Origin of the sequence: Bacillus rugosus, assembly GCF_023238245.1 — a bacterium.
Taxonomy (GTDB): domain Bacteria; phylum Bacillota; class Bacilli; order Bacillales; family Bacillaceae; genus Bacillus; species Bacillus rugosus.
The window spans coordinates 3,283,186-3,513,871 of the sequence record NZ_CP096590.1 but is presented as its reverse complement, the minus strand read 5'-3'; the positions used below and the strand labels follow the sequence as shown (position 1 = coordinate 3,513,871).

At 44.2% G+C, this 230,686-nt stretch carries 218 protein-coding genes, 1 tRNA gene, 1 other RNA gene, 4 pseudogenes, 1 riboswitch and 1 other annotated feature (1 of these 226 cut by a window edge); of the genes and pseudogenes, 170 read left to right on the top strand and 54 right to left on the bottom strand.

The genetic code is table 11. From position 1 onward, the window contains the following. Positions 1 to 189 precede the first annotated feature (189 nt). The 5 genes from ftsE (at position 190) to minJ (ending at position 5,556) form a co-directional block, all read left to right on the top strand. Positions 190 to 876: a cell division ATP-binding protein FtsE gene (ftsE, locus tag M0696_RS17845; protein ID WP_003219741.1), complete on the top strand. Its 687-nt coding sequence runs from the start codon at positions 190 to 192 to the stop codon at positions 874 to 876. After that, entirely contained in the window at positions 869 to 1,759 is an 891-nt protein-coding gene (ftsX, locus tag M0696_RS17840) for a permease-like cell division protein FtsX (RefSeq protein WP_003219742.1), read from the top strand. The genes ftsE and ftsX overlap by 8 nt, the downstream gene beginning before the upstream one ends. Positions 1,760 to 2,101: 342 nt before the next feature. Then, the gene (gene ctpB / locus M0696_RS17835; RefSeq protein ID WP_166847769.1) at positions 2,102 to 3,544 is read left to right on the top strand and encodes a carboxy-terminal processing protease CtpB; all 1,443 of its coding nucleotides are present in this window, start codon (positions 2,102 to 2,104) and stop codon (positions 3,542 to 3,544) included. A 383-nt stretch (positions 3,545 to 3,927) separates the two neighbouring features. Next, positions 3,928 to 4,281, top strand: a complete 354-nt coding sequence (gene swrA / locus M0696_RS17830) for a swarming motility protein SwrAA (RefSeq protein ID WP_015251121.1) — start codon at positions 3,928 to 3,930, stop codon at positions 4,279 to 4,281. A 78-nt stretch (positions 4,282 to 4,359) separates the two neighbouring features. Beyond that, complete coding sequence (gene minJ, locus M0696_RS17825) at positions 4,360 to 5,556, top strand: cell division topological determinant MinJ (RefSeq protein WP_222142120.1); 1,197 nt, start codon at positions 4,360 to 4,362, stop codon at positions 5,554 to 5,556. Between the two features lie 48 nt (positions 5,557 to 5,604). On the opposite strand, the gene M0696_RS17820 is transcribed toward minJ, so the two are convergent. The 3 genes from M0696_RS17820 to M0696_RS17810 form a co-directional block, all read right to left on the bottom strand. Then, entirely contained in the window at positions 5,605 to 6,939 is a 1,335-nt protein-coding gene (locus M0696_RS17820) for an MFS transporter (protein ID WP_248602228.1), read from the bottom strand. Positions 6,940 to 6,973: 34 nt separating this feature from the next. Further along, complete coding sequence (locus M0696_RS17815) at positions 6,974 to 7,537, bottom strand: TetR/AcrR family transcriptional regulator (RefSeq protein ID WP_166847778.1); 564 nt, start codon at positions 7,535 to 7,537, stop codon at positions 6,974 to 6,976. A 77-nt stretch (positions 7,538 to 7,614) separates the two neighbouring features. Continuing rightward, the gene (locus M0696_RS17810; RefSeq protein ID WP_248602227.1) at positions 7,615 to 10,110 is read right to left on the bottom strand and encodes a PEP/pyruvate-binding domain-containing protein; all 2,496 of its coding nucleotides are present in this window, start codon (positions 10,108 to 10,110) and stop codon (positions 7,615 to 7,617) included. Between the two features lie 480 nt (positions 10,111 to 10,590). Between M0696_RS17810 and M0696_RS17805 the strand changes: the two genes are divergently transcribed. The 3 genes from M0696_RS17805 (at position 10,591) to uvrA (ending at position 15,873) form a co-directional block, all read left to right on the top strand. Next, on the top strand, positions 10,591 to 10,821 hold the full coding sequence (locus M0696_RS17805) for a CsbA family protein (protein WP_003228053.1): 231 nt from the start codon (positions 10,591 to 10,593) through the stop codon (positions 10,819 to 10,821). A gap of 185 nt (positions 10,822 to 11,006) precedes the next feature. After that, on the top strand, positions 11,007 to 12,992 hold the full coding sequence (uvrB, locus tag M0696_RS17800; protein WP_222142118.1) for an excinuclease ABC subunit UvrB: 1,986 nt from the start codon (positions 11,007 to 11,009) through the stop codon (positions 12,990 to 12,992). A gap of 7 nt (positions 12,993 to 12,999) precedes the next feature. Then, on the top strand, positions 13,000 to 15,873 hold the full coding sequence (uvrA, locus tag M0696_RS17795) for an excinuclease ABC subunit UvrA (RefSeq protein ID WP_222142117.1): 2,874 nt from the start codon (positions 13,000 to 13,002) through the stop codon (positions 15,871 to 15,873). Positions 15,874 to 15,916: 43 nt separating this feature from the next. On the opposite strand, the gene M0696_RS17790 is transcribed toward uvrA, so the two are convergent. Further along, complete coding sequence (locus tag M0696_RS17790; RefSeq protein ID WP_166847806.1) at positions 15,917 to 16,147, bottom strand: hypothetical protein; 231 nt, start codon at positions 16,145 to 16,147, stop codon at positions 15,917 to 15,919. A 217-nt stretch (positions 16,148 to 16,364) separates the two neighbouring features. Here M0696_RS17790 and M0696_RS17785 point away from each other — a divergent pair, with 217 nt between their 5' ends. Genes M0696_RS17785 through M0696_RS17770 form a run of 4 tightly spaced genes read left to right on the top strand, consistent with a single transcriptional unit; the run spans position 16,365 to position 18,376 of the window. Then, positions 16,365 to 16,691, top strand: a complete 327-nt coding sequence (locus tag M0696_RS17785; protein WP_222142116.1) for a magnetosome magnetite crystal formation protein family — start codon at positions 16,365 to 16,367, stop codon at positions 16,689 to 16,691. A gap of 24 nt (positions 16,692 to 16,715) precedes the next feature. Next, positions 16,716 to 17,813, top strand: coding sequence for a DUF4097 family beta strand repeat-containing protein (locus M0696_RS17780; RefSeq protein WP_222142115.1), 1,098 nt, complete (start codon positions 16,716 to 16,718; stop codon positions 17,811 to 17,813). Between the two features lie 4 nt (positions 17,814 to 17,817). Continuing rightward, a complete protein-coding gene (locus M0696_RS17775; RefSeq protein ID WP_166847815.1) occupies positions 17,818 to 18,015 on the top strand; it encodes a PspC domain-containing protein in 198 nt (65 codons plus the stop codon). A 1-nt stretch (position 18,016) separates the two neighbouring features. Next, a complete protein-coding gene (locus tag M0696_RS17770; protein ID WP_166847818.1) occupies positions 18,017 to 18,376 on the top strand; it encodes a phage holin family protein in 360 nt (119 codons plus the stop codon). 29 nt (positions 18,377 to 18,405) lie between these two features. Here M0696_RS17770 and M0696_RS17765 read toward each other — a convergent pair whose 3' ends face one another. Beyond that, positions 18,406 to 19,617 carry an MFS transporter gene (locus tag M0696_RS17765; RefSeq protein ID WP_248602226.1) on the bottom strand — a complete coding sequence of 404 codons (1,212 nt, stop codon included), beginning with the start codon at positions 19,615 to 19,617 and terminating at the stop codon, positions 18,406 to 18,408. Positions 19,618 to 19,638: 21 nt separating this feature from the next. Beyond that, positions 19,639 to 20,148, bottom strand: coding sequence for a pulcherriminic acid biosynthesis transcriptional regulator PchR (pchR, locus tag M0696_RS17760; RefSeq protein ID WP_248602225.1), 510 nt, complete (start codon positions 20,146 to 20,148; stop codon positions 19,639 to 19,641). Positions 20,149 to 20,584: 436 nt separating this feature from the next. On the opposite strand from pchR, the gene pchC reads away from it, so the two are divergent. Both pchC and cypX read left to right on the top strand, forming a co-directional pair. Next, positions 20,585 to 21,331 (top strand): cyclo(L-leucyl-L-leucyl) synthase, encoded by a 747-nt coding sequence (pchC, locus tag M0696_RS17755; protein ID WP_166847827.1) that lies wholly within the window; start codon positions 20,585 to 20,587, stop codon positions 21,329 to 21,331. A 14-nt stretch (positions 21,332 to 21,345) separates the two neighbouring features. Continuing rightward, positions 21,346 to 22,563: a pulcherriminic acid synthase gene (gene cypX, locus M0696_RS17750; protein WP_222142112.1), complete on the top strand. Its 1,218-nt coding sequence runs from the start codon at positions 21,346 to 21,348 to the stop codon at positions 22,561 to 22,563. Positions 22,564 to 22,603: 40 nt separating this feature from the next. On the opposite strand, the gene M0696_RS17745 is transcribed toward cypX, so the two are convergent. Then, positions 22,604 to 23,077, bottom strand: a complete 474-nt coding sequence (locus M0696_RS17745) for a MarR family transcriptional regulator (protein WP_222142111.1) — start codon at positions 23,075 to 23,077, stop codon at positions 22,604 to 22,606. A 164-nt stretch (positions 23,078 to 23,241) separates the two neighbouring features. Between M0696_RS17745 and M0696_RS17740 the strand changes: the two genes are divergently transcribed. After that, positions 23,242 to 27,111: a lamin tail domain-containing metallophosphoesterase family protein gene (locus M0696_RS17740; protein WP_248602224.1), complete on the top strand. Its 3,870-nt coding sequence runs from the start codon at positions 23,242 to 23,244 to the stop codon at positions 27,109 to 27,111. 18 nt (positions 27,112 to 27,129) lie between these two features. Here the strand turns inward: M0696_RS17740 and nagR are convergent, their stop codons facing one another. Genes nagR through nagA form a run of 3 tightly spaced genes read right to left on the bottom strand, consistent with a single transcriptional unit; the run spans position 27,130 to position 29,794 of the window. Beyond that, positions 27,130 to 27,861, bottom strand: a complete 732-nt coding sequence (gene nagR, locus M0696_RS17735; RefSeq protein ID WP_222142109.1) for an N-acetylglucosamine utilization transcriptional regulator NagR — start codon at positions 27,859 to 27,861, stop codon at positions 27,130 to 27,132. 17 nt (positions 27,862 to 27,878) lie between these two features. Further along, positions 27,879 to 28,607 (bottom strand): glucosamine-6-phosphate deaminase, encoded by a 729-nt coding sequence (gene nagB, locus M0696_RS17730; RefSeq protein ID WP_166847859.1) that lies wholly within the window; start codon positions 28,605 to 28,607, stop codon positions 27,879 to 27,881. Next, positions 28,604 to 29,794 carry an N-acetylglucosamine-6-phosphate deacetylase gene (gene nagA / locus M0696_RS17725; RefSeq protein WP_166847862.1) on the bottom strand — a complete coding sequence of 397 codons (1,191 nt, stop codon included), beginning with the start codon at positions 29,792 to 29,794 and terminating at the stop codon, positions 28,604 to 28,606. The genes nagB and nagA overlap by 4 nt, the downstream gene beginning before the upstream one ends. Positions 29,795 to 29,975: 181 nt before the next feature. On the opposite strand from nagA, the gene hprK reads away from it, so the two are divergent. The 5 genes from hprK to hprF are packed head-to-tail and all read left to right on the top strand — an operon-like array spanning position 29,976 to position 33,862. Then, positions 29,976 to 30,908 carry an HPr(Ser) kinase/phosphatase gene (gene hprK, locus M0696_RS17720; protein ID WP_014115306.1) on the top strand — a complete coding sequence of 311 codons (933 nt, stop codon included), beginning with the start codon at positions 29,976 to 29,978 and terminating at the stop codon, positions 30,906 to 30,908. Positions 30,909 to 30,921: 13 nt separating this feature from the next. Then, complete coding sequence (gene lgt / locus M0696_RS17715; RefSeq protein ID WP_166847865.1) at positions 30,922 to 31,731, top strand: prolipoprotein diacylglyceryl transferase; 810 nt, start codon at positions 30,922 to 30,924, stop codon at positions 31,729 to 31,731. A 23-nt stretch (positions 31,732 to 31,754) separates the two neighbouring features. Next, positions 31,755 to 32,693 carry a nucleoside recognition domain-containing protein gene (locus tag M0696_RS17710; protein WP_166847868.1) on the top strand — a complete coding sequence of 313 codons (939 nt, stop codon included), beginning with the start codon at positions 31,755 to 31,757 and terminating at the stop codon, positions 32,691 to 32,693. Continuing rightward, entirely contained in the window at positions 32,690 to 33,340 is a 651-nt protein-coding gene (ppaX, locus tag M0696_RS17705) for a pyrophosphatase PpaX (protein WP_222142108.1), read from the top strand. Before M0696_RS17710 ends, ppaX begins: the two co-directional genes overlap by 4 nt. A 3-nt stretch (positions 33,341 to 33,343) precedes the next feature. Next, complete coding sequence (gene hprF, locus M0696_RS17700) at positions 33,344 to 33,862, top strand: heptaprenylglyceryl phosphate O-acetyltransferase (protein WP_166847873.1); 519 nt, start codon at positions 33,344 to 33,346, stop codon at positions 33,860 to 33,862. Between the two features lie 22 nt (positions 33,863 to 33,884). On the opposite strand, the gene pelC is transcribed toward hprF, so the two are convergent. Beyond that, entirely contained in the window at positions 33,885 to 34,550 is a 666-nt protein-coding gene (pelC, locus tag M0696_RS17695) for a pectate/pectin lyase PelC (protein WP_166847876.1), read from the bottom strand. A gap of 257 nt (positions 34,551 to 34,807) precedes the next feature. Next, positions 34,808 to 35,557 carry a C39 family peptidase gene (locus tag M0696_RS17690; RefSeq protein ID WP_248602223.1) on the bottom strand — a complete coding sequence of 250 codons (750 nt, stop codon included), beginning with the start codon at positions 35,555 to 35,557 and terminating at the stop codon, positions 34,808 to 34,810. Positions 35,558 to 35,807: 250 nt separating this feature from the next. Here M0696_RS17690 and M0696_RS17685 point away from each other — a divergent pair, with 250 nt between their 5' ends. From M0696_RS17685 to M0696_RS17585, 21 genes are all read left to right on the top strand, one after another. Next, positions 35,808 to 36,983, top strand: a complete 1,176-nt coding sequence (locus tag M0696_RS17685) for an ATP phosphoribosyltransferase regulatory subunit (RefSeq protein ID WP_248602222.1) — start codon at positions 35,808 to 35,810, stop codon at positions 36,981 to 36,983. Beyond that, positions 36,976 to 37,617: an ATP phosphoribosyltransferase gene (hisG, locus tag M0696_RS17680; RefSeq protein ID WP_166847885.1), complete on the top strand. Its 642-nt coding sequence runs from the start codon at positions 36,976 to 36,978 to the stop codon at positions 37,615 to 37,617. Before M0696_RS17685 ends, hisG begins: the two co-directional genes overlap by 8 nt. Further along, positions 37,614 to 38,897 (top strand): histidinol dehydrogenase, encoded by a 1,284-nt coding sequence (hisD, locus tag M0696_RS17675; RefSeq protein WP_248602221.1) that lies wholly within the window; start codon positions 37,614 to 37,616, stop codon positions 38,895 to 38,897. Before hisG ends, hisD begins: the two co-directional genes overlap by 4 nt. Beyond that, the gene (hisB, locus tag M0696_RS17670) at positions 38,894 to 39,478 is read left to right on the top strand and encodes an imidazoleglycerol-phosphate dehydratase HisB (protein WP_040081703.1); all 585 of its coding nucleotides are present in this window, start codon (positions 38,894 to 38,896) and stop codon (positions 39,476 to 39,478) included. The genes hisD and hisB overlap by 4 nt, the downstream gene beginning before the upstream one ends. Next, a complete protein-coding gene (gene hisH / locus M0696_RS17665) occupies positions 39,479 to 40,117 on the top strand; it encodes an imidazole glycerol phosphate synthase subunit HisH (RefSeq protein ID WP_222142102.1) in 639 nt (212 codons plus the stop codon). After that, entirely contained in the window at positions 40,114 to 40,851 is a 738-nt protein-coding gene (gene hisA, locus M0696_RS17660) for a 1-(5-phosphoribosyl)-5-[(5-phosphoribosylamino)methylideneamino]imidazole-4-carboxamide isomerase (protein ID WP_222142101.1), read from the top strand. Before hisH ends, hisA begins: the two co-directional genes overlap by 4 nt. Beyond that, positions 40,848 to 41,606, top strand: a complete 759-nt coding sequence (gene hisF / locus M0696_RS17655) for an imidazole glycerol phosphate synthase subunit HisF (RefSeq protein ID WP_248602220.1) — start codon at positions 40,848 to 40,850, stop codon at positions 41,604 to 41,606. The genes hisA and hisF overlap by 4 nt, the downstream gene beginning before the upstream one ends. Further along, positions 41,603 to 42,226, top strand: coding sequence for a bifunctional phosphoribosyl-AMP cyclohydrolase/phosphoribosyl-ATP diphosphatase HisIE (gene hisIE / locus M0696_RS17650; protein WP_248602219.1), 624 nt, complete (start codon positions 41,603 to 41,605; stop codon positions 42,224 to 42,226). The genes hisF and hisIE overlap by 4 nt, the downstream gene beginning before the upstream one ends. A gap of 253 nt (positions 42,227 to 42,479) precedes the next feature. After that, the gene (locus M0696_RS17645) at positions 42,480 to 43,202 is read left to right on the top strand and encodes a lipoprotein YvcA (RefSeq protein WP_222142098.1); all 723 of its coding nucleotides are present in this window, start codon (positions 42,480 to 42,482) and stop codon (positions 43,200 to 43,202) included. Between the two features lies 1 nt (position 43,203). Beyond that, positions 43,204 to 45,150: a DUF6792 domain-containing protein gene (locus M0696_RS17640; RefSeq protein ID WP_248602218.1), complete on the top strand. Its 1,947-nt coding sequence runs from the start codon at positions 43,204 to 43,206 to the stop codon at positions 45,148 to 45,150. Beyond that, positions 45,125 to 45,484, top strand: coding sequence for a hypothetical protein (locus tag M0696_RS17635; protein WP_166847908.1), 360 nt, complete (start codon positions 45,125 to 45,127; stop codon positions 45,482 to 45,484). Before M0696_RS17640 ends, M0696_RS17635 begins: the two co-directional genes overlap by 26 nt. Before the next feature lie 165 nt (positions 45,485 to 45,649). Beyond that, positions 45,650 to 47,419 carry a multidrug resistance ABC transporter ATP-binding protein/permease BmrA gene (gene bmrA / locus M0696_RS17630; protein WP_222142095.1) on the top strand — a complete coding sequence of 590 codons (1,770 nt, stop codon included), beginning with the start codon at positions 45,650 to 45,652 and terminating at the stop codon, positions 47,417 to 47,419. A 125-nt stretch (positions 47,420 to 47,544) separates the two neighbouring features. Further along, a complete protein-coding gene (locus M0696_RS17625; protein ID WP_248602217.1) occupies positions 47,545 to 48,999 on the top strand; it encodes a tetratricopeptide repeat protein in 1,455 nt (484 codons plus the stop codon). Positions 49,000 to 49,379: 380 nt separating this feature from the next. Next, a complete protein-coding gene (gene cwlO / locus M0696_RS17620; RefSeq protein WP_222142093.1) occupies positions 49,380 to 50,789 on the top strand; it encodes a peptidoglycan DL-endopeptidase CwlO in 1,410 nt (469 codons plus the stop codon). A gap of 217 nt (positions 50,790 to 51,006) precedes the next feature. Continuing rightward, positions 51,007 to 51,957, top strand: a complete 951-nt coding sequence (gene trxB / locus M0696_RS17615; protein WP_166847920.1) for a thioredoxin-disulfide reductase — start codon at positions 51,007 to 51,009, stop codon at positions 51,955 to 51,957. 329 nt (positions 51,958 to 52,286) lie between these two features. After that, on the top strand, positions 52,287 to 52,754 hold the full coding sequence (locus tag M0696_RS17610) for an 8-oxo-dGTP diphosphatase (RefSeq protein ID WP_166847923.1): 468 nt from the start codon (positions 52,287 to 52,289) through the stop codon (positions 52,752 to 52,754). A 24-nt stretch (positions 52,755 to 52,778) separates the two neighbouring features. Continuing rightward, positions 52,779 to 53,666 (top strand): RNase adapter RapZ, encoded by an 888-nt coding sequence (gene rapZ / locus M0696_RS17605; RefSeq protein WP_003235371.1) that lies wholly within the window; start codon positions 52,779 to 52,781, stop codon positions 53,664 to 53,666. A 1-nt stretch (position 53,667) separates the two neighbouring features. Further along, complete coding sequence (mgfK, locus tag M0696_RS17600) at positions 53,668 to 54,621, top strand: gluconeogenesis morphogenetic factor (protein WP_166854584.1); 954 nt, start codon at positions 53,668 to 53,670, stop codon at positions 54,619 to 54,621. Between the two features lie 21 nt (positions 54,622 to 54,642). Further along, positions 54,643 to 55,593, top strand: a complete 951-nt coding sequence (gene whiA, locus M0696_RS17595) for a DNA-binding protein WhiA (RefSeq protein WP_166847925.1) — start codon at positions 54,643 to 54,645, stop codon at positions 55,591 to 55,593. A 23-nt stretch (positions 55,594 to 55,616) separates the two neighbouring features. Beyond that, a complete protein-coding gene (locus M0696_RS17590) occupies positions 55,617 to 55,874 on the top strand; it encodes an HPr family phosphocarrier protein (protein WP_166847928.1) in 258 nt (85 codons plus the stop codon). Further along, complete coding sequence (locus tag M0696_RS17585; RefSeq protein WP_248602216.1) at positions 55,875 to 56,639, top strand: arylamine N-acetyltransferase family protein; 765 nt, start codon at positions 55,875 to 55,877, stop codon at positions 56,637 to 56,639. A 35-nt stretch (positions 56,640 to 56,674) separates the two neighbouring features. Here M0696_RS17585 and M0696_RS17580 read toward each other — a convergent pair whose 3' ends face one another. After that, positions 56,675 to 56,884 (bottom strand): hypothetical protein, encoded by a 210-nt coding sequence (locus tag M0696_RS17580; protein WP_248602215.1) that lies wholly within the window; start codon positions 56,882 to 56,884, stop codon positions 56,675 to 56,677. Between the two features lie 147 nt (positions 56,885 to 57,031). On the opposite strand from M0696_RS17580, the gene psdR reads away from it, so the two are divergent. The 4 genes from psdR to M0696_RS17560 all read left to right on the top strand — a co-directional run bounded on the left by psdR (position 57,032) and on the right by M0696_RS17560 (position 61,586). Next, complete coding sequence (gene psdR / locus M0696_RS17575; RefSeq protein ID WP_222142091.1) at positions 57,032 to 57,745, top strand: two-component system response regulator PsdR; 714 nt, start codon at positions 57,032 to 57,034, stop codon at positions 57,743 to 57,745. Next, entirely contained in the window at positions 57,739 to 58,809 is a 1,071-nt protein-coding gene (locus tag M0696_RS17570; RefSeq protein ID WP_166847938.1) for a HAMP domain-containing histidine kinase, read from the top strand. The genes psdR and M0696_RS17570 overlap by 7 nt, the downstream gene beginning before the upstream one ends. 82 nt (positions 58,810 to 58,891) lie before the next feature. Further along, positions 58,892 to 59,671 carry a lantibiotic ABC transporter ATP-binding protein PsdA gene (gene psdA / locus M0696_RS17565; protein WP_222142089.1) on the top strand — a complete coding sequence of 260 codons (780 nt, stop codon included), beginning with the start codon at positions 58,892 to 58,894 and terminating at the stop codon, positions 59,669 to 59,671. Beyond that, positions 59,646 to 61,586 carry an ABC transporter permease gene (locus tag M0696_RS17560; RefSeq protein WP_222142088.1) on the top strand — a complete coding sequence of 647 codons (1,941 nt, stop codon included), beginning with the start codon at positions 59,646 to 59,648 and terminating at the stop codon, positions 61,584 to 61,586. Before psdA ends, M0696_RS17560 begins: the two co-directional genes overlap by 26 nt. Before the next feature lie 36 nt (positions 61,587 to 61,622). Here M0696_RS17560 and M0696_RS17555 read toward each other — a convergent pair whose 3' ends face one another. Then, positions 61,623 to 62,600 (bottom strand): 2-hydroxyacid dehydrogenase, encoded by a 978-nt coding sequence (locus tag M0696_RS17555; protein ID WP_166847946.1) that lies wholly within the window; start codon positions 62,598 to 62,600, stop codon positions 61,623 to 61,625. A gap of 392 nt (positions 62,601 to 62,992) precedes the next feature. Between M0696_RS17555 and M0696_RS17550 the strand changes: the two genes are divergently transcribed. Next, entirely contained in the window at positions 62,993 to 63,586 is a 594-nt protein-coding gene (locus M0696_RS17550; protein WP_166847949.1) for a beta-class carbonic anhydrase, read from the top strand. Between the two features lie 18 nt (positions 63,587 to 63,604). Next, positions 63,605 to 65,206, top strand: a complete 1,602-nt coding sequence (locus M0696_RS17545) for a SulP family inorganic anion transporter (protein WP_222142087.1) — start codon at positions 63,605 to 63,607, stop codon at positions 65,204 to 65,206. A 26-nt stretch (positions 65,207 to 65,232) separates the two neighbouring features. Here M0696_RS17545 and M0696_RS17540 read toward each other — a convergent pair whose 3' ends face one another. Next, positions 65,233 to 65,553: a MazG-like family protein gene (locus M0696_RS17540; protein ID WP_222142454.1), complete on the bottom strand. Its 321-nt coding sequence runs from the start codon at positions 65,551 to 65,553 to the stop codon at positions 65,233 to 65,235. 116 nt (positions 65,554 to 65,669) lie between these two features. On the opposite strand from M0696_RS17540, the gene M0696_RS17535 reads away from it, so the two are divergent. From M0696_RS17535 to pgmB, 10 genes are all read left to right on the top strand, one after another. Further along, the gene (locus M0696_RS17535; RefSeq protein WP_222142086.1) at positions 65,670 to 66,245 is read left to right on the top strand and encodes an LOG family protein; all 576 of its coding nucleotides are present in this window, start codon (positions 65,670 to 65,672) and stop codon (positions 66,243 to 66,245) included. Between the two features lie 235 nt (positions 66,246 to 66,480). Further along, a complete protein-coding gene (locus M0696_RS17530) occupies positions 66,481 to 67,431 on the top strand; it encodes a LacI family DNA-binding transcriptional regulator (RefSeq protein ID WP_166847955.1) in 951 nt (316 codons plus the stop codon). Between the two features lie 110 nt (positions 67,432 to 67,541). Then, a complete protein-coding gene (locus tag M0696_RS17525; protein ID WP_248602214.1) occupies positions 67,542 to 69,311 on the top strand; it encodes a glycoside hydrolase family 13 protein in 1,770 nt (589 codons plus the stop codon). A 95-nt stretch (positions 69,312 to 69,406) separates the two neighbouring features. Then, positions 69,407 to 70,660, top strand: a complete 1,254-nt coding sequence (locus tag M0696_RS17520; RefSeq protein WP_248602213.1) for an extracellular solute-binding protein — start codon at positions 69,407 to 69,409, stop codon at positions 70,658 to 70,660. A gap of 39 nt (positions 70,661 to 70,699) precedes the next feature. Then, positions 70,700 to 72,007, top strand: a complete 1,308-nt coding sequence (gene mdxF, locus M0696_RS17515; RefSeq protein WP_248602212.1) for a maltodextrin ABC transporter permease MdxF — start codon at positions 70,700 to 70,702, stop codon at positions 72,005 to 72,007. Further along, entirely contained in the window at positions 72,008 to 72,844 is an 837-nt protein-coding gene (gene mdxG / locus M0696_RS17510) for a maltodextrin ABC transporter permease MdxG (RefSeq protein WP_166847963.1), read from the top strand. 4 nt (positions 72,845 to 72,848) lie between these two features. Next, a complete protein-coding gene (locus M0696_RS17505) occupies positions 72,849 to 73,739 on the top strand; it encodes a DUF1189 domain-containing protein (protein WP_222142082.1) in 891 nt (296 codons plus the stop codon). Beyond that, positions 73,711 to 75,984, top strand: coding sequence for a glycoside hydrolase family 65 protein (locus tag M0696_RS17500; protein WP_248602211.1), 2,274 nt, complete (start codon positions 73,711 to 73,713; stop codon positions 75,982 to 75,984). Before M0696_RS17505 ends, M0696_RS17500 begins: the two co-directional genes overlap by 29 nt. Continuing rightward, the gene (malL, locus tag M0696_RS17495) at positions 75,977 to 77,662 is read left to right on the top strand and encodes an oligo-1,6-glucosidase (RefSeq protein WP_248602210.1); all 1,686 of its coding nucleotides are present in this window, start codon (positions 75,977 to 75,979) and stop codon (positions 77,660 to 77,662) included. Before M0696_RS17500 ends, malL begins: the two co-directional genes overlap by 8 nt. Beyond that, positions 77,659 to 78,333 carry a beta-phosphoglucomutase gene (gene pgmB, locus M0696_RS17490; RefSeq protein ID WP_248602209.1) on the top strand — a complete coding sequence of 225 codons (675 nt, stop codon included), beginning with the start codon at positions 77,659 to 77,661 and terminating at the stop codon, positions 78,331 to 78,333. The genes malL and pgmB overlap by 4 nt, the downstream gene beginning before the upstream one ends. Before the next feature lie 67 nt (positions 78,334 to 78,400). Here pgmB and clpP read toward each other — a convergent pair whose 3' ends face one another. Next, the gene (gene clpP / locus M0696_RS17485) at positions 78,401 to 78,997 is read right to left on the bottom strand and encodes an ATP-dependent Clp endopeptidase proteolytic subunit ClpP (protein WP_003219849.1); all 597 of its coding nucleotides are present in this window, start codon (positions 78,995 to 78,997) and stop codon (positions 78,401 to 78,403) included. Positions 78,998 to 79,267: 270 nt separating this feature from the next. Between clpP and M0696_RS17480 the strand changes: the two genes are divergently transcribed. Both M0696_RS17480 and M0696_RS17475 read left to right on the top strand, forming a co-directional pair. Next, positions 79,268 to 79,343, top strand: a tRNA-Arg gene (locus M0696_RS17480). A gap of 148 nt (positions 79,344 to 79,491) precedes the next feature. After that, complete coding sequence (locus M0696_RS17475; protein WP_166848057.1) at positions 79,492 to 80,004, top strand: DUF3231 family protein; 513 nt, start codon at positions 79,492 to 79,494, stop codon at positions 80,002 to 80,004. Between the two features lie 41 nt (positions 80,005 to 80,045). Here the strand turns inward: M0696_RS17475 and M0696_RS17470 are convergent, their stop codons facing one another. The 6 genes from M0696_RS17470 to M0696_RS17445 all read right to left on the bottom strand — a co-directional run bounded on the left by M0696_RS17470 (position 80,046) and on the right by M0696_RS17445 (position 84,710). Further along, the gene (locus tag M0696_RS17470; RefSeq protein WP_166848060.1) at positions 80,046 to 80,360 is read right to left on the bottom strand and encodes a DMT family transporter; all 315 of its coding nucleotides are present in this window, start codon (positions 80,358 to 80,360) and stop codon (positions 80,046 to 80,048) included. Continuing rightward, positions 80,360 to 80,695 (bottom strand): SMR family transporter, encoded by a 336-nt coding sequence (locus M0696_RS17465; RefSeq protein WP_166848063.1) that lies wholly within the window; start codon positions 80,693 to 80,695, stop codon positions 80,360 to 80,362. The genes M0696_RS17470 and M0696_RS17465 overlap by 1 nt, the downstream gene beginning before the upstream one ends. Positions 80,696 to 80,777: 82 nt before the next feature. Next, positions 80,778 to 81,362, bottom strand: a complete 585-nt coding sequence (locus tag M0696_RS17460) for a TetR/AcrR family transcriptional regulator (RefSeq protein WP_222142078.1) — start codon at positions 81,360 to 81,362, stop codon at positions 80,778 to 80,780. A gap of 94 nt (positions 81,363 to 81,456) precedes the next feature. Then, the gene (gene aspP, locus M0696_RS17455) at positions 81,457 to 83,019 is read right to left on the bottom strand and encodes an aspartate/proton symporter AspP (RefSeq protein ID WP_166848069.1); all 1,563 of its coding nucleotides are present in this window, start codon (positions 83,017 to 83,019) and stop codon (positions 81,457 to 81,459) included. Between the two features lie 151 nt (positions 83,020 to 83,170). Further along, entirely contained in the window at positions 83,171 to 83,887 is a 717-nt protein-coding gene (locus M0696_RS17450) for a LytR/AlgR family response regulator transcription factor (protein ID WP_072565311.1), read from the bottom strand. Further along, positions 83,880 to 84,710, bottom strand: a complete 831-nt coding sequence (locus tag M0696_RS17445) for a sensor histidine kinase (RefSeq protein WP_261311230.1) — start codon at positions 84,708 to 84,710, stop codon at positions 83,880 to 83,882. Before M0696_RS17445 ends, M0696_RS17450 begins: the two co-directional genes overlap by 8 nt. 796 nt (positions 84,711 to 85,506) lie before the next feature. Between M0696_RS17445 and M0696_RS17440 the strand changes: the two genes are divergently transcribed. The 11 genes from M0696_RS17440 to M0696_RS17390 all read left to right on the top strand — a co-directional run bounded on the left by M0696_RS17440 (position 85,507) and on the right by M0696_RS17390 (position 92,662). Further along, positions 85,507 to 85,776, top strand: coding sequence for a PqqD family protein (locus M0696_RS17440; protein WP_166848078.1), 270 nt, complete (start codon positions 85,507 to 85,509; stop codon positions 85,774 to 85,776). Beyond that, a complete protein-coding gene (locus tag M0696_RS17435; protein WP_044445624.1) occupies positions 85,773 to 86,195 on the top strand; it encodes a lasso peptide biosynthesis B2 protein in 423 nt (140 codons plus the stop codon). The genes M0696_RS17440 and M0696_RS17435 overlap by 4 nt, the downstream gene beginning before the upstream one ends. An 11-nt stretch (positions 86,196 to 86,206) precedes the next feature. Next, a complete protein-coding gene (locus tag M0696_RS17430; RefSeq protein WP_166848081.1) occupies positions 86,207 to 88,039 on the top strand; it encodes an asparagine synthetase B family protein in 1,833 nt (610 codons plus the stop codon). Continuing rightward, complete coding sequence (locus M0696_RS17425; protein ID WP_222142077.1) at positions 88,020 to 88,487, top strand: hypothetical protein; 468 nt, start codon at positions 88,020 to 88,022, stop codon at positions 88,485 to 88,487. The genes M0696_RS17430 and M0696_RS17425 overlap by 20 nt, the downstream gene beginning before the upstream one ends. Positions 88,488 to 88,503: 16 nt before the next feature. After that, a complete protein-coding gene (locus M0696_RS17420) occupies positions 88,504 to 88,947 on the top strand; it encodes a MauE/DoxX family redox-associated membrane protein (RefSeq protein WP_166848088.1) in 444 nt (147 codons plus the stop codon). Then, complete coding sequence (locus M0696_RS17415) at positions 88,947 to 90,710, top strand: ABC transporter ATP-binding protein (RefSeq protein WP_175271360.1); 1,764 nt, start codon at positions 88,947 to 88,949, stop codon at positions 90,708 to 90,710. The genes M0696_RS17420 and M0696_RS17415 overlap by 1 nt, the downstream gene beginning before the upstream one ends. Positions 90,711 to 90,727: 17 nt before the next feature. Further along, positions 90,728 to 91,006, top strand: a complete 279-nt coding sequence (locus M0696_RS17410; protein WP_044445620.1) for a hypothetical protein — start codon at positions 90,728 to 90,730, stop codon at positions 91,004 to 91,006. After that, positions 91,003 to 91,656 carry a DsbA family protein gene (locus M0696_RS17405; protein ID WP_222142076.1) on the top strand — a complete coding sequence of 218 codons (654 nt, stop codon included), beginning with the start codon at positions 91,003 to 91,005 and terminating at the stop codon, positions 91,654 to 91,656. The genes M0696_RS17410 and M0696_RS17405 overlap by 4 nt, the downstream gene beginning before the upstream one ends. Positions 91,657 to 91,716: 60 nt before the next feature. Then, positions 91,717 to 91,911, top strand: coding sequence for a hypothetical protein (locus M0696_RS17400; RefSeq protein WP_044445618.1), 195 nt, complete (start codon positions 91,717 to 91,719; stop codon positions 91,909 to 91,911). Between the two features lie 73 nt (positions 91,912 to 91,984). Next, on the top strand, positions 91,985 to 92,173 hold the full coding sequence (locus M0696_RS17395) for a hypothetical protein (protein ID WP_044445617.1): 189 nt from the start codon (positions 91,985 to 91,987) through the stop codon (positions 92,171 to 92,173). A 78-nt stretch (positions 92,174 to 92,251) separates the two neighbouring features. Continuing rightward, positions 92,252 to 92,662, top strand: a complete 411-nt coding sequence (locus tag M0696_RS17390) for a vitamin K epoxide reductase family protein (protein ID WP_052500088.1) — start codon at positions 92,252 to 92,254, stop codon at positions 92,660 to 92,662. Here M0696_RS17390 and M0696_RS17385 read toward each other — a convergent pair. Then, positions 92,650 to 94,074: a sensor histidine kinase gene (locus tag M0696_RS17385; protein WP_166848100.1), complete on the bottom strand. Its 1,425-nt coding sequence runs from the start codon at positions 94,072 to 94,074 to the stop codon at positions 92,650 to 92,652. The genes M0696_RS17390 and M0696_RS17385 overlap by 13 nt on opposite strands. Positions 94,075 to 94,076: 2 nt before the next feature. Then, on the bottom strand, positions 94,077 to 94,751 hold the full coding sequence (locus tag M0696_RS17380; RefSeq protein WP_166848103.1) for a response regulator transcription factor: 675 nt from the start codon (positions 94,749 to 94,751) through the stop codon (positions 94,077 to 94,079). 164 nt (positions 94,752 to 94,915) lie between these two features. On the opposite strand from M0696_RS17380, the gene M0696_RS17375 reads away from it, so the two are divergent. Both M0696_RS17375 and M0696_RS17370 read left to right on the top strand, forming a co-directional pair. Then, complete coding sequence (locus M0696_RS17375; protein ID WP_166848106.1) at positions 94,916 to 95,665, top strand: ABC transporter ATP-binding protein; 750 nt, start codon at positions 94,916 to 94,918, stop codon at positions 95,663 to 95,665. Continuing rightward, a complete protein-coding gene (locus tag M0696_RS17370; RefSeq protein ID WP_248602208.1) occupies positions 95,662 to 98,235 on the top strand; it encodes an FtsX-like permease family protein in 2,574 nt (857 codons plus the stop codon). The genes M0696_RS17375 and M0696_RS17370 overlap by 4 nt, the downstream gene beginning before the upstream one ends. A gap of 85 nt (positions 98,236 to 98,320) precedes the next feature. Here the strand turns inward: M0696_RS17370 and M0696_RS17365 are convergent, their stop codons facing one another. Together M0696_RS17365 and sacB are read right to left on the bottom strand one after the other, a co-directional pair. Beyond that, positions 98,321 to 99,871 (bottom strand): glycoside hydrolase family 32 protein, encoded by a 1,551-nt coding sequence (locus M0696_RS17365; RefSeq protein ID WP_248602207.1) that lies wholly within the window; start codon positions 99,869 to 99,871, stop codon positions 98,321 to 98,323. Between the two features lie 76 nt (positions 99,872 to 99,947). Further along, the gene (sacB, locus tag M0696_RS17360) at positions 99,948 to 101,369 is read right to left on the bottom strand and encodes a levansucrase (RefSeq protein WP_166848129.1); all 1,422 of its coding nucleotides are present in this window, start codon (positions 101,367 to 101,369) and stop codon (positions 99,948 to 99,950) included. Positions 101,370 to 101,860: 491 nt separating this feature from the next. Here sacB and M0696_RS17355 point away from each other — a divergent pair, with 491 nt between their 5' ends. From M0696_RS17355 to padC, 5 genes are all read left to right on the top strand, one after another. Then, positions 101,861 to 102,934, top strand: coding sequence for an isocitrate/isopropylmalate dehydrogenase family protein (locus M0696_RS17355; protein ID WP_248602206.1), 1,074 nt, complete (start codon positions 101,861 to 101,863; stop codon positions 102,932 to 102,934). A gap of 86 nt (positions 102,935 to 103,020) precedes the next feature. Continuing rightward, on the top strand, positions 103,021 to 104,376 hold the full coding sequence (locus M0696_RS17350; RefSeq protein ID WP_248602205.1) for a serine hydrolase: 1,356 nt from the start codon (positions 103,021 to 103,023) through the stop codon (positions 104,374 to 104,376). A gap of 15 nt (positions 104,377 to 104,391) precedes the next feature. Then, positions 104,392 to 105,075 carry an aspartate/glutamate racemase family protein gene (locus M0696_RS17345; protein ID WP_166848136.1) on the top strand — a complete coding sequence of 228 codons (684 nt, stop codon included), beginning with the start codon at positions 104,392 to 104,394 and terminating at the stop codon, positions 105,073 to 105,075. 127 nt (positions 105,076 to 105,202) lie between these two features. Beyond that, positions 105,203 to 105,658, top strand: coding sequence for a DUF3237 domain-containing protein (locus M0696_RS17340; RefSeq protein ID WP_248602204.1), 456 nt, complete (start codon positions 105,203 to 105,205; stop codon positions 105,656 to 105,658). A gap of 21 nt (positions 105,659 to 105,679) precedes the next feature. Next, positions 105,680 to 106,165 carry a phenolic acid decarboxylase gene (padC, locus tag M0696_RS17335; RefSeq protein ID WP_003235304.1) on the top strand — a complete coding sequence of 162 codons (486 nt, stop codon included), beginning with the start codon at positions 105,680 to 105,682 and terminating at the stop codon, positions 106,163 to 106,165. A 49-nt stretch (positions 106,166 to 106,214) separates the two neighbouring features. On the opposite strand, the pseudogene M0696_RS17330 reads toward padC, so the two are convergent. From M0696_RS17330 to slrR, 3 genes and pseudogenes are all read right to left on the bottom strand, one after another. Beyond that, a pseudogene (locus M0696_RS17330) lies at positions 106,215 to 106,381 on the bottom strand (hypothetical protein). Between the two features lie 2 nt (positions 106,382 to 106,383). Beyond that, positions 106,384 to 107,853 carry a para-nitrobenzyl esterase gene (pnbA, locus tag M0696_RS17325; RefSeq protein ID WP_248602203.1) on the bottom strand — a complete coding sequence of 490 codons (1,470 nt, stop codon included), beginning with the start codon at positions 107,851 to 107,853 and terminating at the stop codon, positions 106,384 to 106,386. Positions 107,854 to 107,927: 74 nt separating this feature from the next. Then, positions 107,928 to 108,386: an HTH-type transcriptional regulator SlrR gene (gene slrR, locus M0696_RS17320; protein WP_248602202.1), complete on the bottom strand. Its 459-nt coding sequence runs from the start codon at positions 108,384 to 108,386 to the stop codon at positions 107,928 to 107,930. A gap of 245 nt (positions 108,387 to 108,631) precedes the next feature. Between slrR and M0696_RS17315 the strand changes: the two genes are divergently transcribed. From M0696_RS17315 to M0696_RS17245, 15 genes and pseudogenes are all read left to right on the top strand, one after another. Continuing rightward, entirely contained in the window at positions 108,632 to 109,336 is a 705-nt protein-coding gene (locus M0696_RS17315) for a YveK family protein (RefSeq protein WP_166848146.1), read from the top strand. Positions 109,337 to 109,341: 5 nt separating this feature from the next. Next, the gene (gene epsB, locus M0696_RS17310; RefSeq protein WP_014115245.1) at positions 109,342 to 110,025 is read left to right on the top strand and encodes a protein tyrosine kinase EpsB; all 684 of its coding nucleotides are present in this window, start codon (positions 109,342 to 109,344) and stop codon (positions 110,023 to 110,025) included. A 235-nt stretch (positions 110,026 to 110,260) separates the two neighbouring features. Then, entirely contained in the window at positions 110,261 to 112,081 is a 1,821-nt protein-coding gene (locus M0696_RS17305) for a polysaccharide biosynthesis protein (RefSeq protein WP_175271359.1), read from the top strand. An 11-nt stretch (positions 112,082 to 112,092) separates the two neighbouring features. Then, positions 112,093 to 113,238 (top strand): glycosyltransferase family 4 protein, encoded by a 1,146-nt coding sequence (locus tag M0696_RS17300; protein ID WP_222142066.1) that lies wholly within the window; start codon positions 112,093 to 112,095, stop codon positions 113,236 to 113,238. Beyond that, positions 113,235 to 114,071: a glycosyltransferase EpsE gene (gene epsE, locus M0696_RS17295; protein ID WP_166848150.1), complete on the top strand. Its 837-nt coding sequence runs from the start codon at positions 113,235 to 113,237 to the stop codon at positions 114,069 to 114,071. Before M0696_RS17300 ends, epsE begins: the two co-directional genes overlap by 4 nt. Next, positions 114,064 to 115,219: pseudogene (locus M0696_RS17290) on the top strand (glycosyltransferase family 1 protein). The gene epsE and the pseudogene M0696_RS17290 overlap by 8 nt, the downstream one beginning before the upstream one ends. After that, on the top strand, positions 115,216 to 116,319 hold the full coding sequence (gene epsG / locus M0696_RS17285) for a biofilm exopolysaccharide biosynthesis protein EpsG (RefSeq protein ID WP_166848155.1): 1,104 nt from the start codon (positions 115,216 to 115,218) through the stop codon (positions 116,317 to 116,319). Before M0696_RS17290 ends, epsG begins: the two are co-directional and overlap by 4 nt. A gap of 24 nt (positions 116,320 to 116,343) precedes the next feature. Further along, complete coding sequence (locus M0696_RS17280; RefSeq protein WP_222142063.1) at positions 116,344 to 117,378, top strand: glycosyltransferase family 2 protein; 1,035 nt, start codon at positions 116,344 to 116,346, stop codon at positions 117,376 to 117,378. Between the two features lie 4 nt (positions 117,379 to 117,382). Then, complete coding sequence (locus tag M0696_RS17275) at positions 117,383 to 118,459, top strand: polysaccharide pyruvyl transferase family protein (RefSeq protein WP_166848160.1); 1,077 nt, start codon at positions 117,383 to 117,385, stop codon at positions 118,457 to 118,459. Then, positions 118,456 to 119,490, top strand: coding sequence for a glycosyltransferase (locus M0696_RS17270; protein ID WP_166848162.1), 1,035 nt, complete (start codon positions 118,456 to 118,458; stop codon positions 119,488 to 119,490). Before M0696_RS17275 ends, M0696_RS17270 begins: the two co-directional genes overlap by 4 nt. Beyond that, positions 119,487 to 121,004 carry an MATE family efflux transporter gene (locus tag M0696_RS17265; protein ID WP_222142062.1) on the top strand — a complete coding sequence of 506 codons (1,518 nt, stop codon included), beginning with the start codon at positions 119,487 to 119,489 and terminating at the stop codon, positions 121,002 to 121,004. The genes M0696_RS17270 and M0696_RS17265 overlap by 4 nt, the downstream gene beginning before the upstream one ends. Next, positions 121,001 to 121,609 (top strand): sugar transferase, encoded by a 609-nt coding sequence (locus tag M0696_RS17260; protein ID WP_166848167.1) that lies wholly within the window; start codon positions 121,001 to 121,003, stop codon positions 121,607 to 121,609. The genes M0696_RS17265 and M0696_RS17260 overlap by 4 nt, the downstream gene beginning before the upstream one ends. Beyond that, complete coding sequence (locus M0696_RS17255) at positions 121,606 to 122,244, top strand: acetyltransferase (protein ID WP_222142061.1); 639 nt, start codon at positions 121,606 to 121,608, stop codon at positions 122,242 to 122,244. The genes M0696_RS17260 and M0696_RS17255 overlap by 4 nt, the downstream gene beginning before the upstream one ends. 16 nt (positions 122,245 to 122,260) lie before the next feature. Beyond that, on the top strand, positions 122,261 to 123,427 hold the full coding sequence (locus M0696_RS17250; protein ID WP_222142060.1) for a DegT/DnrJ/EryC1/StrS family aminotransferase: 1,167 nt from the start codon (positions 122,261 to 122,263) through the stop codon (positions 123,425 to 123,427). Next, positions 123,406 to 124,374 (top strand): polysaccharide pyruvyl transferase family protein, encoded by a 969-nt coding sequence (locus tag M0696_RS17245; RefSeq protein ID WP_166848174.1) that lies wholly within the window; start codon positions 123,406 to 123,408, stop codon positions 124,372 to 124,374. The genes M0696_RS17250 and M0696_RS17245 overlap by 22 nt, the downstream gene beginning before the upstream one ends. 9 nt (positions 124,375 to 124,383) lie before the next feature. Here M0696_RS17245 and yvfG read toward each other — a convergent pair whose 3' ends face one another. Next, positions 124,384 to 124,602, bottom strand: a complete 219-nt coding sequence (yvfG, locus tag M0696_RS17240) for a protein YvfG (protein ID WP_003219905.1) — start codon at positions 124,600 to 124,602, stop codon at positions 124,384 to 124,386. Between the two features lie 78 nt (positions 124,603 to 124,680). On the opposite strand from yvfG, the gene rpoN reads away from it, so the two are divergent. Beyond that, on the top strand, positions 124,681 to 125,991 hold the full coding sequence (gene rpoN, locus M0696_RS17235) for an RNA polymerase factor sigma-54 (protein ID WP_222142059.1): 1,311 nt from the start codon (positions 124,681 to 124,683) through the stop codon (positions 125,989 to 125,991). A 26-nt stretch (positions 125,992 to 126,017) separates the two neighbouring features. Here the strand turns inward: rpoN and lutP are convergent, their stop codons facing one another. Continuing rightward, a complete protein-coding gene (gene lutP, locus M0696_RS17230) occupies positions 126,018 to 127,709 on the bottom strand; it encodes an L-lactate permease LutP (protein WP_222142058.1) in 1,692 nt (563 codons plus the stop codon). A 227-nt stretch (positions 127,710 to 127,936) separates the two neighbouring features. On the opposite strand from lutP, the gene lutR reads away from it, so the two are divergent. The 7 genes from lutR (at position 127,937) to ganB (ending at position 136,841) form a co-directional block, all read left to right on the top strand. Next, complete coding sequence (gene lutR, locus M0696_RS17225) at positions 127,937 to 128,659, top strand: L-lactate utilization/bacilysin biosynthesis transcriptional regulator LutR (protein WP_166848182.1); 723 nt, start codon at positions 127,937 to 127,939, stop codon at positions 128,657 to 128,659. 181 nt (positions 128,660 to 128,840) lie between these two features. Next, positions 128,841 to 129,833 (top strand): galactan degradation operon transcriptional regulator GanR, encoded by a 993-nt coding sequence (gene ganR, locus M0696_RS17220; RefSeq protein WP_166848198.1) that lies wholly within the window; start codon positions 128,841 to 128,843, stop codon positions 129,831 to 129,833. Positions 129,834 to 129,973: 140 nt separating this feature from the next. Continuing rightward, positions 129,974 to 131,239, top strand: coding sequence for an arabinogalactan oligomer ABC transporter substrate-binding protein GanS (gene ganS / locus M0696_RS17215; protein ID WP_166848201.1), 1,266 nt, complete (start codon positions 129,974 to 129,976; stop codon positions 131,237 to 131,239). 39 nt (positions 131,240 to 131,278) lie between these two features. Next, positions 131,279 to 132,535 (top strand): galactooligosaccharide ABC transporter permease GanP, encoded by a 1,257-nt coding sequence (gene ganP, locus M0696_RS17210; protein ID WP_222142057.1) that lies wholly within the window; start codon positions 131,279 to 131,281, stop codon positions 132,533 to 132,535. 3 nt (positions 132,536 to 132,538) lie between these two features. Further along, on the top strand, positions 132,539 to 133,390 hold the full coding sequence (ganQ, locus tag M0696_RS17205) for a galactooligosaccharide ABC transporter permease GanQ (protein WP_222142056.1): 852 nt from the start codon (positions 132,539 to 132,541) through the stop codon (positions 133,388 to 133,390). 18 nt (positions 133,391 to 133,408) lie between these two features. After that, complete coding sequence (gene ganA / locus M0696_RS17200) at positions 133,409 to 135,472, top strand: beta-galactosidase GanA (protein ID WP_222142055.1); 2,064 nt, start codon at positions 133,409 to 133,411, stop codon at positions 135,470 to 135,472. Between the two features lie 79 nt (positions 135,473 to 135,551). Next, positions 135,552 to 136,841 carry an arabinogalactan endo-beta-1,4-galactanase gene (ganB, locus tag M0696_RS17195; RefSeq protein ID WP_248602784.1) on the top strand — a complete coding sequence of 430 codons (1,290 nt, stop codon included), beginning with the start codon at positions 135,552 to 135,554 and terminating at the stop codon, positions 136,839 to 136,841. Positions 136,842 to 136,883: 42 nt separating this feature from the next. Here ganB and rsbP read toward each other — a convergent pair whose 3' ends face one another. Both rsbP and M0696_RS17185 read right to left on the bottom strand, forming a co-directional pair. Then, positions 136,884 to 138,095, bottom strand: a complete 1,212-nt coding sequence (gene rsbP, locus M0696_RS17190; RefSeq protein ID WP_248602201.1) for a phosphoserine phosphatase RsbP — start codon at positions 138,093 to 138,095, stop codon at positions 136,884 to 136,886. A 34-nt stretch (positions 138,096 to 138,129) separates the two neighbouring features. After that, on the bottom strand, positions 138,130 to 138,939 hold the full coding sequence (locus tag M0696_RS17185) for an alpha/beta fold hydrolase (RefSeq protein WP_166848217.1): 810 nt from the start codon (positions 138,937 to 138,939) through the stop codon (positions 138,130 to 138,132). Positions 138,940 to 139,223: 284 nt separating this feature from the next. Here M0696_RS17185 and M0696_RS17180 point away from each other — a divergent pair, with 284 nt between their 5' ends. The 11 genes from M0696_RS17180 to M0696_RS17130 all read left to right on the top strand — a co-directional run bounded on the left by M0696_RS17180 (position 139,224) and on the right by M0696_RS17130 (position 149,634). Further along, a complete protein-coding gene (locus tag M0696_RS17180; protein ID WP_222142052.1) occupies positions 139,224 to 140,129 on the top strand; it encodes an ABC transporter ATP-binding protein in 906 nt (301 codons plus the stop codon). Continuing rightward, on the top strand, positions 140,130 to 140,867 hold the full coding sequence (locus M0696_RS17175; RefSeq protein WP_222142051.1) for an ABC transporter permease: 738 nt from the start codon (positions 140,130 to 140,132) through the stop codon (positions 140,865 to 140,867). It begins immediately after the preceding gene. Between the two features lie 3 nt (positions 140,868 to 140,870). Then, positions 140,871 to 141,986, top strand: a complete 1,116-nt coding sequence (locus M0696_RS17170) for a sensor histidine kinase (protein ID WP_222142050.1) — start codon at positions 140,871 to 140,873, stop codon at positions 141,984 to 141,986. A 17-nt stretch (positions 141,987 to 142,003) separates the two neighbouring features. Beyond that, positions 142,004 to 142,606 carry a two-component system response regulator YvfU gene (yvfU, locus tag M0696_RS17165; RefSeq protein WP_166848227.1) on the top strand — a complete coding sequence of 201 codons (603 nt, stop codon included), beginning with the start codon at positions 142,004 to 142,006 and terminating at the stop codon, positions 142,604 to 142,606. A gap of 120 nt (positions 142,607 to 142,726) precedes the next feature. Next, on the top strand, positions 142,727 to 143,056 hold the full coding sequence (locus tag M0696_RS17160; protein WP_166848230.1) for a PadR family transcriptional regulator: 330 nt from the start codon (positions 142,727 to 142,729) through the stop codon (positions 143,054 to 143,056). Then, complete coding sequence (locus M0696_RS17155; RefSeq protein ID WP_222142049.1) at positions 143,053 to 143,670, top strand: DUF2812 domain-containing protein; 618 nt, start codon at positions 143,053 to 143,055, stop codon at positions 143,668 to 143,670. Before M0696_RS17160 ends, M0696_RS17155 begins: the two co-directional genes overlap by 4 nt. A gap of 173 nt (positions 143,671 to 143,843) precedes the next feature. Further along, on the top strand, positions 143,844 to 144,560 hold the full coding sequence (gene lutA / locus M0696_RS17150) for a lactate utilization iron-sulfur protein LutA (protein WP_166848252.1): 717 nt from the start codon (positions 143,844 to 143,846) through the stop codon (positions 144,558 to 144,560). A 26-nt stretch (positions 144,561 to 144,586) separates the two neighbouring features. Further along, positions 144,587 to 146,026 carry a lactate utilization iron-sulfur protein LutB gene (lutB, locus tag M0696_RS17145; RefSeq protein WP_166848275.1) on the top strand — a complete coding sequence of 480 codons (1,440 nt, stop codon included), beginning with the start codon at positions 144,587 to 144,589 and terminating at the stop codon, positions 146,024 to 146,026. Beyond that, positions 146,026 to 146,748 (top strand): lactate utilization protein LutC, encoded by a 723-nt coding sequence (lutC, locus tag M0696_RS17140; protein WP_166848278.1) that lies wholly within the window; start codon positions 146,026 to 146,028, stop codon positions 146,746 to 146,748. Before lutB ends, lutC begins: the two co-directional genes overlap by 1 nt. Positions 146,749 to 146,853: 105 nt before the next feature. Further along, on the top strand, positions 146,854 to 147,888 hold the full coding sequence (locus M0696_RS17135; RefSeq protein WP_222142048.1) for a glycosyl hydrolase family 18 protein: 1,035 nt from the start codon (positions 146,854 to 146,856) through the stop codon (positions 147,886 to 147,888). A 98-nt stretch (positions 147,889 to 147,986) separates the two neighbouring features. After that, positions 147,987 to 148,222: a binding site (T-box leader), on the top strand. A gap of 68 nt (positions 148,223 to 148,290) precedes the next feature. Then, a complete protein-coding gene (locus M0696_RS17130) occupies positions 148,291 to 149,634 on the top strand; it encodes an amino acid permease (protein WP_222142047.1) in 1,344 nt (447 codons plus the stop codon). A gap of 39 nt (positions 149,635 to 149,673) precedes the next feature. Here the strand turns inward: M0696_RS17130 and M0696_RS17125 are convergent, their stop codons facing one another. Next, on the bottom strand, positions 149,674 to 150,591 hold the full coding sequence (locus tag M0696_RS17125) for a DMT family transporter (protein ID WP_166848287.1): 918 nt from the start codon (positions 150,589 to 150,591) through the stop codon (positions 149,674 to 149,676). Between the two features lie 97 nt (positions 150,592 to 150,688). Here M0696_RS17125 and M0696_RS17120 point away from each other — a divergent pair, with 97 nt between their 5' ends. Continuing rightward, positions 150,689 to 151,567, top strand: coding sequence for a LysR family transcriptional regulator (locus M0696_RS17120; protein WP_222142046.1), 879 nt, complete (start codon positions 150,689 to 150,691; stop codon positions 151,565 to 151,567). 157 nt (positions 151,568 to 151,724) lie between these two features. After that, positions 151,725 to 152,735, top strand: a complete 1,011-nt coding sequence (locus M0696_RS17115; RefSeq protein ID WP_166848293.1) for an LLM class flavin-dependent oxidoreductase — start codon at positions 151,725 to 151,727, stop codon at positions 152,733 to 152,735. A gap of 48 nt (positions 152,736 to 152,783) precedes the next feature. Here M0696_RS17115 and araR read toward each other — a convergent pair whose 3' ends face one another. Then, positions 152,784 to 153,872, bottom strand: coding sequence for an arabinose utilization transcriptional regulator AraR (gene araR / locus M0696_RS17110; protein ID WP_166848296.1), 1,089 nt, complete (start codon positions 153,870 to 153,872; stop codon positions 152,784 to 152,786). 203 nt (positions 153,873 to 154,075) lie between these two features. On the opposite strand from araR, the gene araE reads away from it, so the two are divergent. From araE to eno, 7 genes are all read left to right on the top strand, one after another. Then, on the top strand, positions 154,076 to 155,470 hold the full coding sequence (gene araE / locus M0696_RS17105) for an arabinose-proton symporter AraE (protein WP_166848299.1): 1,395 nt from the start codon (positions 154,076 to 154,078) through the stop codon (positions 155,468 to 155,470). A 299-nt stretch (positions 155,471 to 155,769) separates the two neighbouring features. Further along, a complete protein-coding gene (cggR, locus tag M0696_RS17100; protein WP_166848322.1) occupies positions 155,770 to 156,792 on the top strand; it encodes a gapA transcriptional regulator CggR in 1,023 nt (340 codons plus the stop codon). A 46-nt stretch (positions 156,793 to 156,838) separates the two neighbouring features. Next, positions 156,839 to 157,846: a type I glyceraldehyde-3-phosphate dehydrogenase gene (gene gap, locus M0696_RS17095; protein ID WP_003219957.1), complete on the top strand. Its 1,008-nt coding sequence runs from the start codon at positions 156,839 to 156,841 to the stop codon at positions 157,844 to 157,846. Positions 157,847 to 158,161: 315 nt separating this feature from the next. Beyond that, complete coding sequence (locus tag M0696_RS17090) at positions 158,162 to 159,346, top strand: phosphoglycerate kinase (protein ID WP_166848325.1); 1,185 nt, start codon at positions 158,162 to 158,164, stop codon at positions 159,344 to 159,346. A 30-nt stretch (positions 159,347 to 159,376) separates the two neighbouring features. Continuing rightward, the gene (tpiA, locus tag M0696_RS17085) at positions 159,377 to 160,138 is read left to right on the top strand and encodes a triose-phosphate isomerase (RefSeq protein ID WP_248602200.1); all 762 of its coding nucleotides are present in this window, start codon (positions 159,377 to 159,379) and stop codon (positions 160,136 to 160,138) included. Further along, positions 160,131 to 161,666 (top strand): 2,3-bisphosphoglycerate-independent phosphoglycerate mutase, encoded by a 1,536-nt coding sequence (gpmI, locus tag M0696_RS17080; protein WP_222142045.1) that lies wholly within the window; start codon positions 160,131 to 160,133, stop codon positions 161,664 to 161,666. The genes tpiA and gpmI overlap by 8 nt, the downstream gene beginning before the upstream one ends. 28 nt (positions 161,667 to 161,694) lie before the next feature. Next, positions 161,695 to 162,987: a phosphopyruvate hydratase gene (gene eno / locus M0696_RS17075; RefSeq protein ID WP_007409956.1), complete on the top strand. Its 1,293-nt coding sequence runs from the start codon at positions 161,695 to 161,697 to the stop codon at positions 162,985 to 162,987. Between the two features lie 41 nt (positions 162,988 to 163,028). Here eno and M0696_RS17070 read toward each other — a convergent pair whose 3' ends face one another. Continuing rightward, complete coding sequence (locus tag M0696_RS17070; protein ID WP_166848331.1) at positions 163,029 to 163,496, bottom strand: GNAT family N-acetyltransferase; 468 nt, start codon at positions 163,494 to 163,496, stop codon at positions 163,029 to 163,031. Between the two features lie 126 nt (positions 163,497 to 163,622). On the opposite strand from M0696_RS17070, the gene M0696_RS17065 reads away from it, so the two are divergent. Then, positions 163,623 to 165,437, top strand: coding sequence for a zinc ribbon domain-containing protein (locus M0696_RS17065; protein WP_222142044.1), 1,815 nt, complete (start codon positions 163,623 to 163,625; stop codon positions 165,435 to 165,437). A gap of 37 nt (positions 165,438 to 165,474) precedes the next feature. Here M0696_RS17065 and M0696_RS17060 read toward each other — a convergent pair whose 3' ends face one another. After that, positions 165,475 to 166,173 (bottom strand): zinc ribbon domain-containing protein, encoded by a 699-nt coding sequence (locus tag M0696_RS17060; protein WP_166848336.1) that lies wholly within the window; start codon positions 166,171 to 166,173, stop codon positions 165,475 to 165,477. Positions 166,174 to 166,394: 221 nt separating this feature from the next. Here M0696_RS17060 and M0696_RS17055 point away from each other — a divergent pair. Further along, positions 166,395 to 166,505 (top strand): annotated as a pseudogene (locus M0696_RS17055) (MarC family protein); the annotation flags it as partial. Positions 166,506 to 166,522: 17 nt separating this feature from the next. Here M0696_RS17055 and opcR read toward each other — a convergent pair. Next, on the bottom strand, positions 166,523 to 167,080 hold the full coding sequence (gene opcR / locus M0696_RS17050) for an opuC operon transcriptional regulator OpcR (RefSeq protein ID WP_166848339.1): 558 nt from the start codon (positions 167,078 to 167,080) through the stop codon (positions 166,523 to 166,525). A 263-nt stretch (positions 167,081 to 167,343) separates the two neighbouring features. Here opcR and opuCA point away from each other — a divergent pair, with 263 nt between their 5' ends. The 4 genes from opuCA to opuCD are packed head-to-tail and all read left to right on the top strand — an operon-like array spanning position 167,344 to position 170,783. Further along, positions 167,344 to 168,483: an osmoprotectant ABC transporter ATP-binding protein OpuCA gene (gene opuCA, locus M0696_RS17045; RefSeq protein ID WP_248602199.1), complete on the top strand. Its 1,140-nt coding sequence runs from the start codon at positions 167,344 to 167,346 to the stop codon at positions 168,481 to 168,483. A gap of 23 nt (positions 168,484 to 168,506) precedes the next feature. Next, positions 168,507 to 169,160 carry a glycine betaine/carnitine/choline/choline sulfate ABC transporter permease OpuCB gene (gene opuCB / locus M0696_RS17040; protein ID WP_003219978.1) on the top strand — a complete coding sequence of 218 codons (654 nt, stop codon included), beginning with the start codon at positions 168,507 to 168,509 and terminating at the stop codon, positions 169,158 to 169,160. Positions 169,161 to 169,173: 13 nt separating this feature from the next. Next, positions 169,174 to 170,091 (top strand): osmoprotectant ABC transporter substrate-binding lipoprotein OpuCC, encoded by a 918-nt coding sequence (gene opuCC, locus M0696_RS17035; protein ID WP_248602198.1) that lies wholly within the window; start codon positions 169,174 to 169,176, stop codon positions 170,089 to 170,091. A gap of 17 nt (positions 170,092 to 170,108) precedes the next feature. Next, a complete protein-coding gene (gene opuCD, locus M0696_RS17030) occupies positions 170,109 to 170,783 on the top strand; it encodes a glycine betaine/carnitine/choline/choline sulfate ABC transporter permease OpuCD (protein WP_222142041.1) in 675 nt (224 codons plus the stop codon). Between the two features lie 32 nt (positions 170,784 to 170,815). Here opuCD and M0696_RS17025 read toward each other — a convergent pair whose 3' ends face one another. After that, entirely contained in the window at positions 170,816 to 171,349 is a 534-nt protein-coding gene (locus M0696_RS17025; protein ID WP_166848351.1) for a GbsR/MarR family transcriptional regulator, read from the bottom strand. Between the two features lie 284 nt (positions 171,350 to 171,633). Between M0696_RS17025 and opuBA the strand changes: the two genes are divergently transcribed. From opuBA to opuBD, 4 genes are read left to right on the top strand one after another with little or no spacing between them, the layout of a single operon-like run. Further along, positions 171,634 to 172,779 carry a choline ABC transporter ATP-binding protein OpuBA gene (gene opuBA, locus M0696_RS17020; RefSeq protein ID WP_222142040.1) on the top strand — a complete coding sequence of 382 codons (1,146 nt, stop codon included), beginning with the start codon at positions 171,634 to 171,636 and terminating at the stop codon, positions 172,777 to 172,779. A gap of 14 nt (positions 172,780 to 172,793) precedes the next feature. Next, positions 172,794 to 173,447 (top strand): choline ABC transporter permease OpuBB, encoded by a 654-nt coding sequence (gene opuBB, locus M0696_RS17015; protein WP_166848357.1) that lies wholly within the window; start codon positions 172,794 to 172,796, stop codon positions 173,445 to 173,447. A gap of 11 nt (positions 173,448 to 173,458) precedes the next feature. Further along, the gene (opuBC, locus tag M0696_RS17010) at positions 173,459 to 174,379 is read left to right on the top strand and encodes an osmoprotectant ABC transporter substrate-binding protein (protein WP_222142039.1); all 921 of its coding nucleotides are present in this window, start codon (positions 173,459 to 173,461) and stop codon (positions 174,377 to 174,379) included. A 16-nt stretch (positions 174,380 to 174,395) separates the two neighbouring features. Continuing rightward, positions 174,396 to 175,076, top strand: coding sequence for a choline ABC transporter permease OpuBD (opuBD, locus tag M0696_RS17005; RefSeq protein ID WP_222142038.1), 681 nt, complete (start codon positions 174,396 to 174,398; stop codon positions 175,074 to 175,076). A 43-nt stretch (positions 175,077 to 175,119) separates the two neighbouring features. On the opposite strand, the gene M0696_RS17000 is transcribed toward opuBD, so the two are convergent. The 4 genes from M0696_RS17000 to rghR form a co-directional block, all read right to left on the bottom strand. After that, positions 175,120 to 176,820: a methyl-accepting chemotaxis protein gene (locus M0696_RS17000; RefSeq protein ID WP_222142037.1), complete on the bottom strand. Its 1,701-nt coding sequence runs from the start codon at positions 176,818 to 176,820 to the stop codon at positions 175,120 to 175,122. Positions 176,821 to 176,953: 133 nt separating this feature from the next. Further along, positions 176,954 to 177,280: a catDE operon transcriptional regulator CatR gene (catR, locus tag M0696_RS16995; RefSeq protein ID WP_003220037.1), complete on the bottom strand. Its 327-nt coding sequence runs from the start codon at positions 177,278 to 177,280 to the stop codon at positions 176,954 to 176,956. Positions 177,281 to 177,371: 91 nt separating this feature from the next. Further along, positions 177,372 to 177,791 carry a helix-turn-helix domain-containing protein gene (locus M0696_RS16990; RefSeq protein ID WP_166848369.1) on the bottom strand — a complete coding sequence of 140 codons (420 nt, stop codon included), beginning with the start codon at positions 177,789 to 177,791 and terminating at the stop codon, positions 177,372 to 177,374. A gap of 28 nt (positions 177,792 to 177,819) precedes the next feature. Beyond that, positions 177,820 to 178,227: a transcriptional repressor RghR gene (gene rghR / locus M0696_RS16985; RefSeq protein WP_222142036.1), complete on the bottom strand. Its 408-nt coding sequence runs from the start codon at positions 178,225 to 178,227 to the stop codon at positions 177,820 to 177,822. Between the two features lie 152 nt (positions 178,228 to 178,379). On the opposite strand from rghR, the gene M0696_RS16980 reads away from it, so the two are divergent. Continuing rightward, the gene (locus M0696_RS16980) at positions 178,380 to 178,613 is read left to right on the top strand and encodes a helix-turn-helix domain-containing protein (RefSeq protein WP_003220031.1); all 234 of its coding nucleotides are present in this window, start codon (positions 178,380 to 178,382) and stop codon (positions 178,611 to 178,613) included. A 40-nt stretch (positions 178,614 to 178,653) separates the two neighbouring features. Here the strand turns inward: M0696_RS16980 and M0696_RS16975 are convergent, their stop codons facing one another. Then, positions 178,654 to 179,424, bottom strand: coding sequence for an alpha/beta fold hydrolase (locus M0696_RS16975; protein ID WP_222142034.1), 771 nt, complete (start codon positions 179,422 to 179,424; stop codon positions 178,654 to 178,656). A 149-nt stretch (positions 179,425 to 179,573) separates the two neighbouring features. Here M0696_RS16975 and secG point away from each other — a divergent pair, with 149 nt between their 5' ends. From secG to azoRB, 13 genes and pseudogenes are all read left to right on the top strand, one after another. After that, complete coding sequence (secG, locus tag M0696_RS16970) at positions 179,574 to 179,804, top strand: preprotein translocase subunit SecG (protein ID WP_003220028.1); 231 nt, start codon at positions 179,574 to 179,576, stop codon at positions 179,802 to 179,804. A 131-nt stretch (positions 179,805 to 179,935) separates the two neighbouring features. Continuing rightward, positions 179,936 to 180,676 (top strand): alpha/beta hydrolase, encoded by a 741-nt coding sequence (locus M0696_RS16965; protein WP_222142033.1) that lies wholly within the window; start codon positions 179,936 to 179,938, stop codon positions 180,674 to 180,676. An 18-nt stretch (positions 180,677 to 180,694) separates the two neighbouring features. Beyond that, positions 180,695 to 183,034 (top strand): ribonuclease R, encoded by a 2,340-nt coding sequence (rnr, locus tag M0696_RS16960; RefSeq protein WP_166848377.1) that lies wholly within the window; start codon positions 180,695 to 180,697, stop codon positions 183,032 to 183,034. Between the two features lie 144 nt (positions 183,035 to 183,178). Then, on the top strand, positions 183,179 to 183,649 hold the full coding sequence (smpB, locus tag M0696_RS16955) for an SsrA-binding protein (RefSeq protein ID WP_003220025.1): 471 nt from the start codon (positions 183,179 to 183,181) through the stop codon (positions 183,647 to 183,649). Between the two features lie 177 nt (positions 183,650 to 183,826). Then, positions 183,827 to 184,189, top strand: a transfer-messenger RNA (tmRNA) gene (ssrA, locus tag M0696_RS16950). A gap of 183 nt (positions 184,190 to 184,372) precedes the next feature. Continuing rightward, positions 184,373 to 185,167 (top strand): SDR family NAD(P)-dependent oxidoreductase, encoded by a 795-nt coding sequence (locus M0696_RS16945; RefSeq protein WP_166848380.1) that lies wholly within the window; start codon positions 184,373 to 184,375, stop codon positions 185,165 to 185,167. Between the two features lie 112 nt (positions 185,168 to 185,279). Next, positions 185,280 to 185,852, top strand: a complete 573-nt coding sequence (locus tag M0696_RS16940) for a TetR/AcrR family transcriptional regulator (protein ID WP_222142031.1) — start codon at positions 185,280 to 185,282, stop codon at positions 185,850 to 185,852. Beyond that, complete coding sequence (locus M0696_RS16935; RefSeq protein WP_166848385.1) at positions 185,849 to 186,208, top strand: DMT family transporter; 360 nt, start codon at positions 185,849 to 185,851, stop codon at positions 186,206 to 186,208. The genes M0696_RS16940 and M0696_RS16935 overlap by 4 nt, the downstream gene beginning before the upstream one ends. Then, positions 186,205 to 186,606 (top strand): annotated as a pseudogene (locus tag M0696_RS16930) (YvaD family protein). The gene M0696_RS16935 and the pseudogene M0696_RS16930 overlap by 4 nt, the downstream one beginning before the upstream one ends. Before the next feature lie 100 nt (positions 186,607 to 186,706). Next, positions 186,707 to 187,654, top strand: a complete 948-nt coding sequence (locus tag M0696_RS16925) for an EamA family transporter (protein WP_248602783.1) — start codon at positions 186,707 to 186,709, stop codon at positions 187,652 to 187,654. Positions 187,655 to 187,661: 7 nt separating this feature from the next. Beyond that, positions 187,662 to 188,318 carry a GntR family transcriptional regulator gene (locus tag M0696_RS16920; RefSeq protein WP_248602197.1) on the top strand — a complete coding sequence of 219 codons (657 nt, stop codon included), beginning with the start codon at positions 187,662 to 187,664 and terminating at the stop codon, positions 188,316 to 188,318. Between the two features lie 105 nt (positions 188,319 to 188,423). Continuing rightward, positions 188,424 to 190,322 (top strand): FUSC family protein, encoded by a 1,899-nt coding sequence (locus M0696_RS16915; protein WP_222142028.1) that lies wholly within the window; start codon positions 188,424 to 188,426, stop codon positions 190,320 to 190,322. A gap of 141 nt (positions 190,323 to 190,463) precedes the next feature. Continuing rightward, positions 190,464 to 191,099 (top strand): FMN-dependent NADH-azoreductase AzoRB, encoded by a 636-nt coding sequence (gene azoRB, locus M0696_RS16910; RefSeq protein ID WP_166848397.1) that lies wholly within the window; start codon positions 190,464 to 190,466, stop codon positions 191,097 to 191,099. Between the two features lie 37 nt (positions 191,100 to 191,136). On the opposite strand, the gene M0696_RS16905 is transcribed toward azoRB, so the two are convergent. Beyond that, positions 191,137 to 192,213 carry an oxidoreductase gene (locus M0696_RS16905; RefSeq protein WP_222142027.1) on the bottom strand — a complete coding sequence of 359 codons (1,077 nt, stop codon included), beginning with the start codon at positions 192,211 to 192,213 and terminating at the stop codon, positions 191,137 to 191,139. 127 nt (positions 192,214 to 192,340) lie between these two features. Here M0696_RS16905 and csoR point away from each other — a divergent pair, with 127 nt between their 5' ends. The 11 genes from csoR to M0696_RS16850 all read left to right on the top strand — a co-directional run bounded on the left by csoR (position 192,341) and on the right by M0696_RS16850 (position 208,196). Beyond that, positions 192,341 to 192,646, top strand: a complete 306-nt coding sequence (csoR, locus tag M0696_RS16900; protein WP_166848403.1) for a copper-sensing transcriptional repressor CsoR — start codon at positions 192,341 to 192,343, stop codon at positions 192,644 to 192,646. Between the two features lie 73 nt (positions 192,647 to 192,719). Then, positions 192,720 to 192,929 (top strand): copper chaperone CopZ, encoded by a 210-nt coding sequence (gene copZ, locus M0696_RS16895; protein WP_248602196.1) that lies wholly within the window; start codon positions 192,720 to 192,722, stop codon positions 192,927 to 192,929. An 83-nt stretch (positions 192,930 to 193,012) separates the two neighbouring features. Next, a complete protein-coding gene (copA, locus tag M0696_RS16890) occupies positions 193,013 to 195,424 on the top strand; it encodes a copper-exporting P-type ATPase CopA (RefSeq protein ID WP_222142026.1) in 2,412 nt (803 codons plus the stop codon). Between the two features lie 159 nt (positions 195,425 to 195,583). Beyond that, positions 195,584 to 197,692: a heavy metal translocating P-type ATPase gene (locus tag M0696_RS16885; protein WP_222142025.1), complete on the top strand. Its 2,109-nt coding sequence runs from the start codon at positions 195,584 to 195,586 to the stop codon at positions 197,690 to 197,692. A gap of 119 nt (positions 197,693 to 197,811) precedes the next feature. Further along, positions 197,812 to 198,480 carry a disulfide bond formation protein BdbD gene (gene bdbD / locus M0696_RS16880; protein ID WP_222142024.1) on the top strand — a complete coding sequence of 223 codons (669 nt, stop codon included), beginning with the start codon at positions 197,812 to 197,814 and terminating at the stop codon, positions 198,478 to 198,480. Positions 198,481 to 198,484: 4 nt separating this feature from the next. Beyond that, on the top strand, positions 198,485 to 198,901 hold the full coding sequence (locus M0696_RS16875; protein ID WP_166848414.1) for a disulfide oxidoreductase: 417 nt from the start codon (positions 198,485 to 198,487) through the stop codon (positions 198,899 to 198,901). 185 nt (positions 198,902 to 199,086) lie between these two features. Next, the gene (locus M0696_RS16870; RefSeq protein WP_003219999.1) at positions 199,087 to 199,695 is read left to right on the top strand and encodes a trimeric intracellular cation channel family protein; all 609 of its coding nucleotides are present in this window, start codon (positions 199,087 to 199,089) and stop codon (positions 199,693 to 199,695) included. Between the two features lie 192 nt (positions 199,696 to 199,887). Then, complete coding sequence (gene helD, locus M0696_RS16865; protein ID WP_222142023.1) at positions 199,888 to 202,212, top strand: RNA polymerase recycling motor HelD; 2,325 nt, start codon at positions 199,888 to 199,890, stop codon at positions 202,210 to 202,212. Positions 202,213 to 202,382: 170 nt separating this feature from the next. Beyond that, positions 202,383 to 204,200 (top strand): assimilatory sulfite reductase (NADPH) flavoprotein subunit, encoded by a 1,818-nt coding sequence (locus tag M0696_RS16860; RefSeq protein ID WP_248602195.1) that lies wholly within the window; start codon positions 202,383 to 202,385, stop codon positions 204,198 to 204,200. A gap of 25 nt (positions 204,201 to 204,225) precedes the next feature. Next, complete coding sequence (cysI, locus tag M0696_RS16855) at positions 204,226 to 205,941, top strand: assimilatory sulfite reductase (NADPH) hemoprotein subunit (protein ID WP_222142021.1); 1,716 nt, start codon at positions 204,226 to 204,228, stop codon at positions 205,939 to 205,941. A gap of 242 nt (positions 205,942 to 206,183) precedes the next feature. Continuing rightward, a complete protein-coding gene (locus M0696_RS16850) occupies positions 206,184 to 208,196 on the top strand; it encodes a Na+/H+ antiporter (protein ID WP_248602194.1) in 2,013 nt (670 codons plus the stop codon). 44 nt (positions 208,197 to 208,240) lie between these two features. Here the strand turns inward: M0696_RS16850 and yvgO are convergent, their stop codons facing one another. Continuing rightward, complete coding sequence (gene yvgO, locus M0696_RS16845) at positions 208,241 to 208,726, bottom strand: stress response protein YvgO (protein ID WP_166848428.1); 486 nt, start codon at positions 208,724 to 208,726, stop codon at positions 208,241 to 208,243. 222 nt (positions 208,727 to 208,948) lie between these two features. On the opposite strand from yvgO, the gene pgoN reads away from it, so the two are divergent. Next, a complete protein-coding gene (gene pgoN / locus M0696_RS16840; RefSeq protein WP_166848431.1) occupies positions 208,949 to 209,779 on the top strand; it encodes a glyoxal/methylglyoxal reductase in 831 nt (276 codons plus the stop codon). 29 nt (positions 209,780 to 209,808) lie between these two features. On the opposite strand, the gene modB is transcribed toward pgoN, so the two are convergent. Continuing rightward, a complete protein-coding gene (modB, locus tag M0696_RS16835; protein WP_222142020.1) occupies positions 209,809 to 210,501 on the bottom strand; it encodes a molybdate ABC transporter permease subunit in 693 nt (230 codons plus the stop codon). Then, positions 210,473 to 211,255, bottom strand: a complete 783-nt coding sequence (gene modA, locus M0696_RS16830; protein ID WP_222142019.1) for a molybdate ABC transporter substrate-binding protein — start codon at positions 211,253 to 211,255, stop codon at positions 210,473 to 210,475. The genes modB and modA overlap by 29 nt, the downstream gene beginning before the upstream one ends. A 110-nt stretch (positions 211,256 to 211,365) precedes the next feature. Between modA and M0696_RS16825 the strand changes: the two genes are divergently transcribed. Then, positions 211,366 to 212,292, top strand: a complete 927-nt coding sequence (locus M0696_RS16825) for a substrate-binding domain-containing protein (RefSeq protein WP_166848461.1) — start codon at positions 211,366 to 211,368, stop codon at positions 212,290 to 212,292. Between the two features lie 26 nt (positions 212,293 to 212,318). Here the strand turns inward: M0696_RS16825 and M0696_RS16820 are convergent, their stop codons facing one another. Both M0696_RS16820 and M0696_RS16815 read right to left on the bottom strand, forming a co-directional pair. Next, the gene (locus tag M0696_RS16820) at positions 212,319 to 214,172 is read right to left on the bottom strand and encodes an LTA synthase family protein (RefSeq protein ID WP_248602193.1); all 1,854 of its coding nucleotides are present in this window, start codon (positions 214,170 to 214,172) and stop codon (positions 212,319 to 212,321) included. A 99-nt stretch (positions 214,173 to 214,271) separates the two neighbouring features. Next, positions 214,272 to 214,754: a metal-dependent hydrolase gene (locus M0696_RS16815; protein ID WP_222142017.1), complete on the bottom strand. Its 483-nt coding sequence runs from the start codon at positions 214,752 to 214,754 to the stop codon at positions 214,272 to 214,274. 168 nt (positions 214,755 to 214,922) lie between these two features. On the opposite strand from M0696_RS16815, the gene sspJ reads away from it, so the two are divergent. Together sspJ and M0696_RS16805 are read left to right on the top strand one after the other, a co-directional pair. After that, positions 214,923 to 215,063 (top strand): small acid-soluble spore protein SspJ, encoded by a 141-nt coding sequence (sspJ, locus tag M0696_RS16810; RefSeq protein ID WP_003221612.1) that lies wholly within the window; start codon positions 214,923 to 214,925, stop codon positions 215,061 to 215,063. A gap of 116 nt (positions 215,064 to 215,179) precedes the next feature. After that, positions 215,180 to 215,359, top strand: a riboswitch (Lysine riboswitch). A 103-nt stretch (positions 215,360 to 215,462) separates the two neighbouring features. Further along, the gene (locus tag M0696_RS16805) at positions 215,463 to 216,872 is read left to right on the top strand and encodes an amino acid permease (protein WP_248602192.1); all 1,410 of its coding nucleotides are present in this window, start codon (positions 215,463 to 215,465) and stop codon (positions 216,870 to 216,872) included. Between the two features lie 362 nt (positions 216,873 to 217,234). On the opposite strand, the gene M0696_RS16800 is transcribed toward M0696_RS16805, so the two are convergent. Next, positions 217,235 to 218,182, bottom strand: coding sequence for an iron-hydroxamate ABC transporter substrate-binding protein (locus M0696_RS16800; RefSeq protein WP_222142015.1), 948 nt, complete (start codon positions 218,180 to 218,182; stop codon positions 217,235 to 217,237). Between the two features lie 51 nt (positions 218,183 to 218,233). On the opposite strand from M0696_RS16800, the gene M0696_RS16795 reads away from it, so the two are divergent. The 6 genes from M0696_RS16795 to M0696_RS16770 all read left to right on the top strand — a co-directional run bounded on the left by M0696_RS16795 (position 218,234) and on the right by M0696_RS16770 (position 224,528). Further along, positions 218,234 to 219,433, top strand: a complete 1,200-nt coding sequence (locus tag M0696_RS16795; protein WP_396021407.1) for a FecCD family ABC transporter permease — start codon at positions 218,234 to 218,236, stop codon at positions 219,431 to 219,433. Next, entirely contained in the window at positions 219,433 to 220,443 is a 1,011-nt protein-coding gene (locus tag M0696_RS16790) for a FecCD family ABC transporter permease (RefSeq protein ID WP_222142013.1), read from the top strand. The genes M0696_RS16795 and M0696_RS16790 overlap by 1 nt, the downstream gene beginning before the upstream one ends. A gap of 15 nt (positions 220,444 to 220,458) precedes the next feature. Next, entirely contained in the window at positions 220,459 to 221,268 is an 810-nt protein-coding gene (locus tag M0696_RS16785; protein ID WP_166848485.1) for an ABC transporter ATP-binding protein, read from the top strand. Positions 221,269 to 221,439: 171 nt separating this feature from the next. Beyond that, on the top strand, positions 221,440 to 222,633 hold the full coding sequence (locus M0696_RS16780; RefSeq protein ID WP_166848488.1) for an efflux RND transporter periplasmic adaptor subunit: 1,194 nt from the start codon (positions 221,440 to 221,442) through the stop codon (positions 222,631 to 222,633). Further along, positions 222,617 to 223,306 carry an ABC transporter ATP-binding protein gene (locus M0696_RS16775; RefSeq protein ID WP_166848491.1) on the top strand — a complete coding sequence of 230 codons (690 nt, stop codon included), beginning with the start codon at positions 222,617 to 222,619 and terminating at the stop codon, positions 223,304 to 223,306. Before M0696_RS16780 ends, M0696_RS16775 begins: the two co-directional genes overlap by 17 nt. Beyond that, a complete protein-coding gene (locus tag M0696_RS16770) occupies positions 223,299 to 224,528 on the top strand; it encodes an ABC transporter permease (RefSeq protein WP_248602191.1) in 1,230 nt (409 codons plus the stop codon). Before M0696_RS16775 ends, M0696_RS16770 begins: the two co-directional genes overlap by 8 nt. 33 nt (positions 224,529 to 224,561) lie before the next feature. Here M0696_RS16770 and M0696_RS16765 read toward each other — a convergent pair whose 3' ends face one another. From M0696_RS16765 to M0696_RS16755, 3 genes are all read right to left on the bottom strand, one after another. Continuing rightward, the gene (locus M0696_RS16765; RefSeq protein WP_248602190.1) at positions 224,562 to 224,972 is read right to left on the bottom strand and encodes a regulatory YrvL family protein; all 411 of its coding nucleotides are present in this window, start codon (positions 224,970 to 224,972) and stop codon (positions 224,562 to 224,564) included. 60 nt (positions 224,973 to 225,032) lie between these two features. Continuing rightward, positions 225,033 to 226,190 carry an oxalate decarboxylase gene (gene oxdC / locus M0696_RS16760; protein ID WP_222142010.1) on the bottom strand — a complete coding sequence of 386 codons (1,158 nt, stop codon included), beginning with the start codon at positions 226,188 to 226,190 and terminating at the stop codon, positions 225,033 to 225,035. A 120-nt stretch (positions 226,191 to 226,310) separates the two neighbouring features. Beyond that, positions 226,311 to 226,466 (bottom strand): YvrJ family protein, encoded by a 156-nt coding sequence (locus M0696_RS16755; RefSeq protein WP_003221632.1) that lies wholly within the window; start codon positions 226,464 to 226,466, stop codon positions 226,311 to 226,313. A 203-nt stretch (positions 226,467 to 226,669) separates the two neighbouring features. Here M0696_RS16755 and sigO point away from each other — a divergent pair, with 203 nt between their 5' ends. The 5 genes from sigO to M0696_RS16730 form a co-directional block, all read left to right on the top strand. After that, positions 226,670 to 227,206 (top strand): RNA polymerase sigma factor SigO, encoded by a 537-nt coding sequence (gene sigO / locus M0696_RS16750; RefSeq protein ID WP_222142451.1) that lies wholly within the window; start codon positions 226,670 to 226,672, stop codon positions 227,204 to 227,206. Next, a complete protein-coding gene (rsoA, locus tag M0696_RS16745; protein WP_166848518.1) occupies positions 227,203 to 227,439 on the top strand; it encodes a sigma-O factor regulator RsoA in 237 nt (78 codons plus the stop codon). Before sigO ends, rsoA begins: the two co-directional genes overlap by 4 nt. Positions 227,440 to 227,592: 153 nt before the next feature. After that, positions 227,593 to 228,306 (top strand): two-component system response regulator YvrH, encoded by a 714-nt coding sequence (gene yvrH, locus M0696_RS16740; RefSeq protein WP_166848521.1) that lies wholly within the window; start codon positions 227,593 to 227,595, stop codon positions 228,304 to 228,306. Continuing rightward, entirely contained in the window at positions 228,303 to 230,045 is a 1,743-nt protein-coding gene (gene yvrG, locus M0696_RS16735) for a two-component system sensor histidine kinase YvrG (RefSeq protein ID WP_248602189.1), read from the top strand. Before yvrH ends, yvrG begins: the two co-directional genes overlap by 4 nt. 68 nt (positions 230,046 to 230,113) lie before the next feature. Further along, positions 230,114 to 230,686, top strand: the 5' portion of a protein-coding gene (locus tag M0696_RS16730; RefSeq protein WP_166848526.1) for an SMP-30/gluconolactonase/LRE family protein. The gene runs 306 nt beyond the window's last position; 573 of the gene's 879 nt are visible here — the first part of the coding sequence; its start codon is at positions 230,114 to 230,116; its stop codon lies off the right edge, out of view.

The following is a 230,686-nucleotide window of genomic DNA, read 5'->3' as shown; positions in this document are numbered from 1 at the left end:
CATAACAATATGAATGAAAAGAAACTGTAATAGTATTATGTCTAAATTTGACGTATAATGAAGTGTGTTGAAAAATGAAACTTTCAGATTTTTCATCTTTTTACAAATGAGTGGGTCATAAATTGTCGAATGTATTCGAAGACTATGACCGTGTGATAGATAAAATGATATAAAAGATTAGGTGATTTCATGATAGAGATGAAAGAAGTATATAAAGCCTATCCGAACGGCGTAAAAGCGCTCAATGGGATTTCTGTTACCATTCATCCCGGCGAGTTTGTTTATGTTGTTGGTCCGAGCGGAGCGGGTAAATCTACTTTTATTAAAATGATATACAGAGAAGAAAAACCGACAAAAGGACAAATTTTAATTAATCATAAAGATCTCGCTACAATTAAAGAAAAAGAGATTCCATTCGTGCGCCGTAAAATAGGTGTTGTCTTCCAGGATTTTAAGCTTCTGCCGAAACTTACTGTTTTTGAAAATGTGGCGTTTGCCCTTGAAGTAATTGGAGAACAGCCGTCTGTCATTAAAAAACGTGTGCTTGAAGTGCTTGATCTCGTGCAGCTGAAGCATAAAGCAAGACAATTTCCTGACACGCTTTCAGGCGGGGAACAACAGCGTGTATCTATTGCCAGATCAATTGTGAACAACCCTGATGTTGTCATTGCTGATGAACCTACAGGAAACCTTGATCCAGATACGTCCTGGGAAGTCATGAAGACACTGGAGGAAATCAATAACCGCGGGACAACAGTCGTGATGGCGACACATAACAAAGAAATCGTAAACACCATTAAGAAACGTGTCATTGCAATCGAAGATGGTATCATTGTGCGTGATGAGTCAAGAGGGGAGTATGGTTCATATGATTAAAATTCTCGGGCGCCACTTGCGTGAGAGTTTTAAATCTCTCGGGAGAAACACATGGATGACGTTTGCATCCATTAGTGCTGTAACCGTTACGCTGATTTTAGTCGGCGTGTTTTTAGTGATTATGCTGAATTTGAATAACATGGCTTCGAATGCTGAAAAGCAAGTCGAAATCAAAGTGTTGATTGATCTGACTGCAGACCAGAAGGCACAGGATAAGCTGCAGAACGATATTAAGGATCTGAAGGGCATTCAAAGTGTCACTTTTTCATCTAAAGAAAAAGAGCTTGACCAGCTGGTTGACAGTTTTGGGGACAGCGGAAAATCCCTGACGATGAAGGATCAGGAAAACCCGCTTAATGACGCGTTTGTCGTAAAAACGACAGATCCGCATGATACGCCGAACGTGGCGAAAAAGATTGAAAAAATGGATCATGTCTATAAAGTTACTTACGGAAAAGAAGAGGTCAGCCGTTTGTTTAAAGTGGTCGGCGTTTCCCGCAACATCGGAATCGCGTTAATTATCGGCCTGGTATTTACGGCGATGTTCTTAATTTCCAACACCATTAAAATTACAATTTTCGCAAGAAGAAAAGAAATTGAAATCATGAAGCTTGTCGGCGCGACGAACTGGTTTATCCGCTGGCCGTTTTTCCTTGAAGGATTGCTGCTTGGCGTATTCGGTTCAGTGATTCCGATTGCACTGGTGCTGAGCACTTACCAATATGTCATTGGATGGGTCGTTCCGAAGGTTCAAGGATCATTTGTCTCTCTTCTTCCTTATAATCCATTTGTATTCCAAATTTCGTTAGTGCTTGTTGCAATCGGCGCAGTGATTGGAGTATGGGGAAGTCTGACTTCCATCCGCAAGTTTTTGCGAGTATAAAGAGAAAAAACAGTCCCGCTCTAGGGGCAGTTCCAGAATGTTGACAGAATCCTAAAACGGTTTATCGTTTTGGGATTTTGTCATTTTTCAGTGTGATTGATAACCCTTGAAGTCTAGGAACAAGCGAGCATCGCAGCACAGTGAATGGTGAAATTCGTGAGCACCAAAGCACACACTTGACAACAAATGCGAGGGTTTGTCGACACACTGAAGCCGTCCTGCTTTCGGGACGGCTTTTCTTTTGCCTTCTTTTTCTTCTATGATTACATGAAATCTCCATCCTTTACATATACTATCTCTAGGTTTTGATAAAGACAGTCTGGCATACAGGAGGAGTAAAGGATGAATCAAAAAATAATGGCTGTAATAGCAGCGGGGAGCATGCTGTTCGGAGGCGCCGGTGTATATGCGGGAATGAACCTGCTTGAGATGGATAAGCCCCAGACTGCAGCAGTTCCCGCGACGGCACAAGCTGACTCTGAACGGGATAAGGCTATGGACAAAATCGAAAAAGCGTATGAGTTAATTTCGAATGAGTACGTAGAAAAAGTTGATAGAGAAAAGCTGCTCGAGGGAGCCATCCAGGGAATGCTGTCTACGCTAAATGATCCTTATTCTGTCTATATGGACAAGCAGACGGCTAAGCAATTTTCTGATTCTCTTGATTCCTCATTTGAAGGCATCGGGGCTGAGGTTGGAATGGAAGACGGCAAAATTATTATTGTTTCCCCATTTAAGAAATCACCAGCGGAAAAAGCCGGACTCAAGCCTAATGATGAAATTATCAGCATCAACGGAGAATCGATGGCCGGCAAGGATTTAAACCACGCTGTGTTAAAAATAAGAGGAAAGAAAGGGTCCAGCGTTTCAATGAAGATTCAGCGGCCTGGGACAAAGAAGCAGCTGTCATTCCGGATCAAGAGAGCAGAGATTCCGCTCGAAACGGTTTTTGCTTCAGAGAAAAAAGTACAGGGGCGTAATGTCGGATATATCGCAATCTCTACTTTTTCTGAGCATACCGCGGAGGATTTTGCAAAAGCGCTGGGGGACCTTGAGAAAAAAGGAATAGATGGCCTCGTCATTGATGTACGCGGCAACCCGGGCGGATATCTTCAAAGTGTGGAAGAAATTCTTAAGCACTTCGTTACAAAGGATCAGCCGTATATTCAAATTGCTGAACGTAATGGAGATAAAAAACGTTATTTTTCAACATTGGCCCATAAAAAAGCGTACCCTGTCAATGTGATCACGGATAAAGGAAGTGCCTCCGCATCAGAAATTCTTGCCGGGGCATTAAAAGAAGCAGGGCATTATGATGTTGTAGGTGATACGTCTTTTGGTAAGGGAACGGTTCAACAGGCTGTTCCGATGGGAGACGGCAGCAACATCAAATTGACGCTTTACAAGTGGCTGACGCCAAATGGGAATTGGATTCATAAGAAAGGAATTGAGCCGACCATTGCGATTAAGCAGCCTGATTATTTTTCCGCCGGACCCTTGCAGCTGAAAGAGCCGCTTAAAGTGGATATGAACAATGAAGATGTCAAGCATGCACAGGTATTATTAAAAGGCCTAAGCTTTGATCCGGGCCGTGACGATGGCTATTTCAGCAAAGACATGAAAAAAGCGGTTATGGCCTTTCAGGATCAAAACAAGCTGGATAAAACAGGTGTAATCGACACTCGCACTGCAGAAGCATTAAATCAGCTGGTGGAAAAGAAAAAATCCGATGAAAAAAATGACTTGCAGCTCCAAACAGCGCTTAAATCATTATTTGTCAATTAAAGGAGATGGTGTTCCATCTCCTATTTCTTTATACTTAACGAGAAAATGAACCATAAGTCACATAAAAATTGAGTTTTTGACAAGAAATTAAAAAAATTTTCACAAATAAACATTTATAAAGGACTGTGATTACCCGATATCAATATATGAGAGAGACTTTCTAACGAGATAATATGCATTTAAAATGAAACTTTTGCAAGTTGCCTAGTCTTTGTTTACTTCATACAATATAAGAAGGTTCTAAAAAGAACAGTAATCAGGTTTATGGCAGCTGAACGACAGGTATTTATAGAGTAACGTTAGCGAGAATGCTTGTTAGCACTCCAGTACTGCTGCTTATACTGGCCCGTGCTTATCTGTATAAAGAAAATGGGGGTTCACAATTGAAGAGGGCAAGTATTGTGCGTGAAAAAAAATATTATGAATTAGTTGAACAATTAAAAGACCGAACACAAGACGTAACATTTTCGGCTACAAAAGCACTAAGTCTTCTTATGCTGTTCAGCAGGTATTTGGTCAATTACACCAATGTCGAATCAGTAAATGACATCAATGAAGAATGTGCCAAACATTATTTTAATTACTTAATGAAAAACCATAAGCGATTAGGAATCAATCTGACAGATATAAAGAGGTCGATGCATCTGATCAGCGGGTTATTGGATGTGGATGTAAACCATTATTTAAAGGATTTTTCACTATCGAATGTCACGCTGTGGATGACGCAAGAGAGATAAACCCTCCTGAGGATATCCAAGCCATTTAATATTTGATAGAATATGAGTAACATGTTTGGCTTGAGGCGGTGAAAGATAGTGTCTGTTCAATGGGGAATTGAACTGTTAAAAAGTGCGGGCCTGTTCTTCTTACACCCGCTTTTCTGGTTTTTTATCATCATAAGCCTGGCTTTCGGCTATGTAAGAATCAAACGGGAACGGAAAACCTTTCATACAAGAATAGCAGATATTTATGATGATCTGAAATTTACTTATACAAAGGGACTGATCCCTGGTCTCCTTTTGTCAGTTGTTTTAGGCGTACTGGGAATCTCGATTCCTCTCGGTTTACTTGCGATTATGGCCGTTATCACTGCAGCGGCAGCGCTCACTCTTCGCGCAAACTGGATGTCTGCTGCATATATCGTCAGCGTGAGTATGCTGATAGGTTTTGGACTGCAAATGTATCAGGCGGAGCCTTTTCTGGAGAGATTTCCGCAAGGGTTTGCAGTCGTTTGGCCGGCTATGGCTGTGTTTTTAGGCTTGCTGATTATCATTGAAGGAGCGGTTGCTTATCGCTCTGCACATGTGAGAACATCACCGGCACTTGTCGTAAGCAGCCGCGGTTTGCCGATCGGACAGCAGCTGGCAAACCGGGTATGGCTTTTGCCGCTGTTCCTTCTCGTACCCGGTAACGGATTAGAATCGTACCTCAGCTGGTGGCCTGTCTTTACTGTTCCCGGCGGGTCATTCCATTTTCTGTGGATTCCTTACTTTGTCGGATTCGGGCAAAGGGTGCAGGGGTCGCTCCCTGAAACGAGCATAAGGATCACAGCGAAACGCGTTTTTATTCTCGGCCTTGCCGTCACAGTTCTCGGTGCAGCGAGCTTACTGTGGACACCGCTTGCGGGTGCAGCCGTCTGTGTGGCTGTTTTAGGACGTATTTTTCTGTCCATTAAGCAAAGGGTGAATGATAACGCGGCTCCGTTTTATTTCTCAAAACGTGATCAGGGCTTAATGGTGCTTGGGATTATACCAAACACACCGGCTGAGGATCTGGAATTGAAAATCGGGGAAATTATTACGAAAGTCAATGGTATACCCGTGAAGAATGTTTCTGATTTTTATGAAGCGCTTCAGCATAACCGTGCATATGTGAAGCTTGAAATTATCGGTTTGAATGGAGAAATTCGTTTTGATCAGCGGGCTTCTTATGAGGGAGAACATCATGAATTAGGTATCCTTTTCGTAAAGGATGACCATGAAGACAAAGCACCCGCTCTGTCCGGATCATAAAAAAACAGCCCGGCACCGCAAGAAGATGTGGTGCCGGGCTGTTTTGTGTTATGCTGAGTTTTTTTCCATCCGTGCCGTTTCATCAGATTTGATGCCTAATGAAACAAAAACGCCAATGATGGATACAGCAAAGAGAATCATAAATAGGGTGTGATATCCCGAAATCAGGCCGATTAAGGCTGAGGAGATGATGCTTCCGAAATAACGGAAGGTCGAGAAAATCCCGGACGCCACTCCTGACATGCCGGGGTCTACTGTGGCAAGGGATGACACCTGCATGCTGGTCAGACCGACTCCGGACGCAAGCCCGCCCAGGATAAGAGAGACCATAAGGAACGAGACGGAATGTGAGCTGCTTAATAGCAAAAATAATAGATTTGCTCCAGCCATCATGGCAAATGAAAGAAAAATGATTTTTTTTGCTCCCCATTTGTGATGGAGTTGGGCACCGACCCAGTTACTGGCTGACATGAAGATTGAAAATACAGAGAGCGCCATGCCGCTGTTAGACGTATTAAGCCCAAATTGGTTTGTCATGAATAACGGCATGATTAATAAGACGGCATACATCATCAGATTGCTTAATAAGACTGATAGATTGGCATTTGTAAAGGTTGAGCTTTTAAACAGTGTAAAATCAATGATCGGGTGCTGTGTACGCTTTTCTCTTCTGAAAAAAAGCGGGACAAAAAGAAGTATCAATACACTGTATACTGGATAGCCCCATGAAGCCTCATTTTTCGTCAGCAGGATAATCGAAACGATGCTGCCTGCAAGCAAGACAGAGCCGATAATATCCAGAGGCGCGTCAGATTTATTTTCTTTATATTGAGGGAACATGGTTAATGCCGTAAATAAAGCAATGGCGAGAAATGGGATGTTGACCCAAAAAATCGAATGCCAGCTGAAGCTGTCAATCAGTATAGAGCCGATAAAAGGCCCGAGTGCTGCCCCAAGTCCTGCCCCAAGTCCGAAAAATCCAAACACTTTTGGAAGGCGTTTTTCAGAAACAACGTGACGGATAATGGCAATGCTGTTTGGCGTAAGCAGTGCGCCGCCGACAGCCTGCAATGCCCGAAAGACAATCAACAGCAACAGGTTCGGTGAGAGTGCGCAGCCTAAGGACGCGACTAAAAAAAGGCCGACGCCCCATAAGTACATTGTTTTATTGCCGTACATGTCACCGAGTTTTCCAGCAATCGGCTGTGTGACTGCCATCACGATTAAATAAACGGTAACCACCCAAGTGATGCTGGCAATGGACTCGTTATACGTATGGGATATAGATGAGAGCGCGACCGCGATCATCGTTGAGTTAATGGGAACCAGGATGGCCCCTAATAATAGCGAGACGATCAGCGCCCATTCTTTTCTTGAACTCATTGGGATCCTCCTTTTTGTTATGCCAAGGAGTTCATCAAGAAATTCCTTTGACAAATAGAGCTGTGCTATGCTCCAGCATTTTTTCCTGGGGCATTGAAATCACCCGGTCTCCTAAATGGAGACGGTGAATAAAATAACCGAAAATAATCGACATGAACACGTCGGCATGCTCCGCTTCATCTCCTGTCTGAATAACCCCTTTTTCACCCATTTTTTTGAGATAATCAACCAATAGCTGTTTCATAGACTGGGGATATTCTGTTACGTGGTTGATGACATCCTGAAAGAGAGCCGGTTCACGAAAGCTGATTTTAATGAGATCTTTTCTTTGTTCGAGCTCCTCCAAGAGACAGGTTCCAATATGGAGCAGGTCTTTGTACAAATCGCCTTCAGTTTGTTCCAAAATGCTGCTTCTGTTTGGAGAATGCTGAGAAAGCAAAGCCTCGACTAGTCCCTGTTTGTTTTTAAAATTCCTGAAAATCGTCGCTTCACTTACATTTGCTTTTTCTGCGATTTCTTTTGTCGTCGTTGCGCGATATCCTTTTTTCACGAGCAGCTGCATGGCAGCGTCAAGGATTCTCTTGTTTGTCGGTCTCAATACGTTTCACCTCACGAATATACTGGCAGGACAAGTATACACCTGCCTCGCTTGTATAAGAAAGAGGGGGGCACGCATCAGGCTCGGCTGACGACTGTGATTTTGCCGCTGCTTCCGTCGACAGTGATGATGTCTCCGTCTTGTAGTCTTTCTGTTGCTGTACGTGTCCCGAGAACGGCGGGAATGCCGTATTCGCGAGCAATGATCGCAGCGTGAGACAAAATGCCGCCTGTATCTGTAATAATCGCTTTGGCATCTTGAAACAGGCTGGTCCACAGCGGTGTGGTCATTTTGCAAACGAGCACTTCCCCAGATTCGAATTGAGAAAATTCACTGGCGTCCCGAATGATTTTCACCGGACCTGTTGCAATGCCGCTTGATGCCGCAATGCCAAAAATATGATTCTCCGTGTTTTTTTCATCCTCTATCACAGCGCCGACAATGTCTTCAGCAGCTTTTAGCTGTTCTTTTGTCGGAGTGCCGAGATAGGCAGGAGCTTGTGCAAGTTCATACTCATGAAAGGTCTGTCTGCGTTTTTCAGCCTTTTCTTGCAAGGATACAGGGTGAAGAAGCGCATTTTCCACTTCATCATCATATAAGAACCAAAGGTCTTCCCGATCTTGAATGACACCGTTTTCCGCCAGCAATTCCCCTACCTTCAGCAAAAAGACTCTCGCCTTGGCATCCAGCATGGCGTCAATATAAAAGTGGTGATCATCCTTTATATTTGCAGAGTTCAGCGTCCACTGATAATAACGGTCAAATTCTTTACGCAAATCGGGGTCTTCTATGTTTTCTAAGAATTCATTGTATAATTTCTCTCGTTTTTCTTTTGTTTTCTGAAATTCATTGTCAAAATGATAGCCATTGCGGACATAATTTTGAATATTGGCCAGGGCAAAATACGGATTCTCTGCCCAAATCTGTTCAATCAGATCATGGCTTTTTACAGATCTCCACCCGTATTCCTGTAAAAATCCATGGATGTTCTTCAGGAATTGTTTTCCATCATCTATTTGTTCCAATTTTTCCTGCAGCTGTTCCGTCTTGGTGTTCTCAAAAATGGACAGCAAATTCGGGTTTTCCTGAACTTTAACGGAAAATAGCCACAGGTGGCGGTCTGTTTCCAGTGATTTGTTCATTTTTCCTGTCAGCATCTCGTAAAAATGAGCGTTTTCGGATTCTCCTTGAATATGTTGATACATTGCTTGCAGTTTGTTTGTTAGAAGAACTTGTGGAAAAACGATATTGAAGTGCTCCTCATAAGCCGTGAGATAAAAGGCCTTCAGTTTTTGAAAAGCATCTAGTGCGCTTTCTGCGGTATGCTCAGTTTGTGCGAGCTGGTCAAGCGTTCGGTAAAATGGGAGGTATGTGTCATTGATGATGTCATACATACGCTCCGATAATATCGGAAAAAGCTCTTTGCCTAAGTCTTCAGTCGGAGGCTGTTGTCCGCCTTGGCTTTTGGAATAAACATGTCCGCGATAAAGCTTTACTTCTTCAACAACTACACCAATCGGGAACTTTTGCATGCTCTTCTTCAAGCCGTATTCCAGTGCCGGTACAATGAACGAAGAAAATAACGGACTCACCGGACCTTCAATATTTGACTCCATGTTGAGCCAGAAATCATTCATATCAACGTCTGTCATCATGAAGCTGCGTTCTTCTTCTGCCGCTTTTTTGTCCTGTTCAATGGTTGTAATCGGGCGGGCCTGCAGAAGGTATACTTGATGATCAGCGATTCCGAATTCTATATCGACTGGATATCCGTACAGGTCTTCGGTTTTTTTCGTGATTTCAGTCAGTTCGATCACTTGTTCATCTGCAAGGCAAAAACGGCTGCGCATATCTTCACTCGTTTCTTTTTCTGTGATTCCTTCTGCTGCAGACTCCATGTAGATTTCCTTTGCACCTATTTCTTTCTGAATCTCAAACGAAGACTTATTGACTATAAATGTGTCTGGGGTGACACTTCCTGAAACGACAGCTTCCCCCAAACCATAGCTGGCGCTGATTAATAGCTCTCTATCATCATGGGTAACAGGATTGCGGCTGAAAATAACACCTGACACTTCTGAATCGATCAGCCCCTGAACGACAACTCCCATTAACGGCTCTGTGATTTGGTTATTCATTTTTTTCTTATAGCTGCTGACTCGGCCTGAGAAAAATGAAGCCCAGCATTCTTTCACTTTAGCTAGAAATTCTTCCTCTGTTTTAATATTTAAGTAGGTTTCATATTGACCCGCGAATGAAGCGCCTTCTAAATCTTCCGAGGCAGATGAAGAACGCACGGCAACGGATCGGTATGATTCTCTCAGCTTGTAAAAGGAACTTGTCAGCTCATGTTTCAGTTCCTCAGAAAATGCTCCGGCGATGATCCTGCTTTCGATGTTTTCGCTAGTCTCATGAAGCTGGTTATCCTCCATAAAACGGGTGAGCGCATTCGTTTGAATAATAAACCCGTCGGGAACAGGGAGACCGTGTTTGGTCAGTTTAATCAAGTTCATGCCTTTTGCTCCAGCAAGCTGGCTGGATTCTTCTGCATGGCGAAATATTATAGAGTACATATTTGAAACCCCTCTTTCCTTCATTTTGTTTTTCTCTCTAGTCTTTTATGACGGAGCCTGTGTTCGGAAAAATGATAGTGAACACTATCACTCAATTGTAGGTTTTCAGGAAAATGCTGTCAAACGCAGAAAGCCCTAAATAAAATGAATAGTTAAGTTAGTTAGATTATCATGAAAATGCGGCTTAACTGGTGCAGTATACCTATTTTTCTTTTATTCTCGGAATTTGGAAGCGGACTTGAATATGCAGATGAGGTTCATAAATTCATAAAAAAGTGCCGCTGATTGGGACAGTGGCAAAATGAAATAAGTGAAATAGAGTTGCTTGTTGTGCTGTTATCGGCACCAAAGTGCAAATAGGTGATTGATTTTAGGTGAAAAAGGGTATGGTGTAGATAGAGGGAACGATTGCACGATTGTCCGATTCTTCATTTTTTACTATAATCAGATCAGATGAAGAATCCCTGAGGAGGGTTTTTGTTGATTACAAAAGCCGTTTTTGCATTGTTTTTCCCTTTTATGCTCGTTGTTCTTTTTACAAGAGTCACCTTTAATCATTATGTGGCGATCGCTCTAACAGCTGCATTGCTGTTTGCCTCTTATTTAAAAGGCTATACAGAAACGTATTTTATTGTAGGATTGGATGTTGTGTCTCTTGTGGCTGGCGGACTGTATATGGCTAAAAAAGCTGCTGAGAAAAAAGAAGAATAAATCGGACATAATGAATATAAAGACTGAATTCCTGCTTTTACGTTTTAAAAGCAGGTTTTTTATACACGAAAACAGCTGGAAATAAAAAACCACCGAACTTTAGTTCGTATTTTTAGTGATTTTACATTCCATTGTGTTACTATATCTATAGGAAGATTTCGTTAAAGAAACGGAGGCTTATTTTTGTGAAAGATCGCTTTGAGTTAGTCTCGAAATATCAGCCCCAAGGAGATCAGCCGAAAGCCATTGAAAAACTTGTAAAAGGAATTCAGGAGGGCAAGAAGCATCAGACTCTGCTGGGTGCGACAGGAACGGGGAAAACATTTACGGTGTCCAATTTGATTAAAGAAGTCAATAAGCCGACGCTCGTGATTGCCCATAACAAAACCCTTGCTGGACAGCTTTACAGTGAGTTCAAGGAATTTTTTCCGAACAATGCTGTCGAGTATTTTGTCAGCTACTATGATTATTATCAGCCGGAGGCGTATGTGCCTCAAACGGATACGTTTATAGAGAAAGACGCTAGTATTAATGATGAAATTGATAAATTGAGACACTCCGCTACATCGTCTCTGTTTGAGCGGAGAGATGTCATTATTATTGCGAGTGTGTCTTGTATATACGGCCTCGGTTCCCCTGAAGAATACAGGGAAATGGTCGTGTCACTGCGGACGGAAATGGAAATAGAGCGCAACGAGCTGCTCAGAAAACTTGTAGACATCCAATATGCCCGCAACGATATCGACTTTCAGCGCGGTACATTTCGTGTGCGCGGGGATGTAGTGGAAATCTTTCCGGCATCTCGTGATGAACACTGTATCAGAGTTGAGTTTTTCGGTGACGAAATCGAACGAATTCGGGAAGTAGATGCGCTGACAGGAGAAATTCTCGGCGACCGTGACCATGTTGCGATTTTCCCGGCCTCCCACTTCGTCACGCGGGCCGAGAAAATGGAAAAAGCGATTCAAAATATCGAGAAGGAGCTTGAGGAGCAGCTGAAAGTCATGCATGAAAACGGCAAGCTGCTTGAAGCGCAGCGTTTAGAGCAGAGGACAAGGTATGATCTTGAAATGATGCGGGAAATGGGATTCTGCTCTGGCATTGAGAACTATTCAAGACATTTGACGCTTCGGCCTCCAGGTTCAACGCCGTATACGCTTCTTGATTATTTCCCTGACGATTTTATGATCGTAGTGGATGAGTCACATGTGACAATTCCTCAGGTGCGCGGCATGTTTAACGGAGACCAGGCGCGAAAACAGGTGCTCGTGGATCACGGCTTCCGGCTACCATCAGCGCTTGATAACCGTCCGCTTCGTTTTGAAGAATTTGAAAAGCATATGCACAATATCGTGTATGTATCAGCGACGCCAGGGCCGTACGAGATTGAGCATACAGATGAAATGATCGAACAGATTATTCGTCCGACGGGGCTTCTTGACCCGCTTATCGATGTGCGTCCCATCGAAGGCCAGATTGACGACTTGATCGGCGAAATTCAAGCAAGAATCGAGCGGGATGAACGGGTGCTCGTGACAACCTTGACGAAGAAGATGTCAGAGGATCTGACCGATTATTTAAAGGAAATCGGCATTAAAGTAAACTATCTGCATTCTGAGATTAAGACGCTTGAACGGATTGAAATTATCCGCGACCTGCGCCTTGGCAAGTACGATGTGCTTGTCGGCATCAACCTGCTGAGGGAAGGGCTCGACATTCCTGAAGTATCTCTCGTTGCGATTTTGGATGCGGATAAGGAAGGCTTCCTTCGCTCTGAACGTTCGCTGATCCAGACCATCGGACGTGCCGCAAGGAACTCTGAAGGCCGCGTCATTATGTACGCAGATAAAATGACGAAATCTATGGAAATTGCAATTAATGAAACAAAACGCCGCCGCGAGCAGCAGGAGCAGTTTAACGAAGAGCACGGCATTACGCCGAAAACGATAAATAAAGAAATTCGCGATGTTATTCGTGCCACAGTAGCGGCTGAGGATAAAGCGGAATACAAAACAAAAGCCGCGCCGAAGCTGTCGAAAATGACGAAGAAAGAACGCCAGAAAGTCGTTGAACAGATGGAGCACGAAATGAAGGAAGCCGCCAAGGCGCTTGACTTTGAAAGAGCCGCGGAGCTTCGCGATTTACTTTTAGAGCTAAAAGCGGAAGGATGATGAACAAATGGCTATGGATCGGATAGAGGTGAAGGGAGCCAGGGCGCATAACCTGAAAAATATCGATGTAACAATTCCAAGAGATCAGCTTGTCGTTGTTACGGGTTTGTCCGGATCAGGGAAATCCTCTCTAGCCTTTGACACCATATATGCAGAAGGACAGAGACGGTATGTCGAGTCGCTGTCTGCCTATGCCCGCCAGTTTTTAGGGCAAATGGATAAGCCGGATGTTGATGCAATTGAGGGGCTGTCTCCCGCCATCAGCATCGATCAGAAAACAACGAGCCGCAATCCGAGATCTACTGTCGGTACGGTTACTGAGATTTATGATTATCTGCGTCTTTTGTATGCGAGAGTAGGGAAGCCTCATTGCCCGGAACACGGAATTGAGATTACATCGCAGACCATTGAGCAAATGGTGGACAGAATTCTAGAGTACCCGGAACGGACGAAGCTTCAGGTTCTGGCCCCGATTGTCTCAGGCCGAAAAGGCGCTCATGTCAAAGTGCTTGACCAGATCAGAAAACAAGGCTATGTCAGAGTCAGAATTGATGGCGAAATGGCTGAGCTTTCTGATGATATTGAATTAGAAAAGAATAAAAAGCATTCGATTGAGGTTGTCATTGACCGGATTGTGGTGAAGGAAGGCGTGGCCGCCCGTCTGTCAGATTCATTGGAAACGGCGCTTCGCTTAGGTGAAGGACGGGTCATGATTGATGTCATCGGTGAGGAGGAGTTGATGTTCAGTGAGCATCATGCCTGCCCGCACTGCGGATTTTCAATCGGCGAGCTTGAGCCGCGGCTGTTTTCATTCAACAGCCCATTCGGAGCGTGTCCGACGTGTGACGGTCTCGGAATGAAGCTTGAAGTGGATGCGGATCTCGTCATCCCCAATCAAGATTTGTCATTGAAGGAGAATGCGATCGCCCCTTGGACACCGATCAGCTCACAATATTATCCGCAGTTGCTTAATGCGGTCTGCACCCACTACGGGATTGATATGGACGTGCCGGTAAAAGATCTGCCGAAGCATCAGTTGGATAAAGTGCTGTACGGCAGCGGCGACGACCTGATTTATTTCCGATATGAAAATGATTTTGGACAAATACGTGAAGGCGAAATTCAATTTGAAGGCGTATTGCGGAACATTGAAAGACGCTATAAGGAGACAGGCTCTGATTTCATCCGTGAGCAAATGGAGCAGTATATGTCTCAGAAGGCTTGTCCGACATGCAAAGGCTATCGGTTAAAGAAAGAGGCGCTTGCCGTATTGATTGACGGCCGCCACATCGGCAAAATTACCGAGCTGTCTGTAGCCGACGCACTTGCTTTCTTCAAAGGTCTTACCCTTTCTGAGAAGGATATGCAGATTGCCAATTTGATCTTGCGCGAAATTGTGGAGCGTTTAAGCTTTCTGGACAAAGTCGGCCTTGATTACCTGACACTGAGCAGGGCAGCAGGAACATTGTCCGGGGGAGAGGCGCAGCGTATCCGGCTGGCGACACAAATCGGTTCGCGCTTATCCGGTGTCCTTTATATTTTAGACGAGCCGTCTATCGGCCTGCATCAGCGTGATAACGACCGCTTGATCAGCGCTCTGAAAAATATGAGAGACCTCGGGAACACGCTGATTGTTGTCGAACACGATGAGGATACGATGATGGCAGCCGATTATTTAATAGATATTGGACCGGGGGCCGGCATTCACGGCGGACAGGTGACGTCTGCGGGTACGCCGGAAGAAGTGATGGAAGATCCAAATTCATTAACGGGCAGCTATTTATCAGGGAAAAAGTTCATCCCATTGCCTCCTGAAAGAAGAAAGCCGGACGGGCGCTACATTGAAATTAAAGGCGCTTCAGAAAACAATCTGAAAAAGGCAAATGCCAAGTTCCCGCTTGGAACGTTCACAGCGGTTACAGGGGTTTCCGGCTCCGGAAAGAGTACCCTCGTCAATGAAATTTTGCATAAGGCGCTGGCGCAAAAGCTTCATAAAGCGAAAGCGAAGCCCGGCAGCCATAAAGAGATTAAAGGCTTGGATCACCTAGACAAAGTCATTGACATTGATCAGGCGCCAATCGGAAGAACGCCGAGATCCAATCCTGCGACATACACCGGTGTGTTTGATGACATTCGTGATGTATTCGCGCAGACAAATGAAGCGAAGGTCCGCGGCTATAAAAAAGGCCGTTTCAGCTTTAACGTGAAGGGCGGGCGATGTGAAGCCTGCCGCGGAGACGGGATTATTAAAATTGAAATGCACTTCCTTCCTGACGTGTATGTTCCGTGTGAGGTGTGTCACGGCAAACGCTACAACCGTGAAACGCTTGAAGTGACGTACAAAGGAAAAAGCATCTCAGATGTGCTTGATATGACGGTTGAAGATGCTCTTTCTTTCTTTGAAAATATCCCGAAAATCAAGCGTAAGCTCCAAACTCTTTATGATGTTGGCTTAGGTTATATTACGCTCGGCCAGCCAGCGACAACCTTGTCGGGAGGAGAAGCGCAGCGTGTGAAGCTCGCATCGGAGCTCCACAAACGCTCAACCGGACGTACGCTCTACATTTTAGATGAGCCGACGACAGGTTTGCACGTCGACGACATTGCCAGACTCCTTGTCGTGCTTCAGCGTTTGGTTGACAATGGAGATACAGTACTCGTCATTGAGCACAATCTTGATATCATTAAGACGGCGGATTACATTGTCGATCTGGGACCGGAAGGCGGAGCCGGAGGCGGAACCATTGTCGCGTCAGGAACGCCTGAGGAAATCACTGAAGTGGAAGAATCGTATACGGGCCGTTATTTGAAGCCTGTTATGGAGCGTGACAAAAAACGCATGACATCGCTCTTGGAAGCGAAAGAAACGGCAACATCTTAAAACCCTCTTTTCAGAGGGTTTTGTCTTTTCTTTGCAGTATATATTACAAAGTTTTCTTATACAGCTGCTTGCTTACACTCATTAAATCTTGAACGATATGCGTGTTGCTGCTGTCGAGCAGCACTTTTATATATTGGATATCGTGAGAGATTGGAAGAGATCCGTGAATCTGTTCAAGCTCAGCGATCATTTCACGATTCATTCTTTTTTGTTCACGAATCAGCTTTAAAACCGATTCTTGTGTTACTGTATAGTCACTGGGATCTTTCTCCATTGCTTGTCCAGCCTCCTTGATTGCCGTAAGCTTTTTACATATTGTAATCGGTACAGCCGAAAGATTCTACTTCTAAAACTTTTTAAAATCCAATTTCCGTAAATCGGAGCATGTCTAAAGAATGAATTTGAAACCTGAAAAGGTTTTAAACGTATGTATAAGTAAAACGTCCCTGACCTTTTGTCATGGACAATTCACAATAGGAGTGTGGAATGAATTGAACCGTAATCAAGCTATTATTGCATCACTTTGTTATTTCAGTGTATTCATTGCGCCAATCATTGTGCCGATTGTGGCTTATTTTGTTGTAGATGATAAAGAAACAAAACGGCATGCGATACGTTCTCTTGTTTCTCACATTGTTCCTTTTGCCGGCTGGCTTGTCCTTTTTATCTCTTTTCTGGGCGGAGCCATTGTGATTGATGGAGACAGCCTGCTGCCTGTATTTGTGATCATTGGGGGAGCGGTTATTTATTTCTTAGTTGTCATTGGCATTATGATTTGGAATGTGATTCAGGGCATTAAGGTGCTGCGTACAGCATAAGTAGACAATGGGGAGGAGATCGTAATGAAACAAGAAAAGGAACGAATCCTTAAGCTTGTTGAGGAAGGAAAGCTTACAGCACAAGAGGCTTTGACACTGATTGAAAAGCTTGACAGCGACTACAAGGAAAAAGAAGAAAAAATCACCGCGCTCTCAGTTCATGTACATGACGAGGAAGAGCCGTTTACAGCAGAAAAAAAAGAAAGCAGCAAGCCGTCTTTAGGAGCCAAGCTGTTTGATTGGATTGATTCTGCTGTGAAAAAGGTCAAGGAAGTTGACCTTGATTTGAACTTTGGCCATGCGTATGATGTTCAGCATATTTTTCAATTTAAAGATACTGACTTTTCCAGTGTTGAGCTTCAAATTGCCAACGGCAGCGTGAATATCGTTCCTTGGGAAGATGAGGATATCAGAGCGGAATGCCAGGCAAAGGTATATCGCGCTGACAGCCAGGATACGGCGAGACATGCATTTCTTCAGCATATTGAATGCGAAATCAAAGGAAATAAGTTTTTTATCCGTACTGAGAAGAAAACAATGAAAACGAATGTGACTTTATATATTCCTCAGAAGGAGTATGATAAGATTCGGGTGAAGCTGTTTAATGGTCCGGTCAGAGGGGAACATTTACATGTAAAAGAGTTCTCGGCGAAAACGACAAATGGCGTGCTGTCGTTCTCGCATTTAACAGCTGAAAAAGCCACAGCTGAAACGGCCAACGGACAAATTAAGCTCGCCAGCCACAGCTGCGGTACGATAGAAGCGGAAACCATTAATGGATTGATCGATCTCCGCGGGAGAAGCGAAGCGATTGACGTTCAAAGCTTTAATGGGAATATTGCGATTAACGTAACAGAATCAGACTGCCGCTCCATTTACACGAAAACGACGACCGGAAATGTGGAGCTTGCGATTCCGGACGATCTTGCAGTGAAGGCAGAGCTAAAAAGCAATCTTGGTTCGCTGTCCCATGAATTAATGGATGTTGAAATGCTGAAAGAAAAAAATGATACCATTCAAAAAGAAATGATGTTCACTTCAAATCAGGCACATGATCAAAACATAACCGTCTTCTCAGAATCATTAACAGGCGCCATCAAACTAAAGTACTCACAGAGGTGATCGAATGAATAGGCTTTATCGTTCAGAAAAAAACAAGAAAATAGCCGGTGTCATTGGAGGTCTCGCGGAATATTTCAATTGGGACGCATCACTCCTCAGAGTCATAACTGTCATCTTAGCTGTTATGACAAGTGTTTTACCTGTTTTGCTTATTTATATCATTTGGATTTTTATCGTCCCGTCAGAAAGGGATATGAAATGACATGGTAAAATGGGCAGTCAGCATTTTGGTAAATGCATTGTTATTAATTGTCATTGATGGGTACATTGACTCCATCCATGTCAGCAGCATCGGGGCAGCGATTATCGCCAGTCTCATTTTATCGATCTTAAACGTGCTGATTAAACCGCTTTTGATTATCTTTACGCTGCCAGTCACGTTGGTGACGCTTGGTCTGTTCTTGTTTGTGATTAACGCCATCACCCTGATGATGACCGCGTCCATTATGGGTGACAGTTTTCAAATTGACGGCTTCGGCACAGCGATATGGGCATCTGTTATCCTGTCGGTGTTCCATTTGCTGATCCAAAAAGGCATTTTAGAGCCGCTGCGAAAGAAATAAAAAAAGCTGCCATACAGAAGGCAGCTTTTTTACATATGGTGTTTTTTTTGTTTAATGCGCTTCTCCGGCGGATACATTTGCGGCAGAAGGCAAAAGCCCAATGCGGCAAATACAAGGCCTAAGAGTCCAAAGGACATGGCAGAGGGCATCAGTGTGAGCAGATAGGCGGATATCATCGGGCCTGCCGCCATGCCTGTATATCTGATAAAGTTAAAAACTCCGATTGCACTCCCTCTATTATGTTCAAATTCATTGGTGATCATTGTGGAATACAAGGGAGGGATGACTCCCATCGAGATGCCAAACAGTGCCAGTGTGAGAGCCATGAGAATAAGAGAAACGGAATGTGTAGCGGCGAACAGCATGATACTGCAGGCCGCGATCACATTGCTGCCGATAAACAAGGTGTTCAGCGCGATTTTTGCCTGTATTTTTTTAAACAGAAACGTACCGGCAATCGTGCTTAGCGCCAGTGGCAAATATAACAGTCCTGCTATGCTCACATCAATATGATAGTGCTCCGTCAGTAATATTGGGAGGTAGACGATCACCGCAAAATAAATGAAAAAGAGGACAAAACTTAAGGTCAAAATGACGTTTCCTGTTCGATTTGTAAATATTGATTTGTAATGAGCAAACACATTGCCTTTAGCTTGCTGCTTAGATCCAGCGGGAGAGTCCTTAGGAAAGATGATGCTGTTTGTCACCAGCATAATGGCAGAGATGGCCGTAAGCATCCAAAAGATCCCTTCGTACCCGGATGCTCCGCCTATGAATCCTCCGAGAACCGGGGCGATAGCCGGCGCGGCGGACAGGAGCATTTGATACGTTCCCATTGCACTCCCGCGTTCACTGCCTGTAAACAGCTGTCCGATCGTTGTGGCAGCTATAAGAGGCAGTGCTGCGGACCCGGCTGCCTGTATCATTCTGAATATCAGAAACAACGTAAAGTCAGTGGTCACCGCACAGCCGATGCTGGCTGCTGCCGTCGCCATAATTCCGGCAATCAAGACAAATCGCGCGCCTTTAAAATCGATGATGGTCCCTAATATAATTTGCATAATAGCTGTCACAATCATAAAAACTGAGACTGACAGGTTGACCATTGCTGCGGAAACATGGAATGATTCTTTAATAATCGGGATAATAGGCGAATAAATGTTTTGGCTTAAAGATGCAAAAAATGCGCTGAAGCAAACAATGTATAAGATCAATACCGCCTTTGATTTTGTTTGAGCCATAAAGAATACACCGCCTTTTGTTTACTTAACAGGTTTGTCCGGAGTCCCATCGGTTTGTTCTGCTTCAAGTGTAGACGTCAGCTGTTCTAGAAATTTCAATACTGCATGTTGTTCGTCTTGTGAAAATGAATCGAGGAATTGGTAAAAAGCCAGCTCCTTTTTTTTATGCAATTTCTCATGCAAGTCGAAAATACGCCTGCCTTTACGGGTTAATTTGAAATATACCTCTTTTTTGTTATCCGTCAGCTGATAGCTGTTAATGAATTCTTCCGTGATCAGTTTTGTGCTGATTTTCGTTACATTTGCTTTCGATAAGTTCATTTTTCTGGCGATTCCGGCATTATTAATGGGTTCATGTTGGCCGATACAGTCAATGACATGTATGCTTGTCATGTTTTTAGGGATATCGATTACATCCTCTTCTGAGGCCTCCTTAAAAAATTGCTGAAGTGAAGTATTCGCTTTTTCTTCATTAAGGTGCAGCAGTCTCACGTATATGTCGTATATCATCCGCTTTGTCAATTCAGACATAGGCTACCCTCTTTCTTAGGAATAATAGTTTACAATGAAACAATAATCAATATCGTTTACTGGTGAACGATTTTATTTTATCTTTTCTTGTTTTCATTGTCAATTGCTGGTGTGTGAGCTTTATATAGTGCTACGTCATGCTAAGTATGAGTGTAAAAAGTGTGTGAAAAATGTGACATTTACATTTATTTTCAAATATTTAGGTACAGATGATATTGACGGGTGGAAGAATAAGGGATAAAATGACTAATGTTTACTAGTAAACATTAATTATGATGTGCATTTTGAAAATGAAATAGAAGTTTAAATCTTAACATAATTCACTTGGAAACTTTAAGTGCTGCCTGCCTATCATCTTGATCAGTTGTGCCAGTTGTTCCAACTCATTTTTGAGGGTGATGACTTAAAGCGGGATAAGTTTTTAGGGGTGAATAAGATGACCGAAATGGTGACAGAAAGAAAGCCTGTGCATTTTACTGCTGAGTTACTGACACAAAATTGCAGAGAAATATTTGAACGGCGCCGGCACGTTTTGGTGGGAATCAGCCCGTTTAACAGCAGGTTTTCTGAGGATTATATTTACAGATTGATTGGATGGGCAACAGCTGAATTTAATAGCGTTTCCGTTTTGCTTGCGGGGCATGAGGCGGCTAATCTTCTTGAAGCGCTCGGAACTCCCCGAGGAAAGGCTGAACGAAAGGTAAGAAAAGAGGTATCGCGAAACAGAAGATTTGCAGAAAGGGCTCTTGCGGCTCATGGCGGGGACCCGATGGCGATCCATACATTTTCTGATTTTACGGAAAACAAAGCCTATCAGCTGATGAGACAAGAAGTTGAACATGCGTTTTTTGAGCAGCCTCATTTTCGGCACGCTTGTTTGGACATGTCTCGTGAAGCGATGATCGGGCGTGCGCGCGGAATCAGTTTGATGATGGAAGAAGTCAGTGAGGATATGCTGAATTTGGCTGTTGAATATGTCATTGCTGAGCTGCCGTTTTTTCTCGGAGCTCCGGATATTCTTGAGGTGGAAGAGACACTCCTAGCGTATCATCGTCCGTGGAAGCTGGGTGAGAAGATCAGCAACCATGAATTTTCTATTCGTATGCGTCCGAATCAAGGGTATCTCATTGTGCAGGAAATGGAGCAGCTTCTTTCTGAAACACGGCTCACATCTGAAGGATGATAGGGGGAGTAAACATGAATCAATCCATTAAATTGTTTAGTGTACTTTCTGATCAATTTCAAGAAAATCCATATGCTTATTTTTCACAGCTGCGGGAGGAAGATCCTGTTCATTATGAAGAGTCGATAGACAGCTATTTTATCAGCCGCTATCATGATGTCCGCTATATCCTTCAGCATCCGGATATTTTCACGACAAAATCACTTGTTGAGCGTGCTGAACCAGTCATGCGCGGCCCTGTACTGGCCCAAATGCATGGAAAAGAACACTCCGCAAAAAGAAGAATTGTAGTGAGAAGCTTTGTCGGGGACGCATTGGATCATTTGTCTCCGTTGATTAAACAAAATGCAGAAAACCTGTTAGCGCCTTATCTTGAAAGAGGGAGAATTGATCTCGTCAATGATTTTGGAAAGACGTTTGCGGTGTGTGTCACGATGGACATGCTCGGGCTGGATAAAAGAGACCATGAAAAAATCGCTGAGTGGCATAGCGGAGTTGCCGATTTTATCACGAGTATCTCTCAATCTCCTGAAGCGCGGGCGCATTCGTTATGGTGCAGCGAACAGCTTTCCCAATACTTGATGCCGGTCATTGAAGAACGCCGCGTCAATCCGGGATCAGATTTAATTTCCATCCTATGTACTTCTGAATATGAAGGCATGGCGATGTCGGACAAGGATATACTGGCACTGATTCTTAATGTGCTGTTAGCCGCAACAGAACCGGCAGATAAGACGCTGGCACTGATGATATATCATTTGCTCAACAATCCCGAGCAGATGAATGATGTTTTGGCTGACCGTTCGTTAGTGCCAAGAGCTATTGCGGAGACGTTGCGTTATAAACCGCCGGTTCAGCTGATTCCGCGGCAGCTGTCTCAAGATACGGTGGTCGGCGGTATGGAAATCAAAAAAGATACGATTGTTTTTTGTATGATCGGAGCGGCTAACCGGGACCCTGAAGCATTTGAACATCCTGATGTGTTTCATATTCATAGGGAAGATCTCGGCATCAAGAGCGCTTTTAGCGGCGCCGCCCGGCATCTCGCTTTTGGATCCGGCATCCATAACTGTGTAGGAGCAGCTTTTGCCAAAACCGAAATCGAGATTGTAGCCAATATTGTGCTGGATAATATGCGGAATATCAGATTAGAGGAAGGTTTTCATTATGCCGAGTCCGGTCTGTATACACGCGGACCTGTTTCACTTCACATTGCGTTTGACAGGGCATAATAAAATCTCAAAGGTCTCTCCCCATGCGGGTGAGGCTTTTTTACATATGTTTGACCCACAAGTTGAAAAACGCAGTCACTGTTTTTAAATCATCAATTGAAAATTCATTGAAAAGCTGTTTGTATTGCTCCTTTGCTTTCTCATGAAGCTGTTCATGTAATGCCGCCAGTTCTCTGCCGCTTTCAGTTAGCTTATAAAAAATTTCTTTTTTGTTGCCAGGCTTTTTGGTCACTGTGATGATATTGTGTTTCAACAAGGCTTGCACTGCTTTTGAAACAGCGGCTTTTGAGATGTGTAAGCGGGATGCCAAGAAGCTGTTGTTCACATTTTGGCTGGCATGTATACAGGAAACAATGTGAAGCTGGGTCAATGTCCATTCTTTTCTGAGGTGTTCGAGATGTTCTGAGGACATGTCGCGGGACGGTATCTGCACCTTTTGCATGACACGTTTATCCCTTTTTGATGCGAATTGTTGTATAGCTTGAATTAATTCATCATGAATACGGTTGTCCATCAATTTGCCTCTCTGATTTAATTGTTAACTGGTTAACTATCCTTAGTTTACTGGGGAATAGTGGGATTTTCAAGAGGCAGACGCTTTTTTGTTCTTTATGCACAAAAATGAACTCATAACCTTCCCTGTTCAGACGCAAAATACATGAAAAGGGAGGTGTTTTGATGAGGAAATACACTGTTATTGCTTCTTTATTCTTGTCTTTTCTTTCAGTTTTGTCTGGCGGCCATCATGAACCGAAAGCTGTTCCTGTTATAAATCAGGGACCATTCCAAACGCCTCATTACATACCCTTGCTTGAAAATCCTCCTCAAATCGATGTGAAAGCTGAAATGAAAAGCAACCTGATGATTGAGGCTCAAGTGCGTGACAATGAGTATCAAGCATTTTCTGCCTTTCTGTTTTATAAACAAAGTAATGAGCTGGGCTACAAAATGGTGCCGATGGATCCGACACCCGGAGCGGTCCGCAAGTTTTTCGCGCAAATTCCGAAACGATTGATTTGGAACAGTGAGCTTGAGTATTACATTGTAGTTTCCAATGGGAAGCAGCGAGTCGAGTCGGAGATGAAGAAACTGAAGCTTGAGGGATATCAGGCTGATCTTGCCCATATTCCGGAGCTTCTGATCACAGAGCTAGCGATTGATACAAAGAACACGGGACGTGCAGACGGTTATGAATTTATTGAGATTTATAATACGACCGACAGAACGATTGATTTTAAAGACTATCACATCCGTTACCGTTACCCGAAAGAAGGGCCTGACTCCGATCTGATTTGGAGACCGGAAGAAAAGATCACGATACCATCCGGCGAATCGTTTGTGGTTTGGCTGAAGCCTGCCGGGCATCCAGAATTGACGGCGGAGGATTTCAATCGATATTATCAGACGCAATTAAAGGAAGGGAAAAATCTTGCGGTGATAGAAGAGTCAGAGGGGATGGCCAATACCAGACCGCGGGCAGTCGTGATTTCAACGAATACAGGAAAAGATATTTCGGTTGCACATTATCGGAAACATGCGCTGCGCCGGCTGTCGTCTGTGCTTTACAAGTATCCGCTGAACGGAACCGCAGAACTTCTCAATATTTCAATCGGAGAAAAGAATCCGTCTCCCGGAACTGTATTACAGGCGCAGGTGCCCGAGCAGAAACGAAAAATCAAGCTTGATAAAGAAAAACCGGTCATTGAAGATTTGACTGACCGCAAGCCTGTCCGTCCGGCTGAAAGCATTGAACTGCGCGCTGACATACAGGACCGCAGTCTTGTGAAAACGGCGGCTTTCTACTATCGGACAGATGAAAACAAACCGTTTAAGCGCATTCTCGCTGAAAAAGACCGCAATGACAATCTCTATCATTATATTGTGTATTCGCCTGAACTGATCGGGAAGGACCAGCTTGAGTATTACGTGACGGCAGGGGACGGGATCAATGAAGCAAGAACCCCGGTTAAAATGATTGATATTAAACAAACAAGCAAGTCGCACGGTTTGCGGTTGAACATTGAAAACAGAGACACGCTGTCGGGAACCCAGTTTCTTAAAGCGACAACAGACGGGCGCACTGACAGTATTAAGCTGTGGATTGACGGAAAAAAACAAGTGACAGAGCCCGCTATGGAAAAAGAAGTGTATTTTGCGTTCGATACGAGAAAAACGAATCTTTACTTTAAAAACGCCGTAACGATGGAAGGCAAAGTGTTAAAGGTGTTTGATGATACGACAAATAAATACCGTACTTATTCTGTTCCATTGCCAGAGACGCTGCTTCGTAAAGGAAAGCAGCTGCAGCATATTACGATACGATCAGGTTCAAAGGTGTCGCCGTTTGATACGGCTGAAAACCGTGATGATTTCTTAGTCAAAAACGCACGATTGGTGTTATCGGATGGTACGGTGATCAGGGATCAGAGAGTTTCTCCTGACAAGGAACTCTTTATTGGAGATAATCAGCGCTCGAATAAAAGCTGGCAATTTCAATTCAACCTGCCTGACGGACTTTTGACGTCACAGCTGCTGGAGTGGGATACGTCAAAGCTATCTGAAGGTGCCCACCATATTCAAGCAAGCGACGGCAAGGAAAATGTAAGCTTGGTTGTGCGGGTAGATAATTCAGGGCCCCACATCGAGCCGAATATCACCGAGGGACAAACGTACAAAGGCAACCTCATCCTGCAGGCGGATATGTATGATAAATGGAGCAAAATTGAGGAAGCGAAGGCGTCTTTAGATGGTGAAAGCATTACACTTCCATACCATACGTCATCTTCTGAACTTTTGCCGGGAAAACATTCGCTAAAAGTGACAGCAACGGACCTCGCGGGCAATAAAACAGTTGTTGAGCGGACGTTTAAAACAGAACGTGAGCATCCAGATCAGCCGGAGGTCATAGACAGCGAAGCCGACACGCATAGAGCTAAGCTTTCTGTACGAGTGAAGGATCCGACGAATGACGCCATGGATGTCGCTTTTTATAAAGGATTTCAATATACAGCGCGAAACAATGTGAAAATATTCAAACATGCGTCACGGACTGAACCGCCGAAAAGCTTTGTGCCGGAAAGTGAGACCCCGTTTACAAATAAAGAATTAGAGCGGGTATCTGCTGCTGACGGAAAAACAGTATCGACAGAAAAGAAGGAGCTTTTCCCTTATCATCGCTTTGAAGTGACGGTCGATCTTTCAGTTGATGAGAATGACTTGGCGGAAGCGGTTTGGAAGGGAAGTTCTTTGCCGGGGAGAAAGGTGACGATGTATGTTTGGAATTATCGGACAAACGAGTGGCAGCCGATTGACAGCTTTGTTGCAAAGAATGACAAACCGTTTACGCTGAAGGCGTCTGTGATCGCCTCCGATTTTGTACGGAAGTCGAAAATGAATGTGATCGTACAGGATGAAATTCCTCCTGCGAAGGATATGTACACATTTGCCTGGATGTCCGATACACAGTATTACGCCGAAAGCTATCCGCATATTTTTGATAAACAGACCGAATGGATAAAAGATAATCAAAAGCAACTCAATATCAAATATGTGTTTCACACGGGTGATATTGTAGATGATTCCGCTGATATCAGACAGTGGAAAAACGCGAATCGGTCAATGTCTGTTCTGGATAAAAGCGGGATTGCTTACGGCGTGCTGGCCGGTAACCACGATGTCGGGCATAAAGATGGCTCCTACAGGGCGTTTGGCAAATATTTTGGCAGTGATCGTTTTGATAAAAAAATGCATTATGGCGGTTCTTATAAAAATAACCGCGGACATTACGACCTGATTTCAAGCAACGGCAATGATTATATCATGCTGTACATGGGATGGGGCATTACCGATGAAGACATTGCGTGGATGAATCAGGTACTGAAGAAGCACCCTGACCGGATGGCTGTTTTAGCTTTTCATGAGTATTTGCTGGTCAGCGGAAACAGAAGCCCGATCGGAGAGAAGATATTCAAAAAAGTCGTGAAGCCGAATTCGAATGTGGTGATGGTGTTAAGCGGGCATTATCATAGTGCGATGAGAAAAACTGATGAACTTGATGATAATGGTGATGGAAAACCGGATCGCCTCGTGCATCAAATGCTGGCCGATTATCAGGGCGGGCCAGAAGGCGGGCAAGGGTATTTGCGTTTGCTCCAATTTGACCAGGCGAATGATATGGTGCATGTGTCGACGTACTCTCCGCATTTACAAGATAAAAACTACTATGATACGGATACCTACGGCAACAAGGATGAGTTTTCGCTTTCGCTTGATTTGAAGCCAAGGATCAAAAAGGTGGAAACCGATTATTTTGAGTGTAATATATATACCAATGAAGAGCTCGGAAAACGGGAGCAAGTGAAGAGCGGGGATACCGCTGAATTCCGCTGGGATCACCTTGAGCCGCACTCTGTTTATTATTGGTACACCATTGTAGAAGACAGTTTTAACGGCAAAACGAAGTCACCGATCTGGAGGTTCAAAACGAAAGAAGAGACATATCGTCCGGCTCCAGACCAGTTAGATTTTCGCCATGTCTCCAATCCTTAAAGAGGGTTGGAGATTTTTTTATGAAAGCCGATCCATGTAGTGGACAAATGTATAACGGTCGCCCCTGTATACAGATTTGGCATGTTCAAAAGCAGTTCCGTTCTGTAAATAGGTTGTTCGTTTGATTAACAGGACAGGTGCCCCTTTTTGAATGCCGAGAATGTTTGCTTCTTCAGATGTTGCAGCGCTTGGTTCAAGCTCCTGTTTTGCACGGGAAATGGGTATGCTGTTGTATCTTTCAATATGCTCGTAAATCGACGACTGAAAATGCGATTCGTTTAATTCACCCGCAAGCTCAAACGGAATATGTGAGGATTCGATCGCCATCGGAATATCATTTGCCAGCCGCACCCGAGTGATTTTATGGATAGGGGAGGGGTGCCCGCAGCCTAATATAGCGGCGAGCCTCTCCGTTGAATCAATAAGCTGGTAGTCAATGAGCCTGCTGCCCGGTGTCATCCCGCGGCTTTTCATATCCTCGGTAAAGCTTGTCAGCCCTTGGAGTGCTTGTTCCATTTTTGGCTTGCTGACAAAGGTGCCCCGACCTTTTAGGCGATAGAGAAAGCCTTCATTGACTAAATTAGAAAGAGCCTGGCGAACCGTCATCCGGCTGATCCCAAATTGTTCGGCATATTCACGCTCGGAGGGAAGAGGCATATCTGGCTGCAGCTCTCCGCTCTTAATTTGGGCTTTTAATTGCTCCATAATCTGATAATAAATAGGAATAGGCGATTGTTTATCGATATTCATAAGTCAGCATGTTCCTTTCAAGGCCTTAATGCCGCGGCTTCACGATCAATCAAAACCGTTACATCGGAATGCAAGTGCAAAGCAGATGCTGGGAAATCTTCACTTATGTCTCCTTCTAACAGCTTTTTCACAGCTTCTGCCTTGCTCTTGCCGGAAATAAGCAGCAGAATGCGCTTGCTTGAAAGAATCGTCTGGATTCCCATTGTGAGTGCTTTTTTCGGCACACTGTCTATTGAAGGGAAATATCTGGCATTCGCCTGGCGGGTTTGTTCATTTAAAGTCACAACGTGTGTTCGCGACTTGAAAGGCGTTCCCGGTTCGTTAAAGCCGATATGCCCGTTTCGGCCGATGCCGAGAAGCTGAATGTCAGTTCCGCCAAGGGATTCGACTACTTGTTCGTATCGTCTGCACTCGGCTTCCAGATCGTCTGCATTTCCATTCGGAATAAAGTGCCGGCTTGGAAGGCTGTCGATATGCTGAAAAAAACGGTTTTTCATATAGAAGTGATAGCTGTTCGGGTCATCGCTTGAAAGTCCGGCGTATTCATCCAAATTAACCGTGGTGACGTTTTTAAATGAGAGGTTCTCAGTTTGGTGCAGGCGGATCAGCTCGCGATATGTGCCTTCCGGTGTGCCGCCTGTTGCTAAACCGAGAACGGCGTCAGATTTTTCCTTGATTGTGTCTGCCGCTATTCTGGCTGCTTTTTGGCTTAGCTCTTCATATGTTTGACATTCCATTACTTTCATATGTGGTCAGCCTCCTTGGATATAAATGCAATGTTTCCACGGCAAATAGTGAGAATCACCTCGCACTCACTGCTGACAATTACAAGATCGGCATCTTTTCCCTCTGCCACACTGCCTTTTCGGTCAAAGATGCCCAGCTGTTTTGCCGCGTTTGCAGAAGTTATATTAGCTATATCCGTCCAAGAACAATTTGTAAACTCACGCATATGCCGTGCACCTTCGTTCATTTTGAGGATCGAACCGGCAAGTGTTCCGTCTGAAAGAAGAGCTGTTTTTCCTCTTACCGTCACACTCTGGCCGCCGAACTCATATACGCCGTCTTTCAGGCCTTTTGCCCTCATTGAATCGGTAATTAAAATGAGCTTGGTGCTGCCTTTTGCCAAGAAAGCAAGCTTAGCAGCTAAAGGATGGGAGTGGATGCCGTCGGCAATAAGCTCTGTCACAAACCCATCATGGGCAAGCGCTGTTCCGATCACCCCTGGCTCTCGGTGATGAAACGGGCTCATCGCGTTGTAAAGATGGGTCATATGGCTCGCGCCTGCTTTCGCGGCCTCCGACAGTAATGCGGAGTCGGCATCTGTGTGCCCCATTGAAGCGATAATGGATTCTTCTTTCAAATAGCGGATCAGTTCAAAATGCTGATCCTCTTCCGGCGCAAGTGTAACAATTTTGATCAGTCCGCCCGCCTCCTGCTGCCACTTTTTGAAAAGGGCAACATCCGATGGCCTAATCCATTCCTTTGGCTGCGCTCCGGCTCTTTTAGGTGAAACAAAGGGGCCCTCTAAATGAATGCCGAGCAGTTCCGCACCTAATAAAGAGGATTCCTCAGCTGCTTTCCAATCTCTAGCATTCACCAAAGCTTGAGAAATGTGCCCATGTTCCTGAGTAATCGTTGTTGCTAAAAAGCTCGTCGTGCCTTCTTCGGGCAGTCTTGACGACATGGTGTCTAGGGCTGAAAAGCTTGAATCCATTGTATCTGCGCCATAGCCGCCGTGAATATGAATGTCAATCATCCCGGGAAGCAAGACGGAATCTGCCGGTGCTTGAATCTCTTTTGAATAAGACTCTTTAGGCCGTTCTGTTGAGACTGTGCTGATTTTTCCCTCATTGATTCCGACATAGCCATTTTTGATTACTTCATTTTCTGTCACGATCGCGATGCCTTTGATAAGAAGACTTTCTGCCATAAATGATCCGCCTTTCTGGAATATGAATACATTTATTTTACTCCTTTTCAGACTAGTGATCTAGACCAGCCAAGGCGTTTTCCTGTCTTTTATAAAATCTGTTTTAGGTTCAAGCCCGAAAGTGATAAAATGAAATTATTGTGAGCAAGCTCGGGGCAGCCCGGAACAGGAGGAACATATCGTGGCAAAGGTTCGCACAAAAGACGTAATGGAACAGTTCAATTTGGAATTAATCAGCGGAGAAGAAGGAGTTAACCGCCCGATTACTATGAGTGACCTATCAAGACCAGGCATTGAAATTGCCGGATATTTTACATATTACCCGAGAGAGCGCGTGCAGCTTCTCGGGAAAACAGAGCTTTCTTTCTTTGAACAGCTGCCGGAAGAGGATAAAAAGCAGCGAATGGATTCTCTGTGCACGGATGTAACACCAGCTATTATTCTCTCTAGAGATATGCCTATCCCGCAGGAGCTGATTGATGCTTCTGAGAAAAACGGCGTGCCTGTCCTCAGATCGCCGCTGAAAACGACAAGGCTGTCAAGCCGGTTGACCAACTTCCTTGAGAGCAGACTTGCGCCAACCACAGCCATTCACGGTGTGCTTGTGGATATCTACGGTGTCGGCGTACTGATCACAGGAAAAAGCGGCGTCGGGAAAAGTGAAACCGCGCTGGAGCTTGTAAAAAGGGGGCACCGCCTTGTTGCCGATGACTGCGTTGAAATTCGGCAGGAGGATCAGGATACCCTTGTCGGAAACGCCCCTGAATTAATTGAGCATCTTCTTGAAATCAGAGGGCTTGGCATTATCAACGTGATGACGCTGTTTGGTGCCGGTGCGGTCAGAAGCAATAAACGAATTACGATTGTCATGAATCTTGAGCTTTGGGAGCAGGGGAAGCAATACGATCGTCTCGGGCTTGAGGAAGAAACCATGAAAATCATTGATACAGAAATTACAAAACTGACGATTCCTGTCCGTCCAGGCCGAAATCTCGCAGTCATCATCGAAGTGGCAGCAATGAACTTCAGATTGAAGCGGATGGGGCTGAACGCCGCGGAGCAATTTACCAATAAGCTGGCGGATGTCATTGAAGACAGTGAACAAGACGAATAGGAGTTGGCGTTAAATGAATGAAGCGATAGAACCACTAAATCCGATAGCTTTTCAGCTAGGGCCGTTGGCCGTCCATTGGTACGGAATCATTATCGGTCTCGGCGCTTTGCTTGGGCTTTGGATTGCGATGAGGGAAAGTGAGAAACGGGGGCTGCAGAAAGATACGTTTATCGATCTTGTCCTGTTTGCCATTCCGATTGCGATTATTTGCGCACGAATTTATTACGTTGCATTTGAATGGGATTATTATGCGGCACATCCCGGAGAAATCATTAAGATTTGGAAGGGTGGCATTGCCATTCACGGCGGATTGATCGGCGCCATTTTAACAGGCTATGTGTTTTCAAGAGTGAAAAACCTTTCGTTCTGGAAGCTTGCGGATATTGCCGCGCCAAGCATTTTACTCGGCCAGGCGATCGGCCGCTGGGGAAACTTCATGAATCAGGAAGCGCACGGCGAGGCAGTCAGCAGAGCCTTTTTAGAAAGCCTGCACCTGCCTGAATTTATCATCAATCAAATGTACATTAATGGACAATATTATCACCCTACTTTTTTATATGAATCACTATGGAGCTTTGTCGGCGTCATCATTTTGCTGTTTTTGCGCAAAGCAAATTTGCGTAGAGGCGAGATGTTCTTGATCTATATCATTTGGTATTCAATCGGAAGATACTTCATTGAAGGAATGCGGACTGACAGCTTAATGCTGACTGATGCACTTCGCATCGCTCAGGTGATTTCGATCATATTGATTGTTTTGGCTGTGGCAGCCATCATCTTCAGACGAGTCAAGGGATACTCGAAGGAGCGGTACGCGGAGTAGACGTCAACAAAGGGGGATGAGGGATGAAGAAGATCTTTCTGGCCGGTCTTTCGGCGGGTCTTCAAACAACATGGACACTCGGCAAAGTCATTTTCCCGGTAACACTATTGGTTACTTTGCTTCAGCATACGCCAGTCATGGATTGGCTGATACGCCTGATCACACCGGTTATGGGCCTTTTTGGGCTTTCAGGTGAAGCGGCCATTCCGCTTGTGCTGGGAAATATGCTGAATCTGTATGCCGGCATTGCCGGGATTTTGACATTGGATTTATCTGTGAAGGAAGTCTTTATTTTAGCTGTAATGCTTTCATTCTGTCATAACTTGATTATCGAATCGACAGTTGCCGCAAAGGTCGGCATCAGAATTGGCGTTATATTGGCGGTGCGCATCGGTTTGGCCGCTGTGTCAGCAATCGTCATCAACCTCATTTGGCATGGCGGACAGGAAACGGCGCAGTACGGTTTTATCACCGCGAAGAATGCAGCGCCTGACGGCTGGCTGGCAATGCTGGCCGAGGCTTTAACGAAAGCCGGACTTGGCGTTTTACAGCTTGCAGCAATAGTGATCCCGCTGATGATCATCATTCAGTTCTTAAGAGATTTAGGTTGGCTGCATCGGTTTTCCAGATGGCTGTCGCCGTTTACACAGCTGCTTGGCATGAATAAAAATACGTCCATGACGATGGTGGCAGGACTGACGATCGGTTTGGCCTACGGAGCGGGTGTTATGATCAAAGCTGTTGAGGATGACGGCGTGAGCAGACGAGATATGACATTGGCCTTTATTTTTCTTGTTGCCTGCCACGCGGTCGTAGAAGATACACTTGTCTTTATTCCGCTCGGCATACCGGTCTGGCCCCTTCTTCTGATTCGTGTCACTACCGCAGTATTGCTGACAATGGCTATTGCGCATACATGGAAAAAATGGAAACCCTCAGCGGTTGGAAAGGAAGCAATATGAGTGACAAACAAGTAACGACGATTCTGTTTGATTTAGATGGAACCCTTATTAATACGAATGAATTAATTATCGCGTCCTTTTTGCATACACTGGAGCATTATTACCCGAGCAAGTATAAACGAGAAGACGTTCTAGCGTTTATCGGGCCGTCTCTTTTTGACACATTCTCCTCGATGGACGCAGATAAATGCGATGATATGATCGCCATGTACAGAGCGTACAATCATGACATGCATGATACACTCGTGACTGAATATGAAACGGTGTATGAAACCCTGGATGCATTAAAAAAAGCCGGCTTTAAATTAGGGATTGTGACAACGAAATTAAGAGATACTGTCAATATGGGCCTCAAGCTGACAGGAATCGGTGAATTCTTTGAAACGGTCGTCACCCTTGATGATGTAACGAAGGCAAAGCCAGATCCCGAGCCTGTGCTTTTAGCGCTAAAACAGTTAGGAAGCGAACCGGCTGAAGCCATTATGGTCGGAGATAATTACCACGATGTGCTGGCAGGGAAAAATGCTGGAACAAAAACGGCCGGAGTCGCATGGACGATTAAAGGGCCCGAAACACTGATGAAGCATGAGCCTGATTATATGCTTGAGAAAATGAGTGATCTATTACAAATCGTTGGAGTGAAGTAATCTGTGAGAAAAACAGATCGTCATCCGGTCTCGGGGGCTAACTCACTGTGGCATGTCTATCAAACGGTGCCTTTTTTAAAGGTTGTCAAAAATTTCATTGTCATTCAAATTGCAAGATACACACCGTTTATAGGGATGAAAAACTGGCTGTACCGTACATTTCTGCGGATGAAGGTTGGAAAGCAGGCATCCTTTGCCCTCATGGTGATGCCGGATATTATGTTTCCGGAAAAGATCTCAGTAGGGACAAATACAATTGTCGGGTACAATACGACCATTTTGGCCCATGAGTATTTGATTCAGGAATATCGGATCGGCAAAGTCCTGATCGGAGACGAAGTGATGATCGGAGCCAACACGACCATTCTGCCCGGGGTTGAAATAGGGAATGGCGCAGTTGTGTCCGCCGGAACACTTGTCCATAAAGATGTGCCTGCCGGCGCATTTGTCGGCGGAAATCCGATGAGAATCATCTATACGAAGGAAGAAATGCAAGAAAGATTGAGAAAGCCCGCTGAATAAACATCAGCGGACTTTTTTTGTATTAAAATGGAGTATTGTTGTTTTCGTAAATATGCTGAACGCCAATCCATTTTTGGCCAACATTGGAGTAGCGTGTATTTGTCATTCTGACCGTGCTTGTTTTGCTGTCTGTCCGGAATATCGCTTCTTTCATGTTCGTGATGGTGCACTTGTCAATGATCACATCAACGTGGAAGGTTGAACCGCCAAGCTGTCTAATGAACTTTCCGCCATTGTCCGCCGAGAAATTTTTCACTGTGAATGTGCTGGCTTTATTAATTTGAAAAATCTTATCTGACGCTTTTTGGGCAGAGCCGCCGTCGATGGTCACTTTTCCTTCCTTCTTCACCGTTAACGCATCCTCGCCAACATCTTCCCACTTCACATTCTGAATGTTAACGTTTCCATAAGTGTGCACGCCATCAGCAGCAGGTGCGCCGAGCACCACATTTTTCAGAGTTGCTCCATCCTCCACACGAAAAACAGGTTTTTGGTTTTCGGACTGGCTTCCGTCACCTAATTCTTTCCCTGCTACAAACCGCTGTCCCTTCCCGTCATATGTTGTATTTTTTGGTACGATAATTGTTTCGTGAACCACTTTGTCAGCTGCAAAAGCAGTTGATGTTTGAATCTGGCTGAAACCCATAACCAAACTGAACATAAATAGGATAGACACGATTTTTTTCAATGATAAAATCCTCCCCCGGATTGTTTAATTTTTTTGTAAGAGAAGCCTCAGCGACTTGCACCGGCTTCTCTCACATAGATCGGGGCAAGGCTGAATCTGCTTTAATCATAAAAACAGATAGCCTGAAAGTAAAGATAATTTTGGATGGAAAATGGAAAATGAATCGATATTACCGATTGAAACAAAAAGCGTGAATATTGTCGTATTTGCTCAGGGTAGAGCATAGGCACTGTAAAAGCGAACAGTTTTTCAGCAGCTTACTTTTGAATCACGACCGCTTGGCTGCCCATTTGTTCCCACGCTTTTTCAAAGCTCGTTCTGTCAGTTTTTCTGTTCTTGTAGCCATACGGATCATTGAGATACACGTATTTTTCATCGTATCCTGTAACGGCGACACTGTGTTCACTGTACGTGATATCTATCGTTCCGTTTGGCGTTTTCCATGTTTGCATGTTGTCAACTGGCGTAAAGTTTGCGGTTGTAATGACCCAAACAGGATTGCCTTTCTCAAGCTGTTCATAAACAGCAGAAATGCTTTTGCCAGTCAGGTCAGACACTTTGTCTCCGGCATAGGCTTTCGCCAGCTGATAGATTGGTCCATGGTAGACACCGAGACCCGGTCCATTCGCCATATCCCCGACAAATCCGTCATTCGGATCACCTTTTAATCCGCTGCTGTATGTCAACGGCACTGTGGTTATCTGGTTAGCCAATGTGTTTTTTGTCACATTGTATCCCGCGTAATTCAGCACCATAGCAAGACTTGTAACTTCACAGCCGTTATAGAGCCGAGGCGCGTCCATCTGATTGTAAAGGACAACATCCAGCGGTTCTGCGCTTCCTTTCAGCGCCTTTTTACTGTTCGCAGCTGTTTCCGATTCTTTTTCAGCGTCTTTTTTATCGCTATTGAAAAAAGGGATATCTATATCTTTTGCATCTATTTTAAGTCCGAAAAAAATGACGCCTGAAAGAATAATCAGTACACATAGAGTTCGCAGTGTTTTCATCTTTATCTCCTTGTTCTCTATTTGACTTGTATTATAGCATGCCAAACATAAAGAATTTGAGATATTACGTACCTTTAATCATTTATTCATGATTTTTTCATAATTAGGAGGAGGACATTTGAATGAAAAATATCCTGACTAAAGTTAAGCATTGATTTTCGTTCTTTCATCTGCTAACATATTATCATGTTAGCGAACTAAAGGATTCGGAATTTTCCTTCATACATTGGCAACGGAGGTGCTCGGGTTAATGTTTATGTTTGAAAAACCGCACGGCATGAGAGATACACTGCCCGGTTTATACAAAACGAAAAAAAAGGTGAGACAATCGTTAACCGATTTGATCGATAAATGGGGATATCAATTTATGGAAACGCCGACACTGGAATTTTACGATACCGTCGGCGTGCAGTCTGCGATTGAAGAACAGCAGCTGTTCAAGCTTCTTGATCAGGACGGAAAGACATTGGTGCTTCGCCCGGATATGACAGGACCGATTGCAAGGGTGGCGGCATCAAAGCTTCTGAAACACGATCATCCGCTCAGAGTCGGCTATGCGGCAAATGTATTCAGGGCTCAGGAACGCGAAGGCGGACGTCCCGCCGAATTTGAGCAGGTCGGAGTGGAATTAATCGGTGACGGCACAACTAGTGCGGATGCGGAGGTCATTGCTTTAGTCATCGGTGCGTTAAAAAACGCCGGGCTGTCTTCCTTTAAAATTGCTATCGGCCATGCCGGCATAGCGGATGCTCTGTTTGTTGAGGTGCTCGGAAACGTTGAACGTGCTGATGTGCTGCGGAGGTTTTTATACGAGAAGAATTCCGTCGGCTACAGAGAACATGTTAAATCTCTCCCGCTTTCCTCCATTGATAAAAGCAGGCTGCTTGAGCTTCTTGAATTGCGGGGCGGCATAGAAGTATGCGGACGTGCTGAGGAAATCGTCGATTCTGCGCAAGGAAAAAGCGTGGTTGATGAGCTGAAGGCGCTATGGGACATTCTTGAGGATTACGGATGTACGGAAAATGTCCGCCTGGATTTGAATATGGTCAGCCACATGAGCTATTACACAGGGATTTTATTTGAGGTGTACGCCGAAAATGTCGGCTTTGTCATTGGAAGCGGAGGCCGTTACAACAAGCTTCTTGGCTATTTTGATTCACCCGCGCCGGCAACAGGCTTCGGGCTTCGGATCGACCGGCTGATTGAAGCGCTTCATATAAAAGGCGAACCTTGTGAAATAGATGCTGTCATTTTCAGCAAAGAGCAGCGGGCGCAAGCCATCGCTTATGCAAATGAAGAACGTATGAAAGGGAACAAAGTGGTTCTTCAAGATTTATCGGGAATTGAAAATATCGATCAGATGACAAAATCTTTTGCAAACGTCACCTATTTTATCGGTGCCAGAAAGGAAGAGCAAAATGGGTAAGTTACTCACAATGGCGATGCCGAAGGGCCGGATATTTGAAGAAGCAGCAGGATTGCTGCGCCAGGCGGGCTATAAGCTCCCAGAGGAGTTTGAAGATTCAAGAAAACTGATCATCGACGTGCCGGAGGAAAATCTTCGTTTCATATTAGCTAAGCCGATGGACGTGACCACATATGTGGAGCATGGCGTGGCGGATGTCGGAATTGCTGGCAAGGATGTCATGCTGGAAGAGGAACGTGATGTGTATGAGGTGCTGGATTTAAAGATCAGCAAATGCCACTTGGCAGTCGCCGGACTTCCGAATACAGACTGGAGCGGCGTAGCGCCGAGAATCGCGACAAAGTATCCGAATGTGGCTTCCAGTTATTTTAGAGAGCAGGGAGAACAAGTCGAAATCATTAAGCTCAACGGTTCAATCGAGCTGGCCCCGCTCATTGGGCTTGCAGACCGGATTGTGGACATCGTTTCCACAGGTCAGACGCTGAAAGAAAACGGGCTTGTTGAAACGGAACACATTTGTGACATTACTTCTCGTTTTATCGTCAACCCGGTAAGCTATCGCATGAAAGACGATGTGATTGACGAAATGGCATCCCGCTTAGCTCTCGTTGTGGAAGGAGAAACGGCAAAATGAAAATCAAAACCATCAGCGGCGCTGAACGGCTTTCTCTCAAGCGGTCCATTGATGCCGGAACGGAAAGGCAAAGAAAAACAGTCCGATCCATTATTGACGATGTCAAAGCAAATGGTGATCAGGCGGTCCGCAGCTATACAGCGAGATTTGACGGCATCGAAATCGACAGCCCGCTGGTCACAAAAGAAGAAATTGAGGAAGCATACACTTTGCTGGATTCACAGCTGCTTCAGGTGATGAGGCAGGCAATCGAAAATATTAGGGAATATCACGAAAGACAGCTGCAATCCTCATGGTTTTATCACAGAAAGGACGGCACAATGCTGGGGCAGAAAGTGACGGCGCTTGATTCCGCTGGCGTATATGTGCCCGGGGGAACGGCTGCATATCCTTCATCTGTTTTGATGAATGTCATTCCGGCGCTGACAGCGGGTGTGGAAAGAATCGTCCTTGTGACGCCTCCGGGAAGAGACGGACAGCTGTCCCCAGGGGTTTTAGTCGCTGCTGCCGAGCTCGGCATCAAAGATTTTTACAAAATGGGCGGCGCTCAGGCGATTGCGGCGCTGGCGTACGGAACCGAAACCATCGAGCCGGTGGATAAAATTACAGGCCCGGGAAACATTTATGTCGCGCTTGCCAAACGAGAGGTGTTCGGCGATGTCGATATTGATATGATTGCCGGACCGAGTGAAATCGTCGTCCTGGCTGATGAAACAGCTATACCGAGGGAAATTGCAGCTGACCTGCTGTCACAGGCGGAACACGATAAGCTCAGCTCATGTGTGTTTGTCACGGATTCCATGGCTCTGGCCGAGGCGGTTTCAGCAGAGGTGAACGAGCAGCTGAAAACCTTGCCGCGAAGAGAAATAGCGGAAGCTTCAGTGGGTGATTACGGTTGTATCTATGTGGCGGAAACAATGGATGAAGCGATTGATACTGTCAATACGCTCGCACCGGAGCATTTAGAAATCATCACACAGTCTCCCGAAGCTTTGCTTGGCAGCATCAAACATGCGGGTGCGATTTTCTTAGGCAGATACAGCCCAGAGCCTGTCGGAGATTATTTTGCCGGACCGAATCATGTGCTTCCGACAAATGGGACAGCGAGATTTTCAAGTCCATTAAACGTAACGGATTTTCAAAAGAAATCGAGCATTATTTCTTACAGCCAAACAGCCTTTGAAGAACATGCCGAAAGCATCGCGGCTTTTGCCAGACTTGAAGGATTAGAAGCGCATGCCAGATCAATTGAATCGAGAGAACGGAGGAATTCAAAATGAGAAAAGCGGAACGCGCCAGAAAAACTAACGAAACAGATATTGAGCTGGCATTCGCAATAGACGGTGAGGGACAGGCTGATATCAAAACAGACGTACCGTTTATGACGCACATGCTGGATTTATTCACGAAACATGGCCAATTTGATCTTTCGATTAACGCAAAAGGCGATGTTGATATAGATGATCACCACACGACTGAAGACATCGGCATTTGCTTAGGGCAGGCGCTGCTCGAAGCATTGGGCGATAAAAAAGGAATCAAACGCTATGGATCGGCATTTGTACCGATGGATGAGGCGCTTGCTCAAGTCGTCATAGATTTAAGCAATCGGCCGCACTTGGAAATGCGCGCGGACTTCCCTGCAGCTAAAGTCGGAACATTTGATACGGAGCTTGTACATGAATTTTTGTGGAAGCTGGCGCTTGAAGCACGTATGAACCTGCATGTCATCGTTCATTACGGCACAAACACCCACCACATGATTGAAGCTGTTTTTAAAGCGCTGGGACGTGCGCTTGATGAAGCGACTATGATCGATCCGCGTGTTAAAGGGATACCATCAACGAAAGGGATGCTGTAAATGATCGGCGTGATAGATTACGGAATGGGCAATTTATACAGTGTCTCAAAGGCGCTTGAGCGTGTCGGCGTGCCGTATTTTGTTTCTGAAAAGCCGGAGGAGCTGAAAGAAGCTGATGCCTTTATTTTGCCGGGAGTCGGTTCATTTGGAGACGCGATGGACAATTTGCGCAGCTCGAAGCTTGATCAATTGATTCACGATATGGTCTCAGAGAGGCGCTTGCTGCTCGGTATCTGTTTAGGCATGCAGCTTTTATTTGAGCAAAGTGAAGAAAACGGCACCGCGTCAGGACTTGGGCTGTTAAAAGGAAAAGCGGTCAGGCTGAAAGCAGAAGATGAGGAAGGAAACAAGCTGAAGGTTCCGCATATGGGCTGGAATCGCCTTTCCTTTCATACCGAATCCCCGCTGTTGGCTCAAACAGATGAAGGCTATGCTTATTTCGTGCATTCGTATTACATTGACGGGATGGAGGAGGCCGCGCTTTTGGCAAGCGCTGATTATGGTGTGCGAGTGCCTGCTGTAGTCGGAAAAGGAAACGTCTTCGGCGCCCAGTTCCATCCGGAAAAAAGCAGCACGGTCGGAATGTCCATCTTAACCCAATTCACGAAAATGGCAGCAGAACAGAAGGTGAAAAAATGAGTGCTTTTACATTATATCCGGCAATTGATATGAGAAATGGCAAATGTGTCCGCCTTGTTCAAGGAGATTATAATAAGGAAACAATATACGGCGATTCACCATACGACATGGCCTCGTTATTTGCGAGTGAGGGTGCCGAATGGATCCATCTCGTTGATCTCGACGGCGCCAAAGAAGGGAAAAGGGTAAATCACCGCCATGTGATCGAAATTTCGCAAAAGCTGGACTTAAAAGTGGAAATCGGCGGCGGGATCCGTTCTGAAAGTGACGTCTATGAATACTTATCAGCAGGAGTCGATCGAGTGATTCTGGGAAGCTCAGCTGTTTCTAACCCTCCGTTTGTAAAAAAAATGCTGAAACAATATGGCGGGAAAATTGCAATCGGATTGGATGCGAGAAACGGCTTTGTTTCAACAGAGGGATGGCTGGAAACATCAAGCATTAAGGCCGCTGAACTCGGCAAAGAGCTTGCCAATGAAGGAGCGGAAGTCTTTATTTTTACTGACATCGCGACAGACGGGATGCTGTCAGGCCCAAATATTGAAAGCACGGTCGAGCTTGCTAGGGAAACGGGGAAATCTGTGATTGCTTCCGGCGGAGTCAGTTCCGTAGCGGATCTCGAAGCCCTCGCCCGCTATCAGGCGGACGGCGTTTCTGGAGCGATCATCGGAAAAGCGTTGTATACCAATCAGTTTACGTTGAGCCAGGCGCTTGAAAGGGTGAAGCGCAAATGATCACAAAACGGATTATTCCATGTCTTGATGTCAAAGAAGGACGCGTTGTCAAAGGAATTCAATTTCTCGAATTAAAGGATGCCGGTGACCCTGTTGAACTGGCGGAAGCGTACGATCAGGAAGGCGCGGATGAACTGGTTTTTCTTGATATTTCCGCTTCGCATGAAGGACGAAAAACGATGGTGGACGTTGTGGAGCAGGTTGCCGCGAAGCTTGCGATTCCGTTTACAGTCGGCGGCGGCATCAATCAGCTTAACGATATGAAAACGATTCTGCGTGCCGGCGCAGATAAAGTTTCTGTGAACACAGCAGCTGTTCTCCGGCCTGAGCTGATTACAGAAGGAGCCGAGTTTTTCGGCTCTCAATGTATCGTACTTGCCATCGATGCCAAGTATGACCAGGAATCTGGCACATATAAGGTCTACACGCACGGCGGCAGAAAGAAAACAGATTGGGAAGTCACTGCATGGGCAGCAGAAGGCGTCAAACGCGGAGCAGGAGAAATATTGCTGACAAGCATGGACTCTGACGGTGAGAAAAAAGGCTTTGACCACAGGCTGACAAAGCTTGTTTCTGAAGCTGTCCCCGTACCTGTTATCGCCTCGGGAGGAGCGGGAAACGCGCAGCATATGCTTGAGGCTTTTACAAAAGGGGAAGCCGAAGCCGCGCTGGCCGCCTCTATTTTTCATTATAAAGAAACATCAATTAAAGAAGTGAAATCATACTTGAAAGAACACGGGGTGAATGTGAGATGAAACGGGCAGATGAACTGCGATTTAATGAGGACGGATTAATTCCTGCCATCGTACAGGATGCGGCAAGCAAAGAAGTGTTGACACTTGCCTATATGAACAAGGAATCGTACGAAAAAACGCTGGAAACGAAAGAAACATGGTTTTACAGCCGCTCGCGCCAAGAGCTATGGCATAAAGGTGAAACCTCAGGGAACACACAAGCCGTTAAGGGTATCCGATATGACTGCGACCAAGACGCGCTGATCGTGCTCGTAGAACCATCCGGCCCGGCATGCCACACTGGCAGCTACAGCTGTTTTACAAAGGAACAGACAGAAGAACAGGCTGCAGGCCGTTTTGACATCATGAACGAGCTTGAGCGCGTGATCGCGGAACGCCAAGCGGAAAAGCCTGAAGGAGCTTACACCACTTACCTTTTCCGAGAAGGCGTCGATAAGATTTTGAAAAAAGTTGGTGAAGAAGCATCTGAAGTCATCATCGCCGCGAAGAACCGAGACCACGAGGAACTTAAATGGGAAGCGGCAGACCTGCTGTATCACCTGCTTGTCCTGCTCAGAGAACAAGCATTGCCGCTGGATGATGTGCTTGATGTATTGAAAAAACGCCATTCTGAAAAGTAATTGGAAAGAGCCGTATGATAAACGGCTCTTTTTGTTTCGGGAAAAAAGTAATAGGTATTTAAGATGATATGAGATGTTTTGCATGATTAGTTAATAAAAGGAGATCAAAACCAAGTCGGATTTCCTATTTATCCAAATTCCGCCATGATGTAACATGGAAAAGGATAAATTAATCACTCATTAACTAGGTCAATAGAATTATTTTTAGTATGAAAATAGAATATTATTCTCACAAAACCCGTGGAGGTTCGTAATGAAAAAGATCATCTTTATTTGCTTCAGCTTATTACTAGCCCTGACAGGAGGATGCAGTATGAATGACAATGAAAAAAACAGCACAAATGACACTAAAACAGAAGCCGTAAAACCAAAAGACATGGATCCGAAAGACCTGCCGCAAGTTCCTGCGTTTCAGGATGAGAAAACGAGAGCGTACATGGTGTCAACGAAAGAAGAGGAGCCGGGGTATTATTTGCTTGAGTCTAAGCTTAAAGGGTTTAGGATGTTGTTTCCGGAGGACGGGGAATACGTACCTGATATTTCCGGCACAAGAGACAATGAAGAAACAATAGTATTTGATAGTTTTAATAAAAAAACTAACATTCAATATGATGGTCAACTGGATTATCATCAAGACAAAAGTTTTGCAAATGACAAGGATACAATGCTTGACATCGTAAGCGGAAGAAACGGTTATAAAGGAAAATACGGAGAAAGAGAGCTATCTGATAAAATTGTATATTCTGCTCAAAAGAAAAGTGTTTTTGATGACGTAGACGGAAAGAATAATTATTCTTATAGATTTTTTGGCTATGTTAAATCTACCAAAAAGGATTATCTAGGAATAGAATATTCCTTTAGATTTGCTTGTTATAAAGATGAGGAACCTTGTTCATTAAAAGAAGAAGCAGCCAGACAAAAAGTTCAAAAAATAATAGACTCCATTACCTTTTTAAAAGTTAAAAAGGAGAAATAGAATGGAAAACAAAAATATATTTGAAAATGAAAATGTGAAACTCCGTTTAATTAACTTAGAATACGATTATAAAGAAAAATTTGCTTCTGATAATGAGCATGAAACAAAGAAGGCTAAAGCCGATTTTGAAGCTGAGGTCCGAAGAATTTACAAAGAAGAAACACATCAAGAGCTTCCGAAAAACGTGGAAATATATACATCAAATGAACTTGTTAAGAAAAATTCAAATGTGGATACATCAATAAGAGAATCCGGATATGATGGTACAGCAATTTATATTAAGGATGACAAACAACACATTAATCAACTTCATATTATTTCAGAGGGTAGTGCAGATAATGAGGACTGGTCATACAATTTCTTCGGTCTCTTTTTAGGGATAGATGACAGCCAGTATCAAGCGACAAAAGAGTTTACAAGAAATGCAAAAAAAGAAACAAAGGATTCTAATGATTTAAAGACCTTTGCTATGGGTCACTCACTGGCTAATAATAATCAGGTGATGGTTCAATTAATTGATGGGGAATTTGATGAAGTTTATGGAGTTAACGGAGCTCAAATAAGTGTTGATCACCTATTAGCAACTGATTTGAATTTGAGAGATAAGATAATGCATAAATTTCATATTAGACGCTTAAAAGATATTAATGATATCCCATCAGAAAAGCTAAAAAAAGAAATTCAAAAATATTATGAAGACAAAGGCGTAACAGCAAACATCACTCAGCGGATCTCAAAAGATGACCCGCTGTACGGTGCGAGCGGCAAGGCGGACTTCATTACATTCGGCGATATGAAGATGGCAGATACAAATACAAGTGTAGAAGGCATCCGAAACATTATGGATGGGATCCCTGATGAAGACGTGAGAGCGATTCGAAAATTCCTTCAAAAATATAAGGATGACTATGAAAAAGGCGGCTTGGACGGTTTTGTAAAGGCAGCAAGCGGGATTGACATAGAGCTGATAGATAAAGTGAAATACACAGATGGTGTATTAGCAAAAGCGAATGTCATTTATGAAAACTTTGATGATGTTAAGCAAATGTATGGCCGAATTAAAGAGAATTTGCCAGCGTTTTTAGGTTTTCTCCATACCTTATTGGGAAACAGCGGACCGGTCGTAGATCAGCTAGCTGAAAATGGGTATATCGATGAAACGCAAAAGAAAGTGATCAAAAAAGAATTAACGAATATTAATGCTAGTATGCGAGGCATAGAATCACGGTACGAACATTTCATTGACCACCTAAAGCATGGCCAATTTACACATGCTTTAAAAAACGTTGGTGAAATAGTAGAGTACGTGAAATCTATTTTGTCCTCTGTAGAAACACTCGACACAGAAACAAAAGAAGCATTAAAACTCATCGTCGACGGCCACAGCATCGTTCAAATGCTGAACGCATTATCAAAGGAAAAAGGCTTCAGCTATAAAGGCTCCGATATTTACTTTACAGGGAAGAGCGGATCGGGAGAAACGATTAAAGTCAATATCTCATCCGCTGTCAGAATCTATCAAAACGGTATGAAGATCGTTGAAGATATGGAAGATGCGATTTCTAAGTACCAGAAGGTTTACAGTCAGGAAATCGATGAAGACTTTGCAGACAAAAAACAGGCAATCATCACAGCTATTCATCATATGGAAGAAAATCCTTCGCATTATGCCTTCGATCTTCAATTCCGGCTTGCAGCCGGTTTCAGCCACACATTCGATAAATTGGAGAAAATCTCAGTTCATGAATCGTTGCACACAGGTGCGCTCCCTGCTAATGATGGAATTGTTGCTGAATTAAAAAAACAGACAACAGAAAAAAGAGATTTTATCAAAAGCATCCGTGAGAGTATTGAAAAGCTGTTTGAAAAAGAAGAAATGATTTCTCAATTATTTGATTCCAGCCTTAGGAGGAATATGAAGAGTGACTTCCTTATTTTCAGAAAGTGAAACAGAAATTGTATCAACCACCTATATGTTTCTTACCCAAGACGAAATGAAAGGGAAAGCGGGCAGCCTCAATAAACCGATCAACGACATTCTCAACCAGACAAAGAAATTCGAGTCTTCGCTAAAAGAGGAGATCAAAGGACAAAAAGGGCTGATTGTAAAAAAAATAAAAGAAGAGCTTGAATCGAAAAGCGAAAAACAAAAAGCCGCACTTCAAATGATAAAAGAAGAACATACTGCAAAAGTTAACAGGTACAAAATGATAATTGAAGACCTGCGAAAGCAGGACGTGACATTGACTTACAGAAAAAAGAAACCTGTTCAAGATGTCTAGTATAAAAAATCTCCTATTCAAACAGTGGGTAGGAGATTTTTATTTTCATCACAGCAAAAATATACTGAAAAAGTCTCTCTCCATTGATATGATTGAGAAAGAGTAAAAATCATCCTTTTGTATGCCATTTCACCTTTCTGAACGCTGAAACAGGAGGAAACATATATGCCAACCAAGCAACAAAAATCTAAAAGTAAATTGAAACCCTTTTTTGCATTAGTAAAGAAGACCAATCCTTCTTATGGAAAGCTTGCATTTGCGCTGGTCCTCAGTATTGTGACCACGCTGGTCAGCCTGCTGATTCCATTATTAACGAAGCAGCTTGTCGATGGATTTTCCATGTCAAACCTGTCAGGCACGCAAATCGGGCTGATCGCTCTAGTTTTTTTCGTTCAGGCCGGTTTAAACGCTTATGCCACCTATGCGCTTAACTATAATGGACAAAAAATCATCTCCGGGCTGAGGGATTTATTATGGAAGAAATTAATTAAGCTCCCTGTCTCTTATTTCGATACAAACGCTTCCGGAGAAACAGTCAGCCGTGTAACGAATGATACGATGGTGGTCAAAGAACTGATTACAACGCATATCAGCGGATTTATTACCGGAATCATTTCTGTTATTGGATCACTGACAATCTTGTTTATTATGAATTGGAAGCTGACACTGCTTGTATTAGTTGTTGTTCCGCTGGCAGCTCTTATTTTAATTCCGATTGGCCGGAAGATGTTCTCCATTTCCCGGGAAACGCAAGATGAAACAGCCCGTTTTACAGGCCTGCTGAATCAAATTCTTCCGGAAATCAGACTCGTCAAGGCTTCAAATGCGGAGGATGTCGAATATGGGCGCGGGAAGATGGGGATTTCTTCATTATTTAAACTTGGAGTGCGCGAAGCAAAGGTTCAGTCGCTTGTCGGTCCGCTCATCTCACTCGTGTTAATGGCGGCGCTTGTGGCAGTTATCGGATACGGCGGCATGCAGGTGTCATCAGGTGAGCTTACCGCAGGAGCGCTCGTGGCTTTTATTTTATATTTGTTTCAAATTATTATGCCGATGGGCCAGATTACAACGTTCTTCACACAACTGCAAAAATCAATCGGCGCAACTGAACGAATGATTGAGATTTTGGCAGAGGAAGAGGAAGATACAGTCACAGGAAAACAAATTGAAACCGCGCATTTGCCTATTCAGCTTGATCGTGTGTCCTTTGGATATAAGCCTGATCAGCTGATCTTAAAAGAGATCAGCGCCGTCATTGAGGCAGGGAAAGTCACAGCGATTGTCGGTCCGAGCGGCGGTGGGAAAACGACGCTGTTTAAGCTGCTTGAACGTTTTTATTCGCCGACTGCAGGGACCATTCGGCTGGGGGACGAGCCGGTTGATACTTACTCGCTTGAATCGTGGCGGGAGCACATCGGGTATGTATCACAGGAAAGCCCGTTAATGTCAGGAACAATTAGAGAAAATATTTGCTACGGGTTAGAGCGTGATGTTACGGACGCTGAGATTGAAAAAGCCGCGGAGATGGCATATGCGCTCAATTTTATAAAGGAGCTGCCGAATCAGCTTGATACAGAGGTGGGCGAACGCGGCATTATGCTGTCAGGCGGACAAAGGCAGAGAATCGCGATTGCGCGAGCGCTCCTTCGTGACCCGAGAATTCTTATGCTCGATGAAGCCACTTCAAGCCTCGACAGCCAATCTGAAAAATCAGTTCAGCAGGCGCTTGAGGTGCTGATGGAGGGCCGCACAACGATCGTTATCGCACACCGCTTATCTACCGTTGTAGACGCGGACCAGCTTTTGTTTGTTGAAAAAGGAGAAATTACCGGGCGTGGAACACATCATGAATTAATGGCCTCCCATGATCTTTATAGAGATTTTGCTGAACAGCAGCTGAAAATGAACGCGGATTTAGAAAACAAAGCCGGGTAAATTTTGGTCGAATCAGCCAGTAAAAAAGCGGAGGGATTCTCCCAATCCTTCCTTTTGAACTATTGAGGGGCTTACGATTTATGGTATACTACTGACGGTAATATTGTATAAAACGGAGGGTAGTTGTGGGAAAACACACTTCTGAACATAAAAATCACGCACAAATTGTCCAGCTGCTTCAAGATGGACAATATTTTTTTCATAAAGGATTGAAAGCGTATAAAGAGCGCAATCTGAAACGGGCAAGCAAACTGATTCAGCGCGCGGTTCATTTGGAGCCGGAGGATTCAGAAATGCTATCGCAGCTTGCGGTCATTTATTCAGAAATGGGCCAGTATCAAGAGTCGAACGATCTTCTTGATTATATCATGGCAAATCTGGAGGCCGAAATGCCGGAGTGCCATTACTTTAAAGCGAATAACTTTGCCCATCTGGGACTCTTTCAAGAAGCTTATAAAGAAGCGGCCGCTTATTCAGATGCGGACCCGGACGGTGAATTTGCTGAAGAAAACGATAGTCTGCTTGAATTGCTAGATTTGGGAGACGGCGGGCCGGAGGATTCTTTGTATGATCAGGATGAATTGCTGATGAAACAGGATCGGGCAAAGTCGCTGCTGGAAAGCGGCCAGCTTGCTGAAGCGGTTGCAGCGCTTGAGGAGATCACAGCAGATTATCCGGAGCTTTGGTCAGCATACAACAACCTGGCGCTTGCCTATTTCTATTCAGGCAACATTGTAAAAGCGAAGCAAACCGCTTATCAAGTGCTCAGTCATAATGAAGGAAACCTTCACGCCTTATGCAATCTTCTCGTTTTCTACTATTATGAAAGAGAAGACGAAAAAGTGGCGGAATTGAGTGATCAGCTTTCTAATGTATATCCGATGCTTCTGGAACAGCGCTATAAACTGGGGGCCACCTTGGCGCTTGTCGGCCGTTACGATATCGGATATAAATGGCTTAAATCATTATATAAAACCGGCTTTGAAGGTGACGACACATTCTTTTACTGGCTCTCGTGCTCCGCTTATTTTACGGGACATACTGAATTTGCCGAGACGCTCTGGAGAAAAGTCGAGTCACAATATCCCGGAGAAGACCGCCCGGCTCCCTGGATTGAGCGGAGGGAAGCTCTTCCTTCATCTGTGGAACAGCGCCTTGCAGCCTATTATATCAGCAGCACAAAGGGAGAAACGGAGCATCTTGAAGCGGTGATACGCTCAAAGAGAATAACCGCTCCTTTCGAAAATCATTTTGTTAAGCTGCTTTTGAATGGAGATTCCGCGGCTGCTGACGTAACAGAGGATGCACTTTTTGCCTATCAAACCGTTAAATTATTGGAGCAAGCTGAAAAAGAAGAGATGAAAACAGAAGTCATGAGCTGCTGGGTGTTCCATGTCATCCAGCAAATCCGTGCAGCCGCTCCGTTGAAAAATGAGAGGGGTTGGGCAGCGGCGATCTGTTATATCTGGAAAGAAGCCCATGGCAAGCATGACACGAAAAAAGACACAGCAGCCCGCTTCGGCATCTCTCCGGCAACTTTGACGAAATATATGAAATATATTGATGATATTCTAGAATAGAATATTTTGAAGGGTCGATTTATAGAATCGACTCTTTTTTTGTTTGATAGATTATATTAAAAAAAATAATATCGACAGTTTTTTTACTCGTTTAAGAAAAATGACAATTGATGCGCGACTTGACATCTGTTTGAAACACAAATGTAATAAAATTTATCGCTAATTTGTCGAAACTTGATGGTATAATGATTCTCGTACATAAGGAATTAGTGTTTTTTACATATGATGTGAAATAAACGCTATACAACCAGAATAAGAGATGCACAGAATAATTAACCATAAACAACCATCATTCCTCGTAGAGTATGAGGAACGAAACTTGATGTTTAAAATACGATTCCAAATGAGGACAGGTTCACAGTAAAAGGGAGGATATAAAAGTGAGAAAGAGTTTATTGACACTTGGTTTGGCTTCCGTCATCGGGACAAGCAGTTTTTTGATCCCATTTACAAGTAAAACTGCATCGGCGGAAACATTAGATGAAAAGAAACAAAAAATCGAAAGCAAGCAATCTGAGGTTGCTTCCAGCATCGAAGCGAAGGAAAAAGAATTAACTGAGCTTCAGGAAAATCAATCAAAGATTGAAAAAGAACTGAAAGACATTAACGCTAAGGCTCTTGATACAAGCAACAAGATCGAAGATAAAAAAGAAGAAAACGATAAAACAAAAGAAGAAATCAAAAAACTGAAAAAAGAGATTAAAGAGACAGAAGCCCGCATCGAAAAACGCAATGAAATCCTGAAAAAACGCGTTCGTTCTTTACAGGAAAGCGGCGGATCTCAAGGATACATAGATGTTCTTTTAGGATCAACAAGCTTTGGTGACTTTATCTCTCGTGCGACTGCGGTTTCATCTATTGTGGATGCAGACAAAGATTTAATCAAGCAGCAAGAGCAGGACAAAGCGAAGCTTGAAGATTCTGAAGCGGATTTGAATAATAAGCTGAAAGAAGTTCAAGCTGCATTGGCTAAATTAGAAACAATGCAAAAAGACCTTGATAAACAGCTTGATGAAAAAGACAAGCTGTTCGACGAAGCAAAAGCAAGCCAGAAGAAAACGGCTGCTGCGATTTCTGAATTAAAATCAGAAGCGTCTGAACTTGCAAATCAAAAAGCAGATACTGAAGCAGAACAAGCACGCATCAAAAAAGAACAAGAAGCAGCGGCTGCTTTGATCAAAAAGCAGGAAGAAGCACAAAAAGCATCTGATGAAACACAAACAGATGACAGCCAAACAGCTACAACTGAAACAGCAAAAGCGAGCTCATCTGGTGATTCTTCAGACAACTCGTCTAAGGGTTCATCAAACCGTTCGTCAAACAGCTCATCTTCTAAGAAGAGCAGCAGCTCAAACAACAATTCAGGCGGCACTGTCATCAGCAACTCAGGCGGAATTGAAGGCGCGATCAGCGTTGGTTCAAGCATTGTAGGACAATCTCCGTACAAATTTGGAGGCGGACGCACTCAGTCTGATATCAACAACCGTATTTTTGACTGCTCATCATTCGTACGCTGGGCATACGCTTCTGCAGGTGTTAACCTTGGACCTGTAGGCGGAACAACAACTGATACGTTAGTTGCAAGAGGACAAGCTGTCAGCGCGTCCGAAATGAAACGTGGAGACCTTGTGTTCTTTGACACTTACAAAACAAACGGACACGTGGGAATCTACTTAGGAAACGGTACTTTCCTAAACGACAATACATCTCACGGAGTATCTGTTGACTCTATGAGCAACGTTTACTGGAAAAAAGCATTTAAAGGCGTTGTAAGACGTGTTGTTCAATAATAAATTAGACAAGGGCCTTCTATAAACAGAAGGCTCTTTCTTTTATTAACATATACCCTTTTAAAATGTATTTAATCATGATGAGAAAAAAATGAGCAAAAAAATAGCGTATCACCATGAGATTTTATAGGATATGGGTAAGGAATACGTTTGATGGGGATTCTTATCATATAAGAAAAAGCCCAAACTTGAAAAGATGGTTTAAGGAGTGAATAGTGTGTCAGAAGAAAAAATTTATGACGTGATTATAATCGGCGCGGGTCCTGCTGGGATGACGGCCGCTGTATACACATCAAGAGCAAATTTATCGACATTAATGATTGAAAGAGGAATTCCCGGCGGGCAAATGGCCAATACGGAAGATGTAGAAAACTATCCTGGATTCGAAAGCATCCTCGGACCTGAGCTTTCCAACAAAATGTTTGAACACGCGAAAAAATTCGGCGCTGAATACGCTTATGGAGATATTAAAGAAGTCATTGACGGCAAAGAGTACAAAGTGGTTAAAGCCGGTTCAAAAGAATATAAAGCACGCGCTGTGATCATTGCCGCAGGTGCGGAGTATAAAAAAATCGGCGTGCCTGGCGAAAAAGAATTGGGCGGCCGTGGTGTGTCTTATTGTGCTGTATGTGACGGCGCTTTCTTTAAAGGCAAAGAGCTTGTCGTTGTTGGCGGCGGAGATTCCGCTGTTGAAGAAGGTGTGTATCTGACACGTTTCGCTTCAAAAGTAACGATCGTTCACAGACGTGATAAACTCCGTGCTCAAAGCATTCTTCAAGCGAGAGCATTTGATAATGACAAAGTTGACTTCCTATGGAATAAAACCGTGAAGGAAATTCATGAGGAAAACGGCAAAGTCGGTAACGTAACGCTTGTCGATACAGTAACCGGTGAAGAAAGTGAATTCAAAACAGACGGCGTATTCATTTACATTGGTATGCTTCCACTGTCTAAACCGTTTGAAAATCTGGGCATTACGAATGAAGAAGGCTACATCGAAACAAACGACCGCATGGAAACAAAGGTTGAAGGAATTTTCGCGGCCGGAGACATTCGCGAAAAATCACTGCGCCAAATCGTAACGGCTACAGGAGACGGAAGTATTGCGGCGCAAAGCGTACAGCATTATGTCGAAGAGCTCCAAGAAACGCTGAAAACTTTAAAATAAAAAGGCTGTCATACGAGTTTCACATTACGTTACTGGGTTTTAATTCCGCTGTAACAGTTGTGTAATGCTTTTCGGTTATGATTAATAAAGTAATTGACCCCCTTTTTATAATGAATACACTTTTTTGGCACGGATTCTCCAGTTATCCGTGTCCTTTTTTTGTCCAAAAATAAAATATGGATGCCTGTCACAGCAAAATCATCTGAACCCAAGGATGAATATGCTGTAAAATAGAAGAAAAGATTGTCAATGCCTCTTCATTGTGGGAGGCATCTTGAAGCGTTATAATAAAGAGACGATGACAGGACGAGAAGGTTAGGTGAACGTACTTGCAAAGAGTGACAAATTGTGTGCTTCAGACGGATGACAAAGTCCTTCTGCTTCAAAAGCCGAGACGCGGCTGGTGGGTCGCGCCGGGAGGCAAGATGGAGAGCGGAGAATCAGTCAGAGACTCCGTCATCAGAGAGTACAGAGAAGAGACTGGTATCTATATCATAAATCCTCAGTTAAAAGGCGTTTTTACCTTTATTATTAAAGACGGTGACCACATTGTCTCTGAGTGGATGATGTTTACGTTTGTCGCTGATTCTTATACAGGACAAAATGTAGCTGAATCAGAGGAAGGCAAGCTGCAGTGGCACAATGTCAATGACATTCAAAACCTGCCTATGGCCCCGGGAGACGGCCATATCCTAGACTTTATGATGAAGGGACAAGGGCTGCTGCACGGCACATTTACGTATACACCAGATTTTGAGCTGCTCAGTTATCGTTTAGACCCGCAGCATATCAAATAGAAAGACAAGTCAGGGGGGAGAAAGATGAGTGTTAGTGAATCACATGATATTCAGCTTGTCATTATAACCGGAATGTCTGGAGCGGGCAAAACTGTCGCCATTCAAAGCTTTGAAGATCTCGGCTATTTCTGCGTCGATAATCTTCCGCCTTCATTGCTTCCGAAATTTTTAGAGTTGATGAAGGAATCTAATTCGAAAATGAGCAAGGTTGCGCTCGTGATGGATTTGCGCGGCCGTGAATTTTTTGACCGGCTGATCGAAGCTCTGGATGAAATGGCGGAAAATCCGTGGATTACACCGAGAATTTTATTCTTGGACGCAAAGGATTCCATACTCGTCACGAGATATAAAGAAACGAGACGTTCGCATCCGCTGGCAGCGACGGGTCTGCCGCTTGAAGGCATCGCGCTGGAACGTGAGCTGCTTGAGGAATTAAAAGGCCGCTCTCAAATCATTTACGATACGTCGGACATGAAGCCGCGTGATTTACGCGAAAAAATCGTAAAGCACTTTGCGTCAAACCAAGGAGAGACATTTACCGTGAATGTCATGTCATTTGGTTTTAAATATGGTATCCCGATTGACGCAGACCTCGTCTTTGATGTCAGATTTTTGCCGAATCCATACTATATCGAAAGCATGCGGCCGCTGACTGGCAAGGATGAAGAGGTTTCCTCTTACGTTATGAAGTGGAATGAAACGCAAAAGTTCAATGAAAAATTAATCGATCTGCTGAGCTTTATGCTTCCATCTTACAAAAGAGAAGGAAAAAGCCAGGTCGTCATTGCAATCGGCTGCACAGGGGGCCAGCACCGCTCTGTGACACTTGCCGAGAATTTAGCTGATTATTTCAAAAAGGATTACTATACTCATGTTACTCACCGGGACATTGAAAAGAGAAGCCGGAAATAAGATGGAACAAAAGCCGAAAATCGCAATCTTTGGCGGCGGTACGGGACTTTCTGTATTGCTTCGGGGCTTAAAGCATAAACCTGTTGACATTACGGCCATTGTAACAGTTGCCGATGATGGGGGAAGCTCTGGCCGTCTGCGGAATGAACTGAAAATTCCGCCTCCCGGAGACATCAGAAATGTGCTTGCCGCTTTATCCGATGTGGAGCCGCTTGTTGAAGACCTCTTTCAGCACCGCTTCAATAAAGGGAATGACTTAACAGGCCATTCTCTCGGGAATTTGATTTTGGCAGCGATGACAAATATAACCGGTGATTTTTTTCACGCTGTCACAGAAATGAGCAAGGTGCTGAATGTCAGAGGAAAGGTTTTGCCAGCTGCCAATGCCAGTGTCGTTCTGCATGCTGAGATGGAAGACGGCCGCGTGGTCTCAGGCGAGTCCACGATCCCGGCGTACGGACAGCGCATTAAGCGTGTTTTTCTCACGCCTGAACATATTGATCCGCTGCCGGAAACGATAGACGTGATCAGGGAAGCGGATTTGATTATTATCGGCCCGGGAAGCCTCTATACAAGCATTCTTCCCAATTTGCTCGTCCCCAAAATCGGGGAAGAAGTGGTGAAGGCGCCGGCGAAAAAAGTATACATTTGTAACGTGATGACTCAGCCTGGCGAAACACTCCATTACACCGCTGCTGATCACGTGAAAGCGCTCAATCAGCATATGGGCTGTGGTTTTATTGATACGATATTAGTGAACAGCGAAGACATTCCTGACGAAATAAAACGTAAGTACGAAATGGAATCGGCGCGTCCTGTTGATTTTGATATCGAAGAGCTGAAAGCGATGGGGCTTGAAGTCATCAGAGATCAAATCGTAACGTATAAAAATGACGTAATTCGTCACGATACACATAAAGTGGCCTCTCTTCTTGTCGATTTACTGAAAGAATGAAGCCAGAAATGAGGTGGCTATATGTCATTTGCATCAGAAACAAAAAAAGAATTAACGAATCTGGAAGTGAAGGACTGCTGCATTAATGCAGAGCTGTCTGCGCTAATCCGGATGAATGGAGCTTTATCATTTACAAACCGCCATCTCGTACTTGATGTTCAAACCGAAAATGCGGCGATTGCCCGCCGCATCTATACATTGCTGAAAAAACAATATGATGTGTCGGTCGAGCTGCTGGTCAGAAAGAAAATGCGGCTGAAAAAGAATAATGTCTATATTGTGCGTTTTTCAGAAAATGCAAAAGCGATCTTAGAGGATTTAAAAATACTCGGAGAGAACTTTGTGTTTGAACGAAGTATTTCGGAAGAGCTGGTCAAAAAGAGATGCTGCAAGCGTTCTTATATGAGAGGGGCATTTTTGGCAGGAGGTTCGGTCAATAACCCGGAAACCTCCTCATATCATTTAGAAATCTTCTCTCTCTATAAGGAGCATAACGATTCATTATGCGACCTGTTAAATGAGTTTCAGTTAAACAGTAAAACGCTCGAACGGAAAAAAGGCTATATCACCTATTTAAAAGAGGCGGAAAAGATTACTGAGTTTCTGAACGTGATCGGCGCCCATAATTCGCTTCTGCGATTTGAGGATGTCAGAATCGTCAGGGATATGAGAAATTCGGTCAACCGCCTCGTCAATTGTGAAACAGCCAACTTAAATAAAACGATCGGCGCTTCGCTCAGACAGGTGGAAAATATCAAATACATCGATGAAAGAATCGGCCTGGATGCGCTTCCTGAAAAACTTCGGGAAATCGCGCAGCTGCGGATAGATTATCAGGAAGTGACGCTGAAAGAGCTGGGGGAAATGGTAACAAGCGGGAAAATCAGCAAATCAGGGATCAATCACAGGCTGAGAAAACTTGACGAAATCGCAGAACAGCTGCGGACAGGGCAAACCGTCACTTTAAAATAACCGTAAAGAAAAGGGGAGATCTTATGGTTCAACAGAAAGTGGAAGTTCGATTAAAGACAGGACTGCAGGCGCGTCCTGCTGCTTTGTTTGTACAAGAGGCAAACCGGTTTACGTCAGATGTGTTTCTTGAGAAGGATGGGAAAAAAGTAAATGCAAAGAGCATCATGGGGCTGATGAGTCTTGCGGTAAGCACAGGCACTGAGGTTACCTTGATTGCCCAGGGAGAAGACGAACAAGAGGCGCTGGAAAAGCTGTCTGCTTATGTTCAAGAAGAAGTTTAGGTGATAAAAATGAGTGACTTTCTAAATGACTGCTTTCAGAAAATAGGCTGGGAGAAAGACCATGTCAGCTTCGATGATCTCCCCCTTTTTCTTAAAGCAATGGCGTACCGTTTTCCATTTGAAAACCGTGCCGTACTAGCAAAAGAGAATTATAAGGTAACAAAAGAAGAGCTATGGCGCCGTCTGGTCAAAGAACAGCACGGGGGCCTTTGCTACGATTTAAATGGTTTCCTTTATTTTGTCTTGCATGATGCCGGGTTTCGTGTGAGGCTCATTCGGGGAACAATCTATGCAGGACATCAAGAAGAGTGGGCGTTAGATAGAACGCATGCTGCTGTATTGCTGTCTGCGGAACAAGGAGATTACATCGTTGATATCGGTTTTGGCATCAACCTGGCACTCCAGCCGATACCGCTTTCCGGAGAAACGGTACAATCACCTGTCGGGTCATTCCGAATCAAAGAAGAAGAAACAGAAAAGGGTAGCCACGTTCTGTTGATGGACAAAGGGGAAGGCTGGCAAATCGGTTACGCCTTTACCCTTGAAGAAAGTGATCCCGATGATTTAGATGACATGAAGGACATCATTCACTCTCATGAGAAATCTCCTTTTAACAAATCACTGCTCGCCTCAAAGCTGACACCGAACGGAAGGATGGTCATGTCAGACCGCCATTTCACCATTCATGAAAACGGCGGTGAAGGCCAAAAAAGTGACATCGGCCCTTCAGAGTTTGAAGAGAAATTAAATACTCATTTTTTGTAACGTGAAAAGCTTGCAGCATGTCTGCAAGCTTTTTCTTATGAGCAAGTATAGATTGCTGCATCATATGCATCTTCTGGGATATGCAGTTTTCCCTTTTCATATTTATAAGGAATGTGATTCTCTTTAAAGCACTCTTTGTTGTATTCAGTTAGTGTATCCCCAATTGCTATGTATTTCCCAGTATAGTCAGGCTGACATGCTGAAAGAATTGACGTTATTGCCAGAAGCAGCATGATTTTTTTCATCTCGACACCTGCCTATTAAGCAATTTTTTCCTTTTTATTCTATCATAATGAATAGAAAAAGACCGATTATCTATTCCGCCACATGCTATAATGAATTTTGGAATCTTCTAGAAAAGTTATCGCGAAATACATGCAAGGGGGATAAACGTGTATCGGATTTTGCTTGTGGAAGATGATGAGCGGATTGCTTCATTGCTGGGCGGTCATCTTCAAAAATACGGATATGAAGTGAAAATTGCTGAACAGCTTCATGATATTAAACTGGAATTTGCAGAAATGAAGCCGGATCTGGTGCTGCTTGATATCAACCTGCCTTTTTTTGATGGGTTTTATTGGTGCAGGCAAATCCGTACCATTTCTAATGCGCCGATTATCTTTATATCAGCACGGACCGATGAGCTCAATCAGGTGATGGCGATTGAAAATGGCGGCGATGATTATATCACGAAGCCGTTCCATTTAGAGGTAGTGATGGCCAAAATCAAAAGCGTCCTGCGCCGTACATATGGTGAATACTCGCCTTCTTTGTCACAGGAATCAAGAATAGTGGAGCTTGGCGGGCTGACGATTTATCCTGATCAGAATGAGGCCGAGTGGAACAGCACCCGCATCTTGTTTTCACAAAAAGAATTTCAGCTTCTTTTGATTTTCGTAAGGGAGCATAAAAAAATCGTCTCTCGTGATGAATTATTGGAGGCGTTATGGGATGACGTCGATTTTGTCGATGATAATACGTTAACGGTCAATGTCAATCGGCTGCGGAGAAAACTGGAGAATGCTGGACTGAAAGGTTGCATTTCAACGATAAGAGGACAAGGCTATCAATTTCAAGTCAATCGGAAGGATGAACCGGAGTGTTAAAGACTTATCTCATCGACCGCTTTGCCATTATTCTATTTTCATTGTTAGGAATAGGGATCGCCATGCTGATTGCGTATTTAAGCATCATAGAGAGCGGCGCAGAACCTCCTGCAGAAAATATGGTGTACATATGGGTTTTGCCCGGTGCTCTATTAGCTGCCGGTTTTACTGTAGATTACGTTCGGCAATTTTCCTTTCTGACTTATGTCAAAAAACTTGCAGAACAAGCGCCTTCTTCTAATGACATCGGCCAGTCTTTGAAAGCCCGAAAGCCAAGAACACGAGAGCAGGCGCTTTGGACGAAAATGATCAACGCACTCGGGCAGCAATACGAAGGCAGGCTCTTACAATATATCAATCAGCAAAAGCAGCACTATACCTTCACCAATCAATGGGTCCACCATATGAAAACACCGGTATCTGTTATTTCTTTAATGATTCAAGAAGGAAAAAACGGAACCTCTTCGTCTTTTCAGACGTTTTTAGAGGAGCTGGAGGATGAAAATGAGAGGTTTCGCCACGGTCTGGATATGATGCTGCAAACGGCCCGGCTGGAGGAATTTGCGTTTGATGTAAGGCCGCAAACCTTTGATTTAACCGAGCTTGTCCGTTCACTTATTAATCAGGAAAAACGGCAGTTTATCAAACGGCGCCTTTTCCCAAGATTACATGTGCCGCCAAACGCCGTTCAGATTACAAGTGATCAAAAATGGCTTTCCTTTGTTGTCGAGCAAATCCTTTTCAATGCCTTAAAATACTCAAAGCAAGGTGCGGGAGACCATATTACAATCCGGATTGAAACAGAGGGACATGAAACGCGCCTGTCGGTTGCTGATGAAGGCATGGGCATACCGCCGCAGGATCTGCCGCGGATTTTTGACGCGTTTTTTACCGGGGAAAACGGACGCAGTATGACAGAGGCAACGGGAATGGGTCTTTATTTAGCAAAACAGGTATGCAGCCGTCTTGGCCATAAGCTGTATGCGGAATCAAAAGAAGGGGCTGGCACTGTGATGACCATCGTGTTTTCAAGTGACACCCTAGTGAATGTGACAGCATTGTAAGGTTGGGGAGCGGAATTGCAAGAAAGTTCGATGGGAGGCTGCTGACTTCCTTTTTATAATAAAGAAAAAGGAGGAGCAGAACATGAATGTGTTACAAACAACGAACCTGTCGAAAACGTACTATTCAAATAAAGGAACGATATCATACCAAGCGCTCAGCGACTTTGACCTCAGTGTGGTAAAAGGAGAATTTGTAGGGATTATGGGGCCGTCGGGAAGCGGAAAAACCACGCTCCTGAATTTGCTGGCTACCATTGATAAGCCGACCCAGGGCGAGATGATGATCAACGGCATTCAGCCCAAAACGTTAAAGGATCAAGAGCTGGCTCTGTTTCGCAGAAGAGAACTCGGCTTCGTCTTTCAGGATTTTAATCTGCTTGATACGTTGACGATTCGGGAAAATATTCTGCTGCCGCTCGCATTGGACAAGGTAAAGCTGAGAGAAATGGAAGCCCGCTTGGAGGAACTGGCGGATACGCTGCACATCAAGCATATTCTCGACCATCGGACATACGAGGTGTCGGGCGGACAGCAGCAGCGCGCTGCTTGTGCCAGAGCCATTATTCATAATCCGGCGCTCATTCTAGCCGATGAACCGACAGGAAACCTTGATTCAAAATCGGCAAAGCAAGTGATGAACACGCTGGCTCAGCTGAATGAAGAAAAGGAAGCGACGATTCTATTGGTCACGCATGATGCCACAGCGGCAAGCTTCTGTAAACGGATTGTTTTTATTAAAGACGGACGTTTCTTTTCAGAGATTCACAGAGGGACAAACCAGCAGGTGTTTTATCAAAGTATATTGGATACCTTGAGTGTGTTGGGAGGCGATTTTCATGAATTTGAGAACCATCGCCCGTAAAAACATTCTTGGGAATCTGCAAAGGTATGTCGCCTACTTTTTAAGCTGTGTGTTTGCCGTTTCGGTGTTTTTTGTCTTCACATCTTTTATTTTTCATCCTGATGTCAATGAAGACAATGTATATGGCGGAAGCCTTGTCAAAACGTGCTTGAGTGCAGCCCTTCTCGTCATCATTGTGTTTTGTATATTTTTTATCTCATATTCGAATTCGGCGTTTTTGCAGGCGAGAAAGAAAGAGTTTGGGCTGCTGACGCTGTTCGGAACATCAAAGAAGCAGCTCCGCAAGATGATTTATTATGAACAGTCACTCATTTCTCTGGCGGCGATTGCGGCCGGCATCGGTGCAGGGCTGTTATTTTCAAAGCTGTTTTTTATGGTCATGACATGGATGCTCAGTGTGAAGGTGCCGATCTCGTTTGAGATTGTTCCGAAAGCATTTGTGCTGACGGCGGTCGGTTTTCTTATATTGTTTCAAGTCCTGCTCATTTTATCGCTGGGACAGATTCGCAAGCTAGAAATTATAGATTTGATTAAATCTGCCCAAAAACCGAAAAGCTTGCCGGCCTATTCAAAATGGCTCACTGTGCTGTCTTTGCTGTGTCTGGCTGGCGGTTATTATCTGTCTGCCACAGCGAATGCGATTGATATGGTATTTCGTGTTTTTCCGATTTTGATTTTAGTGTTAATCGGGACGTATTTCTTTTTTACCCAAAGCAGTGTGGCGTTTTTCCGCATGCTGTACAGAAAGAAACACAGCTTTTATAAAGGAACGAATATCATTGTCCGTTCCAATATGATATTCAGGCTGAAGGATCATGCACGCATGCTGTTTTTAACCTCTGTCATTACAGCGGTCATTTTAACCGCTACAGGTGTTATCTATATGTTTTATGCTGATTTAGAAAGACAGGAAGAACAAAGCATTCCTCAATCTGTTGCCTGGGTGGAAAAAGACGCTTCCCGTTTTCAGGTGATGAAACCTGAGACGGCTGAGAATGCATTGAAAAAAGCTGATGCTGACATCAAGTATAAGGTAAATGCCACAGGAATTCCTGTCACTTTTCAATCAGACTTGCCGTATGGGAACGGAAAAGCGGAGGCGGAGGCCTTGCTGATTTCAGAGAAGACATATAATCAAATCGCAAAGGAAAAAGGGTATCCGGTTATTCATTTACAGGATCAAGAAGCGTTTATTAATGTTGCGTTTCAGATGATGATGAAAGATACATTTGGAGAAGGGGAAAAAGCAGCATTTCATTTGAAATCAGGAAAAACACTTTCCTATATCATGAAAAAGCAGCAAAACAAAGGGATATTGATGTCAGTCGAAGGAGTCAGCCGTTTATTGGTTGTCAGTGAAAAGAGCTTTGACAGCCTCACTCAGGATGTGCCGCTGAAGGATCAGATGAGAGTGATAGGTTATGAGCTTGAGCATTGGCAGGAGACGGTAGATGTCTCTGAAAAGCTTGGAAATATGGTGCCGAAAGAACATACATCTGATTTTCAAACGCGTGCTCCTAATTTTCAAATTGTGAAGCAGGGAGTCGCAATAATGCTGTTTATCGGTCTGTTTGTCAGCGTGCTGTTTTTTATCGTTCAAGGAAGCATGCTGTATTTGCGGATGTTTACTGAAATAGAAGATACGAGAGTGCAAGTCTTAGCTTTAAAGAGAATGGGAATTACGGACAAAGAGATCCACTCCATCCTCGGAAAGCAAATTGGATTTTTGTTCTTCATCCCATTTATCGCGGGCACAATTCACGCCGGTTTTGCGTATGCGGCGTTAAGCAACATGCTGAATTCCAACTTATTTCTTGAGGCCGTGATTGTCATCTTCATTTATTTTGTGTTTCAGGCGGTTTATTATATCGTCACCCGTCATATTTATAAGCGTGCTGTTCTTCAGCATATGTAATACGAAATCCGGTCTGGATCAGACCGGATTTTTGATTTACTGAAATTCTCTTGTCAAATTTTTCGGTGTATTTCCTTGGATGGCTGAGATCATGTTTTCGGCAGCCTGTTTACACATATTAAAGCGTACTTTCGCTGTTGCTGAGCCGATATGCGGCAGTAAAGTCACATTCTCTAGCTGCAAGAGCGGATTGTCTTTTGCGACAGGTTCTTCTTCGTACACGTCTAAGCCGGCACCACGAATCCATCCTTCTTGTAGGGCACGGATGAGGGCCTTTTCATCAACCGTCTTTCCCCGGGAAATATTGACGAAAATTGCTGAATCCTTCATCATTTTAAATTCGCGTTCGCCTATCATGTGATATGTTTCATCAGTCAGCGGCGTAATGAGCAGAATAAAATCAGATTGTTCGAGCAATGTATCAAGCTCAGCGTACTTGACGCCGATGCTGTCTTCAGTTTCTTGTTTGCGATGGCGATTATGATAAAGCACTTCCATATCAAAGCCGAATTTGGCGCGTCTCGCTGCTTGTTCGCCGATTCTGCCCATGCCGATAATGCCTAACGTCTGATGATGAACGTCAATGCCGAAAAGCGCTTCCTCTTCAACGGTTCCCCATTTTCCGGCTCTGACGAAACGGTCCAGTTCGGCAACACGTCTGGCGGAAGATAGAATCAGTGAAAAGGCCAGATCCGCGACCGTGTCATCCAGTGTATAAGGTGTATGAGTGCCGACGACACCTCTTTCTTTCATTGCTTCTATATCAAAGTTATCATAGCCTACGGATTGGTTGCTGACCACTTTGAGCTTAGGCGCATGTTCAAGCAATTCACGATTGATTGACGGTCCAGACGTTCCTGAAGTGAAAAGCCCTTCGGCATCTTTTAATTTTTCAAATAGCACGTCATTCGGAATCGTATCCTCCTGCCATATTTCATAACGGCAATGTTCACCGATGAATGCTTCAATCTCTTCAGGAATCGGTTTTGTGATCAATACAAATGGTTTCAACAAGGCTCCCCCTTTATTGCTGTTGTCTATTTTATTATATCGGAAATAAATAGATGTTAAAAATATAGCTGCGTTCTTTTAATTTCTGGTTCTTTTGAACTTAAAATGAACATTCAAACAGAATGAACAGCTAAATCTGCTTAAAAAAGTTTTTTAATTATCTGAATTCACCTATATTTTTTGTCAGACAAATCATCGATAGGTGAGTTAAAGCCAGATTATAGGATTCAATAAATGTAAATTTTATTATCTTTGAAAGATATAAATTTTTATGTTTTTATTCTACAGTCCAATTATAGTGTCTTTTTTTGAAAGCCTTTTTGTGGCGGATTCCTATGCTATAATTCCTTACTGTAAGCTGGGTAAGAAGGCTTGCAAAATCATATGGATGGGAGATGAATCAAATGGTTTCTTTAACATCAATTTTGGAACACAATCAGCGGTTTGTCAGAGAGAAGAAGTATGAACCGTACAAAACGACAAAATTTCCTTCAAAAAAGCTCGTCATTGTCACCTGTATGGATACAAGACTCACAGAACTTCTTCCGCAAGCAATGGGGCTTAAAAACGGTGATGCTAAAATTGTAAAAAACGCGGGAGCCATCGTTTCTCACCCATTTGGAAGCGTAATGCGAAGCATACTGGTCGCGATTTATGAATTGCAGGCTGAAGAGGTGTGTATTGTCGGCCACCATGAATGCGGGATGTCGGGATTGAATGCAACTTCGATTCTCGAGAAAGCAAAGGAACGCGGAGTGGAAGAGAGCTGCCTGAACTTGCTGACTAGCGCCGGACTTGATTTAAAATCGTGGCTGACCGGTTTTCACAGCGTAGAAGAAAGCGTTTCCCACAGTGTGAATCTGATTAAGAACCATCCGCTGCTGCCGAAAAAGGTGCCGGTTCACGGACTTGTCATTCACCCTGAAACAGGAAAACTTGATGTGGTCATTAACGGTTATGAAACTGAGCTCATAAACACTCATCTATAAGGGAGGTTATAACAAAATATGCGATTCTCAGGGAGATTCAAGGGATACAATTTGCAGAAATTTCAGAAAGACTTGATTGCAGGTATCGTAGTAGGTGTCGTGGCAATTCCTTTAGGGATGGCGTTTGCCATTGCCTCGGGAGTCGAGCCTGAATACGGGCTGTATACTGTTGTTGTGGCGGGGATTTGTATTTCTTTGTTTGGGGGATCCAAATACCAAATCGGCGGTCCGACAGGCGCCTTTGTCCCGATTCTATTTGGCATTGTGATACAGTACGGCTTGGAGAACCTGCTGATAGCAGGGTTTATGGCAGGGGTGATGCTGGTGCTGTTCGGGCTGTTTAAGCTCGGAAAAATAATGAAATTCGTGCCGAAACCGGTTATTGTCGGTTTTACAGCCGGAATTGCCGTGCTGATCTTTACCGAGCAAATCGCTAACTTTCTCGGTTTGAGAAATGTTGAAAAACATGAGAACTTTCATCACAACATGTTTGAAATTGCACAGAAGCTCGGCACCTTTAACGTGTATGCCATTTTGACAGCAGTGATTGGGCTCGTCATTTTGCTTGTATCCGCCAAAGTGATGCCTAAAGTACCGGGTGCTTTATTGGCGCTTCTGATTTCCACACTGGTTGCGGTTGTGTTTTTCCCTGACCGCATGGCAACGATCGGGTCAACTTATGGAGAAATTCCCCGCCATTTGCCGGAATTTCAGTTTCCTGAGCTAACATTGGATAAAATGGTCATGCTGTTTCCGGCAGCGCTTGTCATCGCGCTTCTTGGCGGCCTTGAGTCCATTTTGTCCGCAATGGTCGCTGATAACATGAAGGGCTCAAAGCATGACAGCAATAAGGAACTTGTCGGTCAGGGGATTGCGAATATGGCTGCGCCGCTGTTTGGCGGAATCCCGGCCACGGGGGCGATCGCGAGGACGGCGACCAATATTAAAAACGGAGCGGTTTCTCCTGTTTCCGGTGTCGTTCACGGTGTAGTCGTTCTTCTTGTCTTGCTCGTATTCGCGCCTTATGCATCCCATGTGCCGCTTGCCAGTATGGCACCGATTCTCATGGTTGTCGCATGGAATATGAGTGAGCGCAAGGAAGTCGCAAACATGCTGAGACTGAAAAACGCTGATTCCTTTATTTTGGCGGCGACCTTTGCCCTTACGGTTCTGTTTGACTTAATCGTCGGTGTGGCAACTGGATTGCTGCTCGCATTTGTGTTCTTTATCAGAAGAATGAGCGAAGCGACCCGCATTCACAATCAGGAAACGCATCCTGTTCTGGCGAAGACGGCAAAGAGAGAAGACCTATCTGTCAGCATGTATGCCATAGAAGGGCCGCTGTTTTTCGGGTCAATTGATTCGCTTGAATCTTCATTGCTGGAGCATGTACAGAAAAAGCCAAAGACCCTTATTCTGCTCATGAATAAGGTGCACTACATGGATACGTCGGCTGAAGCAGTGCTTGGAAACGTTATGAACCGAATTAAACGCCACAATGGAAAGCTGATGATTGTAGGACTGCAATCGCAGCCGAAGGAACTGTTGCATAAAACAGGACTATTTCACAAAATAGGAAAGCAGCATTTCTTTGATCACCATGATGAAATCACAGGTTAAAAAAAGCGGCCATTACGGCCGCTTTTTTATGCATGCTCAAAACGTTTGATCAGTTTTTCTTGGTGGGCTTTCATCACGTCCTCTAAGGAGACACCGTACATATCAGCAAGAATAGCGATATTTCCGATGACATCTCCCATTTCTTCAATCAATTCTTGCTTTTGCTCAGCTCGAGTCGATTCTTTCTCATCTGGCCGGTCTCTGCCGATTTCATATGCTCTGACAGCCCGGGCCAGTTCTCCGGCTTCCTCCATTAAAAAGCCGACTCGAATAAACGGTCCGTATTCTGTCCAGCCTCTTTTTTCGTAAAAATCCTTCATCCATTTTTCTGCATCAGCCAGCTGCAACATCATCACTCCTGCATTCTTTAAGTATTTCATATTGATATTATCACATGAAGATGGGACAATATATAGTGTGTTTTTGCATGTTTAACACGACATATAGATGCGGAGATGAAAAGATGAAAACAATTTGTGTATTTGCGGGGTCAAACCCAGGGGGAAATGAAGCGTATAAAAGAAAAGCGGCAGAGCTTGGCGCATACATGGCTGAGCAGGGAATCGGGCTTGTCTATGGGGGCTCCCGCGTAGGTTTAATGGGCGCGGTTGCTGACGCGATTATGGAAAACGGCGGAACTGCAATCGGGGTCATGCCGAGCGGTTTGTTCAGCGGGGAGGTTGTACATCAGAACCTGACTGAACTGATTGAAGTAAACGGGATGCATGAACGAAAAGCCAAAATGAGCGAGCTGGCGGACGGCTTTATCGCCATGCCGGGCGGCTTCGGTACATATGAAGAATTATTTGAGGTGCTTTGCTGGGGACAGATCGGCATCCATCAAAAGCCGATCGGACTGTACAATGTGAACGGATATTTTGAACCGATGATGAAAATGATCAAATATAGCATTCAGGAAGGTTTTTCTAACGAATCGCACCTAAAGCTGATCCACAGCTCTTCACGGCCGGGTGAGTTAATTGAGCAAATGCAGAATTACTCGTATCCAATTTTAGAGAAAAAGTGGACCGAAATCTAAAAAGAGCCTTCTTCAGGGAAGGGAGTTAGTGAGTAACCCACCTATCGTATTTGGTCAGCCGTGGTTCACTAGTATTCCAGATGAAGAATCAACTGAAAATCGAGTTTTTTCAACAAAAAGAGGTTTCCTGAAGGAAATCTCTTTTTTATTTTCTCTTTGCACATCGTATATTCAATTGTAAAAAAGGACTTTTTCACTAGTTTGGATAATAAGCACAGGTAAGGAGGGGATGAAAATGGCAACATTGTCAGATGTGGCGAAAAAGGCAAATGTTTCGAAAATGACGGTATCACGAGTGATCAATCATCCTGAGACAGTGACAGATGAATTGAAAAGGCTTGTTCATTCTGCAATGAAAGAACTGAATTACATCCCTAATTATGCGGCAAGAGCGCTTGTGCAAAACAGAACACAGGTTGTCAAACTATTGATTCTTGAGGAAATGGATACAACTGAACCATATTACATGAACCTGCTGACCGGAATCAGCCGGGAACTGGATCGCAATCATTATGCTCTGCAACTTGTGACAAGAAACTCTCTCAATATTGGCCAATGCGACGGCATTATTGCCACCGGTTTGAGAAAGAGCGATTTTGAAGGCGTGATCAAAGCCTTTGAAAAGCCGCTGGTCGTATTTGGGCAAAATGAAATGGGCTATGACTTTATCGATGTAAATAACGAGAAAGGCACTTTTATGGCAACCCGCCATGTTATGGGACTAGGGAAGCGGGAAGTTGTCTTTTTTGGCATTGATTTAGATGAGCCTTTCGAACGTTCAAGAGAGCAGGGCTATATTCGGGCGATGAATGAAAGCTTTAGAAAAACGAATCTATTTCGGATCGACAACAGCTCTAAGAAAAGTGAACGCCTTGCAAGAGAAGTACTGGCATCCATGGATAACCAGGCCGCATTTGTCTGCGCATCCGATCGAATCGCACTTGGCGTCATCCGTGCTGCACAATCGCTTGGCAAACGAATTCCGGAAGACGTTGCGGTTACCGGGAATGACGGTGTTTTTCTTGATCGCATCTCCTCTCCCCGGTTGACTACGGTCAGACAGCCTGTTGTTGAAATGGGGGAAGCCTGTGCGAGAATGTTATTGAAAAAAATGAATGAAGGCGGTGCCGCCCAAGGAAATCTATTTTTTGAGCCGGAGTTAATTGTACGGGAATCAACTCTGTAAGAGCTTTATTCTGTTATCGGTAACAAGGTAAAAACGATTGTTCCTGCTATTTCATCATGATACTTTCACATAGAGCCGGACTAAATAAATCGGAAATCAAAGGGGGAGACATGATGGAATATTCAGCGATTCATCATCAACCGTTCAGTTCTGATGCTTATTCTTATGACGGAAGGACAGTGCATATCAAGATTCGGACAAAAAAAGGCGATGCTGATCACATTCGATTCATTTGGGGGGATCCATATGAATACAACGTCGGCAGGTGGTCGGCAAATGAGCAGCCGATGAGGAAAATTGCCGCAACAGACTTGCATGATTATTGGTTTGCTGAAGTGGTGCCGCCATATAGGCGCTTGCAATATGCGTTTGTTATAACAGAGCATCAAGAAGACATCTTTTTCGGAAGTTCAGGTGTATGCCCTTATAACGAAAAAACGCTGGAGACGACCCATTATTATTTTAAACTTCCATTCGTTCATGAGGCTGATACATTCCAAGCGCCTGAGTGGGCCAAAGCAACGGTTTGGTATCAAATTTTTCCGGAGCGTTTTGCAAATGGAAGAGAAGACTTGTCACCGGAGAATGCATTGCCGTGGGGGAGCAAGGATCCGGATGTAAATGATTTTTTTGGAGGCGATTTGCAAGGGATTATTGACAAGCTTGATTATTTAGAGGACTTAGGGGTGAACGGAGTTTATTTGACTCCGATCTTTTCCGCGCCTTCTAATCATAAATATGACACGCTGGATTACTATTCCATTGATCCGCATTTTGGAGATCCGGCGCTGTTTCGCACATTGGTCAGCCAGCTTCATCAGCGGGGGATGAGAATTATGCTTGATGCTGTTTTTAATCATATAGGCAGCGCTTCGCCGCAGTGGCAGGATGTCGTAAAAAATGGAGCTCAATCCCGCTATAAAGATTGGTTCCATATTCACTCTTTCCCTGTCAAAGAAGACAATTATGATAGGTTTGCGTTTACACCTCATATGCCGAAGCTAAATACGGCTAATCCAGAAGTACAGAGATATTTGCTTGATATTGCTTTGTACTGGATTCGTGAATTTGACATTGACGGCTGGCGTTTGGATGTGGCAAATGAAGTGGATCACGTTTTTTGGAAGACACTCAGGCAAGCCGTATCAGCAGAAAAGCCTGACGTTTATATTGTAGGGGAGATCTGGCATTCAGCCGAACCTTGGCTTAGAGGAGATGAATTTCATGCGGTGATGAACTATCCTTTTACAGAGCCTATGATTGAATATTTTGCTGACGGGACGATTCTAGCCTCGCGTATGGCCCACCGTGTAAATGCGCATTTAATGAATGGGATGAAGCAGGTCAATGAAGTAATGTTTAATTTACTGGATAGCCATGATACGAAACGCCTTTTGACCAGATGCCGAAATGACGAGAAAAAAGCACGCGCTTTGCTGGCCTTTATGTTTGCCCAGACGGGTTCACCATGCATCTATTACGGAACGGAAATCGGTCTGGACGGAGAACATGATCCATTATGCCGGAAATGCATGGTTTGGGAAAAAGAGAAGCAAAATCAAGGCATGCTGCGGTTTATGAAACGGTTAATTGCTTTACGCACACAGGAAAATGCTTTATTGACTGAGGGAAATCTTGAGTGGAATCTGCTGGATGACCAAAATCATTTTATTAGCTTTTCACGGACTCTTGATGAAAAAACACTAATGTATTTTTTTAATCAGGGGGACGCGACTCGACATGTCAGTTTGCGAGATTTGAAAATTGAAAGGAATAAGAAAATCTACGATGTATGGACAGATCAGCCGCTTCATCATCACGATGTCATTGCCGTTCAGCCGGGAGAATTTTTTATTTTGGGTACTGCCGTCCCTGTATAAAATCCTGTTATCGGTAACAAATCAAAAGTTGTTGTAACCGCTTTCTAGAGAACAATACAATTGTTATAGATTCATAAATAGAAGGGGGAAAAGAGATGATACCTTTTAAAAAAGGGTTCGCTTTATTGGCGGCATCAGTCCTGACATTCGGCCTTGCCGCCTGTTCAAATTCAAAAGATCCGGCAAGCTCTGATGGAAAAAAAGTCCTGACTGTGTCTGTCGAAGATACCTATAAAGATTACATCGAAAGCATAAAAGCAAAGTTCGAAAAAGAGAATAATGTCACAATAAAAACTGTTGAAAAGCAAATGTTCGAACAGTTGGAAGCGCTTCCTCTAGATGGTCCGGCGGGTAATGCACCTGATGTTATGCTTGCAGCCTACGACCGGATCGGCGGTTTGGGACAGCAAGGTCATTTGCTTGATATTAAACCATCTCATACAAAAAGTTTTGGAGATAAGGAGATGCAGCAGGTAACGGTTGACGGCAAGGTGTATGGAATGCCGCTAGTCATTGAAACACTTGTTTTGTATTACAACAAAGATCTGTTACAAACAGCACCAAAAACATTTAAAGACCTTGAAAAATTAACGGAGGATTCCCGGTTTGCGTTCGCTTCGGAAAAAGGAAAATCAACTGGATTTTTAGCTAAATGGACTGACTTTTATATGTCGTACGGTTTGTTGGCCGGTTACGGCGGATATGTATTTGGAAAAAACGGCACAGATTCCGGGGACATCGCCCTGAACAATAAAGGGGCTGTAGAAGCGGTGAAATATGCCGAGAAATGGTTTAAAACATATTGGCCAAAAGGCATGCAAGACAATTCAAGCGCAGACGATTTTATCCAGCAGATGTTTTTAGATGGCAAAGCGGCTGCGATCATCGGCGGACCTTGGTCAGCTGCCAACTATAAAGAGGCTAAATTGAACTACGGAGCAGCTCCCATTCCGACATTGCCAAATGGAGAAGAATATGCCCCTTTTGCAGGCGGGAAGGGCTGGGTTGCATCAAAATATACAAAAGAACCCGAACTGGCTGAAAAATGGCTTGAGTATGCTGCAAATGATGCCAATGCTTACGCTTTTTATGAGAATACAAACGAAGTTCCGGCTAATACAGCTGCAAGGAAGAAAGCGGATGAGCAACAAAATGAGCTGACGTCTGCTGTGATTAAACAATATGAAACAGCGGCACCGACTCCGAATATTCCGGAAATGGCTGAGGTATGGACGGGAGCGGAAAGTTTAATTTTTGACGCAGTTTCAGGAAAAAAAGCGGCGCAAACATCAGCGAATGATGCTGTAAACGTTATAAAGGAAAATATCAAAGAAAAGTATGTGAAATAAAACGGCGGGGTAGCGTCCGGAAGAATAGAGGGCGAAAAAATGAATAAACACCACACACTTGCAAAGCAAAAACGAAAGGCAGGGCTTTTATCGATCATTCCAGGACTTGGGCAGATCGTGAATCAGCAGTTTTCAAAGGGAATCTTGTTTCTTGCCATCACAGGTTTGTTCGCTGTTGAATTATGCGTTTTCGGCATTCAGGCGCTCACTGGATTAATTACATTGGGAAGTGTTCCCGGTGAAGACCATTCACTGTTTATGCTGATTGAAGGCACGCTGCAATTGATCGTGACGCTGATTTTCCTCATGTTCTATATCTTTAATATTCATGATTCGCGTAAGACCGCCGCTATGAAAGCGGCGGGTTTGGAGATCAATACAACGGCCAAGGATATGATCTGTCATGCGGGTGATAAAGGGTTTCCATATTTATTTACACTGCCGGCATATATCATGATGGTGTTTGTGATTATTTTTCCGGTTTTGGTGACTCTGCTTGTTGCATGTACAAACTATGATTTTTATCATATTCCGCCTAACAGCCTGATTGACTGGGTCGGTTTTAAAAATTTCTTGAATATATTTTTCCTCGGCTCCTATCGTGAAACATTTGTGAATGTACTCGGCTGGACGATCATCTGGACAATCTGTGCGACAACGCTGCAAATCATTTTGGGGATCGTGACGGCACTTTTCGTCAATCAGGATTTCATAAAATGCAAGCGGATATTCCGTATGATTTTCTTACTTCCATGGGCTGTTCCGGCTTTTATTACAATCATGAGTTTTTCCAACATGTTTAACGACAGCATAGGGGCGGTGAATGCGCAAGTGATTCCATTATTAAATCACCTGCCGTTTGTAGAGCTTCCGGCGATTGCGTGGAAGACTGATCCTTTCTGGACAAAGACAGCCCTCATTATGATTCAGACTTGGCTTGGCTTTCCCTATATTTATGTCATGGTAACGGGCGTGCTTCAGGCGATTCCAGGTGAACTGTATGAAGCGGCAAAGATTGACGGGGCTACTTTTATTCAGCGTTTTCAACATATTACGTTCCCGATGATTTTATTTGCGACAGCACCCGTGATGATTACCCAGTATACGTTTAATTTCAATAATTTCTCGATTATTTACTTATTTAATGAGGGAGGACCGGGGAGCGCGGGAGCCGGGGCCGGGTCGACCGATATCTTAATTTCTTGGATTTATAAACTGACAACAGGCACATCACCGCAATATTCCGTAGCGGCAGCTGTTACACTATTAATTTCTTTCATTGTCATTGGAATTTCCCTGATTGCTTTCAAAAAATCGAATGCTTTTGGCAATGAGGAGGTTATGTAGGTGAACGTGAGAACTGCCAGAATGTTTAATAGAATCTGTACCTATTTATTTTTGGCGCTTTTAAGTATTGTCATTATATATCCCTTGCTGATTACGGCATCATCGGCTTTCCGTGTGGGAAATGCGGCGGCTTTTCAGCTCGATTTTTCGGGTTCTTGGACTTTGGATCATTTTAAGCGGCTGTTTGACGAGACGCTTTATCTTCATTGGTACAGCAATACACTTGTCATCGCGTTATCGGTCATGGTATTGCAGGTTACCATTGTTACACTTGCCGGGTATACGTACAGCCGCTATCGATTTGCAGGCCGAAAAAAGAGCCTGGTATTCTTTTTAATCATTCAAATGGTGCCGACGATGGCAGCACTGACTGCTTTTTACGTTCTGGCGATGCTGATAGGCGCACTCGACCAATACTGGTTTTTGACAGCGATCTATATCGGCGGCGGAATTCCGATGAACACGTGGCTAATGAAAGGTTATTTTGATACTGTCCCGAGAGAAATTGATGAAGCTGCGCGAATTGATGGGGCGGGACATCTGAGGATTTTCGCTTCCATTGTTCTGCCGCTTGTTAAGCCGATGCTTGCGGTGCAAGCGCTTTGGGCGTTTATGGCACCGTTCGGCGACTATTTGCTGGCTAAATTTTTGCTTCGCTCACCGGAAAGGCTGACCATCGCTGTGGGATTGCAGTCCTTCATTTCAAATCCGCAGCAGCAAAAAGTCGCCCTGTTTGCGGCCGGAGCTATACTTGCTGCACTGCCGATCTGTGTCTTGTTCTTTTTTCTCCAAAAGAACTTTGTGTCCGGGCTGACAGCCGGCGGAACAAAGGGGTAATTTGATGAAGAATCTGCAAAATGAAAGCTTTATCATTCGCTTCCTGAAAGCGGCTGCATCCCCGTCAGGTGTTTGCCGTTACGGGAATACATTCAGCTGGCTGCATCTCTCTTTTCTCTTTATGTTTTTAACGGCCTGCTTGATGGCGCCGTTGACGGTTTCGTTTATGAAAATGGATCGCTTCAGTGTTGCATCTTTCATGCCGTCAGCTATTCAAAAGGTTAATGATCGATTTGCTGATCAATTACAAGGTTTTCAAATCAGAAACGGAAAACTAACAGGCGGTAAGAGCCCTGAGCGGATTGAAGATGGACAGAATTTGCTGGCGATCGATTTGAAGCATGAATATCAGACAAACGGTGAAAATGGGCGATTGAAAGTAACTGGGTATGATAACGCCATCGTATTTCAATCTGATCAACTGGTGATCACCGATCAAAACGGAACGGGGTTTTCTGTTGGCTATGCAAAAATGGATGCTAAGCTCAAAGAACCGAACGTCCATGATATAGAGGTTTTGATCGATACATTATGGTTGGCACAGTATAGGCCGATGATCATGATGCTGGCATATGCGGTGATTTTTATGATTCAGCTTTTTTTAACGGCTGTTCTTGCGGGGGGCATCTGGGCCACAAAACGATCAAACATGATCTCTATTGCGTCATTCAAGGAAGGGGCATCTATGGCGATTTGCGCATCAGCACTGCCGGCATTTGTGGCCGCTGCTGTCGGTACGGTTCATTTTGACTTGATCACTGTATTGATGATCCATTCGTGTGGCGTCACTTTGATGATCTCTTTTGCATTTAGATATTTGACCAAAACCCGCCGTTATAATGGAAACTTACATTCGGGAGGAAATTATGATAAATCAGCGGTTATTCGAGATTGATGAATGGAAAATCAAAACACATACATTTCAGAAGGAACATACACGGCTGCAGGAAAGCCTGACTTCTCTTGCTAACGGCTATATGGGAGTCAGAGGGAATTTTGAAGAGGGCTATTCAGGCGACAGTCACCAAGGCACATATATTGCAGGCGTCTGGTTCCCTGACAAAACACGGGTAGGCTGGTGGAAAAACGGGTATCCGGAGTATTTCGGAAAAGTGATCAATGCGATGAATTTTATTGGCATAGACTTATATATTGATGGTGAAAAAGTCGATCTCTATCAAAATCAAATCGAATCATTTGAGTTAGAACTCAATATGAAAGAGGGGATTCTGCGGCGAAGCGCTGTTGTCCGCATTCATGATAAAATCGTCAGAATCAGATCTGAGCGATTTCTTAGCCTTGCCGTAAAAGAGCTTTGTGCGATTCATTATGAAGCGGAGTGCCTGACAGAAGATGCTGTCATTACGCTTGTTCCTTACCTGGATGGAAATGTCGCAAATGAAGATTCTAACTACCAAGAACAGTTTTGGCAGGAAGAAGAGAAAGGGGCTGATCCTCACCGCGGCCATTTAGTCACAAAAACGATCGAAAATCCATTTGGAACACCGCGCTTTACTGTTTCAGCTGCAATGGCAAACGTGACAGAGGACTTTGTCAGTGAAAACTCTCAAACAGCTGGGATGTATGTCGAGAATCGCTACAGTTATCAAACGAAGGCTTCTTTGAAAAAGTTTATTATTGTCACGACTTCCCGTGATTTTCGGGAGGCAGAGCTTTTATCGAAAGCCAAGGAGCTATTGGCGGGTGTTCTTGAGAACGGATATGAAGAAGCGAAACGGAGACACACTGATCAATGGAAGGAAAGATGGGCAAAAGCGGATATAGAGATTAAAGGGGATGAGGAACTTCAGCAAGGAATCCGCTACAATATCTTTCAATTATTCTCGACATATTACGGGGGCGATGCCCGTTTGAATATCGGGCCGAAAGGATTTACTGGCGAAAAATACGGAGGTGCTGCATATTGGGATACTGAAGCATATGCCGTGCCAATGTATTTGGCGACAGCCGAGCCGGAGGTGACGAAAAACCTGCTTTTATACCGCTATCATCATTTGGATGCAGCTAAACGGAATGCCGCCAAACTGGGGATGAAGGGGGCACTTTACCCGATGGTGACGTTTACAGGTGATGAATGCCACAACGAATGGGAGATCACCTTTGAAGAAATTCACCGCAATGGTGCCATTTGCTATGCGATCTGCAATTACGTCCACTATACAGGCGACCATGACTATATGAAAGAATACGGAATAGACGTTCTCGTGGAGGTCAGCAGGTTTTGGGCCGACCGCGTTCACTTCTCGAAACGAAAAAACAAGTATATGATCCACGGCGTCACAGGGCCGAATGAATACGAAAACAATGTCAACAACAATTGGTATACAAATGTAATCGCGGCTTGGACGTTGGAGTATACATTAGAAAATCTCGAAAGGATTTCAGCGGAAAAACGCCGCCAGCTTGATGTGCAGGAAGAAGAATTGAAGGTGTGGAGAAATATCATCCAGCACATGTATTATCCGTATAGTGAAGAACTGCAAATTTTCATTCAGCATGACACATTCTTGGATAAAGACCTGCATTCAGCGGACGAATTAAATCCAGCTGAGCGGCCTCTTTATCAGAATTGGTCCTGGGACAAGATTCTCCGCTCCAATTTTATTAAGCAGGCAGATGTGCTTCAAGGCATTTATCTTTTTCATGACCGTTTTACAATGGAAGAAAAACGGCGAAACTTTGAATTTTATGAACCAATGACTGTTCATGAATCAAGCCTGTCGCCCTCTGTCCATGCGGTTCTCGCCGCCGAACTCAAAAAGGAAAAGAAAGCGCTTGAATTATGTAAGCGTACAGCAAGGCTTGATCTCGACAATTACAATCATGACACGGAAGAAGGCCTGCACATTACATCAATGACGGGAAGCTGGCTCGCAATTGTTCAGGGCTTTGCAGGCATGCGCATCACGAATGAGACGCTGTCATTTGCTCCGTTTTTGCCGCAAGAATGGGACGGATATTCGTTCAAAATCAATTATCGAAACCGATTAATCAATGTTAGGGTCGACAAAATGAGGGCCTCATTTGAGCTTTTAAGAGGCGAGCCGCTGCACATGAAAGTTTATGATGAACCGGTTGTCCTAGATGGACGATGCGAAAGGAGCATGCCTGATGAGTGAATGGTGGAAAGAAGCTGTCGTTTATCAAATTTACCCCCGCAGTTTTTATGATGCCAACGGAGATGGATTCGGGGATTTGCAAGGTGTGATTCAAAAGCTGGATTACATCAAACATCTCGGGGCGGATGTGATCTGGCTCTCCCCGGTGTTTGATTCCCCGCAGGATGATAACGGCTATGACATCAGTGACTACAGAAACATGTACGAAAAATTTGGCACAAATGAAGATATGTTTCAGTTAATTGATGAAGTGCATCAACGCGGAATGAAGATCATCATGGATTTGGTCGTGAACCACACGTCAGATGAGCATGCCTGGTTTGCTGAAAGCCGCAGGTCAAAGGATAATCCTTACCGGGATTATTATTTTTGGAAAGATCCGAAACCGGACGGCTCAGAACCGAACAATTGGGGGTCGATCTTCTCAGGCCCGGCGTGGACATTTGATGAAGGAACAGGGCAGTATTATTTGCACTATTTTTCGAAAAAACAGCCTGATTTAAACTGGGAAAATGAAGCGGTGCGCCGGGAAGTTTATGATTTGATGAGATTTTGGATGGATAAAGGCGTTGACGGCTGGCGAATGGATGTGATCGGCTCCATTTCCAAGTACACTGAGTTTCCGGACTACGAAACAGATAACAGCCGCAGCTATATCGTCGGCCGTTATCATTCGAATGGCCCCCGCCTTCATGAATTTATTCAAGAGATGAACAAGGAAGTGCTTTCTCATTACGACTGCATGACAGTCGGAGAGGCAAACGGCTCTGATATTGAAGAGGCGAAAAAATACACAGATGCAAGCAGGCAAGAGCTGAATATGATCTTTACTTTTGAACATATGGATATTGATACAGAACAAAACTCTCCAAACGGAAAATGGCAGATCAAGCCGTTTGATTTAATTGCTTTAAAAAAGACGATGACAAGATGGCAGACCGGGTTAATGAATGTCGGCTGGAATACCCTATATTTTGAAAACCATGATCAGCCGAGGGTTATTTCCCGCTGGGGCAATGACGGTGAGCTGCGAAAACAGTGTGCAAAAGCATTTGCAACGGTTCTCCACGGCATGAAAGGAACACCGTTTATTTACCAGGGAGAAGAAATCGGCATGGTCAACAGTGATATGCCGCTGGAGATGTATGACGATCTTGAAATAAAAAATGCATATCGTGAACTAGTCATCGAAAACAAAACGATGTCAGAAAAAGAGTTTTTAAAAGCCGTGACGAAAAAAGGACGGGACCATGCGAGAACACCGATGCAATGGGATGCCGGAAAACATGCGGGCTTCACAACCGGAGACCCTTGGATAGCAGTAAATTCCCGCTATCAAGATATCAATGTGAAAGAGTCCCTGGAAGATCAAGATTCGATCTTTTATTACTATCAGAAGCTCATTCAATTACGAAAGCAATACAAGATCATGGTATATGGAGATTATCAGCTGCTGCAGGAGAATGATCCGCAAATCTTTTCTTACCTCCGTGAATATCAAGGGGAAAAGCTTCTCGTCGTTGTGAATTTGTCGGAAGAGAAGGCTCTGTTCGAGATGCCTAAGGAACTGATTCATGAGCGCTGGAAAGTGCTGATTTCCAACGATTCGCAGGAGCGGGCTGATTTGAAGAGCATTTGCCTCGAACCTTATGAAGCTGTGATGGGCATTAGCATATGAAAGCGGTCATTTTTGATTTAGACGGAGTGATAACAGACACTGCTGAATATCATTTTCTCGCCTGGAAGCATATCGCAGAACAAATCGATATCCCCTTTGACAGAAGTATGAATGAAAATCTAAAAGGAATAAGCAGAGAAGAGTCACTTGAAAGCATACTTACCCTTGGCGGTGCGGAAACAAAATATACAAATGCGGAGAAACAAGAACTTATGCATCAAAAAAATCAATATTATCAAACGTTGATCAGCGAATTGAAGCCGGAACATCTTTTGCCGGGAATCGGCAGGCTTCTTTGTGAATTAAAAGGCGAAAATATAAAAGTCGGGTTAGCGTCTTCAAGTCGCAATGCCCCCGAGATTATAAAACGTTTGGAGATTATTGATGATTTTCATGCTATTGTTGACCCGACGTCACTTGCGAATGGGAAACCTGATCCCGAAATCTTTTTAACAGCTGCAGCGCAGCTCGGCGTTTCCCCGGCTGATTGTGCGGCAATAGAAGACGCTGAAGCAGGCATTTCCGCAATCAAATCTGCCGGTATGTTTGCGGTAGGAGTCGGTCATGAACTGTCAATGCTTGGTGCCGATCTAATTGTGAGGCAAACTTGTGACTTGACGTTTGAGCTGTTGAATGAGGAATGGGAGCAGTATAGAATAAAACGTTTTTAAGAAGCGTTAGACAATTCCTTCAAATAAAAAACCTGCAAGAGACATAGCTCTTGCAGGTTGTGCAGTATTACTTTTGTTCTTCTGTGTTGCGAGTCAGGATTTTGTCAATCAGGCCGTATTCAAGCGCTTCTTCAGCAGACTTGAAGTTGTCGCGATCTGTGTCGCGTTCGATCACTTCAAGCGGCTGGCCAGTACGTTCAGCAAGAACTTTGTTTAATTTGTCGCGAAGCAAGAGAATGCGTTTCGCGGCAATTTCAATTTCTGTCGCCTGACCTTGCGCACCGCCAAGAGGCTGGTGAATCATGACTTCACTGTTTGGAAGCGCATAGCGTTTGCCTTTTTCGCCGGCAGCAAGCAGGAACGCACCCATTGATGCAGCCATACCGATACAAATTGTAGATACCTTCGGCTTAATAAACTGCATGGTATCATAGATCGCCATACCGGCTGTGATAGAGCCGCCCGGGCTGTTGATGTAAATAGAAATATCTTTTTCAGGGTCTTCTGCTTCTAAGAATAAAAGCTGTGACACGATGGAGTTCGCAACGTTGTCATCAATCGCAGATCCAAGCATGATGATACGGTCCTTTAATAGACGAGAATAAATGTCATACGCTCTTTCCCCGCGGTTCGTTTGTTCAATGACTGTAGGTATTAAATTCATAATGCTCCTCCTTCACCTTTTAGGTAAGTATGTAGTTACATGATACATTTTTGGTCAATAAAGGTCAAACAAAAAGCTGGCTGGATATGCAAAGTCGTCTCTTTTTCCCATTTTCCCCAAAAATACAGGGGTTCAAACCATCGTATGTCAGATTGCCAAATAAGATGATGTGCCTGATGTAAAAAACGGCCTCTTGAAATAGAGGGTTGTTATTTCAATGGAATTATCGTATAATTAGTTGTGCTGACGTTCTCATAACACAGTCAACATGCGCTCGTAGCTCAGTTGGATAGAGCGGTGGTTTCCGGTACCACGTCTGTCGGGGGTTCGAATCCCTCCGAGCGCGTCCAATAGAACAACAGAAAAGACAAGGGTTTGGCATTTTGCCGCTCTTGTCTTTTTTGTTTTATAAATCTTTCTCGCCGCAACATAAATTTTCCTCCTCTAGGGCACGTTATGAGATGTATGATATTGAATTTGCGAGGAGGATGAACATGGGTATTTTAAGCGGAAATCCCCAGGATGAACCGATGCATTATGGTGAGGTATTCAGCTTGTGGAGTTATGTGATGGCGGGCAATAAAATGGTCGGCAATTATCAGATGTTATTGCATCATGTCGGTGATGACGACCTGAAAAAGCTGCTTCGTGAATCGATTGAGAAGTGCCAAGACGAAATAAAACAGGTCAATGCGATCCTGAAAGAAAACGGAGTGGCGCTCCCGCCGGCTTCTCCTGAACCGCCGGCTGCAGATCTCAAAGATATTCCGCCGGGTGCGCGGTTTCTTGATCCGGATGTGGCGGCCTCTGCGGCAGCGCAAAATGCTGCAGGCCTTGTGACGTGCAGCAAAATTATGGGGCAGTCCATTCGTGAGGATATTGCCATGATGTTTGGGCAATTCCATGTATCGAAAGCGGCAACCGGTGCAAAATACTTAAGACTGCTAAAAAACAAAGGCTGGCTCATCCCGCCGCCGCTTCATCTACAAAAGCATCAAGACGATTAATGGCAAGGGCATATACAGCTGTATATGCCCTTATCTTATGATTAAGCCGTAAGACGCAGTCCGATGACGCCGGTGAGGATTAGGCAAAGAGAAATCACCTGTGAAAGCTGAAATCGCTCCTTAAACCAGATGAACCCGACCGCAGAAACGCCAATACTGCCAATGCCGGTCCAAACGGCATAAGCGACCCCGGCAGGCAGAATCAGCATCGCTTGTGATAGGCAGTAAAAGGATAGGCCAAAACCAACAGTCATCACAATGATCGGCCATTTTTTTCTTGTTCCGTCTATATATTTCATCGCAACAGCAGCTATTATTTCTTCTAAACCGGCAATCACTAATAAAAACCATGCCATTATTTTTCACCTCCCGGCTGAGATTTGCTTTCTTTCGTGAATAGCTTCATTCCTAAAATACCTGCCAGCAATAAAGCTAAAAAAAACATTTGGGCTGCTGAGAAAGATTCGCCCAAAGCAATTCCAGTAATATATGTTCCGACGGTTCCGATTCCGACAAATACAGTGTATGCCGCGGCCATCGGGATTTTTTGATAAGAGCGGATCAACAGGATAAAGCTGATCGCAATCAAAATAAAAATGATGATCCAATCCAGTAGCGAATCGGCATGTTTGAGGGAAGAAGCCCAAACAACTTCTAAAAGCCCTGCAATCAAAACTAGCACCCAATGCAAATGAAACACCTCTCCAGTATAATGAATGAATGTCAGTCATTTTAAGGCGTTAAAAAATGAGCGGTGTTACCCAGTCATTTTTTTAAGCAATATCTAAGCTTCGTTTTAAGAAAGTAAAGATTTCTTTTTTGTACACTTCGATATTTTCATCTTGTTCAAACCCGATATAGAATCGTTCTGCAGTGTTCTCGACCAAGTTGATAATTGTTCTTGCTGTCCATTTTGCATTGATTCCTTCAGTTACCTCATGGTTTTCAATCGCCTTATTGATGATTTTTTCAAGCCAAGAATAATAAGGCTGATAGATCGTCTCCCATTTTTCCATGGAGTGGTCGATCGCAAGTCCGGAGTAACAGAGAACGATAATATCCTTATGGCGTTCTGTAATGAGAAATGTCTCATCAATTAATATATTTAAAACGGTCCAAAAATCCTCGTCTCCATACAGTTTCCCTTTGATTTGGTCCAGCGTATGGGTGAGAAGATTTTCTGCAATTGCCGGAATGAGAGCGTTTTTAGATGAGAAATATAAGTAGAACGTTCCTTGGGCAGTTCCGGCCTTTTTGACAATATCAGAAATAGAGGCCTTATCGAGACCTTTTTCAGAAATAACTTCAATGGCAGCCTGCAGAATTTTTTCATATTTGCCCGATGATTGTTTTGGCATGTGGAACACCTCCTGTAATGACTGACTATCATTCATTTTATCGTGGGAATGAGTGTTTGTAAAGAATAAAGAAGCAAGAAAAAATCTTGCTTCTTTATTTATCATAATCAATAGCAGCTTTCGGAAGCCCGGTATACTTTGCCCAGTAGTAAATCGCAAGTGAGCCGATGGCGACTAAAATGAGGTCGAGGGGATTGCTGATGATGCCCAAACCGTTTCCGAAAGAGCCGATATAGGAAAAGATCAGCATCATGATATAAAAACCGATAAGCCACCACGCTGATTTCAGTTGCTGGGCAAGGCTGACATCCTCTTGAGGCGCATATTTGCTGAAACAGAGATAGATCAAAAACATGACGAGCTGCGAGCCGAGCAGCCAGGAAACAGTTGTCCATCCTGACCAGTACACGATAAACGCTGTGAAGATAAAGGAAAGCGGCCCGATAATGCTCATTCCTTTTAAATAAAACGGCCTGTTTAAGTCCTTCGCATTGACCCTCAGCGCTGCTGAACAAATTGGTGCAATTGCATAAGAAAGGATGAGCGCGACAGAACAGACATTGACAAGCGCGTTCCACGAAGGGAAGGGGAGCGTCCAGAAAATCGACATGGCAAACGAAAGCCAGAGTGAAGCACGGGGTGTTCCCGTTTCTTTATTGACCTTTGAAAATATGCCAAATAATGTGCCGTTACGCGCCCAGGCGTAAACGAGGCGAGACGTCGTGTTCATGAAAATATTCCCGTTTCCTCCGGGAGACAGGATGGCGTCTAAAATAACAAGCGTTGCAAGCCAGCCTAAACCGAGCATGACTGCAATGTCTTTAAACGGCAATGAGAACTCCCGCCCGATTGCCGGCCATCCATTTTTAAGCGTTTCTGTCGGGATTGCACCAATAAAGGTGACCTGCAAAACAGTGTAAATGATGGTTGAAACGATGATGCAAATGATTAAAGCGATTGGGATGTTGCGTTTTGGATTGCGCACTTCTCCTGCAACAGCGACAATCGGGTGCAGGCCGAGATATGCAAACATTACGCCACCAGTCGAAATTGCAGCCTGAATACCTGTAAAACCAAACGGCGCAAATCCCTCAACAGATAAATTCTGCGATTTAAAATGAAAGATCAGCACGATAATGATGGTAATCGGTACAATATATTTAAAAATCGATATAATGAAATTTGCCTTAGCGAAGGTTTTGACACTCCAATAATTCAGCAAGAAAAACAAGCATAGCAAGGCAAACTGCAAAATCCAGCCTGCAATGGTCGGCGAATCAGATCCTTTTATGGTCAGGCCGGGAAACCAATAGGCCACATACTGACGCACGGCCGTCACTTCAATTGAAATCAGGCTTGTGTAAGCGACAATCGTGACAAATGATATTAAGTAGCCGACAAGGTGGCCATGTGAATAAACGGGGTATCGAATGATGCCTCCGGTACGGGGCAGAGCAGCCCCAAGCTCCGCGTACACGAGCCCGATTAACAGAATGATGGCTCCGCCGATGATCCAGGAAAAAGCGCCCGAGGGTCCTGCTTTTGAAGCGACATTACTGACGGCGAACAGCCATGCTGATCCAAAGATGGCACCCATCCCAATCAAAATCAGATCAAACAGCGACATTGATTTTTGAAAATTTCCTTGTTTAGACATCCGCTTCCTCCTTAGAAACCAGCCTTATATTCCTTACAATGCCCAATATGTAACAGAGAATACCGCTCTAATAAAAAAACAGGTGCAGCAAGCGCTGCACCTGAAAAAGTGTAACTAAAACGTTAGAAGTATTAACAGGGGATAATTTTTTCTATTGTAAAATATCATATACATGATTTAAGTAGTGTTTGCTTAAATAAGCATAATCGTTAATTTGATCAAAGTAGATCATATAGGTTTGACCGGATGGTTCAATTCTTTTGACATAATCTAAATTTACGATATAACTCTTATGAGTTCGAGTAAATTTCTTACGGTCTAACTGTTCTTGTATTGACTTCAAGGTTTCAGGAGTTTTTATAATTTTTTTTGTACCATGGGATAATGTTACAAATTTTGTATATCTTTGTTCGGAAGTAATATAAACAATATTTTTTGTTTTGACAAAATCAATTCCCCTATCATTCTTTAATAATAAAAAGTCTTTAGGTTCAAAATGCAAATTCAACCGTATGTTCTTTTTGATTTTTTCCCAACAAATACTTAACCTTTCTTCTGTAAACGGTTTAACTAAATAGTCAATGGCATCAATTTCAAATGCTTTCCATGCATATTCCTTATAACCTGTAGTGAAAATAATTTTTATATTCTGATATCTGGTTTTTACAAGTTTAGCTAATGATAGGCCGTCTAGCTGAGGGAGATCAATATCAACAAATAACAGCTGTGGCTGGTGCTGATCGGTTAAATGAAAGGCTGTTTTACCATCAGATGCTTCTCCTACTATTTCTACATTTTTTCTTATCAAAAATTTTTTTAGGATATCCATAACATGGCGATTATCTTCAGCAATGACTGCATTAACCAACTTGTCCACCTTCTTTTTCAATTATTTTATCAGTTATTATAGGAATAAAAATTGAAAAGGTAGTGCCGTTTTTTTCAGAACTGTTTACTTCAAGCCGTCCTTGTGCTTTATCAATCACTTTTTTGATTGAAGCTAAGCCTAGGCCGGTATGTTTATATTTTGTAGAATATCCTTCTTTAAAAATAAGAGAGTGTTTGTGCTTAGGTATAACAGAATGTTCATTATGAACAGAAATAACCAAAAATGAATTTAAAAGCTGACTGATTCTAACTGATACTTGAGGAACTATTGAATCTTGATTTTTTGTTGCCTCAAATTCAGCATCAAATGCATTATCCAGTAAATTGCCGATTACTTGTATTAGCTCATAGTTTTGCATGCTCGTTTTCGGCATTAAATGTTTGACCTCGATATGAAAGGATAAGTTTCTTTTTTTAGCTGCCTCGTATTTTGACTGTAATAGGCCGGCAATAGAACTATTGTTTAAATGAATTAAAGTCTGTGAAACATCCAGATCCGCACATAATTCATTCAAATATATATGTAAATCCTCGTACCTTTTTGATTTAAATAAGTGATTTATAACGTGTAAGTGGTTTGAAAAGTCATGTTTTTTACTTCTTAATGAGAGTATGATATCTTCAATTTTTTTCGAGTATTTTCTTTCTAAAAGTAGATTAGAATCAGCTTGTAATAATTTAATCAATCTTGTTAGTAGTATGTAAATCAGGAATGGTAAGAGAGCTAGAAAAAATATATGAAATTTATTAGGGAGTTTTAGCAACGATAGAAACAGCGATAATGTAATGGTCAAAAATAACATCAGGATAATTCTTTTATGTGTTTTACTAATTTCAGATGAAAATACTTTATTAATGAATGAAATGAAGAATATTGATTGTATGCTTATGGACAAATATATAAGGGTGAAAATCAGCGATATGGGGGATATAGATAAGTTACTAACAATCAATAATGAGATCACTTTTGCCATAAGTTGAGAAAACATTATTGAAAGTGTGATAACCATCGAGAAACGCATACTTAGTTTACATATAAAACCTAAAAACATCAACAATAATATTGAATTTTCCGAAAAGTAAAGTAAAGATTGACCGCTGTTTAACATAATGAAGAAATGAAAAAAAGAGAAAATGAAAATCCTTTTTAAATCTGTAAGAAACAAAATCAAAATGAAAAAAATTGAAAGTTCTCCAATGGAATAATTTAAAATACTCCACAACATAATGACCCTCTCTTTTTCTACAGGGTAATTTTTTAATTCTAATAAATGTAAATCAAGAAGAAAAGATTGTAGGGTGAAAAACAAATTTGTTATAAATTTACTATTTGTATTTAAGATATCATGTTTGTTTTGTGTTTACAATACGATTTTTTCTTAAAATAAAACAATTCCTCCTGAAAGGGAAGACGCCTCATATTTTATAGCATATTCATACTAGTTCAATGGGGGCGGAGTTCATTTTTTGTCGATAGAACCATTCATCCCGTGAAAAAATTGTTTTATCCTGCTTTTTTATCCTGTTAATTGTTTTTTATTGGATATAAATCGCTAAAAGCTTATATTTATGTCAAATCAAACAAAGGTGGTTTTAAACGTGAATATAAAACAACCTAACATTATAAGAAATGTAAAACTAACTGAGTCAGATGATGAAGGGGTTTTACTAGATATTGAAAACGGGACCTATTACGGACTTGATGAAGTAGGATTAGATATATGGAAATTGATTGAGCAGAAGAAAGGATTTGATGACATATTGAAAATCATCAGTGAAACGTATAATTCTTCACATTACGAGGTGATTAGGGATATAGAGATTTTTTTGAAAGAATTAAAAAATAAAGGATTAATTTCGTGGTCATGAGATTAATGAAGATATTCTATTACGTTAAAGCCTTTTTAATAGTTAGACAGATTGACAAGAGCTTAAAAAAAGAAGGGTTCAAACAGGTTTATCACACTTATTTGTCTCCTCCTGCCCCTTTGGATCCTTTAAGGGACATCACAGAAAAAGAATTAAAGTTTATAGAAATGGTACTAGGAGTGGTTGAGAAAGTTTGTTTTCTTTTTTTTGGGAAGGCGAGATGTCTTCATCGGTCAGTTGCGAGTTATCATATTTTTCATAAAAAGGGTATACCAATTGACTTGGTGATCGGCGTAAAAAAGAAACCTTTTACATCACATGCTTGGCTTGAATTTAATGGACAAGTCATTAATGATTCAGAAGATTTTGTTAATGATTTGATACATCAATTTCATACGAAAGAATATAGAAAAATGTGAGGCGGTAGACGATGAGTGGTATTTGCGGTTTATATCATTTGGATAAAAGCCCTGCTGACATAGATTGTTTGAATGAAATGATACGTTCCATTTCATTAATAGGAAATGATCACCAAAATGCATGGGTTGATAAAAATGTGGCACTAGGTAAAACGAGTTTATTTGTTAATACGGAATCAGTGTATGAAAAAAAGATTATAAAGTCAAAATTTAAAAATTATTATATTACTGCAGATTGCCGCATAGATAATCGAAAGGAACTCTATCGAGATCTACATATAAAAAAAGAGTTTCACCGCACATCGGATACAGAGTTAATATTAGGGGCATACGAGAAATGGAAAGAGGATGCTGTAACAAAACTGGAAGGCGATTTTGCCTTTTGTATTTGGGATGCAGAAGAAAAACAGTTATTCTGCGCGAGGGATCCTTTAGGGATTCGGCCATTTTTTTATAAGGTGACAGCCAGTTCATTTCTCTTTTCCTCCATGATTCGGGCTATTCACAAGACCTATCAAGTCAGTGATTGGAATAAAGATTATTTAGCAGACTTCTTATATAGAAAAGGGATACAGTCGGAAGAAGACACACCGTATCTTGGCGTTAAAAGATTGCCAAAGGGGAGTTTCCTTACTCTTAAGAATGGAACACTTCGTATTACGCCTTATTGGAAGCTAGATCCTAAAAAGAAAACAATATATAAAAACCCTCATCATTACATTGAACAATTTCAAGACATTTTTTTTCACTCAGTAAAAGCCCGAATGCGATCAATGACAAATACAGGTGTCTTCATGAGCGGAGGCTTGGACTCGACTTCTATTTATGCAGCAGCTAAACAATATGATGTCGAGCATGTTTATCCGATATCTTGTGTTTTTGATAAATATAAGGATTCTGATGAAAGGTTTTATATCAGCTATGTTCTCGACAAATACAAAGAGAAAAACTATAAATTTGTAAATAGTGATGATCTTTGGATTCTGAAAAATTTTCCTCATTATTCTATTTCAACTGATGAGCCCAGTAAAAATCAACTATCATATGGAATGCTGGCCGAAACATACCGCATGGTCTTACAAAGCAATACTAAAGTTGTCTTAAACGGCTATGCCGGGGATCAGGTTTTTGGTTTTAGCCCTTATTATATTTCTAAATTCATTCGAAATTTTCAATTTTTGAAGCTTTGTAAAGAAACTTCTAAATTAGCGGCCTCATATAATTATACCTTTTCTGGCGCGCTAAAGGAATTTGGGTTCTCCGCACTTAAAGGGAAACATGAGGATCAAACTGTCCTTCTAGATAAGTATTATGATGAAGCAAAAGAAAGACATGAAATGGAAAATCGAATAAAAGATCCTGGGTTAAAAATGATGTACCAGTATATTGAAAGGTCTCAAGGCTTTGGTTTTGCTCAATTTTTTTCCGAATCATTAGGAATTGAAACCAGATATCCATTTTTAAATGTGAAGCTTATCGAATTTATCTTCAGTATTCCATTAGACCAGAAGATTAAAGATGCTCAAACAAAAGTCCTTCTGAGGCAATCAATGAAGGGATATCTTCCTGATGAAGTGCGGAACAGGCAAGACAAGACGTCTAATGATGCCCTAATATTTGCAGGATTAAAAAATGAATGGCCTAGGTTGTTTCCTCAATTGAAACATTTAGTTTTAGAAGAGCTGGGTATCATAAAAGGCAGTAAATTCCGGGATAAAATTGTCGAATACAGGCACGGTGTTTTGAGTAAAGGGATGGATTATTTTGCTGCATTAGCACTTGAATTGTGGCTGCAAAAGCATACGTATCAAAAGGAGGAACATAATGAGCCTTTTCCTGTATAGTATCCCTTTATTAGTTTTGGTAATTGGAGTGATAGTTACAACCAAAAAAATACTTCATACGAAATGGATTTTAAGCCATTTGGTCACTGATACTAAAAAGCTGGATATACTTTTGAAGAATGAGCGTCAGATGTTTATATTATTTTTTGATGAGATGACTTGTCGAAATGTCATTAGGAATATGAACATGCTACATAGTGCTTTAAAAGATACTAAAGTTCCCTTTGCCATTATTAATACGCTTGAGAATTACGACTATGAGACAGAAAGCTCTCCGGTGTTTCCGTATGTAGATCACTTTGAAATACAGTATACCCCTACGCTGATATTCGTTAAAAATGGAACAAAACAATCTGTTCACTGTCAAGGGCCAGACCAGTTACAGTTAGAAAAAGTAAATAAGTTTTTATCAGAAACCATCTCAAAAATGAACAGTCACGCTGTATAAGAATCTGGGAGGACTCATGATGTTACTGAATGAGATACTTATGAATGTTTTGTATATAGGAGCAGGTTTTGTTTTCATCAAAAGCAGCATTGGAAAATTAAAAAATCCATATGCTTTTGGAAGGGTTATTGAAAGTTACCATCTGTTTTTCAAAGGAACGTTTACTCTTTTTCTGGCTGCTTTAATAGGTCCGGTTGAACTAGTGGTAGGAATGATGATTATTGCAGAATCATTTCGAGTAGTGGGATTACTCATTGGCATATTGCTGCAACTGATGTTTTTACTGCTGATGTCCTTAAAGCTTAATCAAACTCTGCCGTTCGGCTGTGGCTGTTTTGGATTGCATGCACCCGAAAAGATTTCAGCAAAAAAAGTAATGTTTAACCTGGGATATACAGTATTGTTAGCGGCTCTTATCTCTTTGAATGTTAATGAAGTGATAAGGGAGATGTTACAGTGATGACTACACAAATGAATGGCTCTTTCACTTGGAAACGAGTTTTTTCTCTAGCAGGAAAAAAGTGGGGGCTTCTCTCTTTTATCATTTTTACTATACTTGTCCAGTCTATACTAAGCCCAATTACGCCGATTATTGTTGCTGAAATCATTGATAAAGGCTTTTCAGGGACAAGCAAGTTTGGGTTAGAAAAGTTAATCATGATTCTTCTGGCAATTGGGATATGCCAAATTGTAATGCATGTTGTTCAAGATATCCTCATCACAATTTTCACAAATCAGATTATTTTCAATGTAAGAGAGGGACTTTTCCGTAAACTTTATCAGCAATCTATACGATTTTTCACTGATACGAAAATAGGTGAAATCACCTCACGTTTAACGAACGAGGCTGAAAGTATAGCCAATACAGTCTTTAAACCTATTGTTTATACTTCACAAACAGCATTATCTTTGGTAGTCACTTTCATTGCAATGGTAGCGATTAGCTGGAAGCTTTCGATAGTTATATTGCTTTTGATCCCTTTGTTCTTTCTTCCTATGCCTTTAATTGGGAGATTTGCTTATAAATATAGCAAAAAACTTATTACTAACATTTCCTTCATGAATTCTTTTCTTACAGAAAATATCAGCATTAATGGCGTAATTCTAAATAAGATATTTGGAAGACGCCGGCAAACTTTTGAAACATTTAAGAATGTAGTACTAGAAATCAATAAGCTAACACTAAAACAAAAATTATTAGGCTCTATTTTTGATAATCTGCTCGCTTTAGCAGCTATTATTGCTCCTTTGTTTGTCTACTGGTTTGGAAGACCTGGTGGTCCTTTTGAAATTAGCGCCGGTATGGCAGTTGCATTATCAGGGTACATTGCTTCTCTATTTAATCCCATTCAGGAAGTGGGACGTATCGGCATCATGCTTCAAAGCGCAAAAATTACGTTCGAACGATTTTTTGAATATCTTGATATGAAGCCAGAACTAGAGGAACCAAAAGATCCAATTATTATTCACGATATAAAAGGGAATATCGAATTGCGCGATGTCACGTTTAGTTACAAAAAAGAAGAACAAACACTTAAAAATTTATCGATCCGCATACCGGCAGGTTCAAAAGTTTCAATAGTAGGATTTAGCGGTTCTGGAAAAACAACAATTGCCTATTTATTGACGAGATTATATAAACCGGATAAAGGTGGGGTTTATATAGATGGTCATGATCTAGAGAGAATAAGTTCTGATTATATATCAAAGTATATAGGAATGATTTCTCAAGAAGTGTACTTGCTACATACTTCTATTAAAGAAAATATCATGTTAGGAAATCCAAATGCTTCAATTGAAGAGGTCCATAAAGCGGCGAAACAAGCGTATATACATGAGAAAATTATAGGTTTACCTGATGGTTATGACACGATAGTCGGAGAACGGGGATATAAGCTTTCAGGTGGAGAAAAACAGCGAATTGCGATTGCCAGAGCCATCTTGCAAAACCCTAGTATTCTTATTCTTGATGAAGCCACATCTTCACTTGATTCAAAGTCCCAGTATATTGTGCAAAATGCCTTGAATGAGTTAACAAAAGGCAGAACAGTTATAACGATTGCTCATCGAATGTCTGTCACCCAATCTAGTGATAGGATCTATGTATTAGATAAAGGAGAAATTGTACAAGCTGGAACCCACGAACGGCTCATGGAGGAAGAAGGGCTCTACCGGGAACTATACCATACGCAAAATAATACTGAACTGGCTGAAGTAAACTAAATAATAAGGAGATAAAAATGCGTAAACTACTCATATCTGTATGTCTTTTATTTTTAGTAGGCAGTCTTATTTCCGGGTTTATGTTTTATCAAAAGAAACAAGAAACGATTAAAGCAACAGATAGTTTAATAGAAGATGATCAAAAATCCGGGACAGAGGTTGATCAGCTGATGAACCAATTACAAAATGATCAGAATCAAGACGCATACTTATTATCCTCAGTAGGGCTACTCATATTGAGCGGTATTACAGGAGGGGTTTTATGGATATCGAGAAGGAGGAATGAGCCAAATTGAAACGATTCATCATTCCTTTCAGTATTTTATTTATAGCAGGTATATTTATCTATCAGTTGTTTTTCACTGGAAATGTCACTTCCAATAGCCAGGAAATTAATACAAATAATTTTGAAGTGAATACAGGATCATCAGAAGGCGATTCAAAAGCTAAGATAAATGTGATTGTATTTTCAGATTATGGATGTCAAGCTTGCAAGATTCTAAATGACGATTTGGTAAACATGAAGTTTAAAGAAAATTATATTGATAAACAGCTTGTAAGGTATATTTTTAAACATATACCAATGGAAGAACATAAAAACGCATACGAATCATCTGCAGCCGCCATTGCAGCAGAAAATCAAGACCGGTTTTGGGATATGAGCAGATTATTATTCGATAATGCGTCTAAATTGGGTAAAACAGATGATCCATCTGATTTATATAAGATGTTAGCCGATCAAATTGGGCTAGATAAAGACGAGTTCAACGATGATTTAGATCATGAGGAAACGAAAGAAGAAATAAGAAAAACAAAAGCAGAATTTAAAAAGTTAGGTTTTCAGGGGACTCCAATTTTAATAATAGGGACAAAAATCATTTATGGAGCTCCATCTGCTAAAGAGTTTAAAGAGACATTAGATTCAGAATTGAAGAAAGTAACTTAGTGTCCAATGCTGTATTCAGCATTAAATATATTAAATTTTATTTATGGGGGAGATATGAAAATGAAAACGTATAGTCAACCTTCTTTAATTGAATTTGGTACAGCAGAAGAGCTTATTCAAGGATGCGGCGGCTGGGGTGTTGAAAACTGGTCAATGGATGATTCTGATTCAAAATATGTATGGATGACTACTGGCGGCCGAAAGCTGTGTATCTGCACTAGCTTATCTGGAACAAAATGCACACCAGTATTGTAATGTAAACAAAATGTAGTACAATTACTTCCTTGCAGCATTGGACAAAAAATATTGGAAAAGGACGTGTACGTTAATGAAAGCATACTCACAACCTTCTTTAATCGAATTCGGTGCAGCAGAAGAGCTTATTCAAGGATGCGGCGGCTGGGGTACAGAAAACTGGACGCTAGATGATTCTGATAGAAAATATGTCTTGGTGACAACGTCAACACGCACAAGTTGTATTTGTACAACAATTAAAGGTGACAGATGTACGCCGTAAGTATAATAAAAAGATAAAGAGCGGTGTGTTAAAATCACCGCTCTTTCTTTATTCTATAACAGAAAGGAAGCAGCAACTATGAAAAAAACGTTATTGCTCATTGGAATTGTACTGTCTACTTATCTCTTGATAAGTAAGTGGAGTACAGGGTCAGTTTACTTTTGTCCGACAAATGGGTGTGATGCTGTGAACAATAGTAAATATTCTATGATTGGGAATGTGCCGGTATCATTAATTGGTATAGTAGGATATGTGATGCTTTTTAATATCGAGATGTTAAATATGAATAAAAGGCTAAAACATAAATTGCTGCTTTTTCTGACAGCTATCGGCTGGTTGTTTTCTATCTACTTAATGTATGTATCCTTATTTTATATTCAAGCTCTATGCTTTTATTGTATGCTTTCGTTTACAGTTATTTCTTTATTATTCTTTCTTTATATTAAGCAGCAGTCAAAAGAACATTTGAAAATGAATCATGATTTATGAGGTAAAGGCAAATACAGTTTGAAAACGGCCCCTTGCTTATGGTGGTTTTCTGCCGTAATTTGACCTCCATGCACTTCTAAAATTTCTTTACTTATTGCTAAGCCCAATCCGGCTCCTCCTGTTTTTCGATTGCGAGAACTTTCTCCTCTGTAGAGCGGCGTAAAAATCTGGTCTAACTCAGACTCATGCAGCCCTTTTCCTTTATCCCGAATGGCAATGACGGCATATTTTTCCTCTTCAAACAGCGAAACATAAATGTCACTGTTTTCAAAAGAAAATCTTATCGCATTGTCTACTATGTTGTAAAAAGCTCTGGAAAAAAGTCTGGGATCTGCATAAACAAATGTATTAGCTTCAGGAATTGATTTTATGAGACGAATTCCCTTTTCCTCTAATATTGCAGAGTAACCGTTCAAGTAATCGTCAAGTAAACGGTTTAGATTTACATACTCTACATTTGGTTTTTCTTTATAAAATTCTAGCTTCGTATACGAGAATAGGTCTGACACTAAATGATTCAACATATCCGCTTTATTTCTGCATGTCAGAATGTATTTCTTTGCTTTTTCAGGGTTTTGGTGTATTTGCTTTTCTATTATTTCTAGATATCCCCGAATTGTAAATATTGGTGTTCGTAAATCATGAACGATAGAAGCAATAAACAGTTTTCTTTCGTTTTCAAGAGATTGTTGTTTGGCTAATGATGTCTTTAGCTGCAGCTGCATGGACTTAAACCCGTTTGATACTTCATGAATTTCTGTCACACGTGAAGAAGGAAGAGAAAAATTGAAATCCTGCTTTGAAATGAGCTGAGATGTTTTCTCCAGTGCTATCAATGGAATTAACACATGTTTATTCATAAACCATGCAGCTGTCACAAAAAGCATCAGGAGAACAAATAATGCGATGAACACCCCTCCATACTGTTCTAGAAAACTGTTTTCATGGCCATCGAAAGCTTGCAGGGCAGGCCTTTTATCTTGAACATATAAAATGCCTGCGAGTTTTTTTTTCTTATATACATAATATTCTTCAAGAAGAAAGTTTGTACTTCCAACTGAGTAATCTGCTGTTTGCCCTATTTTTGTAATCTGATGATTATGTGGTTCTTCTACTGTTGAAAATAAGACTTTTTGATCTTTGTTCAGCAAACGTATCCCTATATGAAGCTCATCAGTTTTAGAACGTATTTGTTTTTGCCACTCTTTTTTGTTCCAATTTTCCGGCTCACTTAGAATGTTTTGTTGCAGCCAAGGCATTATATCCTCTATTTCAATAGAATTTGTTTTTGATTCATTATAAAAATGGACGGCCATTTTTGTAGTAAGTATGGGGAGCAAAATAAATGCAATAATGAAGAGAAACAGCCATTTTTTTATTGTCATTCTTCTTTTTTTATGCCCCTTTAACATGTTTAGGCTCCCTCCGCAAATTTGTATCCGACACCCCAGACAGTTAGTATCCAGCGTGGTTGAGAGGGGGTTTCTTCAATTTTTTCTCTGATTCTAGCGATAAATACCCTTACTGTATGCGGGTCACTATAATGCTCTCCCCATATAAGTTGGATAATTTGATCGTGCGTAAATACTTGATGGGGATGTCTGCTAAGCAGAGATAATAAGTCAAATTCCTTTGAGGTTAGGGAGACTTTTCTTCCGTGTTTATGTACTTCACGGGATAAGTAATCAATTGTAAGGCCGTTGAATGAGTGTCCGGGTTTTTGCTGTCCGGAACGCCGTCTCACTGCTTTGATTCTGGCTACAATCTCACCTGGTGTTGCCGTTTTTACAATATAATCATCACCGCCGACACTTAATCCTCTGATTTTATCGGTTGGATCCTCTTTGGCGCTTAAAAATAAGATAGGGACATCCTTTACTTCTCTTACTTTCTTGCATATCGTAAAGCCTGATTCCCCCGGCATCATTACATCCAGTAGGATACAGTCGACCTCTTGTTTGTTGACAATGGAGAGGGCTTGTTCTCCATTAAATGCTGTTAGGACATTGTAATTCTCGATCTCCAGAAAGTCTTTCATCAGTTCAATAATTTCCGCATCATCATCGACGACTAAAATAGTTTCTTTCATTATCGACATTCCTTTCTGTTTTGTTCCTGAATAACATTATGACGGTTTTTTTGTAATTGCGGAATATGCATAAATAAATCTTGATATTTTATTGATATTTTATTAACGCCCTATTGAGTTTAATTATTTAAAATGAATTTGAAATATAAAATGAGGTGAAAAACATGAGAACTTCAGTCCTTCAAACCAAAAAGTTATCAAAGTCATATGGAGAGGGCGCAAACCAATTTTTTGCACTGAAAAATATTGATTTGGATATAAAAAAAGGTGAATTTACAGCTATTATGGGTCCTAGTGGTTCTGGAAAGTCTACGTTATTAAATATGCTGTCAGGGCTAGATAAACCAACTTCAGGAGAAGTCACACTAGACGGTATTCATTTATCTCATTGTAATGAGTCCCAAATTACACAACTCAGAAGAGATAATATCGGTTTTATTTTTCAGTTGTTTAATTTGATTCCTGTGCTTACAGCAGAGGAGAATGTGACGCTGCCTATACTCCTTGCTGGAAAGAAAGATAAGTCTGTAAATAAAAAGGCAAATGATTTGCTGCAATTATTAGGGATTGGAAGACTCGCTTCTTCTTATCCGTCCGAGATGTCAGGAGGACAGCAGCAGCGGGTTGCAATTGCAAGAGCGCTTATTATGGAACCTAGTATCGTATTAGCAGATGAACCAACTGGAAGTCTTGATACAAAAACTGGTAATGATATTTTAACAATTCTTCGACACTTTTGCGATACGAAAAACCAATCGCTTATCATGGTGACGCATGATGCAAATGTGGCTTCACATGCTCATCGGATTGTATTTATGAAGGATGGGGAATTAGCAGGAGATATTCAGCTGACTGCGACTCCTAAAGTGAATTTAAGCCATATCACTAAAAGATTAGAGGATGTATACGCATGAAATTAACTGCTCAATTAGCTTGGCGATTTTTAAAAGCAAGAAGAGCCAGGTCTTTATTTGCTGTGATCGGTATTAGTCTTGGAGTTATGCTGCTCATTATTTCGCAAATCATGATGGCAACTTTAGAACAATCAAATGAGAAATCAGTATTGGAAAAGTACGGTAATTTCGATTTAATTTCAGGTTATAACGGTTCAACCAAAAAACTGAGTGCGAACGATCTGCAAACGATAAAAGGATTTCCAGATGTAAATCAAATAACACCGATGCTTTTTCCGTATGCAAGCGAAAATATGCCAGCAGCTGTTGCAGCCCAGCCTGTTTATATAGGCTTTAAACATAATCAATTGGCTATGGAGCACCCGCTGGTTTCCATTGATAAAGGTGAATTTCCGCAGTCTAAGGAAGTGGTGATCCCGGCTCGATATGCAAAATCTAAGGGATTGGATATTCATTCTGAAATTAGTTTACCTTTTCCTCCAGGGAAAGATGTAAATGTACGTGTTTCAGGTATTTTGAATGAAAGAGAACAATTAAATAATATCTTCATTTTTGATTATGATTGGATCGCAGCACAAACTCATAATCAAAATAAAGCAACGGCAGTCATGATGAAATTGGATCAATCAGCAGATAAACAAAAAGTGATAGAGGATTTAAAGGAGCATTTTGAAGGTATATCCATTGATAAACGCAAGGCGATGATGACAGAGAAAGAACAACTGGGTGGGTTAAAACCCATTGTCAATGGTTTATCAATTACAGTCTTGTTAGGCAGCCTTTTAATCGTAGTCAGTACATTGCAAATGTCAGTTCAAGAAAGACAAAAAGAATTAGCAACATTAAGACTATTAGGCGGAAAGCCTGCCCAATTGTTTTATATGGTCATCTGGGAGGCTTTGCTGATAGGTATTATGGCTGCATTATTGGGAACGGTTACAGGTACTGTACTATGTTACTCCTTGTCCAATATTGCTGAACAATTTATAGGCTATTCCATCCAATCAATATCAATCCCGGCAATAAGTATAATCATTTCGTTTTTTGGAAGCATTCTTTTGACTGTATTAGCAGCAACAATACCAGCTTTATCGACTAGCAGACTTTCTCCTATAGCTGCATACAGCCAAAAAATTAGTGAAAGTAAAGCAGATTCAAAAAGAACCATTATCGCTCTGACCATGATTTTGCTCTTGCTGGCAATTATGACATTTTCAGTGCATAAAAGTGGAGGAAGTGGAAGCTTCAGTATTCTGTTGGGTGTATCATTTGTACTCATCATGTTTGTGATGACTCCTGTAATATTGAGGATCATTGTAACGGTACTTACTTTTCTCTTAAGGCCGTTTTATCAAATGGAAAGCATGATTGCCGGAAGAAATGCTCTGAAAAGGATGAGAAGAAGTCAGCAAATTGCCAGAGTATTAACGTTAGCAGTTATTGTTGGATTAGTTGGGTTTATGATTTTGCAAGCTGTTGTCAGTCAAACAGAAAAAACAATATCAAAACAATATCCGCTTGATTATGTAATACAGGCTACCGAAGCCTCATATGAACCAGGTTTCTCTTCTTCTATTATAAAACAACTTGATAATACGAACGGAGTTGAAGCAATTCCAGTCCAAACAAGCATATTAACACATACTATAAATTTAGATATAAAAAGAGTAGATTCAAACTGGAACGGGCAATTTATGACGATAAACGGAAAAAAAGAAATTTTAACGAGTGTGGGCGGACTGAATTTGGAAAAAGTACAAAACATCATTCCTTTTGACATTGTGAAAGGCCGGATTGATCATCTTAGAGATTATGAAGCAGTCATTACAAAACAATTCTCTGAGGACATTGGGTTCCGAGTTGGAGATGTAGTCACATTGGAACCAGATGATTTAAGTGAAGTTTCTGGCAAGAAGCCATTTACATTACGTGTTGTCGGTGTGGTTGATGAAGTACCTATTTTGCCTGATGAAGATTTGAGATTCTTTACTAATGAGAATACATTAAACGAGTTATTTCATCTTCAAAAAACAGAACAAATATTTTTTAATATTAAGGATCAAAGTGAAAAAGGTCATATAAAGGCGAGTATTGAGAAATTGCTGGAAAACCCACAATATCAAGATACCATTTTGTATGATAGAAAAGAAGAAATGGATAAATTTTATCAACAGTACAAACAGCGCATTGTATTATTGGGAAGCAGCGTGTTTATCATCACCTTAATTGCTCTTGTTGGCTTAATGAATAGTATGGCAAGCAATTTAAGGGAAAGTAAAAAGGAGTTTGCGATGATGAGAGCAATAGGAGGTAAGCCATGGCAAATTGTTCGACTCGCTTTATATGAAGGGATTGTTATTTCTGTAGCGGGAAGTATAATGGGGTTAATTTCAAGTATCGTATTGGGTTACAACTTATTATCAGCTTTAGATGTAAATAATCTTGAAATTCCGTATATGGTCATCCTTATCATATTATTAATAAGTCCGTTACTCGGGATTTTATCTACTCTTCCTTCTGCCTTGTGGCTTTCAAAAAGTAATTTAATTAGAGCAGTCTTTGAAGATTAATTTTAAAAAACATCTGATTTAGCTTCCTTTATTTGAATTAAAAGTTAGAAAATTAAACAGGTGCAGCCCGCGCTGCACCTGTTTCTTATTCATGAACCGCATCCAAATGTTTCACCGTTATATTCTTGAATGAGGCTGTGCCGCCTTCAGAATAAAGAGTCATGCCTTTATCTTCAGGTTTTGGGAACACTTCATTTGAAAAAACGGTTTTCCCGTCGCCGACAAATACTTCTATCGTTGTTTTATCGACAAGAATTTTCAAATGCGCCTTCTGTTTGCTTACATCGTAAGGAGCTTGGCTTTCAACATAAGTATTGCTTTTGTCAGGCTGATTTGTGGCCGCTCTGTTGACATATGCATAGCCGCCTTCGGCAAAAATGCCGACATCAATATGGCGTTTTTGGTCTTCCGATTCTCTTAGTCTGACGCCTGCATTTTTCAGCTCTGACCAAGAAAGATCCATATCAAGCTGGTACGTATCACCTGTGATCGACAGTGTTTTTGATCCGTTCACATCTTGATCCTCTACTTTGTCAGTTGAAACGGTCAGCTGCTCCAAAGCTTCGGTCGGCTGTGAGACGAGGCTGTATATGCCATCTTCCTCCCGCAGCCGGAGTTCACGTATGACAGAATCTGTGCCGTTAAAGCCATTCTTCATTGTCGGTGTGTTGTTGGCGTAATCCCAATTGTTCATCCAGGCAAGCGCATAACGCTTTTCTAATGGATCTGTGCTTTTACCGTCTTCGAACGTCACCCCGCCGTACCAGTCAAAGCCGTAGTCAAGCCATTGCGGTGCGGTTTGATCCGCTGTAAATTCTTTTCCGTCGAAGCCTCCGGTCCAGTAGGCGTACGTATTTGGTTTGCCCCACGGTTTGCCGTTCGCGCTGGCGCCGAGAACCCACTTATTCGTTCCATCGCTTGCCCGCATCATGTAGAGGTCGGGGCATTCCAAAATTCCCGCCTGCTCTGCGAAGAATCCGCTTGTGTAACGCCAGTCCTTTAGATTATCGGATTCATAAAAGCCGATTTTTGTTCCTTCAGCCATGACCATTACCCATTTGTTGTCCTGGTCATCCCATATGACTTTCGGGTCTCTGAAGTCGTCTGTGCCCGGATTAGGCATAATAGGGTTATCACTGTAAGGCTTGAATGATTTTCCTTTGTCTGTGCTGTACCACAAATGTTGCTCCTGCTTTTTGTCTTTGGCTGAAGGCTGTGTCACAATCGCGACAAGCGCGTTTTTTCCGAATCCGGCTGTGTTTTCTTTATCGATCACGACAGAACCGGTCCAAATGTCGCCGTCTGGATTTGTATATTTCGGAATCGCCACGCCTTCATCAGTCCAATGCACCAAATCCTCTGATACGGCATGGCGCCATTCTGTGCCGTTACCTTTTGGGTAATCTCGGTTATACAGATAGAAATAATGGTACTGTCCATCAAAATAGATCGGTTTTTGGGGATCATTTTTCCATTTATCTGGCGTCGTAAAATGATATGCCGCCCGGTAGTTCGGCTTATGTGTTGATTTAGTTTTTTTGACAGGTTCTTCGTTTGGCAATAAGTCGATAAACAGCAATATTCCTAAAAAGGCTAGGAATACGGTTAGCCATTTGCCTGCTTTTTTATAGTTCATATGGGATTCACCTTTATGATGTTAATAAGAAATAAAAGAAAATGCCAATAGGATATCGGCATTTTCTTTTGCGTTTTTATTTGTTAACTGTCAATTGTCCTTGTTCAAGGATGCTGTTTTTTACAACAGATGTTTTCTTGCCTTTGATGTTCAACAGGAAGCTTGGTGCAAATGTTGATTGTTTGTCTGCATAGAAGCCTCTGTTTGTCATGTAGCTTGTAATCACGACATTGTTTCCTTCAGCTTGAGGCACAGCGAAGTGTGAATAAGTAAAGGTTACATCGTTAGGATCAAGATCCATTTTTAACACGAGGCCTGTTTTGTTCAGCGGCTTGTATGGGCCAGTTAAGGAATCAGAAACATAACCAAGCATGTAAATGTCATTAGATGTGATGCCGTCGATTGTCATTTTTGATCCGCGGGAGTCAGTGAACAGATACCATTTGCCATTCATTTTAAAGACGTTCGCGCGTTCGATTTCATCTGTAACTGTGTTAGATGCAATCAGCGGTTTCATCACTTTTTTCAGAGTGTAGTCATCGTTTAGCTCAATGATGCCGAGTGCGCCGTTTGCTAATTCAGCTGTGCGTTTTTTATCGCTTTGCAGAAGCTTTTTACTTTCTTGACGGAAGAATGATGTGCTTTTGCCATAGTATGCTTTGTTAAATAAAGATTCTTCGCCTTGGTAGCCATCTTCAGTTCCAGTGTTTGCTTCAAATACTAAGTATTTGTGGCCTTTATCTTCTACGTAGTGAGGATCTCTCAGCGTATGGTTATCACCTGAGCTGTAGTTGCCTTCATCGATAAACTGCTGTACATTTTGATATGTTTTGCCGTCACCGTCAAAGATTGATTTATAATCCTCTACACCGTTGATGTTCAGAGAGCTGTCTGACGTTGATACGTTAACTTGTGCAGTTGTCAGTGTTTGTTTACCGTAATGTTTACCGGAGAAATCAGTGTAGAATAAACGGATTTTTCCGTCAGATGTAAATGTAGCTGAACCAGACCATTCTTGTGTTTGTTCTTTCAGGATTGAATCATTTGCATCGAATTTGTCGCTGTCTTTAAAGACGCGGCCAGCGTTTTTCCAGCTATCAATAGAAGTTTCGCCGACTTTTTGATAGAACATGTAAATAGATGTATCATCCGCATTTTTAGGGTCTCCGGCTAATGCAAAGACGATGTGGTAGCCGTGATAGTTTGCGACTGTGCCATCAGCGTTTTGTAATGGCCAGCTGTCCCAAACGTCCAGGCCTTTTGCAGAAGAGATATTTTTAATTGTGGACGGATCGAATTCAGGCACTTGATATTTTTCATTTTTTTGCTGTTCAGGGATTTGCAGCATATCATGGCGGGTGATATGGGTAATGCCATACGTTTCCTTATACGGTTTTTGGTTCGTTTCTTTCGCAAACGCTTGAGTTGCGCCTCCTGCCAGCAGTGCAGTAGTAAAGGTTAATACTGTTGCTTGTTTTGCAAACTTTTTGATGTTCATCGTTCATGTCTCCTTTTTGTATGTACTGTGTTAGCGGTCTGCTTCTTCCGGCCCTCCTGTTTGAAGATGGCAGGTCAGTTACGCACAATAAAAAAAGACCTAAAATATGTAAGGGGTGACGCCAAAGAATACACTTTGCCCTTTACACATTTTAGGTCTTGCCTGCTTTATCAGTAACAAACCTGCGTGATTTACTTTTCGACATCATTCTATTAGACTCTCGTTTGGATTACAACTGGTCTATTTTCCTCTTTTGTTTGATAGAAAATGAAAATAGACCTTTGTAAGTATGGGTCAAATAGACTAATATTTCTATGCGGATTCAGTGAGGAGCATGATTTGTGCTTTCTAAATAACGGTGAGGTGAGGCCGTTTTCTTTTTAGAAAAATCTGCTTTTTTAGAGACAAGTCACCTGGATAAGATATCAATTGCACTGAGAATCTTTTATAGTATAAATATGGGCTTCTATTCTATAAAAGGGGATTGGAAAATGACATCATATCGAATTGGAATTTTAAAAGGAGACGGTATTGGGCCGGAAATTGTAGATGCTGCTGTCTCAGTTTTGGATGCCGCTGCCCAACGGGCTGGGGTTTTATTGAATGCAGTTGAGCTTCCGATGGGATGGAATGCTATTCAGACATACAATGATCCAATGCCGCAATATACAAAAGAAGAATTGAAAAAGTGCCAGGGATGGCTGTTGGGACCGCATGATTCAGCGGCCTACCCGCCAGGACATAAAGAAAAACGGAATCCGAGCGGAGAGTTGCGCCATTATTTTGATCTTTATGCAAATATCAGACCGGCGAAAACGATGACTGGTATCAAGAGTGTAGCGGGAGAGGCTGATTTGGTGATTTTTCGAGAAAATACTGAAGGGTTTTATTCAGACCGGAATATGTATGCCGGTGCCGGCGAGTGGCACATTACGCCGGAAACTGCTGTCTCAGCAGGTGTATTTACAAAAAAGGCGATCAGCCGCATTGCGCATGCTGCCTTCCAAAGCGCGATGGAGCGGCGCAAAAAAGTGACAATTGTCCATAAGGCCAATGTCATCAAGCTTGGGTTTGGCCTGTTTTTACAAACGTGCCGTGAAGTAGCGGAGCAGTACCCAGAAGTTGAAGTGGATGATTATCATATTGATGCGATGACCGCTCATTTGGTGCGCCGCGCTAAGGACTTCGATGTCATCGTGACAGAAAATATGTTTGGTGATATTCTGTCTGACTTAACAGGAGAGCTTGTGGGTAGCTTAGGCCTTGCACCGTCTATCAATTCAAATGATACACAAGCTATGGCTCAGGCTGCCCATGGATCAGCACCTGATATTGCAGGAAAAAATATAGCGAATCCGATTGGGATCATGCTTTCGGCAGTTATGCTTTTGAAATGGCTGAAAACAAAACACAACGATGAACAATTAAAAGAAGCGGCGGATTTAATGGAAAAGGCTCTTTTCGAAACTGTTGAATCCGGGGTGAAAACAGTCGACTTAGGCGGTACGGCTTCGACTTCAAAGTTTGCGGAAGCAATTGTGAAACGGATTCAGGATTTGGGCTGATATTGATTTATTAATGTTTTTCTGATATTTCCGAATGATTGAAACATAGAACGATAAGTATCGTAGAAAATAAGGGAGGTGGAAAAATGAAACTAGAAAAAAGTAAGCAATTCGGCAAATTATTCTCTGTGTTAGCTGGAAAACAGCAATTCAACGGGACGGTTCTGGCTGCGGAGGATGGCGATATTTTATATCATCACTCTTTCGGTTATGCAGAATTGATGGAAAAACGCCCCTTGAAAACGAACTCTTTGTTTGAGTTAGCGTCGTTGTCAAAGCCTTTTACAGCTTTGGAGATCATATTGCTGGAGGAGAAAGGGATTCTTGGATATGAAGATAAAGTGGAGCGCTGGCTGCCGGGTTTTCCGTATCAGGGCGTCACGATTCGGCACTTATTGAATCATACGTCAGGGCTTCCAGATTATATTGACTGGTTTCTTGTCAATTGGGACCAAAACAAGATTGCGGTAAATCAGGATGTTGTTGATATGCTGATGAAGGAGAAGCCGCCCGGCTACTTTGCGCCGAATGAAGGCTGGCTGTACAGCAATACGGGGTATGTGCTTCTGGCAGTTCTAATTGAAAAAGCTTCCGGCATGAGCTATGCAGATTTTCTGAAACAAAACATTTTTACCCCGGTCAGCATGACGAACACCAGGGTGTATAACAGGAGACTGCGTCCTGAGCAGATTAATGACTATGCATATGGATATATGTATGATGTGCATTCTGGAAAGTACGTTCTTCCTGATGTTCTGGAGGAAACCAAATATGTTGTGTATTTGGATGGAATACAGGGAGATGGTATGGTGAATTCTGTCACAAGCGATTTATTTCGACTTGATCAGGCTTTATATCAGGATGATTTGATCAGCAAAGCTTCTAAGGAAGCTGCGTTTTCTCCTGTGCGGCTGAATAATGGAGAAACTTTCGATTACGGATTTGGCTGGGTGCTGCATAATAGTCCTAAATACGGGCGGATTCTCAGCCATAACGGAAGCTGGCCCGGCTATTCGACTATGATGATTCGGTATATTGATCATCATAAAACGCTGATCTATTTGAGCAATAAGGAAGAAGATGCTGTATATGAACAATCGATTCTGAAGGCGGCGGAAAATATTCTTTTTGACCAGCCATATGAGATCCCAGAACGCCCTGCTGATAAAAAGAAAAAAGCAATTGATACGGCAATATACAGCCGCTATGTTGGCAGCTACTCGTTTCAGGATGGGGCGGCTGCACGGGTGACAACCGAGAATGAACGGCTTTATTTGGAGATTACCGGGCAACTGAGACTGGAGTTATTCCCCTCCTCGGCAACCCGTTTCTTTCTGCGATCATTGTCTGTAGAAATCGAATTTATGTTAGGTGATGATGCTGCGAAAAGCTTTATCCTCTATGAGGATGGCACAGAAGAAGAAGCGGTCCGCACGAATTAGAAAGGAATGAATTTGATGATCGGAATATTAGCCGGAATGGGGCCAAAATCGACCTCGCCGTTTATTGATAAGGTGATTGATTACTGTCAGAAGCTGTATGGGGCATCAAACGATATCGACTATCCGCACATGATGATCTATTCTTGCCCGACGCCATTCTATGCAGAACGCCCCATTGATCATGATGAGATGAAAAGAGCGATTATTGAAGGAGCGGTAAAGCTCGAGAAGACAGGCGTTGATTTTATTGCTTTGCCCTGTAATACGGCACATGTGTACTATGAAGAGATTCAGCAGGCATTGTCGGTTCCTTTGTTGCATATCATTGAGGAAACGATAAAAGAGATTCCGCATCCTGCAAAACAAGCGGTGGTTTTAGGAACAGATTCAACCATCCAATCTGCCATTTACCAAAAAGGGCTGAAGGCAAATGGACAAGAAGTTGTTCACAAGGACCATTGGCAGCAGGCTGTGAATCAACTCATTGCCGCAATCAAACAGCCTAATCATATGCAGCATACACAAGCATTGTGGCAGAAGCTATATGAAGAAATCTGCCAGGATGCAGATATTATCATTTCGGCCTGCACGGATTTAAATGCGGTGTTAGATCATATTCAAAGTGAGATTCCGATTATAGATTCCTCTGACTGTCTTGCAAAAAGCACTGTCAGCACATATCTTGACTATCAAATCTAGCTTCAAACAAGGACTGTCTCAGACAATCCTTGTTTTTTTATGTCCTATTGTTTGACAGTTACATTCGATGGTGTTAAAGTGAACATGTAAATAATTACATGATTTTTCTGAAGGCGAGGTAGTGCTCATGAATAAGCCGGTTTTAAAACCATTCGCCTCTTTAGAAATCAGGGTTGATCCGCCTATTACCATTGGTGAGACAGGCCTGGGACTGAGACGATTAATCCCGATTCGTTCGGGAACAATGACCGGGGAAATAAAGGGGCGTATTTTGCCGGGCGGTGCCGATTCACAAATCATTCGTGCTGACGGCAGAACAGATTTATCTGCCAGGTATGTAATCGAAACAGCAGATCATGAACTGATTTACATTGAAAACAATGGAATACGGCAAGTCAGCGAGCCATTTCGAAATCAAGCCGCGGCTGGGGAAATCATTGATCCGGAGCATGTTTATTTCCGTACGGTGCCAACATTTGAATCAGGCAGTGAAGCTTATCAATGGCTGCATGACCGCTTGTTTATCGGTTCCGCAGAAAGAACCCCTGATTACGTTCGACTAGACATTTATGAAGTACAGTAAAGACTAAGGAGAGTGTGAAAGATGGAAAACTTTATCGGAAGCCACATGATTTATACTTATGAAAACGGTTGGGAATACGAGATCTATATTAAAAACGACCATACAATTGATTATAGAATTCATAGCGGAATGGTTGCCGGACGCTGGGTTCGGGATCAGGAAGTTAATATTGTCAAACTGACAGAAGGCGTATATAAAGTGTCTTGGACAGAGCCGACAGGGACAGATGTTTCATTAAACTTTATGCCGAATGAAAAACGCATGCACGGCATTATTTTCTTCCCAAAATGGGTGCATGAACATCCTGAAATTACAGTCTGCTATCAAAATGACCACATTGATCTGATGAAAGAATCACGCGAAAAATATGAAACATACCCAAAATACGTTGTACCTGAATTTGCGGAGATAACATTTCTGAAAAATGAGGGAGCCGACAATGAAGAAGTGATTTCGAAAGCTCCTTATGAAGGAATGACAGACGATATTCGCGCGGGAAAACTGTAAAAAACAAAAAACCCGGGAAAGAGAATTACTTCTCTTTCCCGGGTTTTCTTTATGCTGTATATTCGGGAACCATCACAATTCCCCCGAAAAACAGTATGATTCCAGTCCAGCGGATGGGCTGGTAATAGGCGGTGTCCCGTAAAACACCACTGCTGACAAAATGATAAGACAAGCTGCCACAACGATGACAGCACCAATGTATCCTGTTTTCCCCATGTTTATTCTCCTTGTGAAGGGAATAGTTTCTGCCTTTTTTCAGCTTCAGGGTCGTTTTCAATCGCAATCTCTGAATCTAAAATCAGCGTCTCTCTTGTTTCCTCATGATACGCCGGCCATTTTACATCTTCAGTGCTTGGGTTCCCTGTTTTGGCGAACGTGATCCATGCTGATTGTATGGTGTGAGAGAGCTGTTTCACTTCATCCGTAATCTCTGCTTTTGCCATCCGTTCTAACCCGTCCAGATTTCCGAAAACAAAAGGAAGCTCTAATGCGTGAAACGCTTTATTATACGGCGGCTTATCAGAGTGCCAATCGAATCGGTACATCCAGACAGGCGCGTAATGGGACTGTGCGGAGGCACAGGCGACGGCCGGGCGCCAAAATAACAAATCAGTCATCATATGAATTTGGCTTTCCAGCGAACGCGGATACAGATCGGCGGCTTTCTCTGCCAGCGGCTGCCCTAATAAATACACAAGCGCGGCATCAAACGTTTCCTGAGAATGAACGTCTGAGTCCGGGGTGAAAAATAAATATCCTTCATCGCGGTTTGTTCCGATTAACAGCGGAATGCCGGCAGCAGCACCTTCTGCGATCGCTTTTTCTGGTTCAGCAGGCAGCGTTTTCGGATCAAGGGCGGGCTGGAAGAACAGCTGAAAGAGATTTTCATTTTCTGCTTTCCGAAGCTGATCGGCCGCTTTAAGCAAATCTTCCGCAGATACAGTATGCAATCGGTCCAATTGGCTCTCGTCAATCCCAAGGACCTCTAAAAAGGCTGCCGCGGTGCTAGCCGCTTTTTCTTTTGTCATCGTTCTGGAAGCGCCACTTTCCATGATTGCTTTCTGGAACAGGCCTTTTGCCGCAGGCATTGCGAGCAGCGCGGCAATGCTCATGCCGCCTGCTGATTCTCCAAATACTGTTACGTTATCCGGATCACCGCCAAATGCTGAGATATTGTCTCGCACCCATTTCAGTGCGGCGGCTTGGTCCAAAAGCCCAAGGTTATCGGAATACGTCTCATCAAACGAAGACAAATGTAAAAATCCAAACGGCCCCAGACGATAATTCAGTGTAACGACAATGACTTCTCCCTGCGCCGCAAGTCTTGACCCATCATATAATGGCTCACTGCCCGCTCCAAGATAAAAAGCGCCGCCGTGAATCCATACCATGACAGGCAGGTTTTGACTTGGAGTATCAGGCGCAAATACATTGATATACAAGCAATCCTCAGACTGGCGGGGCAGCTCAGTATACGAAAGTGACAGCAAATCAGACGGCTGCGGGCAAATAGAGCCGTATGCTGTTGCGTCCAGTTCGTTCTCCCACGCTTCAGGAGGTTCCGGTGCTTTAAAACGCAATGGCCCGACAGGAGGTTTGGCATAGGGGATGCCTTTCCATTTATGTACGCCGTTTTCTGTTGTGCCTTTTACTTTGCCGTATTGAGTTGTTACTGTTTTATGAGACATCGCACTCTCTCCCTTTTTCCCCCATTATAAACAGATTTAGTCTGCAGATGCGAACGTTTACCCTTAGCCAAAATCTATCTTCCCATCGTTTTGAAAAAGGACTTGACTTCCTGGACGGTCAAGCCGATTTCTCTTGCTTCTGCCATCAGCGCTTTCCATTCTTCTATATTGGATTCCGTCAGTTTGCGGTTGCGATAGGAAGCCATTTCAGGCTGTTCTTTCTTTAGTATGTTCGTAAAAGTGAACAACTCTTCCTTTTCCATTCCGGCTTGGACCGCTTGCACAAGATGCACGCGCCATTCTTCTTCACTGCCGCTGATTTTTTCATACATCATTGTTTCTGCGTCGAATAATTCTGTTAATTCAACTTCCAGTGTAGCGGAAATTTTCTTTAAGAATTGAACGGATGGATTCGTATGAACGCCTCTTTCAATCTTGCTTAAATAGGATTTAGATACTCCTGACTCCACAGCCAGCTGATTAATAGAATAGCCTTTTCTTTTACGGTACAAACGGATAATTCTTCCAACCATGATATGAAATTCTCCTCTATTCCTGTCGTTATTTTGTTCATTATAAGGAATTATTCGTTCTTTATAAAATTTAAAATAATAAGGGAAGTGCAGTAAATAAGAGGAAAATCATGATTTTGTTCTCTAAAGAGAACTTATTGGCTTATTTTGCAATTTTTAAATAATAAAGTTTTCTTTTATAATCCAATCATTAACAGAAAGGGGCGCGGGAAGCCAGCCGCGGGAAGGCTGAAGGCTATGAACACATGAATGAGAATATGAGTTTTAAAGAATTATATGCGATTGTCAGACACAGATTCGTGCTGATTCTGCTCCTCACAATCGGCGTCACCCTTATTACGGGCTTTGTGCAATTTAAGGTCATTTCACCGACTTATCAAGCGTCGACGCAAGTGCTGGTTCATGAATCAGACGGTGAAGAAAACTCGAATCTCAGTGACATCCAGCGAAATCTTCAGTACAGCAGCACGTTCCAATCGATTATGAAAAGCACTGCCTTGATGGAAGAGGTCAAGGCGGAATTGCATCTTTCTGAATCGGCTTCCTCGCTGAAAGGAAAAGTAGTTACCAGCAGTGAAAATGAATCAGAAATTATCACCGTAGCCGTTCAGGACCACGATCCGGCGAAAGCGGCTGAGATTGCGAACACATTAGTGAACAAGTTTGAAAAAGAAGTAGATGAAAGAATGAATGTACAAGGCGTGCATATTTTATCAGAGGCGAAGGCTTCTGAAAGCCCAATGATCAAGCCGGCCCGGATGAGAAATCTGGTCATGGCTTTGGGCGCTGCTGTCATGGGCGGCATTACACTGGCATTTTTTCTGCATTTTCTCGATGATACGTGCAAAAGCGCACGGCAGCTCAGCGAGAGAACCGGATTGCCATGCTTAGGCTCCGTCCCTGATGTCCAAAAAGGGCGGAATCGCGGGATAAAACATTTCGGGGAGTGAAGCGAGTGGTCTTTAGAAAAAAGAAAGCAAGGCGAGGTTTGGCTCAAATATCCGTTTTACACAACAAATCAATTGTTGCGGAACAATACCGCACCATTCGGACAAACATTGAGTTTTCATCCGTCCAGACCAACTTGCGGTCTATCCTCGTCACCTCCTCTGTGCCTGGTGAAGGTAAATCGTTCAGTGCAGCGAATCTTGCGGCTGTCTTTGCACAGCAGCAAGAAAAGAAAGTGCTGCTGGTGGATGCCGATTTAAGAAAGCCGACCATCAATCAGACATTTCAGGTTGAGAATGTAACCGGGCTGACAAATGTGCTGGTCGGGAATGCTTCACTCAGTGAGACGGTGCAAAAGACGCCGATCGATAACTTGTATGTGCTGACAAGCGGACCGACCCCGCCGAATCCGGCTGAACTGCTGTCTTCAAAAGCGATGGGAGATTTAATATCTGACATCTATGAACAATTCAGCCTCGTCATCTTTGATTCCCCTCCGCTTTTGGCTGTTGCAGATGCTCAGATTTTAGCAAATCAGACAGACGGCAGCGTGCTCGTCGTTTTAAGCGGAAAAACGAAAACCGATACCGTCTTGAAAGCGAAGGATGCCCTGGAACAATCCAATGCAAAGCTGTTAGGCGCTCTTTTAAACAAAAAGAAGATGAAAAAATCGGAACACTATTCCTACTAAATAGATGGTAAAGGTGATGTCTCCTGACCTGTATCAATGGAGGCACTCGGCTCTGCTGTGGGCAGCTGAAGTTGCTGCCTTAGATGCTGGTCGTCGGTGGCGGGGCGTGAGGACGGGTTAAATGCCCACTTATCTGATATATACATAGGATGTGTTGTCGGTTTAGCTGCTGCCGATGTTTTGGAGGACGAAAACCGCCGCAGCTAAACCGATAAAAGAATTAGGGGGGAAAAGGTTGAGTTACCGGAGAAGACTGTCAATGATTATTGCGCTGGATACTTATCTCGTTTTAAATTCAGTTATTGCAGGATATCAATTTTTAAAAGATTCCTATCAATTTTATGACTCCGGAGCATTATTGCTTACAGCTGTCAGCTTGCTCCTCAGCTATCATGTGTGTGCTTTCCTGTTCCGTCAGTATAAACAGGTGTGGACATACACCGGTCTCGGCGAGCTGATCGTCCTGCTTAAGGGCATTACGCTTTCAGCCGCTGTGACAGGCGTCATTCAGTATGCTGTGTATCATACGATGTTCTTCCGTCTGTTAACCGCATGCTGGGTGCTTCAGCTTTTGTCTATCGGAGGAACCCGTGTTTTATCCAGAGTGTTAAAAGAAAGCATCAGAAAAAACCGCAGCGCCTCATCCCGCGCGCTGATTATCGGGGCGGGCTCAGGAGGGACTCTGATGGTCAGGCAGCTGCTTTCAAAAGATGATCCTGACATCATACCTGTCGCTTTTATTGATGACGACCAAACGAAGCATAAATTAGAAATCATGGGGCTGCCCGTAATCGGCGGAAAAGAAAGTATCATGCCTGCCGTGCAAAAGCTCAAAATTAACTATATTATTATTGCCATTCCTTCACTCCGCACCCATGAGCTTCAGGTGTTATATAAAGAATGTGTGCGAACTGGAGTAAACATTAAAATTATGCCTCATTTTGATGAAATGCTGCTCGGCACACGAACTGCCGGACAAATCAGAGATGTAAAAGCTGAGGATTTGCTCGGCAGAAAGCCGGTAACCCTCGACACAAGCGAAATTTCGAACCGCATCAAAGGAAAAACCGTTCTCGTCACGGGAGCGGGCGGATCAATCGGCTCGGAAATCTGCCGGCAGATCAGCGCGTTTCAGCCTAAGGAAATCATTCTGCTCGGCCATGGAGAAAACAGCATTCATTCAATTTTTACAGAGCTGAACGGGCGATTCGGCAAACACATTGTGTTTCATACAGAAATTGCGGATGTGCAGGACCGCGATAAAATGTTTACCTTGATGAAAAAGTACGAGCCGCACGTTGTCTACCATGCAGCTGCCCATAAGCATGTGCCTTTAATGGAACATAATCCTGAAGAGGCTGTCAAAAACAACATCATCGGAACAAAAAATGTCGCGGAAGCAGCCGATATGTCGGGGACAGAGACGTTTGTGCTGATTTCATCAGACAAAGCGGTGAACCCGGCTAATGTAATGGGGGCGACAAAACGATTCGCCGAGATGATTATTATGAATCTTGGAAAAATCAGCAGAACAAAATTTGTCGCTGTCCGCTTCGGCAATGTGCTCGGGAGCCGCGGCAGCGTCATTCCGGTTTTCAAAAAACAGATTGAAAAAGGCGGACCCGTGACGGTAACACATCCGGCCATGACCCGTTATTTCATGACAATTCCCGAGGCCTCAAGGCTTGTCATCCAGGCCGGGGCACTGGCGAAAGGGCGTCAGATTTTCGTTCTCGATATGGGAGAGCCCGTAAAGATTGTGGACCTTGCCAAAAACCTCATTCATTTGTCCGGCTACACCACTGAGCAGATTCCAATCGAATTCACAGGCATTCGTCCCGGCGAAAAAATGTATGAGGAATTGCTGAACAAAAATGAAGTACACGCTGAACAAATCTTTCCGAAAATCCATATCGGCAAAGCCGTTGACGGCGATTGGCCGGTGCTGATGCGCTTTATCGAGGATTTTCATGATCTGCCGGAAGCCGATCTGAGAGCGAGGCTGTTTGCGGCAATCAATACATCAGACAAAATGACGGCTGCCAGTGTTCATTAGGGGGAGTGAAGATGACGAAAAAGATATTGTTTTGCGCAACTGTCGATTATCATTTTAAGGCCTTTCACCTCCCTTACTTTAGATGGTTTAAGCGAATGGGCTGGGAGGTTCATGTTGCCGCGAGCGGACAAACCAAGCTGCCGTATGTGGATGAGAAATTTTCCATCCCAATTCGGAGGTCACCCTTTCATCCTCAAAATCTGGCCGTTTACAGACATCTCAAGGACGTGATCGACACCAATCAATACGACATTGTCCATTGCCATACGCCGGTTGGCGGCGTGCTAGCCAGACTTGCGGCGAGGCAGGCACGGCGGCACGGAACAAAGGTGCTGTACACAGCGCACGGATTTCACTTCTGTACCGGAGCGCCGATGAAAAATTGGCTTCTTTACTATCCGGTTGAGAAATGGCTTTCGGCATACACAGACTGCCTGATTACGATCAATGAAGAGGATTACACACGGGCGAAAGGACTTCAAAGGCCGGGCGGAAAGACGCAGAAAATTCACGGCATCGGCGTCAATACCGAGCGGTTCCGGCCTGTCAGCCTGGAAGAGCAGCAAAAACTCAGAGAAAAACACGGATTCCGTGAAGACGATTTTATATTGGTTTATCCGGCTGAGCTCAATCTGAACAAAAACCAGAAGCTCTTAATTGAAGCAGCAGCCTTGCTGAAAGAAAACATTCCGTCGCTCCGCCTTGTTTTTGCCGGAGAAGGGGCGATGGAACAAGCGTATCGAGCATTGGCTGAAAAACTTGGCGCTTCCGGCAATGTCCGTTTTTACGGCTTTTGCCGCGACATTCACGAGCTGATTCAGCTTGCAGATGTATCTGTCGCATCCAGCATCAGAGAAGGCCTCGGCATGAATGTGCTAGAGGGGATGGCGGCGGAAAAACCGGCGATTGCCACGGATAACCGCGGGCATCGGGAAATCATCCGGGACGGAGAAAACGGTTTTCTGATCAAAATCGGTGACAGTGCCGCTTTTGCCCGCCGGATTGAACAGCTTTACCATAAGCCAGAACTTTGCAGAAAGCTGGGACAGGAAGGCCGAAAAACGGCCTTGCGCTTTTCGGAGGCGCGAACGGTGGAAGAAATGGCAGATATTTATTCCGCGTACATGGATATGGATACAAAGGAGAAAAGCGTATGAACTCAGGACCAAAAGTTTCTGTCATTATGGGCATTTATAATTGTGAACGCACTTTGGCGGAAAGCATTGAATCTATACTCAGCCAATCCTATAAAAATTGGGAGCTGATTATGTGCGATGATGCGTCAACAGACGGCACGCTCCGCATCGCGAAGCAGTATGCCGCTCATTATAGCGATCGCATCAAGCTGATTCAAAACAAAACAAACAAACGGCTTGCCGCTTCCTTAAATCATTGTCTTTCGCATGCGACAGGTGAGTATATCGCACGTCAGGATGGAGACGATCTTTCATTCCCGCGCCGTCTGGAAAAGCAGGTCGCGTTTTTAGAAAAGCACCACCATTATCAAGTGGTTGGCACCGGCATGCTTGTATTTGATGAATGTGGCGTAAGAGGGACACGCATCCTGCCTTCTGTTCCGGAGCCGGGCATCATGGCAAAAGGGACCCCGTTTTGCCACGGAACGATTATGATGAGAGCCAGCGCCTACCGTACGCTGAAAGGCTACCGTTCGGTGCGGCGGACGAGACGGATGGAGGATATTGATTTGTGGCTGCGCTTTTTTGAAGAAGGATTCAGGGGCTACAATCTCCAGGAAGCCTTGTATAAAGTAAGGGAAGACAGCGATGCATTCAAGCGGCGGTCATTTACGTATTCCATTGACAATGCCATCCTTGTCTACCAGGCGTGCAGACGCTTGAAACTTCCTTTATCTGATTACATATATATTGTAAAACCGTTAATCCGCGCGTTGATGCCTCCAGCCGTGATGAATCGCTACCACAAAAAAAGAGTGATGAATCACAAGGAAGGGCTTGTCAAACATGAGTAGCAGCCAAAAACGCGTGCTCCATGTTCTCAGCGGCATGAACAGGGGCGGAGCGGAAACCATGGTGATGAATTTATATCGGAAAATGGACAGAAGCAAAGTGCAATTTGATTTTTTAACGTATCGAAATGATCCGTGCGCTTATGATGAAGAGATTTTATCTTTAGGCGGGCGCCTTTTTTATGTCCCGAGCATCGGGCAAAGCAATCCCCTTACATTTGTGAGGAACGTAAGAAGCACGATAAAAGAAAACGGTCCGTTCAGCGCCGTTCATGCACACACGGATTTCCAAACAGGCTTTATCGCTCTCGCGGCAAGGCTTGCCGGAGTGCCGATCAGGGTATGCCATTCCCACAATACGTCATGGAAGACCGGCTTCAATTGGAAGGATCGCCTGCAGCTAATGGTGTTTAGGCGGCTTATTTTGGCGAATGCGACAGCCTTGTGTGCGTGCGGAGAGGATGCGGGCAGGTTTTTATTCGGGCAGTCCAACATGGAGCGGGAGCGTGTTCATCTCCTTCCTAACGGGATTGATCTTGATTTGTTCGCCCCAAATGGGCAAAGGGATGATGTAGAAAAAACAGCACGCGGCATTGCAGTTGACCGGCTCATCATTGGCCATGTGGCCCGGTTTCATGAAGTGAAAAACCACGCATTTCTGCTGAAGCTTGCCGCACATCTCAAAGAAAGAGGCGTTCGCTTTCAGCTCGTTCTTGCAGGAGACGGGCCGCTGCGCGAGAAAATGGAAGAGGAGGCGCGGCGGCAGAATCTGCTTTCAGATGTCCTCTTTTTAGGCACTGAAGAACGCATTCATGAGCTAATGCGCACATTTGATGTGTTTGTCATGCCGTCTCTGTATGAAGGCTTGCCGGTTGTGCTTGTGGAAGCACAGGCGTCGGGGCTTCCATGCATCATATCAGACAACATTACAGATAAAGTTGACGCTGGGCTCGGGCTTGTGACGAGATTGAGTCTCTCTGAGCCGATCGGCATCTGGGCTGAAACCATTGCAAGAGCGGCCGCCGCAGGCAGGCCAAAGCAGGAGCTCATCAAAGATACACTCGCCGAACGCGGCTATGATGCACAGCAAAATGTAGAAGCGCTGCTGAATGTATACAACATCACTAGCGGAAAAGGACAATAAACGATGATTGTATATGTCGTCAATATGGGGATTGTATATATTTGGTCTTGGTTTGCCAAAATGTGCGGCGGCCGTGACGATTCGCTCGCCACGGGGTATCGGCCGAATAAGCTTTTGATCTGGATTCCGCTTGCCTCACTTGTGCTCGTGTCGGGTCTCCGTTACAGAGTCGGCACGGATTTTCAGACGTACACACTGTTGTACGAATTGGCGGGCGATTATCAAAATGTGTGGCAGATATTCGGTTTCGGCACAGCAAAAACGGCGACAGATCCAGGCTTTACCGCACTCCTTTGGCTGATGAATTTTATCACGGAAGATCCGCAAATCATGTATATAACGGTTGCGGCAGTGACCTACAGTTTGGTTATTAAGACACTTGCTGATTACGGAAGGCCGTTTGAGCTGAGTGTCTTTTTATTTTTAGGAACCTTTCATTATTACGCGTCTTTTAACGGCATCAGGCAATACATGGTGGCAGCCGTTTTGTTTTGGGCGATCCGTTATATCATCAGCGGGAACTGGAAGCGATATTTTCTGATTGTGCTGATCAGCTCGCTCTTTCATTCCTCGGCGCTGATTATGATTCCAGTGTACTTTATTGTCAGAAGAAAAGCCTGGTCACCGGCGATATTCGGCTTATCCGCTTTATTTCTCGGCATGACGTTTTTATATCAAAAATTTGTGTCTGTGTTTGTCGTTGTGCTTGAAAACAGCTCATACAGCCATTATGAAAAATGGCTCATGACAAACACAAATGGAATGAATGTGATCAAAATCGCTGTCTTGGTTCTGCCTCTGTTTCTCGCCTTTTGCTACAGGGCGCGTCTGAGGAAGCTGTGGCCGCAAATCGATATCGTCGTCAATTTATGCCTGCTCGGTTTTTTATTCGGGCTTTTGGCCACAAAGGACGTAATCTTTGCCAGATTTAATATTTATTTCGGCTTGTATCAAATGATCCTAGTCCCTTATTTCGTCAGGATATTTGATGAAAAATCGAATGCCCTTATCTATATCGCTATCGTTGTTTGTTATTTTCTTTACAGTTATTTGCTTATGCCGGTTGATTCGTCCGTTCTGCCTTACAGAACGATTTTTTCCCGGTAATTTATGCAAGAGGAGCCGGTCAATATGGAAACACCTGCGGTTAGTCTGTTAGTCGCTGTTTATAACACAGAAACATATATCAGAATGTGTCTCGAATCACTGCGGAACCAGACTTTGGGCAATATTGAAATCATCATCGTCAATGACGGTTCAGCAGATGCCAGCCCGGATATCGCGGAGGAATACGCCAAAAAGGATCATAGGTTCAGGGTGATTCATCAGGAGAACCAGGGTCTCGGTGCTGTTCGGAATAAAGGCATTGAGGCGGCACGCGGGGAGTTTATTGCGTTTATAGATTCAGACGATTGGATCGAGCCTGATTATTGCGAGCGGATGCTTCAGGCAGCAGGCGATGAAACTGATCTGGTCATTTGCAATTACGCCGCGGAATTTGAGGACACTGGAAAAACCATGATCTCTGACATTGCGGAAACCTATCAGGGGCAGCCGAAGGAGCACTATATCAAGGCGTTATTCGAAGGGAAGGTCAGAGGGTTTTCATGGAACAAACTATACAGAAGAAGCATGATTAAAGCACGTCGGCTGTTGTTTCCGCTCCGTGGCGAGCTGGAGCATGTCGAGGATCAGTTTTTCAGTTTCCGGGCTCATTTTTTCGCCCGCTCGGTATCCTATGTAAAATCGCCGCTCTATCATTACCGAATTCACCTTTCCTCCATCGTGCAAAGCTATCAGAAAAAACTGTTTCAATCAGGGCTTGCGCTGTATGAGGCGAATGCAGCGTTTTTGCAGGAGAACAACAAACTGGAGGAGTATCATAAGGAGCTTGATACCTTTATCGTTCTTCACAGCAGTATCTGTATGCTGAATGAATGGAAAACAAGCGGCAGCCGCCGGCTGCTCGAAAAGCTTAAAAATGTCGGCGTGATTTGCGCGGACCCGGTATTTCAGGAGAGCCTCTCAAAAACGGGTACGGCGCCTTTTGACGCAAAACGGTCATGCCTGCTTCTGATGGCGAAATACAGAATGATTCCATTCGTCGCTATGGCGTCGGCCGTGTATCAGCGGGTAATCGAGTACAAAATGAGAAACAGAGGGTGAGGACATGTCGTTACAATCGTTGAAAATCAACCTTGCAGAATGGCTGCTGCTTAAGGTCAAATACCCGTCCCAATATTGGCTGGGTGCGGCCGATCAGCCGATAAGGGCCAAAGCACATCAGAAAAAAATCATACTAACCCTGCTGCCGTCCCATGACAATTTGGGTGATCACGCAATTGCATATGCCAGCAAGACATTTCTTGAGCGGGAATACCCCGATTTTGACATTGTCGAGGTCGATATGAAGGACATTTACAAATCTGCAAAAGCACTGCTCCGCTCACGCCATCCGGAGGATATGGTCTTTATCATCGGCGGCGGAAACATGGGTGATTTATACCGTTATGAGGAGTGGACGCGCCGCTTCATTATTAAAACATTTCACAATTATCGAGTTGTCCAGCTTCCGGCAACGGCTCATTTTTCTGACACGAAAAAGGGGCGCAAAGAGCTGAAACGGGCGCAGAAAATTTATAACGCACACCCCGGCCTATTGTTGATGGCACGGGATGAAACAACGTATCAATTTATGAAACAGCATTTTCAAGAAAAAACGATTTTGAAGCAGCCGGACATGGTGCTGTATTTAGATAGAAGCAAGACCCCAGCAGAGCGCGAAGGGGTTTATATGTGTTTGCGCGAGGATCAGGAAAGCGTGCTTCAGGAGGATGAGAGAAATCGGGTAAAGGCTGCGCTATTTGAAGAATTCGGTGAGATCAAGTCCTTTACAACAACGATCGGGCGCAGGGTCAGCCGAGATTCAAGGGAGCAGGAGCTTGAAGCGCTGTGGTCTAAGCTGCAAAGCGCAGAAGCCGTTGTCACTGACAGGCTTCACGGCATGATTTTTTGCGCGCTGACAGGAACGCCGTGTGTCGTCATCCGCTCCTTTGATCACAAGGTGATGGAAGGCTATCAATGGCTCAAAGACATCCCATCCATGAAGTTGATTGAACATCCGGATCCAGAGCGTGTGACAGCCGCAGTAAAAGAGCTGTTAACAAAAGAAACACCCCGTTCCGGCTTTCCGAGAGACGTGTATTTTAAAGGGCTGCGGGATAAAATCAGCGGTGAAGCGCAATGACCCCGCTCGTCAGTATTATTGTCCCGATGTACAACGTTGAACCATTTATAGAGGAGTGCATTGACTCTCTGCTTCGTCAAACGCTTTCTGATATTGAAATCATACTCGTGAATGACGGAACACCGGACCGTTCAGGCGAGATTGCAGAGGACTATGCAAAACGGGATGCGAGAATCCGGGTCATTCATCAGACAAACGGCGGGCTGAGTTCAGCACGAAATGCGGGAATAAAGGCCGCGCGGGGCACTTACATCGGATTTGTTGACGGAGATGATTATGTATCTTCCTACATGTTTCAGAGGCTGATTGAAGAAGCAGAGCAAAATCGGCTGGACATCGCGGGGTGCGGTTTTTATAAGCAGTCAGCGGACAGTCGGACATATGTGCCTCCGCAGCTTGACACAAACCGCGTGCTGACAAAAGCGGAAATGGCTGAACGGCTTAAACATGCTCACGAAACGAGGTTTATCTGGTATGTATGGCGTTATGTTTATCGCCGTGAGCTTTTGGAGAGGGCGAATCTGCTGTTTGATGAAGATATCCGTTTTGCTGAAGACTCCCCCTTCAATTTGTCCGCTTTTTGCGAAGCGGAGCGGGTGAAAATGCTGGATGAAGGCTTGTACATCTATCGTGAAAACCCGAACAGCCTGACAGAAATTCCTTATAAGCCGGCGATGGATGAACATATTCAAAAGCAATATCAGGCGAAAATCGCATTCTACAATCATTACGGTTTAGAAAGTGCATGTAAAGAAGATTTGAATGTATACATTTGCAAGCACCAGCTACCGATGCTTCTCGCAAACGCCTGTGCTTCTCCGAATCCGCCGAAAGACATCAAAAAGCAGATCAGACACATTTTATCCTATGACATGGTGCGGCAGGCTGTCAGAAATACACCAGTTCAGCATGAGAAATTATTAAGAGGCGAGCGTTTGGTATTAGGACTGTGCAAATTGCGGCTCACATTTCTCATCAAGCTGTTCTTCGAGCAGCGGGGAACGATGAAAGGCAGTGCGAAGCAGGCATGAAATTCACGATAAACTTCAGTGCAAATCTCACGGCCTTTCTATTGTCTGTTTTCCTGTCGGTCTGGATGACGCCTTTTATTGTCAAAACGCTTGGTGTGGAAGCGTTCGGCTTTGTTCATTTGACCCAAAACGTGATTAATTACTTTTCGATCATCACCGTGGCGCTCAGCTCGGTTGTCGTGCGGTTCTTTTCTGTCGCTGCCCACAGGGGAGAGCATGATAAAGCAAGTGCGTATATCAGCAATTATTTAGCGGCGTCTGTTCTCATTTCATTGCTTCTGTTGCTGCCTCTTGCGGGTTCGGCTTTCTTTATTGACCGCGTCATGAACGTGCCGCCGGCGCTTTTGGCAGATGTGCGTTTGTCGATTTTGATCGGCAGTCTGCTGTTTATTTTAACGTTTCTGATGGCGGGCTTCGGCGCTGCACCATTTTATGCCAACCGCCTTTACATCACGAGCTCAATTCAGGCAGTGCAAATGCTTGTACGCGTTCTGTCTGTGCTGCTCTTGTTTGCATGCTTTGCGCCAAAAATCTGGCAGATCCAGCTTGCCGCTTTAGCTGGCGCTGTCATCGCGTCTTTGCTGTCTTTCTATTTCTTCAAAAAACTGATTCCGTGGTTTTCGTTTCGTATAAAGGATCTTTCCTTCCGCGTAAGCAGGGAGCTGTTTCAGGCGGGCGCATGGAGCTCCGTCAATCAAATCGGCGTCCTGCTTTTTTTGCAGATTGATCTATTAACCGCCAATTTGGTGCTGGGGGCGGCCGCCTCCGGGAAATACGCGGCGATTATCCAGTTTCCGCTGCTGCTGCGCAGCTTAGCTGGAACGGTCGCATCCCTGTTTGCGCCTCTTATGACTTCGTATTATTCAAAAGGCGATATGGACGGATTAGTGAATTACGCCAACAAGGCAGTGAGGCTGAACGGTCTTTTGCTTGCGCTCCCTGCTGCCTTATTGGGCGGATTGGCAGGGCCTTTTCTGACGATCTGGCTCGGACCGTCCTTTTCGTCTATCGCACCGCTTTTATATATTCATGCCGGATACTTGGTGGTCAGCCTCGCTTTTATGCCGCTGTTTTATATATGGACCGCCTTTAATAAACAAAAAACACCGGCGATCGTTACCCTGCTGCTAGGCGCTGTGAATGTGGTTCTGGCCGTCGTGCTGAGCGGGCCGGCTCATCTCGGTTTGTACGGCATAACATTGGCGGGGGCGATTTCCCTTATTTTGAAAAATGCCATCTTTACGCCGCTTTACGTATCCCGTATTACCGGCTACAGAAAGCACGTGTTCTTTAAAGGCATAATCGGGCCTCTTTCAGCGGCTGTGTTTGCCTGGGCGGTCTGTGAGGCAATCCGGTTCGTTGTGAAGATTGACGACTGGACATCACTGATAGCAGCAGGAATGACAGTCAGCTGCTGCTACGCTGTTTTCGCTTTTATGCTCGTTTGTACGAAAGAGGAAAGACAGCTGGCACTAAAACGGTTTCGAAAAACGAAAGGAGCTGTGAATCTTTGATCCTGAAACGACTTTTTGATCTGACGGCCGCTATTTTTTTATTGTGCTGTACGAGCATCATCATTCTGTTCACCATCGCCGTTGTCAGGCTGAAAATAGGATCACCTGTCTTCTTTAAGCAAGTAAGGCCGGGTCTGCACGGCAAGCCATTCACTCTTTATAAATTTCGAACGATGACGGATGAACGGGACAGTGAAGGAAATCTGCTGCCTGATGAAGTCCGGCTGACGAAAACGGGCAGGCTGATCAGAAAGCTGAGCATCGATGAGCTTCCGCAGCTGCTGAATGTCCTAAAAGGCGACTTGAGCCTTGTCGGCCCGCGACCGCTTTTGATGGACTATCTGCCCCTTTATACAGAAAGGCAGTCACGGCGCCATGAAGTGAAGCCGGGTATCACAGGCTGGGCGCAAATCAACGGCAGAAACGCGATTTCCTGGGAAAAGAAATTTGAATTAGATGTTTGGTACGTTGACAATCGATCATTTTTTCTCGATTTGAAAATTTTATGTTTGACGGTGCGAAAAGTACTTGTTTCTGAAGGGATTCAGCAAACCAATCATGTGACCGCCGAACGGTTTACTGGAAGCGGAGATGTGTCCTCATGAGAAACGTGGCCATTGTGGGTGACGGCGGACACGGAAAGGTGATAAGAGAGCTGATAAACGCCCGGTCAGACACGCGCTTAGCCGCGGTGCTGGATGATAAATTTCAAACATTTAAAGCCGGAAAAGAGTGGTACACAGGCCCGCCGGAAGCCGTTGCTGAATTGCGCAGGCTCATTCCTGATGTGTTGTTTCTGATCGCCATCGGAAACAACCGTGTCAGAAAACAGTTGGCGGAGCGGCTGGGACTGAAGAAAGAAGATTTCATTACATTGATTCACCCGTCAGCCATTGTCAGCAAGTCGGCTGTTATCGGGGAAGGGACGGTGATTATGGCGGGCGCGATCATTCAGGCGGATGCGCGTATCGGCGCCCACTGCATCATCAATACAGGTGCGGTGGCAGAGCACGACAATCAAATCAGCGATTACGTTCATCTTTCTCCGCGTGTCACGCTGTCAGGGGCTGTTGCCGTTCAGGAAGGCGCTCACGTGGGAACCGGCGCGGCCGTCATACCGCAACTCACAATCGGATCTTGGAGCATTGTCGGCGCCGGCTCCGCGGTGATCCGTTCCATACCGGACAGGGTAACGGCGGCCGGTGCCCCGGCGCGTATTATTTCTTCCATTCAAACATAAAACAAAGGATGATTATATGCATAAAAGAATCTACTTATCTCCCCCTCACATGAGCGGCAGAGAGCAGCACTATATTTCAGAAGCCTTTCGCTCAAACTGGATTGCGCCACTTGGGCCACTCGTGAATTCATTTGAAGAACAACTGGCTGAACGCGTCGGCGTAAAAGGGGCGGCTGCGGTCAGCTCAGGAACGGCGGCGATTCATCTGGCGCTGCGCTTGCTTGAGGTAAAAGAAGGAGACAGCGTGTTTTGCCAGTCCTTCACATTTGTAGCAACTGCCAACCCGATTTTGTATGGAAAAGCGGTACCCGTCTTTATTGATTCTGAGCCCGATACGTGGAATATGTCACCGAAAGCCCTTGAACGAGCGCTGGAGGCTGCGAAAAGAAACGGAAAGCTGCCCAAAGCGGTCATTGCTGTCAATCTATATGGGCAAAGCGCGAAAATGGATGACATCGTAAGCCTGTGCGAGGCATACGGAGTTCCTGTCATTGAGGACGCAGCCGAATCTCTCGGCACAGTTTATAAAGGGAAGCAAAGCGGGACATTCGGGCGCTTCGGCATTTTTTCATTTAACGGAAACAAAATTATTACCACATCGGGGGGCGGAATGCTCGTTTCAGACGATGAAGCCGCCATTGAGAAAGCACGGTTTCTCGCTTCGCAGGCACGAGAGCCGGCTGTTCATTATCAGCACAGCGAAATCGGATACAATTACAGACTGAGCAATATCCTCGCCGGCGTGGGCATTGCCCAGCTTGAGGTATTGGATAAGCGGGTGGAGAAAAGAAGAGCCATATTCACAAGATACAAAAACGCACTCGGTCACATAAACGGCGTCCGCTTTATGCCAGAGCATGCAGCAGGTGTATCCAATCGCTGGCTGACCACGCTCACACTTGATAACGGGCTGAGCCCATATGACGCGGTTCAACGCCTTGCGGAAGAAAACATTGAAGCACGGCCGCTGTGGAAGCCGCTCCATACCCAGCCGCTGTTTGAGCCGTCTTTATTTTATTCTCATGAAGATACAGGAAGCGTATGCGAAGATCTTTTCAAACGAGGGATCTGTCTCCCATCAGGGTCAAATCTGACGGAAAAAGAGCAAGACCGGGTCATTGATGTGCTAGCACACTTATTCCAAACTGGCGAGGTGAAGAAATGGACAGCAAGCATTCGATGATCAGCCTGAAACAGAAACTGTCCGGGCTGCTCGATGTCATTCCGAAACAGTCCGAGATCATATATGCCGACTACCCTCTATACGGAAATGTAGGGGATTTATTTATTATGAAGGGCACAGAAGCCTTCTTTAAAGAACATGGGATCCGGGTCAGAAAACGCTGGAATCCCGACAATTTTCCACTTGGGCGAAAGCTGGATCCGAATCACATCATCGTCTGCCAGGGAGGCGGCAACTTCGGGGATTTGTATCCGTATTATCAAGGCTTTAGAGAGAAAATCGTCCAAACCTATCCGAACCACAAAATCGTGATCCTGCCGCAATCGATTTATTTTCAAAATGAAGACAATCTCAAACGGACGGCGGAGATATTTTCTAAGCATGCAAATCTCCATATCATTACTAGGGAAAAAGCCTCCTATGCAACGGCGCAGGCTTATTTTACAAGCAATCAGATTAGGCTTCTGCCTGATATGGCTCATCAGTTGTTTCCCGTTGTTCCCACGCAGCAGCCGTTCAACCAAAAGCTGAGATTTATCAGAACAGATCATGAAGCAAACAAGGAGCTTCAGGAACACGCAAAAGCTGAAAGCTACGACTGGCGCACGGTGCTGTCAGCTTCAGACCGCCGGACGATCGCTTTTCTGCAAACGCTGAACGTCCTGAACAAAAAAGCGGGCAACCCTCTGCCCATCGCGTATATATGGGAAAAATACTCGGATTATATCGTCAAAAAAGCGATTCGTTTTTTCAGCCGTTACGAATCGGTGGAAACGTCAAGGCTGCACGGCCACATCCTGTCCTCTCTTCTTCAAAAAGAAAACACGGTCATTGATAATTCCTACGGGAAAAACGCCAATTACTATCATACCTGGATGAAAGGAGTGCCAAGCACCCGACTCATCCAGAACGCCTCAAAGAAGGAAAACCTTCCTGCTCACATGTGAGCGGAAGGTTTATTTTGATTCTCCCCGTTTGACTTTGTTGTACGCTTCATCTAAATGCTGAATCCGTTTCAAAACGACTGCGTTTTTCGTCAGCTGGTCCTGCACAAGCGTAGAGACGACAGAACGGTAGTAGCTGTTCATCGCGTGGATTTTATCCTCAGACTGATTCATTTCAATATGCTGTTTTAAATTCTCAATAAAATAAGGGACGGAAAAAAGTTCAGACATTTCTTTGGCAGCTCCTTTTTCATAAATGTATACGGTGTGATCTCAATCATGTACAATGAAGAAAGGGGAGTGAGCAAGATGGATATGAAACTTCAGCAAGTACAAGTATTAAAGCCTCAACTGACACAGGAGCTCAGGCAGGCCATCACGCTGCTTGGCTATCATTCGGCAGAACTCGCCGAATACATTGATGAGCTCTCACTGGAAAACCCTCTTATTGAACGAAAGGAAACAGACACACCGCCATTATCTTACCATAAAACAAACAAAAACAGGATGAATGCACAGGAAGCAGGCCTTCAATTAAGTGATCCGCAAAAAACACTGCAGGATGTATTAAAACAGCAGTCACTCGATATGAATCTGACAAACTCCGAAAAAAAGATTTTTAATTATCTGATTCATTCGCTTGATTCGAACGGGTACTTGGAAGAAGATATGGAGGAGGCAGCACGGCGACTATCTGTTTCCACCAAGGAAGCGGAAGCGGTTTTGGCAAAACTCCAGTCGTTAGAGCCTGCTGGAATCGGCGCAAGATCTCTGCAAGAATGCATTCTTCTCCAATTACAGCGGCTGCCGAACAGAAATGAACAAGCGGAAATGCTTGTTTCTGCTCATTTTGATGCTTTTGCGCAAAAGAACTGGAAAGCGCTTTCAAAGGAAACGGGAATTCCGCTTCATACGATTCAGGATATCTCTGATGACATCGCAGCTCTTCATCCAAGACCGGGCCTTCTATTTGCAAGGCCGGAGCAAGATGTGTATATCGAGCCTGACATTTTTATCACCGTGAAAAACGGTCACATCGCAGTGGAGCTGAACACCCGCTCGTTTCCAGAGATAGACCTGCATCCGCAGTACAGAACACTTTTATCGTCCGGCTCCTGTCAGGATACCGCCTCTTATTTATCTGCGAAATACCAGGAATGGCGCTGGCTGAGCCGCGCGCTGCGACAGCGAAAGCAGACGATCACGAGAATTGTCAATGAGCTGATCACTCGCCAAAAGGATTTCTTTCTGAAAGGGCGAAGCGCAATGAAGCCGCTGACTCTCAGAGAGATAGCGGACTGCCTAAGCCTTCATGAATCAACTGTGAGCCGGGCAATCAAAGGGAAAACGATGCAAACGCCGTACGGACTGTTTGAGATGAAACTCTTTTTCTCAGCAAAGGCCGAGGCTTCGGGAGATGGAGACGCGTCTAACTATGCAGTCAAAACGCATCTAGAAGACCTGGTCAATCATGAGGACAAAACAAAACCGCTCTCAGATCAAAAGCTTGCCGATTTGCTATATGAACAGCACGGCATCCAAATTTCCAGACGCACAGTCGCAAAATACCGCGATCAAATGAACATCCCGTCATCGGCAGCGAGAAAACGGTATAAATAAAATCCTCCCGGAAAGGGAGGATTTTTTTAAGGAATCATCCAGCTGAACACATGATGCTGCAAAAAGGTGATGATACAAACGAGCAGCAGCAAAAACAGGCTGTGCTTAATCGTAAAGCGGAAAAGATCTGACTCTTTTCCGGCGAGTCCCACCGCAGCACAAGCCACCGCAATTGACTGCGGCGAAATCATTTTTCCCGTGACACCGCCTGAAGAGTTGGCGGCGACAGACAGTACGGGGTCCATGCCGACCGATAACGCGGTGACTTTCTGCAGGTTGCCGAACAGCAGGTTGGCAGACGTATCCGAGCCGGTAATGAAGACGCCGAGCCAGCCGAGAACAGGCGAAAAAAAGGTAAACATCGAACCTGTCAGTGCGAGTGTCATCCCGAGTGTCGTGCTCATTCCCGAGGAGTTGGTGACATAGGCGAAACCAACGACAGAAGCGATGGTCAGAATCGGAAACTTTAACTCTTGAATCGTTTCTTTAAAAACAGCTCCCCAGTCTTTCCACGAAATGGCCGTGATGAATTTTGACAGCACAGCGGCAATCAATATCGCGGTGCCGGCCGAACCAAGCACTTCAAGCTTGTAAACCGCTTCAATCGGCGCGCCGTCAGCATTGACAATTTGATTGTTCAAAAAAGGCACACCAGGGGCGAAAGTCAGTTTTTCGCCTACTGCATTCAGCCACTTCAAGAAAACAGCAGCCCCTTCATAATGCCCGGTCAGCGCGGATTTGACAGATGGAATGCCCCATACAGAAATCATCACCGTCAGCAGCAGAAATGGCGACCAAGCCTTAAAAATCTGTCCGCCGCTGTACACTGGCGCTGCCGGATTCGTTTTCGCCGTTTCAATAGCGGCGGCCGATTCCTGTTCACTGGCAAACCGGAATGTTGTTTTCGGCTTCCACCATTTCAAAAACACAGCAAGCGCAGCCATCGAAACAAGTGCCGACAAAACATCCGGCAGCTCAGGTCCTAAGAAATTGGAACTGAGGTATTGAACAACAGCAAAGGAAACACCGGAAACGAGAATCGCAGGCCAGACCTCAAAGGCTTTCCTGAACCCACTCATGATGATGATTAAATAAAGAGGAATAAATACAGATAAAAACGGCAGCTGCCGCCCTACCATTTGTGAAATGTCCATCGCCGGAATTCCTGTCGGCCCTTCTACGGCTGTAATCGGAATCCCAATCGCGCCAAAGGCGACCGGTGCCGTATTGGCAATCAAACAGATTCCCGCTGCATAAAGAGGGTTAAAGCCGAGGCCAACCAGCAGCGCGGCAGAAATGGCGACCGGTGCTCCAAAGCCGGCGGCTCCTTCTAAAAAAGCCCCGAATGAGAAAGCGATCAGGAGCGCCTGAAGCCGGCGGTCATCTGTAATCGAGAGAACAGAACTGCGAATGATATCAAACTGTCCCGTTTTCACAGTGATTTTATACAAAAAAACAGACGTCACAATGATCCAGCCGATCGGCAACATTCCGTATACGGCTCCCTGTGTGGCGGACATCAGCGCTTTTTCCGCCGGCATTCGATAAACCAATACAGCAATAATAAGTGCGATCCCCAATGTGGACAAGCCCGCTGTATACCCCTTCATCCGTTTAATCGCTAGCGCCCAAAAAAAGAAAATAATCGGTACAAGTGCGGCAAGCGCTGATAAAAGCAAATTTCCCCCTATAGGCGTAAATGCCTGTGTCCATTGCATCCCAAACCCCTCCTTGAAACATAAACTGGCGTTGTATGTAAGCGGTTTCTATAGATGATATGATCATCTGATGACTGGGTAATAAGACCAGTTACCTAGCATTATATTTTGAAAAAAATCAAAGTACAAGACTTTTTGACAAAATTGTCAAAATCTTTTGGCGTCCCCAAAAACAGAGTATAATAGATCGTAAACAGCCAGACCTACAAGTTACGGGGTGAATTGCGTTGAAATACAAACAGATTAAAACAAAGAAAATATATGAAGAAGTGGCGGATGCACTATTAGATATGATCAAAAACGGCGAATTGAAGCCAGGAGATAAATTAGACTCCGTTCAGGCGCTTTCCGAAAGCTTTCAAGTCAGCCGCTCAGCGGTACGCGAAGCACTTTCCGCGCTAAAAGCGATGGGGCTTGTCGAAATGAAACAGGGAGAAGGCACATACCTGAAAGAATTTGAGCTCAATCAAATTTCTCAGCCGCTCTCAGCCGCCCTTCTCATGAAAAAAGAGGACGTCAAGCAGCTTCTCGAGGTCAGAAAACTGCTTGAAATCGGCGTGGCGTCATTAGCTGCTGAAAAAAGGACAGAAGCTGATCTCGAAAGAATTCATGCTGCGTTAAAGGAAATGGGCAGCATTGAAACGGATGGGGAGCTGGGCGAGAAAGCTGACTTTGCATTCCATCTGGCGTTAGCTGACGCTTCCCAAAATGAACTTCTTAAACACTTGATGAACCACGTGTCATCATTGCTGCTTGAAACGATGAGAGAAACACGGAAAATCTGGCTGTTTTCCAAGAAGACCTCAGTTCAGCGGCTGTATGAGGAGCATGAACGGATTTACAATGCCGTGGCTGCCCAGAACGGAGCGCAGGCTGAAGCCGCCATGCTGGCGCATCTAACGAATGTGGAAGATGTGCTTTCGGGATATTTCGAGGAAAATGTGCAATAACCAACTCATTTCCCGGGCAATTCCGCAAGTGCCGCACGATACGAACAACCGAGACTGAGCCGCAAATGGTTCAGTCTTTTTACATGACGCACCAAGGGCTTTGTGCACTTGACATTTACGGAAAAGAAAGTAAAATATTTTACTAAAATGAACAGCAAGCTGAATAATGGAGGCAGATGCAATGGCGACAATTAAGGATATCGCGCAGGAAGCAGGTTTTTCAATTTCAACCGTTTCCCGCGTTTTAAATAACGATGAAAGCCTCTCTGTTCCTGACGAGACACGGGAGAAAATTTATGAAGCGGCTGAAAAGCTCAATTACCGAAAGAAAACAGTGAGGCCGCTAGTGAAACATATTGCCTTTTTATATTGGCTGACAGATAAAGAAGAATTAGAAGATGTCTATTTTAAAACGATGAGATTAGAAGTAGAGAAACTGGCGAAGGCATTCAATGTAGACATGACCACCTACAAAATTTCGGACGGTATCGAAAGCATCCCTGCACATACCGAAGGATTTATAGCTGTTGGGACATTTTCTGACGAAGAGCTGGCTTTCCTCAGAAATCTCACTGAAAACGGCGTGTTTATCGATTCAACTCCTGATCCCGATCATTTTGACTCAGTAAGGCCTGATTTAGCTCAAATGACAAAGAAGACGGTAAACATCCTGAGCGAGAAAGGGCATAAGAGCATCGGTTTTATCGGCGGAACATACAAAAATCCGAACACCAATCAGGATGAAATGGACATTCGTGAACAAACTTTCAGATACTATATGAGAGAAAAAGGCATGCTGGACGAGCGTTATATTTTCTGTCATCGCGGGTTTTCTGTAGAAAATGGCTACCGCTTGATGACAGCTGCGATAGACACGTTAGGCGATCAGCTTCCGACTGCTTTTTTGATCGCAGCAGACCCGATTGCAGTAGGCTGTCTGCAAGCCCTGAACGAAAAAGGAATTGCCATACCGAACAGGGTAAGCGTTGTAAGCATCAACAACATCAGCTTCGCAAAGTATGTCTCGCCCCCTCTGACGACGTTTCATATTGATATACATGAATTATGTAAAAATGCTGTTGAAATGCTGCTTGAACAAGTGCAGGACAAGAGAAGAACGGTAAAAACATTATATGTGGGCGCGGAACTAATCGTCAGAAAGAGTATGAATTAAGAATGGCTTAGGAGACTAAGTCATTTTTTAATTGAGTAAAAAAATTTACTGATAAGAGTAAATAGTTTGTTTACACATTTTCTCAGCCGTGCTATATTATTTTTGAAGCGCTTTCATTCGAAACGAAAGGGTGACAATCAATGAAAATGGCACTAAAGTATTCCGCACTCATGCTCTGCGCGGCTGTCAGTTTATCTTTGGCGGCTTGCGGCCCAAAGGAAAGCAGCAGCGCCCAATCAAGTTCAAAAGGGTCGGAGCTTGTCGTGTGGGAGGATAAGGAAAAGAGCATCGGCATTAAAGACGCCGTGGCTGCGTTTGAAAAAGAGCATGATGTGAAGGTCAAAGTCGTTGAAAAACCATATGCCAAGCAGATTGAAGATTTGCGGATGGACGGACCGGCCGGAACGGGGCCTGACGTGTTAACGATGCCAGGTGACCAAATCGGAACGGCTGTTACGGAAGGATTACTTAAGGAATTACATGTCGAAAAGAGCGTTCAATCGCTTTATACTGACGCTTCCATTCAGTCTCAAATGGTAGATCAAAAGCTTTATGGGCTGCCTAAAGCGGTCGAGACGACAGTGCTTTTTTACAACAAAGATCTCATTTCAGAAAAGGAATTGCCGCAAACGCTGGAAGAGTGGTACGACTATTCCAAAAAGACTGCTGATGGAAGCGAATTTGGCTTTTTGGCCCTCTTCGATCAAATTTATTACGCAGAAAGTGTGATGAGCGGGTACGGCGGATATATCTTCGGAAAGGACAAAGACGGCAGCTATGACCCATCAGACATCGGAATCAATAATGAAGGCGCTGTCAAAGGCGCTGCACTGATTCAGAAGTTTTACAAAGATGGCTTATTCCCGGCAGGCATTATTGGAGAACAAGGGATTAATGTGTTGGAATCGCTGTTCACAGAAGGAAAAGCTGCCGCGATTATCTCAGGCCCGTGGAATGTAGAAGCCTTTTCGAAAGCAGGAATCAATTATGGCATAACAAAACTGCCGAAGCTGGAAAATGGGAAAAACATGAGTGCCTTTATCGGCGTCAAAAGCTACAACGTCAGTGCGTTTTCAAAGAATGCGGAGCTGGCGGAAGAATTAGCTGTTTTCCTGGCAAACGAAAAAAATTCTAAAACACGATATGAACAAACGAAAGAAGTCCCTGCTGTGAAATCCTTAGCCGATGACCCGGCTATTATGAAAAGCGAGGCAGCACGGGCTGTTACTGAACAATCCCGCTTCTCAGAGCTGACGCCAAATATTCCGGAAATGAATGAAATATGGACGCCGGCTGATTCAGCATTGCAGACGGTTGCAACAGGAAAAGCGGATCCAAAACAGGCATTAGATCAAGCTGCTGAAACGGCAAAAGGACAAATCAAGGCAAAGCACAGCGGAAAATAAAGAGAAAGCTAGATTTGTATGGTAAGAGAGGTGAAAACGGTGCAGCATCGTCAAATCGCTTTGTTGCTGTCTATCATCCCGGGGCTCGGGCAATTCTATAACAAGCAATGGATAAAAGGTTTTGTTTTTCTTTTCTTAGGCGCATCGTTTTTTGCAGTCTTTGGAGATCTGCTCAATATGGGGTTTTGGGGAATCTTTACACTGGGAACAGAAGTGCCGCGGGATAATTCCGTGTTTCTGCTGGCGGAAGGAATTATCGCTGTAATCGTGACCTGCTTTGGCCTTGCGGTGTATTATGTGAATCTTCGCGATGCGTTTCAAAGCGGAAAACAGCGCGATGAAAACAAGCCATTGAGCTCCCTCAAGGAACAATACCAACATATTATTTCTCATGGCTACCCTTATGTCGTCAGCGGCCCATCTTTGTTTATTTTAATTTTCGCTGTAATCTTCCCCATTTTATTCAGCTTTGCACTAGCGTTTACAAACTATGATTTGTATCATTCTCCTCCTGCTAAATTAATTGATTGGGTCGGTTTTCAAACCTTCTCAAACATCTTCACAGTTGATATTTGGAGGTCGACTTTTTTTGATGTACTGGCTTGGACGGTGGTTTGGACACTTGCCGCATCCACATTGCAAATCAGTTTGGGGATTTTTCTCGCGATTATTGTCAATCAGAAAGATCTTCGTTTTAAACGCTTTTTCCGGACGATTCTCATTTTGCCATGGGCTGTTCCCGGATTTGTTACGATTTTAATTTTTGCTGGGCTGTTTAATGATAGCTTCGGTGCGATGAATCACGACATCTTGGCTTTCTTCGGCATAGAGCCTCTTCCGTGGATGACAGATGCCAATTGGTCGAGACTTGCGCTGATTCTCATGCAGGGCTGGCTCGGGTTTCCGTACATCTTTCTCGTCTCAACAGGCATCTTGCAGTCTATCCCGGACGATCTGTATGAAGCAGCCACGATTGATGGCGCTTCAGTTTTCGCAAAGCTGAGATACATCACACTTCCAATGGTGTTCATTGCCATGGCTCCGATTATCATTACTCAGTTTACGTTTAATTTTAATAACTTTAATATTATCTATCTATTCAATGGCGGCGGTCCGGCTGTAACCGGATCAACTGCCGGCGGGACAGATATCCTTGTTTCGTGGATTTATAAATTGACAATGCAGTCCAGCCAATATTCACTTGCCGCAGCTTTAACCATTTTATTATCTGTGTTTGTCATCTCCATCGCTTTGTGGCAGTTCAGACAGACGAAGTCTTTTAAAGAGGGGGCATGAGGCATGCTGGCAGATATGAAGGTCAGAAAATATATCCGTCTCCTTCTCTCTTATTTGTTGTTAGCCTGTATGGCGGTCATCATTGTTTATCCTCTCCTTTGGACGGCAGGCGCAAGTTTTAACCCCGGCAATAGCTTGATCAGTACATCCATCATTCCAAAGCATCCGACATTCGACCATTACAAGGAATTATTTGCGGGCAAAGAAAGCCTTCAATATGTGCAGTGGTATATCAACTCAATGAAGATCAGCCTGTTTACGATGGTAGGGTCTTTAATCTGTGTGACGTTTACAGCCTATGCGTTTTCACGCTTTCGATTTAAAGGGAGGAAATACGCATTAACCCTCTTTTTATTGCTGCAAATGATTCCTCAGTTTTCGGCTTTAATTGCCTTGTTTGTATTGGCGCAAATCTTAGGAATGATCAATAGCCACTGGCTGTTAATCTTGCTTTATATCGGAGGGCTGATCCCGATGAATACGTATTTGATGAAAGGGTACATGGATTCCATTCCGATGGATTTAGACGAAAGCGCCAAGATTGACGGGGCCAGCAGCACAAGAATCTTCCTCCAGATCATTTTGCCATTATCAAAACCGATGGCGGCAGTGGTCGCTATGAACGGCTTTACCGGCCCGCTAGGAGATTTTGTGCTGTCTTCAACGATATTGAGAACGCCTGAATCATATACTTTGCCAGTCGGTCTATTCAATTTAGTGAATGATGTCATGGGGGCCAGCTATACGACATTTGCAGCCGGAGCCCTGCTTATCAGCATACCGGTAGCCATCATCTTTATCATTTTGCAAAAGCATTTTGTGTCCGGTTTAACCGCAGGGGGAACGAAAGGGTAAGAGAATAAGGAGGAGAATGTGATGTCAAAGCTTGAAAAAACGCACGTAACAGAAGCAAAATTTATGCTCCACGGAGGAGACTACAATCCTGATCAGTGGCTGGATCGGCCCGATATTTTAGCCGATGATATCAAGCTGATGAAGCTTTCTCATACGAATACGTTTTCTGTCGGCATTTTTGCATGGAGCGCGCTTGAGCCGGAGGAGGGCGTGTATCAATTTGAATGGCTTGATGATATTTTTGAGCGGATTCACAGCATAGGCGGCCGGGTCATATTGGCAACGCCAAGTGGAGCCCGTCCTGCCTGGCTGTCGCAAACCTATCCTGAAGTTTTGCGTGTCAATGCTTCACGAGTCAAACAGCTGCATGGCGGAAGGCATAACCACTGCATCACATCAAAGGCATATCGTGAAAAAACGCGGCACATCAATCGGTTATTAGCAGAACGATACGGCAATCATCCGGCGCTGTTAATGTGGCATATTTCAAATGAATACGGAGGAGAGTGCCATTGCGAACAATGCCAGCATGCTTTCAGGGTGTGGCTGAAATCGAAATATGACAACAGCCTCAAGGCATTGAACCACGCGTGGTGGACTCCTTTTTGGAGCCATACATTCAATGACTGGTCACAAATTGAAAGCCCTTCGCCGATCGGTGAAAATGGCTTGCACGGCCTGAACTTAGACTGGCGCCGGTTCGTCACAGCTCAAACGATTTCGTTTTATGAAAATGAAATCATTCCGCTGAGAGAACTGACGCCTGATATCCCTATCACAACGAACTTTATGGCTGACACACCGGATTTGATTCCGTATCAGGGGCTCGATTACAGCAAATTTGCGAAGCATGTCGATGTCATCAGCTGGGACGCTTATCCGGTCTGGCACAATGACTGGGAAAGCACAGCTGATTTGGCGATGAAGGTCGGCTTCATCAATGACCTGTATCGCAGTCTGAAGCAGCAGCCTTTCTTATTAATGGAGTGTACGCCAAGCGCGGTCAATTGGCATAATGTCAACAAGGCGAAGCGTCCGGGCATGAATCTGCTGTCGTCCATGCAGATGATTGCCCACGGTTCGGACAGCGTTCTCTATTTCCAATACCGTAAATCACGCGGGTCATCAGAAAAGTTGCACGGGGCAGTAGTGGATCATGACAATAGCCCGAAGAACCGGGTCTTTCAAGAAGTCGCCAAAGTCGGCGAAACATTAGAACAGTTGTCCGAAGTTGTTGGAACGAAGAGGCCGGCTGAAACCGCTATATTATATGACTGGGAAAATCATTGGGCGCTCGAGGATGCTCAGGGGTTTGCGAAGGCGACTAAACGTTATGCGCAAACACTTCAGCAGCATTACCGCACGTTCTGGGAACACGATATCCCTGTAGACGTCATCACAAAAGAACAAGATTTTTCATCATATAAGCTCTTGATCGTCCCGATGCTTTACTTAATCAGCGAAGACACCATTTCCCGTTTAAAAGCGTTTACGGCTAACGGGGGCACTTTAGTCATGACGTATATCAGCGGAATTGTAAACGAACATGACTTAACGTACACAGGCGGATGGCATCCGGATTTGCAAGCTGTTTTCGGAATGGAGCCTCTTGAAACCGACACGCTGTATCCGAAGGATCGAAATGCTGTCAGCTATCGCAGCCAAACATATGAAATGAAGGATTATGCAACGGTGATCGATGTAAAGACCGCATTAACAGAAGCGGTGTATCAAGAAGATTTTTATGCGCGTACGCCAGCGGTGACAAGCCACCAATATCAGCAGGGCAAGGCGTATTTTATCGGTGCGCGTTTGGAGGATCAATTTCAGCGGGATTTCTATGAAGGACTCATTACAGACCTGTCTCTTTCTCCTGTTTTTCCGGTTCGGCATGGAAAAGGCGTCTCCGTACAAGCGAGGCAGGATCAGCACAATGATTATATTTTCGTCATGAATTTTACCGAAGAGAAGCAGCTGGTCACGTTTGATCAGAGTGTGAAGGATATGATGACAGGAGAAATATTATCAGGCGACCTGACGTTGGAAAAATATGAAGTGAGAATCGTCGTACGCACACATTAGGCTAATGCTCCGCTCGATATGGGCGGATTCTTTTTCTAACATATTTGTAAACGCCTACTTTAGAGTGAGGGGTGGAATGATGAGAAGCAGAGTGAAAATGTTCTTTGCGGCTGCCATCGTGTGGAGTGTATTCAGTTCAACAGGATATGCCGCTGCCATTGAGGGGGAGAAACATGTGCCAGAGCTTCGGACAGATGATCTTCTAATTAAAAAAGTAGAGGGTATGAACAAAGATTTTATCAAAGGGGCAGATGTGTCCAGCGTTATTGCCTTAGAAAACAGCGGTGTCACCTTTTACAATACAAACGGAAAACGCCAGGACATTTTTACAACCTTAAAACAAGCTGGCGTCAACTATGTTCGCGTCCGCATCTGGAATGACCCGTATGATTCAAACGGCAATGGGTATGGAGGGGGAAACAATGATGTTCAAAAAGCCATTGAAATCGGAAAAAGAGCCACAGCGAATGGCATGAAGGTGCTGGCCGACTTTCATTATTCTGATTTCTGGGCCGATCCTGCGAAGCAGAAGGTACCTAAAGCTTGGGCGAATCTCAGCTTTGAAGCCAAAAAAACAAAGCTCTATGAGTATACGAAACAAAGTCTGCGAAAGATGATCAAGGAAGGCGTTGACATCGGTATGGTTCAGGTCGGAAATGAAACGACAGGGGCATTTGCAGGCGAAACTGATTGGGTGAAAATGAGCCAATTATTTAATGAAGGAAGCCGAGCGGTCAGGGAGACAGACCCAGGTATATTGGTCGCACTGCATTTTACCAACCCTGAAACGATTGGAAGGTATTCTTTTATTGCAGAAACACTGCGCAAAAACAAAGTGGATTATGATGTGTTTGCCAGCTCGTATTATCCTTTCTGGCACGGCACAGTACAGAATTTGACCTCCGTGCTGAAGGCTGTTGCCGATACGTACGGCAAAAAAGTCATGGTGGCGGAGACATCATACACCTATACTGCTGAGGATGGCGATGGGCATGAAAATACAGCGCCAAAAAGCGGGCAAACGCTGCCATATCCAATTTCCGTTCAAGGGCAGGCGAATGCAATAAGAGATGTGATGCAGGCCGTAGTGAATACAGGCACGGCAGGACTTGGTGTTTTCTATTGGGAGCCTGCGTGGATTCCAGTCGGGCCGAAAACGCAGGTAGAGAAAAACAAAGTGTTATGGGAAACATACGGTTCAGGCTGGGCCTCGAGCTATGCTGCTGAATATGACCCTGAAGATGCCGGGAAGTGGTATGGGGGAAGCGCTGTGGATAACCAAGCTTTGTTTGATTTTAACGGACACCCGCTGCCTTCCTTGCAGGTGTTTCAATATGCGGAGTCAGGCCATACCCCGAAGAAGCGCTGAAACATAAAAATCCATGAGATGTAACCAATCTCATGGATCATTTTATTTTAAATCAACTACTATAAAACATTCGTCATCACTTTTATGATGGGCTTCCTTATGATGATACAGTGAAGTAAGGATTTTCTCTTTCAGGTCAGCAATAGGCAAATCGGGATGATCCTTTAATAAATCAAATAAATAACATGAAGCTGTAGGATCCATCACGCCGTCCGTATACAGAAGGAGCCTTCCGCCATCAATGTATGAAAGGATGCTTGACTGAAACACCGTGTCTTCAAACATTCCGATCGGAGGCGCGGTAGCGTGCAGCGGATTTTGTGTTCCGCCGGCGCCCTGCCATAATGCCGGTGGATGCCCTGCATTGACATATTCAATTTTTTGCCGGACTGTATCAATCTCAAGATAAATGGCAGTGCAATAATGTCTTGCTTCCTCATCATTTTGAAACAAGCTGTGGAGGTGCCGGTCCAATTCCTTCATGACTTTGACAGGACTGAGACCTTGCGTGATCTGGCGCTGGAACAAAGGATGAAGAGACATCGTAATCATAGCAGATGAAATTCCGTGCCCCATCACATCAAGAATAATAATGCCGTAACGATGTTCATCAATTTGATAAAATCCGTATAGATCACCCGATAACTCACTGGACGCTTTATAATAAGCGTCAATCTGAATCTGATCGTTTACAATCGGTTCAGTCAACGAGTTTTCCTGGATCTTTCTGGCGAGCTCAAGCTCTCTTTTGGTGTTTAATTTAAATTGCTGATTTTGTTTGTTGGTCTCAAGAAGTTCTTCTTGTTTGGCCTTCAGCGTCCCCAAGGCAATTTCTAACTCCTCATTGGCTTTCTGTTTGGCAAGCAAAGCTTCCTGGGCCGCGTTTTTGGCCATCAGCAGCTCATTTTCATATTCATTTCGCTTCCGCATCGGAATCAGAACGCACTCGGTGACAGTTGCTCCGCAATCAGCTCTTACAACAGCATTGACAAGGACGGGAATTTCTTCTCCATCTCTTGTTTTCAGGGAAATGTACATTTCTTCAATGTGCTGCTCCAGTTTCAAGAGCGGAACAAAATAGAGCTGATAGAAAAGCTGTGCGGAAACGGTCAAGATCGTATCCATATGCTGGCCGATTACCTGTTCCTGATCATATTTTAGGATGTTGAGCAGGGTACGGTTGACCGCTATTATTGAACCCTCTTCTGACAAAGTGAGGAAACCGCATGGTGCATGATTCAATTGTTTGTCCATTAAGAGGGTCACCTCTATCACTTCCGTTCCTATATTACACGTGTACTTTCAAATAATCGCTGATCAGCTGTATTGTTTCCTCCGGATGGCTCATGTGGGGGCAATGACCGCGAGCCTCCATTTGTTTCAGCCTGCTATAAGGCAGATGTTTATGCATATACTCACCTACTGTTGCAGGGGCAATGATATCATCTGCGCATTGGAGAATAAAAGAGGGAACCGTTACCTTCGAAAGATCCTCCCGATGATCAGAAAAAAATGCGGCTTTCGCGAATTGACGGGCAATCACAGGGTCAGTCGAACAAAAACGGCTTTCGAGTTCTTCCCTGATTTCAGGGCGATCTGGCTGATTCAAAACAGTAGCCGCAAATACAGTTGCCCAGCCTATGTAATTTTTCTCCATCATTTCCAGCAAACCAAGGAGCTGCTCCTCCTCAAATCCTCCATAATACTCAGGCGGATCATTCAAATAGCAGGGAGAAGGCCCTACCATCACCATATGGGAAAACAGCTCCGGGCGGCGGATGGAAGCTAGCATGCCAATGACAGCCCCAACAGAGTGCCCCACAAATACGGTCTTTTCCAGATCTAAAGCTTCACAAACATCAAGAACATCTTGGGCATAGCCGTCAAGTGTTCCGTAACGATTCGGATCATATGCGCGTAAATCCGAATTCCCGGAACCGACGTAATCAAATAAAATAACCCGATACTCTTCTTCGAAGGCTGGCGCCACGGCATTCCACACACTTTGATCGCAGCCAAAACCAGGAGCGAAAATGATAGATGCTTTGCCGCTACCACTCACCTTCACATCATTTCGAGACAAAATCGCTTTGTTCATGATTGGCTCCTTTCAGCCGGAAAGTAAAATAAAGTTCAATATGTATATCATACCACTCACCGTTTGAAGAGTGTGTCTTTCTATGAAAGTAAATAGCAGTTTAAAAGAAAGGGGACATCCGGCATAGGCGAGCTGGATGAATTGGAAAATGCAGAGGATGGATTGCCTAGGCACCGGCGGTGAGAAAGAATATGACATTTGTCACTCTGATATCATGACACTCCATACTAACGGCACCTTTTCCGTCATTTTACAATCAAAGTAAGCTATCAGGAGGTGCTCATGTGATGAATGAGATTGTATCAGTAAGAAATGTGACAAAACAATTCCAGCAAAAAACAGCTGTAAACAACATCAGCTTCAGCATTAAAAAAGGAGAGATCACAGCCATTCTAGGGCCGAATGGGGCAGGGAAGACGACCGTCATCTCCATGATACTAGGATTGCTGAAACCGGGTAAGGGGGAAATCAAATTATTCAACCGGATTCCCGATGATCAACAGGTTCACGAAAAAATAGGCGTGATGCTGCAGGAAGTGAGTGTCATGCCGGGGCTGAAGGTGAATGAAATCCTCGAACTCTTCCGGAGCTATTATCCGAATCCGTTGTCCATAATTGAACTCGTATCGCTAACAGCACTCACAGAAAAAGACTTGAAAACACGGGCAGAAAAATTATCCGGCGGACAAAAACGCCGTTTGAGCTTTGCTTTGGCTCTTGCCGGGAACCCGAAGCTGCTAATATTCGATGAACCGACAGTCGGAATGGACACATCATCAAGACATCGGTTCTGGCAGACCATCCATGGACTGGCGGACCAAGGAAAAACGATTATTTTTTCAACTCATTATTTACAGGAAGCAGATGATGCGGCACAGCGAATCTTATTTTTTGCTGATGGAAGGCTTGTGGCAGACGACTCACCAATGCAAATCCGCTCCAGGATTCAAAAACAGTCTGTTTCCTTTATGCTCCATTCAGAAGAATCATTGGAAAGGCTGTCCCGTCACCCGGAAGTAGAGCGAGTGATCCACAAGCAGAAAAGAACCATCATCCAAACATCAAATACAGACAAAGTGTTAGCGCTGATCTTTCAAGAAAACATACATGCACACGATATCCGGATTGAGCAAGGAACGCTCGATGAGGCATTTCGCCAGCTGGCTGACGGAAACAGGGAGGCGATGTGAGTGAACATGCTGCAGAAACAAAGCATAGCTGAAATGAAAAGGGTGCTTAGGAATAAGTACTTTGTGCTTTGGTCGCTGATGATGCCGATTGCCTTTTATTATCTCTTTACCAATGTAGTGAATACCAACGTACCTGATCAACGTACATGGGATGCCCATTACTTAATGTCGATGACAGTCTTCAGTGTGATGGGATCCTCTATCATGACGCTTGGAATCCGTATGGTTCAAGAACGGTCACAAGGCTGGACAGCTTTTATCCGCATTACGCCTCTTCCGGATCATATCTACTTATCAGCTCAGATGATCGGCCAAAGTGTGATTCACGTTTTATCCATTACCGTCATTTTTCTGTTTGGCGCAATCATTAATGACATTGACTTGTCCCCGTTTGAATGGATTATGAGCGGACTGTGGATTTTGTTTGGCGCATTGCCGTTTTTAGCATTAGGCACACTAATCGGGCTTATGAGAAAAGTAGAAACAGCAGCCGGAATCAGTAATGTGCTTTACATGCTGCTGGCTTTAGGCGGGGGCATGTGGATGCCATTTGAGGTCATGCCTGACATGATGCAGAACATTGGCCGATGGCTTCCGTCTTATCACTTCGGGAGCGGTGCGTGGGAACTTGTCCGAGGCGGGGGCCCATCCTGGGAAAATATTCTGATTCTAATCGCTTATTTAATGCTCTTCATGCTACTATCTAAATATATAAGAAGAAAACAAGAAGCGGTGTAATACATGAAACTCTTAACATCCATATTCCCTAGGCAATTCGGGTTTTTCCCCTATATTTTTCTGGTGTATACCATCATGCCGTTTCTTACTTTATTAAGAGAATCAGGCATCAAACAGATGATTGGATATGGCATGCTGATCTTTTTTGTCATGGCATATCGCCAGTTGTTCTGCAGTGTGGACAGAGCTTCGTTTACATATTGGCTTATCGTGCAAATGGCAGTTATTTTGATCTATAGTGTGTTTTACGATATCTCCTATATCTATTTAGGTTTTTTCCCAGCAAACTTTGTTGGTTATTACAAAGAGAAAACAAAGTTTAACCGAGCGTTCTGCGGTTTACTCTTTATGCTGCTTTTTCCATGTTTTTATCAATTTCTCGAGAATTCGGTCACGCTCTGGGAGCTTTTTTCTGTTCTCCCGTTTCTCGTCATCATGCTTATTTCTCCATTCGGAATCCGTTCTTTGTTTCGGAGAATTGAACTCGAAACCAAGCTTGCCCAAGCCAACGAACAGATAAAAGAACTCTCCAAAAGAGAGGAGCGCGTTCGAATCGCCCGTGATCTTCACGATACTCTAGGGCATACTCTGTCGCTGCTGACATTAAAAAGCCAGCTGATTCAGCGGCTGGCAACATCTGATCCAGAACGGACCCGGCTTGAAGCAAAAGAAATGGAAACAAGTTCACGGGCGGCACTCAAGCAGGTTCGTGAGCTGGTTTCTGATATGAGAACGGTCACGATGACAGAAGAGATCGCCAATATTCAGCACATATTAAGAACGGGGAACATTACCTTTCACTATGAAGGGGACGAAGACTTTTCAGCAATATCTCCCGTCACGCAAAATATTATTAGCATGTGTATGCGGGAAGCCGTGACCAATATCATCAAGCACAGCAATGCCACCCACTGCGCTATCACTATTGCCCAGTTCGCTGACAAAATGAGGGTTGTAATACGGGATGACGGAAAGGGAGCGGCAAAGGAGAAAATGTTTGGGAATGGCCTGCGGGGAATGGAAGAACGGCTCATGCTCATTGAAGGGGGATTAACGCTTTCAGCTCATAACGGAACGGTTGTGACATTGACAGTTCCCCTTATAAAAAAAGCAGAATGATAGGGAGGACGAAAAGAATGATTCGTCTGTTTATTGCTGAGGACCAGCGAATGCTTTTAGGCGCTTTGGGATCTCTGCTTGATTTAGAAGAGGATATGACAGTCATCGGACAAGCATTAAACGGGGAAGAGGCACTAAAAGCCATTTTGAAGCTGGACCCTGATGTATGCATCATGGACATTGAAATGCCGGTTCGAAGCGGGCTGGATGTGGCAGAGGAATTAATGCAAAAAGGCTGTGGCAGCAAGGTTATTATTTTAACCACCTTTGCCCGCCCCGGATATTTTGAACGCGCCGTCAAAGCCGGCGTACATGGTTATCTTCTGAAAGACGGCGAAATTGACGATCTGGCCGACGCCATCCGAAAGTGTGTAAAGGGAAAACGGGTCTTCAGCCCGGAGCTGACGTTTAATATGATGCGAGACGAAAATCCGCTCACAGTAAGGGAGCAAGAAATTCTGCGGCTCGCGGCTTTAGGCAAGACAACAAAAGATATTACGCTGGAACTTTATTTATCTCAAGGCACAGTTCGAAACTATATATCAGAAATCATCCAAAAGCTCGATGCGAAAAATCGGACGGAAGCTGCCAGCATTGCTGAGGAAAAAGGATGGATTTAATGAAAACCTGGCTAATTATAGTCAGGTTTTTTTGTTCATCTGGTCATTTATGATTGTGATATTCAGTGTAACTGTATATGATGATATTATACAGTTATACTGAATACTGGAGGCTGCTATATGAAAGAAAATAAACATTTACCGCTGACTGAGACTGTTTACTATGTTCTTTTATCTTTGTTACGTCCTGCTCACGGCTACATCATTATGAAAAATATTGAAAAGCTTAGCGGTGGAAAAGTGAAAATGGCGCCTGGTACTCTTTATGGAGCAATTGAAAACTTATTGAAGCATCAATTGATCAAGCCTTATCCAAGTGAAGATCGCCGCAGAAAAACATATATCATCACTGAACTTGGAAGAAATGTGTTGTCGAAGGACATGGAGAGAATGGAGCAGCTGGTTGACATAACGAGACAGGAATTGAATAAAAAGGGGGAGACCATATGAAAAAATGCAGATATTTTATAGACATAGACAGTGAGGAACAATGGCTAAATAAGATGGCAGGTAAGGGGTATGAATTAAAAGGGAAATGTTTTTTATCCTATTGTTTTTCAGATGAAGCATCCTCTGACAACTCTACCATCAAAATAGACTATCGGACCTTTAAACATCCAGGAGATTTTGCTGATTACCGCACTCTTTTTGAAGACAGCGGATGGAAGCATCTTTTCAGTTCACAAGGCCTGCATTATTTTAGAAGAGAGAACGCATGTGCATCAGACGATATTTTTTCTGATACAGAATCAAAAGCCGATAGATATAAACGCCTATTGCAAACGTACTTTGCACTTTCTTTTCTATTCTTATCCTTTATCCTGGTCCTCTTTACTACCAATGCTTTGACTGCTGATTTATTTATCCGTCCCCAGAGTTTGTATTATACGCCGGGCCTGTGGAATAAGACGGGAGCAGCTTTTATCAGCGCCTTTTTGTTTGAAACACCTTTTGCACTAATGAGAGGGGGAGCGGGCTGGATTGTTCTCCTTAGCGCTCTTAGCTTCTTTTATTTATTTGTGAAAACATATAAAAAATACAGAAAGTGCCTGTATGGCCATTAAAAAGTAATAGTGCCATGAACGTCTGTTCAGTGGAGCAGGCGTTTTTTATTGCCGAGATGTTTAGAAAACCCTTTCCTTCCATTGTCAGAATAGTGTACGATATTCATATAGTTATTTTAACTCAGGTCATCAGATGACCTGATCATATATTGGGGATGAGAGAGGGGTTCATCATGAAAGTCTCACTTTTTGTCACTTGTCTTGTTGATATGTTTCAAACAAATGTCGGAAAAGCAACGGTTGAGCTGCTGGAGCGGCTTGGGTGTGAGGTTGATTTTCCGGAGGGGCAGATCTGCTGCGGCCAGCCGGCTTACAACAGCGGTTACGTGAATGATGCCAAAAAAGCAATGAAACGAATGATTGAAACGTTCCAGGAGTCAGATTATGTCGTCAGTCCATCCGGTTCCTGCACCACAATGTTCAGGGAGTATCCGCACCTGTTTAAAGATGACCCGAAATGGGCGGATAAAGCGCAGAAGCTTGCGGATAAAACGTATGAATTAACGGATTTCATCGTGAACGTCCTCGGGGTGGAGGATGTCGGCGCAACCCTTCATAAAAAAGCAACCTTACATACGTCATGCCATATGACAAGGCTCCTCGGGGTATCGGAGGAGCCGATGAAGCTGCTGAGCCATGTGAAAGGGCTTGAATTCACGCCGCTTCCGGGCAAACACAATTGCTGCGGATTCGGAGGAACATTCTCCGTCAAAATGGCGCAGATCTCTGAACAGATGGTCGATGAAAAAGTCGCGTGCGTCGAGGAAACGGAAGCAGAGGTGCTGATCGGTGCTGACTGCGGCTGTTTGATGAATATCGGGGGACGGCTTGAAAGAAAAGACAAGAATGTCAAAGTGATGCACATCGCCGAAGTGCTCAACAGCAGATAAAACTGGATTCAGAGGGGGAAAGGATCATGGCGATGAAAATCGGTACTGACGCTTTTAAGGAGCGGGTATCACAGGGGATCGATAATGAATTTATGAGAGGCGCTGTTTCAGGTGCACAGGAGCGTCTGCGGACACGGCGCCTTGAAGCAGCCGAAGAGCTGGGAAACTGGGAAGAGTGGCGCTCGTTATCAGAGGAAATCAGGCAGCATGTCCTTGAAAACCTCGATTTCTATCTCGGCCAGCTTGCCGAAAATGTGGCGAAAAGAGGGGGGCATGTCTATTTCGCGGAAACATCGGAAGAGGCGTCTTCTTATATCCGCGATGTCATTCAAAAGAAGAACGGGAAGAAAATCGTTAAATCAAAATCAATGGTCACAGAGGAAATCAATCTGAATGAGGTGCTGGAACAGGAAGGCTGCGAAGTCGTCGAAACCGACCTCGGAGAGTATATTTTGCAGATTGATGATCATGACCCGCCGTCACATATCGTAGCGCCCGCCCTTCATAAAAATAAAGAGCAAATACGCGATGTATTTAAAGAAAGACTGGATTATCAACATACAGAAAAACCGGAAGAGCTAGTGATGCATGCGCGCGCCATCCTCCGGGAAAAGTTTCTGGAGGCGGATATCGGCATTACAGGCTGTAACTTCGCCATCGCTGACACGGGTTCAGTCAGCCTTGTGACCAATGAAGGAAACGGACGGCTTGTGAGCACTTTGCCGAAAACGCAAATCACCGTTATGGGAATGGAGCGGATTGTCCCGTCATTTTCCGAATTTGAAGTGCTTGTCAGCATGCTGACAAGAAGCGCTGTCGGGCAGCGGCTGACAAGTTATATTACGGCTTTGACAGGTCCGAAGCTGGAAGGGGAAGTTGACGGGCCGGAAGAGTTCCATCTTGTCATTGTTGACAATGGCCGGTCCAATATTCTCGGGACGGAATTCCAATCCGTGCTGCAATGTATCCGCTGTGCAGCTTGTATCAATGTCTGTCCTGTGTACCGGCATGTCGGCGGACACTCATACGGCTCCATCTATTCGGGGCCGATCGGAGCGGTTTTATCGCCGCTGCTCGGCGGTTATGACGATTTTAAGGAGCTGCCGTACGCGTCTACATTGTGCGCAGCTTGTTCAGAAGCCTGCCCGGTCAAAATTCCGCTTCATGAGCTGCTTCTCAAGCATCGCCAGAACATCGTCGAAAAAGAAGGAAGAGCGCCGATCAGTGAAAAGCTTGCGATGAAAGCGTTCGGACTTGGTGCGTCCTCTTTGTCGCTTTATAAAATGGGCTCAAAATGGGCGCCGGCAGCCATGACGCCTTTTACAGAGGACGAAAAAATTTCGAAAGGGCCCGGCCCGCTCAAAAGCTGGACACAAATCCGCGACTTCCCGGCACCGCATAAATCGAGATTCAGAGACTGGTTTACAGACAGAGAAACAACTGAACGCACGAAGGAGGAGCAGTGATGACGAAGGGAACCATTCAAAATCAGGAGAGCTTTTTAAACCGGATCGCATCACGCCTGGGCCGTGAAAAAAGAACAGGGGGCGTAGCAGTCCCAGAGTGGGCGCATCAGCCGCAATATCGGACACTTGAAGGATATTCAGCAGATGACTTAGTCACAGTGCTCAAAAACCATTGTGTCAAAATACATACAGAGCTGATTGAAACGGATTCAACCGGCCTTTACGATGCCCTTCGCGATCAAGTCAGCCGGTTTTCCGGAGGCCCTGTTATTATTCCGAAGGACCCCCGCTTTGAAGCATACGGACTAAAAAGCCTGCTCACCAAAGACTGGCCGAACGATGGAACGCCGGTCTGGGAGTGGGATGCCGCTAAAGGCGAAGAGAATATCAAAAAAGCGGAGCAAGCCAATGTAGGGATTACATTCAGTGAAATCACACTGGCAGAGTCGGGGACGGTTGTTCTCTTTTCCTCAAAAGACATCGGCCGGTCTGTCAGCCTTCTGCCGACGACCTATATTGCGATTGTCCCGAAATCAAGCATCGTGCCGAGAATGACGCAAGCCAGTGATATCATCCGTCAAAACATTGCGGACGGCGTCACTGTTCCCTCCTGCATCAACTACATTACCGGACCGAGCAACTCAGCAGACATTGAAATGGATTTGGTTGTCGGGGTGCACGGACCTGTAAAAGCCGCATACATTCTCGTCTCTGACCGCTGATCTTAAAAGCCCGGCAGCATATGCCGGGCTTTCTGCTTGAAAAAACTTGAACTTCCAACTTTTTGGCCGATGAGAAGAGTATGACTTGAAAAAGGAGGAAAAGCGATGAAAAAATGGCTGATTCTAGCTGTTTCACTGGCGATTGCGATCGTGCTGTTTATGTATACAAAAACAGAAGCGAAGGCAGCCGGCGTGACATTAGGCTACACGACTGGAGATACGGCCTCATACAATTCTCTTACGAAATATCATACATACATGAATTCCATTGCCACAGATACGTTTGCGTTTGAAAAAAACGGACAAGTAATTGGCGATGCCCCAACTAAGCAGCTGACATATGCGAAAAAGAAAAAAATCAAGACATGGGCTGTCATTTCAAACTATAATGATGCCATTTACGATTTTGACGGAGGTTTAGCGAGTCGAGTCATGAGTAATAAAACAGCGAAAAAACGCTTCATAGATCAGCTAATAGCACTGGCCAAAAAGCACTCATACTACGGTATCAATATCGATTTTGAAGCAGTGAATCCAGAAGACCGATCCAAATACTCACGCTTCATTCAAGATGTCTCGCAGGCTCTTAAAAAGAAACAAATCAAAACAATGGTTTCCGTTCCGGCCAAAAGCGCCGATGATCAAAATGATGACTGGAGCTGGCCGTATGATTATGCAAAAATCGGTAAATATGCGGATTACGTACAGGTGATGACTTACGATGAACACGGCATATGGGGCGAGCCGGGATCAGTGGCGAGCACAAGCTGGATCAAAAGCTCTCTGCAGTTTTCTGTCAAAAAAATCAAAGCCAATAAAGTCATCATGGGAATTCCTGCGTACGGCTATGACTGGGATGTGAAAGACGGAAGCGGCAACGCAGCGAGAGAATGGAATGAGCTCAAGTCCCTCATCAAAAAGCAGAAAGCAAAGCCGGCATTCAACAAAAAATCAGGTTCGATGACGTTTTCTTACGTAGACAAAAAGAAGCATAAACATGTCGTGTGGTATGAAAATGAGAAAACCATTCAAACGAAAAGCCATCTGGCAAAGCAATATAAAATAGCAGGTGTCTCAGTTTATGCATTAGGAAACGAATCAGAATCGTTTTGGAAAGCCATTCAAAAAGGGACAAAATAACAGTTTCTTTTTTTCTGAAGTTATTGACAGGGAATAGAGAAGCACGTATATTATGTTAATATATTCAGATCATAAAATTTAAGTTTTTTTCAGAAAACTAAAACACATAGATTGGGAGCAGTAAAAGAAAGTGATCAGAACAGAGAGCTGCGGGGTGGTGTGACGCGGCCTGATTCTTCTTTGAACTCGCCCGGGAGTGGTAAGACGGAACGGAATAGATTGAATATTCCCCATGTTTTAACGGCTAACCTTCGTTACAGGTCAAAAGCTGGATTCTTCATGAAGAATCAACAAGAGTGGTACCGCGGTCAGCCAAAGGCTCGTCGTCTCTTTATCTATTAGATTAGATAGGAGACGGCGGGCTTTTTTGTTTTTGAAAACGAGAAGGAGAGGTACAAGAGGATGAAAAAGGACAATCAGACGTTAAAACGCACGATGACGTCCCGCCATATTATGATGATGGCGCTGGGCGGAGCAATCGGCGCAGGTTTATTTAAAGGGAGCAGCTCAGCGATTGATCTGGCAGGGCCATCTGTCATTATCGCTTACCTGCTCGGCGGCATTATTTTGCTGTTTATTATGCAGGGGCTCGCGGAAATGGCTGTACGCAACCGAAACGCCAGAACCTTCCGGGATCTTGTTCAGCAGGTATTAGGAAATTACGCTGCTTATTTCTTGGATTGGATATATTGGAAAATGTGGGTGCTTAACATTGCGGCTGAAGCTGTTGTGGCTGCAATCTTTATTCAATATTGGCTGCCGGGCTGCCCGATCTGGGTGCTGGCATTAGGGATTTCCCTTATCGTCACGATTGTGAATTTGCTTTCTGTTAAAATCTTCGCCGAAACCGAATATTGGCTGGCAATGATCAAGATTACCGTTATTATTGTCTTTATTATTTTAGGATTATTGCTCTTATTTGTATCATTCGGTGATCATACAGCTGCCGGGTTTTCAAACCTGACTGAGCACGGCGGATTTTTCCCGCATGGCGGCACAGGGCTGATTACGGCAATGCTTGTCGTGATCTACTCTTACGGCGGTACAGAAATTATCGGTGTGACGCTTGCTGAGACAAAGAATCCGGAAAAAGTTGTCCCGAAAGCAGTCCGAAGCACACTGACACGGATTGTCGCGTTCTACCTGCTGCCGTTTTTCATCATCGTCAGCCTGATACCATGGAATCAGGTCAATTCCGTTCCAGAAAGTCCTTTCGTCATGGTCTTTAAAATGGTTGGCATTCCGGGCGCGGATCATATCATGAACGCAGTCATCCTGCTGGCGATCATTTCTTCTATGAATTCAGGTTTATATGGATCATCACGCATTTTATATACACAGGCTACTGACGGAAGGCTTCCGAAGATCTTTTCGAAGCTTTCATCGAAAAACGTGCCGATGTTTGCGATTCTGATGTGCACTTCCTCTCTCTATATTGGCGTATTGATTTCTCTGTTCGCAGGAAGCCAAACGTTTAATTACTTAATGGGATCATTGGGATATACCGTTTTATTCATTTGGCTGATCATCGGATTCGCTCACTTGAAATCGAGAAAAGGGCAAACAGAAACACCAGCCTATTATGTAAAATGGTTCCCGTATACGACATGGTTTGCGATTCTGGCGTTACTCGCCATTCTGATCGGTGTCATCATGACAACGTCAATTGTCATTACCAGCATTACTGCGGCGATCTACCTTTTGATTACAGTTGCATATTTGGTCAAAGGACGCAAGCACCAGTAAATAAGAAACCCTCTTGTCACATCCGACAAGAGGGTTTTATTATTGTGAAGCCTTCTCATTTACACAGATCAACGCAGCTTTCTGTGCTTTTGATTTTGAATTCACGAGGCAGATGCTCGTTACAATCAGCAGCAGACCCGCCAAGAGGCTTAAGGTAAGCGGTTCATGCAGAAAAATGGAGCTGGCTACGATCGAAATGAGCGGAATCAAAAAAGTATAGGAAGCGACCTTGCTTGCTTCTCCTGAACCGACAAGCGTAAAAAAGACAAGCCAGCCGAGCGCGATAACGAATACAGAGATGAACAGCAGGCTCGTGATAAACGGTACCGTCCATTGGATCGCTGAAAAGCTTTCTGTCCAAAAGCCGGATATTAGCAGAAATACGCTTCCGATCGTCAGCTGCAAGGCGACCATCCAAATGGAATCGACGCGGCTCCCTGTTTTTTTCATATATACCGTCCCGAGCGCCCAGCTGAGTGCGGAGCCGAGAGCCAGCAGAACCCCAATGACAGAAATATGCCCGCCAAAGCCCGCGGCACTAATGACGGCCACGCCGGCAAAACCGAGGATCAGCCCGATCACTTTCATGGCAAACATGGATTCGCCGAGCCATATCCAAGAAAACACGCCCATCAGAACCGGCTGAAAGAAGACGATCGCCGAAAACAGGCCCGCCGGAAGGTAATTCAGCCCGATCGTTTGCAGGCCGTAGAATAATGTAATATTTAAAAGTGCAGAAACAAAATAAATCGGCCACGTTTCGTTTAAGCGCAATTTATGAATACGCGGCAGTGCGACAATGACTAATAAAAGCCCGCCGATCAGCGTCCGGATGCCCGCAAATAACAATGGCGGTGAGTAAGCGAGCGCTGCTTTCGACAGCGGCCAATTGATGCCCCACATGATGACAAGAAAGGCGAGCAGGAGAGCTGTCCGCGTTTTTGAGAGCTGTTTCACTTTTCAATCACTCCTAGTAGAACTTTTCCATTATGATACTGTAGAATATAAGATAAATAAAATGAATCTTTTTTATAAGGAGCATAAGTAAATTGTTATGACCATTACACAATTAAGGGTTTTCATGAAAATAGCTGAAACGGGAAGCTTTACAAAAGCGGGACAGGTGCTGAACATGACACAGCCGGCTGTCAGTCATGCGATTTCTGCGATTGAAGCTGAGCTTGATGTAAAGCTTATCATACGTGACCGCCGCAATGGCCTGATGCTGACAGAGACGGGGAAAAAGATTTTAGTCCACATCAGGGAAGTTTTAAAAGGCGTTGAAAAAGTTGAGCAAGTCGCAGCCGCGGAAAAAGGCCTTGAACTAGGAACGATCCATATCGGCACATTCTCAACTGCCTCGGCTTATTTTATGCCGAAGCTGATCAGTGAGTTTAAACAAAAATATCCGAAACTGGAGCTCGTGCTGCACGAGGGAACTGTAAATGAAGTCAAGGAGTGGCTTCACACGCGGATGATAGATGTCGGCATTCTTCTGTATCCAACAGAGGAGATGGAGTATATTCGGCTGAAAAAAGACAAAATGACCGTCGTGCTCAGGGACGATCACCCGCTTTGCAGCCGTTCAGCCATTACGCTGAAAGATCTCGATCATGAACCGATGATCGTCTGTGACGGCGGCTATGAATCACCTTTTCACGATATGTTCATGCAGGCGGGCGCTACGCTGAACGCCGCTTTCACTGTCTATAATATGAACACCTCGATCAGTATGATCAGAGAAGGACTGGGCCTGGCGATTTTATCAGAAATGTCCATGTCGGGCATGCCGCTGCCGGAGGGTGTGGTGACGCGGGATTTGGACCCGCAGATGTACCGTGATGTGCAGCTTGCTGTTCCGTCGCTGAAGGAGGCTTCTCTGGCGGCTAAGCTATTCATTGATATGGCGCAGGAACTGTTTGGAGCAGAATAACGGTGTCAACCCGTTCGTTTTATATTGTTCGAATTTCATCGAATCAAATTCTTTTATTCCTGATTGCAGTTGTGTTATGGTGTGAGAGAAGTCCTTTCGATCATGACTTGACAGCTTGAGGCTGTTTACTGATATCACAATTGCAAAGGAGAACAATATGTCTAACAACCAACGCAAAGATACCTTGCTTTCTGTTTTGAATTTATCTCCGGTTGTTCAGGGAGGAACGGTTGCGGAATCATTCCGAAACAGCATGGACTTGGCGCGCCGTGCGGAGGAATGGGGCTATCACCGCTACTGGCTTGCTGAGCATCATAATATAGAAGGTGTCGCAAGCTCTGCCACCGCTGTCCTGATCGGCCATATTGCCGGCGGCACAAAGAAAATCCGCGTCGGCTCGGGCGGCATTATGCTTCCGAACCACTCTTCACTAGTGATTGCTGAGCAATTTGGCACACTGGAAACGCTGTATCCCGGACGGATTGATCTGGGGCTCGGACGTGCGCCGGGAACAGACCAATTGACAGCAAGAGCGCTCCGCAGAAACATCAACAGCGGTGAAGATTTTCCAGAGCAATTAGAGGAACTGCGCAATTACTTTAAACCGTCAGGAAATGTGCGCAATCAAGTCCGCGCCATTCCGGGAGAGGGCATAGATGTGCCGATTTGGCTGTTGGGCTCAAGCGGCTTCAGTGCCCGTCTGGCAGGTGAACTGGGTCTTCCGTTTGCATTCGCCGCTCATTTCTCGCCGGCGAATACGGTTCCTGCTTTGGAACTGTACCGCAATTCGTTTACGCCGTCAGAAGTGCTCGACGAACCGTATGCGATGGTCGGCGTCACCATAATCGCGGCAGATACAAATGAGAAAGCGCAGCACCTTGCGACGTCGCATTATCAAAGATTTCTTGATCTTGTCCGCGGCACGCCGAATCAGCTTAAGCCGCCTGTTGAGGATATGGATCAAATCTGGAGCCCGTATGAAAAAGCGATGGTCAATGAGCAGCTGAGCTCCACGATTGTCGGCGGTCCGGAAGAAGTGAAGGCGAAGCTCGAAGACTTTGTCAAAACGACACAGGCTGATGAAATTATGGTTAACTCAGAAACCTATGAACACGCAGACAGAATGCGTTCGTTTGAAATCATCGCTGACGTGTGGAAAAACAGATAACAGCTATAAAAAAAGCAATGCAGCGGGGAGACCCATACATTGCTTTTTTTATTCATTCAGTTTTCGTGCGGACTGGCGGATGATCAATTCAGGCTCAAAAATGACATCTTCCTGTTTCGGCTTTTTATGCTCTAAGCAGTCAATGACATATTTGGCAGCTGCTTTTCCAAGCGCGGATTTCGGATGCTTCACAGAGGTTAATTTCACCTCGGAGATTTGGGCAAAATGCGAATCATCATACCCGACGATAGACATATCCTCCGGCACTTTGATATCCATCTCCCGCAGCATATCAATCACCTTCAGCGCAATTTCATCGTTATAACAAAGAATGGCTGTCGGCAAATGCTTGCTGTTTTTCTCCAGTGTGGCCTTTACTTTCTCCAGCAGCTTTGATTCTTTTTCTTCCGTTGTAAATGTCACAATCATATCCGGAGAAGGGAATAGCTCACGATCCCGGTGCGCCTGTATAAACCCGTTCATCCGCTTCACACCTTGCGTGTCATCAGCTTTAAAAATACCCATCATGTGCGTGTGGCCGAGAGAAAGGAGATGCTCTGCCGCCATCATGCCGCCTTTCACATCATCTAAGGTAAAACTCGGTGCGGCAAGCTCAGCGTATGACGCGTTAATCATCGCAAAAGGAATGCCGTTTTTCTCCAAATTTAAATAGTAGCCGATGTTTGGCGTTTGCAGGGCGCTTTTTGTCGGCTCCACGATCAATCCGTCAATATGCTGGGACAGCAAGTTTTCTAATCCTCTTCTTTCATTATCCGGGTTGTTGTTTGTGCTGGTCAGCAGCATGGAATATCCTTGCTCGCTTAAATAGGACTCAATTCCTCTAATGATGCTCGGGAAAATATAGTCTGATATGTAGGTTGTCAGAACACCGATCGTTTTATTGGAATGCAGCGCTGACTTAGCAGAGCGTGAAGCGACAAAGGTTCCTCCGCCTTGTACGCTGTACAGCAGACCTTGTGATACGAGGTCTCCGATCGCTTTACGAATGGTATGCCGGCTGACGCCGAATTGCTGCATTAATTCGTTTTCGGTAGGGATCTTTTGATCGGGCAGTATTTTGCCTTGATTAATCCATGAACTGATTTCTTCTTTTACTTGAGCGTATTTTGGTAACATATCCATTCCTCCAAAATGTATACGGACAAATTTCAGTATATCACAGCGTCCTTCGTAAGAAAACATTGACAGAAAATGCAAACAGGATTATTCTATATTTGTACGTACTAATTAAATGGAATTTTCGTTAAATTTTAATATAAGTACGTACAATTGAAGAAGTAAATGTAAACGCTTTACTCAACATTCGGGAGGGCAGGGAAATGAAGAATACTCCAACTCAATTAGAACCAAATGCTCCTGTAACAAGAAGCCATTCAATGGGATTTGTCATTTTGATCTCATGTGCGGCGGGACTTGGCGGCTTATTGTACGGCTATGACACGGCAGTGATTTCAGGCGCCATCGGTTTTCTGAAAGATTTATACAGTCTGACTCCGTTTATGGAAGGGCTTGTGATTTCCAGCATTATGATCGGAGGAGTAGCGGGCGTCGGAATTTCCGGATTTTTAAGCGACAGGTTCGGACGGAGAAAAATTTTAATGACAGCTGCTTTGTTATTTGCAATATCAGCCATCGTTTCAGCGCTTTCTCAAGACGTGTCTACCTTAATTATTGCAAGGATTATCGGAGGCCTAGGGATTGGGATGGGCTCATCACTTTCTGTTACGTACATTACGGAAGCCGCACCGCCTGCCATACGGGGAAGCCTTTCTTCTTTATATCAGCTCTTTACGATATTGGGCATTTCCGCAACGTACTTTATTAATCTCGCTGTGCAGCGGTCTGGAACTTACGAATGGGGCGTGCACACCGGCTGGCGATGGATGCTTGCTTATGGAATGGTGCCGTCTGTGATCTTTTTCCTCGTATTGCTCGTCGTGCCGGAAAGTCCGAGATGGCTGGCGAAAGCGGGCAAAACAAAAGAAGCGTTAAAGATACTGACACGTATTAATGGAGAAACTGTCGCAAAAGAAGAATTAAAGAACATTGAGAACTCTTTAAAAATAGAACAAATGGGATCGATCTCCCAGCTTTTCAAGCCGGGTCTCAGAAAGGCGCTTGTCATTGGAATCCTGCTGGCGCTGTTCAACCAGGTCATCGGCATGAACGCGATTACTTACTACGGGCCGGAAATCTTCAAAATGATGGGATTCGGACAAAATGCCGGATTTGTGACAACCTGTATCGTCGGGGTTGTAGAAGTCATTTTTACCATTATTGCGGTGTTGTTGATTGATAAGGTTGGACGAAAAAAACTGATGTCCATCGGTTCTGCTTTTATGGCTATTTTTATGATCTTAATCGGAACGTCGTTCTACTTTCAGTTAACAAGCGGACTTATGCTGATCTTCTTTATTTTAGGTTTTGTGGCGGCATTTTGTGTATCTGTAGGGCCGATCACATGGATTATGATTTCTGAAATCTTCCCGAACCATCTGCGTGCGCGGGCCGCGGGCATTGCGACGATCTTTTTATGGGGAGCAAACTGGGCGATCGGACAGTTTGTGCCAATGATGATTGACTCCTTCGGGCTCGCCTATACATTCTGGATTTTTGCGGTGATTAACATCCTTTGCTTCCTGTTTGTTGTTACGATCTGTCCGGAAACAAAGAACAAATCGCTTGAAGAGATTGAAAAGCTCTGGATAAAATGAAAACGCTTTAAAATAACAGGCCCTTTCTATCGGAAGGGCTGTTTATGTTGGGATGCACCTTTTGGCGTTTTCTGTATAAGATAAAGATATATAGGAAAAAATAATGCTGGATAAAACGCTGCGGCATGAAAACTCTGCGAATATTGTCGATGAATTGACTCTTAACAGTTGAATAAACAATTCCACCCTGTTAAAATAATTAAAGAAAGCAGAAATAATTTTTTTTGGCTATGATGGGACGTTTTTTGTCATAGCGGGACATATAATGTCCAGCAAAAAAAGGAAGGAACGTTTGAGTCATGAACCAGTTAATACAAGCTCAAAAAAAATTATTGCCTGATCTTCTGCTCGTTATGCAAAAGAGGTTTGAAATCTTGCAGTATATCAGGCTGACAGAACCCATTGGGCGAAGAAGCCTGTCTGCCAGTCTCGAAATCAGCGAGCGTGTGCTGAGGGGCGAGGTTCAGTTTTTAAAGGAACAGAACCTGGTCGATATTAAAACAAACGGCATGACATTGACAGAAGAGGGCTATGAACTGCTTTCCGTTCTGGAAGATACGATGAAAGATGTTTTAGGTTTAACTCTTTTGGAAAAGACATTAAAAGAACGTTTAAATCTAAAGGATGCCATTATCGTGTCCGGAGACAGCGATCAATCCCCATGGGTCAAAAAAGAAATGGGAAGAGCAGCTGTCGCATGTATGAAAAAAAGATTTTCAGGCAAAAATATCGTCGCTGTAACTGGCGGTACGACAATTGAAGCTGTCGCCGAAATGATGACGCCGGATTCTAAAAACCGCGAGCTTTTGTTTGTGCCTGCAAGAGGCGGTTTAGGCGAAGACGTGAAAAACCAGGCGAACACCATATGCGCGCATATGGCGGAAAAGGCTTCAGGCACTTACCGGCTTTTGTTTGTTCCGGGACAGCTGTCACATAGCGCCTATTCATCTATTATTGAAGAACCTTCTGTCAAAGAGGTGCTGAATACCATTAAATCAGCGAGTATGCTGGTTCACGGAATCGGCGAAGCTAAAACTATGGCTCAGCGGAGAAACACACCTTTAGAAGACTTAAAGAAAATAGATGATCACGATGCGGTGACAGAAGCGTTTGGCTACTATTTTAATGCGGACGGCGAAGTGGTCCACAAAGTGCATTCTGTCGGTATGCAGCTGGATGACATAGACGCCATTCCCGATATTATTGCGGTAGCGGGCGGATCATCAAAAGCCGAGGCGATCGAGGCTTACTTTAAAAAGCCCCGCAACACGGTTCTCGTCACAGACGAAGGAGCCGCAAAGAAGTTATTAAGGGATGAATAATCCCTCAATATAAATATCTCTCACTTATTTAAAGGAGGAAACAATCATGGCAGTAAAAGTCGGTATTAACGGTTTTGGTCGTATTGGACGTAACGTATTCCGCGCAGCATTAAACAATCCTGAAGTTGAGGTAGTAGCGGTTAACGATTTAACAGATGCTAACATGCTGGCTCACCTTTTACAATATGATTCTGTACACGGAAAATTAGACGCTGAGGTTTCAGTTGACGGTAACAACCTTGTTGTTAACGGCAAAACAATTGAAGTTTCTGCAGAACGCGATCCTGCTAAACTTAGCTGGGGCAAACAAGGCGTTGAAATCGTAGTTGAATCTACTGGTTTCTTCACAAAACGCGCAGACGCTGCGAAACACTTAGAAGCTGGCGCGAAAAAAGTAATCATCTCTGCTCCTGCTAACGAAGAAGATATCACTATCGTTATGGGTGTTAACGAAGATAAATACGATGCGGCTAACCACGATGTTATCTCTAACGCATCTTGCACAACAAACTGCCTTGCGCCGTTTGCAAAAGTACTTAACGACAAATTTGGCATCAAACGCGGTATGATGACAACTGTTCACTCTTACACAAATGATCAGCAAATCCTTGATCTTCCGCACAAAGACTACCGTCGTGCGCGTGCAGCAGCTGAAAACATCATCCCAACTTCAACTGGTGCTGCTAAAGCAGTTTCTCTAGTTCTTCCTGAACTAAAAGGCAAACTGAACGGTGGAGCAATGCGTGTTCCAACTCCAAACGTTTCTTTAGTTGACTTGGTTGCTGAACTGAACCAAGAAGTAACAGCTGAAGAAGTAAATGCAGCTCTTAAAGAAGCAGCTGAAGGCGATCTTAAAGGAATCCTTGGCTACAGCGAAGAGCCATTAGTTTCTGGCGACTACAACGGAAACAAAAACTCTTCTACAATCGATGCTCTTTCTACAATGGTAATGGAAGGCAGCATGGTAAAAGTAATCTCTTGGTACGATAACGAAAGCGGCTACTCTAACCGCGTTGTTGACCTTGCAGCTTACATCGCAAAAAAAGGTCTTTAATTTATAGCTGAAAAAAGGACCTGACTTGGTTCTTTTGAATAGAAGCGCTATAATGAAAGCGGACAAGGGAAGGGGACGGACTCCCTTTCCCTTTTTCCATGAAGACCGGCTTTCAGAAAACGTTCTGTGACAGAGAAACGACCGCGTTTTAGCAGTTTTGCCGGCGCTTTCGCCTAAGGCCGCTGCCCTGGCTTCAGACGAACTGCCCTGTGCCGAAATAGACTGTGATCTGCCCTAGCGGAGTTATCGCTTGACCAGACGGTTTCACGTTTTTCGTGCTGTATGCAAACCATTTTGAAGGAGGATCTCCTAGGCATGAATAAGAAAACTCTCAAAGACATCGACGTAAAAGGCAAAGTTGTATTCTGCCGCGTTGACTTTAACGTTCCAATGAAAGACGGGGAAGTAACAGACGATACACGTATCCGTGCTGCGCTTCCAACTATCAAACACCTTGCAGAACAAGGCGCGAAAGTCCTTCTTGCGAGCCACTTAGGCCGCCCGAAAGGCGAAGTGGTTGAGGAGCTTCGTTTAACTCCTGTCGCTGCACGTCTAGGCGAACTGCTTGGCAAAGAAGTGAAGAAAGCAGATGAAGCTTACGGCGATGCTGTAAAAGCACAAATTTCTGACATGAAGGACGGAGACGTTCTTGTATTGGAAAACGTACGTTTCTACCCTGGTGAAGAGAAAAATGATCCTGAACTTGCAAAAGCATTTGCTGAGCTTGCGGATGTATATGTAAATGACGCATTTGGTGCTGCCCACCGTGCTCACGCATCTACAGCTGGAATTGCCGAGCATCTGCCAGCAGTTGCAGGTTTCTTAATGGAAAAAGAGCTTGACGTACTCGGAAAAGCGGTTTCTAACCCTGATCGCCCGTTCACGGCAATCATCGGCGGAGCGAAAGTAAAAGACAAAATCGGTGTGATCGAAAGTCTTCTTGATAAAGTAGACAACCTGATCATCGGTGGAGGTCTTGCTTATACATTCGTAAAAGCGCTTGGCTATGAAGTCGGTAAATCTCTTCTTGAAGAAGATAAAATCGAGCTTGCGAAATCATTTATGGACCGCGCGAAAGAAAAAGGCGTTAACTTCTATATGCCTGAAGATGTTCTTGTTGCAGATGATTTCTCTAACGATGCAAACGTGAAAATTGTGCCGATCTCTGAAATCCCTAGTGATTTAGAAGCAATCGACATTGGTACGAAAACACGCGAAACTTATGCTGACGTCATCAAAAACAGCAAACTTGTCGTGTGGAACGGACCGATGGGCGTATTCGAAATCGACTTGTTCGCTCAAGGAACAAAAGCGGTTGCGGAAGCATTGGCAGAGGCGAAAGATACATACTCTGTCATCGGCGGAGGAGACTCTGCGGCAGCGGTTGAAAAATTCGGCCTTGCTGACAAAATGAGCCACATCTCAACAGGCGGCGGCGCATCCCTTGAGTTTATGGAAGGCAAAGAGCTTCCAGGGGTAGCTGCACTAAACGATAAATAATCTCAAAACTGCTATAAGGAAGTGGAACAGATGAGAAAACCAATTATCGCCGGTAACTGGAAAATGAACAAAACACTCGGTGAAGCTGTCAGCTTCGTTGAAGAAGTGAAATCTTCCATTCCAGCAGCAGACAAAGCGGAAGCTGTTGTTTGCGCGCCAGCACTTTTCTTAGAAAAGCTTACTTCTGCTGTTAAAGGCACTGACCTAAAAGTCGGCGCTCAAAACATGCACTTCGAAGAAAGCGGCGCGTTCACAGGCGAAATCAGCCCGGTTGCTCTGAAAGACCTTGGCGTTGACTACTGCGTCATCGGCCACTCTGAGCGCCGTGAAATGTTCGCTGAAACTGATGAAACAGTTAACAAAAAAGCACATGCTGCTTTCAAACACGGCATTGTGCCGATCATCTGTGTGGGTGAAACGCTTGAAGAGCGCGAAGCCGGCAAAACAAATGATCTTGTTGCTGACCAAGTGAAAAAAGGCCTTGCTGGTCTATCTGAAAAACAAGTTGCTGCTTCTGTTATTGCGTATGAGCCAATCTGGGCAATCGGAACAGGCAAATCTTCTACAGCGAAAGATGCGAATGACGTGTGTGCGCATATCCGTAAAACCGTCGCTGAAAGCTTCAGCCAAGAAGTTGCAGACAAGCTTCGCATCCAATATGGCGGAAGCGTAAAGCCTGCAAACATTAAAGAATATATGGCAGAGTCCGATATTGACGGTGCTTTGGTCGGCGGCGCGAGCCTTGAGCCACAGTCATTCGTTCAATTATTGGAGGAAGGTCAATATGAGTAAAAAACCAGCTGCACTCATCATTCTTGATGGGTTCGGATTACGTAACGAAACAGTAGGAAACGCAGTCGCTTTAGCGAAAAAACCGAATTTTGACCGCTACTGGAACCAGTATCCTCATCAAACATTGACAGCTTCAGGCGAGGCTGTAGGTCTTCCTGAGGGACAGATGGGGAACTCCGAAGTGGGTCACTTAAATATCGGTGCGGGACGTATTGTGTACCAAAGCTTAACACGCGTAAATGTTGCCATTCGTGAAGGAGAGTTCGAACGCAATCAAACATTCCTTGACGCGATTAACAACGCGAAAGAAAACAACAAAGCCCTGCACCTGTTCGGCCTTTTATCAGACGGCGGCGTGCACAGCCACATCAATCATTTGTTCGCTTTGTTAAAGCTTGCGAAAAATGAAGGGCTGACAAAGGTTTACATTCATGGTTTCCTTGACGGCCGTGATGTAGGTCCGCAAACAGCGAAAACATACATCAAGCAGCTGAACGAAAAAATCGAGGAAAGCGGTGTTGGAGAAATCGCCAGCGTTTCCGGACGCTACTACTCAATGGACCGCGACAAACGCTGGGACCGTGTAGAAAAAGCGTACCGCGCAATGGCGTACGGCGAAGGCCCAACATACCGCAGTGCAATGGATGTTGTTGATGATTCATATGCGAATGGAATCTATGATGAATTCGTGATTCCGTCTGTGATTACAAAGGAAAACGGTGAGCCTGTTGCGACAATCCAAGACGGCGATTCTGTGATTTTCTATAATTTCAGACCGGACCGCGCGATTCAGATTTCTAACACGTTCACAAACAAAGATTTCCGTGATTTCGACCGCGGTGAAAATCATCCGAAAAACCTGCATTTCGTCTGCCTGACTCACTTCAGTGAGACTGTTGACGGCTATGTAGCGTTTAAACCGATAAATCTCGATAACACAGTCGGAGAAGTATTATCTCAGCACGGATTAAAACAGCTTCGAATTGCAGAAACTGAAAAGTATCCGCACGTCACGTTCTTTATGAGCGGCGGCCGTGAAGCTGAATTCCCGGGTGAAGAGCGTATTCTCATCAACTCGCCGAAAGTTGCAACATATGACTTGAAGCCTGAAATGAGTGCGTATGAAGTGAAGGACGCGCTTGTCAAAGAAATTGAAGCTGACAAGCATGACGCGATCATACTGAACTTCGCAAACCCTGATATGGTCGGCCACTCCGGAATGGTTGAACCAACAATCAAAGCTATTGAAGCAGTGGACGAATGCTTAGGCGAAGTCGTTGACGCGATTCTCGCTAAAGGCGGACATGCTATCATTACCGCTGATCACGGTAATGCTGACATTCTGATTACAGAATCAGGCGAACCGCACACTGCGCATACGACAAACCCAGTCCCAGTGATTGTTACGAAAGAAGGCATCACGCTGCGTGAAGGCGGAATCCTAGGCGACCTTGCACCAACGTTATTAGACCTTCTCGGTGTTGAAAAACCGAAAGAAATGACAGGAACATCTTTAATTCAAAAATAATTTGAAATTAAAAGGAGAGACAAAACTTATGCCATACATTGTTGATGTTTATGCACGCGAAGTATTAGACTCCCGCGGCAACCCAACAGTTGAAGTTGAAGTATATACAGAAACAGGAGCTTTCGGACGCGCATTAGTGCCAAGCGGAGCTTCTACAGGTGAATACGAAGCAGTTGAACTTCGTGACGGCGACAAAGACCGTTACCTTGGAAAAGGCGTGTTAACAGCTGTTAACAACGTAAACGAAATCATTTCTCCAGAGCTTCTTGGCTTTGATGTAACTGAGCAAAATGCAATCGATCAGCTTTTAATCGAGCTTGACGGTACTGAAAACAAAGGCAAACTCGGTGCGAATGCAATCCTTGGCGTATCTATGGCTTGTGCGCGCGCAGCAGCTGATTTCTTACAGATTCCTCTTTACCAATACCTTGGAGGATTCAACTCAAAAACTCTTCCTGTACCGATGATGAACATCGTAAACGGCGGAGAGCATGCTGATAACAACGTGGATATTCAAGAATTCATGATCATGCCTGTAGGTGCTCCTAACTTCCGTGAAGCACTTCGCATGGGCGCTCAAATCTTCCACAGCCTGAAATCAGTTCTTTCTGCTAAAGGAATGAACACAGCTGTAGGTGATGAAGGCGGATTCGCTCCAAACCTTGGTTCTAACGAAGAAGCGCTTCAAACAATCGTTGAAGCAATCGAAAAAGCCGGCTTCAAACCTGGCGAAGAAGTGAAGCTTGCAATGGATGCTGCATCTTCTGAGTTCTACAACAAAGAAGACGGCAAATACCATCTGTCTGGCGAAGGCGTTGTGAAAACATCTGCTGAAATGGTTGACTGGTACGAAGAAATGGTTTCTAAATACCCAATCATCTCTATCGAAGACGGACTTGACGAAAACGACTGGGAAGGCCACAAGCTTCTTACTGAGCGTCTTGGCAAAAAAGTTCAGCTTGTCGGTGATGACCTCTTCGTTACAAACACGAAAAAACTTGCTGAAGGTATCAAAAACGGCGTAGGCAACTCTATCCTGATCAAAGTAAACCAAATCGGTACATTGACTGAAACATTCGATGCGATCGAAATGGCGAAACGCGCAGGCTACACTGCTGTTATCTCTCACCGTTCTGGTGAAACTGAAGACAGCACAATCGCTGACATTGCTGTGGCAACAAACGCAGGACAAATCAAAACAGGTGCTCCGTCTCGTACGGACCGTGTTGCGAAATACAACCAGCTTCTTCGCATCGAAGATCAGTTGGCTGAAACTGCTCAATACCACGGTATTAACTCTTTCTACAACTTGAATAAGTAATAACATGACCGCCGGGATTTTTCTCGGCGGTTTTTTACGCTTTACAGATCCAAATAAAGCCTCACCATATCGCGGCATTGAATCCCGTTTTCAAAAATATCCTCATCATAATGTCTGACAAAGAAATCGTGGTCGATCGCCTGCAGGCGGAATCCGCATTTTTGATAGAGAGAAAGCTGATGAATGCTGGAATTCCCCGTGCCGATTTCAATCGTGTTTGCCCCCAGCTCCTTTGCCTTTTCAATGGCGTCCTGTACAAGCTGTTTGCCAAAACCCTTCTTTTGAAGAGACTCTTTTACGGCAATATTTACAATTTCGACCGTTTGCGGCCTTGTTTTTAGCAAAACATAAACACCTGCAAGCTCATCATCTGCCCAGGCCGTGTAACATTCTCCTCTCTCAAGATATTCATCAACAATTTCTTTCGACGGATCGGCGAGCAGCAGCAGCTCGTACAGCGCATGATCATAGTTTTTCGCTTTTTGAATGGTGAGCTTTTGCACGTTCATACCACCTTTTCACATGTTAATAGAGATATTTTCGTGATTTCCTCCAATTTCATACCATTCTATTATAAAATATGTAACATAGGAAATCTGTACAAAATAGTGGATAACAAATAGGAGGAAAGTCACATGTTTTGTAAGGAATGTGGTCAAAAAAATAATGAAGGGGCCAAATTTTGTAAAGAATGCGGCACCCCGATCGGAGGGAGCAGCAGACAGGCAAATAAAGAAACAGCAAGCACTGCAGAAACGAGGCAGGCTCCGCGAAAACCAATCCCTAAGAAGACCATCGTTTTATGGAGCAGCATTGCCGCAGCGTGCGTCATATTATTCGCTGCATATAAAACCGGAGCGTATTTTACTTCAAAGGATAGGTTAGTCGACAAATTTGAAGAGGCTGTAAATGATGAGGATAAAGAGCAAATCGCATCTCTCCTTACGCCGGTAAATGACAAGCTTAAGCTTACTAAAAATAATGTAAAACCGTTTCTTACCTATTTAAAGGATCATCCTGACAAAAAAGATGAGCTTTTTGCATCGCTGCGTGCTGAAACAGCCCAAAAGGATATTGTATATGCGGAGAAAGACGGGAAAAGCTTGCTAGTTTTTGACCATTATGACTTAAAGATAGCACCTGTTTATTTTGAAGTGACCAGCAATTATAAAAATACCGATCTATATGTCAATACAGAGGATGCCGGATCTGTAAAGAAAGCAGATCAAGCACAAACCCTCGGACCTTACATTCCCGGCGAATATACCGTCTCAGCCAAACTGAAAAACGATGTAGTCGATCTTGTGAAAAAGGAAGACATACAGGCGGTTGGCGATAACAGCTTTCGTGTTGATCTTTCATTGGAAGCAGACGATGTGACATTCAGGTTAGCGGATGACATCAAGAGCGGGAAGGGAGACTTGCTGATTAACGGCAAATCGATTCATAAAGACCCGTTCAAACCCGTAACATACGGTCCGCTTCTGACAGACGGATCCATGACGGCTTCGGTCGAAGCAGAGTTTCCATGGGGGAAAACAAAAACAGCGGGCGTTCCGATCGATCAAAAAGAAATGGAGTTAACGTTAATTCCTGATCAAGATACTCAGGAAACGGTTATGAACACGATTGTCAAAACAACAAAACAGTACTCCAAAGCGCTATCAGATGGGAATACAGCCCAGATGACAGAGGCTGGTGCCAAATGGAAAGCAGAGACGAAGGATACCGTCGATTCTATGAAAAACACGGATTCATACTTAAAGGATAAATACCTAGAAACTGATTTTGATCTGGATACATTCGCGCTCTCTCAGAAAAACGACGGGACGTGGCAGGTATCGGTAACAGGGAAAGAACTTCACCAGTCTTCATCATATAACGACTATTCAAAATCCGAAATGACTGATGACAGCCCGAGTTACGAATATATTCTTTCATATGATAAAAAACAGAAAAAGTGGATTTTCGAAGATGCAGAATCAACATTCGAATCTTCCGGTTCAAATATAAAGAAAATCAAAAATGATAAACCGGAGACGTACACATCCGCCTGGGAAGGCTCGAAAAATAAAGACAGTAAAAGCTCTGCAAGCGGGGATGTGACAGATGAACAAGTGACATTATTTATGGGCAGTTATCTGCAAAGTCAGGCAGATGCCGTGAATCAAAATAACTTCTCGCTGATGGAAGACAGTCTTGAAAAAGGCAGTTCTCTTTATTCCGACCAGCAGCATCTCGTTGCGAAGTTAAATAAAGAGGGGACAACAGAAGACTTTAATAACTATGAAGTGAAAAGCTGGAGCCAAAATGGATCAGCTATCACGATTAAGACATATGAAGAATTCTATATCACAAAATCAGGCGGCAGTCCAAAGCTTAGAACATATAACTGGACCTATACCGGTACAGTGAAAAACGGAAGAATTTACTTAACGTCTATTCAATAAAAACAGCCCCATCACTAGCAGGTGATGGGGCTGTTTTTTAAAAGAGCATATAACGGAAAATCTCTTTAATATAGTGTTCGATGATTAACTGAAATGTAACGCAGGTGATCAGATAAATGATAATCGTTGGGTAAATGATATCAACCTTTCCTTTATATGAATGCTGGTAACTGCTCAGCATCGCAGGAGGAATGGCAAAGAATGCACCGATTAAACCAACGGCTAACACGGTGAAGCAAATGTCTGTATGTAATAAAAAGAATAAAAGGGCAAGAATCAAAATAGCCGTAAACGGAATGAGAAACGCACCAAATCTGGAAAATGAATCTTTGAAAGACACTTGGTTTCCCGCGATTTTCAGGGCGAAAAAGATGCATGCATGCAGGCCAAATAGAAATAACATAAAATAAATCGTTGGCTCTAAAAAGACTGCTGTAAAGCTTACGCTTCCGGGACCGTCTGAAAAAAGAATATAAAACATCAAAGGGGTCAGCAAACTGAACAGAACCAACGTGATGATTGCGCTGATCAGCTGTTCTCCTCCTGTTGTTTTACATTCCTGATAAGGGCGTTTCAGGACGGCCAAGACAAATGAACCGAACTGCTTTGCTGCTTGTTTTGCAGCGGCTCCGGTTTGCGCTGCCTGCTGTTGGCTTGATTGACCAGGAAGCGGCGATCCGCATTTCTCACAAAACTTTCCGCCATCTGTTTGATGGCCGCATTGAGGACAATACATAAAATAACTCCTTTACCTGTAATATAGGGAAAATAGACTACTAGTTTTATTATAAAAGAAAAAAGTTGTAAAGTAACCAATATTCATACAAAAATGCCACACAAAAAAGACACGGGTCTAATAGCAACTGTGTCTTTTTTTCTACTAGTTATTGATATATTTCTCAAATACTTCTCCAATTCATAGATTGTTTCGGCGATGCGGAGCAGCGCTTTACCTTTAAAACCGAGATGAACGTCATTACCAGACTGATGGGATTAATCTTGGCGGTCGTTGCGGTCGGTATGATCGGTGCCGGGCTGAAAGGCATGTTTCCGATCTTAACTTTATAATGCATAAAGCAGTTTTCTTACTTCAGGGAGCTGCTTTCTTTTGTTTTCGGAACGTATTGAAAGACTTCCTCACTCTCAAAGAATTCAATTAATCTGCTCAGCCAGTCATAGTAATGGAGCCATTCTCTTAATTCATTCAGCAGCTGATTAACTTTCTCTTCCGCTTCGGGGGTGAGCCCGTCCCTTTGTAAAAGATCAGTCAGCTCCCGGTTTAATTTTTTATACAGCACTTTGTTTTTGCTCACGACCTTTGTCCAGTTCGCCGTAAATAAAGAAATGAAGGTTTGATAATAATCCTGCTCGACGTCATAAAGGTCTTTTCGTACGCCTTTTTCAAACACCTTTTCGGCAATATTGGCATCGATCATTTCACGGACAACCTGGCTCATCCGCGTTTTGCTCATGCCCGTTGCCTCTGAGAGCTCGCTTAATGTCATCGGTTTTCGATTCATATAAATAATTCCAAGCACACGCCCGACAGTTGAAGGCATTCCAAACGTATGCATATTTTCGGCAATCTTCTCAATGAGATGCTCTTCAGCATGTTCAATGATGTCGAGAGCAGTTTTTTCCACAGCTGATCATCCCTTCAAATGGCAATTGATGGTGTCAATATATCATATTTCTGCCAGTTGTTGAAAATAGCTGAATGCAGAGGAATAGGGAGGTATCCGGCGTAATTGTAAGAACACCCTTTCCGTCTCGGTCATAACAATAAATAATCTGTAAATAACATATAATTTCAACACATTGTAAACTTTTTATTTTATAAAGTTCAAACTATAATAAAGATTATACTTTTCAGAAAATTTAAGGGAAACCTGCGGAGGTGCACGGATTGCTGAAATTGGAGCAAGTGTCAAAAGTATATAAAGGCGGAAAAAAAGCTGTGAACAGCATTGATTTAGATATTGCCAAGGGCGAATTTATCTGTTTTATCGGCCCGAGCGGCTGCGGAAAAACGACGACAATGAAGATGATTAACAGACTGATAGAACCATCGTCGGGAAGGATCTTTATCGACGGAGAAAATATTATGGAACAGGACCCGGTTGAGCTGAGAAGAAAAATCGGCTATGTGATTCAGCAGATTGGTTTGTTCCCCCACATGACCATTCAGCAGAATATTTCACTCGTACCGAAACTGCTGAAATGGCCTGAAGAAAAACGGAAAGAACGGGCGAGAGAGCTGTTAAAGCTCGTGGATATGGGCCCGGAATATTTAGACCGTTATCCCCATGAGCTCAGCGGAGGACAGCAGCAAAGAATCGGCGTGCTGCGCGCATTGGCTGCGGAACCCCCTCTCATCTTAATGGATGAACCGTTCGGAGCGCTTGATCCGATTACGCGTGATTCCCTTCAGGAAGAATTCAAAAAACTGCAGAGAACCTTAAACAAAACGATTGTATTTGTAACCCATGATATGGATGAAGCAATTAAGCTCGCTGACCGGATTGTGATTTTAAAAGCGGGAGAAATCGTTCAAGTCGGTACACCTGATGAGATTCTCCGGAACCCGGCAAATGAATTTGTTGAGGAATTTATCGGAAAAGAGCGCCTGATCCAGTCAAGACCAGATATCGAGCGGGTTGAGCAAATGATGAACAGAACACCTGTAACGGTATCAGCGGACAAAACGCTTTCCCAGGCGATTCAGCTGATGAGAGAAAAACGTGTCGACTCGCTGCTCGTTGTGGACCGGCAAAATGTGCTGAAGGGCTATGTTGATGTGGAAATGATTGATCAAAACCGCAAAAAAGCGAGCGTCGTTGGCGATGTATACAGCTCTGATATATATACCGTGCAAAAAGGGGCGCTTCTTCGCGATACGGTCCGGAAAATCTTGAAGCAGGGAATCAAGTATGTTCCGGTGGTGGATGAACAGAACCATTTAGCAGGAATTGTGACAAGAGCGAGCCTTGTTGATATCGTATACGATTCCATATGGGGTGAGGAAGACCAGCTTATGACGATCTGACCAGGGGAGGAGCTCTTTTAAAGATGAATCAAATGATGACTTTTTTGCAAACGAACGGCGGAGAGCTGCTGTATAAAACAGGAGAGCATTTATATATTTCACTCATTGCCGTTGTATTGGGCATTATCGTAGCAGTGCCGCTCGGCGTCGCTCTCACTAGAATGAAAAAAGGCGCAGGCGCAATTATAGGTGTTGTCAACATAGTGCAAACCCTGCCGAGTCTGGCGATTTTAGCCTTTTTTATTCCGCTTCTCGGCGTAGGGAAAGTGCCTGCGATTGTCGCTTTATTTTTCTATTCGGTGCTGCCGATCCTGCGTAATACGTATACCGGCATCAAAGGTGTAAACAAAAATCTGCTGGAATCGGGCAAAGGGATTGGCATGACCGGCTGGGAGCAGATTCGGCTCGTCGAAATCCCGCTGGCGATTCCGATCATCATGGCGGGAATCCGGACATCAACGATTTATTTAATCGGCTGGGCGACACTTGCGTCGTTTATCGGCGGCGGCGGTCTCGGTGATTACATTTTTATCGGCCTGAACCTGTATCAGCCTGAATATATCATTGGCGGTGCCGTGCCGGTTACGATCCTGGCGATTATCATTGATTATGTGCTGGCTGTGACAGAACGAAAGGTGACGCCGAAAGGGTTGCAAGGGATGAAGGAAGTTTCGTAAGGAGTTGGCTCTGTTGAAAACGAAAAAAATCAAATGGCTTGGCGCGTTCGCCCTCGTCTTTGTCCTGCTGCTGAGCGGCTGCTCTCTGCCGGGACTCGGTGGCGCATCAGACGATACAATCAAAATCGGGGCGCAAAGCATGACAGAATCAGAAATTTTAGCGAATATGATCGCGCAGCTTATTGAACATGATACAGATTTGAATACGGTTTTAGTCAAAAATCTCGGGTCAAACTATGTTCAGCACCAAGCAATGCTCGGCGGTGACATTGATATTTCTGCCACCCGTTATTCCGGGACGGATTTAACTAGCACCCTCGGCAAGGAAGCGGAGAAAGATCCGAAAAAAGCACTGAACATCGTGCAGAACGAATTTGAAAAACGCTTTTCATATAAATGGTTTGATTCCTACGGATTTGATAACACATATGCCTTCACTGTGACAAAAAAGTTTGCGGAAAAGGAGCATCTCAACACCTTGTCTGACCTGAAGAAAAACGCTTCCCAATTTAAATTGGGCGTCGACAATGCCTGGCTGAAACGGAAAGGCGACGGTTATAAAGGCTTTGTCAGCACGTATGGATTTGAGTTTGGCACAACCTATCCAATGCAAATCGGGCTTGTCTATGATGCAGTCAAAAACGGAAAAATGGATGCTGTTCTTGCTTATTCAACAGACGGACGGATTAAAGCATATGATCTGAAAATCTTAAAAGACGATAAGCGTTTTTTCCCGCCGTATGACTGCTCACCTGTGATTCCGGAAAAGGTGCTTAAGGTACATCCGGAGCTTGAAGGCGTCATCAATAAGCTGATTGGGCAAATCGATACGGAAACGATGCAGGAGCTTAACTATGAGGTGGATGGCAAGCTGAAGGAGCCGTCTATCGTAGCAAAGGAATTTTTAGAGAAACATCATTATTTTGACTAAGAAAAGAGGCGGATCATATGGAAGTACTACAGCAGCTTGGCACTTACTATTCGCAAAACGGCGGTTACGTGATGCAGGAGTTTTACCGCCATTTTCTGATGTCGGTGTACGGCGTTTTGTTTGCCGCCATTGTTGGAATTCCGCTTGGCATCCTGATCGCCAGATACAGAACTTTAAGCGGATGGGTTTTTGCGGTGACGAACGTCATACAGACCATCCCGGCTCTCGCCATGCTCGCCGTACTGATGCTTGTCATGGGGCTGGGCGCTAATACGGTGATTTTGTCATTATTTCTGTATTCTCTTCTGCCGATTATCAGAAATACGTACACAGGCATTATCAGCATTGAACACGCCTATCTTGAATCCGGAAAAGCGATGGGAATGACAAAATTTCAAGTATTGCGGATGGTCGAGCTTCCGCTGGCGCTTTCTGTCATTATGGCCGGCCTGCGCACAGCGCTTGTCATTGCCATCGGCATTACGGCCATCGGGACATTTGTCGGTGCAGGCGGGCTGGGGGATATCATCGTCAGGGGATCAAACGCAACAAACGGAACCGCGATCATATTAGCGGGCGCGATCCCCACAGCTCTGATGGCGGTGATTGCCGATTTGGTCATGGGCTGGCTTGAACGCGCGTTAAGCCCGATTAAAAAGAAAAAGAAGAAAAATCTGGCCGTTGCCGCATAAGAAAAAACGCCTTGTGAATGACAGGGCGTTTTTTAAGGCTTCGGCACATATTTAAAAATCTCTTCGCTTTCAAAAAACTCAATCAATCGCCCGAGCCAATTATAATAATCGAGCCATTCCTTTAATTCCTTCAGCAGCTCATTCGCTTTTTCTTCCGCTTCAGGGGTAAGCTCTTCATCCAAGACGCTGAGCAGTTCCCGATTGAGTTTTTTATGCATCATTTTGTTTTTGCTGACGACTTTGCTCCAAGTAGCTGTAAACAGCGTGATAAACGTTTGATAGTAGTCCTGCTCAACCTCATATAAATCTTTTCGCACGCCCTTTTCAAACACTTTCTCGGCGATGTTGGCATCAAGCATTTCCCGCACAACCTGGCTCATGCGTGTTTTGCTCATGCCGGTCGCTTCAGATAATTCGGCCAGCGTCATCGGTTTTCGATTCATATAAATAATGCCCAGCACACGTCCGACAGTAGAGGGCATTCCAAATGCATGCATGTTTTCCGCGATTCTTTCTATTAAATGGTCCTCAGCTTGTTCAATGATCGTTAACGGATCTTTCTCCAACGGTTTCAATCCTTTCAGCTAACAATTCCGATGTCAATATACCACATTTTTGATACGGCGGAAATGCTGTAACTAGAGAATTTGGCAGGAAATTGGAGCAATAAGGAGATCATCACAGGTCAATGCGGGTAAATCAGCGCTTACACATACTTTATAAACAATATGAACAAATTGTAAACTTTTTATTTTATAAACTTTATTCTATAATGAGAAGCATTCAATTGTCTGAAAAATTAAATATAAACTGAACGAATTGAATAAATTTAACTTTGGAGGTGCGATGTTTGCTGACATTAGAAAATGTCTCGAAAACATACAAAGGCGGCAAAAAAGCCGTGAACAACGTGAATCTTAAGATTGCAAAAGGCGAATTTATCTGTTTTATCGGCCCGAGCGGATGCGGGAAGACGACAACAATGAAAATGATTAACCGATTAATTGAGCCTTCCGCCGGCAAGATTTTCATTGACGGCGAAAACATCATGGAACAGGATCCTGTAGAACTTAGGCGTAAAATTGGCTATGTGATACAGCAGATCGGCCTGTTTCCCCATATGACCATTCAGCAGAACATTTCACTTGTCCCTAAACTGCTGAAGTGGCCGGAGCAGCAGCGGAAAGAACGGGCGCGTGAGCTTTTGAAATTGGTCGATATGGGGCCAGAATATTTAGACCGTTACCCTCATGAATTAAGCGGGGGACAGCAGCAGCGAATTGGTGTATTACGGGCACTTGCCGCGGAGCCTCCGCTTATCTTAATGGATGAACCGTTTGGGGCACTCGACCCAATTACGAGGGATTCCCTTCAGGAAGAATTTAAAAAACTGCAAAAAACCTTACATAAAACCATCGTATTTGTTACCCACGATATGGATGAAGCGATTAAGCTGGCAGATCGGATTGTGATTTTAAAAGCGGGAGAAATCGTTCAAGTTGGAACGCCCGACGACATTTTGAGAAATCCGGCAGACGAATTTGTTGAGGAATTTATCGGCAAAGAGCGGCTGATTCAATCATCCAGCCCGGATGTGGAACGGGTTGACCAAATTATGAACACGCAGCCTGTAACGATCACCTCGGATAAAACGCTTTCTGAAGCGATTCAGCTGATGAGGCAGGAGCGTGTCGATTCATTGCTTGTCGTTGATGACGAGCACATTCTCCGAGGCTATGTGGATGTTGAAATCATTGATCAATGCCGGAAAAAAGCCAATCTTGTAGGAGAGGTTCTGCATGAAGATCTTTACACAGTATTGGGCGGCACATTGCTGCGCGACACGGTCCGCAAAATTTTAAAACGGGGTGTCAAATATGTCCCTGTTGTGGATGGAAATCGGCGCTTAATCGGAATTGTGACTAGAGCGAGTCTGGTCGACATTGTGTATGACTCCCTCTGGGGAGAAGAAAAGCAGCTCGCGGTATTGTCATAGGGAGGCGACAAGTCATGCATCATATTATTCAATTTTTGCAAACCAACGGGGGCGAACTCCTTTATAAAACATATGAGCATATCACGATATCGCTCATTGCTGTCATTTTAGGTGTGCTCGTTGCTGTCCCCCTCGGGGTTGTGCTTACTAGAATGAAAAAGGGAGCCGGCACCATTATCGGTATCGTCAACATCATTCAAACGCTGCCGAGTCTGGCGATTCTCGCCTTCTTTATTCCGCTCTTGGGTGTCGGGAAGGTTCCAGCCATTGTGGCTTTGTTTTTCTACTCCGTTCTGCCGATTCTGCGCAACACGTACACCGGCATTCGGGGCGTCAACAAAAATCTGCTCGAGTCTGGCAAAGGCATCGGAATGACGCCGGCTGAACAAGTCCGCCTGGTGGAGCTGCCGCTTGCCGCACCTGTCATCATGGCGGGAATCAGAACATCGACGATTTACTTAATCGGCTGGGCCACGCTTGCTTCCTTTATCGGAGGCGGCGGATTAGGTGACTATATTTTTATCGGACTGAATTTATATCAGCCGGAATATATCATTGGGGGCGCGGTGCCTGTCACGATATTGGCGATTGTGATTGATTATGTGCTGGCAATGACTGAACGAAAACTTACACCTGCCGGCATGCAGAGATTAAAGGAAGTTTCATAAGGAGGCGGCTCATGAAAAGAAAATATCTCAAATGGATGATCGGTTTAACGCTCGCAGCAATGCTGACGTTGAGCGGCTGTTCGCTTCCAGGTCTCAGCGCCGCTTCGGACCAGACCATTAAAATCGGCGCGCAAAGCATGAGCGAATCAGAAATCATCGCCAGCATGCTTGGCCAGCTAATCGAACACCATACTGATCTTAAAACAACAACCATTAAAAATCTCGGTTCCAACGCGGTACAGCAGCAGGCTTTAATGAACGGGGAAATCGACATTGCGGCCACAAGATATACGGGAGACGCGCTGACAGGAACGCTGAGAATGGATCCTGAGAAAGATCCGGAGAAAGCGCTGGCGCTGACACAGCGGGAATTTAAAAAAAGATATGATTTAAAATGGTATGACTCCTACGGGTTTGATAATACATATGCCTTTACGGTCAGCAAGAAGCTGGCCGATCAATATCATTTAGAAAACGTATCAGACGTTAAAAAATGGGCGCCGCAATTAAAGCTGGGTGTTGATAACTATTGGATGAAGCTCAAGGGAAACGGCTATAAAGACTTTACGAAAACCTACGGCATGACATTCGGAGGCACGTATCCAATGCAGATCGGACTTGTGTATGACGCGGTGAAGAGCGGGAAAATGGACATTGTGCTTGCGTATTCGACTGATGGAAGAATCAAGTCCTATGGTCTTAAAATGCTAAAGGATGATAAGCAATTTTTCCCGCCGTACGACTGCTCTCCGGTTGTTCCGGAACAAGTGCTCAAAGAACATCCTGAGCTTGAAGGCGTCATCCAGAAAATGATCGGGAAAATCGACACAGCCACAATGCAGGGGCTTAACTATGAAGTCGACGGCCATCTAAAAGAACCGTCTGTCGTTGCCAAGGAATATTTAGAAAAGCACCACTACTTCGAGTCGTGAAAGGGGGACAAAGCCAATGAAGGTGCTTGAACAGTTAATGACGTATTACGCGCAGAACGGCAGCTACGTCATGGATGAATTCGGCCGCCACTTTCTCATGTCGGCTTACGGCGTATTGTTTGCCGCTGTCGTCGGGGTTCCGGTCGGAATCCTCATTGCGCATTATCGCCGCTTGTCAGCCTGGGTGTTCGCCGTAACAAATGTCATCCAGACAATCCCAGCGCTCGCCATGCTGGCTGTATTAATGCTTGTCATGGGGCTCGGCGCAAACACCGTGATTGTATCATTATTTCTGTATTCCCTTTTGCCGATTATCCGAAACACGTACACAGGCATTGTCAGCATTGAACATGCCTACCTAGAATCGGGAAAAGCGATGGGCATGACGAAATTCCAGGTGCTCCGGATGGTTGAGCTTCCACTCGCGCTTTCTGTCATTATGGCAGGCTTGCGCACGGCTCTCGTCATTGCCATCGGGATTACAGCGATCGGCACATTTGTCGGCGCCGGCGGCCTCGGAGATATGATCGTCCGCGGCTCAAACGCGACAAACGGAACAGCGATTATTCTCGCCGGCGCAATTCCGACTGCGGTAATGGCGGTTGCTGCTGATTTGCTTATGGCTTGGCTGGAGCGGGCATTAAATCCCGTGAAGAAAAAACGAACCAGAGAGAAACGTGTTCAAACAGCAGCATAGAATAGAAAAAGAGGCTTGGATGACTCCAGCCTCTTTTTTCTATTTAAATGGTAAACTGATTCATTTTCTCATTAAGCTCTTTCGCCAGCTGCTCAAGCTCTTCGGCATTCTGTAGCACTTGATCCATGGAATGGGCGGATTGCTCGGTAATCGAAAATGTTTCTTCAATGCCGGCGGCCGACTCTTCAGATACAGAAGCGATATTTTCGATCGATTGATTGATGGTAATCGACTGGTTGGTTAACTGCTTCAGGCCATCCGTTACTTCCTTAATGCTATCTGCAACGTGAGTGACGGATTGTTTGATATGCTGCATAGCTTGGCCGGTGCCTGTCAGGTTTTCTGTTCCTTTTTCGACTTCTGTAAAGCTGCTTTCCAAGTATTCAATAACGGTGTAGATTTCCTGCTGTGTGCCGTTGACAATCCGGGTGATATCCTGCATGGAATCAGAAACGCCGTCAGCCAGCTTTCTGACCTCCTCTGCCACAACAGCGAAGCCTTTGCCGCTTTCTCCTGCGCGGGCAGCTTCAATCGCAGCGTTAAGTGACAGCAAATTCGTTTGCTCGGCAATGCCGTTGATGACCTGAACGAGCTTGTTGATATCTTGAGAATGCTGTTCCAGTGATCTCACTTTATGCACAGCTTCCTGAACGATATGATGGATGGTTTTCATTTGCTGTAATGACGTATCCATATTTTCGTTTCCGCTTACTGCGAGTTCGAGAACGTTTTGAGACGTATCGCTGATGGTGATGCCATGATTATAGGCTTTATCAATGCTTTCTGTGAACTCATTCATCGATTCGGCAATCGTCACGGCGTCTTGGGCCTGCTGTTCAGAGCCCTCAGCCATTTCGTTCATCGTCTCGGTAATATGTTTGCTGCCGGATCTTGTTTCATTCGTTGCGGTTGCCAGTACTTGTGAAGAAGAAAGCACCCGGCTTGATATTTCTTTGGAGTATCCGACAATATCTCTCAGATTGCCAACCATTTTTTGCAGCGCTTCGTTCAGATCGCCCAGCTCGTCTTTTGAATTGAGCGGCTCCATGTCATTCGACAGATCTCCCTCGGCAATATGATTGGCAGATTCCTTCATGCGAATGATAGGCTTTACAATGTTTCTCGTAATATAAAACCAGATGAAAATGCTGATAATGATCGAAGCTGCCAAAAGCGAAGCCGTGTAAATGAGCCCCTTATGATATACATCCTTTGTTTCTTTTACCGCTGTGTTGCTGCCTTCTTTATTAAAGTCAACGAGCTGAGTGACTGATTTTTTCATATCCTCAAAGCTGGCCTCAGTCTGCACCAATAAACCTCTTGCTTTGTCCATGTCATTCGTGCGTCCGCTTTCTATAATTTGCGCATGAATATCAGCATAGGCATTTACTTCATTTTGAAGCTTCTCAAACAATTTCTGTTCTTTATCATTGAAAATTGTTTTTTGGTAGCTATCAAGCTTTTGATTGATGTCTTCAAGAATCTGATGCATTTCTTGATCAAGCGTATCCATTTTGCTTTTGTCTGTGTAAATCAGAAAATCCTTTTCTTTAGAAGACAGGTGCTCGGTTAAATAATTAATCGATGTAATTTCTTTGATGCCGTCAATCCATTTTGTGTTGATTTCATCTGTCTTTTGAATGATATGCTGCATATTAAAAACGCCTATTCCGCCTACAAGTAAATTGATCAGGATCAGTGTCAAAAATACCAGGCTGAATTTGCGGGAAATCGTCAGTCGCATATAAGTGGTCTCCTTTAAGATCGTAATGTGTGTGGATGTACTATATATCGGCTGAGAAATTTTTTTTCACCTGGAAAATGAAAAATAAAAAACGGCTCTTTTCTCGCCTTTGAGATCAGAACCGTTTTGGTAATTAGTCAAGAAAGGAAGGGTCAATCCAATCCGTCGCCCATTTAGAAATCTCACCTAAAATGGGGGCTAGTGCCTTTCCTTTATCGGTCAATGAATATTCGATGCGAACCGGAGTTTCAGGGATGACATCCCGCTTCACCACTCCTTCAAGCTCAAGTTCTTTCAGCCGTTCTGACAGAACTCTGCCGCTTAGATTTGGAAGTGCTGCTTCAATTTCGCTAAATCGCTGCGACCCGTTTAAGAGCTGAAATACGATCAAAGCGACCCAGCGTTTGCTCAAGATGTCGACTGCTTTTTCAAATCTAGGACACATTTCTGATTGGTTCATACTTTTCACCTCGTCTGACACTATTATAACGCAAATAACGAGGGAAGGTATGCAAGCGTGATTGATAAAATGCAGAAAGAGACACAGAGGATTATGAAGAAGAGGCGCGTTTTTTCGCTTCCGAAGCTAAAAAATCGAAGTATTTGCTGAGATTTTCAATATCCTGCTTTGAAAGGTGTTCCCATTTTTGGCTGTTGAAAATCGGGAGGTGCTCTGCTTCTCGCGTGACAGCCGTCTGGTAAATTTCATATATGGACTGATAGCTTTCCGAAGCTTCTCGGATTTCTTCAGGAAAGGCCCGAATATGGCCTGCGGCAGCCATCAGGTTCTCGTAGGGCACTTTCAGCACGGCCGCCAGTTTTTTGATAGTGGCGGGTTTTGGCGTGCCGCGCTTGCCGTTTTCAATTTTTGAAATGGTGGCCGAGCTGATGCCTGAGTATACCGCAAGTTGATTGACTGTCAGTTTGCGGGCGCGGCGCAGCTCCCGTAATTGCTGTCCGAACGGTGACATGGTGATCGCCTCACATTTCTATCAAGAGTTAGTCATCAGCAGACCGTTTTTTGGCTTCGTCTGAAATAAATGAAAAATAATGATCCAGCATGAGCAAATCTTCTTTATTGAGATATTGCCACTTTTCATTCTCAAGAAGAGCAAGGTTTGTCAGGTCATAGGCCTCCGCTTTTTCAAGCAGCATGCACTTCGTGTCATAAGGAGCCCTGGATTCATGCACTTCTTCGATGTAACCAGCCTTATACATAAGCCCTTCATAAGGAATTTTTAAGGCTTCCGCCAGTTTTTTGATGGTGGCAGGTTTGGGAACGCCCCGTTTGCCGTTTTCGATTCTGGAGATGCCGGCTGCGCTTACACCTGAATAAGTTGCCAACTGGTTGACTGTTAACTTTCTCTCTTCGCGCAATGCCCGCAATTGTTCGCCAAAGCTTTCCATATGTCTCACCCCGTCCTTCACTGTTACTCATATTTTAGTATGTTTATTGACTAAAGGAAATAGGGAGGCTGGAAATGTATTGACAAAAGTTAACATAAGCCGTAATGTAAAAGTATAGAAAAAAGTTTTTTCAGGAACGGAAGGTGAGGAAAGTGCCAGTAGAAAAGATACAGATTAGACGTGATTATGTCTTGCAGTATATGGTCAATAACGATTATTCCCTTAATCAGCTTGCGCTGGAAATCGGAGTCTCACCCGCCACACTGAGCCGCGTGCTGAATGGTGAAAGACGGCCGGGGCAGCTTGTGATCGGAAAAATGCTTCATTATTTTAATTTGAAATTTGAGGATCTTTTTTACTATGATTTTATTGACAAAAGTCAATGATTAATCCAGAAAACGCAAGGAGACCAAGCGTTTTCTATCCCTATGAATGATGTGTCAACACAAACCCTGTCACCAGTTCGTTGCATGTTTTCCATTGTTTTGTCGGCAGCTGATGCCCCTGATATTCCAATCTGAAAAATTCGGCATGGCTGCAAGCTTTACGGTAATAGCCTGAGGCTGGGAAGGTCCAGTCTCGCAGGCCGCCATACATAAACAGCATTGGCATGTGTAAACGGGGCAGCTGTTCAATGCAGTTGTAGCGTAGCGAATCCTGATAATACTGATGCCAATGGGAAAGGTCTGCTTTTTTCATATGGCCTGTTAATAGGTGTCGAAGTTCTTTGTTTTTTGTGTGGCTGACGGCAAGGATTTTTATGAGCAAACCGGCGTTTTTCTCAAGCAGGTACATCCCCGTCTTGTGAATCTTTTCTCCGATTACGTTATGAACAGCGGGGTAAGCGCCGGACAGAACAAGATGCGACACTTTGTCCGGGCGGGTAAAGCCGATGTGCTGTGCGATTAAGCCACCGGCAGAATATCCGAATAACACAGCCTTATCAATGTGCAGAGCGTCCATGAATTGCACGATCTCGTTTGCGTAATAAGAAATAGAAGCTGGCTGATCCGCATGGTCACTGTCGCCGTGGCCGCTTAAATCGGGAAAAATCACCCTGAAATGCTCGGAGAGAAGGCGCTGATAATAAAAAACCTTGCGTCCCATGCCCGGCGGGTGGATGAAAATGATGGGAATTCCCTGTCCATATTCCTCATAATAAAGATGTTTTCTGCTGGTTATGCTGATAAGGGGCATTGTTTTTCTCCTTTTGACCTTTTCATATGAATAGGGTAACCAAGATCATACGTCTTATCCCGCTTTTGGCGTCTGATACAGCGTGACATGCCAACCCTTTTCATGTAAAATAGAAGTAATGTAGGCCAGTGAGTCTGGAGGTGTAAGGGATGCACGCGGTTTTGATTACCTTATTGGTTATCGTCAGCATTGCACTTATTATTGTCGTTTTGCTTCAATCCAGTAAAAGCGCCGGATTATCTGGTGCGATTTCAGGCGGAGCGGAGCAGCTCTTCGGGAAACAAAAAGCAAGAGGTCTTGATTTGATTTTGCACCGCATCACGGTTGTGCTGGCAGTCTTGTTTTTCGTGTTAACGATTGCGCTTGCTTATATCCTATAGGGCAATGTTTGTATAAGGTCTGATGTGAAGTCAGGCCTTTTTCACGTTTCTGGCTGATATTCAGAGCGTTTTTTTCTGATCAAACTGTGGAAAACTAAAATGATCGTGCAGATAGAAAGGGAGACATGAGCATGAAAGTTGTGACACCAAAACCATTTACATTTAAAGGCGGAGACAAAGCGGTGCTTTTGCTGCATGGCTTTACAGGAAATACAGCAGATGTAAGAATGCTGGGACGTTACTTGAATGAACGGGGCTATACGTGCCACGCGCCTCAATATGAAGGACACGGCGTGCCACCTGAAGAATTAGTACATACGGGGCCTGAAGACTGGTGGAAAAACGTGATGGATGGTTATGAATACTTGAAATCTGAAGGCTATGAGAGCATTGCTGCCTGCGGACTGTCGCTTGGCGGGGTTTTTTCGCTGAAATTGGGTTACACTGTACCCATAAAGGGAATTGTTCCAATGTGCGCACCGATGCACATTAAGAGTGAAGAGGTCATGTATCAGGGGGTCCTTTCATACGCTCGCAATTACAAAAAATTCGAGGGGAAAATCCCGGAGCAAATTGAAGAGGAAATGAAGGAATTCGAAAAAACGCCGATGAACACTCTCAAGGCGCTGCAAGACTTAATAGCCGATGTACGGAACAATGTCGATATGATTTATTCACCGACATTTGTAGTGCAGGCTCGTCATGATCACATGATTAATACTGAAAGCGCCAATATTATTTACAACGAAGTGGAAACCGATGATAAACAGCTGAAATGGTACGAGGAATCAGGCCATGTCATTACGCTAGACAAAGAACGTGACCTCGTCCATCAGGATGTGTATGAATTTTTAGAGAAGCTCGATTGGTAATCAACAGGAGGTTGGATAATGGAAAAAGAAGCATTTATGGATAAGCTTCTCTCGTTTATGAAGGAAGAGGCGTACAAGCCCCTGACTGTTCAGGAACTTGAGGAGATGTTACAGATTACGGAAGCCGAGGAATTTAAAGAGCTCGTCAAAGCGTTGGTTGCGCTAGAGGAAAAAGGGCTTATCGTACGGACGAGAAGCGACCGCTACGGCATTCCGGAGAAGATGAATTTAATAAAAGGAAAGATTTCAGCACATGCAAAAGGATTCGCCTTTTTGCTGCCTGAGGATACGTCATTAAGCGATGTGTTTATTCCGCCTAATGAGCTGAATACGGCAATGAACGGCGATATCGTTATGGTTCGTTTGAATTCACAGTCAAGCGGCTCCAGACAGGAAGGAACCGTCATCCGCATATTAGAAAGAGCGATTCAGCGGGTTGTCGGTACCTATACAGAAACAAGAAACTTTGGCTTTGTCATTCCGGATGACAAAAAAATCACGAGTGACATCTTTATCCCGAAAAACGGGAAAAACGGAGCTGCGGAAGGGCACAAGGTTGTGGTCAAGCTGACGAGCTATCCTGAAGGCCGCATGAACGCAGAGGGCGAGATTGAAACCATTCTCGGCCACAAAAATGATCCAGGCATCGATATTTTATCAGTCATTCATAAGCACGGCCTGCCGGGAGAATTCCCTGCTGACGCGATGGAGCAGGCAACAAGTACACCTGACACAATTGATGAAAAAGATCTGAAAGACCGCCGCGATCTCCGTGACCAGGTGATTGTCACCATTGATGGTGCGGACGCGAAGGATTTGGATGATGCAGTTACCGTAACGAAGCTTGATGACGGAAGCTATAAACTTGGCGTTCACATTGCTGATGTCAGCCATTACGTAACCGAAAACTCGCCGATTGACAAAGAAGCGCTTGAAAGAGGGACGAGTGTGTATTTGGTTGACCGTGTCATCCCAATGATTCCGCACAGGCTGTCAAACGGCATTTGTTCCTTAAATCCAAAGGTCGACCGCCTGACACTTTCTTGTGAAATGACAATTAACAGTCAGGGACAGGTGACAGAGCATGAGATCTTCCAAAGTGTCATCAAAACAACGGAAAGAATGACTTATTCAGATGTGAATAAAATTCTTGTTGACGATGATGAAGAGCTGAAACAAAAATACGAGCCTCTTGTTCCAATGTTCAGAGACATGGAGCGCCTGGCTCAAATTCTGCGCGATAAGCGGATGAACCGCGGCGCCGTTGATTTTGATTTTAAAGAAGCAAAGGTGCTTGTCGATGAAGAAGGAGCAGTTAAAGACGTTGTCATCAGAGAACGCTCTGTCGCCGAGAAGCTGATTGAAGAATTTATGCTTGTGGCAAACGAAACAGTAGCGGAGCATTTCCACTGGATGAACGTACCGTTTATATACCGGATTCACGAAGAACCGAATGCTGAAAAGCTGCAAAAGTTTTTAGAGTTCGTAACGACATTTGGCTATGTGGTGAAAGGAACCGCGGGAGATATTCATCCGCGCGCGCTGCAAAGCATTCTGGACGCTGTTCGTGACAGACCTGAGGAAACTGTTATATCTACTGTCATGCTCCGTTCGATGAAACAAGCGAAATACGACCCGCAAAGCTTGGGGCACTTTGGTCTGTCAACTGAATTCTATACGCATTTCACATCGCCGATCCGCCGTTACCCGGACTTAATCGTTCACCGTCTGATCAGAACGTATTTAATCAACGGCAAGGTCGATGAATCGACACAGGAAAAGTGGGCTGAACGCCTGCCGGACATCGCCGAACATACATCAACGATGGAGCGCCGTGCAGTTGACGCCGAGCGTGAAACGGATGATCTGAAAAAAGCCGAATTCATGCTTGATAAAATCGGTGAAGAGTTTGACGGCATGATCAGCTCCGTGACAAACTTCGGAATGTTCGTCGAGCTGCCGAATACAATCGAAGGACTTGTCCACGTCAGCTTTATGACGGATGACTACTATCGCTTTGACGAACAGCATTTTGCGATGATTGGTGAGCGGACGGGCAACGTCTTCCGCATTGGAGATGAAATCACTGTCAAGGTTGTCGATGTTAATAAAGACGAGCGCAATATCGACTTTGAAATCGTCGGCATGAAAGGCACTCCGCGGCGTCCGAGAGAACTTGACAGCAGTCGGAGCAGAAAACGCGGAAAGCCTGCCAGAAAGCGCGTCCAAAGCACCAATACACCTGTTTCTCCAGCTCCGTCTGAGGAAAAAGGGGAGTGGTTCACGAAGCCGAAGAAGAAAAAGAAAAAACGCGGCTTCCAAAACGCGCCGAAACAGAAACGGAAAAAAAAGAAATAGCAGCTCAACCAGCAAATAGAGCCGCAGTGCTCTATTTGCTTTCTTTCGGAAACAGCTTTTCATTGTAGCGGTACGTGACATTTGGTAAAATAGAGCGTATCGCAAAAGGTGGACAGTTTTTCCTTAGAGAGAGGAGGTTCTGGCATGCCAAAAGGGTCAGGAAAAGTATTATCTCAAAATAAGAAAGCCAATCACGATTATTTTATAGAAGAAACCTATGAAACAGGCATCGTGCTGCAAGGAACCGAAATCAAATCGATTCGCGCCGGCCGTGTAAACCTTAAGGATTCCTTCGCCAAAATCGAACGGGGAGAAGTGTTTCTCCACAATATGCACGTCAGCCCGTATGAGCAGGGAAACCGCTATAACCACGATCCGCTTCGGACGAGAAAGCTGTTAATGCACCGCAAGGAGATTAATAAGCTGATCGGGCTAACAAAGGAAAAAGGCTATTCTCTCGTTCCACTGAAGCTGTATTTGAAAAACGGCTTTGCCAAAGTGCTTCTCGGCCTTGGAAAAGGGAAGAAGAACTATGACAAACGGGAAGACTTGAAGCGCAAGGACGCGAAGCGGGAAATCGAAAGAGCGTTCAGAGACAGTCAAAAAGGTTTCTAAAGGCATAGTGCTTGATTCAAAAATCAGGCCTGTGCTATACTGTGTTCACGATCAGATCACAATGCTATTCATTAGAAGGATTTGACAATTGAAAAGAGCCGTGATCATGTTATAATAAGACTGTAGCCAGTTTGAGTGAGAGCTTGATTATTTTCTCCCGTATTTCCCTTATACCAAGGGGACGTTACGGATTCGACAGGGATGGATCGAGCTTGAGCTGCGAGCCGAGAGGCGATCTCGTAAACACGCATCTAAATATAACTGGCAAAACTAACAGTTTTAACCAAAACGTAGCATTAGCTGCCTAATAAGCGCAGCGAGCTCTTCCTGACATTGCCTATGTGTCTGTGAAGAGCACATCCAAGTAGGCTACGCTTGCGTTCCCGTCTGAGAACGTAAGAAGAGATGAACAGACTAGCTCTCGGAAGGCCCGCCCGCAGGCAAGAAGATGAGTGAAACCATAAATATGCAGGCTACGCTCGTAGACGCTTAAGTAATCGATGTTTCTGGACGTGGGTTCGACTCCCACCGTCTCCATACATACTGACAATAAAGCAGAACCTCTTAAGGGGTTCTGCTTTATTTTTTCTTCAGATCACAGGCACCAAAAAGTGCGTACTTCCATTTCAATCCCAGCTGTTTCATACTGATTGCAGAGCAGATGTTTCACCAAACGCATTTCTGTCAATAAATAAGAGGAATCAAAAACGGAGGGATGAACGAATGAAGCTGAATTTACAAGGAAAAACCGCACTGGTGACTGGTTCGACATCTGGGATCGGAAAAGCCATTGCCTCTTCGTTAGCTGAAGAAGGCGCGGCAGTGATCATTAACGGACGCCGGGAAGAGAAAGTGAATCAGACGATAGATGAATTGAACGCACAACATTCTGAAGCGGTCCTATATCCGGCTGCATTTGATTTGGGAACAGAAGAAGGCTGCAATGAGCTGTTTCAGGCATATCCGCACGTTGATATTTTGGTCAACAATTTAGGGATTTTTGAACCGGCGGAGTACTTTGATATTCCTGATGATGAATGGTTTCGTTTTTTTGAAGTGAACATTATGAGCGGGGTAAGGCTGACACGCAAATATTTGCACAACATGATAGAGAAAAAAGAAGGGCGTGTGATTTTCATTGCCAGTGAAGCGGCGATTATGCCGTCACAGGAAATGGCCCATTACAGTGCGACAAAAACGATGCAGCTGTCCATTTCCCGCAGTTTGGCGGAGCTGGCAACCGGCACAAATGTCACAGTCAACACTGTCATGCCGGGTTCTACCTTAACAGAGGGTGTGGAAACCATGCTGAATTCGCTGTATCCTGGTGAAAACCTGACTGTTCAAGAAGCTGAGGCACGTTTTATGAAAGAAAACCGGCCGACATCTATTATTCAAAGACTGATTCGTCCGGAAGAAATCGCCCACTTCGTTACATTTTTAAGCAGCCCGCTTTCCTCTGCGATCAATGGCGCGGCGCTTCGGGCGGACGGCGGTTTGGTCCGCAGTGTCTTTTAAACCTCTCCTTTTGGGAGTGGTTTTTTTTATGTGTTGTTGATTTCCATAAATTTCTGTCGTATAATTCTGGTACCAAAATAGTTTTTTTAGTACCAGAAGCGAGGGGATTGATTTGAAAAATAGAATTCTAGAGGAAACCATCCGGCTGATCAGGCAGAAAGGATTTTCATTTACGATGAATGATTTGGCAGCAGCGCTGGGAACGAGTAAGCGGACGCTCTATGCGCATTATTCATCAAAAGACAAGCTTGCGGAAGCGTTTGTCGAGCAATTTATCGCAGAGATGAAGCAAATGGAAAGAGACATCTATGAAAATGAAAATTTAGACGTGCTCGAAAAAGTGAAAAAAATGCTGATCGGTCTTCCACAGGGGATGGAACTGCTGAATATGGGTTTATTAAGTGAACTGAAGAAATACCATTACGATGCGTGGCTTACATTAGATACGTTTATTAAGGAAGAATGGACAGTTGTCCTTGAATTATTAAACGAGTGCAAACAGCAAAAGAGAATCAGAGACATTAATCCGGACCTGTTTGTTCACATGTATATAGGAAGCATCAACCAAGTGTATGACCCAGAATATCCGCTCAAACATCAGTTTACGACAGGAGAGGTTCTTGAATCGATTGTAGATGTATTATTTAACGGCATAACAGCTGATGGGGAGGCTGAAGTTAGGTGAATTGGGTGTTTCTATGCTTAGCGATTCTGTTTGAAGTTGCCGGGACGGTCAGCATGAAGCTATCGTCGGGTTTTACAAAGCTTACTCCCAGTGTGCTGTTGATTTTCTTTTATGGCGGGAGTCTTTTCTTTCTGACGCTTACGCTAAAATCAATTGATGTCTCTGTTGCTTATGCTGTATGGTCAGGGATGGGAATTGTCCTGATTACAGTCGTTGGTTTTTTGTTTTTTCAAGAGAATGTTAGCGTCATGAAACTCATTTCAATCGGATTGATTATCGCCGGTGTTGTGTCTTTAAACCTGATCGATCATGGGACGCAGTCTGAGCTGGTACATAAAAGTGGGCAGTACAAATGAGAAATATGAAACTGTTTTTTCTCGTGACTGATATCGGTTTTATCTTGTACTGGCTGTCAGCTGGGTTTTCGCTGATACCGGAAAGCTGGGCTTTTAAACATCATGACCATCCGTTTATGATCGCCTGGAACTGGTCGTTTTTCCCGCTGGATATCCTGATCTCTTTCACAGGATTGTACAGCTTGTACTTGCAGCGGAAGAACAGTGCTGACTGGAAGCTGATAGCGCTGATTTCTCTTGTGCTGACCTGTTGTTCAGGCCTTCAGGCGATTTCATTCTGGACATTCAGCCGGGACTTCGATCTTGTTTGGTGGCTGTTTAATGGGTAACTATTGATTTATCCTATATTTTTTATTCATCTTCTCTTAAAGGAGAGTCATGCAACAAAGCAGTGCTGACAGGCGCTGTTTTTTATTTTTGTAAAAAATCTTTGTTTTTAGAAAAGTGAAACGATATAATATGTAATATATTGCATATTACTTGTCAGGAGGATGTATGTTGGCGACTCAAAAACAACGGATGTACGGTTTTTTTATGGTCATTGTCGGAGCTGCTTTTTGGGGATTATCAGGAACTGTTGCACAGCATTTGTTTGAAACAAGTGATGTGTCCGTGGAGTGGCTTGTCACCGTGCGCTTGCTTTTATCAGGCCTGCTTGTGCTGATTATCATATCTGCCGGTAAAAACAGACGTGCGGTGTGGGAGATATGGAAGGATCAACAATCGGCTATCAAGCTGATAGTTTTCGGGATTGCCGGCATGCTCGGCGTTCAGTATACATTTTTAGCTTCAATTGAAACAGGAAATGCAGCTGTTGCTACGCTTCTTCAGTACTTGGCACCCGTTATGATTGTGCTGTTTATGCTTGTGACCCGGAAGAATTCCTTTCACTTAGCAGATATTTGTGCACTTGTGCTGGCTTTGGGGGGCACTTTTTTACTGCTGACTAATGGAAGTATTAATAATTTAACTGTCTCGTCTTTGTCTGTCATATGGGGACTGCTTTCTGCCGCGGCTCTTGCCTTTTATACGCTATACTCCAGCTCACTCTTGAAAAACTGGGGATCTGCTCTCGTAATTGGCTGGGGAATGCTGATCGGCGGCATTGGCATGAGCTTTATCCATCCCCCATGGGACGTTGATATACAGGGATGGACAATGTCTGCGAGCGTATCAATCGGTTTTATAGTCATTTTTGGCACGTTATTGGGTTTTTATATGTATTTGACAAGCTTGAAATATTTATTTCCGCAAGAAGCAAGCATGCTCGGCTGTACTGAGCCGGTTGCCGCAGTGGCATCCTCCATTCTGTGGCTCGGTGTGTCCTTTGGATTATACCAAGCGGCAGGGGCGGCGTGTATTTTAGTAATGATTTTTGTTCTATCGCAAAAGAAGAGTGCCGGCAAGCTGGCGGCGTTAAAAAAACAAACCAATATTCAGAGGTGATGCTTTTATGCCAATCCCGTCAAATACTCCGAAGCCTGTCAGGCAGACTGCTAAAACGATTGCATTGGAACAAATTCAAAAATGGATCGTAGAAGGCATTCTCGGTCCCGGAGAAAAAATCAATGACGACGAGTTAGCGAAAGCGCTTGGCGTCAGCAGAACACCAGTCAGAGAAGCTCTGCAATTATTGGCAGTACAAGGCTTTGTTGAAATGTCACCGGGGAAAGAAACAAGAATTTCACAAATTGAAAAAAACGATGTTTTCAAGGTGTATCCGCCAATGGCGGCTCTGCAATCAACCGCTGCCGAACTGGCAATCGAAAACATTCAGTCATCCCACTTGGAGGAGATGGCAGCGATCAATCAGCAAATGAAGGCGGCTATTAACCGAAATGAAATCTATGAGGTGCTTGGGCTTGATAAAGCGTTCCATGATGTCATGATTGATGCGGCCAATAATGAATATATCCGCAATTTCACATCTGTTCTTCATATGCATATTCTTCGGCTTGAATATCTTTTTTTTAAATCGCCGCAAAATTCAATTGAAGAACATGAACAAATCATTCAGGCATGTAAAGAGAAGGATCGGAAAAAAGCGGATGAGCTGACGTACAGCAACTGGATCAAACCGATTCAGGATATTGCGAATAAATTAATGTGAAAAAGGCAGAGACGGTAGGGTCTCTGCTTTTTTAACGTTTTTTGGGCATACTATAGCGAATAAACGGGAAGAGTTCTACACATTCATGGAAAAGGATTTTGTCATATGAACAAGACTGCTGAGAACAATCAAAGAACCATGCCAAGCATCGTGAAGGATGCCTTTCGCATTCATGCAAATCCCTTTCCTTTGAAAAAGGCAATCGGATCAGGCATCGCTTCAGGGTTTCCTGTGCTGATCGGCGCATTGGCGGGTCACACGGATTATGGTTTAACTGCAAGCATCGGGGGCTTTGTTTATTTATATGCGGGCGGAGAATCGTACAAAAAGCGCGCTTTGAAGCTGCTCTTGGTTTCTATTGGGATTGCCCTCTCATTTGGATTGGGCACGCTTTTGTCCGGGATGGTTTGGATGATGGCGGCTGTCCTGGGCCTGATCGGTGCAGCAGCAATGTTTATTTTTAGCGCGCTCGGTATACAAGGCCCTGCGCCAATGTTTTTTGTCCTAGCTTTTTTAGTCAGCTCCGGGCTGCCGGCCGATTCCTCACAAGCGCTGTTCAGAGCGGGACTGACGTTTCTCGGCGGCATTTTCGCCATGGGCATCGCCCTGATCGGTTGGTTGTGGAACAAGCATGGACCGGAGGAGGCGGTGCTGCAAAAAACATATCATCAGCTGGCAGCATGTCTTTCGGCCGTCGGGACGCCAGGCTTTCATAACGCGCAGCATCAGACGGTGCTTATGCTCAGAACAGGTCGTCAAACGGTTCTCGGCAAGGGGAACAGGCGGAAAAAATCACGGCATGATGAACGGTTTTTCCGCCTGCTCGAAAAAGCTGACGACATATTTCTAGCGATTATTCATTTTTCAGCTGAAACGCCAGACGGAGAGAAGGCACAGATTGAAAAGGCACTCCGTCAAACCGGCGATATGCTTGGGCATGCCCGTGTTTCCAGTGCATTTCAGGTTAACGAGAATGAATCAGAATCCAGCCGGAAGCTGTTTGGAGAAATCAATGAGGCTTTGCATATCGCTTCAGGGCGGTTTGTTAAGCAGCTGGATGGGGAACCGAGCCGTCTGCCAGCCTCTTTTTACTTTTTGAGAAATGCCTTTGACTGGCAGTCTCCGATTTTGATACGGGCGTTAAAGTACGGGATTGTGCTGTTTGCCGCCGATATGTTTGCCCTCACATTCGGTTTTGCACGCTCCTATTGGATTCCGCTTTCGGCAGCAGCGGTCATGCTTGGCACTACTGCTGTCTTTACGCTTCACAGGGCCATTCAGCGTTCAATCGGAACCGTGATCGGTGTTGGGCTGGCAGGCGCAATCCTGTTTGTTAAGCCGGGCGGTGCTTATATTGCTTTATGTATTGCAGCGCTGCAATGTCTTCTTGAGTTGCTGATTGTCCGCAATTATGCACTGGCGGTTCCTTTTTTGACCGCAAACGCGCTTGTCATAACAGAAAGCATGCATGGCGGCGCGGACGTCGGTTATTTTATGATAGCGAGGCTGACGGATGTAGCTGTCGGGAGCGTGATCGGACTATTGGGATCGATGCTTTTGTGGAGACGGTTTTCAACGAAGCGGCTGCCTGAACTGATGCGGGACGTCATCCGGCTGGAAGGGCAGTTTATGGAGAAACTGTTAACCGGGCAGAAAGCAGACGAACACAAGTTAAGGGTGAGCCTTGTCAGGCTTAGGGATGCGTATGACAAGGCGCTTGGGGAATTTCCTAACACTCATGCGGATGCGCTCTGGCCTGCCATTTCCGGTGCTCAGCACTTAGGGTATTATTTGCTCTCGGCCCAAGCCCACCATCGTCCGCCTGCTCCGTTTTCTGAAGAAGAGACCAACCAGCTGCGGGCGTTTTTTGAACAAGCTGAGCAATCCGCTTTGATGAAAAGTATGCCGGGGGATATACAAGTGCCGCATGTTCCTTATTACCCGAGGATCAGCAAAGAGCTCTCCGCGCTGTATTCCGGCTTACGGACAGCTTTTGAGAAGTAAAATAATCTTTAATTCGAGATATTTTACTTGAAAGTAATTTTTATTATCCCTATAATAAAGTCTAAGAGAGACAGAATAATCATAATGCATCTGTATGATAATAATTGATGTGTGATCTTAAAAACGAAAGGGCTGGTAAAAATGGCAAAAGTATTGTATATCACTGCTCACCCGCATGATGAAGCTACTTCTTACAGTATGGCAACAGGTAAAGCATTTATTGAATCTTACAAAGAAGCGAATCCAAATGATGAAGTTGTACATATCGATTTGTACAAAGAAAACATCCCTCACATTGACGCGGATGTATTCAGCGGCTGGGGCAAGCTTCAGTCAGGCACAGGCTTTGAAGAGCTTTCTGAAACCGAAAAAGCGAAAGTGGGCCGTCTGGGAGAGCTTAGCGATCAATTTGCATCTGCTGATAAGTATGTATTCGTTACTCCTTTATGGAACTTCTCATTCCCGCCAGTGATGAAAGCATATCTTGATTCTGTTGCAGTTGCAGGAAAATCATTCAAATACACTGAACAAGGCCCTATCGGCTTGTTAACTGATAAAAAAGCGATTCATATCCAAGCACGCGGCGGCTACTATTCAGAAGGTCCTGCGGCTGAAATGGAAATGGGCCACCGCTACATCGGCATCATGATGAACTTCTTCGGCGTACCATCCTTCGATGGCATTTTCGTAGAGGGACATAATGCGGAGCCTGATAAAGCACAGCAAATCAAGGAAGACGCGATTGCGCGTGCGAAAGAAGCAGGAAAAACATTTTAATGAAAAAGCCTCCCCTTTTATCAGGGGAGGCTTTTGTTTATTGCTCCAGTATAATGGTACGTTTCTCTTCACTGCTTTTCATCGCGGCTTCAATGATGCGGATGACATCAATTCCTTCTTCAGCGGTAACAGGCAGCGCAGCCCCTTCCCGTATACTTTCCGCTATTTTGCGGTAATAGGTAAGATAGGAGCCATTTACCGATGAAATGGTTTCTGTTTTTTTGTCTGTGCCATGAACGGTTGTCAGCTGTCCGTAAAATTCCGGATCATCCGCTCCCCAGCTGTCATCCTCCGGTTTTCTTCCTGCTCTGAGTGCGTCTTCCTGTCCGTCGATTCCGTATTTTATAAAGCTTGAATGCTGCCCGTGGATTTGATAACGAGGCCCATTTGCAGGAACGATCGATCCTCCGTACAGAATGGCTTGGAGCTTGCCGTAATCCATTATCAAATGAAAATAGTCAACAGTTTCGGCATTTTCACGCTGGGCCATCACGTTTGCAGTAACAGCTTTTGGCATTCCGAACAAATGGAGGGCTTGGTCTATGATATGAGAGCCGAGATCATACAATGTACCAGTGGCAGCACCTTCTTTTTCCCGCCACCGCGCTTGAACCTCAGGTTTGTAGCGGTCATAGGAGACTTGATATGTATTGATATCTTCAAGGGATCCGTCAGCAATTAGCTTTTTAATCGTTAAAAAGTCGTTATCCCAGCGCCGGTTATGATAGACACTTAACAAAACACCTTTTTCATCAGCAGCCTTCTTTAATTTCTCACCCTCTTCGGCCGTCGCTGTCATCGGTTTTTCCATCACCACGTGTTTTCCGGCCTGAATGCATGCCATAGCGTGCTCGTAATGAAGCCCGCTCGGGGTAGTGACGATGACAAGCTCAATGGCCGGGTCATTTGTCATGTCCTCAAGTTCATGCACAACTTCTGCATCAGGAAAATCCCGTTTTACTTCTTCTGTCCGTGATGTCATAACTTTGCTGATGTGATACTCATCCAGAACGGCAAGCAGCGGCGCATGAAAAACAGAACCAGACAGTCCGTACCCTAATATCCCAACCTTTATCGTATCCACTTTTCTTCTCCCCTTTAAAAGCGTTTTCACAAAAGGTATATACCCTTTTATGAAAATGGTAAAACCTAACTGATTCATTTTTTTGCGGCGGCATGCTTAGACAACAGTTTGGACAATCAGTATAATGGGAATTAATATAAGAAACAGAGGTGTACGCATGGAGAAGCATAACGAACATAAAGCATTAAACCATAAAAGCTCAAAAGAAAAGGATCAAATCACAAACAGGCTAAAGCGGATTGAAGGCCAGGTCAGAGGCATTCAAAATATGGTGGAAAACGATAGATATTGTGTAGACATTCTTGTGCAAATTTCAGCTGTTCAGGCGGCAATGCAAAAGGTGGCTCTCCACTTGCTTGAGGACCATGCCCATCATTGTGTAGCAGATGCCATCAAAAGCGGAGACGGGGAGCAGGCCATTTCTGAGCTTTTGGACGTATTTAAAAAGTTCACAAAATCATAAAGTCTTTTTTTGTTGTAATACCCTACGGGGGTATGGTAGGATGAAAACAGAAAGATAAACAGGAGGAATTCAAATGGAACAAAAAACATTGCAAGTTGAAGGAATGTCTTGTCAGCACTGCGTCAAAGCTGTGGAAACGAGCGTAGGGGAACTGGACGGCGTCAGTGCTGTTCATGTCAATCTGGAAGCGGGAAAAGTCGATGTTTCGTTTGATGCTGACAAAATATCAGTCAAGGACATTGCGGATGCGATAGAAGATCAGGGCTATGATGTAGCCGATTGATTCGAGGTGTCGCTCCTTTAGGGAGGCGCGATATTTCTTTCATTTTTATATACCCCCCGGGTGTATATAAAGGAGTGAGTATGTTGAGTGAACAAAAGGAAATCGCAATGCAGGTATCGGGTATGACCTGTGCGGCATGTGCCTCCAGAATTGAAAAAGGTTTGAAGCGGATGCCCGGTGTGACGGATGCCAATGTCAATCTGGCAATGGAAACGTCAAATGTCACCTACGATCCCGCTGAGACAGGGGCAGCAGCGATTCAGGAAAAAATAGAAAAGCTTGGCTATCACGTCTTGACAGAAAAAGCTGAATTCGATATTGAAGGCATGACTTGTGCAGCCTGCGCCAATCGGATTGAAAAGCGGCTTAACAAAATAGAAGGCGTCACAAATGCTCCTGTAAACTTCGCTTTAGAAACGGTTACGGTTGAGTACAATCCAAAAGAAGCGTCTGCCGGCGATTTGATAGAAGTGGTAGATAAGCTGGGATATAAACTTAAGCCCAAGGGCGATGTAGAAGGTGAAGCAGCATCTTCTAAAAAGAAAGAAGAACGGAAGCAAATGGTGAGACTGATCTTTTCAGCGGTTCTGTCGTTTCCATTGCTTTGGGCGATGGTGAGCCATTTTACGTTTACATCGTTTATTTGGGTGCCGGATATATTTCTCAATCCGTGGATGCAGTTTGCGCTGGCGACACCAGTCCAGTTTCTGATCGGCTGGCCGTTTTATGCGGGTGCGTATAAGGCGCTCAGAAATAAAAGTGCCAATATGGATGTATTGGTCGCGCTAGGTACGACGGCTGCTTACGCTTACAGCCTTTATCTTACCATCCAAAGCATCGGTTCCCATGGGCATACAGACGGTCTTTATTATGAAACAAGCGCGATTTTGCTGACACTAATTTTATTAGGTAAGCTGTTTGAAACAAAAGCAAAGGGCCGTTCTTCGGATGCCATTAAAAAGCTGATGAAACTTCAAGCGAAGACAGCGACTGTCGTAAGAAACGGACAGGAGCAAATCATTCCGATAGACGAAGTACTAGTTAATGACATTGTTTACGTCAAACCGGGCGAACGAATTCCTGTCGACGGAGAAGTGGTTGAAGGCCGCTCGGCTGTAGATGAGTCAATGATCACAGGCGAAAGTCTTCCTGTTGACAAAAATCCAGGTGACAGCGTGACAGGTGCAACCGTGAACTCAAACGGCTTCCTGAAAATTAAAGCTGTCAACGTCGGAAAGGATACGGCACTTTCTCATATCATCAAAATTGTCGAGGAAGCACAAGGGTCAAAAGCGCCGATCCAGCGTCTCGCCGATCAGATTTCCGGTATTTTTGTACCCGTCGTATTGGGGATTGCCGTTCTCACTTTCCTCATTTGGTATCTTTGGGCGGCTCCCGGCGATTTTGCCGAAGCCACCAGCAAGTTTATTGCGGTTCTTGTCATTGCCTGCCCATGCGCCCTAGGCCTTGCCACTCCGACGAGTATTATGGCTGGATCTGGGCGCGCTGCTGAATTCGGGATTCTTTTTAAAGGCGGTGAGCATTTAGAAAAAACACATCGTCTTGATACAATTGTTCTCGATAAAACCGGAACTGTGACAAACGGGAAGCCGCAGCTGACAGATGCCATTCCATTCGGCCGTTTTGAAGAAGAAGATCTGATGCAATTTGCGGCGGCAGCTGAAACGGGATCGGAGCATCCGCTCGGTGAAGCGATTGTTGCGGGCGTGAAAGAAAAAGGGCTTGAGATACCGAAGCTGACTCGCTTTGAAGCAAAAATCGGCGCAGGCATTTTGGCTGAAGCCGGAGGCAAAACCATTCTCGTCGGCACAAGAAAGTTAATGGAGAGCGAACAGGTTGAGCATGGAGCACTTCTTGCCCAAATGGAAGAACTTGAGGCAGAAGGGAAAACAGTTATGCTTGTCTCCATTGATGGTGAAGCCGCCGGGCTTGTAGCGGTTGCCGATACAATAAAAGACACGTCACGGGCAGCAGTAGCCCGTCTAAAAGAGTTGGGCCTGGATGTCATCATGATGACAGGAGACAATCGCAGAACCGCTGAAGCGATTGCGAAGGAAGCGGGAATTACGAGTGTCATTGCGGAAGTCCTTCCGGAACAAAAAGCAGCAGAAATTTCCCGCCTGCAAAAAGAAGGCCGCCAGACGGCCATGGTAGGCGATGGAATTAACGATGCGCCGGCGCTTGCCACAGCCGATATCGGCATGGCGATTGGAACAGGCACGGACATTGCCATGGAAACGGCAGACATTACGCTTATTCGCGGCGATCTGAACAGCATTGCCGACGCAATTCGCATGAGCAGATTAACAATGAAAAACATTAAACAAAACTTATTCTGGGCGCTTGGCTATAACAGCCTAGGCATCCCAATCGCAGCGCTTGGATTTTTAGCGCCATGGATAGCAGGAGCAGCAATGGCGTTCAGCTCCGTTTCCGTTGTTCTGAATGCGCTCCGTTTGCAGAAAGTAAAATAAAGACCGGCTATATGCCGGTTTTTGTTTTACATTGACACTTTCTTGGAAAACGACATATAATAGATGTAACCATTATATGAGTATGTGCTCATATATAAAAATTCAATATCAACACTCATTGATACGCTTTGAAGAGGGAACCCTAAATCGGAAGGTAAGGTGAGACTAGTGAAACAGGAATACGTTCTGGACGGTTTGGATTGCAGCAATTGTGCTCAAAAAATTGAAAATGGAGTCAAAGACATAAAAGGCATAGACGGATGCGCGGTAAATTTTGCGGCAAGCACCTTAACTGTCTCAGCCGATGGGAAAGAAGAGCAATGGGTCACCAATAAAGTGGAGAAAAAAGTGAAATCAATCGATCCGCATGTAACGGTTCGTCAAAAGCATAAAAAGAAATCAGCAGATGACGGCTACCGTAATCGAATGATCAAAATGCTGAGCAGAATGGCGGCGGCTGTCATTCTCGGAGCAGTGGCATATGCCGTTCATTCCGGAACAATCGAATTTTTGCTTTTCCTTGCCGCCTATTTGATCATCGGCGGTGACATTGTCATCCGTGCAGTCAAAAACATCAGCCGCGGTCAGGTATTTGATGAGCATTTCTTAATGGCTCTTGCCACAATCGGCGCTTTTCTAATTCAGCAATACCCTGAAGGCGTTGCCGTTATGCTGTTTTATCAAATCGGTGAGCTTTTTCAAGGAGCCGCGGTCAGCCGGTCCAGAAAATCAATCAGTGCGTTAATGGACATACGGCCTGATTACGCCAATGTCAAAACAGAGAACGGCATCGAACTGGTTTCTCCGGAGGACGTACAGATTGGAGATATCATTGTGGTCAATCCGGGAGAAAGCATACCCCTTGACGGTAAGGTCGTGCAGGGATCAGCGATGGTTGATACGTCTGCTTTGACAGGTGAATCCGTTCCTAGAAAAGCTGCAGTAGGACAAGATGTGATGTCAGGCTTCATCAATCAAAACGGCGTTCTGCATATTGAAGTCACAAAGGGCTACCAGGAGTCTGCAGTATCAAAAATATTAGATTTGGTTCAGAATGCGAGCAGCCGTAAAGCGCGGACAGAAAACTTTATCACGAAGTTTGCCAAGTATTATACACCTGCTGTTGTGATCATCGCGGTATTGCTGGCCTTTGTCCCGCCGTTGGTTATTCCTGGCGCCGCACTTTCTGATTGGGTGTACCGTGCACTGATTTTCTTAGTGATTTCTTGTCCATGTGCGCTTGTTGTCTCTATTCCGCTCGGTTTCTTCGGCGGAATCGGAGCAGCCTCAAAGGCCGGAGTGCTTGTGAAGGGAAGCAATTATTTAGAAGCCTTGAATCAAGTTAAATACGCGGTGTTTGATAAAACAGGAACATTAACAAAAGGCAGCTTTGAAGTGACAGCAATCAAACCTGCGGAAGGATTTACAAAGGAAAGGTTACTTGAAGCGGCGGCATATGCTGAGCTTCATTCCCAGCATCCGATTGCCGAATCTATACGTAAAGCTTATGGAAAAATGCTCTCCTCTGACGTGATAGAGTCATATGAGGAAATATCCGGCCACGGCATTTTTGCAAAAGTAAACGGAACAGAAATCCTTGCTGGGAATAAAAAGCTCATGGAAAGAGAACAGATTGAGGGTGTCCCGGTCGAAAATGCCGGAACAATCGTACACGTTGCTGTTGATCAACGCTATGCCGGAGCCATCATCATAGCGGATGAAGTAAAAGAAGATGCAGCACAGGCGGTTGCTGATCTGAAATCGCTTGGAATCAAACAAACAGTGATGCTGACAGGTGATTCGAAACAAACGGGAGAAGCCGTCGGAAAACAGCTTGGCATTGACGAGGTATATGCGGAGCTGCTGCCGCAGGATAAAGTGTCGCGGGTCGAAGCATTGGAAGCCAAGCTTTCGCCAAATGAAAAACTCATTTTTGTCGGTGACGGCATTAATGATACGCCGGTACTTGCGCGTGCGGATATCGGAGCGGCCATGGGAGGCCTTGGCTCAGACGCTGCTGTAGAAGCCGCAGACGTCGTGCTGATGACAGATCAGCCGTCGAAAATAGCGGAAGCGATTCGCATTGCGAAACGGACACGGCGAATCGTGTGGCAAAATATCGGCTTTGCTTTAGGTGTAAAAGCGATCTTTCTCATACTCGGAGCATTTGGAATTGCGACCATGTGGGAAGCGGTTTTCTCAGATGTCGGCGTTACACTGCTCGCTGTGGCAAACGCCATGCGCGTTATGCGTCTCAAAAACAGATAAATTGTCGGAGAGAATTCATTTTTTCGGGGTTTTCTTATAGGCGCTTGTCTTGTTAAAATAAAGAAGTGGGTCAATTGCGATCCGCTTCTTTTTTAATTTGAAAACGATGAGGTGTCGGAGTGAAAAAGAAACAGCAGTCTTCTGCGAAATTCGCGGTCATCCTTACGGTTGTGGTTGTTGTCTTATTAGCAGCCATTGTAATCATTAATAACAAAACGGAACAAGGCAATGAAGCGGTTTCCGGACAGCCGTCTATCAAAGGCCAGCCTGTGCTTGGCAAGGATGATGCACCGGTAACTGTAGTAGAATTCGGAGATTACAAATGTCCGTCTTGTAAGGTGTTTAACAGTGACATCTTCCCAAAAATACAAAAAGACTTTATTGATAAGGGCGATGTGAAATTTTCATTCGTGAATGTTATGTTTCATGGAAAAGGTTCTAGATTAGCGGCTCTTGCATCAGAAGAAGTATGGAAAGAGGATCCTGACTCTTTCTGGACATTCCATGAAAAGCTGTTTGAAAAACAGCCGGACACAGAACAGGAATGGGTGACCCCAGCCGTTCTCGGTGATCTTGCCAAAAGCACCACAAAGGTAAAAGCTGAGACGCTCAAGGACAATCTTGATAAGGAAACATTTGCTTCTCAAGTGGAAAAGGATTCTGACCTTAATCAAAAAATGAACATAAAAGCAACACCGACGATTTACGTAAATGATAAAGTGATCAAAAATTTTGCGGATTATGATGAAATCAAAGAAACAATAGAAAAAGAGCTGAAAGGGAAGTAACTATATGAAAAATAGAATTGTATTTTTATATGCTTCCTGGGTTGTAGCTCTTGTCGCTATGCTTGGCAGCCTGTATTTCAGTGAAATCAGAAAGTTCATTCCATGTGAACTGTGCTGGTATCAGCGTATTCTTATGTATCCGCTCGTCCTGATTTTAGGCATCGCCACCTTTCAAGGAGACACACGCGTGAAAAAATATGTGCTCCCCATGGCGATTATCGGGGCATTTATTTCGATCATGCACTACTTAGAGCAAAAAGTGCCCGGCTTTACCGGCATTAAACCGTGTGTAAGCGGCGTGCCGTGCTCAGGCCAATATATTAACTGGTTTGGTTTTATGACCATTCCATTCCTGGCCCTGATTGCTTTTATCCTGATTATCGTTTTTATGTGTCTGCTGAAAGGCGAAAAATCTGAATAACATAAAAAGCGCCCGCGTATGCCGGGCGCTTTTTTAATCTCGAAAACTCATGTCCAATAGCATTAGCAGGATTCCCTCTAAATTTATCTTTTTTTATCGTGAAAATGTTATTGATTTTACGCTTGAGCGATTATAAAATCTAGAGGTCGTCAGAAAATTTAACAAACATAAAGGGAGTCATCAGAATGGCTTGGGAGCTGCTCAGTGTGATTGGCATCATTGCGTTTGCAGTCAGCGGTGCAATTGTTGCAATGGAAGAGGAATATGATATTTTAGGAGTTTATATATTAGGGATTGTCACAGCTTTTGGAGGAGGGGCGATCCGCAATCTGCTGATCGGTGTTCCGGTGTCAGCGCTATGGGAGCAGGGCGCGTACTTTCAAATTGCCCTCCTGTCTATTACGATTGTGTTTCTGTTTCCGAAACTGCTGCTGAAGCATTGGAACAAGTGGGGCAATTTATCAGATGCGATCGGTCTCGCAGCCTTCGCCATCCAAGGCGCACTGTATGCCGTAAAAATGGGCCATCCGCTTAGTGCCGTCATCGTGGCTGCGGTGCTGACGGGAAGCGGGGGCGGAATCATCCGCGATCTTCTTGCCGGACGCAAGCCGCTTGTACTGAAAGCAGAAATTTATGCGGTCTGGGCGGCTCTCGGTGGTTTAATCGTCGGCTTAGGCTGGCTGGGAAACTCGTTCGGATTGTACGTTCTGTTTTTCGTGCTTGTTGTTTGCCGCGTTTGTTCCTATATGTTTAATTGGAAGCTGCCAAACCGTTCTTTTCGTTTAGATAACTAACAGCAAAAAAACCGATTTCAATTTGAAATCGGTTTTTTTGCATATAAATAACCCAAACCTTGATTGATATTGGGTGAATGTGCTAAGATGAATTGTATTTGCCTATTTTTATCATATATTGTATATATGTATCCAATTATATTTTACAGTATTTCATCTGTGTTTGTCAACTATTTTCTGGAGGTGCCGTTCATGAATCAGCAGGATAAAGAATGGAAGGAAGAGCAGTCAAGAATAGATGAGGTGCTGCAGGAGCTCGGCAAAAAAGAGCGGTTTCTGGAAACGTCTGCAGGCGGGTTAAAGCATGATATTATCGGATTAAGAAAAAGCTTTTGGGAGGATGTTACGGTTAATCTTGATGATGCCCATGAAGCAGTTGAAACGATGGCAAGCATTAAGCAGCAGGCAGAGCTGCTGTCTGATCGGGAACGGAATCATCGGCGTATGGATCAGCAGCTCAAACGAATTCATCAATTAAAAGCATCGCCTTATTTTGGCCGGATTGATTTTATTGAAAACGGCGAGGAGCAGGCAGAGCGAATTTATATCGGTTTAGCTTCTTGTATGGATGAGAAGGAGGAACAATTTCTGATCTATGACTGGAGAGCGCCGATTTCAAGTATGTACTACAATTATTCCCCAGGAAAAGCGGAGTACGAAGTGCCCGGGGAAACGATAGAAGGGGAAATGGTGCTAAAACGCCAGTTTATCATCAAAAACGGCGCTCTTAAGGCGATGTTTAATACTGATATGACGATCGGCGATGAAATGCTGCAAGAGGTATTAAGCCATCAGTCTGATACACAAATGAAAAATATCGTGTCTACGATTCAAAAAGAACAAAATCAGATTATCCGTAATGAAAAAAGCAAATTCCTGATCGTGCAGGGAGCGGCCGGGAGCGGAAAAACATCGGCAGCCCTTCAGCGTGTTGCTTATTTGTTATACAGGCACCGTGGCGTCATTGATGCCGGACAAATCGTTTTATTTTCTCCTAACTTTTTATTTAACAGCTATGTCTCCTCTGTTTTGCCTGAGTTAGGAGAAGAGAATATGGAGCAGGCGACGTTTCAGGAATATATCGAGCATCGGCTTGGCCGCAAGTTTCAATGTGAAAGCCCCTTTGATCAGCTCGAATATTGCCTGACCGAAAAAAAGGATGGCGGTTTTTCTTCAAGGCTTTCTGCAATCACATGGAAGGCGGGCTTATCTTTTCAGCAATTCATTGATGAATACGTCAAACAGCTGTCCTCTGAAGGGATGATCTTTAAAAATATCATCTTTCGCGGACAAAAACTGATCACAAAGGAACAGATTCAATCATATTTTTATTCACTGGATCAAGGCCAGTCCATTCCGAACCGGATGGAGCAAACCGCAAAGTGGCTGCTGAGTGAGCTTAACAAGTCTGAGAAAAAGGAACGTCGTAAGGATTGGGTCGTTCAGGAAGCTGAGTTGCTCGACAAAGAGGATTACTTGGACGTGTACAAAAAACTGCAGGAAAGGAAACAGTTCAGTGAGAGTACATTTAACGATCATCAAAGAGAGCAGCAGCTGCTTGCCGCCATCATTGTGAAAAAGGCCTTCAAACCGCTCAAACAGGCGGTCAGACTCCTTGCATTTCTTGATGTTACACAGCTGTACCTGCAATTGTTTTCTGGCTGGGGAGGGAAATCTCAGCATAAGGAGACGGCAGCGATAGGGGAGCTGACCCGGTCGGCGTTTGCGGAAAATAAATTGCTCTATGAGGACGCGGCCCCGTTTCTTTATATGCAGGATCTGATTGAAGGCAGAAAGAAAAATACGAAGATCAAACACCTTTTTATCGACGAAGCTCAGGACTATTCACCGTTTCAGATGGCTTACATGAGAAGCATTTTTCCGTCTGCCAGCATGACGGTACTCGGTGATATCAATCAGTCCATCTACGCCCATGCCATACATGGCGTAAAGCGTATGGATGTATGCTTTGAAGGTGAGCCGGCTGAATATGTTCGTTTAAAGAGAACGTACAGATCGACTAGACAGATTGTCGAGTTAACAAAAGCGATGCTACAGGACGGAGCGGATATTGAACCTTTTAACAGAAACGGGGATATGCCTCTCGTTTTCAAAACCGAAGGACGTGAGGACCTTTGTCAAAAGCTCACGAAAGAGATTGAACGGCTCAAGAAGCAAGGTCACGAAACGATAGCCGTCATTTGCAAGACTGCACAGCAATGTATAAAGGCGCACGCTCACATGAGCGAATATATAGATGTTCGACTGATTCATAAAGAAAATCAAACATTTCAAAAGGGAGTTTGTGTCATTCCAGTTTATTTAGCGAAGGGGATTGAGTTTGACGCAGTCCTTGTCTATGATGCATCAGAAGAACATTACCAAACAGAGCACGATCGCAGGCTGTTATACACCGCCTGCACCCGAGCAATGCATATGCTGACTGTGTTTTATACAGGTGAAGCAAGTCCGTTTGTAACAGCTGTGCCGCCTCATTTATATCAGAATGCTGAATGAAGAGAAGGGGATCCTTCTCTTTTTCTACTTATAATGAAACAAAGCGGTTTTATCATTAGGATTCCTAATAGTTATCATCATGTAAATATATTTTACTTAAGCCTAGTATTCCGGTAAAGTTCAATTAGATGCAATTTTCGATCAGTTTATAACTTTGTGAGGTGGATACGTTGCAACTTCAGGTAATGAACAGTCCGTTTAATCAGGAGCAGGTAGAGCTCCTTAACCGCCTTCTGCCAACCTTGACCGAATCTCAGAAAATCTGGCTGAGCGGATATTTATCCGCGCAATCTGTTTCCGCCCAAGAAACTACGGGGGCGCCGGCGGCAGCTGTGTCTGCAGAAGCGGCGGCACCAGCCGTTTCAAAAGAAGTGACCGTTCTTTACGGTTCACAGACGGGAAACGCACAGGGGCTTGCAGAAAATGCCGGCAAGCAGCTTGAGCAGCGCGGTTTTCAAGTAACCGTCTCATCCATGAGCGATTTTAAGCCGAATCAGCTGAAGAAAGTAAAAAATCTTTTGATCGTCGTCAGTACGCACGGTGAAGGCGATCCGCCTGATAACGCGCTGTCGTTTCATGAATTTCTGCATGGTAGACGGGCGCCTAAGCTTGAAGATCTTCGCTTTTCTGTTTTGGCGCTTGGTGACAGCTCATACGAATTTTTCTGCCAGACAGGAAAAGAATTTGATCAGCGCTTAGAGGAACTCGGCGGAAAACGGATTTCTCCGCGCGTTGATTGCGATCTTGACTATGATGAGCCGGCAGCCGAATGGCTGGAAAGCGTTTTTAATGGCTTAAGTGAAGCTGAGGGCGGAAGTGCCGCGCCTGCGCCGGCAGCAGCGCCTCAAACAGGTGAATCTGCGTTCTCAAGAACCAACCCGTTTCGGGCTGAAGTGTTAGAAAATTTAAATTTGAACGGCCGCGGATCAAATAAAGAAACACGCCATGTGGAGCTGTCTCTTGAAGGATCTGGCCTGACATACGAGCCTGGTGACAGCCTCGGCGTCTATCCGGAAAACGATCCGGAGCTTGTCGAGCTGCTGCTTAAGGAAATGAATTGGGACCCCGAAGAAATTGTGACGCTTAATAAGCAAGGTGATGTCCGCCCGCTGAAAGAAGCGCTGATTTCTTACTATGAGATTACCGTTCTTACAAAACCGCTTCTTGAACAGGCTGCCCAGCTGTCAGGGAGCGATGAGCTTAGAGAGCTTTTAGCCCCGGGAAATGAGGATAAAGTAAAAGCGTATCTTGAAGGGCGCGATTTGCTTGATCTCGTTCGTGATTATGGCCCGTTCAGTGTATCGGCGCAGGAGTTTGTTTCGATTCTGCGAAAAATGCCAGCCCGCCTCTATTCGATTGCGAGCAGTTTATCCGCAAATCCGGATGAAGTGCATTTAACGATCGGCGCAGTCCGCTACGATGCGCACGGCCGTGAACGAAAAGGCGTCTGCTCGATTTTATGCGCGGAGCGTCTGCAGCCGGGAGATACACTGCCGGTTTATGTCCAGCATAATCAAAACTTTAAGCTTCCGAAAGACCCTGAAACACCGATTATCATGGTCGGCCCTGGGACGGGCGTCGCCCCGTTCCGTTCCTTTATGCAGGAGCGTGAGGAGACGGGAGCGGAAGGGAAAGCATGGATGTTCTTTGGCGATCAGCACTTTGTGTCAGATTTCCTTTACCAGACGGAGTGGCAGAATTGGCTCAAAGACGGTGTGCTGACAAAAATGGATGTGGCATTCTCGCGTGATACGGAAGAAAAAGTATATGTGCAGCATCGCATGCTTGAACAGAGCGCAGAATTGTTCGAGTGGCTTCAAGAAGGCGCAGCTGTTTACATTTGCGGCGATGAAAAGCACATGGCGCATGACGTCCATAACACATTGCTTGAAATTATCGAGAAAGAAGGCAATATGAGCCACGATGAAGCGGAAGCTTATCTTGCCGATATGCAGCAGCAAAAACGCTATCAGCGTGATGTATATTGATTTGACTTGAAAGGAGTTTTACAACATGGTGACCAAAATCTTAAAAGCACCGGACGGCTCTCCAAGTGATGTTGAACGCATTAAAAGAGAAAGTGATTATTTGCGCGGCACACTGAAAGAAGTGATGATGGACCGGATCAGTGCCGGAATTCCGGATGATGACAACCGCCTGATGAAACACCACGGCAGTTATTTGCAGGATGACCGTGATCTCCGGAATGAACGCCAAAAGCAAAAGCTTGAACCGGCATATCAGTTCATGCTGCGCGTGCGTATGCCAGGAGGCGTTTCAACACCTGAGCAATGGCTTGTCATGGATGACCTTTCTCAGAAATACGGGAACGGCACATTAAAACTGACAACACGTGAAACGTTCCAAATGCACGGAATTCTGAAATGGAACATGAAGAAAACCATTCAGACGATCCACTCAGCTCTTTTGGATACGATCGCAGCATGCGGAGACGTAAACCGCAACGTCATGTGTGCATCGAATCCTTATCAGTCTGAAATCCACTCAGAGGTATATGAATGGTCTAAAAAATTAAGTGATGATCTGCTGCCGCGGACGAGAGCATATCATGAAATTTGGCTTGATGAGGAAAGAGTGGCCGGCACGCCTGAGGAAGAAGTCGAGCCAATGTACGGACCGCTCTATCTGCCGCGGAAATTTAAAATCGGTATTGCCGTTCCGCCATCTAATGATATTGACGTCTTTTCACAAGACCTCGGATTCATTGCGATTGTTGAAGATGGCAAACTGATCGGTTTTAACGTGGCGATCGGCGGCGGTATGGGGATGACGCATGGCGACACAGCGACATATCCGCAATTAGCCAAGGTGATCGGGTTCTGCCGTCCTGAGCAAATGTATGACGTTGCTGAGAAAACGATTACGATTCAGCGTGATTACGGAAACCGTTCTGTCCGTAAAAATGCACGGTTCAAATACACGGTTGACCGCCTCGGTTTAGAAACCGTAAAAGAAGAATTGGAAAACCGTCTCGGCTGGAGTTTGGAAGAAGCGAAGCCGTATCATTTCGACCATAACGGAGACCGCTATGGCTGGGTGGAAGGCATTGAGGATAAATGGCATTTTACGCTGTTTGTCGAAGGCGGACGTGTGACGGATTACGATGATTATAAGCTGATGACAGGCTTGAGGGAAATCGCCAAGGTTCATACAGGCGAGTTCCGTCTGACATCCAATCAGAACTTAATTATTGCGAACGTTTCAAGCGATCAAAAAGAAGAAATCAGTGCGTTAATCGAGCAATACGGACTTACTGACGGCAAGCATCATTCAGCGCTCCGCCGCAGCTCTATGGCGTGCGTCGCTCTTCCAACGTGCGGATTGGCAATGGCTGAAGCAGAACGTTATTTGCCGACCCTTTTAGATAAGGTTGAAGAGATTATTGACGAAAACGGCCTTCGTGATCAGGAAATTACCATTCGCATGACAGGGTGTCCGAACGGCTGTGCACGCCATGCCCTTGGTGAGATCGGATTTATTGGCAAGGCGCCAGGCAAATATAATATGTATCTTGGTGCTGCATTTGACGGAAGCCGTTTGAGCAAAATGTACCGTGAAAACATCGGTGAAGAAGACATTTTAAGCGAGCTGCGTGTCCTTCTTTCCCGCTATGCGAAAGAACGCGAGGAAGGCGAGCACTTCGGTGACTTTGTCATCCGCGCCGGCATCATTAAAGCAACGACTGACGGCACAAATTTTCATCATTGATAAAGAAAGAAGAGAGACAGGGAATAGCTCCCTGTCTCTTTTTATCTAAAATTTGCTCTGCTGCAAAAAAGTTCACTGTGAGCATATCATGAGAAATAATACCCTAAAAAGGGTACTATAAAAGAAGACAACTCCTGCGAAATCACATATTGGATGCAAGGCCATCCTAGCCCAGCCTCTCATAGACAATCAGGCATTAACTCATCATGCACGATACACATCAGACGAAGGAGGTCATGCATTTGGACATATTTTTAGTTGTTCTCGTTTTATTAACGATCATTGCGATATCCAATATCGTAAACCGGTTTATTCCATTTATACCAGTGCCTCTGATTCAGGTAGCACTTGGGATTCTTGCGGCCTCATTTCCACAGGGGCTTCATTTTGAGTTAAGCACCGAATTGTTTTTTGTTTTGTTTATTGCGCCTCTTCTATTTAATGATGGGAAGAGAACGCCGCGGGCAGAGCTTTGGAATTTACGAGCTCCAATTTTATTGCTTGCACTCGGCCTTGTATTTGCGACTGTGATTGTAGGAGGCTACACGATTCACTGGATGATTCCTGATATTCCGCTGGCAGCGGCTTTTGGACTTGCGGCCATTCTTTCACCGACTGATGTTGTCGCTGTCAGCGCATTATCAGGAAGAGTGAAAATGCCAAAAGGGATTCTTCGTCTGCTTGAAGGGGAAGGGCTGATGAATGACGCATCAGGTCTGGTAGCCTTTAAGTTTGCGATTGCAGCAGCAGTGACTGGTGCATTTTCATTAGCACAAGCGGCTGTCAGCTTTGTATTTATTTCTCTCGGAGGCTTGCTGTGCGGGGTTGTCATTTCGTTCTTCATTATTCGTTTTCGCCTGTTCCTGCGCCGCCTCGGTATGCAGGATGTCACGATGCATATGCTGATTCAAATTCTGACACCGTTTGTCATTTATTTGGCAGCGGAAGAAATTGGCGTTTCCGGTATTTTAGCCGTTGTGGCGGGAGGCATTACCCATGCAGTTGAACAGGATCGTCTGGAATCAACGATGGTCAAACTGCAAATCGTCTCCTCAAGTACGTGGAACATTATTTTATTTATTTTGAACGGTCTGGTTTTCGTTATTCTCGGGACGCAGATTCCGGACGTCATTTCTGTCATCTTTAACGACACTGCAATCAGCAACTTGAAGGTGATCAGCTATATCCTAGTCATTACATTTACGTTAATGCTCCTCAGATTTCTATGGGTGCTGTTTTTCTGGAATGGCAAATGGTTCTTTAATAGGGATCAGAACATCTATAAACCGGGTCTTCGTTCGACGCTGTTACTTTCGATTTCCGGTGTGCGCGGTGCTGTAACGCTTGCGGGTTCTTTCTCCATTCCTTATTTCCTGGAGGATGGCACACCGTTCCCGGAAAGAAATCTAATTCTCTTTTTAGCAGCCGGCGTCATTTTATGCACGCTTGTCATTGCCACCGTTGTCCTGCCGCTTCTGACTGAAATAGAAGAAGAGGACGAGAAACGAAATGAAAAGCTTCTGACGGCGAGGCGCAAATTGATTAAAAAAGCTCTCCGAACGATTAAGGAGGACATGAACGATACAAACAAAACAGCCTCTCTTGCGGTTATAGCTGAATACAATGAGAAAATGAAAAATCTTCGTTTTCAGCAATATACATCATCTAATCGGATCAAAAAGCAAGAGCGAAAAGTCCGTGCCCAAGGGGTTAACGCTGAGCAAGAGGCGCTGGTGAAAATGCTGGAGCGGGGAGACATCCCGGAAGAAACGGCAAATGTGCTGCAAGAACGGTTTAACGAATTAGAAATTTTGTATGCCAACCCATTTAAAGTCGGATTATCAAAAACAAGGCTCAAGCGGCTGATGTATTGGATTTTCTTCGGTGAACATAAAAAGCCGGAGATGTCGATTTTAAATGAAGCGGGATTGATACGGGCAACGAGAGTGAAAACGGCAAAAGCAGCGATAGAATACTTGGAGAAACATAAGACAGAAGAACATAAAGAAGTCTTTTTATCTGTCATTACGTTTTATAAACAGTTAATTTTCAGGCTGGAGCACAGCCATCATGAGCTGAAATCAAGTGCTCATTTTGAAAATCAGAAGCTGGAAGTGAAGCTGAAGGCTGTGCAGGCGATCAGAAATGAAATTCAAACGCTCTTCGAGGAGCGGGAAATTTCCCGAGACATCTCCCATGAGCTTCGCCAATACATTAATGATGTAGAAGCCGCGATGCTTGAAGGCGGCGAATAACTGCAGCAAAAAAGCTGGCGTTCTAACGCCAGCTTTTTTCTATATTAAGGGCGATGGAATTCGACAGTGCTGCCATCCCGGTCGAACCAGCCTCTGAAGGCCCAGTTAATCCAGCCGCCATCTCCTTTGTTTGTAAAGGTTCCATCTTCAAATACCCAAATGCCGTACGTAATGCCGTCATAAACGGCTGAACCGTAAAATTGCACACCGTTCAAGTGATCGTCATACTCTTGGCTTAAATTAAATACCATGACGTTGTATTTTTGGCCGGATGCGTAGAAGGAAGACTCCATAAGGTTTTTCACAAATCCATCCCGGTTCTGTGCGGATTTAATGGCATCGGCAATTTGATTAGCAATGCCAAGCACATCCAGGTTTACATTTAAACCGACCTCAGCTGCAGTTGCTCCGGCTGTTGCTGTCTGCGAATTCTTCGGAGCGGGGGTTTCTTCAGCGGAAGCAAAGGACAAAGGGGCAATAGTCAAAGCGGCACCAAGCGCAAGTGTCATTGGAATACGAATCCGTTTCAAGTTGTTTCCTCCTTTGTTTTCATTTGGTTACACTAGTTGCATACCCTGCTCATTTTATTCATAATCGTAATATTGTTAAAATAGGAAAAAAATAGTGCTCCTTGTTTATTATGCTGTGAAAAAAGAAGCAAAAAGAGGATCTTAAGCGTATTATTGGTATCGGCTGAGAGGATTGTGAGATAATATAGACGCTTACATTTCAGTGAAAGGGTGGATGTTCAAGTGCCAACAAGTTTAAAAGATACTGTAAAATTACATAACGGAGTTGAAATGCCTTGGTTCGGTTTGGGCGTTTATAAAGTTGAAAACGGAAGCGAAGCGACTGAATCAGTAAAAGCGGCAATTAAAAACGGCTACCGCAGCATTGATACAGCAGCGATTTACAAAAATGAAGAAGGCGTTGGCCTCGGAATTAAAGAATCCGGTGTGGCAAGAGAAGAGCTCTTCATTACATCAAAAGTATGGAATGAAGATCAAGGGTACGAAACAACGCTTGCTGCCTTTGAAAAAAGCTTGGAAAGGCTTCAGCTTGATTATTTAGATCTATATTTAATCCACTGGCCTGGCAAGGATAAATATAAAGATACGTGGCGCGCGCTTGAAAAGCTGTACAAGGACGGCAAAATCCGCGCGATTGGCGTCAGCAACTTCCAAGTTCATCATTTAGAAGAGCTTTTAAAAGATGCTGAAATCAAACCGATGATCAACCAAGTGGAATTTCACCCTCGTTTGACGCAAAAAGAATTAAGAGACTATTGTAAAAAACAAGGCATCCAGCTGGAAGCATGGTCTCCGCTCATGCAGGGGCAGCTTCTGGATAACGAAGTGCTCGCACAGATTGCTGAAAAGCACAATAAATCTGTAGCTCAAGTGATTTTGCGCTGGGACCTTCAGCATGAAGTTGTAACAATTCCAAAATCCATCAAAGAACACCGTATTATCGAAAACGCTGATATTTTTGATTTCGAATTGTCTCAGGAAGACATGGACAAAATTGACGCGTTGAACAAAGATGAGCGTGTCGGCCCAAATCCTGATGAGCTTCTGTTTTAATAAAAAACTCCCCGTTACGGGGAGTTTTTTTAGTGTGTTTTTTTCTGTTGAATGAAAAACAACATCAAAAAGGAAATGACGACAATACAGATGACCCACGCCCAGGCGAGGGCATTGTTGCCGGAATCCAAAGCGACGTAAATGGCCGTCGGCAGTGTTTGCGTAACACCGGGGATGTTCCCTGCAAACATGAGTGTTGCGCCAAATTCTCCGAGTGCCCGCGCAAGGCTGAGGATGCTCCCTGTCAGCAATGAAGGATAGGCGAGCGGGACGGAAATATGGATAAATACCTTCCATCTGCTTGCGCCGTCTACCATTGCTGCGCCCTGTATATCAGGATCAATATCGGTGAATCCTGTTTTGGCGGATTGATACATAAGCGGAAAGGCCACAATCGCCGAGGCGATCACAGCGGCCCACCAAGTGAAAATGACAGGCTGCTGAAAGACCCATTCGATGGCTTGTCCGATGAAACTGTGCTTTCCGAAAATGACGATCAAGATAAAACCGACAACTGTAGGCGGCAGAACGAGCGGAAGCATAAAAAGTGTTTCGAGCGCCGTTTTTCCGAAAAATGATGCCCGCGACATCCATGCCCCGGCTAGTGTTCCGAGAATAATGACAACAAATCCGGCAACTGCCGCCACCTGAAAGGAAAGCACAACAGGTGTGAAAAACTCTGAAGCGCTTATGCTATTCGGCAGTAAAACCATATTTCTCAAATACTTTCATTGCTTCATCTGATTGCAGGTAATCGTAAAACTCCTTCGCTTCCTTACGGTGTTTGGTATCTTTTACGATTCCTAACGGATAAACAATCGGACTGTGTGTATCTGCCTTTGCCTCGTCAATCATTTTGACCTTTTTAGAGATCAGAGCGTCTGTTTTATAAACAACGCCTGCGTCTACATTTCCTGTTTCAACATAAGAAAGAACTTGGCGAACGTCTTTTCCGTAAACGATCTTATCCTTCACTTTGTCCCATAAAGAAAGCTTTGTCAGTGATTCTTCCCCATAAGCTCCTGCCGGCACGGATTCCGGCGTTCCGAGGGCGATTTTTTCTGAATCAGCCAGATTGCTAAAGCTAGTCACAGGCGAATCTCCGTATTTCGGAACTATAAGTACAATTTCATTCCCGACTAAATCAGTGCTGTCTTTTTTTGCGATATCCCCATCATCCACTAGCTTTTGAAATTTATCCTCAGCAGCTGAGAAGAACAGATCAGCCCCTGCTCCTTGAGAAATCTGTTTTTGCAATGCGCCGGATGAGCCATAGTTATCTTGGATTGTAATATTTTGATGTTCTTTTTCGTAATTCTTTTGGATTTCCTCAAGTGCATCTTGTGCGCTGGCGGCAGCTGAGATGGTTAACGTTACTTTTTTCTCACTGTCCGATGAAGACTGGTTTGCAGAGCAGCCTGCTGCAAGCAGAAAAACGGTTAAGGCTGCTGTTAAAATGGAATACTTTTTATACATGATTGCACCCCTTATGATTAGTTATAACTAATTATAACTGATTATGTTTGGTTTATGTGGGTTTTTTTACATTCCATCAAAAGGTATAATGAAGTAGGAGAGTGATGAATATGAATGAAACCTCTTCCTATACGATAGAAGAAGTTGCAGGTCTGCTGAAGGTATCAAAGCTGACCGTTTATGATTTGATTAAAAAAGGCATGATCCCTGCTTACCGTGTCGGAAGGCAGATGCGTGTGGACGAAGAAGACCTAAAGCAATATAAGACGAATATGAGAATGTCTCAGCCCATTGCTGCAGCCGAAGTGCCGAAACAGATGCAGGAGGCGGAACCGGATGGCAGACCGAATGTCATGATCAGCGGACAGGACATTTCGATGGATCTTCTCAGCAAGCATTTGGAGAATGCCATTCAGGAGACGCCGCTCCGCAAATATAAAGGAAGCTTAAACAGCCTGATTGATATGTATCAAGGCAAGTGTGACATTGTCAGCCTGCATTTGTACGATGCGGAGACGGGCCAGTATAACGCACCTTATGTAAAACGGATTTTGTCAGGTGAACCGTTTTGTCTGATCAATGTTGTTCTCCGCAAGGCCGGACTGTACGTTCAAAAAGGGAATCCGAAAAACATTCAAGGCTGGGAGGACTTGAAAAGAACCGATATCCGGATCATCAATAGGGAAAAAGGTTCAGGGGCAAGGGTGCTCCTCGATGAACAGCTTGGCTTGCTTGGTATGAATCCGGCTGATGTAAAGGGATACGGTGATATCGTGACCGATCATTACGCTGTTGCTTCACAGGTTTCAAGCGGACAGGCTGACGCGGGAATCGGGGCACAGCACGCGGCACATATGGGCAGTGTTGATTTTATCCCGCTCATCGACGAACAATATGATATCGTCGTTTTGAAAAAACATGATCTGCTGCTGAAGGCCGTAAAGGAGATCTTGGACTCTGAGGAATACAAAGCGAATCTGTCTCATTTAAATGGATATCAAACTAAGCTGACCGGTAAAGTGATGTTTGAAACGTAAAAAATCCCTCTGTAAAGAGGGATTTTTTATTCATAAAAACGGAGCAGGTCACCGTTTAAGATTTTATCAGAGAAAGACAGCTCTTCGTTAGCTTTCTCCTTATAAGGGAGGCACGCATTTTGATCTTCCAGCACTTCACCTGTTTTTTGGCTGTAGCACGTGTTTTTCGTGTATACATAATCGTTCGTAATAAAGCTGCCGTTTCGTAGAACGGCAAATGGGGTGCGGTCGCTGGACAGCAAATCATTGCCGAATTGAATATCGCCTTTTGTCTCAATGCCAAGCAGATGCATCAGTGTCGGCCTGACGTCAACCTGCCCTCCGGCATCAGAGATGGTTTCCGGCTTTTGATCGGTGATTCCCGGGATATGTATGATAAACGGCACCCGCTGAAGCTGAACGTTGTCATATGGCGTGATTTCATTTTTTCCTAAAAACTCAGCCATCGCATCGTTATGGGCTTCTGAAATCCCGTAATGATCTCCCATAAATACGATCATCGAATTTTCGTATAAGCCTTCGTTCTTCAGTTTTTTGATAAAATGCTTTAATGCCTCATCTTCATAGCGCACCGTTGTCACATAACGGTTTAACAGGTCACTGCTTGAATCGAACTCATCTATCAGCTGATCCTCTTCATCAATCTCAAACGGAAAATGATTCGTTAACGTGATGAAACTGCTGTAGAACGGCTGCGGCAGGCTTTTCAGCTTTCCGGCTGACTGCTCTAAAAATTCCTTATCCTTTAAGCCCCAGCTTGTCGATGTCCCGGGAGTGACATGGAAATCATCAACATCAAAAAAACGGTCAATCCCAAATGTATCGTACATCACATCCCTGTTCCAAAATGTTTTATGGTTGGCGTGAAAGATGGCTGAATAATAATCATGCTGTTTCAGCGATTTGTACATCGTATGAAATTGATGGTCGCTTTTCGTGAAAAAGACAGCCCCGCTTAGGGAAGGATACAGCGAGTTAGCGACAATGAATTCTGAATCAGAAGTTTTGCCTTGTTCGGTTTGCTGATAGAAATGATCAAAGTAATAGCTTTTTTTGATGAAATCATTCATAAATGGGGTAATTTCCTTTCCATTTACCTTTTCATTCAAAACAAAGCTTTGGGTCGATTCAAGTGTCACAAAGATGACGTTGCGCCCCTTTGCCAGACCGAATTTGCTTTGATCAGGCTTGCTGTAATCAGCCTCTGTGTAGTTTTTAATCCCAGTCATGCTGTCTTCATCCGCAAATGCTTTCGCGCTTATATTAACAGTCTGAGAAATCGTATCGTAGATATGGAATTGAAACAGGCCAATGCTTTTGACGAGCATTTCCCGGTCAAAGGAATGTGCCAAAAGCTTCGGCTGCTGTACTTCTGCAAGTGCCAGGGTACATAAAATCATGCCGCAGGAAGCTGCATAGTACCGTTTGATCGTGCGGGGTGCGGCTTTTGTCTGCGGGTGTTTTTCTTTTCGGGCAAGCAGCAGCAGAAAAACCAAATCCGCAAACAGAGCGATAAACAGAGGATTGAACAGTTCTTTTACACTGCTGCCCATATCGCTCATATTACTGGCCTGAAACAAAACCGGGATGGTAATAAAATCAATATAAAAGCCATAAAAAATCGTATTGGAAATCAAGATTACAGTCAGAACCAAATTAGCAATCAGCAAAAAGACCCGCTGCTTGTTTTCTTTCAGAAGCAGGCCGATCCCGAATAAAGGAAGGATAAAGCTGAGCGGATTGATCAGCAACATCAGCTCTTCCAACAAAGAATCGATCTGTAAATCAAAGCCGAGTTTATAGATCGCATACGTTTTGATCCACATGAATACGATCGAAATACATAAAAACCGCTGATTGTAAAAAAAGGTTCCTTTCATTAATATGGCTCCTCACGTTTTCTTGATCATCTGCATGTAATGCTTCTTATGTAAAACCTACTAAAAACAGCCCGTTCAGACAAGTGTCAGCTCTCACGTTTAAAACATGCGTCCATGAAACAGCATATAAAAGTAGTAACAAGAAGCAATTGTCAGGCCGGCTAACACTAGCTGCTCGGAAAAACTGCCTGTCTTCATATATAGTGGGAGCCGCACGCGGATCGTTGAAGGGAATAATAATTTGATTCCGTTCACCGTCCAAGCGTCAAGAATCAAGTGGCTCGCCATCCCGATCATCAGCCCGGTTGATATGTTTTTATCTGGAATATATGTGGCTGTGATAAAAAACATGATGAGCAGAAACAGCAGGCTGTGCGTAAAGGTTCGGTGGCCAAAAACGGAGCTGACCACTTTCGATAAAATAGGAAGTCTTCTCCCGATTTTGCTTTGTGTGTGGCAGATATCGGGTATCAATGCCCCAACCGCGCCTGACGCAGCCATAAGCACTGGATCAAATCCATAATAATAAGCCGCTGCCGTACAAGAAGCGATGCCTCCCATGATGTGTGTTTTTCCTGTCATTTCCCGCTTCTCCTTTTATCTTTTGCAAAAAATCTCTGAATTACAAATATATCAAGAGAATGTATGTTTGATCAACAGGACTTTGGACGATAAAAAATTTCTCGCATAATTTTTCAAGGAAAAAGGCATCTTAAACATGTACCTATTTTCTATAAAGAGGTGATACGAATGGGTTTCTTTAATAAAGATAAAGGAAAACGTTCTGAAAAAGAAAAAAACGTAATCCAGGGAGCTCTTGAAGATGCCGGTTCAGCTCTAAAAGATGATCCGCTTCAAGAAGCTGTGCAAAAAAAGAAAAATAACCGATAACCACATGCGGATAGGGCTTGGCTCTATCCGTATTTTCCATCTGTTCCCTTTGACAGATCATTCTTTCTTTGATAACCTTCTGGGAGTAACTAAATAATTAAATCCTCACTCTTTCTCAGTGAGGTAGAGGTTGCGCGGATGATGAGTAACACATGCCAGGCTGACAGGAGCTGTTAAACATGTGTAAAAGGCATCAGCGCCGAAGTGTGGAGAAAGCCGATCCTTCTCTATGCTGGGACTGTATCTGAATAAGTGCAGGACTGCCGCGTGCTTTTTCGCGGAGGGCTATCCGGAGATCAAGGGTGTGTGTTTCTTTAAGCATGGACTTTTGTTCAGGCTTTTTTTGCGTTTACATGATCTCGGGGTCTGGTCCGTACAAAGAATCATGGAGGTACTGGAATGGAACAGACGAAAAAATGGGGTTTTTGGTTATTAACGGCGTTTGTCGTTGGAAATATGGTTGGATCAGGAATTTTCTCCTTACCGAGCTCGCTTGCTTCAATCGCGAGTCCGTTTGGCGCCACGTCCGCCTGGCTTTTGACAGGTGGCGGCGTGCTGATGATTGCACTTGTCTTCGGGCATTTGTCCATTCGTAAGCCTGAGCTGACAGCGGGACCGCAAAGTTATGCAAGAGCGCTGTTCTCTGATCCGAAGAAAGGGAACGCTGCCGGTTTCACAATGGTGTGGGGCTATTGGGTGGCGAGCTGGATCAGTAACGTGGCGATCATTACAAGTCTCGCCGGTTACTTGACTTCGTTCTTCCCGATCTTAGTTGATAAACGTGAAATGTTTTCGATCGGCGGGCAAGTGGTGACACTCGGCCAATTGCTGACGTTTGCTGTATGTACGATCTTGTTATGGGGAACGCACACGATTCTTGTTGCAAGCATTAACGGTGCAAGTAAATTGAACTTTGTTACAACGCTTTCTAAAGTATTAGGGTTTGTCTTCTTTATCGTTGCCGGATTATTTGTGTTTCAAACGACATTATTCGATCATTTTTATTTCCCGGTTCAAGGAGAAAACGGCACAAGCATTGGAATTGGAGGACAGGTTCATAACGCGGCGATTTCTACACTGTGGGCGTTTGTCGGAATTGAATCAGCGGTTATCCTGTCCGGCCGTGCGCGCTCTCAGCGTGATGTGAAACGTGCAACAATTACCGGCTTGCTGATTGCCTTGAGCATTTATATTATTGTGACGTTAATTACGATGGGTGTTCTGCCGCATGATAAGCTTGTCGGCTCTGAAAAACCGTTCGTTGATGTACTGTATGCAATTGTCGGAAACGCGGGAAGCGTGATTATGGCACTTTTGGCTATCCTTTGTTTATTCGGAACGATGCTTGGCTGGATTTTGCTTGGCTCTGAGGTTCCATACCAAGCCGCTAAAGCAGGAGATTTCCCGGCATTCTTTGCAAAAACGAATAAAAAGGGAAGTCCGATTATAGCACTCATTATTACAAACGTTATGTCACAGGTCTTCATCTTCTCGGTTATTTCCCGGACAATAAGTGACGCATTTACGTTTTTAACGACAGCGGCAACGCTTGCGTATTTAATTCCGTATTTGGTATCAGCGATTTACAGCTTGAAGCTTGTCATCAAAGGTGAAACATACGACCAGCTGAAAGGCTCCCGTGTAAGAGACGGATTGATCGCGATACTGGCGTGTGCATACTCCGTGTTTGTTATTGTAACAGGCACAGCAGATTTAACGACATTTATTCTCGGCATCGGTTTATTCTTTGTCGGCTTGATTGTTTATCCATTTGTGGTTAAAAAGTTTCAGAAAGAAAAACAAGCATAAACAAAAGACACCTGATTTGCTTCTCAGGTGTCTTTTTTTATCGAATGACAATTTCTCCTGTTAGGAATCCAATCGTTAAAATAGCTGACAGGAAAGCTGAAATAGAGAGAAAAACCTTTGCGGATAATCGCATAGGCAAAAACCGTTTTTTCAGTCTCTCCAGCAAATCAAACAGAATGAGCACTAAGAAAAATACCAAGAGCACATGAGAAAAAGGTTTTCCGATATAGAGCCTGTTAAAAAACTGATCGCGATGATGATACAGCTTAAGATGAATTGAGTAAGAAAATATCCCATGTGGTCAAAATGAGCCGGTCCCTTTATTGAATGGAAAAAGAGCCGCAGGTAGGCGGCTCTTTTGTTTATTTTGTTAAGCTTTCTGTAATAAACTTCAGTTGGCCCTCTAATGAAATCGGGTCTGTGAAATAGAAGCCAATCGGGTCAATCTTATAGACATGGCCATTCTTAACGGCGTTAAGGTTCTTCCAAATGGAGCTCTCAAATACGCCACCATCGTCACCGCCTGATTGCCATGGGCCTGCGAAAATATAATCTCCAGCGAAGTCAGGGAGCTTCTCTAACGAAATACTTGTATATCCAGGGCCTTGGTCAATGGATTTTTCTTTAGTCAGCTTTGTAGCCTGCAGGCCGAGGTCTTTGTAAATGATGCTCCCGCCCCTACCGAAATCTTTACCGAATACGTAAATGTCTTTTCCGTTCGTTTGCATAATGGAAATTGTTTTGTCACCGACGGCTTTTTTGATTTTTGTTTTAGCTGCCGCCACTTTTTTATCCCACTCAGCCAGCCATTTTTCTGCTTTGTCTTCAGTTCCCGTCATTTTCGCGAATTCTTTCAGCTGTTCGATGTTATCGAGTTTATCATATTTAACTGCGACAGTCGGCGCGATTTTTTCAAGCTTTTTAATATCAGCGCCTTGTGTTGTCCAGACGATAATCAGGTCAGGATTCAAATCAATGACTTTTTCAACGGAAGTGCCGTCTCCGATGTTTGTAACACCATCGGTTTTTCCTTTGTAGTAAGGGTTTTTAAATACATTCTCAGGCGCACCGACGACGTTGATGCCCAGTGTTTTGAAGTATCCGTAGTAGCCGTCAGCCATGACAACCACCCGTTTAGGATGTTTAGGAATTTTCACATTTCCGTTTTCAGCCTTGTATGTAATGGTTTCATCGTCTTTTGAATCAGAGGAAGAGCCTTTGCTTTCTGAGTTATTTCCGCAGGCTGCAAGCGCTGCAATCAATAGCAGGGCAAAGAATGCGGCTCCGAATTTCTTGTATATATGGGTCATATCTCATACCTTCTTTCTGGAAAATAGATGATAAAGAGAATCATTATCAATGTGATTATACCATCGCAAGAGCCTGTTGACACGATATTTTTGCAATTATATTCTCATTTTTGTTTAAAACGCTCTATTAAATCAGCGGAAAAAAGTGATATACTGGAACAGCAATTGATAATCATTATCAGTATCGGAAAGGAAGTACGGCTGTTGAGTCAAAAGAAAAATAGACAGAGCACATCAGAAGAAATCCAATGGACGTCAAGGTCTTATGGCGCGGTCATTGTCCTTATTGCAGGGATATGCTTACTATGCCTTGGCGCGCTTTTATCCATATCCCTCGGTGCAGCGGATATTCATTTGCGCACTGTGTGGGACGCCATCTTTCATTTTCAGCCGACAGAGACGTCCCACCAAATTATACACGATCTTCGGCTGCCGAGAACGGCTGCTGCCGCACTTGTCGGCGCATTGTTAGCAGTGTCGGGAGCGATCATGCAGGGGATGACGAGAAACCCTTTGGCAGAGCCTTCGATTATGGGCGTTACATCGGGCTCCGCGTTTGCCGTTTCGATTGCATTTGCCTTTTTTCCCGGACTTTCTGCTATGGGGCTTGTGCTATGGTCCTTTGCCGGAGCGGGTCTGGGGGCATCGACGGTAATGGGCATTGGCATGTTTTCAAGGGGCGGGCTTACGCCTGTAAAACTTGCTCTCGCAGGAACGGCTGTTACCTATTTCTTTACGGGCATTTCAACCGCTATTGCAATCCGTTTTGATGTCGCTCAGGATATCAGTTTTTGGTACGCAGGCGGAGTAGCGGGCGTGAAATGGTCAGGGGTCCAGCTTTTGCTTCTCGCAGGGGCCGTTGGTTTAACGCTGGCGTTGATCATCGCCCGGTCAGTGACAGTGTTAAGTCTCGGTGACGAGCTGGCGAAAGGGCTTGGACAATATACATCAGCGGTGAAACTGGTTGGCATGCTTGTCGTTGTGATTTTGACGGGAGCTGCGGTTTCCATAGCCGGCACCATCGCATTTATCGGGTTGATCATTCCGCATATTACCCGTTTTTTGGTCGGTGTGGACTATCGGTGGATTATTCCTTGCTCGGCGGTACTCGGCGCTGTTTTGCTTGTGTTTGCTGATATTGCGGCAAGACTCGTAAACGCGCCCTTTGAAACGCCTGTAGGCGCGCTGACTTCTCTCATCGGCGTTCCCTTTTTCTTTTATTTGGCACGCCGTGAAAGGAGAGGGCTGTAATGAAAACAAAAACAAAAAAACCGCTCTTTGTGATGGCTGTGACCTTGCTGCTCATCGTGCTGGTCTTTTTTATCAGTCTGAATTTGGGCGTCATCAAAATTGCACCGCTTAAAACGCTTCAGGTCTTCTTCGGCCAAGGAACGGCGCGTGATGAGCTTGTTTTATTTGAGTTCAGGCTGCCCCGGATCATCCTTTCCTTGCTCGTTGGCGCAGGAATCGCTGTTGCTGGAGCCATTTTGCAAAGCGTATCTCAAAATGATCTGGCTGAGCCCGGTATTCTCGGAATTAATGCCGGTGGTTCTCTTGCTGTTGTTCTTTTTATTTACTTTTTTCAAGGATCAGCTTCAGACCTCAGCTTTTTCGGTACATTTATGCTGCCGTTCAGTGCTTTGGCGGGTGCAATTTTAGCCGCGTTTCTCATTTATCTTCTGGCTTGGAAAAAAGGTGTGACCCCGATTCGGCTGATTTTAGTCGGCATTGGTGTGAATGCTGGATTTAACGCCCTGTTGCTGATTTTTCAGCTCAAGATGGATCCTCATGATTTTATGCAAGCAGCGGTTTGGATATCCGGCTCGATATGGGGGGCGAACTGGAATATGATCTGGGCGATTCTCCCTTGGATCGTGATCCTGCTTCCGTTTACTTTATATAAGGCACGTTATTTGAACATTTTACAGCTCGGAGACCAATTAGCGAGCGGGCTGGGCACTGCTGTTGAAAGGGAAAGACGAATTCTCCTTCTGGCAGCGGTCACACTTGCCGCTTCATGCGTGGCAGCTGCAGGGGGCATCGCATTTCTCGGATTGATCGCGCCCCACGTGGCAAGAAGGCTTACCGGTCCCCGTCACCAGACACTGATACCGGTCTCGGCCTTTATTGGCGCATTTCTGTTTTTGCTCGCTGATACGCTGGCGAGAAATGTATTGGCACCGTCAGAAATTCCGGTCGGACTTGTCATTTCCGTGTTAGGTGCGCCTTACTTTATTTATTTATTGATGAAAGCGAATTAGAGGAGGGGGGCAACTATGAATTCATTATCAACAGATCAGCTTGGAATCGGTTATGGCGACAGGGTGATTGTAGAAGATTTAAATATCTCGATTCCTAAAGGGAAAATTACCACCTTAATTGGCCCGAACGGCTGCGGGAAATCAACGATATTAAAAACAATGTCCAGAATTATGCGTTCACATGCAGGTGCTGTCTATTTAAATGGTAAAGCGATTCATAAAATGTCTACAAAGGACATTGCGAAAGATATGGCGATTCTGCCGCAGACACCGGAAGCGCCGAGCGGTTTAACGGTGTACGAATTGGTATCGTACGGCAGGTTTCCGCATCAATCAGGATTCGGCAGATTACATGATGAAGACCGCCGGATCATCAAATGGGCGCTTGAAGAAACAGGCATGGCTGAATTTGCTGAACGGCCGATTGAGGCGCTGTCAGGCGGACAGCGTCAGCGCGTGTGGATTGCCATGGCGCTTGCACAAGGGACGGAGCTGCTGCTGCTGGATGAACCTACAACGTATCTTGATCTCGCACACCAGCTTGAAATTCTTCAGCTGCTTGACAGACTCAACAAAGAGCAGGGGCGGACGATTTTAATGGTCATTCATGATCTGAACCACGCAGCCCGTTTTTCTCATTTTATGATCGCGCTCAAAAAAGGCACGGTCATCAAGGAAGGCACCGCACTGGAGGTCATGACACCGGACATTTTGAAGCAGGTATTTCAAATTGATGCCGAGATCGTGACAGATCCCCGTACAAATAAACCTGTATGCTTGACCTATGACCTGATTAAAAATGAAAAAGCACTCGTTTCTGTGTAAGAAAAATCCCGGTTCAGAGCCGGGATTTTTTATTTTTGGCTGTGAAAATATAATTTTTCTATTTGAATCAACCATTTCAATAAAAAGATTGCAAGTCTTTTTGAATTAATAGATAATATTGGTTAGAATGTTTCGGAAATATTACATTGTTTACAGAAAGAGGAGATCGTTGTGTCCAAGAAGAAAAAATGGCTTATTGGCGGCGCGATATGTGCCGGTGTGCTTGTATTGGCTGGGATCGGTGCCGGCGGTTTTTACTTTTTTACTCACATGAACCAAATTGCTGTATCATCGGAGCCCTACGCTGAATCGGTAGCAGTATACATGGGAGGAGAATCAGAATCAGGCCAAACGTTTTCTGGAAAGGTTGAACCTGAGAAACAGCAGAAAGTATACATAGATTCAGAAAAAGGCAGCATTAAAAAAACATACGTCAAAGAAGGCGATCAGGTCAAAAAGGGCGATAAGCTTTTTGAGTATGAGGGCGAGGATCATTCTGACGAAGTTGAGCAAGCCAATTTGCAAATCGAAATGACCAACCTGCAAATCAGCCGTTTGCAAAAATCAATAACGGAAACGGAAAAACAGCTGAAATCGGCAGGAAAAGAAGAGAAATCCCAGCTTCAAGATGAGCTTGATCAGGCTAATTTCGATTTGAAAACAAGCCAGCTTGAGCTGAAGCAGCACCAAAAAGAGCTGGCTGCCTTGACGAAAAACAAAGGGTCTAATGTCATTACAAGCAAGCATGACGGGATCGTTCAAAGCGTCAATCAGGATATCGCTGATGGAGCAACAGGTGACCAGGCAACAGGTCCGTATATCCAAATTGTTTCGACGGGCAAATATCTAGTCAAAAGCCAAATCAATGAGCTGTTAATGGACACAATCAAAAAAGGCAGCAAAGTCAGAGTCACGCTGAAAACAGGCGGTGAAGGCGAGTGGAAAGGAAAGGTCACCTCGATTGGCAAGCTTCCAGCAGGAGCAGGCGAGGGGGAGGAATCAGAAAGTTTTGCTGAGGAAGAAATGAATCCTCAATCCTCTAACTATCCTTTCACAATTTTATTAGACAGCCATAAAGGTCTCGAAGTCGGTTATCATGTCAACATCGAAGTGGTGAGTGATGAGGCTGACGCGGACACAATTAAGCTGCCGTCTGACATGGTCATCCAGGATGACGGCGAACCGTACGTGTGGAAAGCGGATGAGAAGCAGAAAGCGGTCCAGCAGCCTGTAGAAATCGGGGAAACTGATGAAAATGACATGGTGGAAATTAAGAGCGGCCTGACGCCGGAAGATTATGTGATCTATCCTGACCCCGCGGTCAAGGAAGGAAAGCAGGTTACAGTCAATGCTGACACTGAATAATATTTCGAAATCGTACAAGCTGGGAAAAGAAGAAGTTCCAATCTTGAAACATATTAATCTGACTGTTCAGGCTGGTGAGTTTCTGGCGATTATGGGGCCTTCAGGTTCTGGGAAGTCAACGTTAATGAATATCATCGGCTGTTTGGACAGGCCAACCTCTGGAACCTATACCCTCGACCAGATAGATATATTGAAGGGAAAAGACGGGGCTTTAGCTGAAATCCGCAACGAATCAATCGGGTTTGTGTTTCAAACCTTTCATCTGTTGCCGCGTCTCACCGCGCTGCAAAATGTCGAGCTGCCTATGATCTATAATAAAGTGAAGAAAAAAGAAAGAAGGCAAAGAGCCTATGAAGCGCTTGAAAAAGTCGGTTTAAAAGACAGAGTCTCCTACAAGCCTCCGAAGCTGTCCGGCGGGCAAAAGCAGCGGGTGGCGATAGCGAGGGCCCTTGTCAATCAGCCGAGGTTTATTTTGGCTGACGAACCGACCGGGGCTCTTGATACCAAATCAAGCGAACAAATTTTGTCTCTGTTTTCTGAACTGCATCAGGAAGGCAAGACAATTATTATGATTACCCATGACCCGGACGTCGCCAAAAAAGCTGACAGAACGGTTTTTATCAGGGATGGAGAATTGGTATTAGATGAGAGAGGGGAGATCAGCCATGCTTGAACATATTCGGATCTCCTTTCAATCCATATTCTCTCATAAATTAAGATCCATACTGACAATGCTCGGTGTCATTATCGGCATAGCGGCAATCATCGCGATTGTTTCGATGCTGAAAGGACAAAGCGAACAATTAAAGCAGAGCATGATTGGCATGGGAAATAACGCGATCAATGTTGTCTACCAGCCGTCGGGCGGAGAAGAGGAGGGCGGAGGCTACCAGGTTTCGTATACGTCCGCGCCGCCTGTGGCCGAGGAAACAGTAAAGACGATCAAATCTGATTCTATAGTCAAAGGATTATCCTTATATTACTTGTCTGAAGGCACGAGCGTTTTTCATTTAACAAACGTCTCGTACCCACAAGTGTACGGAATAGACGGTGATTACTTCGATATGTTTCCAATCCGTATAACCGAAGGGAGAAAGCTGACGGAAAACGAATTAAACAGCACACACCAAGTAGTGATGATCAATGAAGCTGCTAGAGATGAACTGTTTCCAGATGGAGACGCTCTGCATAAAAACATTGAGATGAATGGTGTGCCGTTTAAGGTTGCAGGTGTTTTTAAAGAAAAAGATCAGCAGGAAAGCATGTTTGAAGGCGACTACGCGAACCCGGTTTTGTACGTGCCAAAAAAAGTGTGGCCGCTCATTGAAGGCTTTGACGCGCCAACGCAGATTGCGGTGCAGGCCGATTCTTCCGAGCATATCCAAGAAGCCGGTGTAATGGCTGCTGATCTTTTAAATCAGGGACTGTCTGAAGCTGAGTTGGAAAAAGCCGAGTACAGTGTGATGGATCTTCAGGAGATCGCGCAGGAAGTGGAGTCCTTTAATCAGTCATTTGCATTGCTGCTTGGCGGAATCGCCAGTATTTCACTTTTGGTAGGCGGTATTGGCGTCATGAACATTATGCTCGTTTCCGTCACGGAGCGCACGAGGGAAATCGGGATTAAGAAAGCGCTTGGCGCTAAGCGGCGTGTGATTTTATTTCAGTTTTTAACCGAAGCTGTCGTGCTGACAAGCATTGGCGGAATAATCGGTGTGCTGGCGGGCTTCGGCATCGCTAAGCTGCTGACGGTCGTTTTTCCGATGCCTTTTATCGTCTCCGTTCCGGCTGTTGTCGGAGCACTTATCTTTTCTATGGCAGTCGGCATTATTTTCGGCTTGCTTCCGTCCATCAAGGCATCGAAGCTTCAGCCTGTAGACGCACTTCGCTATGAATAAAAAGAACGCATTCATTTGGAATGCGTTCTTTTTTTAGCTGGGAAGTGCCGAATTGCATTTGTCTAAAATCAGAAAAACGGCTGCAACGATCATTTCTTCTGTGGTAGACAGCCAGATGTCGCTGATCATTTCGTCTGTTGTATGAGCAGTCATCCACAAAAACAGCAGCTGTACGATGCCAGCAAGGAGAATGAATAAGCGTTTGTCTGTCTTGAAAAATGTAAAACTATGTATCATCAGGCGTTCAAATGGTTCTAAGAATAGCCCAAGAACTAGAAATAACACGGCAAAAAGCAGGACATGAGCTACTGAACGGTAGCTTGTTCCTGCTAAAGAAAACAATATAAACATGACGGCAAAATAGGTCAACACCACTGCTGTCGCGGCCAGCAAGTACTTTATAAAGAGCCGCAATAAGCGATTTGAAGAAATTTGATGTTTCACTGGTACATCTCCTTATAAAGGCTTGCAGAGAACGAGTGCTCTCTGCAAGCTGGTAGTTTTTTATTTACTGCATTTTTTTTTCACAACCGGATGCTTTTCTTTCGAAAGAATATCAGTAAAGTCTTTTCCTAAATCAAGATGCTGTTGAACTAATGTTTCAGGAAGCATTGCAAGCCATTGGTTTAAAGATACATCGGCATAATGATCGTCTTTGAAGATTTCTAAAAAGACAAGCGGTTCATCCCCGATGTTTTCAACGTAATGACCCATTGCAAATGGCACATATCCGACATCACCGGCTTGGTAGTTAAACGTTCGAGCATGGCCGTCAGATGCAAAAACAGTCATTTTTGCTTTGCCGGAGATGTAGTATTGCCATTCGTGAGTATTCGGATGCCAATGCAGCTCTCTCATGGCGCCGGGTTCCACTGTTACGAGCGCAGATGCAATCGTTTTAGACACTTTGAAGTTTGTAGAATCTGCAATATATACTTTTCCTCCCTCTGATTCAATTGGCTCCTGTTCAAGAAGGCGGTAAGTAAACGGATAAGGCGCTTCGCCGTTCGGCCCTTCTACAATGTCATCTTTTAAACATCCTGGGACTGGTTCTTCAAATATATATTTCTCTTCCCCTGGCAAATTGGCAATATCCTCTTGTGTCACGCCAAAGTTCGCAGCAATGACTTCCTTAGGAGTATGAGCAAGCCAGTCTGTCAGCTGGAACGTGCTGTTTTCAGAGAATGAGCCATCGTCAAACACGAGCAGGAACTCGGCTCCTTCATCCAGTGCTTGAATGGAGTGCGGCAGGCCTGACGGGAAGTACCAAAGATCTCCTTCGCCTACATCATCAATAAAGCTGCGCCCTTTTTCATCCACAATTGTGACTCTTGCACTTCCGTAAATCATATAAGCCCATTCTGCTTCTTTATGCCAATGCAGTTCGCGAATGGCACCTGGCTTCAGCCGCATATTTACGGATGCGAGGTTTTCTGAAATCGGCAGCTCCCGTACAGTGACTTCACGGGCATATCCGCCTTTTTCTAAGCGGTTATGAGTATCAGAGAACGAAAACTTCATATTGCTTACGGTACCATTATCAGTCTCCGGCGGAACAAGCATATCCGGATTTTGTCGGTCTCTTTCAATATTGCGTGGGATTTTTACTGTTGCTCCTTCGTCTCCTCTAATTGGCTGTGGGATGTCATTTTGTTTTTTCATGAAATGTTTCCTCCTTAAAATGTAAATGTGATAGCAGAAAGAGAAGGTGAAAGGCCTCTCGTTTTCCCTTCTGTCTTGTTAAGTGAAAAAAGCCAGTGAAAAGTCAACTTCGATTGAAAATTAATTTTTTGCTTTCTGATCTTTCAGTTCTGTCATCAATTCGATAAGCTGATCAAACTTTTTTTCAAATCGGGTCAGCAGGTACATTGCAATTAACGCAGGAAACCCCAGATTGCCGATTTGTTTCACGACTTCCTCTATAAAAACCTGATCCATAGGAAAATACCTCCCTTCTTTTTTTGCAGTCATGTATGTAAGTGAAGGAAATCCAAGAAAACGTAAACTGCGGCTGGAGTATTTAAGGCAAGCGCTAGTCAGAAAGTAGTAGTTTACTTTTTTTTGCTTTCCTTCATTTAATTTAGTAGGGAGGCGGTTTGATGGACTATCAAGGTCTTTTACGGTCAAAATGTAAGGAGATAATGAAGCATCCCATCGTGAAGCATTTTTTGAGCAATCCTCACCATTACCGTTTGTTCAAAAACGTAATGGAAAGCCCGAACGAAAAAGATGCAAAATCATTGGACGAGCAATTTAAGCAATTTTATAAGGAAATCCGCATCGTCAAGTATATGAATTCAATGATTCGGATCTTTTCTATTGATTTTGATAAGCGGGTTCGCAAAAACCAAAAACGGTATCCGCTGACGGTAGACCACCCGGAAGCAGGAGAACGACTTCCTTCCGAAACTGGAAGCGATGCGTTTGAAGCATTTTTAGATATGCAGGATGATTTGAGCCAGCATGTTCAGGATTATCAGCTCTACCAAGCGATCCAGAAGCTGACTGACAAACAAAAAAGCGTGCTGACGAAAGTCTATCTTCACGGTGCCACGATGCAAGAGATCGCCGATTCATTAGGGGAGTCCCGGCAAAACATCTCCAACATTCATAAAAAAGGGCTTGAGAATATCAGAAAACAGCTAGCGGCGCAAAAAAAGGGGGAAAGTAAGCTGTGAACGGCCAGTTTGAACAAAAGAACCAAAAAGACGATAAATTTGACATTGAACATCTGATTGAATGCTTTTCACCAATGATCAGAAAAAAGCTCAGCAATACGTCCTATCAAGAAAGAGAAGATTTAGAGCAAGAGCTGAAGATCAAAATGTTTGAAAAGGCTGATATGCTTTTGTGCCAGGACGTTCCGGGGTTTTGGGAGTTTATTTTGTATATGGTAGACGAGAACTCATAACCATTTATCATCTGAAAATACGAAAAACGGGAACTGCCATGTTCCCGTTTTCTATTTGTCTTGCACCGGCAAAACCTTCCTATTCAAAAATGTACCAAAAACAAACGATATAATGATAAGATGAAAAAAACAGTGACAGAAAGGAACATAAAAGTGGAAAATGCGTCAATTTTAATCGTAGACGATGAGAAAGCGATTGTGGATATGATCAAACGCGTTCTCGAAAAAGAGGGTTATCGAAATTTACTGGATGCGGCAAGCGCAGAAGAAGCGATTCCGGTTGTGAAGGCCAATAAGGTTGATTTGATTGTGCTGGATGTCATGATGGGCGGAATGTCCGGTTTTGAAGCCTGCACGCTGATCAGAGAGTATTCAGAGGCTCCGATTTTTTTCCTGACGGCAAGATCGTCCGACGCGGACAAATTGTCGGGCTTTGCGGTCGGGGCTGATGACTATATCACAAAACCATTTAATCCGCTGGAATTAGCGGCGCGCATCAGAGCGCACCTCAAGCGCACATATCAATCGAAGGAAACGAATTCAAATCAAACCTATACATATGATTATTTTACATTCTCTCCGCAAAATGCCGAGCTGATTGTAGGCGGGGAAGCTGTCGCTTGTTCAGCCCAGCTTTTGCAGCTATTGCAGTATTTTTGTGAACACCCCAATGTGGTGCTTTCCAAAGATCAAATTTATGAAAAAGTTTGGGGGTATCCTTCCTACGGTGACAACAACACCGTTATGGTTCATATCCGCAAGCTCCGGGAAAAAATCGAGCGCGATCCAAGCAATCCGGAGTATATCGTAACCGTTCGCGGTCTCGGATATCGTTTTATTCCAAATCCTGAAGGCAAGCGGTCATGAGGTTAAGATGGAAGTTTTTGTTTCACTTTTTCGGACAGATGCTGATTGTGATCCTGCTGCTCACGGTTATGCTAGTCGCTTCGTTTTTCTATTTAGACGCTCGATTTAGCGATGCGGAATCGAATTCTGGACTGACAAAGGCTACGACCGACACACTTGAAGCATATCTCGATGTAAACGAAGACGGGACATGGGAAGTGGATAATTTTCTGAAGAAATCTGTCGATACACAGCACGGCTGGATGCAAATCATTGATTCGAAAGGGAAAACCGCCTATTCCTACAGCGTTCCGAAAGACGTGCCCGGCACCTATACTAAGAAAGAGCTTTTGTCTATTTATAAAACCAAAAAGCTTAATAACTATAAGCTGAATTATTGGGCCATCAATATTGAAGATAAGTCGTATCTTCTATTGTCCGGCTGGAAATCAAAGAGCGAGCAGCTGCTGACTTCAGTTGAGAAGCGCGAACAAAAGATAGAATCTCTAGCACATTATAAGTCCAGTACCATCGACTATATTAAGCGGGAAAAAGGCGCCATTTACCTATTAGACAGCAATGGAAACATTCTCGATAGCATCAACAGCACAAAAAGTGAAAGAAAAACGATGAACCAGCTGGAGCTGCTCAAATACAGCTCTAAACCTTGGAACTATAAGCGGGAAATCTCCGTTAAAATCCTTAATAAAGACAGATGGATGGTCGCTACGGTGCCGAACCCTGTCTACGTAACCGATCAGGAGTTTAACAAATCGTTTCTGAAGGTTGTGCTAAAGGCGATGTTCCTGATTATGGGTGTTCTGTTCCTGTATATCATTTGGATGACTGTTTGGTATATGTTTCGGTTCGGGCTGCCGATTTTTCACACGATTAAATGGCTGGTTAATCTATCAAAAGGGAAGCTCGAGGAACCGAAAAACCGGAAAGGCCGTCCTGTCAGCAAAAACAAAAAGGGAAAAATCAAACAGCCGTACCGCTTCTTCGGTGAGATTTTTGAATCGATGGATCAGCTGACTGAAACGCTGAGACGGGATAAAAGAAACAGAGAAAAGATCCAGGCAACAAGAGAAGAATGGATTGCCGGTTTATCGCATGACTTAAAAACGCCGCTCAGCAGCATTTACGGCTACAGCATGATGCTTGAGTCGAAGCAGTATGACTGGTCGCCGGAAGAAGTGAAAGAAATGGGACAGGTTGTCAGAGAAAAATCTGAATACATGTCCAAGCTGATTGAAGACTTAAATTTAACGTATCGGCTGAAAAATGATGCTCTTCCAATTGAGAGAAAGCTCACAAGCCTGATCCCGTTTTTTAAAAATGTCATTGAGGATTTCAAGAAAAATCCGTTTTCTGAAGGGTATGATATCTCTTTTGTATCCAAAGAAGAACATATTGAATTTGCACTTGATGAAGCATGGTTCAGACGTATATTAGAAAATCTGCTTGGCAATGCCGTAAAGCACAACGACAAAGGAACAGAAATTCAGGTCATTCTGGAACAAACAAAAAATCATATTTCGTTGAAGGTTAAGGACAACGGGAAAGGAATGGATGACGAAACGATCACCCATTTATTTAACCGCTACTACAGAGGGACGAACACAAAGGATTCATCCGCCGGAACGGGACTTGGGCTTGCCATTGCCAAGGAGCTTGTCCATCTTCATAACGGGACGATTCATGTAAACAGCAGAATGAACATTGGAACGGTCATTACCATCCTTTTCAAAAAACAATAAACATGTGGTTTGGACACCTTTATGCCGGGAATAACAATATATAGACTTAAGCTAAAGAGGTGTAACACATGGACGCAGTATTGGAAGCAGACACTCGGGCAGTGATTGGTGAAGGCCCGTTATGGGACGAAGAAAACGGCCGCTTATATTGGGTGGATATCTTAGGGAGCGAGCTCCACATCTTCGACCCTGAAGAAAAAATTAACCGTTCCGTCAAATTCAAGTCCTTTGTGACCGCGCTGGCGAAATATACAAAGGATAAGCTGATTATGACGATGAAGGACGGATTTTACCTGTATCATCTTCAAGATGACAGCTTGGAAAAGATCAAACAGCCGAAAGATATGGATGAAAGCCTGCGTTTTAATGACGCGAAATGTGACCCGTACGGAAGGCTTTGGGCGGGGACAATGAGCATGGAAGGCGAACAAAAGCAGGGTTCGCTATACCGTTTGGATCCAGACGGCAGACTTATCAAAATGAAAGATCAAGTCTCTACCTCGAACGGTTTGGATTGGGACCGCGAGCGCAATTTGATGTATTACATTGACACGCCGACGCAGGAGATTGTGCGTTACAGCTATAATCCTGAAAGCGGAGATGTTTCAAATCCAGAACCCGTCTATCGTTTTGAGCAATCA

What these genes read in the sequence shown, in the direction of transcription:
- M0696_RS17390 (WP_052500088.1), top strand. Translation starts at nt 92,252, where the DNA reads ATGAAAAAAACGTTATTGCTCATTGGAATTGTACTGTCTACTTATCTC.
- M0696_RS17370 (WP_248602208.1), top strand. Translation starts at nt 95,662, where the DNA reads ATGAAATTAACTGCTCAATTAGCTTGGCGATTTTTAAAAGCAAGAAGA.
- rapZ (WP_003235371.1), top strand. Translation starts at nt 52,779, where the DNA reads ATGAGTGTTAGTGAATCACATGATATTCAGCTTGTCATTATAACCGGA.
- aspP (WP_166848069.1), bottom strand. Translation starts at nt 83,019, where the DNA reads ATGTCTAAACAAGGAAATTTTCAAAAATCAATGTCGCTGTTTGATCTG.
- M0696_RS17375 (WP_166848106.1), top strand. Translation starts at nt 94,916, where the DNA reads ATGAGAACTTCAGTCCTTCAAACCAAAAAGTTATCAAAGTCATATGGA.
- M0696_RS17345 (WP_166848136.1), top strand. Translation starts at nt 104,392, where the DNA reads ATGATCGGAATATTAGCCGGAATGGGGCCAAAATCGACCTCGCCGTTT.
- yvfU (WP_166848227.1), top strand. Translation starts at nt 142,004, where the DNA reads ATGATTCGTCTGTTTATTGCTGAGGACCAGCGAATGCTTTTAGGCGCT.
- M0696_RS16770 (WP_248602191.1), top strand. Translation starts at nt 223,299, where the DNA reads ATGCTTGAACATATTCGGATCTCCTTTCAATCCATATTCTCTCATAAA.
- M0696_RS17645 (WP_222142098.1), top strand. Translation starts at nt 42,480, where the DNA reads ATGAAAAAGATCATCTTTATTTGCTTCAGCTTATTACTAGCCCTGACA.
- M0696_RS17770 (WP_166847818.1), top strand. Translation starts at nt 18,017, where the DNA reads ATGGTAAAATGGGCAGTCAGCATTTTGGTAAATGCATTGTTATTAATT.
- hisIE (WP_248602219.1), top strand. Translation starts at nt 41,603, where the DNA reads ATGAAACGGGCAGATGAACTGCGATTTAATGAGGACGGATTAATTCCT.
- hisG (WP_166847885.1), top strand. Translation starts at nt 36,976, where the DNA reads ATGGGTAAGTTACTCACAATGGCGATGCCGAAGGGCCGGATATTTGAA.
- eno (WP_007409956.1), top strand. Translation starts at nt 161,695, where the DNA reads ATGCCATACATTGTTGATGTTTATGCACGCGAAGTATTAGACTCCCGC.
- M0696_RS17160 (WP_166848230.1), top strand. Translation starts at nt 142,727, where the DNA reads ATGAAAGAAAATAAACATTTACCGCTGACTGAGACTGTTTACTATGTT.
- M0696_RS17445 (WP_261311230.1), bottom strand. Translation starts at nt 84,710, where the DNA reads ATGTTATTTTTGACCATTACATTATCGCTGTTTCTATCGTTGCTAAAA.
- M0696_RS17790 (WP_166847806.1), bottom strand. Translation starts at nt 16,147, where the DNA reads ATGGAGAAAGATCCCAGTGACTATACAGTAACACAAGAATCGGTTTTA.
- M0696_RS17340 (WP_248602204.1), top strand. Translation starts at nt 105,203, where the DNA reads ATGAATAAGCCGGTTTTAAAACCATTCGCCTCTTTAGAAATCAGGGTT.
- hisH (WP_222142102.1), top strand. Translation starts at nt 39,479, where the DNA reads ATGATCGGCGTGATAGATTACGGAATGGGCAATTTATACAGTGTCTCA.
- clpP (WP_003219849.1), bottom strand. Translation starts at nt 78,997, where the DNA reads ATGAATTTAATACCTACAGTCATTGAACAAACGAACCGCGGGGAAAGA.
- opuBB (WP_166848357.1), top strand. Translation starts at nt 172,794, where the DNA reads ATGCATCATATTATTCAATTTTTGCAAACCAACGGGGGCGAACTCCTT.
- M0696_RS16965 (WP_222142033.1), top strand. Translation starts at nt 179,936, where the DNA reads ATGAAAGTTGTGACACCAAAACCATTTACATTTAAAGGCGGAGACAAA.
- opuBC (WP_222142039.1), top strand. Translation starts at nt 173,459, where the DNA reads ATGAAAAGAAAATATCTCAAATGGATGATCGGTTTAACGCTCGCAGCA.
- pgmB (WP_248602209.1), top strand. Translation starts at nt 77,659, where the DNA reads ATGAAAGCGGTCATTTTTGATTTAGACGGAGTGATAACAGACACTGCT.
- ftsE (WP_003219741.1), top strand. Translation starts at nt 190, where the DNA reads ATGATAGAGATGAAAGAAGTATATAAAGCCTATCCGAACGGCGTAAAA.
- M0696_RS17250 (WP_222142060.1), top strand. Translation starts at nt 122,261, where the DNA reads ATGCATAAAAGAATCTACTTATCTCCCCCTCACATGAGCGGCAGAGAG.
- M0696_RS17505 (WP_222142082.1), top strand. Translation starts at nt 72,849, where the DNA reads ATGAAGAATCTGCAAAATGAAAGCTTTATCATTCGCTTCCTGAAAGCG.
- rpoN (WP_222142059.1), top strand. Translation starts at nt 124,681, where the DNA reads ATGGATATGAAACTTCAGCAAGTACAAGTATTAAAGCCTCAACTGACA.
- M0696_RS17710 (WP_166847868.1), top strand. Translation starts at nt 31,755, where the DNA reads ATGAAGAAGATCTTTCTGGCCGGTCTTTCGGCGGGTCTTCAAACAACA.
- M0696_RS16875 (WP_166848414.1), top strand. Translation starts at nt 198,485, where the DNA reads ATGAAAAATAGAATTGTATTTTTATATGCTTCCTGGGTTGTAGCTCTT.
- M0696_RS17065 (WP_222142044.1), top strand. Translation starts at nt 163,623, where the DNA reads ATGTTTTGTAAGGAATGTGGTCAAAAAAATAATGAAGGGGCCAAATTT.
- smpB (WP_003220025.1), top strand. Translation starts at nt 183,179, where the DNA reads ATGCCAAAAGGGTCAGGAAAAGTATTATCTCAAAATAAGAAAGCCAAT.
- M0696_RS17685 (WP_248602222.1), top strand. Translation starts at nt 35,808, where the DNA reads ATGTTTATGTTTGAAAAACCGCACGGCATGAGAGATACACTGCCCGGT.
- M0696_RS17090 (WP_166848325.1), top strand. Translation starts at nt 158,162, where the DNA reads ATGAATAAGAAAACTCTCAAAGACATCGACGTAAAAGGCAAAGTTGTA.
- tpiA (WP_248602200.1), top strand. Translation starts at nt 159,377, where the DNA reads ATGAGAAAACCAATTATCGCCGGTAACTGGAAAATGAACAAAACACTC.
- lgt (WP_166847865.1), top strand. Translation starts at nt 30,922, where the DNA reads ATGAATGAAGCGATAGAACCACTAAATCCGATAGCTTTTCAGCTAGGG.
- gap (WP_003219957.1), top strand. Translation starts at nt 156,839, where the DNA reads ATGGCAGTAAAAGTCGGTATTAACGGTTTTGGTCGTATTGGACGTAAC.
- M0696_RS17530 (WP_166847955.1), top strand. Translation starts at nt 66,481, where the DNA reads ATGGCAACATTGTCAGATGTGGCGAAAAAGGCAAATGTTTCGAAAATG.
- hisD (WP_248602221.1), top strand. Translation starts at nt 37,614, where the DNA reads ATGAAAATCAAAACCATCAGCGGCGCTGAACGGCTTTCTCTCAAGCGG.
- M0696_RS17170 (WP_222142050.1), top strand. Translation starts at nt 140,871, where the DNA reads ATGAAACTCTTAACATCCATATTCCCTAGGCAATTCGGGTTTTTCCCC.
- M0696_RS17245 (WP_166848174.1), top strand. Translation starts at nt 123,406, where the DNA reads ATGGACAGCAAGCATTCGATGATCAGCCTGAAACAGAAACTGTCCGGG.
- M0696_RS17640 (WP_248602218.1), top strand. Translation starts at nt 43,204, where the DNA reads ATGGAAAACAAAAATATATTTGAAAATGAAAATGTGAAACTCCGTTTA.
- M0696_RS17380 (WP_166848103.1), bottom strand. Translation starts at nt 94,751, where the DNA reads ATGAAAGAAACTATTTTAGTCGTCGATGATGATGCGGAAATTATTGAA.
- M0696_RS17460 (WP_222142078.1), bottom strand. Translation starts at nt 81,362, where the DNA reads ATGCCAAAACAATCATCGGGCAAATATGAAAAAATTCTGCAGGCTGCC.
- cypX (WP_222142112.1), top strand. Translation starts at nt 21,346, where the DNA reads ATGAATCAATCCATTAAATTGTTTAGTGTACTTTCTGATCAATTTCAA.
- gpmI (WP_222142045.1), top strand. Translation starts at nt 160,131, where the DNA reads ATGAGTAAAAAACCAGCTGCACTCATCATTCTTGATGGGTTCGGATTA.
- M0696_RS17120 (WP_222142046.1), top strand. Translation starts at nt 150,689, where the DNA reads ATGACCATTACACAATTAAGGGTTTTCATGAAAATAGCTGAAACGGGA.
- hisA (WP_222142101.1), top strand. Translation starts at nt 40,114, where the DNA reads ATGAGTGCTTTTACATTATATCCGGCAATTGATATGAGAAATGGCAAA.
- oxdC (WP_222142010.1), bottom strand. Translation starts at nt 226,190, where the DNA reads ATGAAAAAACAAAATGACATCCCACAGCCAATTAGAGGAGACGAAGGA.
- sspJ (WP_003221612.1), top strand. Translation starts at nt 214,923, where the DNA reads ATGGGTTTCTTTAATAAAGATAAAGGAAAACGTTCTGAAAAAGAAAAA.
- malL (WP_248602210.1), top strand. Translation starts at nt 75,977, where the DNA reads ATGAGTGAATGGTGGAAAGAAGCTGTCGTTTATCAAATTTACCCCCGC.
- M0696_RS17765 (WP_248602226.1), bottom strand. Translation starts at nt 19,617, where the DNA reads ATGGCTCAAACAAAATCAAAGGCGGTATTGATCTTATACATTGTTTGC.
- M0696_RS17070 (WP_166848331.1), bottom strand. Translation starts at nt 163,496, where the DNA reads ATGAACGTGCAAAAGCTCACCATTCAAAAAGCGAAAAACTATGATCAT.
- psdA (WP_222142089.1), top strand. Translation starts at nt 58,892, where the DNA reads ATGAATGTGTTACAAACAACGAACCTGTCGAAAACGTACTATTCAAAT.
- bmrA (WP_222142095.1), top strand. Translation starts at nt 45,650, where the DNA reads ATGCCAACCAAGCAACAAAAATCTAAAAGTAAATTGAAACCCTTTTTT.
- mdxF (WP_248602212.1), top strand. Translation starts at nt 70,700, where the DNA reads ATGAATAAACACCACACACTTGCAAAGCAAAAACGAAAGGCAGGGCTT.
- ppaX (WP_222142108.1), top strand. Translation starts at nt 32,690, where the DNA reads ATGAGTGACAAACAAGTAACGACGATTCTGTTTGATTTAGATGGAACC.
- M0696_RS16755 (WP_003221632.1), bottom strand. Translation starts at nt 226,466, where the DNA reads ATGGATCAGGTTTTTATAGAGGAAGTCGTGAAACAAATCGGCAATCTG.
- M0696_RS17280 (WP_222142063.1), top strand. Translation starts at nt 116,344, where the DNA reads ATGGAAACACCTGCGGTTAGTCTGTTAGTCGCTGTTTATAACACAGAA.
- cggR (WP_166848322.1), top strand. Translation starts at nt 155,770, where the DNA reads ATGAACCAGTTAATACAAGCTCAAAAAAAATTATTGCCTGATCTTCTG.
- lutC (WP_166848278.1), top strand. Translation starts at nt 146,026, where the DNA reads ATGACGAAGGGAACCATTCAAAATCAGGAGAGCTTTTTAAACCGGATC.
- yvfG (WP_003219905.1), bottom strand. Translation starts at nt 124,602, where the DNA reads ATGTCTGAACTTTTTTCCGTCCCTTATTTTATTGAGAATTTAAAACAG.
- M0696_RS17820 (WP_248602228.1), bottom strand. Translation starts at nt 6,939, where the DNA reads ATGAGTTCAAGAAAAGAATGGGCGCTGATCGTCTCGCTATTATTAGGG.
- pnbA (WP_248602203.1), bottom strand. Translation starts at nt 107,853, where the DNA reads ATGTCTCATAAAACAGTAACAACTCAATACGGCAAAGTAAAAGGCACA.
- M0696_RS17275 (WP_166848160.1), top strand. Translation starts at nt 117,383, where the DNA reads ATGTCGTTACAATCGTTGAAAATCAACCTTGCAGAATGGCTGCTGCTT.
- azoRB (WP_166848397.1), top strand. Translation starts at nt 190,464, where the DNA reads ATGGCAAAAGTATTGTATATCACTGCTCACCCGCATGATGAAGCTACT.
- M0696_RS17545 (WP_222142087.1), top strand. Translation starts at nt 63,605, where the DNA reads ATGCGATTCTCAGGGAGATTCAAGGGATACAATTTGCAGAAATTTCAG.
- ganS (WP_166848201.1), top strand. Translation starts at nt 129,974, where the DNA reads ATGAAAATGGCACTAAAGTATTCCGCACTCATGCTCTGCGCGGCTGTC.
- M0696_RS17385 (WP_166848100.1), bottom strand. Translation starts at nt 94,074, where the DNA reads ATGTTAAAGGGGCATAAAAAAAGAAGAATGACAATAAAAAAATGGCTG.
- catR (WP_003220037.1), bottom strand. Translation starts at nt 177,280, where the DNA reads ATGAACCAATCAGAAATGTGTCCTAGATTTGAAAAAGCAGTCGACATC.
- opuCB (WP_003219978.1), top strand. Translation starts at nt 168,507, where the DNA reads ATGAATCAAATGATGACTTTTTTGCAAACGAACGGCGGAGAGCTGCTG.
- nagR (WP_222142109.1), bottom strand. Translation starts at nt 27,861, where the DNA reads ATGAATATCGATAAACAATCGCCTATTCCTATTTATTATCAGATTATG.
- M0696_RS17590 (WP_166847928.1), top strand. Translation starts at nt 55,617, where the DNA reads ATGGTTCAACAGAAAGTGGAAGTTCGATTAAAGACAGGACTGCAGGCG.
- M0696_RS16870 (WP_003219999.1), top strand. Translation starts at nt 199,087, where the DNA reads ATGGCTTGGGAGCTGCTCAGTGTGATTGGCATCATTGCGTTTGCAGTC.
- sigO (WP_222142451.1), top strand. Translation starts at nt 226,670, where the DNA reads ATGAAGCATCCCATCGTGAAGCATTTTTTGAGCAATCCTCACCATTAC.
- slrR (WP_248602202.1), bottom strand. Translation starts at nt 108,386, where the DNA reads ATGGTTGGAAGAATTATCCGTTTGTACCGTAAAAGAAAAGGCTATTCT.
- M0696_RS16800 (WP_222142015.1), bottom strand. Translation starts at nt 218,182, where the DNA reads ATGACCCATATATACAAGAAATTCGGAGCCGCATTCTTTGCCCTGCTA.
- copZ (WP_248602196.1), top strand. Translation starts at nt 192,720, where the DNA reads ATGGAACAAAAAACATTGCAAGTTGAAGGAATGTCTTGTCAGCACTGC.
- M0696_RS17740 (WP_248602224.1), top strand. Translation starts at nt 23,242, where the DNA reads ATGAGGAAATACACTGTTATTGCTTCTTTATTCTTGTCTTTTCTTTCA.
- M0696_RS17155 (WP_222142049.1), top strand. Translation starts at nt 143,053, where the DNA reads ATGAAAAAATGCAGATATTTTATAGACATAGACAGTGAGGAACAATGG.
- modA (WP_222142019.1), bottom strand. Translation starts at nt 211,255, where the DNA reads ATGTATAAAAAGTATTCCATTTTAACAGCAGCCTTAACCGTTTTTCTG.
- M0696_RS17315 (WP_166848146.1), top strand. Translation starts at nt 108,632, where the DNA reads ATGAATGAGAATATGAGTTTTAAAGAATTATATGCGATTGTCAGACAC.
- M0696_RS17550 (WP_166847949.1), top strand. Translation starts at nt 62,993, where the DNA reads ATGAATCAAATGGTTTCTTTAACATCAATTTTGGAACACAATCAGCGG.
- whiA (WP_166847925.1), top strand. Translation starts at nt 54,643, where the DNA reads ATGTCATTTGCATCAGAAACAAAAAAAGAATTAACGAATCTGGAAGTG.
- M0696_RS17690 (WP_248602223.1), bottom strand. Translation starts at nt 35,557, where the DNA reads ATGAAAACACTGCGAACTCTATGTGTACTGATTATTCTTTCAGGCGTC.
- M0696_RS17300 (WP_222142066.1), top strand. Translation starts at nt 112,093, where the DNA reads ATGACGAAAAAGATATTGTTTTGCGCAACTGTCGATTATCATTTTAAG.
- M0696_RS17810 (WP_248602227.1), bottom strand. Translation starts at nt 10,110, where the DNA reads ATGTACTCTATAATATTTCGCCATGCAGAAGAATCCAGCCAGCTTGCT.
- araR (WP_166848296.1), bottom strand. Translation starts at nt 153,872, where the DNA reads ATGTTACCAAAATACGCTCAAGTAAAAGAAGAAATCAGTTCATGGATT.
- ganB (WP_248602784.1), top strand. Translation starts at nt 135,552, where the DNA reads ATGAGAAGCAGAGTGAAAATGTTCTTTGCGGCTGCCATCGTGTGGAGT.
- uvrA (WP_222142117.1), top strand. Translation starts at nt 13,000, where the DNA reads ATGGCTATGGATCGGATAGAGGTGAAGGGAGCCAGGGCGCATAACCTG.
- hisB (WP_040081703.1), top strand. Translation starts at nt 38,894, where the DNA reads ATGAGAAAAGCGGAACGCGCCAGAAAAACTAACGAAACAGATATTGAG.
- M0696_RS17270 (WP_166848162.1), top strand. Translation starts at nt 118,456, where the DNA reads ATGACCCCGCTCGTCAGTATTATTGTCCCGATGTACAACGTTGAACCA.
- M0696_RS17355 (WP_248602206.1), top strand. Translation starts at nt 101,861, where the DNA reads ATGACATCATATCGAATTGGAATTTTAAAAGGAGACGGTATTGGGCCG.
- mgfK (WP_166854584.1), top strand. Translation starts at nt 53,668, where the DNA reads ATGGAACAAAAGCCGAAAATCGCAATCTTTGGCGGCGGTACGGGACTT.
- M0696_RS16815 (WP_222142017.1), bottom strand. Translation starts at nt 214,754, where the DNA reads ATGACAGGAAAAACACACATCATGGGAGGCATCGCTTCTTGTACGGCA.
- M0696_RS17130 (WP_222142047.1), top strand. Translation starts at nt 148,291, where the DNA reads ATGAAAAAGGACAATCAGACGTTAAAACGCACGATGACGTCCCGCCAT.
- M0696_RS17775 (WP_166847815.1), top strand. Translation starts at nt 17,818, where the DNA reads ATGAATAGGCTTTATCGTTCAGAAAAAAACAAGAAAATAGCCGGTGTC.
- M0696_RS16920 (WP_248602197.1), top strand. Translation starts at nt 187,662, where the DNA reads ATGCCAATCCCGTCAAATACTCCGAAGCCTGTCAGGCAGACTGCTAAA.
- M0696_RS17500 (WP_248602211.1), top strand. Translation starts at nt 73,711, where the DNA reads ATGATAAATCAGCGGTTATTCGAGATTGATGAATGGAAAATCAAAACA.
- M0696_RS17560 (WP_222142088.1), top strand. Translation starts at nt 59,646, where the DNA reads ATGAATTTGAGAACCATCGCCCGTAAAAACATTCTTGGGAATCTGCAA.
- M0696_RS17060 (WP_166848336.1), bottom strand. Translation starts at nt 166,173, where the DNA reads ATGTATTGTCCTCAATGCGGCCATCAAACAGATGGCGGAAAGTTTTGT.
- nagB (WP_166847859.1), bottom strand. Translation starts at nt 28,607, where the DNA reads ATGAAAGTAATGGAATGTCAAACATATGAAGAGCTAAGCCAAAAAGCA.
- yvrG (WP_248602189.1), top strand. Translation starts at nt 228,303, where the DNA reads ATGAGGTTAAGATGGAAGTTTTTGTTTCACTTTTTCGGACAGATGCTG.
- M0696_RS17535 (WP_222142086.1), top strand. Translation starts at nt 65,670, where the DNA reads ATGAAAACAATTTGTGTATTTGCGGGGTCAAACCCAGGGGGAAATGAA.
- M0696_RS16825 (WP_166848461.1), top strand. Translation starts at nt 211,366, where the DNA reads ATGAATGAAACCTCTTCCTATACGATAGAAGAAGTTGCAGGTCTGCTG.
- ftsX (WP_003219742.1), top strand. Translation starts at nt 869, where the DNA reads ATGATTAAAATTCTCGGGCGCCACTTGCGTGAGAGTTTTAAATCTCTC.
- M0696_RS17435 (WP_044445624.1), top strand. Translation starts at nt 85,773, where the DNA reads ATGAGATTAATGAAGATATTCTATTACGTTAAAGCCTTTTTAATAGTT.
- M0696_RS17400 (WP_044445618.1), top strand. Translation starts at nt 91,717, where the DNA reads ATGAAAACGTATAGTCAACCTTCTTTAATTGAATTTGGTACAGCAGAA.
- ctpB (WP_166847769.1), top strand. Translation starts at nt 2,102, where the DNA reads ATGAATCAAAAAATAATGGCTGTAATAGCAGCGGGGAGCATGCTGTTC.
- M0696_RS17580 (WP_248602215.1), bottom strand. Translation starts at nt 56,884, where the DNA reads ATGAAAAAAATCATGCTGCTTCTGGCAATAACGTCAATTCTTTCAGCA.
- M0696_RS17410 (WP_044445620.1), top strand. Translation starts at nt 90,728, where the DNA reads ATGCGTAAACTACTCATATCTGTATGTCTTTTATTTTTAGTAGGCAGT.
- M0696_RS17425 (WP_222142077.1), top strand. Translation starts at nt 88,020, where the DNA reads ATGAGCCTTTTCCTGTATAGTATCCCTTTATTAGTTTTGGTAATTGGA.
- pchC (WP_166847827.1), top strand. Translation starts at nt 20,585, where the DNA reads ATGACCGAAATGGTGACAGAAAGAAAGCCTGTGCATTTTACTGCTGAG.
- M0696_RS16945 (WP_166848380.1), top strand. Translation starts at nt 184,373, where the DNA reads ATGAAGCTGAATTTACAAGGAAAAACCGCACTGGTGACTGGTTCGACA.
- rsbP (WP_248602201.1), bottom strand. Translation starts at nt 138,095, where the DNA reads ATGGACAAACAATTGAATCATGCACCATGCGGTTTCCTCACTTTGTCA.
- M0696_RS17745 (WP_222142111.1), bottom strand. Translation starts at nt 23,077, where the DNA reads ATGGACAACCGTATTCATGATGAATTAATTCAAGCTATACAACAATTC.
- M0696_RS17115 (WP_166848293.1), top strand. Translation starts at nt 151,725, where the DNA reads ATGTCTAACAACCAACGCAAAGATACCTTGCTTTCTGTTTTGAATTTA.
- epsG (WP_166848155.1), top strand. Translation starts at nt 115,216, where the DNA reads ATGATTGTATATGTCGTCAATATGGGGATTGTATATATTTGGTCTTGG.
- M0696_RS17185 (WP_166848217.1), bottom strand. Translation starts at nt 138,939, where the DNA reads ATGAACAAAGCGATTTTGTCTCGAAATGATGTGAAGGTGAGTGGTAGC.
- lutA (WP_166848252.1), top strand. Translation starts at nt 143,844, where the DNA reads ATGAAAGTCTCACTTTTTGTCACTTGTCTTGTTGATATGTTTCAAACA.
- nagA (WP_166847862.1), bottom strand. Translation starts at nt 29,794, where the DNA reads ATGGCAGAAAGTCTTCTTATCAAAGGCATCGCGATCGTGACAGAAAAT.
- M0696_RS17475 (WP_166848057.1), top strand. Translation starts at nt 79,492, where the DNA reads ATGGGTATTTTAAGCGGAAATCCCCAGGATGAACCGATGCATTATGGT.
- M0696_RS17265 (WP_222142062.1), top strand. Translation starts at nt 119,487, where the DNA reads ATGAAATTCACGATAAACTTCAGTGCAAATCTCACGGCCTTTCTATTG.
- M0696_RS16805 (WP_248602192.1), top strand. Translation starts at nt 215,463, where the DNA reads ATGGAACAGACGAAAAAATGGGGTTTTTGGTTATTAACGGCGTTTGTC.
- secG (WP_003220028.1), top strand. Translation starts at nt 179,574, where the DNA reads ATGCACGCGGTTTTGATTACCTTATTGGTTATCGTCAGCATTGCACTT.
- M0696_RS16990 (WP_166848369.1), bottom strand. Translation starts at nt 177,791, where the DNA reads ATGTCACCGTTCGGACAGCAATTACGGGAGCTGCGCCGCGCCCGCAAA.
- epsE (WP_166848150.1), top strand. Translation starts at nt 113,235, where the DNA reads ATGAACTCAGGACCAAAAGTTTCTGTCATTATGGGCATTTATAATTGT.
- M0696_RS16820 (WP_248602193.1), bottom strand. Translation starts at nt 214,172, where the DNA reads ATGAAAGGAACCTTTTTTTACAATCAGCGGTTTTTATGTATTTCGATC.
- sacB (WP_166848129.1), bottom strand. Translation starts at nt 101,369, where the DNA reads ATGAACATCAAAAAGTTTGCAAAACAAGCAACAGTATTAACCTTTACT.
- rnr (WP_166848377.1), top strand. Translation starts at nt 180,695, where the DNA reads ATGGAAAAAGAAGCATTTATGGATAAGCTTCTCTCGTTTATGAAGGAA.
- lutP (WP_222142058.1), bottom strand. Translation starts at nt 127,709, where the DNA reads ATGCAATGGACACAGGCATTTACGCCTATAGGGGGAAATTTGCTTTTA.
- M0696_RS17255 (WP_222142061.1), top strand. Translation starts at nt 121,606, where the DNA reads ATGAGAAACGTGGCCATTGTGGGTGACGGCGGACACGGAAAGGTGATA.
- csoR (WP_166848403.1), top strand. Translation starts at nt 192,341, where the DNA reads ATGGAGAAGCATAACGAACATAAAGCATTAAACCATAAAAGCTCAAAA.
- araE (WP_166848299.1), top strand. Translation starts at nt 154,076, where the DNA reads ATGAAGAATACTCCAACTCAATTAGAACCAAATGCTCCTGTAACAAGA.
- M0696_RS17525 (WP_248602214.1), top strand. Translation starts at nt 67,542, where the DNA reads ATGATGGAATATTCAGCGATTCATCATCAACCGTTCAGTTCTGATGCT.
- M0696_RS16775 (WP_166848491.1), top strand. Translation starts at nt 222,617, where the DNA reads ATGCTGACACTGAATAATATTTCGAAATCGTACAAGCTGGGAAAAGAA.
- M0696_RS16975 (WP_222142034.1), bottom strand. Translation starts at nt 179,424, where the DNA reads ATGCCCCTTATCAGCATAACCAGCAGAAAACATCTTTATTATGAGGAA.
- M0696_RS16790 (WP_222142013.1), top strand. Translation starts at nt 219,433, where the DNA reads ATGAAAACAAAAACAAAAAAACCGCTCTTTGTGATGGCTGTGACCTTG.
- opuBD (WP_222142038.1), top strand. Translation starts at nt 174,396, where the DNA reads ATGAAGGTGCTTGAACAGTTAATGACGTATTACGCGCAGAACGGCAGC.
- M0696_RS17000 (WP_222142037.1), bottom strand. Translation starts at nt 176,820, where the DNA reads ATGCGACTGACGATTTCCCGCAAATTCAGCCTGGTATTTTTGACACTG.
- M0696_RS17780 (WP_222142115.1), top strand. Translation starts at nt 16,716, where the DNA reads ATGAAACAAGAAAAGGAACGAATCCTTAAGCTTGTTGAGGAAGGAAAG.
- opuCD (WP_222142041.1), top strand. Translation starts at nt 170,109, where the DNA reads ATGGAAGTACTACAGCAGCTTGGCACTTACTATTCGCAAAACGGCGGT.
- M0696_RS17365 (WP_248602207.1), bottom strand. Translation starts at nt 99,871, where the DNA reads ATGAACTATAAAAAAGCAGGCAAATGGCTAACCGTATTCCTAGCCTTT.
- M0696_RS17470 (WP_166848060.1), bottom strand. Translation starts at nt 80,360, where the DNA reads ATGGCATGGTTTTTATTAGTGATTGCCGGTTTAGAAGAAATAATAGCT.
- hisF (WP_248602220.1), top strand. Translation starts at nt 40,848, where the DNA reads ATGATCACAAAACGGATTATTCCATGTCTTGATGTCAAAGAAGGACGC.
- M0696_RS17520 (WP_248602213.1), top strand. Translation starts at nt 69,407, where the DNA reads ATGATACCTTTTAAAAAAGGGTTCGCTTTATTGGCGGCATCAGTCCTG.
- pchR (WP_248602225.1), bottom strand. Translation starts at nt 20,148, where the DNA reads ATGTCTGAATTGACAAAGCGGATGATATACGACATATACGTGAGACTG.
- M0696_RS16785 (WP_166848485.1), top strand. Translation starts at nt 220,459, where the DNA reads ATGAATTCATTATCAACAGATCAGCTTGGAATCGGTTATGGCGACAGG.
- M0696_RS17415 (WP_175271360.1), top strand. Translation starts at nt 88,947, where the DNA reads ATGACTACACAAATGAATGGCTCTTTCACTTGGAAACGAGTTTTTTCT.
- rghR (WP_222142036.1), bottom strand. Translation starts at nt 178,227, where the DNA reads ATGGAAAGCTTTGGCGAACAATTGCGGGCATTGCGCGAAGAGAGAAAG.
- cysI (WP_222142021.1), top strand. Translation starts at nt 204,226, where the DNA reads ATGGTGACCAAAATCTTAAAAGCACCGGACGGCTCTCCAAGTGATGTT.
- padC (WP_003235304.1), top strand. Translation starts at nt 105,680, where the DNA reads ATGGAAAACTTTATCGGAAGCCACATGATTTATACTTATGAAAACGGT.
- M0696_RS17395 (WP_044445617.1), top strand. Translation starts at nt 91,985, where the DNA reads ATGAAAGCATACTCACAACCTTCTTTAATCGAATTCGGTGCAGCAGAA.
- ganR (WP_166848198.1), top strand. Translation starts at nt 128,841, where the DNA reads ATGGCGACAATTAAGGATATCGCGCAGGAAGCAGGTTTTTCAATTTCA.
- helD (WP_222142023.1), top strand. Translation starts at nt 199,888, where the DNA reads ATGAATCAGCAGGATAAAGAATGGAAGGAAGAGCAGTCAAGAATAGAT.
- M0696_RS17350 (WP_248602205.1), top strand. Translation starts at nt 103,021, where the DNA reads ATGAAACTAGAAAAAAGTAAGCAATTCGGCAAATTATTCTCTGTGTTA.
- M0696_RS17430 (WP_166848081.1), top strand. Translation starts at nt 86,207, where the DNA reads ATGAGTGGTATTTGCGGTTTATATCATTTGGATAAAAGCCCTGCTGAC.
- M0696_RS17420 (WP_166848088.1), top strand. Translation starts at nt 88,504, where the DNA reads ATGATGTTACTGAATGAGATACTTATGAATGTTTTGTATATAGGAGCA.
- ganQ (WP_222142056.1), top strand. Translation starts at nt 132,539, where the DNA reads ATGCTGGCAGATATGAAGGTCAGAAAATATATCCGTCTCCTTCTCTCT.
- M0696_RS17135 (WP_222142048.1), top strand. Translation starts at nt 146,854, where the DNA reads ATGAAAAAATGGCTGATTCTAGCTGTTTCACTGGCGATTGCGATCGTG.
- M0696_RS16915 (WP_222142028.1), top strand. Translation starts at nt 188,424, where the DNA reads ATGAACAAGACTGCTGAGAACAATCAAAGAACCATGCCAAGCATCGTG.
- lutB (WP_166848275.1), top strand. Translation starts at nt 144,587, where the DNA reads ATGGCGATGAAAATCGGTACTGACGCTTTTAAGGAGCGGGTATCACAG.